This is a genomic window from Stenotrophomonas sp. NA06056, assembly GCF_013364355.1.
Lineage (GTDB): Bacteria > Pseudomonadota > Gammaproteobacteria > Xanthomonadales > Xanthomonadaceae > Stenotrophomonas.
Window position 1 is genome coordinate 3,957,501 of record NZ_CP054931.1, and the last position, 226,862, is coordinate 4,184,362.

General features: G+C 65.4%; 215 protein-coding genes, 2 tRNA genes, 1 rRNA gene and 3 pseudogenes (2 of these 221 cut by a window edge). 97 read left to right on the forward strand and 124 right to left on the reverse strand.

Annotation, left to right across the window (positions count from 1 at the left end):
- Together HUT07_RS17910 and tyrS are read right to left on the reverse strand one after the other, a co-directional pair.
- Positions 1-102: ribosomal RNA gene (locus HUT07_RS17910) — 16S ribosomal RNA — on the reverse strand; it reaches 1,443 nt to the left of the window's first position.
- 519 nt (positions 103-621) lie between these two features.
- A complete protein-coding gene (gene tyrS, locus HUT07_RS17915) occupies positions 622-1,830 on the reverse strand; it encodes a tyrosine--tRNA ligase (protein WP_176022047.1) in 1,209 nt (402 codons plus the stop codon).
- A gap of 167 nt (positions 1,831-1,997) precedes the next feature.
- Here tyrS and HUT07_RS17920 point away from each other — a divergent pair, with 167 nt between their 5' ends.
- Together HUT07_RS17920 and HUT07_RS17925 are read left to right on the forward strand one after the other, a co-directional pair.
- Positions 1,998-3,467 (forward strand): peptidoglycan DD-metalloendopeptidase family protein, encoded by a 1,470-nt coding sequence (locus tag HUT07_RS17920; protein ID WP_176022048.1) that lies wholly within the window; start codon positions 1,998-2,000, stop codon positions 3,465-3,467.
- A 64-nt stretch (positions 3,468-3,531) separates the two neighbouring features.
- Positions 3,532-4,659 carry an anhydro-N-acetylmuramic acid kinase gene (locus HUT07_RS17925; protein WP_176022049.1) on the forward strand — a complete coding sequence of 376 codons (1,128 nt, stop codon included), beginning with the start codon at positions 3,532-3,534 and terminating at the stop codon, positions 4,657-4,659.
- Between the two features lie 39 nt (positions 4,660-4,698).
- On the opposite strand, the gene HUT07_RS17930 is transcribed toward HUT07_RS17925, so the two are convergent.
- The 3 genes from HUT07_RS17930 to HUT07_RS17940 all read right to left on the reverse strand — a co-directional run bounded on the left by HUT07_RS17930 (position 4,699) and on the right by HUT07_RS17940 (position 7,171).
- Positions 4,699-4,929 (reverse strand): hypothetical protein, encoded by a 231-nt coding sequence (locus tag HUT07_RS17930; RefSeq protein ID WP_176022050.1) that lies wholly within the window; start codon positions 4,927-4,929, stop codon positions 4,699-4,701.
- 80 nt (positions 4,930-5,009) lie between these two features.
- Complete coding sequence (locus tag HUT07_RS17935) at positions 5,010-6,374, reverse strand: MFS transporter (protein ID WP_176022051.1); 1,365 nt, start codon at positions 6,372-6,374, stop codon at positions 5,010-5,012.
- A complete protein-coding gene (locus tag HUT07_RS17940) occupies positions 6,371-7,171 on the reverse strand; it encodes an exodeoxyribonuclease III (protein WP_176022052.1) in 801 nt (266 codons plus the stop codon). The genes HUT07_RS17935 and HUT07_RS17940 overlap by 4 nt, the downstream gene beginning before the upstream one ends.
- A 163-nt stretch (positions 7,172-7,334) precedes the next feature.
- Between HUT07_RS17940 and pyrE the strand changes: the two genes are divergently transcribed.
- The 9 genes from pyrE to HUT07_RS17985 all read left to right on the forward strand — a co-directional run bounded on the left by pyrE (position 7,335) and on the right by HUT07_RS17985 (position 19,807).
- Positions 7,335-7,994, forward strand: coding sequence for an orotate phosphoribosyltransferase (gene pyrE / locus HUT07_RS17945; RefSeq protein ID WP_089241329.1), 660 nt, complete (start codon positions 7,335-7,337; stop codon positions 7,992-7,994).
- Between the two features lie 19 nt (positions 7,995-8,013).
- Complete coding sequence (locus HUT07_RS17950) at positions 8,014-8,673, forward strand: hypothetical protein (RefSeq protein ID WP_176022053.1); 660 nt, start codon at positions 8,014-8,016, stop codon at positions 8,671-8,673.
- 218 nt (positions 8,674-8,891) lie between these two features.
- Positions 8,892-8,984, forward strand: coding sequence for a potassium-transporting ATPase subunit F (locus tag HUT07_RS17955; protein WP_005407770.1), 93 nt, complete (start codon positions 8,892-8,894; stop codon positions 8,982-8,984).
- Between the two features lie 12 nt (positions 8,985-8,996).
- Positions 8,997-10,706: a potassium-transporting ATPase subunit KdpA gene (gene kdpA / locus HUT07_RS17960; RefSeq protein WP_176022054.1), complete on the forward strand. Its 1,710-nt coding sequence runs from the start codon at positions 8,997-8,999 to the stop codon at positions 10,704-10,706.
- A 10-nt stretch (positions 10,707-10,716) separates the two neighbouring features.
- Positions 10,717-12,777 carry a potassium-transporting ATPase subunit KdpB gene (kdpB, locus tag HUT07_RS17965; RefSeq protein WP_089241335.1) on the forward strand — a complete coding sequence of 687 codons (2,061 nt, stop codon included), beginning with the start codon at positions 10,717-10,719 and terminating at the stop codon, positions 12,775-12,777.
- Positions 12,774-13,418, forward strand: a complete 645-nt coding sequence (gene kdpC, locus HUT07_RS17970) for a potassium-transporting ATPase subunit KdpC (RefSeq protein WP_176022055.1) — start codon at positions 12,774-12,776, stop codon at positions 13,416-13,418. Before kdpB ends, kdpC begins: the two co-directional genes overlap by 4 nt.
- 51 nt (positions 13,419-13,469) lie before the next feature.
- Entirely contained in the window at positions 13,470-16,130 is a 2,661-nt protein-coding gene (locus HUT07_RS17975; protein WP_176022056.1) for a sensor histidine kinase KdpD, read from the forward strand.
- On the forward strand, positions 16,111-16,824 hold the full coding sequence (locus tag HUT07_RS17980; RefSeq protein ID WP_176022057.1) for a response regulator transcription factor: 714 nt from the start codon (positions 16,111-16,113) through the stop codon (positions 16,822-16,824). The genes HUT07_RS17975 and HUT07_RS17980 overlap by 20 nt, the downstream gene beginning before the upstream one ends.
- A gap of 457 nt (positions 16,825-17,281) precedes the next feature.
- Positions 17,282-19,807, forward strand: coding sequence for a sulfite reductase flavoprotein subunit alpha (locus HUT07_RS17985; RefSeq protein ID WP_176022058.1), 2,526 nt, complete (start codon positions 17,282-17,284; stop codon positions 19,805-19,807).
- Between the two features lie 41 nt (positions 19,808-19,848).
- On the opposite strand, the gene HUT07_RS17990 is transcribed toward HUT07_RS17985, so the two are convergent.
- On the reverse strand, positions 19,849-22,386 hold the full coding sequence (locus HUT07_RS17990) for a methyl-accepting chemotaxis protein (RefSeq protein ID WP_176022059.1): 2,538 nt from the start codon (positions 22,384-22,386) through the stop codon (positions 19,849-19,851).
- Between the two features lie 202 nt (positions 22,387-22,588).
- Between HUT07_RS17990 and HUT07_RS17995 the strand changes: the two genes are divergently transcribed.
- The gene (locus HUT07_RS17995) at positions 22,589-23,422 is read left to right on the forward strand and encodes an arylamine N-acetyltransferase (RefSeq protein ID WP_176022060.1); all 834 of its coding nucleotides are present in this window, start codon (positions 22,589-22,591) and stop codon (positions 23,420-23,422) included.
- 31 nt (positions 23,423-23,453) lie between these two features.
- Here HUT07_RS17995 and HUT07_RS18000 read toward each other — a convergent pair whose 3' ends face one another.
- Genes HUT07_RS18000 through HUT07_RS18010 form a run of 3 tightly spaced genes read right to left on the reverse strand, consistent with a single transcriptional unit; the run spans position 23,454 to position 25,571 of the window.
- A complete protein-coding gene (locus HUT07_RS18000; RefSeq protein WP_176022061.1) occupies positions 23,454-23,825 on the reverse strand; it encodes a VOC family protein in 372 nt (123 codons plus the stop codon).
- 10 nt (positions 23,826-23,835) lie between these two features.
- Entirely contained in the window at positions 23,836-24,474 is a 639-nt protein-coding gene (locus tag HUT07_RS18005; protein ID WP_176022062.1) for a response regulator transcription factor, read from the reverse strand.
- Positions 24,471-25,571, reverse strand: a complete 1,101-nt coding sequence (locus HUT07_RS18010) for a histidine kinase (protein WP_176022063.1) — start codon at positions 25,569-25,571, stop codon at positions 24,471-24,473. The genes HUT07_RS18005 and HUT07_RS18010 overlap by 4 nt, the downstream gene beginning before the upstream one ends.
- 148 nt (positions 25,572-25,719) lie before the next feature.
- Between HUT07_RS18010 and HUT07_RS18015 the strand changes: the two genes are divergently transcribed.
- The 3 genes from HUT07_RS18015 to HUT07_RS18025 all read left to right on the forward strand — a co-directional run bounded on the left by HUT07_RS18015 (position 25,720) and on the right by HUT07_RS18025 (position 28,486).
- A complete protein-coding gene (locus tag HUT07_RS18015; RefSeq protein ID WP_176022064.1) occupies positions 25,720-26,157 on the forward strand; it encodes a DUF2141 domain-containing protein in 438 nt (145 codons plus the stop codon).
- Between the two features lie 26 nt (positions 26,158-26,183).
- The gene (locus HUT07_RS18020; RefSeq protein ID WP_176022065.1) at positions 26,184-27,707 is read left to right on the forward strand and encodes a carotenoid oxygenase family protein; all 1,524 of its coding nucleotides are present in this window, start codon (positions 26,184-26,186) and stop codon (positions 27,705-27,707) included.
- A gap of 62 nt (positions 27,708-27,769) precedes the next feature.
- The gene (locus HUT07_RS18025) at positions 27,770-28,486 is read left to right on the forward strand and encodes a transporter substrate-binding domain-containing protein (RefSeq protein WP_176022066.1); all 717 of its coding nucleotides are present in this window, start codon (positions 27,770-27,772) and stop codon (positions 28,484-28,486) included.
- A gap of 25 nt (positions 28,487-28,511) precedes the next feature.
- Here the strand turns inward: HUT07_RS18025 and HUT07_RS18030 are convergent, their stop codons facing one another.
- The 3 genes from HUT07_RS18030 to HUT07_RS18040 all read right to left on the reverse strand — a co-directional run bounded on the left by HUT07_RS18030 (position 28,512) and on the right by HUT07_RS18040 (position 31,829).
- Entirely contained in the window at positions 28,512-29,414 is a 903-nt protein-coding gene (locus HUT07_RS18030) for a LysR substrate-binding domain-containing protein (RefSeq protein ID WP_176022067.1), read from the reverse strand.
- Between the two features lie 240 nt (positions 29,415-29,654).
- Positions 29,655-30,209 (reverse strand): GIY-YIG nuclease family protein, encoded by a 555-nt coding sequence (locus HUT07_RS18035; RefSeq protein WP_176022068.1) that lies wholly within the window; start codon positions 30,207-30,209, stop codon positions 29,655-29,657.
- 69 nt (positions 30,210-30,278) lie between these two features.
- The gene (locus tag HUT07_RS18040; protein WP_176022069.1) at positions 30,279-31,829 is read right to left on the reverse strand and encodes an alkaline phosphatase; all 1,551 of its coding nucleotides are present in this window, start codon (positions 31,827-31,829) and stop codon (positions 30,279-30,281) included.
- A gap of 112 nt (positions 31,830-31,941) precedes the next feature.
- On the opposite strand from HUT07_RS18040, the gene HUT07_RS18045 reads away from it, so the two are divergent.
- Positions 31,942-32,739 (forward strand): serine hydrolase, encoded by a 798-nt coding sequence (locus tag HUT07_RS18045; protein ID WP_176022575.1) that lies wholly within the window; start codon positions 31,942-31,944, stop codon positions 32,737-32,739.
- 67 nt (positions 32,740-32,806) lie between these two features.
- Entirely contained in the window at positions 32,807-33,340 is a 534-nt protein-coding gene (locus HUT07_RS18050) for a hypothetical protein (RefSeq protein ID WP_176022070.1), read from the forward strand.
- Positions 33,341-33,359: 19 nt separating this feature from the next.
- On the opposite strand, the gene HUT07_RS18055 is transcribed toward HUT07_RS18050, so the two are convergent.
- Entirely contained in the window at positions 33,360-33,923 is a 564-nt protein-coding gene (locus tag HUT07_RS18055; RefSeq protein WP_176022576.1) for a TetR/AcrR family transcriptional regulator, read from the reverse strand.
- A 48-nt stretch (positions 33,924-33,971) separates the two neighbouring features.
- Complete coding sequence (locus HUT07_RS18060) at positions 33,972-34,568, reverse strand: NAD(P)H-dependent oxidoreductase (protein ID WP_176022071.1); 597 nt, start codon at positions 34,566-34,568, stop codon at positions 33,972-33,974.
- Between the two features lie 191 nt (positions 34,569-34,759).
- Here HUT07_RS18060 and HUT07_RS18065 point away from each other — a divergent pair, with 191 nt between their 5' ends.
- Positions 34,760-35,161, forward strand: coding sequence for a response regulator (locus HUT07_RS18065; protein ID WP_176022072.1), 402 nt, complete (start codon positions 34,760-34,762; stop codon positions 35,159-35,161).
- An 11-nt stretch (positions 35,162-35,172) separates the two neighbouring features.
- On the opposite strand, the gene HUT07_RS18070 is transcribed toward HUT07_RS18065, so the two are convergent.
- The 3 genes from HUT07_RS18070 to HUT07_RS18075 are packed head-to-tail and all read right to left on the reverse strand — an operon-like array spanning position 35,173 to position 37,393.
- The gene (locus HUT07_RS18070; protein WP_217706643.1) at positions 35,173-36,000 is read right to left on the reverse strand and encodes an isocitrate lyase/phosphoenolpyruvate mutase family protein; all 828 of its coding nucleotides are present in this window, start codon (positions 35,998-36,000) and stop codon (positions 35,173-35,175) included.
- A 46-nt stretch (positions 36,001-36,046) separates the two neighbouring features.
- Positions 36,047-36,196: a hypothetical protein gene (locus HUT07_RS20385; protein WP_217706644.1), complete on the reverse strand. Its 150-nt coding sequence runs from the start codon at positions 36,194-36,196 to the stop codon at positions 36,047-36,049.
- Between the two features lie 9 nt (positions 36,197-36,205).
- Complete coding sequence (locus tag HUT07_RS18075) at positions 36,206-37,393, reverse strand: acetamidase/formamidase family protein (RefSeq protein ID WP_217706645.1); 1,188 nt, start codon at positions 37,391-37,393, stop codon at positions 36,206-36,208.
- 288 nt (positions 37,394-37,681) lie between these two features.
- Between HUT07_RS18075 and aroQ the strand changes: the two genes are divergently transcribed.
- Genes aroQ through accC form a run of 4 tightly spaced genes read left to right on the forward strand, consistent with a single transcriptional unit; the run spans position 37,682 to position 40,469 of the window.
- Positions 37,682-38,134, forward strand: coding sequence for a type II 3-dehydroquinate dehydratase (aroQ, locus tag HUT07_RS18080; protein WP_176022074.1), 453 nt, complete (start codon positions 37,682-37,684; stop codon positions 38,132-38,134).
- Positions 38,131-38,553, forward strand: a complete 423-nt coding sequence (locus HUT07_RS18085) for a lysozyme inhibitor LprI family protein (RefSeq protein ID WP_176022075.1) — start codon at positions 38,131-38,133, stop codon at positions 38,551-38,553. Before aroQ ends, HUT07_RS18085 begins: the two co-directional genes overlap by 4 nt.
- A 53-nt stretch (positions 38,554-38,606) precedes the next feature.
- The gene (gene accB, locus HUT07_RS18090) at positions 38,607-39,089 is read left to right on the forward strand and encodes an acetyl-CoA carboxylase biotin carboxyl carrier protein (RefSeq protein WP_176022076.1); all 483 of its coding nucleotides are present in this window, start codon (positions 38,607-38,609) and stop codon (positions 39,087-39,089) included.
- Between the two features lie 12 nt (positions 39,090-39,101).
- Positions 39,102-40,469: an acetyl-CoA carboxylase biotin carboxylase subunit gene (accC, locus tag HUT07_RS18095; RefSeq protein ID WP_099820474.1), complete on the forward strand. Its 1,368-nt coding sequence runs from the start codon at positions 39,102-39,104 to the stop codon at positions 40,467-40,469.
- Positions 40,470-40,613: 144 nt separating this feature from the next.
- Here accC and HUT07_RS18100 read toward each other — a convergent pair whose 3' ends face one another.
- Together HUT07_RS18100 and HUT07_RS18105 are read right to left on the reverse strand one after the other, a co-directional pair.
- Positions 40,614-40,988 (reverse strand): hypothetical protein, encoded by a 375-nt coding sequence (locus HUT07_RS18100; protein ID WP_176022077.1) that lies wholly within the window; start codon positions 40,986-40,988, stop codon positions 40,614-40,616.
- Entirely contained in the window at positions 40,985-41,947 is a 963-nt protein-coding gene (locus HUT07_RS18105) for a hypothetical protein (RefSeq protein ID WP_176022078.1), read from the reverse strand. Before HUT07_RS18105 ends, HUT07_RS18100 begins: the two co-directional genes overlap by 4 nt.
- Before the next feature lie 150 nt (positions 41,948-42,097).
- On the opposite strand from HUT07_RS18105, the gene prmA reads away from it, so the two are divergent.
- From prmA to fis, 3 genes are all read left to right on the forward strand, one after another.
- The gene (prmA, locus tag HUT07_RS18110) at positions 42,098-43,018 is read left to right on the forward strand and encodes a 50S ribosomal protein L11 methyltransferase (RefSeq protein WP_176022577.1); all 921 of its coding nucleotides are present in this window, start codon (positions 42,098-42,100) and stop codon (positions 43,016-43,018) included.
- A gap of 42 nt (positions 43,019-43,060) precedes the next feature.
- Positions 43,061-43,804: a DUF3426 domain-containing protein gene (locus HUT07_RS18115; RefSeq protein ID WP_176022079.1), complete on the forward strand. Its 744-nt coding sequence runs from the start codon at positions 43,061-43,063 to the stop codon at positions 43,802-43,804.
- Positions 43,805-43,919: 115 nt separating this feature from the next.
- Positions 43,920-44,195 (forward strand): DNA-binding transcriptional regulator Fis, encoded by a 276-nt coding sequence (gene fis, locus HUT07_RS18120; protein WP_006397198.1) that lies wholly within the window; start codon positions 43,920-43,922, stop codon positions 44,193-44,195.
- Between the two features lie 93 nt (positions 44,196-44,288).
- Here fis and HUT07_RS18125 read toward each other — a convergent pair whose 3' ends face one another.
- The 6 genes from HUT07_RS18125 to HUT07_RS18150 are packed head-to-tail and all read right to left on the reverse strand — an operon-like array spanning position 44,289 to position 50,094.
- On the reverse strand, positions 44,289-45,284 hold the full coding sequence (locus tag HUT07_RS18125; RefSeq protein WP_025878622.1) for a phosphatidate cytidylyltransferase: 996 nt from the start codon (positions 45,282-45,284) through the stop codon (positions 44,289-44,291).
- A complete protein-coding gene (locus HUT07_RS18130) occupies positions 45,281-45,910 on the reverse strand; it encodes a lysophospholipid acyltransferase family protein (RefSeq protein WP_176022080.1) in 630 nt (209 codons plus the stop codon). The genes HUT07_RS18125 and HUT07_RS18130 overlap by 4 nt, the downstream gene beginning before the upstream one ends.
- 12 nt (positions 45,911-45,922) lie before the next feature.
- Positions 45,923-46,360: a hypothetical protein gene (locus HUT07_RS18135; protein ID WP_176022081.1), complete on the reverse strand. Its 438-nt coding sequence runs from the start codon at positions 46,358-46,360 to the stop codon at positions 45,923-45,925.
- Positions 46,357-47,691 (reverse strand): phosphatase PAP2/dual specificity phosphatase family protein, encoded by a 1,335-nt coding sequence (locus HUT07_RS18140; protein ID WP_176022082.1) that lies wholly within the window; start codon positions 47,689-47,691, stop codon positions 46,357-46,359. The genes HUT07_RS18135 and HUT07_RS18140 overlap by 4 nt, the downstream gene beginning before the upstream one ends.
- Positions 47,691-49,442 (reverse strand): bifunctional alpha/beta hydrolase/class I SAM-dependent methyltransferase, encoded by a 1,752-nt coding sequence (locus HUT07_RS18145; protein WP_176022083.1) that lies wholly within the window; start codon positions 49,440-49,442, stop codon positions 47,691-47,693. Before HUT07_RS18145 ends, HUT07_RS18140 begins: the two co-directional genes overlap by 1 nt.
- Before the next feature lie 34 nt (positions 49,443-49,476).
- Entirely contained in the window at positions 49,477-50,094 is a 618-nt protein-coding gene (locus HUT07_RS18150; RefSeq protein WP_176022084.1) for a CDP-alcohol phosphatidyltransferase family protein, read from the reverse strand.
- A 204-nt stretch (positions 50,095-50,298) separates the two neighbouring features.
- Here HUT07_RS18150 and purH point away from each other — a divergent pair, with 204 nt between their 5' ends.
- Genes purH through purD form a run of 3 tightly spaced genes read left to right on the forward strand, consistent with a single transcriptional unit; the run spans position 50,299 to position 54,120 of the window.
- On the forward strand, positions 50,299-51,882 hold the full coding sequence (purH, locus tag HUT07_RS18155; RefSeq protein WP_176022085.1) for a bifunctional phosphoribosylaminoimidazolecarboxamide formyltransferase/IMP cyclohydrolase: 1,584 nt from the start codon (positions 50,299-50,301) through the stop codon (positions 51,880-51,882).
- Between the two features lie 32 nt (positions 51,883-51,914).
- Positions 51,915-52,778: a hypothetical protein gene (locus HUT07_RS18160; protein ID WP_176022086.1), complete on the forward strand. Its 864-nt coding sequence runs from the start codon at positions 51,915-51,917 to the stop codon at positions 52,776-52,778.
- Between the two features lie 58 nt (positions 52,779-52,836).
- Entirely contained in the window at positions 52,837-54,120 is a 1,284-nt protein-coding gene (gene purD, locus HUT07_RS18165) for a phosphoribosylamine--glycine ligase (RefSeq protein ID WP_176022087.1), read from the forward strand.
- Positions 54,121-54,189: 69 nt separating this feature from the next.
- Here the strand turns inward: purD and HUT07_RS18170 are convergent, their stop codons facing one another.
- The 7 genes from HUT07_RS18170 to rhlB form a co-directional block, all read right to left on the reverse strand.
- Complete coding sequence (locus HUT07_RS18170) at positions 54,190-54,510, reverse strand: hypothetical protein (protein ID WP_176022088.1); 321 nt, start codon at positions 54,508-54,510, stop codon at positions 54,190-54,192.
- A gap of 161 nt (positions 54,511-54,671) precedes the next feature.
- Positions 54,672-55,547 carry an RNA polymerase sigma factor RpoH gene (gene rpoH / locus HUT07_RS18175; protein ID WP_176022089.1) on the reverse strand — a complete coding sequence of 292 codons (876 nt, stop codon included), beginning with the start codon at positions 55,545-55,547 and terminating at the stop codon, positions 54,672-54,674.
- Positions 55,548-55,801: 254 nt separating this feature from the next.
- On the reverse strand, positions 55,802-56,527 hold the full coding sequence (ung, locus tag HUT07_RS18180; RefSeq protein WP_176022090.1) for a uracil-DNA glycosylase: 726 nt from the start codon (positions 56,525-56,527) through the stop codon (positions 55,802-55,804).
- Complete coding sequence (locus tag HUT07_RS18185; RefSeq protein ID WP_176022091.1) at positions 56,524-57,366, reverse strand: response regulator; 843 nt, start codon at positions 57,364-57,366, stop codon at positions 56,524-56,526. Before HUT07_RS18185 ends, ung begins: the two co-directional genes overlap by 4 nt.
- 7 nt (positions 57,367-57,373) lie before the next feature.
- On the reverse strand, positions 57,374-58,321 hold the full coding sequence (gene ftsX / locus HUT07_RS18190; protein WP_176022092.1) for a permease-like cell division protein FtsX: 948 nt from the start codon (positions 58,319-58,321) through the stop codon (positions 57,374-57,376).
- Between the two features lie 2 nt (positions 58,322-58,323).
- On the reverse strand, positions 58,324-59,010 hold the full coding sequence (ftsE, locus tag HUT07_RS18195; protein ID WP_176022093.1) for a cell division ATP-binding protein FtsE: 687 nt from the start codon (positions 59,008-59,010) through the stop codon (positions 58,324-58,326).
- 154 nt (positions 59,011-59,164) lie between these two features.
- Complete coding sequence (gene rhlB, locus HUT07_RS18200) at positions 59,165-60,892, reverse strand: ATP-dependent RNA helicase RhlB (protein WP_176022094.1); 1,728 nt, start codon at positions 60,890-60,892, stop codon at positions 59,165-59,167.
- A gap of 511 nt (positions 60,893-61,403) precedes the next feature.
- On the opposite strand from rhlB, the gene trxA reads away from it, so the two are divergent.
- From trxA to HUT07_RS18215, 3 genes are all read left to right on the forward strand, one after another.
- Positions 61,404-61,733 (forward strand): thioredoxin, encoded by a 330-nt coding sequence (trxA, locus tag HUT07_RS18205; RefSeq protein WP_025878607.1) that lies wholly within the window; start codon positions 61,404-61,406, stop codon positions 61,731-61,733.
- A gap of 229 nt (positions 61,734-61,962) precedes the next feature.
- Positions 61,963-63,738: a transcription termination factor Rho gene (rho, locus tag HUT07_RS18210; RefSeq protein ID WP_176022095.1), complete on the forward strand. Its 1,776-nt coding sequence runs from the start codon at positions 61,963-61,965 to the stop codon at positions 63,736-63,738.
- Between the two features lie 223 nt (positions 63,739-63,961).
- Positions 63,962-65,536, forward strand: coding sequence for a sensor domain-containing diguanylate cyclase (locus tag HUT07_RS18215; RefSeq protein ID WP_176022096.1), 1,575 nt, complete (start codon positions 63,962-63,964; stop codon positions 65,534-65,536).
- A gap of 58 nt (positions 65,537-65,594) precedes the next feature.
- Here the strand turns inward: HUT07_RS18215 and HUT07_RS18220 are convergent, their stop codons facing one another.
- The 12 genes from HUT07_RS18220 to HUT07_RS18275 form a co-directional block, all read right to left on the reverse strand.
- Positions 65,595-66,470: an energy transducer TonB gene (locus HUT07_RS18220; RefSeq protein ID WP_343203035.1), complete on the reverse strand. Its 876-nt coding sequence runs from the start codon at positions 66,468-66,470 to the stop codon at positions 65,595-65,597.
- Positions 66,471-66,629: 159 nt separating this feature from the next.
- Complete coding sequence (gene aceK / locus HUT07_RS18225; RefSeq protein ID WP_176022098.1) at positions 66,630-68,360, reverse strand: bifunctional isocitrate dehydrogenase kinase/phosphatase; 1,731 nt, start codon at positions 68,358-68,360, stop codon at positions 66,630-66,632.
- Between the two features lie 145 nt (positions 68,361-68,505).
- Positions 68,506-68,865: a hypothetical protein gene (locus HUT07_RS18230; RefSeq protein ID WP_176022099.1), complete on the reverse strand. Its 360-nt coding sequence runs from the start codon at positions 68,863-68,865 to the stop codon at positions 68,506-68,508.
- A gap of 52 nt (positions 68,866-68,917) precedes the next feature.
- Positions 68,918-69,334 carry a roadblock/LC7 domain-containing protein gene (locus HUT07_RS18235; protein ID WP_176022100.1) on the reverse strand — a complete coding sequence of 139 codons (417 nt, stop codon included), beginning with the start codon at positions 69,332-69,334 and terminating at the stop codon, positions 68,918-68,920.
- Entirely contained in the window at positions 69,327-69,875 is a 549-nt protein-coding gene (locus HUT07_RS18240) for an ATP/GTP-binding protein (protein WP_176022101.1), read from the reverse strand. Before HUT07_RS18240 ends, HUT07_RS18235 begins: the two co-directional genes overlap by 8 nt.
- Entirely contained in the window at positions 69,868-70,815 is a 948-nt protein-coding gene (locus HUT07_RS18245; RefSeq protein ID WP_176022102.1) for a hypothetical protein, read from the reverse strand. The genes HUT07_RS18240 and HUT07_RS18245 overlap by 8 nt, the downstream gene beginning before the upstream one ends.
- Positions 70,816-71,210: 395 nt before the next feature.
- Positions 71,211-73,433 carry an NADP-dependent isocitrate dehydrogenase gene (locus tag HUT07_RS18250; RefSeq protein WP_176022103.1) on the reverse strand — a complete coding sequence of 741 codons (2,223 nt, stop codon included), beginning with the start codon at positions 73,431-73,433 and terminating at the stop codon, positions 71,211-71,213.
- Positions 73,434-74,218: 785 nt separating this feature from the next.
- The gene (locus HUT07_RS18255; protein WP_254898892.1) at positions 74,219-74,971 is read right to left on the reverse strand and encodes an RHS repeat-associated core domain-containing protein; all 753 of its coding nucleotides are present in this window, start codon (positions 74,969-74,971) and stop codon (positions 74,219-74,221) included.
- 250 nt (positions 74,972-75,221) lie between these two features.
- Positions 75,222-75,725 carry a hypothetical protein gene (locus tag HUT07_RS18260; RefSeq protein WP_176022105.1) on the reverse strand — a complete coding sequence of 168 codons (504 nt, stop codon included), beginning with the start codon at positions 75,723-75,725 and terminating at the stop codon, positions 75,222-75,224.
- Positions 75,726-75,772: 47 nt separating this feature from the next.
- Entirely contained in the window at positions 75,773-76,066 is a 294-nt protein-coding gene (locus HUT07_RS18265) for a LysM peptidoglycan-binding domain-containing protein (RefSeq protein WP_025878595.1), read from the reverse strand.
- Between the two features lie 201 nt (positions 76,067-76,267).
- On the reverse strand, positions 76,268-77,086 hold the full coding sequence (gene queF / locus HUT07_RS18270) for an NADPH-dependent 7-cyano-7-deazaguanine reductase QueF (protein WP_176022106.1): 819 nt from the start codon (positions 77,084-77,086) through the stop codon (positions 76,268-76,270).
- A gap of 558 nt (positions 77,087-77,644) precedes the next feature.
- Positions 77,645-78,964: a M20 family metallopeptidase gene (locus HUT07_RS18275; RefSeq protein ID WP_176022107.1), complete on the reverse strand. Its 1,320-nt coding sequence runs from the start codon at positions 78,962-78,964 to the stop codon at positions 77,645-77,647.
- Positions 78,965-79,150: 186 nt separating this feature from the next.
- Here HUT07_RS18275 and HUT07_RS18280 point away from each other — a divergent pair, with 186 nt between their 5' ends.
- The 9 genes from HUT07_RS18280 to HUT07_RS18320 all read left to right on the forward strand — a co-directional run bounded on the left by HUT07_RS18280 (position 79,151) and on the right by HUT07_RS18320 (position 94,765).
- Entirely contained in the window at positions 79,151-80,392 is a 1,242-nt protein-coding gene (locus HUT07_RS18280; protein ID WP_176022108.1) for an efflux RND transporter periplasmic adaptor subunit, read from the forward strand.
- Positions 80,393-80,466: 74 nt separating this feature from the next.
- Positions 80,467-83,700 (forward strand): efflux RND transporter permease subunit, encoded by a 3,234-nt coding sequence (locus tag HUT07_RS18285; protein WP_176022109.1) that lies wholly within the window; start codon positions 80,467-80,469, stop codon positions 83,698-83,700.
- 31 nt (positions 83,701-83,731) lie between these two features.
- The gene (locus tag HUT07_RS18290; RefSeq protein ID WP_176022110.1) at positions 83,732-86,854 is read left to right on the forward strand and encodes an efflux RND transporter permease subunit; all 3,123 of its coding nucleotides are present in this window, start codon (positions 83,732-83,734) and stop codon (positions 86,852-86,854) included.
- 231 nt (positions 86,855-87,085) lie between these two features.
- Positions 87,086-89,143 (forward strand): TonB-dependent receptor, encoded by a 2,058-nt coding sequence (locus HUT07_RS18295; protein ID WP_176022111.1) that lies wholly within the window; start codon positions 87,086-87,088, stop codon positions 89,141-89,143.
- A 184-nt stretch (positions 89,144-89,327) separates the two neighbouring features.
- The gene (gene yccS, locus HUT07_RS18300; protein WP_176022112.1) at positions 89,328-91,505 is read left to right on the forward strand and encodes a YccS family putative transporter; all 2,178 of its coding nucleotides are present in this window, start codon (positions 89,328-89,330) and stop codon (positions 91,503-91,505) included.
- Positions 91,506-91,606: 101 nt separating this feature from the next.
- Positions 91,607-93,496, forward strand: coding sequence for an MFS transporter (locus HUT07_RS18305; protein WP_176022113.1), 1,890 nt, complete (start codon positions 91,607-91,609; stop codon positions 93,494-93,496).
- A 194-nt stretch (positions 93,497-93,690) separates the two neighbouring features.
- Positions 93,691-93,978 carry a CD225/dispanin family protein gene (locus tag HUT07_RS18310; RefSeq protein ID WP_117311576.1) on the forward strand — a complete coding sequence of 96 codons (288 nt, stop codon included), beginning with the start codon at positions 93,691-93,693 and terminating at the stop codon, positions 93,976-93,978.
- A 33-nt stretch (positions 93,979-94,011) separates the two neighbouring features.
- Positions 94,012-94,296: a CD225/dispanin family protein gene (locus tag HUT07_RS18315; RefSeq protein WP_176022114.1), complete on the forward strand. Its 285-nt coding sequence runs from the start codon at positions 94,012-94,014 to the stop codon at positions 94,294-94,296.
- Between the two features lie 43 nt (positions 94,297-94,339).
- Positions 94,340-94,765, forward strand: a complete 426-nt coding sequence (locus tag HUT07_RS18320) for a DUF2752 domain-containing protein (protein ID WP_176022115.1) — start codon at positions 94,340-94,342, stop codon at positions 94,763-94,765.
- 472 nt (positions 94,766-95,237) lie between these two features.
- Here the strand turns inward: HUT07_RS18320 and ampE are convergent, their stop codons facing one another.
- The 5 genes from ampE to HUT07_RS18345 all read right to left on the reverse strand — a co-directional run bounded on the left by ampE (position 95,238) and on the right by HUT07_RS18345 (position 98,926).
- Positions 95,238-96,125: a regulatory signaling modulator protein AmpE gene (gene ampE, locus HUT07_RS18325; RefSeq protein ID WP_176022116.1), complete on the reverse strand. Its 888-nt coding sequence runs from the start codon at positions 96,123-96,125 to the stop codon at positions 95,238-95,240.
- A gap of 94 nt (positions 96,126-96,219) precedes the next feature.
- The gene (gene nudC, locus HUT07_RS18330) at positions 96,220-97,152 is read right to left on the reverse strand and encodes an NAD(+) diphosphatase (protein WP_176022117.1); all 933 of its coding nucleotides are present in this window, start codon (positions 97,150-97,152) and stop codon (positions 96,220-96,222) included.
- A 137-nt stretch (positions 97,153-97,289) separates the two neighbouring features.
- Positions 97,290-97,682: an iron-sulfur cluster insertion protein ErpA gene (gene erpA, locus HUT07_RS18335; RefSeq protein ID WP_176022118.1), complete on the reverse strand. Its 393-nt coding sequence runs from the start codon at positions 97,680-97,682 to the stop codon at positions 97,290-97,292.
- 31 nt (positions 97,683-97,713) lie between these two features.
- Positions 97,714-98,178, reverse strand: a complete 465-nt coding sequence (locus tag HUT07_RS18340; RefSeq protein WP_176022119.1) for a polymer-forming cytoskeletal protein — start codon at positions 98,176-98,178, stop codon at positions 97,714-97,716.
- A gap of 4 nt (positions 98,179-98,182) precedes the next feature.
- Positions 98,183-98,926, reverse strand: coding sequence for a DUF6776 family protein (locus tag HUT07_RS18345; protein ID WP_176022120.1), 744 nt, complete (start codon positions 98,924-98,926; stop codon positions 98,183-98,185).
- A gap of 178 nt (positions 98,927-99,104) precedes the next feature.
- Between HUT07_RS18345 and HUT07_RS18350 the strand changes: the two genes are divergently transcribed.
- Genes HUT07_RS18350 through HUT07_RS18360 form a run of 3 tightly spaced genes read left to right on the forward strand, consistent with a single transcriptional unit; the run spans position 99,105 to position 103,867 of the window.
- The gene (locus HUT07_RS18350) at positions 99,105-99,722 is read left to right on the forward strand and encodes a DUF4126 domain-containing protein (protein WP_025874628.1); all 618 of its coding nucleotides are present in this window, start codon (positions 99,105-99,107) and stop codon (positions 99,720-99,722) included.
- A gap of 44 nt (positions 99,723-99,766) precedes the next feature.
- Positions 99,767-101,662, forward strand: a complete 1,896-nt coding sequence (locus HUT07_RS18355; RefSeq protein ID WP_176022121.1) for an EAL domain-containing protein — start codon at positions 99,767-99,769, stop codon at positions 101,660-101,662.
- A complete protein-coding gene (locus HUT07_RS18360; RefSeq protein WP_176022122.1) occupies positions 101,663-103,867 on the forward strand; it encodes a hybrid sensor histidine kinase/response regulator in 2,205 nt (734 codons plus the stop codon).
- A 1-nt stretch (position 103,868) separates the two neighbouring features.
- Here HUT07_RS18360 and bfr read toward each other — a convergent pair whose 3' ends face one another.
- The 3 genes from bfr to HUT07_RS18375 form a co-directional block, all read right to left on the reverse strand.
- Positions 103,869-104,339, reverse strand: a complete 471-nt coding sequence (gene bfr / locus HUT07_RS18365; protein WP_025874625.1) for a bacterioferritin — start codon at positions 104,337-104,339, stop codon at positions 103,869-103,871.
- 140 nt (positions 104,340-104,479) lie between these two features.
- A complete protein-coding gene (locus HUT07_RS18370) occupies positions 104,480-104,689 on the reverse strand; it encodes a bacterioferritin-associated ferredoxin (RefSeq protein WP_089237360.1) in 210 nt (69 codons plus the stop codon).
- Between the two features lie 108 nt (positions 104,690-104,797).
- Positions 104,798-105,418: an RNA pyrophosphohydrolase gene (locus tag HUT07_RS18375; RefSeq protein ID WP_176022123.1), complete on the reverse strand. Its 621-nt coding sequence runs from the start codon at positions 105,416-105,418 to the stop codon at positions 104,798-104,800.
- A 120-nt stretch (positions 105,419-105,538) separates the two neighbouring features.
- On the opposite strand from HUT07_RS18375, the gene HUT07_RS18380 reads away from it, so the two are divergent.
- Positions 105,539-105,615 (forward strand) — tRNA-Met (locus tag HUT07_RS18380).
- Between the two features lie 52 nt (positions 105,616-105,667).
- Positions 105,668-105,741, forward strand: a tRNA-Gln gene (locus tag HUT07_RS18385).
- 238 nt (positions 105,742-105,979) lie between these two features.
- Here the strand turns inward: HUT07_RS18385 and rpsI are convergent.
- Both rpsI and rplM read right to left on the reverse strand, forming a co-directional pair.
- A complete protein-coding gene (gene rpsI / locus HUT07_RS18390) occupies positions 105,980-106,372 on the reverse strand; it encodes a 30S ribosomal protein S9 (protein WP_005411311.1) in 393 nt (130 codons plus the stop codon).
- Positions 106,373-106,374: 2 nt separating this feature from the next.
- On the reverse strand, positions 106,375-106,803 hold the full coding sequence (rplM, locus tag HUT07_RS18395; RefSeq protein ID WP_025874623.1) for a 50S ribosomal protein L13: 429 nt from the start codon (positions 106,801-106,803) through the stop codon (positions 106,375-106,377).
- A 197-nt stretch (positions 106,804-107,000) separates the two neighbouring features.
- Here rplM and coq7 point away from each other — a divergent pair, with 197 nt between their 5' ends.
- A complete protein-coding gene (coq7, locus tag HUT07_RS18400; RefSeq protein WP_176022124.1) occupies positions 107,001-107,645 on the forward strand; it encodes a 2-polyprenyl-3-methyl-6-methoxy-1,4-benzoquinone monooxygenase in 645 nt (214 codons plus the stop codon).
- 95 nt (positions 107,646-107,740) lie between these two features.
- Here coq7 and sugE read toward each other — a convergent pair whose 3' ends face one another.
- Positions 107,741-108,061 carry a quaternary ammonium compound efflux SMR transporter SugE gene (gene sugE, locus HUT07_RS18405; RefSeq protein WP_005411314.1) on the reverse strand — a complete coding sequence of 107 codons (321 nt, stop codon included), beginning with the start codon at positions 108,059-108,061 and terminating at the stop codon, positions 107,741-107,743.
- 166 nt (positions 108,062-108,227) lie between these two features.
- A complete protein-coding gene (speD, locus tag HUT07_RS18410) occupies positions 108,228-109,022 on the reverse strand; it encodes an adenosylmethionine decarboxylase (RefSeq protein ID WP_176022125.1) in 795 nt (264 codons plus the stop codon).
- Between the two features lie 150 nt (positions 109,023-109,172).
- Here speD and crp point away from each other — a divergent pair, with 150 nt between their 5' ends.
- Positions 109,173-109,862: a cAMP-activated global transcriptional regulator CRP gene (gene crp / locus HUT07_RS18415; protein WP_025874619.1), complete on the forward strand. Its 690-nt coding sequence runs from the start codon at positions 109,173-109,175 to the stop codon at positions 109,860-109,862.
- Positions 109,863-109,981: 119 nt separating this feature from the next.
- Complete coding sequence (locus HUT07_RS18420) at positions 109,982-110,743, forward strand: sulfite exporter TauE/SafE family protein (protein ID WP_176022126.1); 762 nt, start codon at positions 109,982-109,984, stop codon at positions 110,741-110,743.
- 39 nt (positions 110,744-110,782) lie between these two features.
- Here HUT07_RS18420 and HUT07_RS18425 read toward each other — a convergent pair whose 3' ends face one another.
- The 7 genes from HUT07_RS18425 to HUT07_RS18455 all read right to left on the reverse strand — a co-directional run bounded on the left by HUT07_RS18425 (position 110,783) and on the right by HUT07_RS18455 (position 118,689).
- The gene (locus HUT07_RS18425) at positions 110,783-111,499 is read right to left on the reverse strand and encodes a haloacid dehalogenase-like hydrolase (RefSeq protein WP_176022127.1); all 717 of its coding nucleotides are present in this window, start codon (positions 111,497-111,499) and stop codon (positions 110,783-110,785) included.
- Positions 111,496-112,290, reverse strand: a complete 795-nt coding sequence (gene trpC, locus HUT07_RS18430; protein ID WP_176022128.1) for an indole-3-glycerol phosphate synthase TrpC — start codon at positions 112,288-112,290, stop codon at positions 111,496-111,498. The genes HUT07_RS18425 and trpC overlap by 4 nt, the downstream gene beginning before the upstream one ends.
- Before the next feature lie 74 nt (positions 112,291-112,364).
- Complete coding sequence (gene trpD / locus HUT07_RS18435; protein WP_176022129.1) at positions 112,365-113,396, reverse strand: anthranilate phosphoribosyltransferase; 1,032 nt, start codon at positions 113,394-113,396, stop codon at positions 112,365-112,367.
- A 16-nt stretch (positions 113,397-113,412) separates the two neighbouring features.
- Positions 113,413-114,000, reverse strand: a complete 588-nt coding sequence (locus HUT07_RS18440) for an aminodeoxychorismate/anthranilate synthase component II (protein WP_088101793.1) — start codon at positions 113,998-114,000, stop codon at positions 113,413-113,415.
- Between the two features lie 2 nt (positions 114,001-114,002).
- The gene (locus HUT07_RS18445) at positions 114,003-114,782 is read right to left on the reverse strand and encodes an SIMPL domain-containing protein (protein ID WP_176022130.1); all 780 of its coding nucleotides are present in this window, start codon (positions 114,780-114,782) and stop codon (positions 114,003-114,005) included.
- Positions 114,783-114,849: 67 nt separating this feature from the next.
- Entirely contained in the window at positions 114,850-116,325 is a 1,476-nt protein-coding gene (trpE, locus tag HUT07_RS18450; RefSeq protein ID WP_176022131.1) for an anthranilate synthase component I, read from the reverse strand.
- 177 nt (positions 116,326-116,502) lie between these two features.
- Positions 116,503-118,689 (reverse strand): XVIPCD domain-containing protein, encoded by a 2,187-nt coding sequence (locus tag HUT07_RS18455; protein WP_254898893.1) that lies wholly within the window; start codon positions 118,687-118,689, stop codon positions 116,503-116,505.
- 298 nt (positions 118,690-118,987) lie between these two features.
- Here HUT07_RS18455 and HUT07_RS18460 point away from each other — a divergent pair, with 298 nt between their 5' ends.
- Entirely contained in the window at positions 118,988-119,860 is an 873-nt protein-coding gene (locus tag HUT07_RS18460; RefSeq protein ID WP_254898894.1) for an ankyrin repeat domain-containing protein, read from the forward strand.
- A gap of 11 nt (positions 119,861-119,871) precedes the next feature.
- On the forward strand, positions 119,872-120,729 hold the full coding sequence (locus HUT07_RS18465; RefSeq protein WP_254898895.1) for an ankyrin repeat domain-containing protein: 858 nt from the start codon (positions 119,872-119,874) through the stop codon (positions 120,727-120,729).
- Positions 120,730-120,737: 8 nt separating this feature from the next.
- Here HUT07_RS18465 and yegS read toward each other — a convergent pair whose 3' ends face one another.
- The 5 genes from yegS to HUT07_RS18490 all read right to left on the reverse strand — a co-directional run bounded on the left by yegS (position 120,738) and on the right by HUT07_RS18490 (position 124,099).
- The gene (gene yegS, locus HUT07_RS18470; RefSeq protein ID WP_176022133.1) at positions 120,738-121,670 is read right to left on the reverse strand and encodes a lipid kinase YegS; all 933 of its coding nucleotides are present in this window, start codon (positions 121,668-121,670) and stop codon (positions 120,738-120,740) included.
- Between the two features lie 258 nt (positions 121,671-121,928).
- A complete protein-coding gene (locus HUT07_RS18475) occupies positions 121,929-122,594 on the reverse strand; it encodes a hypothetical protein (protein WP_176022134.1) in 666 nt (221 codons plus the stop codon).
- Positions 122,543-123,022, reverse strand: coding sequence for a GNAT family N-acetyltransferase (locus HUT07_RS18480; protein WP_176022580.1), 480 nt, complete (start codon positions 123,020-123,022; stop codon positions 122,543-122,545). Before HUT07_RS18480 ends, HUT07_RS18475 begins: the two co-directional genes overlap by 52 nt.
- A gap of 12 nt (positions 123,023-123,034) precedes the next feature.
- Positions 123,035-123,712, reverse strand: coding sequence for a ribulose-phosphate 3-epimerase (rpe, locus tag HUT07_RS18485; protein ID WP_176022135.1), 678 nt, complete (start codon positions 123,710-123,712; stop codon positions 123,035-123,037).
- Between the two features lie 57 nt (positions 123,713-123,769).
- A complete protein-coding gene (locus HUT07_RS18490) occupies positions 123,770-124,099 on the reverse strand; it encodes a DnaJ domain-containing protein (RefSeq protein ID WP_005411327.1) in 330 nt (109 codons plus the stop codon).
- A gap of 141 nt (positions 124,100-124,240) precedes the next feature.
- Here HUT07_RS18490 and HUT07_RS18495 point away from each other — a divergent pair, with 141 nt between their 5' ends.
- From HUT07_RS18495 to HUT07_RS18530, 8 genes are all read left to right on the forward strand, one after another.
- On the forward strand, positions 124,241-125,167 hold the full coding sequence (locus HUT07_RS18495) for a phosphoribosylaminoimidazolesuccinocarboxamide synthase (protein WP_165781007.1): 927 nt from the start codon (positions 124,241-124,243) through the stop codon (positions 125,165-125,167).
- 136 nt (positions 125,168-125,303) lie between these two features.
- Positions 125,304-125,789: an Mpo1-like protein gene (locus HUT07_RS18500; RefSeq protein ID WP_176022136.1), complete on the forward strand. Its 486-nt coding sequence runs from the start codon at positions 125,304-125,306 to the stop codon at positions 125,787-125,789.
- A gap of 332 nt (positions 125,790-126,121) precedes the next feature.
- Positions 126,122-128,950 carry a monovalent cation/H+ antiporter subunit A gene (locus HUT07_RS18505; RefSeq protein ID WP_176022137.1) on the forward strand — a complete coding sequence of 943 codons (2,829 nt, stop codon included), beginning with the start codon at positions 126,122-126,124 and terminating at the stop codon, positions 128,948-128,950.
- Positions 128,950-129,327: a Na+/H+ antiporter subunit C gene (locus tag HUT07_RS18510; RefSeq protein WP_176022138.1), complete on the forward strand. Its 378-nt coding sequence runs from the start codon at positions 128,950-128,952 to the stop codon at positions 129,325-129,327. The genes HUT07_RS18505 and HUT07_RS18510 overlap by 1 nt, the downstream gene beginning before the upstream one ends.
- Positions 129,324-130,859 (forward strand): monovalent cation/H+ antiporter subunit D, encoded by a 1,536-nt coding sequence (locus tag HUT07_RS18515; protein ID WP_176022139.1) that lies wholly within the window; start codon positions 129,324-129,326, stop codon positions 130,857-130,859. Before HUT07_RS18510 ends, HUT07_RS18515 begins: the two co-directional genes overlap by 4 nt.
- Positions 130,856-131,362, forward strand: a complete 507-nt coding sequence (locus HUT07_RS18520; protein WP_176022140.1) for a Na+/H+ antiporter subunit E — start codon at positions 130,856-130,858, stop codon at positions 131,360-131,362. The genes HUT07_RS18515 and HUT07_RS18520 overlap by 4 nt, the downstream gene beginning before the upstream one ends.
- Positions 131,359-131,643: a K+/H+ antiporter subunit F gene (locus HUT07_RS18525; protein WP_025874598.1), complete on the forward strand. Its 285-nt coding sequence runs from the start codon at positions 131,359-131,361 to the stop codon at positions 131,641-131,643. The genes HUT07_RS18520 and HUT07_RS18525 overlap by 4 nt, the downstream gene beginning before the upstream one ends.
- Positions 131,640-132,026 (forward strand): Na+/H+ antiporter subunit G, encoded by a 387-nt coding sequence (locus HUT07_RS18530; RefSeq protein WP_108267242.1) that lies wholly within the window; start codon positions 131,640-131,642, stop codon positions 132,024-132,026. The genes HUT07_RS18525 and HUT07_RS18530 overlap by 4 nt, the downstream gene beginning before the upstream one ends.
- 92 nt (positions 132,027-132,118) lie before the next feature.
- Here HUT07_RS18530 and HUT07_RS18535 read toward each other — a convergent pair whose 3' ends face one another.
- Together HUT07_RS18535 and HUT07_RS18540 are read right to left on the reverse strand one after the other, a co-directional pair.
- Positions 132,119-133,084, reverse strand: coding sequence for a sodium:calcium antiporter (locus tag HUT07_RS18535; protein WP_176022141.1), 966 nt, complete (start codon positions 133,082-133,084; stop codon positions 132,119-132,121).
- A 73-nt stretch (positions 133,085-133,157) separates the two neighbouring features.
- Entirely contained in the window at positions 133,158-133,802 is a 645-nt protein-coding gene (locus HUT07_RS18540) for a hypothetical protein (protein WP_176022142.1), read from the reverse strand.
- 122 nt (positions 133,803-133,924) lie between these two features.
- On the opposite strand from HUT07_RS18540, the gene HUT07_RS18545 reads away from it, so the two are divergent.
- Positions 133,925-134,461 carry a hypothetical protein gene (locus HUT07_RS18545; RefSeq protein ID WP_176022143.1) on the forward strand — a complete coding sequence of 179 codons (537 nt, stop codon included), beginning with the start codon at positions 133,925-133,927 and terminating at the stop codon, positions 134,459-134,461.
- 323 nt (positions 134,462-134,784) lie between these two features.
- Here the strand turns inward: HUT07_RS18545 and hmgA are convergent, their stop codons facing one another.
- Both hmgA and hppD read right to left on the reverse strand, forming a co-directional pair.
- Positions 134,785-136,083, reverse strand: a complete 1,299-nt coding sequence (gene hmgA, locus HUT07_RS18550; RefSeq protein ID WP_176022144.1) for a homogentisate 1,2-dioxygenase — start codon at positions 136,081-136,083, stop codon at positions 134,785-134,787.
- Between the two features lie 102 nt (positions 136,084-136,185).
- Positions 136,186-137,298: a 4-hydroxyphenylpyruvate dioxygenase gene (gene hppD, locus HUT07_RS18555; protein WP_176022145.1), complete on the reverse strand. Its 1,113-nt coding sequence runs from the start codon at positions 137,296-137,298 to the stop codon at positions 136,186-136,188.
- A 129-nt stretch (positions 137,299-137,427) separates the two neighbouring features.
- Here hppD and HUT07_RS18560 point away from each other — a divergent pair, with 129 nt between their 5' ends.
- The 3 genes from HUT07_RS18560 to HUT07_RS18570 all read left to right on the forward strand — a co-directional run bounded on the left by HUT07_RS18560 (position 137,428) and on the right by HUT07_RS18570 (position 139,942).
- Positions 137,428-137,922: a MarR family winged helix-turn-helix transcriptional regulator gene (locus HUT07_RS18560; protein ID WP_049467584.1), complete on the forward strand. Its 495-nt coding sequence runs from the start codon at positions 137,428-137,430 to the stop codon at positions 137,920-137,922.
- Between the two features lie 710 nt (positions 137,923-138,632).
- The gene (locus tag HUT07_RS18565) at positions 138,633-138,860 is read left to right on the forward strand and encodes a hypothetical protein (protein WP_176022146.1); all 228 of its coding nucleotides are present in this window, start codon (positions 138,633-138,635) and stop codon (positions 138,858-138,860) included.
- A gap of 20 nt (positions 138,861-138,880) precedes the next feature.
- Positions 138,881-139,942 carry a PDDEXK nuclease domain-containing protein gene (locus HUT07_RS18570; RefSeq protein ID WP_176022147.1) on the forward strand — a complete coding sequence of 354 codons (1,062 nt, stop codon included), beginning with the start codon at positions 138,881-138,883 and terminating at the stop codon, positions 139,940-139,942.
- Between the two features lie 50 nt (positions 139,943-139,992).
- Here the strand turns inward: HUT07_RS18570 and HUT07_RS18575 are convergent, their stop codons facing one another.
- The 4 genes from HUT07_RS18575 to HUT07_RS18590 form a co-directional block, all read right to left on the reverse strand.
- The gene (locus HUT07_RS18575; RefSeq protein ID WP_176022148.1) at positions 139,993-141,132 is read right to left on the reverse strand and encodes a hypothetical protein; all 1,140 of its coding nucleotides are present in this window, start codon (positions 141,130-141,132) and stop codon (positions 139,993-139,995) included.
- A 126-nt stretch (positions 141,133-141,258) separates the two neighbouring features.
- Positions 141,259-141,861 (reverse strand): thioredoxin family protein, encoded by a 603-nt coding sequence (locus HUT07_RS18580; protein WP_176022149.1) that lies wholly within the window; start codon positions 141,859-141,861, stop codon positions 141,259-141,261.
- A 16-nt stretch (positions 141,862-141,877) separates the two neighbouring features.
- Entirely contained in the window at positions 141,878-143,377 is a 1,500-nt protein-coding gene (locus HUT07_RS18585; RefSeq protein WP_176022150.1) for an oligopeptide:H+ symporter, read from the reverse strand.
- A gap of 179 nt (positions 143,378-143,556) precedes the next feature.
- Positions 143,557-144,432 carry a tryptophan 2,3-dioxygenase family protein gene (locus HUT07_RS18590; RefSeq protein WP_176022151.1) on the reverse strand — a complete coding sequence of 292 codons (876 nt, stop codon included), beginning with the start codon at positions 144,430-144,432 and terminating at the stop codon, positions 143,557-143,559.
- Between the two features lie 325 nt (positions 144,433-144,757).
- Here HUT07_RS18590 and pdhA point away from each other — a divergent pair, with 325 nt between their 5' ends.
- From pdhA to HUT07_RS18610, 4 genes are read left to right on the forward strand one after another with little or no spacing between them, the layout of a single operon-like run.
- Positions 144,758-145,840 (forward strand): pyruvate dehydrogenase (acetyl-transferring) E1 component subunit alpha, encoded by a 1,083-nt coding sequence (gene pdhA, locus HUT07_RS18595; protein ID WP_089237414.1) that lies wholly within the window; start codon positions 144,758-144,760, stop codon positions 145,838-145,840.
- On the forward strand, positions 145,833-146,900 hold the full coding sequence (locus HUT07_RS18600; protein WP_025874584.1) for an alpha-ketoacid dehydrogenase subunit beta: 1,068 nt from the start codon (positions 145,833-145,835) through the stop codon (positions 146,898-146,900). The genes pdhA and HUT07_RS18600 overlap by 8 nt, the downstream gene beginning before the upstream one ends.
- Position 146,901: 1 nt before the next feature.
- Positions 146,902-147,255 (forward strand): SH3 domain-containing protein, encoded by a 354-nt coding sequence (locus HUT07_RS18605; protein WP_025874583.1) that lies wholly within the window; start codon positions 146,902-146,904, stop codon positions 147,253-147,255.
- On the forward strand, positions 147,252-148,646 hold the full coding sequence (locus HUT07_RS18610) for a dihydrolipoamide acetyltransferase family protein (RefSeq protein WP_176022152.1): 1,395 nt from the start codon (positions 147,252-147,254) through the stop codon (positions 148,644-148,646). Before HUT07_RS18605 ends, HUT07_RS18610 begins: the two co-directional genes overlap by 4 nt.
- A gap of 117 nt (positions 148,647-148,763) precedes the next feature.
- Here HUT07_RS18610 and HUT07_RS18615 read toward each other — a convergent pair whose 3' ends face one another.
- The 3 genes from HUT07_RS18615 to HUT07_RS18625 form a co-directional block, all read right to left on the reverse strand.
- Positions 148,764-149,150 (reverse strand): VOC family protein, encoded by a 387-nt coding sequence (locus tag HUT07_RS18615; RefSeq protein WP_176022153.1) that lies wholly within the window; start codon positions 149,148-149,150, stop codon positions 148,764-148,766.
- A 223-nt stretch (positions 149,151-149,373) separates the two neighbouring features.
- Positions 149,374-150,081, reverse strand: coding sequence for a YafY family protein (locus tag HUT07_RS18620; protein ID WP_176022154.1), 708 nt, complete (start codon positions 150,079-150,081; stop codon positions 149,374-149,376).
- The gene (locus HUT07_RS18625) at positions 150,081-150,716 is read right to left on the reverse strand and encodes an NAD-dependent dehydratase (protein WP_176022155.1); all 636 of its coding nucleotides are present in this window, start codon (positions 150,714-150,716) and stop codon (positions 150,081-150,083) included. Before HUT07_RS18625 ends, HUT07_RS18620 begins: the two co-directional genes overlap by 1 nt.
- A 105-nt stretch (positions 150,717-150,821) precedes the next feature.
- On the opposite strand from HUT07_RS18625, the gene HUT07_RS18630 reads away from it, so the two are divergent.
- On the forward strand, positions 150,822-152,360 hold the full coding sequence (locus tag HUT07_RS18630; RefSeq protein ID WP_176022156.1) for a GGDEF domain-containing protein: 1,539 nt from the start codon (positions 150,822-150,824) through the stop codon (positions 152,358-152,360).
- A gap of 94 nt (positions 152,361-152,454) precedes the next feature.
- Here HUT07_RS18630 and HUT07_RS18635 read toward each other — a convergent pair whose 3' ends face one another.
- Complete coding sequence (locus HUT07_RS18635) at positions 152,455-153,381, reverse strand: DUF808 domain-containing protein (RefSeq protein WP_176022157.1); 927 nt, start codon at positions 153,379-153,381, stop codon at positions 152,455-152,457.
- A 236-nt stretch (positions 153,382-153,617) separates the two neighbouring features.
- On the opposite strand from HUT07_RS18635, the pseudogene HUT07_RS18640 reads away from it, so the two are divergent.
- Positions 153,618-155,273 (forward strand): annotated as a pseudogene (locus HUT07_RS18640) (AarF/UbiB family protein); the annotation flags it as partial.
- A 271-nt stretch (positions 155,274-155,544) separates the two neighbouring features.
- Positions 155,545-157,650, forward strand: coding sequence for a phosphoglycerol transferase I (locus HUT07_RS18645; protein ID WP_176022159.1), 2,106 nt, complete (start codon positions 155,545-155,547; stop codon positions 157,648-157,650).
- Between the two features lie 572 nt (positions 157,651-158,222).
- Here HUT07_RS18645 and HUT07_RS18650 read toward each other — a convergent pair.
- Positions 158,223-160,652, reverse strand: a complete 2,430-nt coding sequence (locus tag HUT07_RS18650) for a DUF3772 domain-containing protein (protein WP_176022160.1) — start codon at positions 160,650-160,652, stop codon at positions 158,223-158,225.
- A 90-nt stretch (positions 160,653-160,742) separates the two neighbouring features.
- On the reverse strand, positions 160,743-160,991 hold the full coding sequence (locus HUT07_RS18655) for a hypothetical protein (protein ID WP_176022161.1): 249 nt from the start codon (positions 160,989-160,991) through the stop codon (positions 160,743-160,745).
- Between the two features lie 182 nt (positions 160,992-161,173).
- Here HUT07_RS18655 and HUT07_RS18660 point away from each other — a divergent pair, with 182 nt between their 5' ends.
- The 3 genes from HUT07_RS18660 (at position 161,174) to HUT07_RS18670 (ending at position 163,506) form a co-directional block, all read left to right on the forward strand.
- Positions 161,174-161,668 (forward strand): lipocalin family protein, encoded by a 495-nt coding sequence (locus tag HUT07_RS18660; RefSeq protein WP_176022162.1) that lies wholly within the window; start codon positions 161,174-161,176, stop codon positions 161,666-161,668.
- A 12-nt stretch (positions 161,669-161,680) separates the two neighbouring features.
- Positions 161,681-162,889 carry an FAD-dependent oxidoreductase gene (locus HUT07_RS18665; RefSeq protein WP_176022163.1) on the forward strand — a complete coding sequence of 403 codons (1,209 nt, stop codon included), beginning with the start codon at positions 161,681-161,683 and terminating at the stop codon, positions 162,887-162,889.
- A 125-nt stretch (positions 162,890-163,014) separates the two neighbouring features.
- Complete coding sequence (locus HUT07_RS18670; protein WP_100462142.1) at positions 163,015-163,506, forward strand: hypothetical protein; 492 nt, start codon at positions 163,015-163,017, stop codon at positions 163,504-163,506.
- A gap of 84 nt (positions 163,507-163,590) precedes the next feature.
- On the opposite strand, the gene HUT07_RS18675 is transcribed toward HUT07_RS18670, so the two are convergent.
- Positions 163,591-164,025, reverse strand: a complete 435-nt coding sequence (locus HUT07_RS18675; protein WP_176022164.1) for a PepSY domain-containing protein — start codon at positions 164,023-164,025, stop codon at positions 163,591-163,593.
- A gap of 148 nt (positions 164,026-164,173) precedes the next feature.
- On the opposite strand from HUT07_RS18675, the gene HUT07_RS18680 reads away from it, so the two are divergent.
- The 3 genes from HUT07_RS18680 to HUT07_RS18690 are packed head-to-tail and all read left to right on the forward strand — an operon-like array spanning position 164,174 to position 166,448.
- On the forward strand, positions 164,174-164,464 hold the full coding sequence (locus HUT07_RS18680; RefSeq protein ID WP_089238156.1) for a PepSY domain-containing protein: 291 nt from the start codon (positions 164,174-164,176) through the stop codon (positions 164,462-164,464).
- Positions 164,464-165,123 (forward strand): response regulator transcription factor, encoded by a 660-nt coding sequence (locus HUT07_RS18685; RefSeq protein ID WP_176022165.1) that lies wholly within the window; start codon positions 164,464-164,466, stop codon positions 165,121-165,123. Before HUT07_RS18680 ends, HUT07_RS18685 begins: the two co-directional genes overlap by 1 nt.
- Positions 165,120-166,448 (forward strand): HAMP domain-containing sensor histidine kinase, encoded by a 1,329-nt coding sequence (locus HUT07_RS18690; protein WP_176022166.1) that lies wholly within the window; start codon positions 165,120-165,122, stop codon positions 166,446-166,448. The genes HUT07_RS18685 and HUT07_RS18690 overlap by 4 nt, the downstream gene beginning before the upstream one ends.
- A gap of 146 nt (positions 166,449-166,594) precedes the next feature.
- On the opposite strand, the gene HUT07_RS18695 is transcribed toward HUT07_RS18690, so the two are convergent.
- Positions 166,595-166,915 carry a DUF6122 family protein gene (locus tag HUT07_RS18695; protein ID WP_079223965.1) on the reverse strand — a complete coding sequence of 107 codons (321 nt, stop codon included), beginning with the start codon at positions 166,913-166,915 and terminating at the stop codon, positions 166,595-166,597.
- 40 nt (positions 166,916-166,955) lie between these two features.
- A complete protein-coding gene (speA, locus tag HUT07_RS18700; protein WP_176022167.1) occupies positions 166,956-168,845 on the reverse strand; it encodes an arginine decarboxylase in 1,890 nt (629 codons plus the stop codon).
- A gap of 179 nt (positions 168,846-169,024) precedes the next feature.
- On the opposite strand from speA, the gene speE reads away from it, so the two are divergent.
- Positions 169,025-169,876, forward strand: coding sequence for a polyamine aminopropyltransferase (gene speE / locus HUT07_RS18705; RefSeq protein ID WP_176022168.1), 852 nt, complete (start codon positions 169,025-169,027; stop codon positions 169,874-169,876).
- Between the two features lie 215 nt (positions 169,877-170,091).
- Here speE and HUT07_RS18710 read toward each other — a convergent pair whose 3' ends face one another.
- Positions 170,092-170,997, reverse strand: a complete 906-nt coding sequence (locus HUT07_RS18710; protein ID WP_033832595.1) for an aspartyl/asparaginyl beta-hydroxylase domain-containing protein — start codon at positions 170,995-170,997, stop codon at positions 170,092-170,094.
- 224 nt (positions 170,998-171,221) lie between these two features.
- On the opposite strand from HUT07_RS18710, the gene HUT07_RS18715 reads away from it, so the two are divergent.
- The gene (locus HUT07_RS18715; RefSeq protein ID WP_176022169.1) at positions 171,222-172,172 is read left to right on the forward strand and encodes an alpha/beta hydrolase; all 951 of its coding nucleotides are present in this window, start codon (positions 171,222-171,224) and stop codon (positions 172,170-172,172) included.
- A gap of 210 nt (positions 172,173-172,382) precedes the next feature.
- Positions 172,383-173,042 (forward strand): RIO1 family regulatory kinase/ATPase, encoded by a 660-nt coding sequence (locus HUT07_RS18720; RefSeq protein ID WP_176022170.1) that lies wholly within the window; start codon positions 172,383-172,385, stop codon positions 173,040-173,042.
- Between the two features lie 99 nt (positions 173,043-173,141).
- Here the strand turns inward: HUT07_RS18720 and HUT07_RS18725 are convergent, their stop codons facing one another.
- The gene (locus tag HUT07_RS18725; protein ID WP_025874559.1) at positions 173,142-173,480 is read right to left on the reverse strand and encodes a P-II family nitrogen regulator; all 339 of its coding nucleotides are present in this window, start codon (positions 173,478-173,480) and stop codon (positions 173,142-173,144) included.
- Between the two features lie 156 nt (positions 173,481-173,636).
- Here HUT07_RS18725 and HUT07_RS18730 point away from each other — a divergent pair, with 156 nt between their 5' ends.
- Positions 173,637-173,891, forward strand: coding sequence for an accessory factor UbiK family protein (locus HUT07_RS18730; protein WP_176022171.1), 255 nt, complete (start codon positions 173,637-173,639; stop codon positions 173,889-173,891).
- A gap of 120 nt (positions 173,892-174,011) precedes the next feature.
- Here HUT07_RS18730 and HUT07_RS18735 read toward each other — a convergent pair whose 3' ends face one another.
- The gene (locus HUT07_RS18735) at positions 174,012-174,446 is read right to left on the reverse strand and encodes a hypothetical protein (protein ID WP_176022172.1); all 435 of its coding nucleotides are present in this window, start codon (positions 174,444-174,446) and stop codon (positions 174,012-174,014) included.
- Between the two features lie 240 nt (positions 174,447-174,686).
- Between HUT07_RS18735 and HUT07_RS18740 the strand changes: the two genes are divergently transcribed.
- Together HUT07_RS18740 and arr are read left to right on the forward strand one after the other, a co-directional pair.
- Positions 174,687-174,938, forward strand: a complete 252-nt coding sequence (locus HUT07_RS18740) for an accessory factor UbiK family protein (protein WP_089237467.1) — start codon at positions 174,687-174,689, stop codon at positions 174,936-174,938.
- A gap of 124 nt (positions 174,939-175,062) precedes the next feature.
- A complete protein-coding gene (arr, locus tag HUT07_RS18745) occupies positions 175,063-175,497 on the forward strand; it encodes an NAD(+)--rifampin ADP-ribosyltransferase (protein WP_176022173.1) in 435 nt (144 codons plus the stop codon).
- 4 nt (positions 175,498-175,501) lie between these two features.
- Here arr and HUT07_RS18750 read toward each other — a convergent pair whose 3' ends face one another.
- The 6 genes from HUT07_RS18750 to HUT07_RS18775 form a co-directional block, all read right to left on the reverse strand.
- On the reverse strand, positions 175,502-175,936 hold the full coding sequence (locus tag HUT07_RS18750; RefSeq protein WP_176022174.1) for a DUF4279 domain-containing protein: 435 nt from the start codon (positions 175,934-175,936) through the stop codon (positions 175,502-175,504).
- A 171-nt stretch (positions 175,937-176,107) separates the two neighbouring features.
- Entirely contained in the window at positions 176,108-176,578 is a 471-nt protein-coding gene (locus tag HUT07_RS18755; RefSeq protein WP_176022175.1) for a nuclear transport factor 2 family protein, read from the reverse strand.
- A gap of 11 nt (positions 176,579-176,589) precedes the next feature.
- The gene (locus HUT07_RS18760; RefSeq protein WP_176022176.1) at positions 176,590-177,597 is read right to left on the reverse strand and encodes a saccharopine dehydrogenase NADP-binding domain-containing protein; all 1,008 of its coding nucleotides are present in this window, start codon (positions 177,595-177,597) and stop codon (positions 176,590-176,592) included.
- Positions 177,598-177,615: 18 nt separating this feature from the next.
- Positions 177,616-177,969 carry a nuclear transport factor 2 family protein gene (locus HUT07_RS18765; protein ID WP_176022177.1) on the reverse strand — a complete coding sequence of 118 codons (354 nt, stop codon included), beginning with the start codon at positions 177,967-177,969 and terminating at the stop codon, positions 177,616-177,618.
- Positions 177,962-178,366, reverse strand: coding sequence for a VOC family protein (locus HUT07_RS18770; RefSeq protein ID WP_176022178.1), 405 nt, complete (start codon positions 178,364-178,366; stop codon positions 177,962-177,964). The genes HUT07_RS18765 and HUT07_RS18770 overlap by 8 nt, the downstream gene beginning before the upstream one ends.
- A 19-nt stretch (positions 178,367-178,385) precedes the next feature.
- A complete protein-coding gene (locus tag HUT07_RS18775; RefSeq protein ID WP_176022179.1) occupies positions 178,386-179,129 on the reverse strand; it encodes an SDR family oxidoreductase in 744 nt (247 codons plus the stop codon).
- Between the two features lie 137 nt (positions 179,130-179,266).
- Between HUT07_RS18775 and HUT07_RS18780 the strand changes: the two genes are divergently transcribed.
- Positions 179,267-180,175 (forward strand): AraC family transcriptional regulator, encoded by a 909-nt coding sequence (locus tag HUT07_RS18780; protein WP_176022180.1) that lies wholly within the window; start codon positions 179,267-179,269, stop codon positions 180,173-180,175.
- A gap of 157 nt (positions 180,176-180,332) precedes the next feature.
- On the opposite strand, the gene HUT07_RS18785 is transcribed toward HUT07_RS18780, so the two are convergent.
- Positions 180,333-180,698: a hypothetical protein gene (locus tag HUT07_RS18785; protein ID WP_176022181.1), complete on the reverse strand. Its 366-nt coding sequence runs from the start codon at positions 180,696-180,698 to the stop codon at positions 180,333-180,335.
- Positions 180,699-180,752: 54 nt separating this feature from the next.
- Entirely contained in the window at positions 180,753-181,355 is a 603-nt protein-coding gene (locus HUT07_RS18790; RefSeq protein WP_176022182.1) for a DUF998 domain-containing protein, read from the reverse strand.
- 630 nt (positions 181,356-181,985) lie between these two features.
- Here HUT07_RS18790 and HUT07_RS18795 point away from each other — a divergent pair.
- From HUT07_RS18795 to HUT07_RS18805, 3 genes are all read left to right on the forward strand, one after another.
- A complete protein-coding gene (locus HUT07_RS18795) occupies positions 181,986-182,342 on the forward strand; it encodes a hypothetical protein (RefSeq protein ID WP_176022183.1) in 357 nt (118 codons plus the stop codon).
- 4 nt (positions 182,343-182,346) lie between these two features.
- Positions 182,347-182,832, forward strand: a complete 486-nt coding sequence (locus HUT07_RS18800; RefSeq protein WP_176022184.1) for a cold-shock protein — start codon at positions 182,347-182,349, stop codon at positions 182,830-182,832.
- 219 nt (positions 182,833-183,051) lie between these two features.
- The gene (locus HUT07_RS18805) at positions 183,052-183,762 is read left to right on the forward strand and encodes a hypothetical protein (protein ID WP_176022185.1); all 711 of its coding nucleotides are present in this window, start codon (positions 183,052-183,054) and stop codon (positions 183,760-183,762) included.
- Between the two features lie 504 nt (positions 183,763-184,266).
- On the opposite strand, the gene HUT07_RS18810 is transcribed toward HUT07_RS18805, so the two are convergent.
- Positions 184,267-184,710: an Imm57 family immunity protein gene (locus HUT07_RS18810; protein ID WP_176022186.1), complete on the reverse strand. Its 444-nt coding sequence runs from the start codon at positions 184,708-184,710 to the stop codon at positions 184,267-184,269.
- A 537-nt stretch (positions 184,711-185,247) separates the two neighbouring features.
- Here HUT07_RS18810 and HUT07_RS18815 point away from each other — a divergent pair.
- Positions 185,248-185,910: a DUF1629 domain-containing protein gene (locus HUT07_RS18815; protein ID WP_217706646.1), complete on the forward strand. Its 663-nt coding sequence runs from the start codon at positions 185,248-185,250 to the stop codon at positions 185,908-185,910.
- 41 nt (positions 185,911-185,951) lie between these two features.
- The gene (locus HUT07_RS18820; RefSeq protein WP_176022188.1) at positions 185,952-188,630 is read left to right on the forward strand and encodes an XVIPCD domain-containing protein; all 2,679 of its coding nucleotides are present in this window, start codon (positions 185,952-185,954) and stop codon (positions 188,628-188,630) included.
- A gap of 52 nt (positions 188,631-188,682) precedes the next feature.
- Here the strand turns inward: HUT07_RS18820 and HUT07_RS18825 are convergent, their stop codons facing one another.
- Together HUT07_RS18825 and HUT07_RS18830 are read right to left on the reverse strand one after the other, a co-directional pair.
- Positions 188,683-189,930 (reverse strand): FtsX-like permease family protein, encoded by a 1,248-nt coding sequence (locus tag HUT07_RS18825; RefSeq protein WP_254898896.1) that lies wholly within the window; start codon positions 189,928-189,930, stop codon positions 188,683-188,685.
- Positions 189,927-191,234, reverse strand: a complete 1,308-nt coding sequence (locus HUT07_RS18830; RefSeq protein ID WP_176022189.1) for an ABC transporter permease — start codon at positions 191,232-191,234, stop codon at positions 189,927-189,929. Before HUT07_RS18830 ends, HUT07_RS18825 begins: the two co-directional genes overlap by 4 nt.
- 313 nt (positions 191,235-191,547) lie before the next feature.
- On the opposite strand from HUT07_RS18830, the gene HUT07_RS18835 reads away from it, so the two are divergent.
- Complete coding sequence (locus tag HUT07_RS18835) at positions 191,548-191,898, forward strand: helix-turn-helix transcriptional regulator (protein ID WP_176022190.1); 351 nt, start codon at positions 191,548-191,550, stop codon at positions 191,896-191,898.
- A 119-nt stretch (positions 191,899-192,017) separates the two neighbouring features.
- Here HUT07_RS18835 and HUT07_RS18840 read toward each other — a convergent pair whose 3' ends face one another.
- From HUT07_RS18840 to HUT07_RS18855, 4 genes are all read right to left on the reverse strand, one after another.
- The gene (locus HUT07_RS18840) at positions 192,018-192,683 is read right to left on the reverse strand and encodes a hypothetical protein (RefSeq protein ID WP_176022191.1); all 666 of its coding nucleotides are present in this window, start codon (positions 192,681-192,683) and stop codon (positions 192,018-192,020) included.
- A 147-nt stretch (positions 192,684-192,830) separates the two neighbouring features.
- Positions 192,831-193,169 carry a hypothetical protein gene (locus tag HUT07_RS18845; protein ID WP_176022192.1) on the reverse strand — a complete coding sequence of 113 codons (339 nt, stop codon included), beginning with the start codon at positions 193,167-193,169 and terminating at the stop codon, positions 192,831-192,833.
- Between the two features lie 112 nt (positions 193,170-193,281).
- Positions 193,282-193,728: an Imm10 family immunity protein gene (locus HUT07_RS18850; protein ID WP_176022193.1), complete on the reverse strand. Its 447-nt coding sequence runs from the start codon at positions 193,726-193,728 to the stop codon at positions 193,282-193,284.
- Between the two features lie 172 nt (positions 193,729-193,900).
- Entirely contained in the window at positions 193,901-194,458 is a 558-nt protein-coding gene (locus HUT07_RS18855) for a hypothetical protein (RefSeq protein WP_176022194.1), read from the reverse strand.
- 237 nt (positions 194,459-194,695) lie between these two features.
- Here HUT07_RS18855 and HUT07_RS18860 point away from each other — a divergent pair.
- Positions 194,696-194,971 (forward strand): annotated as a pseudogene (locus HUT07_RS18860) (magnesium chelatase domain-containing protein); the annotation flags it as partial.
- A gap of 544 nt (positions 194,972-195,515) precedes the next feature.
- On the opposite strand, the gene HUT07_RS18865 reads toward HUT07_RS18860, so the two are convergent.
- The gene (locus HUT07_RS18865) at positions 195,516-196,148 is read right to left on the reverse strand and encodes an RHS repeat-associated core domain-containing protein (RefSeq protein WP_176022196.1); all 633 of its coding nucleotides are present in this window, start codon (positions 196,146-196,148) and stop codon (positions 195,516-195,518) included.
- On the opposite strand from HUT07_RS18865, the pseudogene HUT07_RS18870 reads away from it, so the two are divergent.
- Positions 196,110-196,307: pseudogene (locus HUT07_RS18870) on the forward strand (ATP-binding protein); the annotation flags it as partial. The gene HUT07_RS18865 and the pseudogene HUT07_RS18870 overlap by 39 nt on opposite strands.
- Positions 196,308-196,563: 256 nt before the next feature.
- Here the strand turns inward: HUT07_RS18870 and HUT07_RS18875 are convergent.
- From HUT07_RS18875 to HUT07_RS20395, 7 genes are all read right to left on the reverse strand, one after another.
- Positions 196,564-197,259, reverse strand: a complete 696-nt coding sequence (locus HUT07_RS18875) for an ABC transporter ATP-binding protein (protein WP_176022197.1) — start codon at positions 197,257-197,259, stop codon at positions 196,564-196,566.
- 51 nt (positions 197,260-197,310) lie between these two features.
- Positions 197,311-198,525: an FtsX-like permease family protein gene (locus tag HUT07_RS18880; protein ID WP_176022198.1), complete on the reverse strand. Its 1,215-nt coding sequence runs from the start codon at positions 198,523-198,525 to the stop codon at positions 197,311-197,313.
- Between the two features lie 11 nt (positions 198,526-198,536).
- Positions 198,537-199,856, reverse strand: a complete 1,320-nt coding sequence (locus tag HUT07_RS18885; RefSeq protein ID WP_176022199.1) for an ABC transporter permease — start codon at positions 199,854-199,856, stop codon at positions 198,537-198,539.
- Positions 199,857-199,912: 56 nt separating this feature from the next.
- Positions 199,913-201,520, reverse strand: coding sequence for an ABC transporter ATP-binding protein (locus tag HUT07_RS18890; protein WP_176022200.1), 1,608 nt, complete (start codon positions 201,518-201,520; stop codon positions 199,913-199,915).
- A 16-nt stretch (positions 201,521-201,536) separates the two neighbouring features.
- Positions 201,537-204,260, reverse strand: coding sequence for a class III lanthionine synthetase LanKC (lanKC, locus tag HUT07_RS18895; protein ID WP_176022201.1), 2,724 nt, complete (start codon positions 204,258-204,260; stop codon positions 201,537-201,539).
- 107 nt (positions 204,261-204,367) lie between these two features.
- Positions 204,368-204,490 (reverse strand): class III lanthipeptide, encoded by a 123-nt coding sequence (locus HUT07_RS20390; protein ID WP_217706647.1) that lies wholly within the window; start codon positions 204,488-204,490, stop codon positions 204,368-204,370.
- Between the two features lie 430 nt (positions 204,491-204,920).
- Positions 204,921-205,043: a class III lanthipeptide gene (locus tag HUT07_RS20395; RefSeq protein WP_200731923.1), complete on the reverse strand. Its 123-nt coding sequence runs from the start codon at positions 205,041-205,043 to the stop codon at positions 204,921-204,923.
- A gap of 614 nt (positions 205,044-205,657) precedes the next feature.
- Here HUT07_RS20395 and HUT07_RS20400 point away from each other — a divergent pair.
- Positions 205,658-205,771, forward strand: coding sequence for a class III lanthipeptide (locus HUT07_RS20400; protein ID WP_217706648.1), 114 nt, complete (start codon positions 205,658-205,660; stop codon positions 205,769-205,771).
- 495 nt (positions 205,772-206,266) lie between these two features.
- Here HUT07_RS20400 and HUT07_RS18900 read toward each other — a convergent pair whose 3' ends face one another.
- Together HUT07_RS18900 and HUT07_RS18905 are read right to left on the reverse strand one after the other, a co-directional pair.
- Positions 206,267-206,743 carry a nuclear transport factor 2 family protein gene (locus HUT07_RS18900; protein WP_176022202.1) on the reverse strand — a complete coding sequence of 159 codons (477 nt, stop codon included), beginning with the start codon at positions 206,741-206,743 and terminating at the stop codon, positions 206,267-206,269.
- A 63-nt stretch (positions 206,744-206,806) separates the two neighbouring features.
- On the reverse strand, positions 206,807-207,376 hold the full coding sequence (locus tag HUT07_RS18905; protein ID WP_176022203.1) for a TetR/AcrR family transcriptional regulator: 570 nt from the start codon (positions 207,374-207,376) through the stop codon (positions 206,807-206,809).
- Between the two features lie 183 nt (positions 207,377-207,559).
- On the opposite strand from HUT07_RS18905, the gene HUT07_RS18910 reads away from it, so the two are divergent.
- The 3 genes from HUT07_RS18910 (at position 207,560) to HUT07_RS18920 (ending at position 214,454) form a co-directional block, all read left to right on the forward strand.
- Entirely contained in the window at positions 207,560-209,065 is a 1,506-nt protein-coding gene (locus HUT07_RS18910) for a YifB family Mg chelatase-like AAA ATPase (RefSeq protein WP_176022204.1), read from the forward strand.
- A gap of 190 nt (positions 209,066-209,255) precedes the next feature.
- Positions 209,256-209,912 (forward strand): Abi family protein, encoded by a 657-nt coding sequence (locus HUT07_RS18915; protein ID WP_176022205.1) that lies wholly within the window; start codon positions 209,256-209,258, stop codon positions 209,910-209,912.
- A gap of 198 nt (positions 209,913-210,110) precedes the next feature.
- Complete coding sequence (locus HUT07_RS18920) at positions 210,111-214,454, forward strand: ATP-binding protein (RefSeq protein ID WP_176022206.1); 4,344 nt, start codon at positions 210,111-210,113, stop codon at positions 214,452-214,454.
- On the opposite strand, the gene HUT07_RS18925 is transcribed toward HUT07_RS18920, so the two are convergent.
- From HUT07_RS18925 to yidA, 4 genes are all read right to left on the reverse strand, one after another.
- A complete protein-coding gene (locus tag HUT07_RS18925) occupies positions 214,451-214,831 on the reverse strand; it encodes a hypothetical protein (protein WP_343203036.1) in 381 nt (126 codons plus the stop codon). The two genes, HUT07_RS18920 and HUT07_RS18925, sit on opposite strands and share 4 nt — an antisense overlap.
- A gap of 148 nt (positions 214,832-214,979) precedes the next feature.
- Positions 214,980-217,295: a TonB-dependent receptor gene (locus HUT07_RS18930; RefSeq protein WP_176022208.1), complete on the reverse strand. Its 2,316-nt coding sequence runs from the start codon at positions 217,293-217,295 to the stop codon at positions 214,980-214,982.
- A gap of 343 nt (positions 217,296-217,638) precedes the next feature.
- The gene (locus tag HUT07_RS18935) at positions 217,639-217,926 is read right to left on the reverse strand and encodes a colicin immunity domain-containing protein (protein WP_254898898.1); all 288 of its coding nucleotides are present in this window, start codon (positions 217,924-217,926) and stop codon (positions 217,639-217,641) included.
- Positions 217,927-217,939: 13 nt separating this feature from the next.
- On the reverse strand, positions 217,940-218,773 hold the full coding sequence (gene yidA, locus HUT07_RS18940; protein ID WP_176022209.1) for a sugar-phosphatase: 834 nt from the start codon (positions 218,771-218,773) through the stop codon (positions 217,940-217,942).
- 172 nt (positions 218,774-218,945) lie between these two features.
- Between yidA and HUT07_RS18945 the strand changes: the two genes are divergently transcribed.
- The gene (locus HUT07_RS18945) at positions 218,946-219,608 is read left to right on the forward strand and encodes an exopolysaccharide biosynthesis protein (protein ID WP_176022210.1); all 663 of its coding nucleotides are present in this window, start codon (positions 218,946-218,948) and stop codon (positions 219,606-219,608) included.
- Between the two features lie 113 nt (positions 219,609-219,721).
- Here HUT07_RS18945 and HUT07_RS18950 read toward each other — a convergent pair whose 3' ends face one another.
- The 3 genes from HUT07_RS18950 to HUT07_RS18960 all read right to left on the reverse strand — a co-directional run bounded on the left by HUT07_RS18950 (position 219,722) and on the right by HUT07_RS18960 (position 222,068).
- The gene (locus tag HUT07_RS18950; RefSeq protein WP_176022211.1) at positions 219,722-221,032 is read right to left on the reverse strand and encodes a sorbosone dehydrogenase family protein; all 1,311 of its coding nucleotides are present in this window, start codon (positions 221,030-221,032) and stop codon (positions 219,722-219,724) included.
- Positions 221,025-221,465, reverse strand: a complete 441-nt coding sequence (locus HUT07_RS18955; RefSeq protein ID WP_176022212.1) for a DUF2231 domain-containing protein — start codon at positions 221,463-221,465, stop codon at positions 221,025-221,027. Before HUT07_RS18955 ends, HUT07_RS18950 begins: the two co-directional genes overlap by 8 nt.
- A gap of 198 nt (positions 221,466-221,663) precedes the next feature.
- On the reverse strand, positions 221,664-222,068 hold the full coding sequence (locus HUT07_RS18960) for a hypothetical protein (protein WP_176022213.1): 405 nt from the start codon (positions 222,066-222,068) through the stop codon (positions 221,664-221,666).
- Positions 222,069-222,345: 277 nt separating this feature from the next.
- Here HUT07_RS18960 and HUT07_RS18965 point away from each other — a divergent pair, with 277 nt between their 5' ends.
- Together HUT07_RS18965 and HUT07_RS18970 are read left to right on the forward strand one after the other, a co-directional pair.
- A complete protein-coding gene (locus tag HUT07_RS18965; RefSeq protein ID WP_176022214.1) occupies positions 222,346-224,112 on the forward strand; it encodes a S8 family serine peptidase in 1,767 nt (588 codons plus the stop codon).
- A complete protein-coding gene (locus tag HUT07_RS18970; protein WP_176022215.1) occupies positions 224,112-224,696 on the forward strand; it encodes a DNA breaking-rejoining protein in 585 nt (194 codons plus the stop codon). Before HUT07_RS18965 ends, HUT07_RS18970 begins: the two co-directional genes overlap by 1 nt.
- 152 nt (positions 224,697-224,848) lie before the next feature.
- Here HUT07_RS18970 and HUT07_RS18975 read toward each other — a convergent pair whose 3' ends face one another.
- The 4 genes from HUT07_RS18975 to cyoB all read right to left on the reverse strand — a co-directional run.
- Positions 224,849-225,535: an SCO family protein gene (locus HUT07_RS18975; protein WP_176022216.1), complete on the reverse strand. Its 687-nt coding sequence runs from the start codon at positions 225,533-225,535 to the stop codon at positions 224,849-224,851.
- 114 nt (positions 225,536-225,649) lie between these two features.
- The gene (gene cyoD, locus HUT07_RS18980) at positions 225,650-225,982 is read right to left on the reverse strand and encodes a cytochrome o ubiquinol oxidase subunit IV (protein WP_025877422.1); all 333 of its coding nucleotides are present in this window, start codon (positions 225,980-225,982) and stop codon (positions 225,650-225,652) included.
- Between the two features lies 1 nt (position 225,983).
- Positions 225,984-226,619: a cytochrome o ubiquinol oxidase subunit III gene (gene cyoC / locus HUT07_RS18985; protein WP_080278337.1), complete on the reverse strand. Its 636-nt coding sequence runs from the start codon at positions 226,617-226,619 to the stop codon at positions 225,984-225,986.
- Positions 226,616-226,862, reverse strand: partial view of a cytochrome o ubiquinol oxidase subunit I gene (gene cyoB / locus HUT07_RS18990; protein ID WP_100462105.1) — the 3' portion only. It continues 1,730 nt past the right edge of the window; the window shows 247 of its 1,977 coding nt (coding positions 1,731-1,977); its start codon lies beyond the right edge, outside the window; its stop codon occupies positions 226,616-226,618. The genes cyoC and cyoB overlap by 4 nt, the downstream gene beginning before the upstream one ends.

A 226,862-nucleotide genomic window follows, 5' to 3' on the forward strand; every position in this document is an offset into this window, starting at 1 on the left:
CTCGCCACCCAGAGAGCAAGCTCTCCTGTGCTGCCGTTCGACTTGCATGTGTTAGGCCTACCGCCAGCGTTCACTCTGAGCCAGGATCAAACTCTTCACTTAAAACAGCATTGTCCGAAGACAAAAATTTAAAGCTGCAGATGAATGATTCTGGCAACGTATCGCTTGCTTTAAAACAATTAATAGTTGCTTGATCAAACGTCTGCAAGATGGACAATCATCCTTCCTGCAGGCGCCTTCACAAGATACCTGCGCATACTTTCAAAGATCTTGGGAAGTGGCCTCAGCGCCGTTCCCGTGTGCTGCGAAGTTTCCTTCGTAGCGAGCCGCCCATTATGCCAGACTTTTTCAGTCCGTCAACACCTTCGTTCGATCATCTCGTTCGGCGGTGGTGGGCGCCCTGTTGTCGCTGAAGCCCCTTGGTGGCGACCCCTGCGACGGGGGAGGAGAAGTATGTCCCTATTCCCGCCATTTGTGAAGGGGGTGTGGCGATTTTTTTCAACGGATGTTGCATCCGTTCATCCGCCGCGCTGCGGGAGGATCCCGCGAAGAGCAGCCAAGCGTGGGCTTGGCTCTACAAGAGCAGAAGGAAGGGCCGGCTGCGCCGGCCCTTCCTTCGTATCAGGCAGCGACCAGGCGCACGCGGGCGAAGGTGCGCTTGCCGACCTGCAGCAGGCCCTCGAAGCCGGGCTGCAATACCTGCTGACCGTCTTCCACCACTTCGCCGTCCACCTTCACCGCACGCTCCTTGAGCTTGCGGTTGGCCTCGGAGTTGCTCGGGGTCAGGCCGGCCGCGGTCAGAAGTGCGGCGATACGCAGGCCTTCGGCCGGGATCGCCACGTCCTGCAGCGGCAGCTGGGTGATGTCGCCCTGCCCGGTAACAGCCGCTTCCCAGCCGGCAATCGCCTGCTCGGCCGCTGCAGCGTCGTGGAAGCGCGTGGCCAGTTCACGGGCCAGGCGCAGCTTCACCACGCGCGGATTCAGGCCGTTGGCGATCTGCTCGCGCAGGGAAGCCGCTTCGGCCTGGCTGATATCGAAGGACAGCAGCTCGATCCAACGCCACATCAGGGCGTCATCCACCTTCATGGTCTTGGTGACGATGTCGATGGCCGGCTCACTGATGCCGATGTAGTTGCCCAGCGACTTGGACATCTTGTTGACGCCATCCAGGCCTTCCAGCAACGGCATGGTCAGCACCACCTGCGGCTTCTGCCCGTGGTGTTCCTGCAGGCCACGGCCCATCAGCAGGTTGAACTTCTGGTCGGTACCACCGAGCTCGACGTCCGCTTCCAGGGCCACCGAGTCGTAGCCCTGCACCAGCGGGTACAGGAATTCGTGGATGGCGATGGACTGCTGGGCGGCATAGCGCTTGGCGAAGTCGTCGCGCTCCAGCATGCGTGCCACGGTGTGCTGGCCGGCCAGGCGGATCATGTCGGCCGCGCTCATCTTGCCGAACCACTCCGAGTTGAAGCGGACTTCGGTACGGCTGCGGTCCAGCACCTTGAACACCTGCTCTTCATAGGTACGGGCGTTGGCCAGCACGTCGTCGCGGCTGAGTGGCTTGCGGGTCAGGCTCTTGCCGGAGGGATCGCCGATCATGCCGGTGAAGTCGCCGATCAGGAAAATGACCTGATGGCCGAGGTCCTGGAACTGACGCATCTTGTTCAGGAGGACCGTGTGGCCCAGGTGCAGGTCCGGCGCGGTGGGGTCGAAGCCGGCCTTGACGCGCAGCGGGCGGCCTTCCTGCAGGCGCGCGCGCAGATCCTCGAGCTTGAGGATCTCGTCGGCACCACGGCCGATCAGGGCAAGGGCTTCTTCAATCGAGGACACGTGACTACTCCCGGCAACGCCGTTTCTTATGTGGGGTGTTAAAGCGAAGTTAACCCGATCGGCTTCACAAAAGCCAATAGGCACAAGGGTTTGACGCGAATTTGTTAGGTGTCTATGTTACCGGCGTTTGGGCCCGCGTTCCCGGGTCAGCCAGAGACCGACATCTGATGCTCAATTCCGATCAAGGCCGCGCACGCAAGCAGCGCTTCCAGGAACGACTCCACGTCCTGCACGACAACGCCCTGCACCGGAAGCTGAGGCAACACCTTCCCGCTGCGTTCAACGAACGTTGGACGCGCCGTCATTGGATGCACGCCAGCCTGTTCGTGACCATCGGCGCACTGGTGGCCACGATCGTGCCGGGCTTCTCGCACACCATCGATGCCCCCTACGCCGACAGCCACACCAGCCTGGCTCTGCCGTTGCCGCCGTTGGCAATGTCCCGCCAGCAGCAGATCCCCGGCGACAGCTGGCAGGTGCTGCGGGTACAGCGCGGGCAGACCCTGAGCGACCTGTTCGACAAGGCCGGCATCTCGGCAACCACGCTGCACCGGGTGCTGGACCATCCGGGTGCGCGCGAATCACTGACCAAGCTGCGCCCGGGCGCCGAGATCGCCTTCGACATGCCGCTCTCCGGTGACCTGCGCAGCATCCGCTTCGACCGCGATGCCGACAACCGGGTCGAGCTCAGCCTGAGCGGCGATGACATCAAGGAAACGGTAACCAAGCGCGAGACGTCCACGCGGACGGTGGTCACCAGCGGCGAGATCACCAGTTCGCTGTACGCCGCTGCACGCCGCGCCGGACTGTCGCCATCGGCCATCGCGACGATGACCGACGACATCTTCAAATACGACATCGACTTCTCCAAGGATCTGCAGCCGGGCGACCGCTTCAGCGTGGTGATGGATGAGACCTGGCGCGAGGGCGAGAAGGTCGATACCAGCAAGATCCTGGCGGCGACCTTCACCACCGGCGGCAAGACCTATTCCGGCTTCCGCTTCGACCGCAACGGCAAGTCCGAGTACTACGACATCAGCGGCCGTTCGCTGAAGAAGAGCTTCATCCGCATGCCGATCCCGTTCGCGCGGCTGAGTTCGACCTTCGGCGCGCGCAAGCACCCGGTGCTGGGCAAGATGCGCATGCACAAGGGCGTGGACTACGCGGCGCGCACCGGTACCCCGATCATGGCCGCTGGCGATGCGCGGGTGCAGTTCGTCGGCGTGCAGCGCGGTTACGGCAACGTGGTGATCCTCGACCACGGCCGTGGCCACACCACCCTGTACGGGCACATGTCGCGCTTTGCCGGCATCAAGAACGGCCAGCGCGTGGCCCAGGGCACGGTGATCGGCTACGTCGGCTCGACCGGCCTGGCGACCGGACCGCACCTGCACTACGAATTCCGGGTCAATGGCGAGCACCGCAACCCGCTGACGGTGACCATGCCGCCACCGGAGCCGCTGAAGGGGGCCGAGCTGGTGGCGTTCCGGGCGCAGACCGCACCGGCGATGGCCCGCATCCAGGGCATGGAGAAGCTGATCTACGCCGACGCCAGCCCCGCCCCGACCACCGAAAGCGCGACCACCGAGGTGGCCAGCGCCAAGGACAAGGTGCCGGCAGGCCGCAAGCGCGGCTGAGCCCTGCGTTGACGAAGAAGGACACGGCAGCACAAGCTTGCCGTGTCCTTTTTTTATGCCTGCCATGAACACCACTGCCGATCCGTCCCTTCCCCTCTACCTGGGCCTGATGTCGGGCACCAGCGCTGACGGCATCGATGCCGCGCTGGTGCAGTTCCCGGCCGACGGGGGGTGCCGCTTCGTGCATGGCTTGACCGCCCGCTGGGAGCCGGTGCTGCGGGCACGGCTGGTCGCCCTTGGCGAAGGCGGCCCGCTGCAGTCGCTGGAGGAGCTGGGCGAGCTGGACGCGCGGATTGCGATCAGCTTCGCCGTCGCCGCCAACCAGTTGCTGGACGAGGCCGGTGTCGACCGTACGCAGGTGCGGGCCATCGGCTCGCACGGGCAGACGGTGCGCCATCGACCGCTGGCCGATCCGGCCTTCACTCTGCAGCTGGGCGACGGCAACCGCATCGCCGAACTGACCGGCATCACCACCGTGTGCGATTTCCGCCGCCGCGACGTTGCCGCCGGTGGCCATGGCGCGCCGCTGATGCCGGCCTTCCACCTGGGCATGCTGGGTGCGGCCGATGAGGATCGTGCGGTGCTGAACCTGGGCGGGATCGCCAACCTGACCCTGATCCCGCGCGAAGGCGTCGTGCGTGGCTTCGATACCGGTCCCGCCAACGCGCTGATGGATGCCTGGTGCCAACGACACACGGGGCGCAGCTTCGATGCGGACGGCGCGTACGCGGCCAGTGGCGCGGTGGATGACAGCCTGTTGGCCGGTTGGCGCGCGGACCCGTGGTTCGCGCTACCGCCACCCAAGAGCACCGGGCGCGAGCAGTTCCACCTGCCGTGGGCCGAAGCACACATGGAGGAAGGCCAGTTTGCCGCCGCCGATGTACAGGCGACGCTGCTGGAGCTGACTGCGGCGACGGTGGTGGATGCGTTGCTCGCCCAGCAGCCGCACACCCGGCGGGTGCTGGTATGCGGCGGTGGCGTGCGCAACGCGCAGTTGATGCGGCGGCTGGCGGCACGACTGCCGGGCGTGGTGGTCGAGTCCACGGCGCTGCACGGGCTGGACCCGGAGTATGTGGAGGCGATGGGGTTTGCCTGGCTGGCGCAGCGGACGATGGACGGGCTGTCGGGCAACCTGCCGAGCGTGACGGGGGCGAAGGGGCCGCGGATTCTCGGGGCGATCCATCCGGCGTGAGGATGGTGCCATCCACGCATGGCGTGGATCTACTGGGCGCTAATCGAATCCCTGGCCAGCGGGAAGCGCCTGCAATGCGGCAATAGCGGCGGAGAGGGCATCCACTTCGGGATCGCCGAAGCCGGAGCGGACCTCCAGCTCACTGCTTAGCAGGCCCTGCTCCAGCAGCGCCGCACAGGTCTGTTCGTGGGTCCAGCCTCGCGCAACCGAGACCCGTTTGATGCGTTCCAGCAGCAGCGGGTCCAGGTCCCGCAGCGTTACGTCGGCCATGCTCACTTCCCCGTTCGCAAGGCACCGCCCCCTCGGCGCGTCGGGGCGATCATCCCGCACGCCGGGGGCGCCGGCAACTGTCAGGCCACGGCGCGCCGGCGCTGCTGCAGAATCAGCATCGCGCACAGGATCACCACCGGGATCGCCACCAGGGCAGTGCCGATGAAGAACAGCGCGTAGCCTTCCAGCAGCGTGCGGCCCTGTGCCAGGGTCTGTACCGACCAGCCGGAAAAGCCCTTCAGCGCTTTGCCAGGCATCGCGTAGAACGAGCTGAGCAGGGCGTACTGGGTGGCGGTATAGCCAATGCTGGTCAAGCTCGACATGTAGGCGATCAACGCGGTACCCGCGAAACCGCTGGCGAAATTGTCGATCGCCATTGCGACAGCAAAGTGAGTGGTGTCCGGCCCTGAATAGGCCAACCAGGCGAAGGCGAGGTTGGAGGCCGGGCCAAGCACGGCGCCCGCCAACAGCGCTGCCAGCACGCCCCAGCGTACGGACACCAGGCCCGCAGCGGCGATGCCGATGAAGGTGGCCACCAGGCCGACCGAACCACGCACGGCGCCCACGGTATCCTCGTCCAGACCAAGATCGACGTAGAACGGATTGGCCATCGGCCCCATGACGAAGTCGGCCATGCGGTAGACGCTGATCGCCACCAGGATCAGGATCGCGCCGCTGCGATGCTCGCGTACGAAGGCCACGAACGGGCCGACCACTGCATCGAACAGGCCGCGTGGTGTCCACAACGACGCGGACTGCGCCTGCACTGCCTGGATTTCGCGGGCCGGCTCGCGGGCCATGACCACCGCCACCACGCCCAGCGCCATCAGCACGGCCATCAATTCATAGGACACCTGCCAGCCGACGCGGGCGGCGATGATCAGGATCAGGGCGTCGGTGACCAGCAGAGCGGTGCGATAACCCAGCGCCGAGGACGAGGTCAGCAAGCCGAGCTGTTCACTGTTGTCGGCGCTCTCGATGCGCCAGGCGTCGATCACGATGTCCTGGGTGGCCGAGGCGAAGGCCACCACCACGGCCATCGCGCCGAAGACCACCACATGCTCCCAGGCGATTCCCATCAGCAGCAACTGGCCGCCCTTGGGTTGGATCAACGCCATGCCGACCAAGCCCACCGCGGCGACGATCTGCGACAGCAGCATCCAACCGCGGCGACGCCCCAGTCGCCCGAACAGCGGCACGTCGGCCTTGTCGACGATCGGCGCCCACAGGAACTTCATCGTGTAAGCCAGGCCCACCCACGACAGGAAGCCGATGGTGCTCAGTTCGATGCCTTCCTTGCGCATCCAGAAGCCAAGCGTGTTGCCTACCAGATAGATCGGCAGACCCGAACTGAAGCCCAGCAGGAGCATCGCCAGCACCTTGCGCTGGCGCAGGTTGGCCAGCACCTGCCTCCAGGAACGGCGCGGCTTGGCAGCCTCGGTCACAGGTCGTAGTCCACGATGAACGGCGCGTGGTCGGAGAAGCGCTGGTCGCGGTAGATCGAACAGCTGCGCAGGCGGTCACGCAGGCCCGGAGTGATGAACTGGTAGTCGATGCGCCAACCGACGTTGTTGGCGCGGGCGGCGCCGCGATTGCTCCACCAGGTGTAGTCCTCGCCGGCTGGATGAAGCAGGCGGTAGGCATCGGCCCAACCGCGACCGGTGGCCACATCGGTGGCCTGGCCGTGGTCGGCGCACAGGGCATTGAGCCAGTCGCGCTCCTCCGGCAGGCAGCCGGAGTTCTTCTGGTTGGACTTCCAGTTCTTGATATCCAGCGCCGAGCGGACGATGTTCCAGTCGCCACACAGCACGTAGTCACGGCCGCTGCGCGCCCATTCCTCCAGGATCGGCCGCAGCCACTCCATCACTTCGAACTTGAAACCCTGGCGCAGGTCGCCCGAGCTGCCGGATGGGATATAGAAGGAGACCACGCTGAGGTTGCCGAAGCGCGCCTCGATGTAGCGGCCTTCGTCGTCGAACGGGGCCCAGCCCAGCGAGGTGATGACCTGGTCCGGTTCGCGCTTGCTGTAGATCGCCACGCCGCTGTAGCCCTTCTTGGTGATGGCATCGCGGTAGAAGCAATGGTGGCCGTCCGGGCGGAACATCGGGTCGGTCAGCTGGTCTTCCTGGGCCTTGGTCTCCTGGATGCAGAGGACGTCGGCGTCCTGGCCACGGAACCAGTCGAGGAAGCCCTTGGTGGCGGCCGAGCGGATGCCATTGGCATTGAAACTGATGATGCGCATGCGGAAGAACCTACGGCGGGAAACCGGGCAAGCATACCGGTTGCCTGCCGGGCTGAGCAGCCCGCGGGGGCCGCCCCGGATACCGGTGTGAAGGCCGCGGACGAGCGCGGAAAGCCCAGCTGGATTAGGATTTGCGCTCCAAATGAATATGAATCGAGTTTTGATGAGCGACCACCGTCACCGTTTCCTGCAGTTGGCCCTGACCGCCGATGCCCTGCGCTTCGGCCAGTTCACCCTCAAGTCCGGCCGGCTGAGCCCCTATTTCTTCAACGCCGGCCGTTTCGACTCCGGCTCCCTGCTGTCGCAGCTGGGTGCGTGCTATTCCGACGCCATCGATGCCACCGGGATCAAGTACGACGTGGTGTTCGGCCCTGCCTACAAGGGCATTCCGCTGGCCACCGCAATGGCCTGCGAGCTGGCCCAGCGTGGCCGCGACCTGCCGCTGTCGTTCAACCGCAAGGAAGTGAAGGACCATGGTGAAGGCGGCCAGTTGATCGGCGCCGACATGACCGGCAAGCGCGTGCTGATCGTCGACGACGTGATCACCGCCGGCACCGCCATTCGCGAGGCGCTGGCGATCATCCGCGCTGCGGGCGGCATTCCGGCCGGCATCGTGGTGGCCCTGGATCGCCAGGAGATCGCCTCGGACACCGACCATCGCTCCGCCGCGCAGGCCGTTGCCGAAGAAGCCGGCATCCCGGTGATCGCCGTGGCGACACTGGCCGACCTGCTTGATTTCGCTTCCGGAAATCCGGAACTTGTAGGCTACCGGCAGCCGCTGGAGGCCTATCGCGCCCAGTACGGCGTCCGTTCCACGCGCTGACCACCAGGGGGAAGGTCGCATGTTCCGAATTCCTGCCATCGTTGCTGCCAGTCTGCTGCTGGTGATGCCGCACACGCTGCTGGCACAGTCCAGCGGCAAGGCCGCAGACAAGAAGCTGTACTGCTGGAACGAGGGCAAGGAGCGGATCTGCAGCGATGCGTTGCCGGCCGATGCGGTCAACAACGCCCGCGATGAGTTCAACGCCAACAGTGGCCTGCGCAACGCGCAGGTGCAGCGCGCGTTGAACGATGAGGAACGCGCTGCCGCCAGCACGGCGGCGGCGCAGGTCCAGCTGGACCAGATGGCCGAGCAGACCCGCCAGCGCACCGAACAGGCGATGCTGGCCACCTACGGGGATGAGAACGCGCTGCGGCGTGTGTTCGCCGAGCGCCAGGAGGTGCTCGACAACAACCTCAAGACCGCCCAGTACAACGTGGCCAGCCTGCGCGATTCGCTGGTGGCCCTGCTTGCCGCCGCCGGGGACCGCGAACTGGCCGGTGGCAAGGTGGCCGACAAGCAGGCCCAGGCGATCGGCCAGCGCCATACACAGCTGCAGTCGCAGCAACGGCTGCTGGCCAGCTTCGAACAGCAGCAGCAGGCATTGAAGGTCGAGATCGAGAGCAGCCTGCAGCGCTATCGGCAGCTGAAGGGAGTGGCGCCGGCGAGCCAAGCCCCGTGATTGCCGGTAGAGCCGAGCCCACGCTCGGCTCCGCTTGACCTCGGGAAAGAGCAGCCGAGCGTAGGCTCGGCTCTACAGCAGGCGGGGCTGGTTACGGGTTGGCCCACGGAATTTATGCACTTTTTACGCGTCGGCCCTGTCCGGCGCGTAGTGCGTTTATGGGGGTGGGGACGACGATGACGCCCTGAGGTGGAGGGGTTCCACCAGGTCTCAATTCCATGTCCCCCTGGCTGTCGTTGCTGTGTGGCGTGCTGGTGCTGGTTGCCGCCGCCTATCTTCTTTATGTCGTGCTACGGCCCGAGTCGTTCTGAGCGGAGCCTGCCATGACTGAAATTCTTGCCATTCTTGCCGCCAGCCTGCTGCTGGCCTGGCCCCTGGGCCTGTACCTTGCCGGGCTGATGCGCGGCACGCCGATGAAGGTCGACGTGCTGTTCCACTGGATCGAAAAGCCGCTGTACAAGGTGCTCGGCGTTGATCCTTCACGTTCGATGTCCTGGCGGGGCTACGTGCTGGCGTTCGTGCTCAGCAACGTGGTGATCGCGGTGCTGACCCAGGCCGTGTTCATGACCCAGGCGTGGTTGCCGTTGAACCCGGACCAGATCCCGAACATGCGCTGGGATACGGCGCTGCACACGATGATCTCGTTCCTGACCAATACCAACCAGCAGCACTACTCCGGCCAGGCACAGCTGTCCTACTTCTCGCAGATGACCGGCATCACCGGCCTGCAGGTGGTGACGCCGATGATGGGCCTGGCATTGGCCGTGGCCACGCTGCGTGCGCTGTTCTCACGTGCGCCGAAATCGGTCACCTCGCCCGCGGCGGGTGATGACCGCCAGGTGGCGGTCGGCAATTACTACGCGGACGTCGTGCGCCTGTGCGTGCGCTTCCTGTTGCCGCTGTGCCTGGTATGGACGCTGCTGCTGACCAGCCAAGGCGTGCCCTCCACGATGGCCGGTGGCCCGCAGGCCACGCCGATCGATGCCAGCGCCGGCATGGCGCAGCAGAAGCTGCCGCTGGGCCCGGTTGCGGCGATGGTCGCAGCCAAGCAGCTGGGCGCCAATGGTGGCGGCTGGTATGGCCCGAACAGCAGCTTCCCGCTGGAAAACCCGACCCCGGTGTCGAACATGCTGGAGGTGATCGGCATCCTGCTGGTGCCGATGGCGGTGATCTTCATGATCGGCGCCTTCACCGCGCGCCGTCGCTTTGGCGCACTGGTGTTCAGCTGCATGCTCGGCATGTCGTTGCTCTCTACCGGCGCGATGGTGTGGAGCGAGGGCCATAGCGCCAGCGCTGCAACGCCGCTGCTGATGGAAGGCAAGGAAGTGCGCTTCGGTGCCGATGGCACCGCGCTGTGGGCGGCGGTGACCACCCAGGTCTCCAACGGTTCGGTCAACGGCATGCACGACTCGCTGAGTCCGCTGTCTGGCGGCCTGGCGATGGTCAACATGCTGGTCAGCGCAATCTGGGGTGGCATCGGCTGCGGCCTGCAGCAGTTCATCGTGTACCTGCTGCTGGGTGTATTCCTGGCCGGGCTGATGACCGGCCGCACGCCCGAGCTGTTCGGCCGCAAGCTGGAAACGCCACAGGTGCGCCTGCTGGCCCTGCTGGTGCTGCTGCAGCCGATCACCCTGCTGCTGTTCACCGCGATCACGCTGGCCGTGCCCGGTCTGGCCGGCACCTCCAACCCCGGCTTCCACGGCATCAGCCAGGTGTTCTACGAGTATGTCTCGGCTTACGCCAACAATGGGTCGGGCTTCGAGGGCCTGGGGGACGCAACGCCCTGGTGGAACCTGAGCTGCTCTCTGGTACTGCTGCTGGGCCGCTTCCCGCTGCTGATCATCCCGCTGGTGGTGGCCGCGCAGCTGGCCGCCAAACGCCAGGCGCCGGAATCGGCCGGCAGCCTGCAGATCGAAACACCGACCTTCGCCCTGACCCTGGTTTCGGTGATCGTCATCCTGACCGTGCTGCAGTTCATGCCGGCGCTGGTACTCGGCCCGATCGCCGACCACCTGAGCCTGGGACTGCACTGAGGACACCCCCATGAGTAGTCACGCAACCGCAAACCGTTCCTCCTCCGTGGCATCCCGCCCGGCCCTGCTCGATGCCGCCGGCCTGCGCCGCGCGCTCATCGAGGCCGTACGCAAGCTGTCGCCGATGCACCTGGTGCGCAGCCCGGTGATGGCGGTGGTGATGGCCGGCACGATCGTCGCCGCGATCATTACCCTGACCGGCAATGCACCACTGGGCTTCGGCCTGGCGGTGACGGCGATCCTGCTGGTCACCGTACTGTTCGGCAATTTCGCCGAGGCCGTGGCCGAAGCACGTGGCCGTGGTCAGGCTGCCTCGCTGCGCCGCGCCCGCCAGGACCTGGTGGCGCGCCGTCTGGCGTCGGCGCAGGCCGGTGCCAGCGAAACCCAGGTGCCCGCCGCCGAACTGCGTCCCGGCGACCATGTGATCGTCAGTGCCGGCGAGCTGGTACCGGCCGACGGCGAGATCGTGCAGGGCCTGGCCACCATCAACGAAGCAGCGGTGACCGGCGAGTCGGCACCGGTGCTGCGCGAGGCGGGTACGGATCGCTCCGGCGTGATCGGCGGCACCAAGGTGCTGTCCGACCAGATCGTGGTGCGTATCACCGCCGAGCCCGGGCACAGCTTCCTGGACCGGATGATCGCGCTGGTGGAGGGCGCCAACCGGCAGAAGACGCCGAATGAGATCGCGCTGACCCTGTTGCTGGCGGCGATGACGCTGACCTTCCTGGTGGTGGTGGCGACGCTGCCGGCCATCGGTGCCTCGGTGGGCGTCAAGGTTGATCCGCTGCTGCTGATCGCGCTGTTGGTGTGCCTGATCCCAACCACCATCGGTGGCCTGCTGCCGGCCATCGGCATCGCCGGCATGAACCGTGCGCTGGCCGCCAACGTGCTGGCCAAGTCGGGCAAGGCGGTAGAAGTGGCCGGTGACGTCGACGTACTGCTGCTCGACAAGACCGGCACCATCACCTACGGCGACCGCCAGGCCAGTCACTTCCATGCGCTGGCCGGGATCGACGCCGACCAGCTGCGTGAAGCGGCACTGCTGTCATCGCTGGCCGACCCGACCCCGGAAGGCAAGTCGATCGTGCGCCTGGCCCGCGAGCAGGGCTGCACCACCGCGGAGCCGGACCAGGCCGACTACCTGGCCTTCAGCGCGCAGACCCGCATGTCCGGTGTCGACCTGATGCACGGCCGGCAGATCCGCAAGGGCGCTGCCGATGCGATCCGCGCCCATGTGCTGGCACTCGGTGGCACCGTACCTGCCGAACTGGCGGGGCGCGTGGACCAGGTCGCACGCAACGGTGCTACGCCGCTGGTGGTGGCCGAGGGTCGCCATGTACTGGGAGTGATCGAGCTGTCCGACGTGGTCAAGCACGGCATGCGCGAGAAGTTCGCGCAGTTGCGGGCGATGGGCATCCGCACGGTGATGATCACCGGCGACAACCCGTTGACCGCCGCCGCGATCGCTGCAGAAGCCGGTGTGGATGACTACATCGCCGAAGCACGCCCGGAAGACAAGCTGGCCCGCATCCGTGCCGAACAGGCCGGCGGTCGCCTGGTGGCGATGGTCGGCGACGGTACCAACGACGCACCTGCGCTGGCCCAGGCCGACATCGGCCTGGCGATGAACTCGGGTACGCAGGCGGCCAAGGAAGCCGGCAACATGGTCGACCTGGATTCGGACCCGGCCAAGCTGCTGGCGGTGGTGGAGGTGGGCAAGCAGCAGCTGATCACCCGCGGCGCGCTGACCACCTTCTCGCTGGCCAACGATGTGTCCAAGTACTTCGCGATCCTGCCGGCGTTGTTTGCCGCCACGGTGCCTGCGATGGCCGCGTTGAACGTAATGCAGCTGTCGAGCCCGCGCAACGCGGTACTGGCGGCGCTGATCTTCAATGCCCTGGTGATTCCCGCCTTGATTCCGCTGGCGCTGCGCGGCGTGCGCTTCCGCCCGGCCACCGCAACGGCGCTGCTGCGCCGGAACATGCTGGTGTACGGCCTGGGCGGCGTGCTGCTGCCGTTCGCGGCGATCAAATTGATCGACCTTCTTCTTGTCCTGGTATTCGGCGCATGAACCGTTCTGACTCCCCTTCCCTTTCCCGCGAGCTGAAAAGCGAGGCGCGCGTGGCCACGTTGCAGGATGGCGCCAGCTGGCGCCCCGCGATCGGCCTGGGCGTGGCCACCCTGCTGCTGGCCGGTGCGGTCTACGCCGGCATCGCCACCGGCTTCGCCGGCCTGTCCTTCCCGGCGCAGGCTGAAGGCAGCCTGCTGCTCGATGGCAGCGGCCAGGTGCGTGCTTCGGCATGGCTGTCGCAGCCGTTCACCGGCGATGGCTACTTCCAGGCGCGGCCGTCGGCGGCCAACTACGACCCGATGGCAGCGGCCGGCTCCAACCTGGCACGTAGCAACCCGGCGCTGGCCGAGCGGGTGGCGGCGAGTACCGCAACGGTGGCCGCACGCGAAGGCGTAACGCCTGCGCAGGTCCCTGCCGATCTGGTCACCCAGTCCGGCGGCGGCCTCGATCCGCAGTTGTCGCCGGCGGCAGCACAGCTGCAGGTGGCACGCGTGGCCCGTGCGCGTGGCCTGCCGGTCGAGCGCGTGCAGGCGCTGGTGAAGGCCAACACGCAAGGCCGGCAATGGGGCGTGTTCGGGCAGCCGCGGGTGAACGTGGTGACCCTGAACTTCGCACTGGACCACGCGGCCAAGGCACCGTGATGCCGGCCTGCACCGCCTGCGCGCACAATGGCGGCCATGACAGCAGCTGCGATGAATGACGCGCGTACCCGCCAGGCCAACGCCCTGGTGGAAGGACTGCAACGTGAAGCCGGTGGCAAGCTCACCGTGTTCCTGGGCGCTGCACCGGGCGTAGGCAAAACCTACGCCATGCTGACCCGCGCGCAGGAACAGCTGCGTCGCGGCGTCGACCTGGTGGTCGGGCTGGTGGAGACCCATGGCCGTGCCGATACCCAGGCGCTGCTGGAGGGCCTGCCGCAGTTGCCGCTGAAGGAGGTGGCCTACCACGGCCACGCCCTGCAGGAGATGGACCTGGATGCCGTGCTCGCGCGGCATCCGGCGCTGGTGCTGGTGGACGAGCTGGCCCATCGCAATGCGCCGGGCAGCCGCCACGAACGGCGCTGGCAGGATGTGATGGAGCTGCTGGACGCCGGCATCGATGTCTGGACCACGGTCAACATCCAGCATCTCGAAAGCCTCAACGATGTGGTGATGCGCATCACCGGCGTGCGCGTCAGCGAGACCGTGCCGGACGGTGTGCTCGACCGTCTGCACGACATCGTGCTGGTCGATCTGCCGCCGCGCGAGCTGATCGCGCGCCTGCAGCAGGGCAAGGTGTACGTGCCCGAGCAGGCCGCGCAGGCACTGCAGGCGTTTTTCTCGCCGGCCAACCTGACCGCGTTGCGCGAACTGGCGATGCAGGAAGCTGCCGACCGCGTCGACAGCAGCCTGCGCGAAGCCCGTGCGGCCCGTGGCGAGAGCAATCTGCCGCTGCGACGTGGCGTGCTGGTGGCCATCGATGGCGGTGGCCAGAGTGAATATCTGGTACGGGTGGCGCGACGCATTGCCGAACGCCGCGATGCACCGTGGACGGTGGTGACGGTGCAGGGACGCCGCCAGGACGAAGCGACCCGGCGCGAGATCGATGCGGCGTTCGCGCTGGCCCGCCGCCTGGGCGGCGAAGCCGAACTGCTGCACGGTTCGAGCATCGCCGATGCGTTGCTGGACCACGCCGCGCACAACGGCGTATCGACACTGGTATTGGGCCGCACCCGCGAACGACCGCTGGCGCGGATGTTCAACCGCACCCTGACCCAGCAGCTGATCCAGCGCGGCGCGCACTACGAGATCACCATCATCAGCACGCCGCAGGCGCGTGCGCGTTCCCGTCGTGAAGGCCTGCTGCCACCGATGCGGGGCTTCAGCCACGAGCCGTTGCAGGCGTTGATCGCCACCGGGCTGGCCTGCGCAGTCGCTTGGCTGGTGGAGCGCTGGGTGGGCATGGCCGATCTGTCGATGGTGTTCATCGTGGCCGTGGTGCTGGTGGCCGCGCGCACCCGCGCCAGCGTCGCGGTGATGGCCGCGATCCTGTGTTTCCTGGCTTACAACTTCCTGTTCATCGCCCCGCGCTTCACCTTCGCCATCGGCGCAAGGCAGGGCGTGATCACCGTGTTCCTGTTCCTGGCCGCTGCGCTGGTGGCCGGCCGCCTGGCGTCGCGTCTGCGCATGCAGGTGATTGCCCTGCGCGCGGCCAACCGCCATGCGCGCGCGCGCCAGCAGTTGGGGCGACAACTGGCCAGCGCGGCCGGCAACGGTGAAGTGGCGCAGGCCGGGCGGCAGGCGTTGGAGCAGGCCATGGACGTACCCGCCTGGCTGCGGATCGGCGCCGATACCGCCGCCGGTGGCCGCAGCCTGCCCGGTGACACCGATCTGGCGGCGGCCGACTGGGCCCTGCGCCATGGCCAGCCCAGTGGCCGCTTCACCGATACCCTGGCTGGCGCGCAATGGTGGTTCCTGCCACTGCTGGACGGCGAAGACCGTGCGATCGGCGTGGCCGGTCTGTATCTGCCCGGCGCGCAGGCGCGGCTGCTGCCCGAACAGCGCCAGCTGGCTGAAGCGATGGTCGATGACATCGCCCAGGCGGCGTTGCGCACGCGCCTGGTCGCCGAGCTGGAACAGGCGCACGTGAGCAACGAGACCGAACGGCTGCGCTCTGCCCTTCTGTCCTCGGTGTCGCACGATCTGCGTTCGCCACTGGCGGCGATGATCGGCTCGGCCGACAGCCTGGCCAGCTACGGCGCGGCAATGGATCTGGCCGACCGTCGCGCCTTGCTGGACACCATCCTGGTCGAAGGCGAGCGCCTGGACCGCTACATCCAGAATCTGCTGGACATGACGCGGCTCGGCCACGAGGGCCTGAAAATCAACCGCGACTGGATCGGCGTGGATGAGTTGATCGGCTCGGCTGCGCGCCGCCTGCAGCGCTACCAGCCGAAGGTACGGCTGGAGCTGGATATTCCGGCGACGCTGGCGCCGATCTGGGTGCATCCGGCGCTGGTCGAGCAGGCGGTATTCAACGTGATGGAGAACGCTGCCAAGTTCTCGCCAGCCGATGCCGCCGTGCAGGTGCTGGCGCGCGAACTGGACGGCCAGCTGCGCATCGACGTGATCGATGCCGGCCCCGGCATTCCCGACGATGAGCGCGCGCGCATCTTCGACATGTTCTACAGCGTCGAACGCGGCGACCGCGGCCGCCACGGCACCGGCCTGGGCCTGACCATCTGCCAGGGCATGATCGGCGCACACGGTGGCAGCGTGCAGGCGCTGCCTGGCCGCGACGGTCGCGGTACCCTGATCCGCATCACCCTGCCCCTGCTCAAGCCAGCCTCCCACGATGAGTCCGACCCCGACTGATGCCAGCGCGCCAGCCCCGCGCGTGCTGGTGATCGACGATGAAACCCAGATCCGCCGGTTCCTGGACATCAGCCTGCGCGCGCAGGGCTACCAAGTGCGTCAGGCCGCGACCGGCCAGGAAGGCCTGCAGATGGCGGCCAGCGAAGACATGGACCTGGTGATCCTGGACATCGGCCTGCCGGACATGGAAGGCCATGAGGTACTGGAGCAGCTACGGCAGTGGAGCCAGGTGCCGGTGATCATGCTGACCGTGCGCGCCGGCGAAACCGAGAAGGTGCGTGCACTGGACAACGGCGCCAACGACTACGTGACCAAGCCATTCGGCACGCAGGAACTGATGGCGCGGGTACGAGCGCTGCTGCGTACACGCAGCGTGCCGACCGATGGCACGCCGCCGCTGTTCGACGATGGCCACCTGCATGTGGACCTGGTGCGCCGCGAAGTGGCGATCGATGGCCAGCTGGTGGCGCTGACCCGCAAGGAGTACGCGTTGCTGTCGCTGCTGCTGCGCAATGCCGGGCGGGTGGTCACCCAACCGCAGATCCTGCAGGAGATCTGGGGACCCACCCACCAGCACGACACACATTACCTGCGCATCCTGGTCGGCAAGCTGCGGCACAAGCTGGGCGACTCGGCGCTGGATTCGCGCTATCTGTTCACCGAACCGGGCGTGGGGTTGCGGTTCAAGGGGTGAATGCGTGCCGACCAACGGTCGGCACCCACCAGCCAAGTAGATCCACGCCATGCGTGGATGGACTTCATTGAAGAGCATCCACGCATGGCGTGGATCTACCGTGTCGACCAAGGTCGACACCTACCAAGAGCAAGAAATGCCATTCCGGCAGATCGCGGAGATCTGTCGAAGGCGGGGTGGGTCCGGTTGCGGGGGCGTGAGCCGCATGGATGCGGCGACCGAGCTTACATGGACGTACTTGCAGCGTCCCCCGCAACCGGACCCACCCCGCCTCCCCACAGGAAGCCCGCTTCTGCTGTTGCTCCGGCCGTTGCCGTTGCCTCTGCAGGTGCAGGGCGCAGCCCTGCCGGCAACCCCTCCTTGACCGCAGCGGCCCGGGACCCGGAGAATTACGAGATTAATTCTCATTTGCTGTTGCGCAGGATGCGGGCGGCAGCCTCGACGGCCCTCGATCCCGATGTTCAAGAACGTCCTGTTCCAACTGCACTGGCTGCTGGGCATCAGCGCGGGTGCCATCCTGGCCGTAATGGGCCTGAGCGGCGCGGTCCTGTCCTTCGAGGATGAGCTGCTGCGCGCAGCCAATCCCGGTTTCGCTGCGATTGCCGAACACCATGCCGACAACCAGCAACCGCTCGCCTTGAGTGAACTGGTGCCGTTGCTGCAGGCCGGCACCGAGCGGCCGCTGCAGCGCCTGCGGATGGACGCTAGCGGCCAGCGCCCGTCGGTGGCGCGCTTTGCCGGCGGCAAGGACCACTGGGTGTATTTCGACCCCTACAGCGGCGAGCGCTTCAGCGCGCTGCGCGGGCAGGCCTTCTTCGATTTCGTCGAGGACCTGCACCGCCATCTGGTTGCTGGCGAGCGCGGCTCGTGGATCACCGGCAGCTGCGCGATCGCCCTGCTGTTCTTCACCCTGTCCGGGCTGTACCTGCGCTGGCCGCGCCGCTGGTGGCACTGGCGCAGCTGGTTGGCGGTGGAGTGGGCGCGCAAGGGCCGCGGCTTCCTGTGGAGCCTGCATTCGGTGGTGGGTACCTGGGTGCTGCTGATCTACCTGATGAGCGCACTGACCGGGTTGTGGTGGTCGTTCGACTGGTACCGCAACGGGCTGACCCGATTGGTGGGTGTCGCGCCGCCCGCCAAGCACACGCTCGCCAAGGATCTTCCCCTGGATCTGCACAACGTCGAGGCCACGCTGTATGCGCTGCCCGGCGTGCGCCAGGGCTTCATCGACCTGCGTCTGCCGGAGAAGCCCGGGCAAGCACTCAACGTACGGGTGATGTCGGCCGATCCTGCGCAGCGTGGCGGCCACCATGACCGCGCACATGACCTGCTGCAGCTCGACCCGGCCAGCGGCGCGATCCTCGACGCACGTCCCTACGCGCGCCAAGGGGCAGGTGGCCAGCTCACCACCAGCATGTTCGCCCTGCACTCGGGCAGCTTCTTCGGCATGCCAGGGCGCATCGTGGTGATGCTCAGCAGCCTGGGCATGTGCCTGTTCTTCGTCACCGGCTGGCTGTTGTACCTGGACCGCCGCCGCAGCCAGCGCGCGGCACGCGCGCTGCGGCAGACCGTTCCGGCAGCAGCACTGCATTCCGGGGGCACACCGTGGTTGGTGGTGCATGCCAGCCAGAGCGGCCTGGCCGAACAGCTGGCCTGGCGGGCAGCGGCACAGCTGCAGGCGGCTGGCCACGGGGTGCAGGTACTGCCGCTTGCGCGCGTGACCGCCACGCAGCTGCAGGCCACCACACAAGCACTGTTCGTACTCAGCACCTTCGGTGATGGCGAACCACCGGACAACGCACGGCGCAGCGCACGCCAACTGCTGGCACAGCTGCCGGACCTTGCCGGGCTGCGCTACGGCATGCTCGCGCTGGGCGATCACCAGTACGCGCGGTTCTGTGGATTCGGCATGCAGGTGGATGACTGGCTGGTCCGCGCGGGCGCGCAGCCGTTGTTTCCGCGCATCGACGTCGATGCCGCATCGGTGGTGGCACTGCGCCAGTGGCAGCTGCAGCTGAGCGGGCTGACCGGCATCGATACCGATGACAGCGTGCTGCCAGCAGCCACGGTGATGCACGACTGGCGCCTGATCGACCGCACACTGCTCAACGCCGGCAGCGTCGGTGGCCAGATCTGGCAGATCCGCCTGGCAGCGCCGGCCGATGTCGATTGGCAGGCCGGTGACATCCTGCATATCGCACCACGCCACGACGCGCGGCACGTGCGCGCGGCACTTCGGGCGCATGGCCTGGATCCCCTGCAACCGGTGCTGCTCGACGGTGGTACGAAGACGCTGCTGGAACTGGCCAGCGAACGCGTGCTGCCCGAGCCGGATGGTGACGTACAGGTGCAGGATGCAGGCCTGTGGTTGTCGGGCCTGCCGCCACTGCCTGGGCGTGAGTACTCCATCGCCTCATGCGCTGCCGATGGCCACGTGGAGCTGGTGGTCCGGCGGGTTCACGACGCAGCCGGCCGCGCGGGCCTCGGCTCGGGTTGGCTGACCCTGCATGCACCCGTTGGCAGTGCCGTTGCTGCCCGCGTGCATCGCAACCCGGGTTTCCATCGGCAGCCGGGCGCACCGATGGTACTGATCGGCAACGGCACGGGCATCGCCGGCCTGCGCAGCCTGCTGCGTGAAGCCGCGCATCAGGGTGAGCACGGTCATTGGCTGTTGTTTGGCGAGCGCCAGCGCGCACACGACTTCCTGTTCGCCGACGAGATCACCCGGTGGCAGGCTGACGCGCACCTGCTGCGCTTGGACCAGGCGTACTCGCGTGATGTGGACGATGGCGGCTACGTGCAGCATCGACTGCGCGCTGCGGTGGATGAACTCCATGCGTGGCTGGCACGCGGTGCAGTGATCCATGTGTGTGGATCGCTGCACGGCATGGCCGAAGGCGTGGACCAGGTGCTGCGCGAGGCACTGGGCGATGAAGCAGTGGAAACGCTGCTGGAAAACGGACGTTACCGGCGCGACGTGTATTGAGTCCGTTCGCCGGGCATGGCCCGGCGAAGGCGATCAGGCCATCACGCCGCGGCCTGCGCCCGCCGCTCGGGCTGCAGGCGGAACGCTGCCACCGCTTCGGCCAGCGCCTGCACCTGGGCCTGCATCTGCGCGGTCGATGCACCAGCTTCTTCAACCAGGCTGGCATTGCGCTGCGTGCTGGCCTCCATCTGCACGACGGTCTGGTTCACCTGGGCGATCCCCGCATGCTGCTCATGCGAAGCACTGCGGATGCCGGCCAGCAGCCCGGCCAACTGCTGCACGCTGCTGACGATCTCATCCATCGTGGTGCCCGCCTGCTCGGCCTGCGTACTGCCCTGGCCAACCCGCGCTACCGAATCCTCAATCAGTCCCTTGATCTGCTTGGCCGCATCCGCGCTGCGCTGGGCCAACAACCGCACCTCGGCGGCGACCACCGCAAAGCTGCGGCCCTGCTCGCCTGCCCGCGCGGCTTCCACGGCCGCGTTGAGGGCCAGGATGTTGGTCTGGAAGGCGATGCCATCGATCAGCTGGATGATGTCGCCGATGCGCCGCGACGACGCGCTGATGCCCTGCATGGTCGCCACCACCTGGCCGACCGCGGTACCGCCGCGCTCGGCCACCCTGGCGGCATCACGCACCAGTCCGTCAGCGCGTCCCGCGGCGTCGGCATTGCGGCCGACGGTGTCGGTCAGCTCATGCATCGATGCCGCGGTTTCTTCCAGGTTGGCCGCTTGTTGCTCCGTGCGCTGGGAAAGATCGTGATGGCCGGCGACGATCTCGCCGACCCCCACATCCAGACGGAGCGTGGCCTGCTGGATACGGGTGACAATGTGGCCCAGCTGCGCGACGGTGGCGTTGGCATCGTCACGCATGCGCGCGAATACGCCCTGCAGGTCGCCTTCCATGCGCACGCTCAGGTCACCGCGTGCCAATGCAGCCAGCAGCGCCTGCAGATCGCCAAGGTTGCTCTCGAAGGTGGACAGCAGGCGATTGATGCTGGTCGACAGCGTGCGTACGAACCCTTGCTTGCCCTGCAGTGCGATGCGCCCCTGCAGCTCGCCATGCGCCGCCGCGTCGACCAGTGCCGCCACTTCGGTTTCAAGCAGCGTTTCCAGCGCGCGACTGCGCCATTCCACTGCCACGCCAAGGAAGTGGTCGTCCTCGACGATGGCATTGGCGATCAACTGGTAGCGGGTACCGGCGTGGCCGATCTCGCGCTCTTCGCGCTGCCGCACGCCGATCAGCCCCCCCAGCGCCGGATGCAGGCGAACCGCGTCGCTGCCGAGCAAGGCCTCTGCGGAAAGACCCAGCAGCTGCAGCAGCGCCGGGTTGGCGTAGGCCACCTGCCCTTCCGCATCAACCACCATCAAGCCAGTCTGCGCGCTGTCCAGCGCCTGCCGCACGCGCGTGTTACCGCGTGCCAGCGCGCGCTCGGTCTCGATCCGCGCACGCAGGCGCTGCTGCATGTCGACCAGACGCTGCGCGAGCTGGCCGATCTCATCGTTGGCGTTGTGCACGCGCAGCGTAGTGTCGAGCCGATCATCAGCAATATCACCGGCAAAGCGCAGGGTGTCCTGGATCGGCCGACGCACTGCACGCACCACCAGCACCAGGCTGGTGATCAGCACACCAGCCACCAGCAGCAGGGTGGCCACGAACAGCGCGCTGGCCGTCCTTGCGCCTGACTGCTGGCGCAGTTGTGCCTGTCCCAGTGCTGCAACCTGGGCCTGCTGGAACGCAGCCAATGCCGGGCCCACGGCCGCGGCGGTCTCAAGCAGCGATTGCGCCTCCACATCCAGGCCGACGCGCGCGGCGGTATAGCCCAGCAACGCCGCCTGGTACGCTTCCATCCCGTTGCGCACGCGCTCCTGCACCTCGGCGGGCAGGCCGGTCAGTGCCAGATCGAAGGGCAGCTTTTCTTCGCTGGCACGATCAGCATGGGTGGAATCGCCGTCGAGCAGCAGCAACGCTTCCTGGCGCCGCATCCGCTGCACATGCAGGGACAACGCAGGACGCTCCAGCGCATCCACCTGCGTCTGCAGTGCGTCGGCAGCCTGCTGCAGCTGCGCGGCCAGACCGGCGTCGCCGCGTCCCATCTCATCCACCCGCTCGAACAACGCGGCGATGCCCTGCGAGAATGCATCCACAGACTCGGCCATCGCCTGCAGCACCCTGCGTCGTCCCGCATCCATCGGCATGTCACGCAACGCCTGCAGGTCCTGCTTCAACATCTGCTGCGTGGCCAGCAACTGGCTGCGGTCTGCATCATCGAAACTGCGCGCATACTGGGTCTGCAGGCGCCGGGCCTCGGCCACGCGAGCGGCCAGCGAAGCCACGCGATCACTGCCGTGCTGGTAGCTGGCCTGATCGCGCGCCGCCTGCGTGCTCGCCTGGTTGGTCCAGGCATGGACGGCGGCGATGGCCAGCAGGCCCAGGCTGCAGACCAGCAGGGTCGCCTTGAGCTTGTCGGCGACGCTGAGCCGATGGGGCTGCAGCCAGCGCAGCAGGCCAGGGAAACGGGAACGCAACCCGGCAACGCGGCTACGCAGGGACCGAAGGTGGGGAACGACGGCCGACATGACAGACTCCAGGCGGAAGGACGCACCTGTATCGGCCGGCTTCAGCGCAACTTTAGCGCCGAAGTGAATCCTGCCGCGGACAGTGGCCGGTCGTCGCTGTTGTACCGGCCGCAGGCGACGGGGGGATGACACCGGGGAGGCACACTTGACCTCAACCCCAGTTGCGGTAGCACAGTAGAGCCCCCTGCCCGTGTTGACCGTCATGTCCATCGATGTCCCCCGCTATCTGCAGCGCCTGCAGCTGGATGCCCGACCACCACTCACCCTCGCCGGGCTGACCCTGCTGCAGCAGCACCACAACGCGCTGCTGCCGTTCGAGACGCTGACCAGCCTGCTGCGCGATGCGGTCGCCATCGACCTCGACAGCGTCCAGCACAAGCTGCTGCACGCGCAGCGCGGCGGCTACTGCTTCGAACTCAATGGCGCGTTCCTGGCGCTGCTGCACGCCCTGGGCTTCGACGCGCAGCCGCTGAGCGCACGGGTGCTGTTGTCGGCCACCGATGGCGAGTTGACCGCGCGTACCCATCTGCTGCTGCGGGTGCGCCTGCAGGACGAAGACTGGCTGGTCGATACCGGCTTCGGCAGCCTGACCCCGACCGTGCCATTGCGCCTGCATGAGACTGCCGTGCAGGACACACCGCATGAGCGCTACCGCGTGCAACGCCTGGATGATGGCGATTTCATGCTCGCCGCCGAAGCAGCGGACGACTGGCGGGCGCTGTACCGCTTCGATCTGCAGCCACCGGCGCCGATCGACAACGAGGTGGGCAACTGGTACGTGTGCACGCATCCGCAGTCGAGCTTCCCGGGCCAACTGCGTGCGTCACTGACCGGGCCGGATTGGCGACGCACCATCGGCAGCGGCAACTACACCGAATACCGCCCCGGGCAAGTGCCGGCCAAGCGCCCGCTGCGCGATGTACAGGACGTGCGCGAGGTGCTGCAGCAGGGCTTCGGCATGCGCCTTCCGGACGATCCGCGACTGGACCCGGCCATCGCCGACTGGCTGCAGCGATCGCAGGCCCCATCCGCGTAGAGCTTTCGGCCCTCGGTTGCTGCCATTGGCGCTACGCGTTGACGAGCGCCTGCAGGGCAATCCGGTTGCCCTCGCTGTCGCGGATCTCGGCAACCCGCCAGTCACCGGCCACGGCTGGGCCAAAGCACAGCACCGCGCCGGCCTGCAACGCGCGCCGCAGACTGTCATCCAGATCATCCACACCCAGGTAGATCCGCGCGCCCTGCTCCGAGGGCAGGTAGTCGGCGCCGTGCACCAGCGCCATGCTGGCCCCCACGTCCGCGTCGTTGAATGGCAGGTACGCCATCCGGCAGTCGTGCACGTTGATCGGCGCAGCGACGTCCACCTGCAGCCATTGCCGATAGAACGCGATGGCGCGGTCCAGGTCGGCAACGGGAACTTCAACGTGCAGGATGGGATTCATGGCGTCGGCTCTAGATGATTCGCAGGGTGATGGCCTTGAGTACCGCGCGGGTGCGATCACGCGTACCCAGCTTGTCCAGCAGGGTGGATACGTAGTTCTTCACCGTGCCCTCGGCCAGGAACAGGCTGCGTGCGATTTCCTTGTTGCTGTAGCCACCGGCCAGCAAGCGCAGGATCGCTACCTCGCGCTCGCCGAAGGTATCACTGGGCGGCGCTTCGTCATGGAATCGATAGCGTGCCCGTACCGGTTCGGTGCTGACCGGCAGCAACAGTGTCTGGCCGGCAGCGACCCGCTCGATGGCCTCGCGCAGGTCTTCCGGCGCTGCGTCCTTGAGCAGGAAGCCCTGCGCGCCGGCCTCACTGGCACGCAGCAGCAGGTCACTCTCGTCGAAGGTGGTCAGCAGCAGGCAGGGCGTGCTGTCGCCACGCGCACGCAGCTGGCGCAGGGCCTCGACACCATCCATGCCGGGCATGCGGATATCGCTGAGCACCACGTCCACTTCGTGCGTGGCGAGCGCCTGCAGCAGTGCCTGGCCGTCCTCGGCTTCCAGCACCACGTGCATCCCCAGCCCCTGCAGCAACGCACGCAGGCCGGCACGCACCAGTGCCTGGTCGTCGGCCAGTGCGATCCGGATCGTCGGGGTGCTCATGCCGGCAACCGTGCGATCAGGTGCATGCCGCCGTGCTCAGTACGGGCAAGCTGCAGCTCGCCCTGCATCACGGCCAGGCGCTCGCGCATGCCGACAATGCCATTGCCTTCGCTGATGCGCTCGGCACGTTGGCCGTCATCGCGGATATCAATGCGCAAGCGGGAATTCTCTTTGGTCATCGTCAACCACACGGTGCCGGCATCGGCGTGGCGTGCGGCATTGGTCAGCGCTTCCTGTACCAGGCGCAGCACGGTCTCGGCCAGCTGCGGGTCGGTCACCCGCAGGCCCTCGGCAATCTGCACCTGCAGGCGCGGGCGCGGGAATGGCGCAGCCAGCGCGTGCAGCGCGGTGTCGAGATCCAGGCCACGATCGTCGCGCATCGACTGCACGACCTGGCGGATATCGGTCAGCAGCTCACCGGACAGCTGTTCGGCCAACAACAGACCGTCGCGTCCGGCCAGCGCCGGATCGGCGGCCAGCGCGCGCAGGTTCAAGCGCATGGCGGTGAGCTTGTGTCCGGCCACGTCGTGCAGTTCACGCGCCAGCCGCAGGCGCTCGGCATCACGCGCACTGTCGGCCAACAGCGCGCGCGTGGCCAGCAGATCCGCATTGACGCGGGCCAGCGCATCGCGTGCCAGTGCGGTGCTGCGCGCGTAGTGCGCCGTGAGCGCAGCGAACACCTGGAAGCCGCCGTACAGCAGCACGATCATCAATGGCTGCGGGAAGGCAGCCTGCTTGAGTACCGCATAAAGTGCGACGTTGGCTGCCAGGGCAATGAGCAGCACTACCCGCGGCGGCCAATGCTCGGCCAGCTGGGCAACCAGCACAACCAGCAGGATCGGCGCAGTGCCCGTGCGCGGTTCCAGCGCCACCATGGCCACCGCCAGCACGGCCTGCATCACGCCGGCGATCAATCGCACGCCCTCACGGCTGGGCAGCTGCGAATGCACGGCGAACAGCAGCAGGAACAGGCCAAGCACCGCCCAGCGCAGGCCCGCCCCTGGGGTGTGTACGCCCAGGGTCAGGCCGACCACCAGGATGGTGACCAGGCCAGCCAGGCTGAGCGGGCTCAGCAGATGACGGAGGAAGGAGGGCATGTCTGCATGCTGCGGGCAGTGGCGGGCGCTCGGCAATGGGGACGGCGCAGAAAGTGACTTCTGGCACGTCGGATTGATGACCACTGGCCCTGATCGCCGAGCTTGCGGCCGCACAGACTGGCCACACACCGCCCACGGAGCCATCGCCATGATCCTCACCAGCACGATCCGCGCCACCCTGCTGTGCGCCACCCTCGCCGGCCTGTCGATGGCCACCAGCGCTGCCGCCGCCGAGCTGACCGTCAATGTGCATGACATCCGCGCCCAGACCGGCACCCTGCGTGTGGCACTGGTCAACACCGGCACGGCGTGGGACGGCAAGGCTGCGCCGGTGCAAGCGCAGCAGGCACGCCCCCAAGGTGAGAGCGCGCACTTCACCTTCAAGGACCTGCCGGCCGGCGACTACGCCGTGCTGCTGACCCACGATGAGAACGACAACGGCAAGCTCGATACGAACCTGGTGGGCATGCCGGTAGAGGGTTATGGGTTCAGCAACAACCCGCAGGTGATGCGCAAGCCGACCTTCGATGAAGCGCGTTTCAGCGTGCCGACCACCGGCACGGCCATCGACATCAGCCTGCGCTGATCCATCCACTCCGCCCGAGACCTGTCATGGACCGTCGCCGTTTCCTCCGCACCCTGATCAGCAGCACCGCCGGCCTGGCCCTGGGCGTGGCGGCCCTGCGCAGCGCGCCCGCATTCGCCAACGACCCGGCGCAGTTCGCCGAGGGCGTGCAGGCGCATCCGTGGCTGATGGGATGGCGCAGCGTGACCAGCGAAACACTGGGCCCGGCCACGGTGGACCTGCAGGGACGGCTGCCGACCGGACTGGCCGGCACCCTGTACCGCAACGGACCCGCTTGGAGCGAACGCAATGGCCTGCGCTACGACCACTGGTTCGACGGCGACGGCATGGTCCACGGCTGGCACTTCAACGGTGACGGCACCCTGACCCATCGCGCGCGCATGGTTGCCACGCCCAAGTTCAGCCGTGAGCAGAAGGCCGGCCGCTTCCTGTATCCGGCCGCCGGCACCAGCGTTCCCGACGCCCAGGCGGTGCGCAACAACGATGATGCCAATGTCGCCAATACGTCGGTCATCGGCATCAACGGCCGCCTGTTCGCGCTGTGCGAGTCAGGCTCGGCATTCGAAGTGCATCCGGATACGCTCGACACCCTCGGCCCGGTCACGTGGCGGCCGGATCTGGCTGCGCTGCCTTTCTCGGCGCATCCGTTGGTCGACCGCGATGGAAGCCTCTGGAACTTCGGCTCGATCAGCCTGCTGGGTGGCGCCGGCCTGTTGGTCTGGCACATCGGCAAGGATGGCCAGCTGCGCAGCGCCAACGTGATCCAGACGCCGGAGCGCGGCTATCTGCATGCGTTTGCGATGACCGATCAGCATCTGGTATTCGTACTGGCGCCGTTCGATTTCAACACGAGTGGTGGCAGCTTCTTCGAGCGCATGCAGTTCGCTCCGCAACGTGCCGCGCGCATCGCCGTGGTGGCCAAGGATGCACCGGACAAGGCGCAGTGGTTCGAAGCACCGTTCGCGGCGATCTATCACTTTGGCGATGCCTATCAGCGCGGCGACGGCATCGTGCTGCGCGCCGTGCGCCGCGACAACATGGATGAAGCGCGCTCACCGATGAAGGAGGCGATGGCCGGCGACGGAGCGCACGCCAGCAACGGACGTACCTCGCTGGTCGAACTGCATCTGGACATGCGCCGTGGCAAGGCGCACTGGCAGGACACCGGCATCAGCACGATCGAGTTTCCGCTGTTCGATCCCCGTACGGCGGGCAACCGCGGTGCGCGCCTGTATGCACCGACGGTCGATGGTCCAGCAACGGCGCCGTACTTCAATGCGGTCGCCGCCTTCGATGTCGACCGTAGCCGCCGTCAGGTCTGGCGCTATGGCACCGACATCCTGGCCGAGGAACACGTGTTCGTGCCGCGACCAGGCAGCCGCAATGCCGACGATGGCTGGCTGGTCGGCACGCTGCTGGACCCGGTGAACGCGCGCAGCGGCATCGCCGTTCTCGATGCACGGCATGTACAGGACGGCCCTCTCGTGCAGGCATGGCTGCCCTACGCGGTACCGCTGGGCTTCCACGGAACGTTCGTGGCACGCAGCTGAGCCGACGCCGTAGGCACAGGACCGATGGCATGCTGGACCGCCTCCCCGTACCGGAATCCACCATGTCCCTGGCCGATCACCGCCATGCCTTGGCCCCAAGGGGCTTCCTGCGCGTTGCCATCAACCTCGGCAACCCGGTGCTGGCCCAGGGTGACGCCGATGCACCACGCGGGCCTTCCGTGGAGCTGGCCTCCGCGCTGGCACAGCGGCTCGGCGTGCAGGCCCGCTTCCGTTGCCACGAGGCGGCCGCATCGGTGGTGGCAGCGGTGAGCGACGATGCGTGGGACCTGGCCTTCCTGGCGGTGGACCCGGCACGTGCCGACCGCATTGCCTTCAGCGCGCCGTATGTGGAGATCGAAGGCACCTACCTGGTGCGCGATGACAGTCCCGCACAGCAGGTGGCGGATCTTGACCGCAACGGGTTGCGCATCGCGGTGGGCCGCGGCGCCGCCTACGATCTGTTCCTCAGCCGTGAACTGCGACAGGCAACGATTGAACGTGCCGATACCTCAGCCGCCGCCATTGCTCTTTTCGACCAGCAGCGGCTGGATGCAGCGGCTGGTGTACGCCAACCCCTGCTGGCCTGGGCACAGGCACATCCCGGCCATCGTGTGCTGGCAGATCGCTTCACGGTCATCCAGCAGGCGGTCGCAGCGCCCGTTGCACGGCCCACCGCGGCGTTGCAGGCACTGTTCGCGGAAGTGGAAGCCATCAAGGCCGGGCCGCTGCTGGGCGAGGCCTTCGCGCGTGCCGGGCAGGCGGTCACGCTGCTGCGGTGACGCGCACGCCAGGGGTACGACTACGCTATCCCGCGTCAGTGGCCTGCATGTGCCGCACGTGCTCGGCAGCCTGCGCGTGCAGCCAGTCGCGGAAGGCGAGGAAACCACGGTGCCGTACCGAACGTTGCGGGTACACCAGCCAATGAGGCCATGCGGTTTTCAGGCGCCGGTCCGACAACGCAACCAACTGGCCGGAGTCCAGCAGCAGCCGCGCCCGCGTGACCCGCCCCAACGCAACACCTACGCCGTCCAGTGCAGCGCGATGATGGGCTTCGGAATCATCCAGCACCGCGACGAACCGCGTGGGCGGATGCTGCCCGATCATTGCGAACCAGGCGCCCCACGCGCCGTCAGGGTCTCCCAGCAGCGGCCACTGTGCCAGCGGTACGTGGCCGATGCCGCCCATGCGCTCGATCAGTGCCGGGCTGGCCATGGGCAGCAGCCATTCGTCGAACAGGGGCTCCACCACCAGCCCCGGCCATTGCCCGGCGCCCAGCCGCAGCGCTGCATCGAACTGCAGTTGCCGGTCGAAGTCGATCAGTCGTTCGCTCGACTGCAGATTGATTTCGATCTGTGGGTGCGCGGCCACGAAGTTTCCCAGGCGTGGCACCAGCCATGCACTGGCCATCGACGGCACGGCGCTGAGGGTGAGCACATGCTCCGGTCGCGCGGCATAGGGCTGGAAGGCGTCGTTGATCGCATCCAGATGGGGCCCGACCTGATCCAGCAGGCGCTGCCCTTCCAGGGTCAAGGCCACACCGCGTGCCTGCCGGATCAACAGCGGCTGGCCCAGGCGCTCCTCAAGCTGGCGCATCTGATGGCTGAGCGCACTGACCGTCAGGTTCATCGATGCGGCGGCGCGGGACAGGTTGCCCAGGCGAGCGGCAGCGACGAAGCCCTGCAGGGCATGCAGCGGTGGACGGGACATAAGGCTTGAATTCCTCTCAAGTCGACCTTGCAGAAATGTCGCTTTTTGCGCCCCCATGCTGCCCGTATCGTGCAATCCACTCAAGTGGAGGCACGATCATGAACATCTTCAGCGGTCTGTTGTTCCTGCAGGGTCACGTGACCAACGTTGCCCTCGCCCAGCGCCTGGCCAATCCCGTCCCCGCAGCGCCCGATGCACACCGGGCACCGCAGCCGGCCCACACCCCGGCCCCGGGCAGAATCACCCGCCGCGCTGCAGGTGCTCCGGCAACCACGGCTCCGGGTCGATAGCGAGCGCGCGATACGCATCGACGGCTTCGCGCAGTGCGGCCGCGCCGACGGGCGTGCGCAGGCTTTCCTCTTCCGGCACCTGCACGGCCGCCCAGTCATGCAACCGGTCCAGACGCTGGGTCATCGCCGCCCGCAGCCAGGGCCGCAACGGGTAGGTGCGATAGCCGTGCTGCGCCAGCGCATGCACGGCCTCGGCCAGAGCGGCGTTGGCCCCGCGCACCCATTCGGTGCGCCCTCCGGCCTTGTCCTGCACCGTCATCGGTGCCGGCGCGCGATGCAGCTTGAAGGGCCGACGCAACTGCAGTTCAAGGTCACGCGCATCCCGCTCGGATTCCGCCTCGACCAACGCACCCGCTTCCAGATCGAAGAACTCGAACCAGCGTCGATGCAGCGCGCTGATCCGTCCCAGCGGATCGCGCGAGAATCCAATCTTCGCGTAGTCCTCCCAGGCACAGGGAAAGACGTAGGCGAACACGCGGCCATCGATGCGGATGTCGGAATCCATGGCTGCAGGATGATGAGGCCCGCATGTGTGGAACGTGCAGGCGCAGTACCGGCACCTGTGTGGGGCCGGTCAACGTCGCTGCAGTGCTTCCTGTATCGCAGCGGCCACATCGGTGTTGTCGATGTAGCTGCCGTCGTTCAAGCGCACATGCCGGCGGTAGCCTTCATCGATGCCGCGCACGCGTTTGCCCAGCAGCTCGGCGCCATTACCCTTGGCCCACAGCGGCACCAGGCCGTTTGAATGGTTGCCGGTGGGGCGGAAGCTGATGCCCGGCATGCGGCCACGGCCATGGTTGCGCACCGGCTGGAAGGCCACCTGCTGCGCATCCGGGCCCATCGGCATGCTGTTGTCGTGGTCGGTGGTGACAATCAGCAGGTTGCGCTCCCAGCCACCGTTCTCCTCGATCCACGCCATGACCGCCGACACGGCGTCGTTGAACTCGACGGTCTCTTCGATCAATCGGCCAAACTGCGGCTGTCCGGTGCAGGCGCCATAGTGCCATTCACTGCCGCAGGCGCTGGTGTGCGCTGCCCAGTCGGTGGCGCCCCCTTCAATCATCAGGAACAGGCCGTTGCTGGAGCGATGCTGCAGGAACTGCAGTGCGCCACGGGTCATCGTCGCCAGATCCGGTACGCTGTCGACCTTCTTCACGCCCGACGGTGTGCGCGCGTCTTCGCCCAGCACCTGCACCTGACGCGCCTGCTGCAAGGTGTTGGCCACGCGCGGTACGCCGATCAGCGGGCGGTCGTAGGGCATCAGGCCCTGCGCCAGGGCAACAAACTCGGCCTTGCTGCGGATCAATCGCCACGGGCCGGATGGATTTCCGGCGATGGCCGTGCCTGCCTCAAGCTGCTGCCAATCCTGCTGCGACACCCACTCCCAGGGGTTCCCACAGCCCTCGGCCGCCAGGCTCTGCGGTTCGTCGACGCAGGCGTGTCCATTGACGCTGTAGCCAGGGCCGCCAGTACCCATCACCAGGTCCATATGGCCCTGTGCCAGCATCTGATGGGCAATCTGGTGATAGCTGTTGCGTGATTCGGCCTGCGCGGCGAAGGCAGCTGGCGTGGCATGCGCGAACGGCACCGAGGTCACCACACCGGTGGCCATGCCCAGGCGTTTGGCACGCAGCGTGTTGAACTCCACCGGTACTCCGTCGTTGTCGACGTTGATGGCGTTGTTGTAGGTCTTCACTCCCGAGGACAGCGCTGTACCGGCCGCCGCGCTGTCGGTCGCTACCGCAGCCAGGTACTGGTACCCCGCGAATGGCAGATCCGCCGCAGGCACCGGCGTGGCATCCCACGCCTTCCGTGCGTCGTAGCCGAGGGTCTGCGCTGCGTCGTGCGTCGGCTGGCTGCTGGCGTTGAGCGGGAACGTTGTCACCGCCAGCCGCTGCGGGAAGTCGGCATAGGGGGCACCTTCGCGGCTGCCGTACTGCCAGTAGGCGGCAGCATCCCAGGTACCCCAGCCGGCGCCATCGTTGATCATCACGATGACGTTGTGCGGCCGACCCAGCGCCAGTTCGTGCCGATCAGTGCGAAGGTCGTGATGGCAACCGGTGATGGCAACCAGCGCTGTCAGGATGGCCAGCCGCAACCAGCGGCCCAGATTCGTTTTTTTCATCAGCAGTCCCGGCACAAAGCGGTGTGATCCAACCAGATGGGTGACGTTATATCATTGCAATATTTCAGAAGCAGTCATCCAGCGCAGGCCGGCGCCGGTACGCTATCGCCGCATGCCCTCCATGACCGCTTCCCGCTCCCCTGTGTCATCGATCACCATCGATGCCACCTCCCTCCAGATCCTTCAGCAGCAGCACGCGGAGCTGCGACGACCACCGGCCTCGCTGACCAAGCTGATGACTGCCTACACCGCATACGACCTGCTCGCGCAGGCGGGTGGTTCGTGGTCGGACACGATCGCCATCGATGCGCGCGACGTACACGAGGTGGCCGATGATGAAACGCGGATGGGCCTGGTGCCCGGCGAACGCATCGCCCTCGGCAAGCTGCTGGAGGGGCTGATGGTGGTCTCCGGCAATGATGCGGCGCTCGCCCTGGCCCGTCATCTGGCTGGATCGCAAGCGGCGTTCGCGCAGCACATGAACAGCCACGCGCAAGCGCTCGACCTGCACGATACGCACTTCATCTCCGTGTCCGGCATCACCACCCCGGGCCATCTGTCGACCGCCCGCGACATGGCGATGCTGGCCGCGCACCTGCTCGTCCGCTACCCGGATCTGCTGGCGATCACCGCACAGCGCAGCTTCGCGCACCGCACCCTGCACAAGGCCAACCAGAACGCCCTGCTGGGCGAAGAGGGCGTCGATGGTTTGAAGACCGGTTACACCCAGGCTGCAGGCTTCTGCCTGGCAGCCACCGCCCGTCGCAGTTGCGCGGGGCATGCACGGCCTCTGCGCCTGATCAACGTGGTGCTGGGTGCTGATTCCCGCGCGTCGCGCGACGACCAGGTCCGCGCGCAGCTTGATGCGGGCTTTGCCATTGCCGCGGTGGCCGAGGCCCAGCGTGTGTGACGGGCAGACCGGGCAGACACCAGATGCAATGCGCTCTATAGTCCAGCGCCCGAAGGAATACCCAGCGATGGATCGACGTTTCTTGTGCTGGCTGCTTGCGCTGTTCTGCACGTTCGCCGCGGCACTCACCCATGCCGGCGAACTCACTCCCTCCGAAGCCGACGCGCTGCAGCAGGACGTGCGATCGCTGCTGTCCACCTTCGCCCGCGGCGATACCGATGCCATGATCGCGCGCACCCATCCCAGCGTGAAGCGGTTTGCCGGCGGCGACGCAGCGTATGCGAAGGCCACGCGCGATACGATGAAAGCACTCGACGAGATGGGCGTGAAGGTCATCAGCGATGATGTCGGCGCACCGACCCGCAGCTACGCTGCCGGCGATGAAGAAGTCTGCTTCGTGCCGCGGACCACGGTGCTCACCATCGACGCGCAGACGGTGAAAAGCCTCACTTTCATGATCGCCATCCGGCCGGTGGGCGGTACGCAGTGGCGCTACATCGATGGCGCCGCGATGCAGGCGATGCCGGAGCTGCTGCGACAGCTGTTGCCGGATCTGCAGCCTGACGTGCCGCTGCCCCGGGTCAGCGTCGAGCCTCTGTAGGCTGCTGCACCCACACGTTTCAGATGCTGCGCTTGACGATGGCGACGATCACGCGCTCCAGCTCGGCCTCGGCGGCCGGATGCTCCACCGCACCGGCCGCCACCGCTTCAGACAGGGTTTCGGCGGCTCCGAGGATGGCCCACAGGCCGGTGGCCGGTACGACCTCTCCCGCGGCGAACGGGCCCAGCCACTGCGCGCACTTGTCGATGAAATCCTGCTGGTAGCAACGGCGCACCGCACGCAGCTCCGGCGATCCCGCCAGCGCGGCGAGGATGTCCTGGATCTCGCTGCCCTGTGACAGCACGCAATCGATGTAACCCGACGCAATGGCGTGCGCACGCTCCTTCAGGCGCGGCTTCGCGCTGCCGATGCGCTCATCGAAGACCTCGGTCTGCTTCTGGTCATAGTCGGCATACAGTGCGGCCAACAAACCGTTGCGGGTTTCGAAGTGGTCGTAGGCCAGCGGCTTGGCGACGCCCGCCGCCTCGGCCAGACGGCCCAGCGTCAGCGCATCGGTGCCTTCTTCGCCGACCAGCGCCCACGCCACATCCAGCAACTGGCGGGCACGCTGTTCGCGGGTCAGGCGGCGACGGGGCTCAGGCACGGCAGGGCTGGAAGACAAGGGCGAAGGTCAGGGCGCGGGGGATCCGATCTTACGTCCGATGTCCGCCGCCGTCTGCAGATGCGTTGCGGCCATGCCGCTGTCGGCATCCAGCAGCAGCGTGGATGACAGCACCGGCGCGCCACAGTAATCGAAGATGCCCTGGTCAATCTGGGTCTTCATCGCCGCGCCATAGCCACGCCGGTCGATCATCTGCTGGCCGGCGCCGCCGAGCCCTACCAGATGTACCTGCAACCGCTGCAGCTTCTTTTCCACCTTGCCATCGGCGCCTTCGTCATAGGCCCAGCCCTGGCTGAAGACGCGATCGATCCAGCCCTTCAGCAACGCCGGGAACGACCACCAGTAGAGCGGGTAGACCAGCACCAGCGTGTCGGCCGCATCCAGCCGCGCGTGCTCGACGGCCACCTCGGCCGGCACCGTCGTGGTTCTGCGGAAGAACGCGTGGTCCTGCGCGTTGAAGCGAGGATCGAAACCCTCAGCCATCAGATCCACGGTGGTGACCGTGTTGCCTGCATCGGCGTTGATGATGGCCTCGCCGATCCGCGCCGCTACGGCGTGGGTGAGCGAGGCGGGTTCGGGGTGGGCGATGACGATCTGGGTATGCATGATGGGGTTCTGGAAGTTCACTAGTTACCAATGGTAACCAAGAGTAAAGCCGGCACCAGCACCATCCGTGGAATGCTGTCGCGCATCGCGGCCACGCGTGTGCACACCACAGCCACGCCGGGCTGCCATCGCCTTGATGCCTGTAAGCGGATGCTTGCCAGACCACCGCAACGTTCGCACGACAACACACCATGCAAAGCAGCAATGAACGACCCGCAGCGCTACCGCGCCTGCTCCTTGTGGAAGACCAGCTCGACCTGGCCGATCTGATGGAGCAGGCCCTGACTGACGAAGGCAATGAAATCGCCCATGCCGGCAGCGTCTTCGAGGCATTGGGCATGCTCGACAGTGGCCGCTTCGACGGCGCCGTGCTGGACGTCGAACTTCGTGATGGGGTGGTGTTTCCCGTCGCCGATCGCCTGCTCGAGCTCGGCATCCCCTACCTTTTCGCGTCGGCGGTATACGACCAGCTGGTGCCGGTCAGGCACCGACGCGCGCCGTTCCTGGCCAAGCCGTTCCATGTTCAGGGACTGCAGCGCGCCGTGCGCGAAGCGCTCGGCAGGACGTCCCCTGCGGCGGCTGCACCTCACTGACCCGCATGCACTTACGGCTTGAACAACCCGTTGAGCTCGGCACCTGACGGGGTGTCCGGCAGCGCGTCGAATGATCCGCTGGCAAGCATCTGTTCGGATGCCCTGAGGAAGCCCGCCCACGCACTGCGGGCCAGCGCACCGCCGACACTGACCCGGCGCACGCCCAGACTGGCCGCCTGCTGCAGCGTCATCTGACCGGGCGAACCGATCAGCAGATTGACCGGCCTGCCAGCCGCTGCATCCACCACAGCACGAATCTGTTCGGCGCTGCGTATGCCCGGTGCGTACAGGCAGTCGGCACCGGCCTGCGCATAGGCGCGAATGCGGGCCACCGTATCGTCCAGGTCGGGGCGCCCGACGAAGAAGTTCTCCGCGCGCCCCACCAGCATCACGTCGCGCCCGCTTTCGTCGATGGCACGGCGCGCGGCCTGGAGCCGGGTCACGCTGTCTTCGATGCTACGCAGCGGATGCTCCGCGTCGCCGCTGGAATCCTCGATCGACAGGCCGGCTACACCGGTGGCGATCGCCATCGACACACTCTCGTACACCGCCTCCGGGCTGTTGCCGAAACCATCTTCGAAGTCGGCGTTCACCGGCAGATCCGTCGCCGCCACCATCGTCCGCAGATGGGCGAGGATCTCACTGCGCCCCATCGCCCCGTCAGCCTGCCCGTGGGCCCAGGCATGGCCGGAACTGGTGGTGGCCAGCGCCTGGGCACCCAGCCGTGCCAGCGCCACGGCACTGCCCACATCCCATGGATTGGGCAGCAGGAAGCAACCGGACGCATGAAGTGCCCTGAAGGCAGCACGGCGGTTCTGGATTGCGTCTGCACTCATCACGGACTCCTGATTGATACACCTTCCCCCGACGTCGCCAGCGCAACGGTCACTTGGCAGCGGGCTTCACAGCGGTGCCGCCCGATGCCGGCGCCGCTGTCGTCTGCAGTTTCAGCCCCTGCAACACCGCCTTGTCCAGCTTCGCCGCCACGCCGACACTGCGCCCGGCAAGGTTGGCCACCTGGTACTGCACCGCCACGCCCAGCACCTAGGTCGCTTCAGACAACGTCAAGCCATACGCCTGGCGCAGCCACTGCAGCATGCCCGAGGTAGCAAGGCGCAGCGCATCGTCGCTGGAACCGCCCTGGCCCAGGGTCATGATCTGCGTTGCCGATTCCACCCGCGGCGTCGTGATCGCATGCTGCTTCAGCAACTCCACCTTCACCTCCACATCCAGCGACGTCTCCAATGCCCACTGCGTGGTTTCGCCATCTCCCTGCAAGGCGTGGCCATCGCCGAGGTACATCAGGCCGCCAGGCTGCTGCACAGGCAGGTAGACCGTATTGCCTTCAACCACGGCGTTGAAATCCATGTTGCCGCCGAAGTCGGCGGTATCGCCGGTGGAAAACGGCGGGTAACCGAATCCCGGTGCCAGCGCCAGGCCGCCGAGCATCGGCTTCACCGGCACTTCGAAATGCCGCAGCCCGCCACTCGCTCCCTGTGGACGGGCGACGCCCTTGCTGCGGTCCAGTAGCCAGCGCACAGGCTTGCCCAGCCCGCTGGCTTCGGCAGCCACGCGCGGCGTCTTCAATCGACCCACCAGGCCATCCAGGCTGTCGGCATGGTCGCGGTTGAGCTTCAGCGAGGTCAGCGTGATCGCCAGCGTATCGCCCGGTTCGGCGCCGACCACGAAGAAGGGTCCCACCTGCGGATTGCCGAACAGCGCACGGGTGACGCCGTTCTCGTCCACCCCGCCAGAGTCCAGCGTGCGGGTCTGCACCGAGTCCCCCGGCCAGATCACCAGCACCGGCGCGCGGTCGGCGCTGAACGTATTGGAATAGTCGGTCGGCGTGAACACATGGCGCTGCGGTGCGGTCGAGGTCCGCGCCGGTACCTTCCAGGCGCTGAAGGCGTGAACGGCACGCGCATCGCGGTTGTTGGTGTCCGGCTGATTGCTCTGTCCCTGCATCCGCGCACCATCAATGCGTCCGTCGAACTGGTAGCGCTGGCCCTGGCTGTCGGTAGCGGTGAACACCATCTGCCCGGCGCCCAGGGTGCCAGTGACCGGGTCGGCGTCCAGCCGACCGGCGATACGCCCGCCCTGTACGTCCAGATGCAGGGTCTGGTAGTTCCTGTTGCCCCACAGGTCGGTGGCAACGATCCACTGTTCGGCAGCCAGCGCATTCAACGGCAGTATTGCCAGCAGCAGTGCAGGCAATCGCAAGGAGGTAGGCAAGGCGGACATCCATGAACGCCGACATGGCGGGTAGGCGCAGTGTAGGAATGCCGTGGCAACCTCCGCAGTGTCGAACGTAACGCTGCCCGGCGCCATCGTCCCGGCGGGGGATGGTCGACGCGCGCAATTTCCACTATCTATAGGAAGCCTTCCCGCGCCCGCCCGGCATGCAACCACACGGATGACGGCATTTTTCAAACGGACGCTTTAAACACCACTAATTTCGCCGAACTGGACAGCATCCTCAGCTTCCGCCAGACTGCCGCCCTTTCCCGTCAATCGGATCCCATGGCGAAGCTGCTGGTCCTGCATGGCCCCAACCTCAACCTGCTCGGCACACGCGAGCCGGAGGTCTACGGCCACACCACGCTGGCGGACATCGACCAGGCCCTGGCGGCCCAGGCCGCTGCCGCAGGTCATGCGCTGGAGAGCCTGCAGTCCAACGCCGAGCACGTGCTGGTGGATCGTGTACAGGCCGCACGCAACGACGGAACCGCCTTCATCCTGATCAACCCGGCCGCCTTCACGCATACCTCGGTTGCCCTGCGCGATGCGCTGGCGGCGGTGGCCGTGCCGTTCATCGAGATCCACCTGTCCAACCCGCATGCCCGCGAGCCCTTCCGCCAGCACAGCTATTTCAGTGACAAGGCAGTTGGCGTGGTATGTGGCTTCGGTGCCGACAGCTACCGCTATGCGATGGACGCGGCGTTGGCACGCGTGCAGGCTGCCGCCGCATCATGAACCTGTCGCGCGTCCTCGCCAGCGTTGTGCTGTGGGCAGCCCTGTGCGGCGTTGCCACGGCGTCCGACCGTGAGGCCGAAGGCATCGACTGCGCGCATCCGATCACCACGATGGAGAGCGACCTGTGCGCCTCGGACGTGGCAGCGGCCGCCGACGTCGAACTCAACGCCGTCTACGCACAGGCGCGCCGGCAGCTGCGCACGCCGGCCAACGGCGGCGGTTGCAGCTACTGCGGCGACGCCGAACAGCAGCTGATCCTGGCCCAGCGCGCGTGGATGCAGCTGCGCGACCACGACTGCCAGGCGGTGTATGCCCTCAACTCCGACGGCACCGCGCGCAATGGCGCGCAGATGCGCTGCCTGATCACCCTCGCGCGCGACCGCACCCGGCAGCTGCGCGACTTCTACGAACTGCTTTGACCCGAGCGCAACGCGCTTCCCACCACACTGACATCAAGAGCAAAGAGGCCACCATGGATCTCCGCAAAATCAAGAAGCTGATCGACCTGCTGGAAGAGTCGAACCTGGCTGAAATCGAAATCAAGGAAGGCGAAGAGTCGGTGCGCCTGTCGCGTGCGCCGGTCGGCACCTTCGCGCAGATGGCTGCGCCGGTCGCGCCGGTGTATGCCGCCCCTGCCGCTGCTGCACCGGCCATGCCGATGCAGTCGCCCACCGAAGCCTCCACCGGCGGCACCGCCAAGCCGGGCAACGCACTGCCGGAAGGCCACGTGCTGCGCTCGCCGATGGTCGGCACCTTCTACGCCTCGTCGGCACCGGACAAGCCGGCATTCGTCAGCGTCGGCCAGCAGGTCAAGGCCGGCGAGACCCTGGCGATCATCGAAGCGATGAAGATGTTCAACCCGATCGAAGCCGATGCATCGGGCACCATCGTCGCCATCCTCGGCGAGAACGGCCAGCCGGTGGAGTTCGACCAGCCGCTGTTCGTGATCGGCTAAGGGGCGGCTGCCATGCTCGACAAAGTCGTCATTGCCAACCGAGGGGAAATCGCGCTGCGCATCCTGCGCGCGTGCAACACCCTGGGCATCCGCACGGTGGCCGTGCACTCCACGGTCGACCGCAACCTCAAGCACGTGGCCATGGCCGATGAATCGGTCTGCATCGGTCCGGCGCCGTCGGCGGAAAGCTACCTCAACATCCCGGCGTTGATCGCCGCGGCCGAGGTCACCGACGCCCAGGCCATCCACCCGGGGTATGGCTTCCTGTCCGAGAACGCCAACTTCGCCGAGCGCGTGGAAGAGTCCGGTTTCATCTTCATCGGCCCGAAGGCAGACACCATCCGCCTGATGGGCGACAAGGTCGAAGCGATCCGCGCCATGAAGTCGGCCGGCGTGCCGTGCGTGCCCGGCTCGGGCGGCCCGCTCGGCGATGACATCGTCGCCAACACCAAGATCGCCCGTGAGATCGGCTACCCGGTCATCATCAAGGCAGCAGGCGGCGGCGGTGGCCGCGGCATGCGCGTGGTGCACGCCGAAGCCTCGCTGAAGACCTCGATCGAAACCACCAAGAGCGAGGCCAAGGCCGCGTTCGGCAATGGCGAGGTCTACATGGAGAAGTTCCTGGAGAATCCGCGCCACGTGGAAATCCAGGTGCTGGCCGACGGCCAGGGCAATGCCATCCATCTCGGCGAACGCGACTGCTCGATGCAGCGTCGTCACCAGAAGGTGGTCGAGGAAGCGCCGGCACCGGGCATCACCACCGAGCAGCGCGAGCAGATCGGCAAGGTGTGCGTGGAAGCCTGCATCCGCATCGGTTACCGCGGCGCCGGCACCTTCGAGTTCCTGTACGAAGACGGCCGTTTCTACTTCATCGAAATGAACACCCGTATCCAGGTGGAGCATCCGGTCACCGAGATGGTCACCGGCATCGACCTGGTCGCCGAACAGCTGAAGATCGCTGCCGGCCAGAAGCTGTCGATCAAGCAGAGCGATGTGGTGCTCAGCGGCCATGCGATCGAGTGCCGCATCAACGCCGAAGACGCTGAAACCTTCGTACCGAGCCCGGGCACCATCACCGGCTTCCACGCACCGGGTGGCCCCGGCGTGCGCGTCGATACCCACATCTACAGTGGCTACCGCGTGCCGTCGAACTACGACTCGATGATCGGCAAGCTGATCGTGCACGGTCCGGACCGCGAGACCGCCATCGCCCGCATGCGGGTGGCGCTGAGCGAGATGGTGGTCGATGGCATCAAGACCAACATCGCCCTGCAGCAGCGGATCATGCGTGACAAGGGCTTCCAGGCCGGTGGACAGAACATCCACTATCTGGAAAAGCGCCTTGCCGAGCGCAAGAGCAAGCCGATCGCGTTGACCTGATCGGCAACGGCTGTCGCTGGACATGAAAAGGGCGGGGATTTCCCCGCCCTTTTTGCGTTTCTACGGTAGCGCCGGGCCATGCCCGGCGGGCTTCTATTGCCACCGTGCACCCGCCGGGCATGGCCCGGCGCTACCGGTGTGGCGTCAGCGCTTGTCGGCCACTTCCGCGGGAATCTGCGAGTTCGCCAACGGACGCACGCCGTTCGGCGAGGTGGGATCGACGATCACCATGGTCTCGCTGGAACCATCGGGCCACACCACCTGGAAGGTGCTGCCCGCCGGCAACGAAGAGAACGGCACGCCACTCTGCGCGCGGTAAACGGCGGCAACCTGGCTGGCACCGGCGCGACGCACCTCTTCCTGCGCCTTCACCGTGGTGAGTTCCACCTTCGACAGACGCCGGTAGCGGTCCTCGTAGGTATCGATCATCAGCAGGCCTACGGCACCGGCCGAGTACGCCACGAACAGCACCACCCAGAACCAGAACTTGGCCCCATGCAGGAATCGACGGTAATTCATCGTCCGTCCCTCGTTCCAATCAATCGCTTGATCCATTCCTTCATTTTCCCCGCACCTTGCCGCGAAACCGCGGCGTCATACACAAAATCACGGAAGTCCTGCGTTCCATCCGGCGAACAGATCCCTCCATTCGCACAAAAACTGTTGACCAGCACGCTGTCGGCTCCACAGGGAAGACCGAGTTCGCAGGCCGCAACCCGCCATGCCAGTTCGCTGAGCTGTTCGCCGGCGACCATGCCGGTAAAGGCCTTGTCACCGGCCGCGCGCAGGCCCATGCCCGGCGCGATCGCCATATAGGCTTCCGGATCGCGCGAGGTACGCACGCGCTCGACCAGGTCACGACGGTACTGCTCGCTGTCGTGCAGCGGCTCACCTTCGGCAAACAACGCCGCTTCGGCAGCCAGATTGCCCTGCTGGGCCGCACGACGACGCTCGCCGAGCACCAGCGCCGGCCCCAGCTTGTCACCGGGCACGAAGCCACCGCAGCGCTGCGCTACCCGCTCGCGCGCATCGACCATCGCCGGTGCGGCACTCAGGCCGAGGCCGGTCAGTACGTTGTTGTCCAGGCGATAGCCACCCGGATCAACGGCGTACTGCGCGCAGTAGTCATAGACCCGGCTGAGCATCCAGCGCGCCTCATGGTTGCCCTGGTCAGCCTGCACGCGCAGGCGCTGCGCGTAGGCGTACAGATCGGTGGCACCTTCGATGTCGGCGCGGATATCCAGCGGCAGGCCCGAAGGCAGCGCGGTGCCACGTTCGAACGCGGCGAGGCGGCGTGCCAGGGCTTCGGGCATCACCGGTGCCAGCGCGCCCTGCGCATCACTGGTTTGGGCCAGCGGGGCATCGACGTGCGTGTCCATGCCCCGGCTGTGGCCGTTGGCCCGATAACCGGCCACGCCCAGCACGGCCACGGCCGGCAGGACGAGCAACCAGGTTTTCAGGGTCGGGGCGAAGGCCATCGGCAACGGGCGGTGGTACGGCGCACAGGAAAGCGCCGAGTTTAGCAAGGCCCGTGAGGCCTGTCTGAATCGGCCTCGTTCATCTCAGGGCATACGGAGACGCCCTGATGGTCTAGCATGGCCCCCTTTCCCGCGATTGCCCTCACCGCCATGCCGTTCCTGGAACTGACCCTGCGTTGCACCGAAGCCACCCAGCCCCGCTATGAGAATGCGCTGGAGGACGTCGGCGCGCTGGCGGTGACCCTGCTGGATGCCGAAGCCGATACCAGCAACGAGCAGGCCATCCTGGAACCCGGCGTGGGCGAGACCCCGCTGTGGGACACCCTGGTGCTCAGCGCGCTGTTCCCGGCCGACAGCAACGCCTTGCTGCTGCTGGCCGCGCTGGAAGCCTTCGACCCCGAGCTGGACTGGAGCAATGGCAGCTTCCGCGCCGTGGCAGACGAAGACTGGGAGCGCGCGTGGCTGGACCAGTTCCAGCCGATGGACTTCGGCAGCCGTACCTGGATCGTGCCGTGGAACCACGATCTGCCGGAGGCCGCGCAGGCGGCCGACGCCGCCATCGTGCGCCTCGACCCGGGCCTGGCATTCGGCTCGGGCACCCACCCCACCACCGCGCTGTGCCTGCGCTGGCTGGACCAGTTGGCCGTTGATGGCCAGCTGCAGGGCCAGCGCGTGCTCGACTTCGGTTGCGGCTCGGGTATTCTCGCCCTGGCTGCGCTGAAGCTCGGTGCCGCCCAGGCCATCGGCGTGGACAACGACCCGCAGGCCCTGATCGCCACCGCCGACAATGCCGAACGCAACGGCGAACAGGCGCGCATGCAGGTGTACCTGCCGCAGGACGAGCCGGTAGCCACCTACCCGATCGTGGTCGCCAACATCCTGGCCTCCGCATTGGATGCACTGGCCGAACTGCTGGCCGCCCGCGTTGCCACCGGTGGTCGCATCGCCCTGTCGGGCATCCTGCATGGCCAGGAAGATGAACTGCTGCAGCGCTATGCGGCATGGTTCGATGACCTGCAGGCCACCCAGGATGGCGACTGGATGCGCATCACCGGCGTGCGCCGCGCCTGATCGTGGTTGAATGACCGCTGGATCCGAGCCCGCGCCCTGAGCATGTCCGAGCCGAACCCACCGCGCCGTCCCCTGGCTACGTTCCTGCGCACTGCGCAGGAGCGCGATGCCACGCCTGAAGCCACCGAGCCGCGCGAACCGGTGCCCACCGATGCAGCGCCGGTGATTGACGACATCGACCCGGCAACCGAGGTCGTGGCCGAAACGGTGCCACCGGTTGCCGATGATCCCCTCATCGAACCGGCCCACGTTGCCACACCTGGCACTGTTGCAGGCACCGCCGATGCGCCCAGTTTCCTTGGCGTGCGCCCGCGGGCACTGCCCACCCCTCGCTGGCAGTGGCTGCTGGTGGCCGCGCTGGCGCTGCTGCTGCTGCTGCAGAGCGTGCTTGCCGATCGTGCACGACTAGCCGCCGATGCCGGCACCCGGCCGTGGATCAGCGCGCTGTGCACTGTAGTGCGCTGCGCGCTGCCAGCCTGGCGCGAGCCCACTGCATTCACCATGACCAGCCGTGAAATCCGCCCGTTGCCAGCCCAGGCAGGCGTTCTGCAGATCCAGGCCAGCATCCGCAACGACGCGCGCTGGCCACAGGCATGGCCGGACCTGCGCTTGTCGCTGTCCGATGCCGATGGTCGCGTGATCGGCACCGGCGTGTTCGCGCCGGCGCAGTACCTCGGTGAGAACCCGGGGGCGGCTCCGCTGGAACCGGGTCAGAGCGCGCGCATCGCCTTCCGCGTGCAGGAGCCTGCCGCATCCACGGTCGCATTCACCTTCGAGTTCCTTTGACCGTGGTCGGACCGCCCGGCCGTGGCAGGTCGGGCACGCTCGCGCTAGACTGACCGCCATCACCTCATCCGGTCCGGCGCCCCGCGTGCATGGACCAACCAGATCGGGAACCCCCTTGAACGCTGTCCTCTCTCGTCCTGACAACAGTCGTGGCGCTGCCCGGCCACCGCTGCGCGAACATGTGGCCCAGTCCGTACGCCGTTACCTGCGCGACCTCGATGGCTGTGATGCGGACGATGTCTACGAGATCGTGCTGCGCGAGATGGAGATTCCCCTGTTCGTGGAAGTGCTCAACCACTGCGAAGGCAACCAGAGCCGCGCAGCCGCGATGCTGGGCATCCACCGCGCCACCCTGCGCAAGAAGCTGAAGGAGTACGGCATCAGCGCGTAAGCGCCGCCCGTCGGGCATGGCCCGGCGCTACCGATGCCGGGTCCACCTGGTTCCAGTAGATCCACGCCATGCGTGGATGGCCCTCCGCCGGAATCAACCGCCACCACCCGCCTTCCAGTAATACCGCACCACGTGGAAGAACACCGGCGCGGCGAAGCACACTGAATCCAGCCGATCGAGCATGCCGCCATGGCCCTCGATCATGTTGCCCCAGTCCTTGATGCCGCGGTCGCGCTTGATCGCCGACATCACCAGGCCGCCCCAGAACCCCATCAGGTTGATCAGCAGCGACAGGCCGAAGGCCTGCAGCGGCGTGAACGGGGTGATCCACCAAAGCGCGGCACCCAACGCGCTGGCACAAAGCACGCCACCCACGAAGCCTTCCACCGTCTTCGACGGCGACAGCTTCGGCGCGATCAGATGCTTGCCCAGCAGCTTGCCCCAGATGTACTGCAGCACGTCCGACGACTGCACAACGATCACCAGGAAGGCGAACAGCAGCACATTGCGCGCCGGATCGTAGCCCGGCACGCGCAGGTTCAGCAGCAGCGGCACGTGCGAAATGCAGAACACACAGATCATCAGGCCCCACTGCACCTTCGACGTGCGTTCCAGGTAGTGGGTGGTATCACCACCGATGGTGGCCAGGATCGGTAGGAACAGGAAGGCGTACACGGGGATCAGCAGCGTATACATGCCATACCAGTCGATCCACACCAGGTAGTACTGCCACGGCAGCACGATGTAGAAGGCAGCCAGCAGCGCGTAGTAATCGCCAGATCGCGTGGGTGCCAGGGTGATGAATTCGCGCAGCGCGAACAGCGAGATGATCGCGAACAGCACGATCACGCCGGCGCGTCCGAAGAACAGCGCCAGCCCCACAACGATCGCCATCACCCACCACGCGCGGATGCGCGAGACCAGGTTGGCGATCACCGCACTGGGCTGTCCGCGCTGGCGCCAGCGCAGGGTTTCAGACACCAGCGTGGCCAGCACCAGCACCGCACCCACACCGGCGAACAGCAGGCCGGTCTGCTGGCCCACGCTGCGCGCGGCGAGATCACCGGACACATCGATCATGAAGCTCATGCGCGGCCTCCATTCGGAGCCAGGGCCAGCAGCGCCTGGCGGCTGCGCTCCAGGAAGGCAGCCTTGTCCTCATCGGCCTGCAGCCGCAGCGGCGTACCGAACGTCGCCGTGCACAGCAACGGCAGCGGCAGGAAGCGCCCCTTCGGCATCACCCGCTTGAGGTTGTCGATCCACACCGGCACGAATTCCAGCTCCGGGCGTTGCCGGGCCAGATGGTAGATACCGCTCTTGAACGGCAGCAGCGGCTCATCGCCGATGTTGCGCGTGCCTTCCGGAAACAGGATCAACGAACAGCCCTCATCCACCGCATCACGCAGCACCTGCAGAGGATCCTGGTGGCGGCTGCCCGCCTCCCGTTCCACAAGCACACCATTGAACACCGCATCGATCAGATAGCGACGCAGTCCATCGCGTTGCCAGTACTCGGCGGCGGCAACCGGCCGCACCTGGCGCCGCAGTGCCGGCGGCATCGACGACCAGATCAGCACGAAATCACCATGGCTGGCATGGTTACCGTAGTACACGCGGTGCTCGCTGGACGGCGCGCAGCCGACCCACAGCGCACGTGCGCCGGTTACTACATGGATGGCCGCACTGCAGGCACGGGCAATCAGTTCAGCGAACATCGGCACCTCCGGTCAGGTCTGCGGCCACAACACGGCCAGCAGCACGGCAGCGAACTGCAACAGGGTGGCGGCGTACTGGCGTATCAGCAGGCGGCGCATGCCGGCCCAGCGTGCATCCCAGCCACGTGTCGGCACCTGTGCGTCCCACCTGCGCAGGCCGGCCGTGTGCAGTGCCTGGTCCACCCGCTGTGCCGCGTCTTCGCCCTGCAGGCCCTCCTGCTGCAGCAGGCGCAGCAGGTTCGCATCCAACTGCACCCGCACCGCGTAGTACGCCTGCAGGATGCCTGCAACCAGGCTCAGCAGCAGCAGGCCCGCGGCGAACATCGCCAGCCCGGGCTCGATGCCCAGCAGCAACAGGGCCACCAGCAGCAGGCCCAGCGACAACGCTGCAGGCAAACGTCCCTGCCGCAGCAGCAGATGCATCATCGGCAGATCAGGCACGGCGCTCATGCAACGGTCTCCCGCGCGGCAGCGGCCGCGATCACCTGTAGATGAACGTCATGCAGCACGATCGCCGGCCTTGCGGCACGCACGATCGTCACGGCTTCGGCTGCGTCACGCGCACGGCCGGTGCGCAGCAACCAGGTCGCCACACTGGCCGCGCTGCGCGAATAGCCCAGTGCGCAACACACCAGCACCGGGCCCTGCTCACGCAGGCGTTCAATGGCGTCCGCAGCTGCGCGCAGCTGCGCTGCCGTCGGCGCCACCAGGTCCAGCATCGGTACGCTGGCATAGGCTGCCCCTGGCGCACGACAGGAAAGCTCGGCACAGGCGTCGACCACGCCCACCAATGGCACCGGCAGTGCAGCGCCCGGCAGGCGACCCAGCCAGACTGCGTCGATGACCGGCACGGGCTGCGGCGCGCGCCGCGTCCACAACCGCGAGTTGATCCATGCGGCAGCCAGGTACGGTGCCAGCAACCAGCGCGCGGCCATCGTCAACCGGCCATCGCTCCGCTTCTGGAAGGCCGCCGTGTCCAGCCCTGCATAGGCCAGCGACACCAGCAGCAATGACACCACCGGCCACAGCAGCCACAACGCGGTGCCACGCAGCATCACCACCGGCACCAGCAACAGACCGGCACCCAGCGCATACAACGCCGCCAGCCGCCAACGCTTCGGGTCACGCGTGGCCTGCCATGCACGCAGTGGCGGTGTGCCCTGCTCCGGCCAAAGCCACACGCACAGCCAGCCGGCCAGCAGCCCGGTGGGAATGTCGATGAAGTGATGCTGGAACGTGGTCAGCACCGAAATGCCGATCAGCAGCGCCCATACATGCAGAACCAGCCGCCAAGCCCCGTGCAGGTACTGCGCGAACTTCACCCACAGCACGATCAGCAGCACGATATGCAGCGACGGCGCCTGGTTGAAGGGCTTGTCGAAGCCCAGCAGCACGTCGAACAGCCAGCCGAACACACCGCCGATGTCCGGCCGTTCGAAGCTGAAGCGCAATGGCCACAGCAGGAAGCACGCCACCGCGATCACCTGCGCACTGAGCAGGCGCAGCGCGTGCCGGTCCAGCTCCAGCCGGCGCCGGCACAGGAAGAACGAGATCGCATAGAACAGGTCGATCGACCAGTACGGCACGATCGTCCACGGCACGAACGGAATGCGTGCTTCCCACGCGAACGCCATCACCGGCAGTTCGGCGTGACGGCCAGCCATCCAGTTGGCGAAGCCATAGCTGGCGAAGAAGAACGGCCCCAGCAGGGCCAGCCACAGCAGGGCGCGCCGCCACGGGCGCGCCTCGCTGGGTGATGCGGTTGCCACCAGCGTCGCCATCACGCGATCCGGCGTGCCAGCGATACGGTGAAGATGCCGAAGTCATCGATACGCTGGGCCACCTTCTGGAAACCGGCCATACGTACCAGTTCGTCCATCTCGTGCTGGGTACGGCGGCGCATCACCCACGCCGCGCCACCACGGTGGCTGGTCAATGCACGCGCGATGAACTCCAACTGCGGATGCCACGGCTGCCCGGTATAGGCCAGGTAACCGCCCACCGGCACCGTCGCGGCGATACCCTGCAGCGAACGCAGCACCGCATCGTTGTCCGGGAACAGTTCGTACAGGCCGGACACCACCGCCAGGGTCGGTGCCGGGTCCACCGCCGCCAGCTGCGCCGGGTCGAACGCATCGCCCTGTTCGAAGCGGGCGATGTCGGTCGCGCCGAGGCGCTCGATCAAGGCCTTGCCCTGGGTCACGTTCAGATCGCTGAAATCGCGCAGCACGATGCGGTCGGCACGTTGATCGCCCTGGCCGAGCGCTTCCAGCACGTAACGGCCGTGACCGGCAGCCACGTCCAGCACGCGCACCGGCGCGCCCTGCCCGCGCAGTCGCTGCGCGGCATCGCGCAGCAGTTCCTGCAGGTGCTTGCCGCGCACGCGGATGCCGCGCCAACCGATCGCATCCAGATAGTTGCGGTCGACCATCCGTCCCAGCGGGCCCTTGCCCCGCGCCTCATCGCGGTAGATGTAATCCAGCGTGCTGCCCGAGTCGAAACCGGTCTGCAGGCCCAGCGCGATGCCTTCGGACAGCGTGCCGCCGAAGCGCAGGCCACCGCGCACCACGCGCCAGCGCAGGTCGGCCAGGCTGTTGCGCTCCGGCGGCCACGACAGGATCTCCGATTCTTCGAAGGTCGGGCCATGCCGATGGGCATCGCGTCGCGACAGTTCCTGCAGCGGTTCGGCAAAGCGTGCCTGGATGAAGCTGCGGATGCGTGCCAGCGCCGGTGCACGGTCGCGCTCGCCCAGGGTGTCGTGGAAGAAGCCCGGCAGGTGTACGCGCTCCTTGATCGGGCTGGACAGGCGTTCGTAGAAACGGTCCTGCGGGCCGCGATGCACAACGAAGTCCGAGCCCGATACCAGCAACTGCACCGGCACGCTGATCGCCTGTGCGTCGGCCACGATGCGGTCGGCAGCCTCGTACAGGCCCAGCAGCACGCGCACCGAGATCGGGCGGGTGATCAGCGGATCAGTGCGATAGCTTTCCACCCGCGCTGGATCGTGCGTGAGCCACTGCGGTTTGACGTAGCTGTTGACGAAGAAGTTGCCGCGCAGCTTCTGCATCAGCGCCAGGCCGGCGCGTGCGAACGGCACGTACAGCTTCACCTTGAAGGCCGGCGAGGCCATCACCAGCGCGCGCAGGCGCGGTGCGTAATCGTGCACCCAGGTGGCGGCAACCACCGCGCCCACGCTCTGCGCGATGACCACGATGTCCTCAATCGCGATGCCGTGCTCGGCACCGATGTGGGCGATGAAACTGTCCAGGTCGCGTACCAGCGCCGGGAAGCCCGGTGCGTCGCCGCGCGTACCGGGCGAGCGGCCATTGCCGCGCGCATCCCATGCAAAGAACGCCGTGTCGGGCAGGTCCAGTTCGTCGACCAGGTGGGTGACCCGGCCAGAGTGTTCATGGCCGCGATGCAGCAGCACGATGGCCTTGGCCGACGTGGTTGCCGTGGTGCTCGGCCAGTACCGGTAGAACAGCGGTACCTGGTCGAAGCTGTGGAATTCCCGTTCCTGCGCCTGACGCATGCAATCTCCTGATTGTCTTCTTGTATCTGCTTGGTTAATTCGGCGAAACCGCCGCTTCCCGCAGTCCGCGACGGACGCGGTTGATCATTGTCAGCACGCACAGCACCGCCATGGCTGCAGCCACGCCAGTGACCGTCATCGCGCCAACCCACTCGAACGCCAGCAGCAGGCCCAGCGCACCGATCACGAATGCGCGGTCGCTCTTGCCCATCGGGCCGTCATAGCGACGGCTGGCGCCGACCATCAGGCCCAGCACGCCGGCGTACTCGCTCAGTGCGGCGGCCCAGGCCAGCAGCCACAGCGCCTCCGCACGCACGCCCGGCACGCTGAGCAGGCTCAGGTACAGCGCCGCGTCGGCGATCACGTCGCACAACTCGTTCAGATAGGCACCCAGCCGCGATTGCTGGCCGAACTCGCGGGCCAGCATGCCGTCCACGGCGTTGAGGGCCATGCGCAGCAGCATCCACAGCGGCAGGGCCAGATACAGCAGCGGCTGGGTGGGGGCGCAGCACCAGACTGCGGCGGCCACCAGCAGCGAGACCACGGCCGCTGCCACGGTCACCGTGTTGGCCGTGATCCCCATGCGGTACAGGCCGTGTACGGCCGGACGCAGCAGGTCCTGGAAACGTCCTTTCAATGCATAGATCGACACGATCTGAACCCGCTAATCCTTGGCAGTGCGGGCACAGCCTACCCTATCGACAGCCGGTTCCGACAAGGTCTGCCGCGTCCCGGCAAGGATGCCTGACGCTGCGGCAGCCATGTCCGGGCGGCGAATCTGCTGCGTCCAGGCCCCGCCACCGGTCCCCACCGCCTACAATATCGACCCCGCTCCGCTGCCGATTGCCCTGTCCCCATGACTGCTGATCTGTTGCCCGTCCGCCGGGCCCTCCTTTCCGTTTCCGACAAGACCGGCCTGGTCGAGCTGGCCACCGCGCTGGCTACACGCGGCGTGGAGCTGCTGTCCACCGGCGGTACCGCCAAGGCGATCCGCGATGCGGGTCTGGCCGTGAAGGATGTGGCCGACGTCACCGGCTTCCCGGAAATGATGGATGGCCGGGTCAAGACCCTGCACCCGATGGTGCATGGCGGCCTGCTGGGCCGTTCCGGCCTGGATGACGCGGTGATGGCCGAGCACGGCATCGGTGCCATCGACCTGCTGGTGCTGAACCTGTACCCGTTCGAAGCGGTCACCGCCAAGGCCGACTGCACCCTCGCCGATGCGGTGGAGAACATCGACATCGGCGGTCCGGCGATGCTGCGCTCGGCGGCCAAGAACTTCGCCCGCGTGGCGGTGGCCACCGACCCGTCGCAGTACGCCGAACTGTTGGCCTCGCTGGACGCCAACGACGGCCAGCTGTCGGCCGGTACCCGCTTCGCCTTCTCGGTGGCCGCGTTCAACCGCGTGGCCCAATACGACGCGGCGATCAGCAACTACCTGTCTGCCGTCACCGCCACCGACGCTGCCGTGCCGGCGCGTGCAGAGTACCCGGCGCAGATGAATTCCACCTTCGTGAAGGTGATGGACCTGCGCTACGGCGAGAACCCGCACCAGAGCGGCGCGTTCTACCGCGACCTGTACCCGGTGCCGGGCACGCTGGCCACCTTCCAGCAGCTGCAGGGCAAGGAACTGAGCTACAACAACCTGGCCGATGCCGATGCGGCGTGGGAATGCGTGCGCCAGTTCGATGCGCCGGCCTGCGTCATCGTCAAGCATGCCAACCCGTGCGGTGTGGCCGTGGGCGCCGGCAACGGCGATGCCTACGAGCTGGCCTACGCCACCGACCCGACCAGCGCCTTCGGCGGCATCATCGCCTTCAACAAGCCGCTCGACGCTGCGACCGCGCAGGTCATCCTCGACCGCCAGTTCGTTGAAGTGCTGATCGCCCCGGATTACGAGCCGGCCGCGCTGGAGTACGCACAGAAGAAGGCCAACGTGCGCGTGCTGCGCATCCCGCACGGCGATGGTCTCAACAACTTCGACAACAAGCGCGTGGGCTCCGGCCTGCTGCTGCAATCGTCGGATAACCGCGGCATGACCCGCGGCGAACTGAAGGTGGTAAGCAAGCTGGCGCCGACCGACAAGCAGTTCACCGACCTGCTGTTCGCCTGGAAGGTGGCCAAGTTCGTGAAGTCCAACGCGATCGTCTATGCCAAGGACAACCGCACCATCGGTGTCGGCGCCGGCCAGATGAGCCGCGTGTACTCGGCGCGCATCGCCGGCATCAAGGCCGCCGATGCAAACCTGGTGGTGGAAGGTTCGGTGATGGCTTCCGATGCGTTCTTCCCGTTCCGCGACGGCATCGATGCCGCTGCTGCAGCCGGCATCAAGGCGGTGATCCAGCCGGGTGGTTCGATGCGCGATGCCGAAGTCATCGCCGCCGCCGACGAGCACGGCCTGGCGATGGTGTTCACTGGCGTTCGCCACTTCCGCCACTGATTACTGGAGCGACACGGATGTCTGCAGTCTCTATGAAACCGCTCGCCGTGCTCGCCTTGATCGGCACGGCCCTGCTGTCCGGCTGCAAGCCGGCTGCCGAGCCCGCACCTGCCCCTCAGGCAGATGCGGCAAAGGAGGCCCCCAGCGCAGCGACCGCCCATGTCAGCCGCACCGCGCGGTTGCAGGCGTTCCTGACCGAGCGTTACGGCAAGGACGCCAAGCTGTCGGGTGAATGGCGCGGCACCTGGACCCAGGAGGGCGAAACCCGTCCCGTGGACTGGCAGGTCTGCGCCGAGCAGCCGGTGGTGACCGGCGACAGCTGGCAGCAGCTGCTGGCGGTATGCGGTGCGCTGGCCGATGGCGCGCACATCGACCCGGGAACGATCGACTTCTTCGTGCTGCATCCCAAGGGCGAAGGCTTCGAAGTGGCAAGTGAACTGACCGGCGAGCGCTTCGGCAGTGGCGGTCAGCCCGGCAGCGCCAGCATCATCCGCGCTGGCAGCGACTTCTACGGCTTCCGCGTCGAAGATGGCTGGTTCGGCCAGGGCTTCTCGCTGCTCTCGCAATCACTCATTCTGCCGGGGCCGAGAGGGTTGGCCGCCACCGGCAACGTGCGCAGCCACATCGACAACGACGCCCAGTACGAATGCGAGAACGTCGACGCGGCCGCCGACCCCGACACTGCCGAGGACTGCCGCACCCGTCGCTTCAGCATCGACTTCGCGCTGCGTTTCGACGACAGCGACCGCAGCGCGCGCGTCTGGCCGCTGCTGATCGAGGAAACCGGCAGCACCTGCGGCGGCAAGCAACTGCGGCAGGAGCACCGCTTCAGCCTCGATCCGAAAACCTGGACCTACCCCTTCCCCGAATCACTGCGACGCGAAGGCTGCGAATGACGCGCACGCGACGCCGGGGATCTGGCACCTCCCTTCCCACGCAATCTGGAATCTCGTGATGAACGTTCTTGTCATCGGCTCTGGCGGCCGCGAACACGCCCTGGCATGGAAGCTGGCCCAGTCCTCCCGTGTCACTGAAGTGCTCGTGGCGCCCGGCAATGCCGGCACCGCCAACGAAGACAAGTGCCGCAACGTCGCGGTGAAGGTCACCGACATCGATGGCCTGCTCGCCCTGGCCCAGGCCGAAGGTGTAGCGCTGACCGTGGTCGGCCCGGAAGTGCCGCTGGTAGCCGGCGTGGTCGACCGCTTCCGCGCCGCCGGCCTGCGCATCTTCGGGCCCACCGCCGCCGCCGCCCAGCTGGAAGGCAGCAAGGCCTACGCCAAGGACTTCCTTGCGCGCCACAACATCCCCACCGCGTTCTATGCGGTGCACACCGAAGTGGACGCCGCGCTGGCGTACATCCGCGAGAAGGGCGCCCCGATCGTGGTCAAGGCCGACGGCCTGGCCGCCGGCAAGGGCGTGATCGTAGCGATGACCCTGGCCGAAGCCGAAGACGCGGTACGCGACATGCTCTCGGGCAACGCGTTCGGCGATGCCGGCGCGCGCGTGGTGATCGAGGAATTCCTCGACGGCGAGGAAGCCAGCTTCATTTCGATGGTCGACGGCGTGCATGCACTGCCGATGGCCACCTCGCAGGATCACAAGCGCGTCGGCGACGGCGACACCGGCCCGAACACCGGTGGCATGGGTGCGTACTCGCCGGCCCCGGTGGTGACCCCTGAAGTGCACGCGCGGGTGATGCGCGAGGTGGTCAACCCGACAGTGCAGGGCATGATCGCCGACGGCATTCCGTTCACCGGCTTCCTCTACGCCGGCCTGATGATCGATGCCAGCGGCGCGCCGAAGGTGATCGAGTTCAACGTGCGCTTCGGCGACCCGGAAACGCAGCCGGTGATGCTGCGCCTGCAGTCCGACCTGGTGGACCTGGTGGAGGCAGCGATCGACGGTCTCCTGGACCAGATCGAGGCACAGTGGGATGCACGCCCGTCGCTGGGCGTGGTGATGGCGGCCAAGCCTTATCCGGAAGCGCCGATCACCGGTGATGTGATTTCCGGCCTGGGTGATGTGCCGGCCAGCGCCAAGGTGTTCCATGCCGGCACCACGCTGGACGCGCAGGGCCAGGTGCTCAGCGCCGGCGGCCGCGTGCTGTGCGTGGCCGCGCTGGGCGACAGCGTGCGCGACGCGCAGGCCAATGCCTATGCCGGTGTGGCGAAGGTGAGCTGGGCCAACGAGTTCCACCGTACCGATATCGGCTGGCGGGCGATCGCGCGGGAGGGCTGAGGCCCGCGTTGAATCCACGCTTGGCGTGGATCTATCGGCAAGCAGCGACCTGGTAGTACCGGGTCGTTGTCACCGGATGCAAAATACGGCGCGCAGCGTTACGGCTTCACTGACATTGCCCTCTTCATGACAGAGCACCGATGCTCCATCCAGCGCATCGTGCAGGAGTGCATGCAGATAGTCGGAACGGAGCTGGACCTGCAGCCACAGAGAGCACTCGCCTTCGCACGTCAGCCGCACGTCGTAGTCAGCATCGCTGTGTAGTCCTGGATCCTTCAACCAGAGATCGGCCCCCTGCCGACCGACACAGGCAGCGTCCGCAGCCAACACCTGCATCACCCTTCGCGCCACCGATGCGTGGTCGAACACCAGTCTGTACTCGTAACTCATTCCGATCTCTCTGCATGAACTGCGTCGCCGATCACGCACAGCCTTTGACGTCCGACCACAGTGTGCACCGGATCGCGCACATCCATGCATGGCGTGGATCCAGCAGACAAAAAAAAGCCCGGCAATGCCGGGCTTTTCCATCACTCAAACGCGTCACCACCTTAGGCGGTGAACAGCGCCTTCATCTTCTTCAGCGCGTTCGCTTCCACCTGGCGGATGCGCTCGGCCGACACGCCGTACTCGTCCGCCAGCTCCTGCAGCGTCACCTTGCTGTCCGCGTCCAGCCAGCGACGACGGATGATGTCGCGCGAGCGGGCATCCAACTCGGCCAGACCTTCGCGCAGCAGCTGCATCTGGTTGTCTTCGCTGTCTTCGCGCTCGTAGGCCAGCGACGGGTCTTCGTCATTGGCCACCAGATACGCGGCCGGCGATGGCGGCGCGTGGTCGTTGTCTTCATCGGTCGGCGCATCGAAACCGATATCGCGGCCGGACAGGCGCGATTCCATTTCCAGCACCTCGCGCTCGGACACGTTCAGGTCCTTGGCCACCGCACTGACTTCGGCAGCGTTCATCCAGCCCAAGCGCTTCTTCGACTTGCGCAGGTTGAAGAACAGCTTGCGCTGCGCCTTGGTCGTGGCGACCTTCACGATGCGCCAGTTCTTCAGGATGAACTCGTGCATCTCGGCACGGATCCAATGCACGGCGAAGGACACCAGGCGCACGCCCATGTCGGGGTCGAAGCGCTTGACCGCCTTCATCAGGCCAATGTTGCCTTCCTGGATCAGATCGCCCAATGCAAGGCCGTAGCCGTTGTAACCGCGGGCCACGTGCACCACGAAGCGCAGGTGCGAGTGCACCAGCTCACGGGCAGCATCCAGATCATTGCCGTCGCGGAAGCGACGGGCCAGGTCCTGTTCGTTATCGACCGACAGCACCGGGATCTGGTGCACGGCACCGATATAGGCGTCCAGCGAACCGAGCGCACTGGGAATCGGCAGATTGTTTGCCACAAGGGCAGTAGAGGTGTTCTGGCTCATAGGCACCCATCTTAGCAGTCCGGGATTTGGACTGCTAAAGGAGGAAAAAGTTCCAGCATTCCACTGATGAAACACTGGTCCCAAACAGAGCCCTACCGTAACGCGATTTGATGACAGTGGCGAGCGCGCTTTTCGGGATACACAATCCCTTGGAATTCAACCTACTAGCGCGGAAAACACGGCCATTCCGGGTCAAAGGGAGCTGAACAGGCGAGGGTTTGGCCCTTTCAACACCGGGCAGCGTTGCCCGCCGTTCAGTCCGAAGACGCCAGCGACGCCCGCGGCGGCAGCGACCAGTCGATCGGGGTCTGTCCGCGGCGCTGAAGGTACTCGTTGGCCATCGAGAAATGGCGGCAGCCGAGGAAACCACGGTGGGCCGACAGTGGCGAGGGATGCGGCGATTTCAGCACGCGGTGGCGACCGCCATCGATCACCTTGCCCTTCTGCTGCGCGTACGCCCCCCAGAGCATGAACACCAGGCCCTCGCGCTCGCGGTTGAGCACGTCCACCACGTGGTCGGTGAAGCCCTCCCATCCACGCCCCTGATGGGCACCGGCCTTGCCCTCTTCCACCGTCAGCACCGCGTTGAGCAGCAGCACGCCGCGCTGTGCCCAGGGAATCAGGCAGCCGTGGTCGGGGCGCGGGATGGCGAGGTCACCCTCGATTTCCTTGTAGATGTTCAACAGCGACGGCGGCACCGGCACGCCCGGCTGCACCGAGAAGCTCAGTCCATGGGCCTGGCCACGGCCGTGGTACGGGTCCTGGCCGAGGATGACCACTTTCACCTGATCAAACGGAGTGGCATCGAACGCGGCGAAGATCTGCGGGCCGGGCGGGAACACCGCCGCACCACTGCCCTTGCGCTGCCGCAGGAAGCTGGACAGCTCGCGCATCTGCGGCTGCAACAGGTAATCGCCAACACGCTGTTTCCAGCTCGGTTCCAGCTGGATCGCCGGGGTGTCCACTACTTCATCGATCATCGCAACAGGGGTCCATCATTCAGTCGGGCCAGCCGCAGCTGGAACAGCACTTTGGTGATCAGCAGGCGCTCTTCGATCGGCTTCAGCACCAGGTCGTTGGCGCCCGCCTGCAGCAGGCCGGTCTGGTTGTGCGGATTGCCATCGCCGGTCATCACCAGCACCGGCAGGCGGCGCTTGCCGTAACCGAAGTCCACGCGCACGCGCTGCACCACGTCGCGGCCGCTCAGCTCCCCCTTGAGGGTCACGTCGGTCAGCACCAGGTCGATGCGATGGCGGCTGCGCCCCAGCGATTCGGCGGTCAGCAGGGTGAACGCTTCTTCAGCGCTGACCACATGCATCACGTTGAGCTGCTGGCGCTCGAGCATGCGCTTGGTCGCCTCGGCCACTACACGGCTGTCCTCGATGTAGAGGATGGTCGCGCCAGGAATGGTCTGCGGCTGCACATAGCCGCGGATGAAGGTCGCCAGCGCCTCGTGGCCCAGCGCCTTGTCGAAGTAGTCGGTGACGTACTCGGTGAAGCGGCGCTGCTCCAGATGCTGCTGGGCGTCGCCAGAGACCACGATCACCGGCACATAGGCCTGCCGGGCCGCTTCGCGCACCATCCGCGCCAGCGCCAGGCCGTCGCCATCGCGCAGGGTCAACGACGTGGTGACCAGGTCGACCGGGCCCTGCGCCAGCGCATGCTGGGCGTCTTCGATGCTGTCGCAGCCGATCACCTCCACACCCGGCAGATCGCGCTGCAGGACGTCGGCGATCAGCTTGCGCACCAGCTTGGAACCGTCAACCACCATCACCCGCGTCGCGGGCCCTTCAAGGTGCTTCAGCGCTTGCGGTTGCATGCTGGTCTCAAGTGTCGGTCGGGCGGGTCTGGCGGAGGAAGTGACCGGTCACCAGCCAGGCACCCAGCCAGCCCAGCACCAAGGTGCCGAGCAGCACCAGGCTGCCATGCAGCAGGTCCAGGCCATGCAGCACGAACGGGCTGCCATAGCTGCGCGACAGTTCGGCCAGCGGCGCACGCAGGGCGGCACCGGCTGCAGCAATCAGGGCCAGCGCCACCGCACCGGCGCCCAGGCCGTACCACGCGCCCAGGTACAGGAACGGGCGACGGATGAATCCATCGCTGGCGCCCAGCAGCTGCAGCACGCCGATTTCCTCGCGGCGGGCCTGGATGTCCAGGCGCACGGTGTTGCCGACCACCAGCGCCGCGCCGACGCCGAGCAGCACCGACAGCACCTGCACCAGCCGCGCGCCGAAGGCGAGCCAGGCATCCAGGCGCTGGCGCCACAGCGCGTCGTGCTGGACCAGGTCTGCCCCGGGCAGGCTTTCCAGCGCGCGCGCCAGCCGTGCATCGTCCTGGCCCTGGCCCGGGGTGATCACCAGCAGCGAGGGCAACGGGTTGTCGTTGAGTGCATCGATGGCTTCGCCGAGTCCTGCCTGGCGCAGCTCCTCCAGCCCCTGTTCCGGTGTGCGCACGGTGACACTGGCCACGTCGAGACGATCGCGCAGTTCACCGGCCAGGCGCAGCGCACCGGGACCGTCGACGTCGGCCTTCAGGAACACATTGATGTCGCGCGACTGCTGCACGCTGCCGGCAAACTGCTTGAGGTTGTCCAGCGCGATCGACAGGCCCAGCGGCAGCGCCAGGGCCAGCGCCATGACCATCACGGTCAACAGCGTCGCCCACGGTTTGCGGCAGGCGCGGCCAAGGCTGAATACCACGCTGTGCACGTGATGCTGGAACCATACGCCCAGGCGCGACGGCGCAGCGGCTTCGGTGTTTTCGTTCTTGGCCATGGTTACTCCGCCAGATCCTGCGGCGAGATGTCGTCCACCAGCCGGCCGTGGTCGAGGATCAGCACGCGCTTGCGCATGTGGCGCAGCAGCGGCAGGTCATGGCTGACCACCAGCACGCTGGTGCCACGTGCGGGCAGCTCGGCGAACAGGGACATGATTTCCGCCGCCAGGGTCGGGTCGAGGTTGCCGGTCGGCTCATCGGCCACCAGCAGCTTGGGCTCGCCGACGATCGCACGGGCAATGCCGACGCGCTGCTGCTCACCGGCCGACAGCTGCGAGGGCAGCGCTTTCTCGCGATGGCCAAGGCCCATGCGCTCGAGCACCGAACGCACGCGCTTGTTGATGTCACTACGGCGGGTACCGCGCAGGATCAGCGGCAGGGCCACGTTCTCGGCGATGGAGCGGTCCATCAGCAGGCGATGGTCCTGGTAGACCGCGCCGACCGCGCGTCGATGCCGCGGCACATCGCCGCCACGCACCTTCAGCAGGTTGCGCTCGTCGAACATCACCGCGCCGCGGCTGGGCCGCTCGTCGAGGTGGATCAACTTGAGCAGGGTGCTCTTGCCCGCCCCGGAATGGCCGGTGACGAACAGCATTTCGCCCGGCGCGACCTCGAAGCTGACATCGGTCAGGGCTTCGTGGCCACCGGCGTACTGTTTGCTGACATTGTCGAAGCGCAGGACACTCATGCCCCGATTATGCAGGACCGGCGCGACGGCGTGGAGATGCCGGGGCGCTGGTGGGTGCCGACCGTTGGTCGGCACACCTTTCAAGGCCACCCGACCAACGGTCGGGTGCTACCGGTCCGGTTTGGTGGGTGCCGACCGTTGGTCGGCACGCCGATCAGCTACCCGACAGCATCCGGCGGATCTTGCGGCCGATACGGGTCAGGAACGAGTCGCCGGCATCGGCGCTGGTGCGCACCGGCTTGGCCACCACCTGCACCGGCGTGACCGGAGCGGCACCGTTGCCGTTGCTCGCCACACCCTCGGCACCCTCGACCGGACGGCCGTGGCGACGACGACGACGCTTGCGCGGCTTGCGCTCGCCGTCCACTGCACCTTCCGGCGCAGCGTCAGCGCGGGGCGGGCGCGGGGCCCGCACGGCAGCCGCTTCAGCGGCCACTGCACCGTCGACTGCTGCGGCAGCAACCTGCTCGCCTTCCACGCGCGGCTTGCGCGGGCCACGCGGACGGCGTTCGCCGCTGCGCTCGCCATCGCGCCCACCACGCCCAGCGCCGGCACCGCTGCCGGAACGACCGCCACTGCGGCCGCCGCCACGACGCTCTTCCTCGGCGGCACGCGCTTCGCGTGCTTCGCGGAAGATCTGGCCGACGCTTTCGTTCTCGTCGCCTTCCTCACCCGGTGCCGGGGCAGCACGCTCCGGGCGCGGCAGCGAGGTCAGGATCTCGCTGGTGACCGCTTCAACCGGGATCTTCTGTTCGATGTAGGCCTCGATATCCGGCAGGCCCATCGCATAGCGCTCGCAGGCGAAGCTGATCGCATCGCCTTCCTCGCCCAGGCGGGCGGTACGGCCGATGCGGTGCACGTAGTCTTCGGCGTCGAACGGCAGGTCGTAGTTGTAGACGTACTTGATGCCGTCGATGTGCAGGCCGCGGGCGGCCACGTCGGTCGCCACCAGGATTTCCAGCTGGCCCTTCTGGAAGCGGTTGAGCAGGCTCTCGCGCTTCTTCTGCGGCACGTCGCCGGACAGCACGCCGACACGGTAGCCGGCACGTTCCAGCGAACGGGCCACGCGCTCGACGAACACCTTGGTGTTGACGAAGACCATGGTGCGCGCGCCTTCGCTGCGCGACAACAGGCCCAGCAGCAGCGGGATCTTCTCTTCGTCTGCCGGGAAGTAGATGCGCTGGCGCACGCGCGCGGCGGTGATGGTCTCGGCTTCAACCACCAGCTTCTGCGGTTCGTTCATGTGCTCGTAGGCCAGCTCGAGCACGCGGTGGCTCAAGGTGGCGCTGAACAGCAGGGTCTGGCGGGTGGTGCGCTCCGGCATGCGACGCAGCAGGAAGCGGATGTCCTTGATGAAGCCCAGGTCGAACATGCGGTCGGCTTCGTCCAGCACGCAGATCTCGCAGGCGTGCAGCGACACCACCTTGTGCTGCTTGACGTAGTCGATCAGGCGGCCGGGGGTGGCGATGATCACGTCCACGCCCTGCTGCAGCAGTTCGCGCTGCTTGTCGTAATCCACGCCGCCGTAGACCAGCGCGAAACGCAGGCCGAGGTCGGAACCGAACTTCACCGCGTCCTTGTGGATCTGGATGGCCAGCTCGCGGGTCGGTGCCAGGATCAGCGCGCGCGGATCTTCCGGCTTGCGATCGGCCAGCGCCGGACGCGTCAGCAGGCGGTTCACGACAGCGACCAGGAAGGCCAGCGTCTTGCCGGTGCCGGTCTGCGCCTGGCCGGCAACGTCACCACCGGGCAGCGCGACCGGCAGGGTCAGCGCCTGGATGGGCGTGCAGCGGGTGAATCCGGCTCCTTCAAGACCGGCCTGCAGGGCCGGATGCAGATCAAAGGAGGAAAAGGTCAAATCGGTCAGCGGTTTGTCGCTCATGTGTCCGTCTTGGTATGGCCACGCGCCTGCGGGCGGCGGCACTGAAATCTGTCTGGGGCTCCGTCGCAAACTGCGGCCCCTGCGGCGGGTCGGGCTGGCCGGGACCCCTCGGGTCCGCGCGCCGCACAATGCCCCAGTTTACCGCACTCGGGCCGGCAAACCGGAATCCGTCGTCTCACGGACCAAGGAGACGCTTTCTTCACGCCGCAGTACGGCGATTGAACGGCGTGACCGGCCCCTATGGTCTATCCCGCCAGCACCCCCATTTCGGCCATGGACAGTGAAATCGGACACATACCGTGCTCGGCCCCGATCACGATACGCTGGGTTCCAGCCAGCACCTGTCCCCGCCCTGCGATAGGGGTACACTGCCGGCCGTGAGCGTCCAGGCATCCCGCCGAACGCACCGTGGCAGTCCGCCGCGAGGCAACGACGAGGGTCACGCCACCGGGCATGGCCCAGTTCACCCACCTCCGGCCTGGCCGGGTGCAATCCAAGACGAGAAACCAAGATGAGCGACAAGGTTGTACACGTCGGCGATGCCGACTTTGATAGCGCCGTGCTGAATTCCAAGGAACCGGTGCTGGTCGATTTCTGGGCCGAGTGGTGTGGCCCCTGCAAGATGATCGCCCCGGCGCTGGACGAACTGGCTGATGCCTACCAGGGCCGCGCCAAGATCGCCAAGGTCAACGTGGACAACAACCGCGCACTGGCCGCCAAGTACCACGTGCGTTCGATTCCCTACCTGGTCGTCTTCAAGGACGGCGAGAAAGTGGGCGAGCAGATCGGTGCCGTTGGCAAGGCCCAGCTGGCCGGCCTGCTGGACAAGGCCCTGGCCTGATCCTGCGGGTTACCGGCAGCCGTTTCCAACGGCTGCCGGGCGGGCGCCCCGGCGCCTGACTGAATACCGTACCCGGCGACCCTTGCGTGGCGCCGCAGGCCGATGATAGTGTCGGCACATCCGGCCGCGTTCGCGTGCCGCATCTTCTGGACGCAGTTTCTTCCAGACCCATTCCCAACGTTCGCCGCCCCAGCCGGGCGCTCGCACCTTCAAGCGAGGAATAACGCTCTTGTCCGATAACACTCCCGAAACCGGTAGCGCTGAAGCGCCCGCCGAAAAGCGCGTGCGCAAGGCCCGCGTAACCAAGGCTGCCGCTCCGGCCGCCGCCGAAACCAGCGCCGCCCCGGCGCAGCCTGCCCTGCCGTTGGCAGCCGCGCCCGAAGCGCCGGCGCCAGCAGCTGCAGCGCCTTCCGCGCCGAGCGCGCCTGCCACCGAGGCCCCTGCCAGCAGTGGCGGCGGCGAAGGTGGCGAGGGCCGCGAATCCGGCCAGCCGCGGCAGTCGCAGCAGCAGAACAACCAGGGCGGCGGCCAGAACCAGAACCCCTACAACCAGGGCGGCCAGCAGGGTCAGGGCAACCGCCGCGACCGCTTCCGCAACCGTCGTGATCGCGATCGCAACGGCGGTGGTGGTGGTGGTGGTGGCAACAACGGCCGCTACCGCGACGACGGCATGCCCAACGACAACGGCGAACAGCAGCCGTTCGTTCCGCGTCCGCACGCCAACGTGCCCGAAGGCTTCCCGGTCTATTCGCTGAGCGACCTCAAGCGCATGCCGGCCCAGAAGCTGCTGGAGATCGCAGAGCAGCTGCAGATTTCAGAAGGTGTGGCCCGTGCCCGCAAGCAGGACGTGATCTTCGCGCTGCTGAAGGTGCTGACCCGCCACGGCGACGGCGTTGCCGCCGACGGTGTGCTGGAAATCCTGCCGGACGGCTTCGGCTTCCTGCGCGCGGCCGAGGCCAGCTACCTGGCCGGCCCGGACGACACCTACATCTCGCCCAGCCAGATCCGCCGCTTCAACCTGCGTACCGGCGACCATCTGTCCGGCCGCATCCGCTTCCCGAAGGACGGCGAGCGCTACTTCGCGCTGTCGATCGTGGACACCATCAACGGTGAGCCGCTGGAAGCGTCGAAGAACAAGGTGCTGTTCGAGAACCTGACCCCCCTGTTCCCGCGTCGTCGCTTCACCCTGGAGCGCGGCAACGGTTCGTCGGAAGACATTACCGGCCGCATCCTCGACCTGATGGCACCGCAGGGCAAGGGCCAGCGCTCGCTCATCGTTTCCCAGCCGAAGGCCGGCAAGACGATGATGATGCAGCAGGTGGCCACGGCCATCACCACCAACCATCCGGACGTGCACCTGATCGTGCTGCTGATCGACGAGCGCCCGGAAGAAGTGACCGAAATGCAGCGCACCGTGCGCGGCGAGGTCATCAGCTCGACCTTCGACGAACCGGCCGCGCGCCACGTGCAGGTGGCCGAAATGGTCATCGAGCGCGCCAAGCGCCTGGTCGAGCACAAGAAGGACGTGGTGATCCTGCTCGACTCGATCACCCGCCTGGCACGTGCCTACAACAACGTCGTGCCGAGCTCGGGCAAGGTGCTGACCGGTGGTGTGGACGCCAACGCCCTGCACCGCCCGAAGCGCTTCTTCGGTGCCGCGCGCAACGTGGAAGAAGGCGGCAGCCTGACCATCATCGCCACCGCGCTGGTCGATACCGGCTCGAAGATGGACGAGGTGATCTACGAAGAGTTCAAGGGCACCGGCAACAGCGAAGTGCACCTGAGCCGTCGTATCGCTGAAAAGCGTGTGTTCCCGGCCATCGACATCAACCGTTCGGGTACCCGTCGCGAAGACCTGCTGATCGAGCCGGAGCTGCTGCAGAAGATCTGGATCCTGCGCAAGCTGCTGCATCCGATGGATGAAATGACGGCAATGGAATTCCTGCTGGACAAGATGAAGAACACCAAGTCCAACGACGAGTTCTTCGGTTCGATGAAGCGCTGATCGCGCAGCATTGATGCACTACGGAAAGGCCCCGCGATGCGGGGCTTTTTCTTTGGGTGGCAGCAGGACAATCGGCTTCACTTCGCGGCCCGGCGTTTTGGCGATAATCTGCGGGACAAATGCCTGACTCTCCGCCCCGACCGTGCTGGCCGGGCCGCCGATTCCCGCTGTTGCCCCATCCGGAGGATCCGGCGGGTCCAGCCCTGCCCGATTCTTCAACCGCATGCGCACACTGTCCCCCCGGCTCAACCTGGGCAAGCTGATTCTTGCCCTGGCCCTGCTCAGCGCGATCATCGCCCTGGCCAATACGCTGCTTGCCAGCTATCGCGTGCAGCGCGACCAGCTGGTGGGAAACACCCTGGAAGCGAACCGTGTGTATGCCACCAAGCTGGCCGAGACCACGCAGAACTTCCTGCTGGCCGCGCAGCAGCAGCTGGCCTATGCCGCCAACCGGCTTGGCAACAGCGACATGGATCCTGCCCAGGCGCAGGATGAGGCCCGCCGTCTGCAGCTGCAGTCCAGCAGCTTCAATTCTTCACTGGTGGTGGCCAGCGATGGGCGGGTGATCGCGACCTCGCCGCAGAGCCTGCAGCTGCAGGGCGAGATCCTGCGCAGCGCCGGCAGCAAGGCGGCGCTCGAGCGGCGCGAGCCGATGATCAGCGATCCCTACCAGTCGGCCACCGGCAAGCTGCTGATCTCGATCTCGCACCCGGTGTTCGACCGCAGCGGCCAGTACCGCGGCTATGTCAGCGGCACTCTGTACCTGCGCCAGCGCAGCGCGCTCAACACCCTGCTGGGTACGCACTACTACCGCGATGGTTCCTACCTGTACGTGGTGGACCGCCATGGCCGCCTGATCTACCACATCAATCCCAAGGAAGTGGGTACCTACGCGTTGAACAACCCGGCGGTGAAAGAGGTGATGCGCGGCCAGCGCGGTGCACAGCAGGTGCGCAACAACCACAAGGTGGCGATGCTGGCCGGTTACGCACCCGTCGCGGCAACCGGCTGGGGCATCGTCGCGCAGCGCCCGACCGAGGCGACGCTGCAGCCGCTGTCACGCCTGATGTCAGCGGTGATCTGGAATGCCATTCCGCTGGGCGTGCTGTCGCTGCTGATCACCTGGTGGTTCGCCCGACGTATTTCGCTGCCGCTGTGGCAGCTGGCGCGCAACGTGCAGGACGGCGAAGACACCGGCAACGCGATCAGCCACGTCAACGGCATCCGCGCCTGGTACTTCGAAGTCGCGCAGCTGAAACAGGCCGTGCTGTACAGCTTCAATGCGCTGCAGGACCGGATCGGCACGCTCAACCGCGCCAGCCGCACCGACCCGCTGACCGGCCTGCTCAATCGCCGCGGGCTGCAGCAGGCGCTCGACGCGCTGCAGGCGCAGGGCCTGCCGTTTGCGATCCTGACGCTGGATATCGACCGCTTCAAGTCGATCAACGACAGCCATGGTCACGACGTCGGTGATGCAGCCATCGTACATATCGCCGAACAGATGCGCCGCCATTCGCGCGAGACCGACGTGCTGTGCCGCGCCGGTGGCGAGGAGTTCCTGGTGCTGCTGCCGGGCGTTGGCATCGAAGCGGCCCGGCAGACCGGCGAGCGCCTGCGCCAGGCCATCGCTGACGAACCCTTCGCGCCGGTGGGCACCATCACCGTGTCCTTGGGCGTGGCCCACTTCCCCAGTTTCCACACGGATCCGGAACAGGCACTGCGCCTGGCCGACAAGGCCCTGTACCTGGCCAAGGAACAGGGCCGCAACCGGGTCGTGGTGTACCCGCACGCCGATTGAGCACAGTGATTGAGGCGGGATGCGCCGGGACAGACCCGGGGCATCCCGCAATGATGCATCAGCCCAGCGGGGTGAGCAGGCGCGGGCCTTCCTGCGCGCGTCCGACCATGTACACACCGCCTTCGGGCAGCAGGTCGGTGCCGGCCACCCGGGTTTCCTCGCCGGTCTTCCACGGCGCCTGCTGGCGCGGGCCCGGAATGTAGGCAGCCCAGCGGCCGTAGCGCTCGCGCGAATCCTCGAAGGCGAATCGCACCGGCACGCGGACGGTCCAGAAGTCGCGATCCTTCGCCTCGCCAGTGGTGGGCGGGGTGAACGTCCAACGCTTCGCGTTCCTGACGCTGGCCTTGGCCAGCACATCGCGCAGCTGGCTCATGGTGCGCTCGGGGCCGACCACGGTCAGGTTGGTCTGCTCGGCGATCACATCAGCCACCGTGCCATCACGGCCGACCTTGACCATCAACATGACCGTGCCCTCCCCCTGCATGGCCAACGCCTGCGGTGGGTACTCCGGCGCGCGCAGTCTGTTGCTGGTCACCTTGTCGGTGCTGTCCTCGCGTTCGCCACCCACCTTGCTGAAATTGGCATCGACCAAGCGGACACGCATGCTGCCTTCAACCGGGTTGTCGGCCATCAGACGCAGGCGTACCGCCGTGCGTGCCTGCATCGGCTTGCCCTCGACCAGCGTCGGCTCGAAACGCCAGCCCTGCACGGCGTTGTCCACGAAACCGGCAATACCCGCATCGACTTTTTCGCGATGATCGAGCTGGAACCCTTCAACCTGGCCTTCGCGGCCGATGTCGATGACCCCGCTGAGGGTCATGCTGGCCTGGGCCTGCTTGCGGACCTCGCGCGCGGTCTGCGCGTCGGCGGTATCGATCAGGGCGCCACCGCCACCTACGGCAAGGGCCAACGCCAGGAAAAGAGAAGAACGCATCACAGCCACTCCTTGTGCAGGTACGAGTGAGCGACACTAGCGCATCTTCGCAGAGGATTCATGCCGGCCGACACCATGCGTCATGGCCTGATTCAGGCCTGCTGCCTGAGCGGGGTGCGCAGTCGCAGGCCCTGTAGACGCTGCCGCCGGTACAGTCGATCACGCCAGCCGCTGCGCACCCGAATACGGTGGCGTGTCCGGATAGTCACCCGCCGCAAAGCGCGCCTGCAGCCCCTGCCACCAGGCGGGATCGAACAGATGCCGATAATGCTCGCGCACCGCTGCCAGCTCCTGCGCGGGCAGGCCCATGAATGGCCCGAACCGCTCCGGGAACACATCGCGGGGGCCGACATGGAACCACGGTTCATCGGCCATCGCTTCTTCCGGTGAGCGTGGCGTGGGCCAGGCGCGGAACACGCAGTCGCTGACCAGGCACAACTCGTCGTAGTCGTAGAACACGGCGCGGCCGTGGCGCGACACACCGAAGTTCTTCGGCAGCATGTCGCCGGGGAAGATGTTGTTGCGCGCCATGTCGGTGATCGCCTGCGCGTAGTCCAGTACCCCTGCACGCACCGCCTCGCCGGCCTGCTCGCGCAGGTAGAGGTTCAGCGGCCGGAAACGACGCTGCACGTAACACAACGCGATCTCCACTTCGTCGCCATCCAGACGCACGCTCTGCGCGCACTGCTGCAGCAGCTCGTCCAGCAACGCCGGGGCGAAGCGTTCGCGGGGGAAACGCAGGTGCCGGTAGGGCTGCGCGTCAAGCAGGCGACCGACCCGATCGAGGTTGAACACCAGGGCGTACTTTTCCTCCACCTGCTGCCGCGACATCGCCTTGGGCCAGGCGAAGCGGTCGCGGATCAGCTTGAACACCAGTGGATAGCTGGGCAGGGTGAACACCGCCATGACCATGCCCGGCGTGCCTTCGGCATGCGCCAGGCGCTCGTTCGGGTGTTCATTGAAGTGGCGGAAGAACGTCCGGTAGCGCTCGGTTTTGCCCTGCTTGGCGCGCCCAAGCACGGTGTAGATCTCGTCGATCGGCTTGCCCGGCAGCAGGCTGCGCAGGAACACCACCGCATCACCAACGGTGCCCAGGTCGGCCTGGAAATAGCTGCGCGACACACCGAACAGGTGGGCCACGTCGCGACGCCGGGTCAGCACGGCATCGGCACGCAGGCCCTGCTCATCGTTGACCAGCGCAATCACGCACGGCGAGAAACGGTGCTCGCCAAAAACGCGTCCGACCAGATAGGCGCGACGCTCGCGGTAGAACACGGTATCGAGCAGTTCGATGCTGCGCACCGGGGTGTCGCCCCAGTGCGCCAGATCGTCCTGCAGGCGCACGGCGATGGCGGCCGCACAACGCAGCTGGTGCGCGTACGGAACGTCAAAGCGGTAGTCGGCCAGCACCCGCTGCAGCGCCTCCACCGGCCGCGTCGGCGAGACGGCATAGGTATGTCGCGCCACCGGATGGGTGATCGCGTCGGAAGGCTCGACATCGAAGGCGATGAACTCCACGTCCGGGTCCACGCCGCGGATGGCGAACAGCCGCCGTGACAAGGTGTTGTAGAAGGTCTTGTACAGCTCGGCATCGATCAGGCCCCGCAGCAGGGCGCTGTAGTGCACGTGCACCTGCAGCCACAGCGCGCGTTCGCTGATCGCGTTCCCTGCCAGCCGCCGCAGCGCATCCATCTGCTCGGCGATGCACTGGTCGTACAGGGCAATGCGCTCCACCGCATCGTGGCGCGCCGCTGCCCAGTCGCGCTGTTGGAAACGCACGCGGGCACGCGCCGTGATTGCGGCGAATCGCGCATGGTAGTCCTCGAAACCATCACGGATGGCCTCGGCGATGCGTGGTGCCAGTTCGGTTGCAGTGACAGGATCGGACATGCACGACGTATCCGGGGGAGCCGACCTCACCATACGCTGGCGTGTGTGCTGCCGTCGAGCGCGCAGACGGTGCCGCCCGCTGGCCGGCACCGTCTGGGCAACCCCTGGAGGCAGGCAGTTGCCGGCCAGCGGCCGGCACTACCGCTCAGATCGCCAGTTCGGCTTCCACGTCCTGCACCTTGCGCCGGGCCATGGCGAGGTTGGACTTGGTCCGGTCCAGCACGATGTAGAAGAACAGGCCCTTCTTCTTCGCCACCGGGCGCATGATGTGGTACGCCTTTCCGAGCGAGATCAGGATGTCCTCGATGCTGTCGTTGAGGTTGAGCGAGGCAGCGGTTTTCATCTTCGCGCGGATCACTTCGGTATTGCCGGCCGCGGCCACCTCCATGTCCATGCCCGAACCGGCTTCGCCCAGCAGCATGCCGCTCTCGTAGTCGACCAGCGCCACGGCCTGCGCGCCATCGATGCCCATCAGTGCAGTCAACGAATCATTCAATCCAGCCACGTTGCACCCCTCTCAATGTTGGTTCGAGCCCCTCGTTCCCCTGCGGCCGGGCTCACGATCCGCTGAGTTCGGCCAGGATCGCCTGGCCACATTCCCTGCTCTGCCACAGCACCTGGCCGATCACGCTGCGCTGATCGCAGGCGGCCATCAACAGCAGCGGCGCCCGACCTTCGGCCTGGATGGCGAGCATCAGTACCTTGCCGCCGGCGGCCTCCAGCATCAGCGTCTGCAGATCGCCCAGCGCCAGCTCGCGCCCCACTGCGGCGGCCAGGGCCAGCATCGCGCTGGTCATCGCCGCCAAGCGTTCACCGCGCCCCTCCGCACCCGCGCTGACCAGGGCAAAGCCATCAACGCTGGCCAGCACCACGGTCTTCACCCCTTCCACCCGTTGCTGCAGATCCTGCAGCAACGGGTGCAGGCGCTCACGCTGCTGCGCGTCCGGCAACGACGCGCCTTGTCCATCAGGCATGTGCGGCCACCAGTGCATGCGCTTCCATTTCGCTCATCAGTACGTCCATCAGCAGCAATCCCTGTTCGCGATCACGGGCATCCACAGCCAGCAACGGCAGCGGCTGGTCATCGAGCCTGGCGCGATCGGCCCAGTCATCCAGTGCCGCTGCCGGCACCTGGTCGAGGTGCGTCACCGCCACCACCAGGGCCAGCGCCGGACCGAACGGGCGCAGCACCTGCAGGTAGGCGTCCAGCTCGGCGGCCACCCCGGCCCGGCGCGCGTCCAGCAGCAGCACCGCACCGCGCGCGCCCTGCAGCAGGATCGGCCACAGGAAATCAAAGCGCTGCTGGCCGGGCGTGCCATACAGACGCAGCCTTTCACCGTTGGGCAAGTCGATATCGGCATAGTCCAGCGCCACCGTGGTCGAGGCCTTGTCCGCACCCGCGCGGTCGCTGTTGGCTACATCGGTGTCGACCACCGCTCCTGCGGCGATGCTGCGGACCAAGGTCGATTTGCCGCTGCCCATGCCGCCGAGCACCACCACCTTGTGCTCACGCATCGCGATCGCTCCCGCGCAGCGTCCGCCACAGGCGCGCGAGCAGGCCGTTGTCGGCCTGTCCGGCACGTGCGCCCGACAGTGGTGCGGTAGGCGCAACCTGCAGCTGTGCATAACCGCACAGGTAGGCGGCGTGGATGAAATCGCGCACGGCGGCGGCGGGAAGATCCAGCAGCATCGCGCATTCGTCCACCGTGCAGGCACGCTTGAGCAGCAGCGAACACAGACGGAAGCCATCGTGATCGTGGCCGAGCACGCGGAAATCCGGCCAGCGCAGCAGCTTCACCGACGCCCCGCGCAGGCGCTCATCCAACGCCTGCCAGTGGCGGCTGCGCTGCGCCCATTGCCACAGCAACGGACGCAATGGCAGGCGCGCGCGGTCAGCCGCCAGGGCCTGAAACTGTTCCGGCTGCAATGCGTCCAGATACAGATGCTCGAAGCCCTGTGCCAGCCGTTCCACCAGTACCGTGGCTGGCTCGTGCAGCAGCACCGCCTGGTCCTGTTCCAGGTCAAGCAGCAACAGCGGCTCTGCGCCCTCGCCCAACAGCGCTTGGCCCTGCCGCAAGGGCAAGCGCTCGCGCAGCAGGCGGGTAATCGCATGCGCGCCGTCCGCCAGGCGGATCGCTGTCGCTGCGGTGCCGGCCTGCATCCCGCGCAGTGCCCGTCCGATCGCACCATCATCCAATACGTCCTGGCCGCCATCGCCTTCGCGCAGCTGGCCACCGAGATCCTCGATCCAGCAATGCAACCGCGGGCGCTGCTGGCGCATGCGCAGTGCCGCGTTGCGCAGTGCCGGTGTATCGCGGATCACCAGCAGGTCGCAGTCGTCCAGGTCCTGGCTGCGACGGATCTGCCCGTCGGGCAACGCCGAGGCCAACCGCAGGCGCTGCAGCAGGGCCTGTTCGCCCTGGATGTCGGTTCCCACTACAAGCACGCGTGCCATCCGTGTTCCCCGTGCGACCACCTCCCCGGCGGTCTCGCATCGCCAAGGCTAGGCCATGGCTTGCCGCCATCGCCGTGATCGACTGCTCATATTGGTGGCAGTGGCAAACACGCATTCGTCCGTTCTGCGACGGCCATCGCGGGCAAGTTTCATGCCGTATTGACGGCATTCCGACAGGCGACGGATTTCACGGTTTTCCGTCGCACCTGGTCCGCGCGTCGATGGAGGCAAGGGTGGATCCATGCCACCTGGATGGAAGCCCGGGTGGATCCATGCCACCTGGATGGACGCCCTGGTAGATCCACGCCATGCGTGGATGGACGCCGACGGCAAGCGGGCAAAAAGAAACCCGCGCCGAAGCGCGGGTTTCAAGATCCCAACCGGGCAGCGATGGATCAGCCGCGCAGCTGCTCCAGCGCGGCATTGAAGGTGGCGCTCGGACGCATCGCGGCAGCGGCCTTGGCCACGTCCGGACGATAGTAGCCACCGATGTCCACGGCCTTGCCCTGCACCGCGATCAACTCGTCAACGATCTTCTGTTCGTTGTCGCTCAGCGCCTTGGCCAGCGGTGCGAAGCGCGCCTGCAGTGCGGCATCTTCGTTCTGCGCAGCCAGGGCCTGCGCCCAGTACAGGGCGATGTAGAAGTGGCTGCCACGGTTGTCGATGCCACCGAGCTTGCGCGACGGCGACTTGTCGTTGTCCAGGAACTGGCCGTTGGCTTCGTCCAGCGCCTTGGCCAGCACGCGGGCGGCGGCGTTGTCGTAACGGTTGCCCAGGTGCTCCAGCGACGCGGCCAGGGCCAGGAATTCACCCAGCGAATCCCAGCGCAGGTAGTCCTCTTCAACGAACTGCTGCACGTGCTTGGGGGCCGAGCCACCGGCACCGGTCTCGAACAGGCCACCACCGGCCATCAGCGGCACGATCGACAGCATCTTGGCGCTGGTGCCCAGTTCCATGATCGGGAACAGGTCGGTCAGGTAGTCGCGCAGCACGTTGCCGGTCACCGAGATGGTGTCCTCACCCTTGCGGATGCGGTCCAGCGAGAAGGCGGTCGCTTCCACCGGCGGCAGGATGCGGATGTCCAGGCCGTTGGTGTCGTGATCCTTCAGGTACTGCTCGACCTTGGCGATGACCTGCGCGTCGTGGGCGCGGGCGGCATCCAGCCAGAACACGGCCGGGGTGCTGCTCAGGCGGGCGCGTTCGACGGCCAGCTTCACCCAGTCCTGGATCGGTGCGTCCTTGGTCTGGCACATGCGCCAGATGTCACCGGCTTCCACGGCGTGCTCGAACACCACGGTGCCCGCGTCGTCGGTGACCTTGACCACGCCATCGGCTGCGATCTGGAAGGTCTTGTCGTGCGAGCCATATTCTTCGGCCTTCTGCGCCATCAGGCCGACGTTCGGCACCGAGCCCATGGTGGCCGGGTTGAAGGCACCGTTGGCCTTGCAGTCGTCGATGACGGCCTGGTACACGCCGGCGTAGCAGCGGTCGGGGATGACGGCCTTGGTGTCCTGCAGCTTGCCTTCGGCATTCCACATCTTGCCGGAGTCGCGGATCATCGCCGGCATCGAGGCGTCGACGATCACGTCGCTCGGCACGTGCAGGTTGGTGATGCCCTTGTCCGAGTTGACCATGGCCACGCCCGGACGCTGCGCGTACTCGGCAGCCAGGTCGGCTTCGATCGCGGCGCGGGTGGCTTCGGGCAGCGACGGCAGGCGCGCGGCCAGGTCACCGATGCCATTGTTGGCATCGAAACCGGCCTGCTTGAGCACGTCGGCGTGCTTGGCCAGCACGTCCTTGTAGAACTCGTTGACCGCCACGCCGAACATGATCGGGTCGGAGACCTTCATCATGGTCGCCTTCAGGTGCAGCGAGAACAGCACGCCCTGGGCCTTGGCATCGGCGATCTGCTCGCCGATGAAGGCGGCCAGTGCCTTGCGGCTCATCACCGCGGCATCGACGATCTCGCCGGCCTTGACTGCAGTCTTTTCCTTCAGCACGACGGCGCTGCCGTCCTTGCCGTGGAAGGTGATCTTCAGCGCACCGGCGTTGGCCACGGTGGCCGACTTCTCGCTGCCGTAGAAATCACCAGCAGCCATGTGCGCGACGTGCGACTTCGAATCCGCAGCCCAGGCGCCCATGCGGTGCGGGTGCTTGCGCGCGTAGTTCTTCACCGACAGCGGTGCACGGCGGTCGGAGTTGCCTTCGCGCAGCACCGGGTTCACCGCGCTGCCCTTGACCTTGTCGTAGCGCGCCTTGTAGTCGCGCTGCTGGTCGTCGGCCGGGGTTTCCGGGTAATCCGGCAGCGGATAACCCTGGTCCTGCAGTTCCTTGATGGCCGCCTTCAGCTGCGGCACCGAGGCGGAGATGTTCGGCAGCTTGATGATGTTGGCGTCGGGGGTGGTCGCCAGCTGGCCCAGCTCGGCCAGGTCATCGTTGACCTTCTGCGCATCACTCAGCAGTTCCGGGAACAGCGACAGGATGCGGCCAGACAGCGAGATGTCACGGGTTTCCACCGCGATGCCGGCGGTGGAGGTATAGGCGTCGACGATCGGCAGCAGCGACTGGGTGGCCAGGAACGGTGCTTCGTCGGTCAGCGTGTAGAGGATCTTGGACATGGGGGACTTGGACTCTGTAGCAGTGCTCAGGGGAAGGCCGGCGCCAGCGCCGGGCCACGTGCAACCGTGTCGCTTTCCCCCGCCGCGGTCAGGGTGGGCGCGCGCCGGGGAAACCCCCGCATTGTCGCGTTTTCAGTCGCGCGGGGCAAAGCCGCGCCATACGCGGCGGTACTGGACCGCTGTGTTTCGTCATTGGCTCGCTTCCGGCCTGGAAACTGAGACTTGATGGCTAGTTCGACTTCTCGCGCGTTGAGGCACGCATGACCCACTCCGACAATCGCTGCCCCCACTCGGCACGCCTCGGACAGATCAATGTTTGTGAGCGCTTGCTTTGTTGGAAGCTGCAGATGCGGAATCCCCCAACGACGGTGGCGAGGCTGGCGAGTTCATCTGCTGTCGCTGCAGCACCTCGGATGTGCAGCGAACCGGCACCAGACACGCTGGGTCGAACGTAAACGTCGTACCGGGTGGAACGTCCTTCCGCCTTTGCGTATCCCGACACGGCGTATCCGCTCTCTGTGAAACGCAGCTCCGGCGTGCTTCCGGGAGCGGGCCTTTCAGGTGCATCGCCCTCGTAGATCAACGCGACTTCCCGATCCTCGCGTCTGACGCGGTGCACGCCGAAGTCAACAGGTGCCTCATAGGTCACGGACATGCCTGTCGGCACCCGAAGACAGGCCCCATATAGGAAGTGGTCGCAACTGTAGCTCCACAGACTAAATTCCTGGGCCCACGAAGTGAGCGGGCACAGGAAAGCGAAGAAAACCAGAATCCGTGCAAGCATCTCAACGCTCCCGTTTCTGAACCGCCGAATCCCCCTCCACGATTCCACCGATGGCATGGCTGTCAATCACACCAGGAACCCTATTCATGATTCCGTCGCCGCCCGCAGGATTTGGCTGCCCCGTCGTCTTGTCATAAAGATCATCCACACCGCCAAGATGTGACATTTCATGAGGAACAACACCCTTGTCAAATCTATCCAGAACATTGATCTCGGCCTTCTTTCCGCCTAACTCCGCGAAACTCCGTCCGCTGCGGTGGGAGGTTTCCCCGTTGACAAGTTTTATCTCATTACGGGCGGCCCGCGGGGTCCGTTTATCAATGTCAGTGACCTCGACCGTCACGCGCGTCTCCTTTCCGCCAATATCATAGGTTCCTGACATTGATGCCACCTGCTCTTTGAAGGTCGCTATGTTCTTGGGTGTCGCACCATCCCCTGAAAACTTTGTTGGGAAGCTGATTTTTACCGAACCGTCCTTCATCCGCGTAACCACAGGAACTCTGCCGTCCGGATCGACAAAGTTGTAAGGACTGCTATTGGCGTATCGGTACCTGTTGAAGAGGGAAGACTTCCCACCATAGGCAGCGACGGGATCTACACTGAGAAAAGCACCGATTTCGGGAGAGTAGTATCGTTGCTGCATATAATTGAGACCTGTCGTGGAATCAAACACATGGCCTGAGTAACCGGGACCATCTGCCGCGGCGATTCCAACGACAGAGCCATAAGGTTCGTATGCAAATCTCTCGATCACGTTCCCGTGTGAGTCCGTAATAGCCACCGGACTCCCAAGTGCATCCGTATGAACATAGGTGACTACTTCACCGTCCGCCGACGCCATTGCCAGCGTGAGAACAATCCAGTCGAGCCTCCCATCCCTCCCACATTTTCGTATCCCGTTCAGCGTACCCGAGATCCCCCTCGATCAAGCATCGCCCAGAAAAAAAGACGCAGCCTCGCGGCTGCGTCCATCGTGAGTCCAACCGGGAGAGAGTCGGCGGGACTTACTTGACCTCGAACTCCTGCGGCGTTCCGGCCGCCTTACCATCAACCATGACTTCGGCGCGGTACTTGCCGGCCGGCCAGCCATTGGCATTCTTGAAGGTGATGTTGGTGGTCTCGGCACCGCTGGTGTTCAGGGTTGCGTTCTGCTCACCGGCCACCTGGCCATCCTGGAAGGTCAGCTTGGCGCCGACGGTGACATTGTTGGCTGCGCCATCGGTCTTCACCGAGACGACCACATCATCCTTCGGCGCGAACAGGGCGGCCGTGGCCACCGACTTGTCAGCAGCGGCAGACTTGCCAACGGTGACGGCCGACACAGCGACGGCCGATGCAGCCATCGGCGGCGGCGCGCCGGTCATCGGAGCGGGCGCTTCGGCCGGCGCGGTTGCCGCCGGAGCGGCGTTGGTGTCTGCGGTTTCTTCCTTCTTCTTGCAGCCCACCAGGGCGACGCTGCCCAGCAGCGCGGCCAGCAGAGCATTCTGAAGCGGGGTCGTCTTGATCATTCGGGGTTCCTCCCAGGGATTGTCGGACGGCGATTGGATCGCCGGTATTACTTCGGCGGCAGTTTCAGGGTCTGGCCCGGGAAGATCTTGTCCGGGTCGTCGAGCACATCGCGGTTGGCTTCGAAGATCTTCTTCCAGGCGTTGGCATCGCCCAGATGCTGCTTGGCGATCTTCGAAAGCGAATCACCCTTCTGCACGGTGTAGGTGCCACCGCTGACCACTTCGGCGGTACTGTCCACCGAGGCGCTGACGCCGGAAAAGTCCGCCTTGGGGACCTGCTGGGCGGTACTGTCGACGCTGCCACTGACGCCGGAGAAATCGGCTTTCTTCTCGGTACTCATCCACACACTCCCGTCTGTATGACTACATGGCTGGCACGGTGTCATAGAGGTTGTTAAATGGGGATGGTGCCGATGTGAAGCCGGCCCCCGGGGCGCATGAACAATCGAGGCGGAACACCGCCGCTGGGCTCGCCGGGCATGGTCCGGCGCTACCCGTCACAGGGTGGCCCCACGGTAGCGCCGGGCCATGCCCGGCGACGCTTATTGTCGCAGTTCGCGGTAGGTCGCGGCCGGGGCGGCGATACCGGGGCTGGCGCGCCACGGGTTGATGTCCAGGCCACCGCGACGGGTGTAGCGCGCCTCCACTTCCAGCCACTGCGGCTGGCAGCGTGCGGAGACCTCGCTGAAGATGCGCTCCACGCACTGTTCGTGGAACTCGGCGTGCTCGCGGTAGCTGACCAGATAACGCAGCAGGCCGGCACGATCAATTTTCGGGCCGTGATAGCGCAGGCTGACCGTGGCCCAGTCGGGCTGGCCGGTGACCGGGCAGTTGGACTTCAGCAAGGCAGAGACCAGGGTCTCTTCCACCACGTTGCCCGCATCGGCGGCAAGATAATCCGCCTGCGGCGGGCCGTAGCAGTCGATGTCCACATCAAGGCCATCGATCGACTCGCCCAGCGGCGACTCGTGCAGCGGCGGCAGCCCGAACGCCACCTGGACCGGGGCACCGGCGCAGGCAGACAGATCGGCGACGAGGCGCTCGCGCAGGGCGTCGGCGCTGTCCAGGCGGGTGCTGTTGAGCGAGTTGAGGTACAGCTTGAACGACTTCGACTCGATGAGCCGCGGCGAGGTGCACGGCACCTGCACGGTGGCGACAGCGACCTGCGGTTTGCCACGGGGGTCGAGCCAGCTCAGCTCGAAGGCGTGCCAGCGGTCGTGGCCAACGAACGGCAGCGCGGCCTCGTCGAGGCCGATCTCGGCGCGGGCGCCGACGCGAGGGATGGGAAACAGCAGGCCGGGATCGTACTGCGACGGGTAACTGACCTCGCGACCGAGGCTGGAATCCTGTGGGGTGTTCATGGGCGTCATTGTATCGCGCGGAGGGCGGGCCTTCGGCCGGGTCGGCCAACGGCGGAGCCCCTCCGTGGTGGTTGTGTTGGCTGGTCGCGAAAGGCGGTCTATCGGCGTGGCCGGGAGAGCAGGCGGGTCGGGGGACGCCGTAAACCCGTCCCTGGGGGCTTGGCCGCGGCATCCATGCCGCGGACACCCCCGCCCCGCCTGCTCTCCCGGCCCCTGACAATTCTCTGCACGCGGCTACCACCACGGGAAAGATCAGAAAATCAAGATCAAAAGCCGATCCTTCAGACGTTCATGACGTCTGCCGTGCCGACCAACGGTCGGCACCCACCAAAGCAGGATGTCGTTCCGACAGCCGCAGGAAACTGTCGAAGGCGGGGTGGGTCCGGTGGCAGGGGCGTGAGCCGCATGGATGCGGCGACCGAGCTTACATGGACGTACTTGCAGCGTCCCCTGCCACCGGACCCACCCCGCCATCCCACGGGATGCCCGCTTTTGCCGTTGACGTTGACGTTGCTCCGGCTTCTGCGGGTGCAGGGCTGCAAGCCCTGCCGGTAACCCTCACCCCGCCGGGGTGCCGGCACCATGCAGGTAATCCAGGCTCACCTGCAGCAGCGCACGGAATCCAACATCCAGCGCCTTCTCATCCAGCAGGAACTTCGGCGAATGATTGGCCGGCGCCGTCGCCGGATCGATGCCCACGCTGGTCGAGCCGACGAAGAAGAACATGCCCGGCACCTCCTTCGCGTACAGCGAGAAATCCTCCGCGCCCATCTGCAGCGGCGGCTCGTACACGTTGTCCTTGCCCACCACCGCCTGCAGGCTCGGCAGCATCTTCGCGGTCAGCGCCGGGTCGTTTACCGTGGCCGGGTTGCCCTCCGATTCGTAGATGTCGGTCACTGCCTTGGCGCCGTGCGCGGCCGCGGTGTGCTCGGCCACATTGCGCAGGTCGGCGAAGATCTGCTGGCGCATGCCCTCGTCGAAGGTGCGGATGGTGCCGACCATCTCCACTTCATCGGGAATGATGTTGTAGCGGATGCCACCGTTGATCGCGCCGAAGGTCAGCACTGCTGGCTGCTTGGAGAGGTTGGCGCGGCGGCTGACGATGGTCTGTGCGGTGCCGATCAGATCGGCAGTGGCCACAATCGGGTCGACGCCGTTCCACGGTGCAGAGCCATGTGTCTGCCGGCCGATCACCTTGATGCCGAAACGATCGGACGCGGCCATCAACGGGCCACCGCGCACCGCGATCTGCCCTGCCTGCACGCTGGAAAACACATGCAGCCCGAACACCGCCTCGGGCTTGAAGTCGGCAAACAGGCCTTCCTTCAGCATCAGCGCAGCACCGCCCTCCTCCGGCGGCGGCGCGCCTTCCTCGGACGGCTGGAAGATCAGCATCACCTGGCCGGGCAGGTCCTTCTTCATCGCCACCAGCGCTTCGGCCACGCCCAGCAGGGTCGCGGTGTGCGCATCATGGCCACAGGCGTGCATCACGCCTACGGTCTGCCCGCGGTACTGCGCGGTGGCCTTGGAGGCGAACGGCAGGCCGGTCTGCTCGGTCACCGGCAGGGCATCCATGTCCGCGCGCAGGGCGATCTTCGGGCCTGGCTTGCCGCCTTCGATGATCGCCACCACGCCATGATGGGCAATGCCGGTCTTCGGCTTCAGTCCCATCGCACGCAGGCGCTTGGCGACCTCGGCGGAGGTCCGCTCCTCGCGGTTGGACAGTTCCGGGTGCTGATGGAAATCGCGTCGCCATTCAACCACCTTGGCCTGCAGGCGCTGCGCGGCGGCGGTCACTTCCGGGCGCTGGGCGTCCTCGGCATGGGCAAGGGCCGGCAGGGCCAGCAGCAGGGCGGACAGCAGCAACGAACGGCGCATCTCGATCTCCACGGAAGGGGTCTGCACCTGAATGTAGGGCAACCTCGTCGCCACGGGAACCTCCACCGTCCCCCACCGGTCTGAGCGCCCGTCCCATCCGTCATGCAGGAAACCCGGTGGGCCACAGGTATGCTTTGCGCATTGCCACCCGGGGTGCCACCCCGTCCAGCCCTCTTGGAGTCTTGAATGTCACGTGTTTGGAAGATCGTGCTGCTGGTCGTGGCGGTACTGGTGCTGGCCGTGGTTGGCCTGCGCGTACTCGGTGGCGGCAAGGACAAAGCCACTGGGCAGGAAGCCGGTGCCCGCCAGGGCGGTGAGGATCCCGATGCCGGCCCGGTGCCGGTGACCGTGATCGATGCCGCACGCCAGGACGTGCCGGTGTATGCCAGCGCGCTGGGCACGGTAACCGCGATGAACACCGTGACCGTCAGCCCGCAGGTGGGCGGCCAGCTGATGAGCCTCAATTTCCGCGAAGGCCAGGAAGTGAAGAAGGGCGACGTGCTGGCGGTGATCGACCCGCGCACCGCCCAGGCCAGCTATGACCAGGCCGTCGCCTCCAAGCGCCAGAACGAGGCCCTGCTGGCCACCGCGCGCTCGAACTACCAGCGCTCGAACGCGCCGGAGTACCGCCAGTTCGTGGCCAAGACCGATCTGGATACACAACGAAACCAGGTGGCACAGTACGAAAGCGCAGTCGCCGCCAATGAAGCGAGCATGCGCTCGGCGCAGGTGCAGCTGCAGTACACCAAGGTCACCGCCCCGATCACCGGCATCGCCGGCATCCGCGCGGTCGACGCCGGCAATGTGGTCAACGCCGGCACCGCACTGGTCACCCTGACCCAGATCCATCCGATCCACGTGCTGTTCAACCTGCCCGAGCGCCAGCTCGGCGACGTGCGCCAGGCGCAGGCCGCCGGCAGCGTACCGGTTGCAGCGCTGGACCGCGCCGATTCGCACGTGCTCAGCGGCGACGGCAAGCTGGACGTGGTCGACAACCTGATCAGTGCCGACAGCGGCACCTTCAAGGCGCGGGCGGTGTTCGACAACACCGACAACGGCCTGTGGCCGGGCCAGTTCGTCAATGTGCGCATGCAGTTGCGCACCATCGGCGGCGGCGTGGTGATCCCCACCCAGGCGGTGCTGCGTGGCCCCGATGGCGAGTACGTCTACGTTGTGCAGGGCGACAACACGGTGAAGATGCAGACCGTGCGCAGCGGCGTGGAAGTGGGCGACAGCCAGGTGCAGATCGCCGAAGGCCTGAAGGGCGGCGAGCGCGTGGTCAGCGAAGGCCAGTTCCGCCTGAAGCCGGGCAGCAAGGTGACCGCGCTGAAACCGGGCGAAACGCCGGCCGCGCCGACCGAGGCCGAACTGAAGGCCGCCGAACAGAAAAGTGGCGGCAGCGGCCGTCGTGGTGGTGGTCCGCGCTGAGCGCAGGCCACCCTTTCCCTTCGCGCCGGCATCGATGCCGGCGCTGCCATTGAAGCGCCAGCAAGGATCAGTCCGTGGGCTTTTCGACGATCTTCATCCGCCGTCCCATCGCGACCTCGCTGTTGATGGCAGGTCTGTTGCTGCTGGGCATTCTTGGTTACCGCAAGCTGCCGGTGTCGGCGCTGCCGGAAATCGATGCGCCCAGCCTGGTGGTGACGACCCAGTACCCGGGTGCCAACGCCACCACCATGGCCTCGCTGGTGACCACGCCGCTGGAGCGCCAGTTCGGGCAGATCTCCGGCCTGGAACTGATGACCTCCGATTCCTCGGCGGGGTTGTCGACGATCATCCTGCAGTTCTCGATGGACCGCGACATCGACATCGCCGCACAGGACGTGCAGGCCGCAATCCGCCAGGCCACCCTGCCCTCGTCGCTGCCGTACCAGCCGGTCTACAACCGGGTGAACCCGGCCGACGCGGCCATCGTCACCCTGAAACTGACCTCGGACACGCGCCCGCTGCGTGACGTCAACAACTACGCCGACTCGATCCTCGCCCAGCGCCTGTCGCAGGTGCAGGGCGTGGGCCTGGTGTCGATCGCCGGCAACGTGCGCCCGGCCGTGCGCATCCAGGTCAATCCGGCGCAGCTGTCCAACATGGGCCTGACCCTGGAAGAGCTGCGCAGCGCGCTCACCCAGGCCAACGTCAATGCGCCGAAGGGCTCACTGAACGGCAAGACCCAGTCCTACAGCATCGGCACCAACGATCAGCTGGCCAGCGCCGCCGAATACCGCGACACCATCATCAGCTACAAGAACGGCCGCCCGGTGCGGCTGTCCGACGTAGCCGAAGTGGTCGACGGCGTGGAGAACGACCAGCTCGCCGCGTGGGCCGATGGCAAGCCGGCCGTGCTGCTGGAAGTACGGCGACAGCCGGGCGCCAACATCGTGCAGACGGTCGAGCGCATCCGCGCGCTGCTACCGCAGCTGCAGGGCGTGCTGCCGGCCGACGTGCATCTGGAAGTGTTCTCCGACCGTACAGAGACCATCCGTGCGTCGGTGCATGAAGTGCAGTTCACCCTGATCCTGACCATCGGCCTGGTGGTGGCGGTGATCTTCGTGTTCCTGCGCCGGTTCTGGGCCACCATCATTCCCTCGGTGGCGGTGCCGTTGTCGTTGGCCGGCACCTTCGCGGTGATGGCCTTTGCCGGTATGTCGCTGGATAACCTCTCGCTGATGGCGCTGGTGGTGGCCACCGGCTTCGTGGTCGACGATGCGATCGTGATGATCGAGAACATCGTGCGTTACATCGAACAAGGCAAGAGCGGCAAGGAAGCGGCCGAGATCGGTGCGCGCCAGATCGGCTTCACCGTGCTGTCGCTGACGGTTTCGCTGGTGGCGGTGTTCCTGCCGCTGCTGTTGATGCCCGGCGTCACCGGCCGCCTGTTCCACGAGTTCGCCTGGGTGTTGAGCATCGCGGTGGTGCTGTCGATGCTGATCTCGCTGACGCTCACCCCGATGATGTGTGCCTACCTGCTCAAGCCCGATGCGCTGCCGGAGGGCGAGGACGCGCACGAGCGTGCCGCCGCGGCAGGCAAGCAGAACCTGTGGACGCGCACCGTCGGCCTGTACGAGCGCAGCCTGGACTGGGTGCTGGAACACCAGCCCCTCACCTTGGCCGTGGCCGCTGCCGCGCTGGTGCTGACCGTGCTGCTGTACGTGTTGATTCCCAAGGGCCTGTTGCCCGAACAGGACACCGGTTTGATCACCGCCGTGGTCCAGGCCGACCAGAACATCGCGTTCCCGCAGATGGAGCAGCGCACCAAGCAGGTGGCCGAAGCGCTGCGCAAGGACCCGGACGTGACCGGCGTGTCGGCCTTCATCGGCGCCGGCAGCATGAACCCCACGCTCAACCAGGGCCAGCTGTCGATCGTGCTGAAAGAGCGCGGCGAGCGTGATGGACTGGATGAGATCCTGCCGCGCCTGCAGAAGTCCGTCGCCGGCATTCCCGGCGTGGCCCTGTACCTGAAACCGGTACAGGACGTGACCCTGGATACCCGCGTGGCCGCCACCGAGTACCAGTACTCGCTGTCGGACGTGGACAGCGCGGAGGTTGCACTGCAGGCCAACCGCCTGACCCAGGCACTGCGCCAGCGCCCGGAACTGGCCGACGTCGACAACAATCTGTCCAACCAGGGCCGCGCGCTTGAACTGAACATCGACCGCGACAAGGCCAGCGTGCTGGGCGTGCCGATGCAGACCATCGACGATACGCTCTACGATGCGTTCGGCCAGCGCCAGATCTCGACCATCTTCACCGAGCTCAACCAGTACCGGGTAGTGCTGGAAGTGGCGCCGCAGTTCCGCACCAGCACGGCGCTGATGGAACAGCTGGCGGTCGCCTCCAACGGCGCTGGCGCGCTGACCGGCACCAACGCCACCAGCTTCGGCCAGGTCACCTCGTCCAACTCGTCCACCGCCACCGGGATCGGTGCGCAGAACACCGGCATCACCGTCGGTGCGGGCAGCATCATCCCGTTGTCGGCGCTGGCCGAGGCCAAGGTGTCCAGCGCACCGCTGCTGGTCAGCCACCAGCAGCAGCTGCCGGCGGTGACGGTGTCCTTCAACGTTGCGCCGGGCTATTCGCTGTCCGATGCGGTCAAGGCCATCGAAGAGACCAAGGCCAGCCTGGACATGCCGGCGCACGTGCATGCGCAGTTCATCGGCAAGGCCGCCGAGTTCACCGGCAGCCAGACCGACGTGGTGTGGCTGCTGCTGGCCTCGCTGGTGGTGATCTACATCGTGCTGGGCGTGCTGTACGAGAGCTACATCCACCCGATCACGATCATCTCGACCCTGCCGCCGGCCGGCGTCGGTGCGCTGCTGGCACTGATGGTCTGTGGCCTGAGCCTGTCGGTGGATGGCATCGTCGGCATCGTGCTGCTGATCGGCATCGTCAAGAAGAACGGCATCATGATGGTCGACTTCGCCATCGAGGCGCGGCGCACCGGCGCCAACGCGCGCGAGGCCATCCGCCGCGCCTGCCTGCTGCGCTTCCGCCCGATCATGATGACCACCGCAGCGGCGATGCTCGGCGCGTTGCCGCTGGCGCTGGGCACCGGCATCGGCTCGGAACTGCGTCGCCCGCTGGGCATCGCCATCGTCGGCGGCCTGCTGCTCTCGCAGCTGGTGACCCTGTACACCACGCCGGTGATCTACCTGTACATGGAACGCTTCTCGGAATGGCTTGCACGTCGCCGCGAACAGCGCGCGCTGCGCGATGGCACGCTGCAGGAGCCGCAGGCATGACCCTGGCCCCGAGCCGTCGGGCGGCCGAACGATGAACCTGTCCGGCCCCTTCATCCGCCGTCCGATCGGCACTGCGCTGCTGGCCATCGGTTTGTTCATGGTCGGCGTGATCTGTTACCTGCGGCTGGGCGTGTCGGCGTTGCCGAACATCGAGATCCCGGTGATCTTCGTGCACGCCAGCCAGTCCGGTGCGGACGCGGCAACCATGGCTTCCACGGTGACCGCACCGCTGGAACGCCATCTCGGCCAGCTGCCGGGCATCGACCGCATGCGCTCGTCGAGCTCGGAAGGCAGCTCGCTGGTGTTCATGATCTTCCAGAGCGATCGCAACATCGATTCGGCCGCGCTGGACGTACAGACGGCGATCAATTCGGCGCAGGCCGACCTGCCCTCGGGCATGGGCTCGCCGATGTACCAGAAGGCGAACCCGAACGACGACCCGGTGATCGCCATCGCGCTGACCTCGCAGACGCAGTCCGCCGATGAGCTGTACAACGTCGCCGACTCGCTGCTGGCCCAGCGCATCCGCCAGATCGGCGGTGTCGCCTCGGTGGATATCGCCGGCGCGTCGACGCCGGCAGTGCGGGTGGACGTCAACCTGCGCCTGATGAACGCGCTGGGACTGACCGCCGACGACCTGCGCAATGCCGTGCGCGCGGCCAACGTGACCTCGCCCACCGGCTTCCTCAGCGATGGCAACACCACCACCGCGATCATCGCCAACGATTCGGTCGCACGCGCCGCCGACTTCGCCGATCTGGTGGTCAAGACCCAGGGCGACGGCCGGGTGATCCGCCTGAAGGACATCGCCAACGTCTACGACGGCCAGCAGGACGCCTACCAGGCCGCATGGTTCGATCACAAACCGGCCGTGGTGATGTATGTGTTCACCCGTGCCGGCGCCAACATCGTCGAAACCGTGGACCGGGTGAAGGCGCAGATTCCCGCGTTGCGCGACTACCTGCAGCCGGGCACCACGATGACGCCCTACTTCGACCGCACCCCGACCATCCGTTCGTCGCTGCATGAAGTGCAGATCACCCTGCTGATCAGCCTGGCGATGGTGGTGCTGACGATGGCGCTGTTCCTGCGCCGGTTGGCGCCGACGTTGATTGCCGCAGTCACCGTGCCGCTGTCGCTGGCCGGTGCCGCGCTGGTGATGTACGTGATGGGCTTCACCCTGAACAACCTGAGCCTGCTGGCGCTGGTGATCGCGATCGGCTTCGTGGTCGACGATGCGATCGTGGTGATCGAGAACATCATGCGCCACCTCGACGAGGGCATGCCGCGGATGCAGGCGGCCTTCGCCGGTGCGCGCGAGATCGGCTTCACCATCGTCTCGATCACTGCCTCGCTGGTGGCAGTGTTCATTCCGCTGCTGTTCGCCAGCGGCATGATGGGCGCGTTCTTCCGCGAGTTCACCGTCACCCTGGTGGCGGCCATCGTGGTGTCGATGATCGTTTCACTGACGCTGACCCCGGCGTTGTGCAGCCGCTTCCTCAGCGCGCACGACCACAAGGCGGCACCGTCGCGCTTCGGCCGCTGGCTCGATGCCGGTCACGAGCGGATGTTGCGCATCTACACCGTGTTCCTTGATTTTTCGCTGCGCCATGCGCTGCTGCTGTCGTTGACGCCGTTGATCCTGATCGGCGTCACCATCTTCCTGTTCGGTGCGGTGAAGAAGGGTGCGTTCCCGCCGCAGGACACCGGCCTGATCTGGGGCCGTGCCAACTCCAGTGCGACGGTGTCCTTCGAGGACATGGTCAGCCGCCAGCGCCGCATCACCGACATGCTGATGGCCGACCCGGCGGTGAAGACCGTGGGCGTACGCCTGGGCAGTGGCCGCCAAGGCTCCAGCGCGCAGTTCAATGTCGAACTGAAGTCGCGCAAGGAAGGCCGCCGCGAGACCACCGCACATGCACTGGCACGACTGAGTGCGAAGGCCGACCGTTACCCGGACCTGCAGCTGCGCCTGCGCGCGATCCAGGACCTTCCCAGCAATGATGGTGGTGGCAACAGCCAGGGCGCGCAGTACCGCGTCTCGCTGCAGGGCAACGACCTGGCCGCGCTGCAGGAATGGCTGCCCAAGCTGCAGGCGGCGTTGAAGAAGAACCCGAAGCTGCGTGATGTCGGCACCGACGTCGACAACGCCGGGCTGCGCCAGAACATCGAGATCGACCGTGCCAAGGCCGCGCGCCTGGGCATCTCGGTCGGTGCCATCGACGGTGCGCTGTACGGCGCCTTCGGCCAGCGCCAGATCTCGACCATCTACTCGGACATCAACCAGTACAGCGTGGTGGTCAACGCGCTGCCGTCGCAGACCGCCACGCCCTCGGCGCTGGACGAAGTGCACGTGCGCGCACGCAACGGCGAGATGGTACCGATCACAGCGGTGGCCAGGCAGGCGCCGGGCCTGGCGCCCTCGCAGATCACCCATGAAAACCAGTACACGACGATGGACCTGAGTTACAACCTCGCCCCCGGCGTCAGCATGGGCGAGGCCAAGGCCATCATCGACAGCACCGTGGCCGGCATGCGCATGCCCGGTGACATCCGCCTGGCCGATGACGCGGGCTTCGGCTTCAACTCCGACCCCAGCGACATGCTGATCCTGGTGCTGGCGGCGATCCTGACCGTCTATCTGGTGCTGGGCATCCTGTACGAAAGCCTGATCCACCCGGTGACGATCCTGTCCACGCTGCCGGCGGCCGGCGTGGGTGCGTTGCTGGCGCTGTTCGGCACCAACACCGAACTGTCGGTGATCTCGATGATCGCGCTGGTGTTGCTGATCGGCATCGTCAAGAAGAACGCGATCATGATGATCGACTTCGCGCTGGTGGCGCAGCGCGAACATGGGCTGACCCCGCGCGAGGCGGCACGGGAAGCCAGCATCGTGCGTTTCCGCCCGATCATGATGACCACGATGGTGGCGATCCTGGCGGCGGTGCCGCTGGCGATCGGCCTGGGCGAAGGTTCCGAGCTGCGTCGCCCGCTGGGCATCGCGATGATCGGCGGCCTGCTGTTCTCGCAGAGCCTGACCCTGCTCAGCACGCCAGCGCTGTACGTGATCTTCTCGTGCCTGGCCGAGCGCTGGAAGGCACGGCGTGCACGCAGGCGTGAGGCGAAGCTGCTCAGGCGTGCGCAGCGGGCGTAGCAACGCCCATCCACGCATGGCGTGGATCTACGGGTGCGGACCGTTGGTCCGCACGCCGCCTGGATTTGACGCGCTGTAACGAAAAGAGAACAATTCTCATCCAGCCATGGTCCTGCGCCCCTTGAGGCGCCCCGCTGCCGTTGCCGGCATGCCTGCGTGATCCCAGCCACCGACCTCTTCCCCCCATGCATGGGCGGATGGCCCGTGGCCGCCCGCCGAGGATCTCCATCGATGTTGCCCCTTCATTCTCCCCGCCTGGCCGTGCTGGCCATAGCGTTGTCCGCCGCCTGCACTGCACACGCCGAAGCTCCGGCCGAACCCCGCTCCGCCACCGATCTGGACGCGATCAAGGTCATCGCCGAGCGTACCCACACCGAAGCCGGCGCCCTGGGCGACCGCGCCCTGCGTGATACCCCATTTGCGATCACCGCCGTCGGCCGTGAGCAGATCGAACAGCGCCAGGTCGTGTCGCTGGGCGAAGCCTTCCTGCTCGATCCTTCGGTCACCACGCAGGTAAGTGCCTATGCCAGCGGCTGGAGTTCGCCGATCCGCAACCGCGGCATCGACCTGAATTTCGACAGCTACCGGGTCAACGGCCTGCAGGTCTCGTCCTGGGGTACCGAATGGCCGCTGGAAGTGATGGAACAGGTCGACCTGCTGAAGGGACCCGGTGGATTCCTGTACGGCTTTGGCGCACCGGGCGGCATCGTCAACTACATCACCAAGAAGCCCACCGAAGTACCGACCTTCTCCGCCCAGCTCGGCTGGCGCGAGCAGGGCATCGTCAGCGGCGGCATCGATGTCGGCGGCCGCTTCGGCAACGAACAGATGTTCGGCTACCGCTTCAACGCCTACCAGGAGAAGGGCGAAACCTTCAACGGCGGCCATGTCGATCGCAAGGTCGGCGCACTGTCGCTGGACGCGCGCCTGAGCGATGCCCTCACCTGGACCTTTGATGGCGTATTCCAGTCGCGCGACCTGCGCGAGGAATCACCGCAGTATTACTTCCGTGGCCTGACATCGCTGCCGCGGCCGATCGCCGGCGATGTCGACAACAGCGTGCCTGGCACCTACTACGACACCCGCTCCAGCCTGCTGTCCACGGCATTGAACTGGCAGATCAACAGCGACTGGAAGGCCAGCCTGAGCTATGGCGTCACCACCTCGTGGAACGACGTCAACAAGATCTTCGCCTACATCGATGACCTCAACGGCGACTACGACGTCAACGTCTACGAGCTCGGCGGCAAGAGCGAATGGAAGCTGGCGCAGGCGCTGCTGCAGGGCAGTTTCAGCACTGGACCGCTGCAGCACCAGCTGGTGGCCGGTGTCAGCCACCAGACCGGGCTGGGTTGGGATCGGCCTTACGAGTGGAACCTCATTGGCCGCGCCAACCTGTACCAGCGCCATGACATCCGCCACGACGCAGTTGGTTCGCGGGCGATGACGCGCGGTGACGAGACCGTGCAGAAGGCCGTATTCGTCAGCGATACCGTCGACCTCGGCCATGGCTGGTCGGTGCTGGCCGGTTGGCGCTACAACGACTTCGAGACCAAGGGCGCCTACCACACGTATCCGGTCACTCCGACCTATGCGGTGATGTTCAAGCCCAGCGAAGCGGTCACCCTGTATGCCAGCTACATCGAGTCGCTGGAAGCAGGCGGCCGCGTGGGCAACAGCTACATCAATGCCGGCGACGTGCTCGACCCCACCATCAGCAAGCAGTACGAGATCGGCGCCAAGGTCGAAGCGGATCGCTGGAACGCGAACGTTGCTGCCTTCCGCCTGGAGCGCGGCGCCAACATCGATCAGCTGACCGATGCAGGCAAGCGCCTGGTGCAGGATGGCATTACCCTGTACGAAGGCATCGAAGCCAGCGCCGATCTGCACCTGAGCGACGCGCTGACCGTGGGCGGTGGCGTGACCTGGCTGGACCCGACCTACGACAAGCTGTCACCGGGCAGTGCGGCGCAGGAAGGCAACCGTACCGCCGGCGCTGCGCGCTGGAGCGGCGTGCTGCACGCGACCTACCAGCTGCCGTGGGTGGAAGGGCTGGAGACCTATGCCGCCGTGCGTTACTACGGCGATGTCTGGTACGACGCCGACAACACGCTGAAGCTGCCCGATTACACCCTCGTCAACGCCGGCGTGGGTTACCGCCTGCTGGCCTCCGGCCACCCGGTGACCCTGCGTGCCAGCGTGGAGAACCTGGCCAACCGCAGGTACTGGTCCAATGCCGGCGTCGGCCTGCCGCGCACCTTCGCGCTGAGCGTGCGGTTCGACATGTAGGCCAACGGTAAACCGGTAGTGCCGGCCGCTGGCCGGCTCCTCATGAGCCCGGACGAAGGTGCGAGGAGCCGGCCAGCGGCCGGCACTACCGGATATCGCATGGAAGATCATCCACGCATGGCGTGGATCTACCATTTCACACGCAGCCCGCAATAATGGTGGTCGTTCCTTCCGCCGAGCCTGCATGTCCGCACGCGAATCCCGCCTCAGCCGCCTGTGGGCCCACGAAAAGGCCAGCTATGGCCTGCGGGTGTTCATCGCCCTGACAGCGGCCCTGGCCGTGTGTTGGCACCTGGATGCGCTGACCGCGCTGCCCGGGGTGTTCCTCGGCATCATCGCCAGCGCGATTGCCGAGACCGATGACAACTGGTGGGGCCGGACCAAGGCTGTGCTGCTGTCGCTGCTGTGCTTCTGCCTGGCGGCGGCCTCGGTGATCTGGCTGTTCCCTTGGCCATGGATCTTCATCACGGCCCTGGCGCTGTCCACGTTCGGCCTGACACTGCTCGGCGCACTCGGCGAGCGCTATGCGTCCATCGCCCAGGCCACCGTCACGCTGGCCATCTACACCATGATCGGCCTGGAACAGCATGGCGCCCATGACCTGCACAGTGCGCTGGACGCAGTCAGCCACCTGCTGGCGGGTGCGGTCTGGTACGGGCTGCTGTCGATCCTGTGGACCACGCTGTTCGCCAACCGGCCGGTGCGCGAGCGCGTGGCGCGCCTGTATGTGGAACTGGGGCGTTACCTGCAGCTCAAGGCCGCCCTGTTCGAACCCGTGCGCGAGGCGGACCTGCAGCGCCGCCAGCTCGACCTGGCCGAGCAGAACCGCCGCGTGGTGGGTGCGTTGAACGAGGCGAAGACAGCGATCCTGGCGCGTTTTGGCCGCTCCGGCCGGCCCGGCGTCAACTCCGGCCTGTACCTGCGCCTGTATTACATGGCACAGGATTTCCATGAGCGTGCCAGCTCCTCCCATTACCCGTACGGCGCGCTGGTCGATGCGTTCTTCCACAGCGACGTGCTGTACCGCTGCCAGCGCCTGCTCGACCTGCAGGGCCAGGCCTGTGCACGGCTGGGCGAAGCGATCCGGCTGCGCCGCCCGTTCGTTTACGGCGAGAGCAACCAGCAGGCCGGACGCGATCTTGCCGATGCGCTCACCTACCTGCGCGATCAGCAACGCCCGCAGTGGCAGCGCCTGCTCGGCTCGCTGGACCTGCTGGTGCACAACCTGCGCAGCATCGAGCGCCGCCTGCTCGATGCCGAACGTTCCGAAGCCAGCCTCGACAACGTCGACACCCGCCTGCGCGACAGCAACCCGCACACCCTGCGCGAAATGGGCGTGCGCCTGCGCCAGCAGCTCACCCCGGGCTCGGTGCTGTTCCGCCATGGCCTGCGCATGGCGCTGGCACTGATCGCCGGTTTCGCTGCCATCCGCCTGTTCAATGCACAGAACGGCTCGTGGGTGCTGCTGACCATCGTGTTCGTGTGCCGGCCCAGTTTCGGCGCCACCCGCCAGCGCCTGGCCCAGCGTATCGTCGGTACGCTGGCCGGCCTGGTCCTGACCTGGGCGCTGCTGCAGCTGTTCCCCCGGCTGGAGATCCAGCTGCTGATCGCGCTGCTGTCGGCGCTGCTGTTCTTCTTCACCCGCACCGACCGCTATCTGGTTGCCTCGGCCGCCATCACGGTGATGGCACTGACCTGCTTCAATCTGATCGGCGACGGTTTCGTGCTGATCGTGCCGCGCATGGTCGATACGATCCTTGGCTGCGCGATCGCCGCAGCAGCCGCGTTCCTGATCCTGCCGGACTGGCAGGGTCGCCAGCTGCACCGCGTGCTGGCGCGGGTGCTGGATACCGCCGCCCGTTATCTGGAATCGGTGCTGGGCCAGTACCGCAGCGGCATGCGCGACGATCTGGCCTACCGCATCGCCCGCCGCGACATGCACAACGCCGATGCCGCACTGTCCACCGCCTTGTCGAACATGCTGCGCGAACCGGGCCACGTGCGCCGCAATCTCGATTCCGGTTTTCACTTCCTGGCGTTGTCCAACACCCTGCTCGGGCATCTTTCGGCCCTGGGGGCGCACCGCGACCAGGTCGACAGCTACGCGGGCGATCCACTCGCGCTGGCTGCCGGCGAGCGGGTACGTAAAGCGCTGCAGCAGCTGGCGTCGGCATTGACGGCACAGCAACCGGTGTCGGAAGACGACAACGATGCCGATCGTGCGGTGGCCGCGGAACTGGAACAGCTTGATGAGACGATGCCGCCAAAACTGCAGTTGATCCGCACGCAGATGGCGCTGGTGCTGCGGATGCTGCCGAAGGTCAGGGCGGCGGCCAATGGTGCCGTGCGTGGTTTGACCTGAGCGGACGGCATCCACGCATGGCGTGGATCTACCGGGACGGCGGCCCTGGCGTCCCTGCATACGGGCAGGAATGCTAGGCTGCGCCGGTCCAAGGAGGTTCCATGTCCGGTCACAACCAGTTCGCCCTGCTGCGCCAGCGCCGTTTCCTGCCGTTCTTCATCGTGCAGGGGTTGGGTGCCTTCAACGACAACGTGTACCGGCAGGCGATCATCGGCCTGCTGTTCTATCTCGGCGTGGCCGAGAGCGAGCGCACGCTCTACACCAATCTGGCGCCGGCGCTGTTCATCCTGCCCTACTTCCTGTTCTCCGCCCTGGCCGGGCAGATCGCGGAAAAGCTGGAGAAGTCGCGACTGATCGTGATCACCACCACCATGGAGATCGTGATCATGACGCTGGCCGCGGTGGGCTTTGTCACCGAGAGCCTGCCGGTGCTGCTGGTGGCCCTGTTCTGCACGGGCCTGCAATCCACCCTGTTCGGCCCGGTGAAATACTCGGTGCTGCCCTCGGTACTGCGCCCGGAAGAGCTGACCGGTGGCAATGGCCTGGTCGAGATGGGCACGTCGATGTCGATCCTGACCGGCATGATCGTCGGCGGCCTGGTGTTCACCCTGGCCGGCACCCACGGACCGATCGTGGCCGCCACGGCGGTCATCGCGCTGGCCATCTGCGGCAACCTGGCCGCGCGCATGATCCCCAAGGTCGATGCCGGCGCACCGGATCTGAAGATCAACTGGAACCCGATCCCCGAATCGCTGGCCGTGCTGCGCATGGCCAGGAAGCAGAAGTCCGTACGCAACGCCATTCTCGGCGTGTCCTGGTTCTGGTTCGTCGGCACCATCCTCACCGCGCAGCTGCCGTCCTATGCGGTCACCAACCTCGGCGGTGAGCCCACCCTGTACATCTTCGCGCTGGCGCTGTTCTCGGTAGGCACCGGCGTCGGTTCGCTGCTGTGCGAAAAGCTGTCGGCGCGCACCGTGGAGATCGGCCTGGTGCCGCTGGGCGCGTTCGGCATGACCGCGTTCCTGCTGGATCTGTACTTCGCACGCGCCGGTGAAGCCACCGCGCAGGGCCTGTCGGTCACCCAGTTCGTGCACCAGGCCGGCAGCATCCGCATCATCATCGACCTGCTCGGCATCGGCCTGTTCACCGGCTTCTTCGTGGTGCCGCTGTTTGCATTGATCCAGAGTCGCACGCCGAAATCGGAGATGTCGCGCGTGTTCGCTGCGCTGAACATCCAGAACTCCGGCTTCATCGTCGCTGCGGCAGTGCTCGGCCTGCTCACCCAGCGCCTGCTCGGCTGGACCATCCCGCAACTGTTCCTGGCACTGGCCATCGCCAACGCGGTGGTGGCGATCTACATCTTCACCATCGTCCCCGAATTCCTGATGCGCTTCCTCAGCTGGGTGATGGTGCGCACGCTGTATCGCCTGCGCCCGCATGGCATCGAGGGCAACGTGCCCGATGAAGGTGCCGCACTGCTGGTCTGCAACCACGTCAGCTACATGGACGCGTTGATCCTGTCGGCGACGATTCCGCGCCCGGTGCGCTTCGTCATGTACTACAAGATCTTCAACATCCCGGTGATGCGCTGGATCTTCCGCACCGCCAAGGCGATTCCGATCGCCGGTGCGCGCGAAGACCCGGCGCTGATGCAGCGTGCGTTCGATGAGGTCGATGCCGCACTCGCCGACGGCGAGCTGGTGTGCATCTTCCCGGAAGGTGCGCTGACCCGCGACGGCGCGATGGCAGCGTTCAAATCCGGCGTGGAGAAGATCCTCGAACGCCGCCCGGTGCCGGTGGTGCCGATGGCCCTGCGTGGTATGTGGTCGAGCATGTGGAGCCGCCGCGATACCCGCCTGGGTCGCATGCGCGTGCCGCGCCGGTTCCGGGCAACCGTAGAGGTGGTCGCGGCACCGGCGGTGGATGGTCACTCGACCGATGCCGCCGCCCTGGAAGCCCAGGTCCGCACCCTGCGCGGCGACCTCGCCTGAGGGACCGATCACGCCACAGCGTGCCCTGAAAGCCGGCGCCCAGCGCCGGCTTTTTCTTGTCCCGTCAAGCGGCATAGGCGACGGGAACTGGCTGTAACCGCATACATGCGTCGCAGGTTGCGGTAGATTACGCACCCACAGGGGGGAGGTTCGGCCCGTTCACACGGCCGGCCACCAAGGAATGGAGTCTTGCTTTGAATCAACCGCCACCGCTCAGCCGTCCGGTCTACATCCCCAACCATCTGGTCTGGGCGATCCTGACGACGCTGTTCTGCTGCCTGCCGTTGGGCGTGGTGTCGATCGTGTATGCCGCCCAGGTCGATGGTCGCCGCGCGGCCGGTGACCTGCCGGGGGCCTACAGCGCGTCGCGCAAGGCGGGCTGGTGGGCGGTGGCTTCGGCCGTCGCCCTGCCGGTCCTGTTGCTGTTGTGGTTCGGGCTGTTCGGCGGCTTGGCCGCGCTGGGCGCTCTATCCGACCTTTGATTCACCACCACCACCCATCGAGGAGCTTGAACCATGAACACCACCACTGCGCAGGTCCCCAACAATCTGGTCTGGGCCATCCTGTCCACCCTGTTCTGCTGCCTGCCGGCCGGCATCGTGTCGATCGTCTACGCCGCCCAGGTCAACGGCAAGCTGGCCGCTGGCGACGTCGCCGGTGCCCGTGATTCGGCCGACAAGGCCAAGAAGTGGGCCATGTGGTCGGCCATCGCCGCAGTCGTGGTTGGCGTCCTGTACGTCATCCTGATCATGGCCGTTGGCGGCCTGGGCGCCCTGAGCGGCGGCAACGGCAGCTACTGATGTCCCCGGCGGGATCCGGCCGCGTGCCGGATCCCGTACCTGCATGTCCGCGCTTCCTGCCCGATCCCGTTTTGCCCGCTGGGCACCGCTGCTGGCCGCCTCCGGCCTCGCTGCCGGTGCAGCCGTGGTGCTGCGCCACGTCAATCCGTACGTCTCCGGCAATCCGCTGCCAAGCTGTCCGCTGTACGCACTGACCGGCTTCTACTGCCCCGGCTGCGGCAGCACGCGTTGCCTGTATTCACTGGTCCACTTCGACCTGCCCGGCGCGATGGCGATGAACCCGTTGCTGGTCATCAGCCTGCCCTTCCTGTTCCTGATGCTGCTCAACACTGCCGGCGTGCGCCCGCGTGTGCTTGATCCACTGATGCGGGTACTGGCCAGTCCCATGTTCTGGCTGTGGTTGCTGCCCGGGTATGCCGTGCTGCGCAACCTGCCGTGGGCGCCGTTTACCGCGCTGGCTCCGGTGTAGGTTTCCCGCCAACGGCGCAGCCCCTCGTGGTGGTCGGCAGAGGCCGTTGGGGTTGGCCGGGCGGGTGGGCTGCGCAGGGGACGCCGTAAACCCATCCATGGGGGCTCGGGCGCGCCATCCATGGCGCTTACGCCCCTGCGCAACCCACCCGCCCGGCCACGGACAATTTCCGTGCGCGTCCACCACGGAAGAAAGAAGAGAAGATCAAAAGCGGAAGCGGGTCGCTGCGCTCGGCATCCACGCATGGCGTGGATCTACTGTCCGTCACCGGGAACCTGTCGGGGGCAGGGCGGTGTGGGGCTGCAGGACCGTTGGCGCCATGGATGGCGCCATCGAGCCCCCATGGAAGGGTTTACGGCGTGTCCTGCAGCCCCACACCGCCCCGCCCAACCCTCAGCAACCCAGAGCCGCTGTTGCTGTTGCTGTTGCTGTTGCTTTCAGCGGGTGCAGGGCTGCAAGCCCTGCAAAGCCACTACGTCACCCAGCCTGCTATCACCAGCAGGGCCAGCACCGCCAGCCACAGCAGCAGCATCCGCCACACCAGGCTCATCGCATCACGCAGGTCCGGCAGCCGCTGCCACACCGGCAGCAGGCCGGCTTCGGTGTAATCGTGCGCGTCTTCGCGCAATTCGGCATTGACACTGGCACGCGCCACCGCGCCCAGGAAACCGATGCCGCCGGCCAAGCGCTCACCATGCGCTTGGCGCCATGCTTTCCAGGCCGTGTCGAAGTTGCCCACCAAGGCCATCGAGAACGCCATCAACTGGGCCACCGGCCACTCGATCCAGCCCAGCAGCCGCTGCGCCAGCGCCAGCGGCTCCACCGGCACGCGTGCGCGCATCGGACTTTCCGCCATCAATGCCAGCAGACGATAACCGAGGGCCCCCACCGGGCCCAGCAGCAGGAACCAGAACAGCACTGCGAACCAGCGTCGCAGTGCATTGAGTACGGTCGCTTCGACCAACGAAGGAACATCCTCGCGCAGGCTGCCACCGGCCGACTGCAGGTTGCGTGCCGCTGCCTGCCGGGTCGGCGCATCGTCGGCATCGATGATCGCTTCGATGTCGCGGTCCAGATCCCGCGGGCCCCAGCACCAGGCCAGTACCGCCACGCCCAGCAGCAGCGCCGGAAGGCCGAACAGCACCCCGCGCAGCAGCCAGGCAACCAGTGCCATCAGCAGCAGCGGCGGCACGATCGCCAGCGCCACGCCAGCGGCCCCCTGCCAGGCCCGACCACCGTGCGCGTCCAGCCAGCCCAGCCAACGCCGGAAGCCGTCGAAACGGCGCAGCGACGCGGCAGCGGCCGGGGCGACATGGCCAAGGGCCAGTGCCACCAACACGGCGACCAGGGTGGTGAACATGGCAGGTCTCCCTACGAGCAAGCGTTCGGCGTCGCTACCTTACCTGTCGCAGCGCCACCGTCAGCGGTGAACCGTACTGTAACCGGCAGCGTGTTCAGGTGGCGGCAATGCTGGCGCCGCCGGACCCCGGTTGCTGACGGTACCAATGCTCGATCAGGCCCCGCGAAATGGAGATCGGCGGTGACAGACGGATGCCTTCACCATCGTCCTCGACGTCACGTGCGAGGGCCGCTCCCACTTCTTCTGCGCTGAACCAGCGCGCGTCTTCCAGCTCGCCATCCACGGTCGGCAGGTCATCCTGTGCCTGCGCACGGAAACCAACCATCAATGCACCGGGGAACGGCCAGGGCTGCGAGCCGAGGTACTGGCAGGCGGTCACCCGCACCTTGCTCTCTTCGTGCACTTCGCGCGCTACGGTCTGCTCGAAGGTTTCGCCCGGCTCGACAAAGCCGGCCAGCACCGAATAGCGGCGCGGCGCCCAGTTGGACTGGCGACCCAGCAACAGCCGGCCCTGGTTTTCCACGGCGACGATCACTGCCGGATCAACGCGCGGGTAGTGCTCGGTCGCGCATTGCGGGCAGCGGCCGACGAAGCCACCACGGGCGAACGTCACGGCCGTACCGCAGACCCCGCAGAAGCGGGTACGCGATTGCCAGTAGGACATGCCGCGGGCGTAGCTGAAAGCGGTCGCATCGGCCACGGTCCACAGCAGCGCGGCCTGGCGCAGATCGAGCCGGCGCGGCGCGGTGATCGTCACGCTGGCAGCTTCCACCGAGAACCACGCCTGCTCGCCACGCAGGCCGAGGAAGATCGCGACACCGGGTCCGCCCCCCACATCAGCGCCAGTCAATGCCAGCGGCTGGTCGTCATCACCGGTGAAGGCGGTACCGTCCTGGTCCAGCACAAGAATGCGCGCATCGGGCCACAGGCGCGCCAGAGCATCGGCATCTTCGCGCAGGGCATCGGCGCGCTCCAACGGTTCACCCACGAAGGCAAAACCGGAAAGCGGCGAAGGAGAAGTGAGCATCCAGCTAGCCTGCCGCCAATCGATGCGGGTGGCAAGGTCGGCGCTGTGCGCAATCTGCCTTTGTGGGTGCAGGAAAGGCATCCACGCATGGCGTGGATCTACCGACGGCACGGGGCGCATACCCCGCGCCCATGCAATTACATGCTGAAACTGCTGCCGCAGCCGCAGGTGGTCTTGGCGTTCGGATTGCGGATCACGAACTGCGCACCGGTCAGGCTTTCGGTGTAATCCACTTCGGCACCCATCAGGTACTGCAGGCTGAGCGGGTCGACCAGCAGGGTGACCCCGCTGGTCTGCACCGCCAGGTCATCATCGGCACGGTTTTCGTCGAACTCGAACCCGTACTGGAAGCCCGAACAGCCGCCGCCCTCGATGTACACACGCAACGACAGGTCGGGGTTGCCCTCGTCCTGGATCAGTTCCTTGACCTTGGCCGCAGCGGCCTCGGTGAAGTTCAGCGGCCGATCCAGCGACTGGTAGTCGGGCGCGGCAGCCGGCGTGGCGCCGGGAAGGGAGACGAGCGTGTTCATGGACTCAGCATGGGGGCGCCGGCGATGGCTTTCAAGCCATCGCCTCGGCCAGCTTGCGGCGTGCGGCGGTGTCGCCCTTGCCATCACCGGCGTCCTCGCTCTCCGGCGCTGGCAGGGCCTGCATCGGGGCGCTGGCGTGGATCAGCCGGCCGTTCAGCTGGGCACCCGCATTCATTTCCACCACCTGGTAGTGAACGTTGCCGTTGACCCGGGCACTCGGGGTCAGTTCGACCTTCTCGGTGGCATGCACGTCGCCGTCAAGGCGGCCGCTGATGACCACCACCTGGGCGCGGATCTCGCCCTCGATCACGCCGTGCTCGGCGAGGGTCAGGGTCGCCGCGCTGGCGCCTTCCTGGGCAATCACCTTGCCGTGGATGCGACCTTCCACGTACAGGCCACCACTGAATTCCACATCGCCACGGATCACCACCTGGTTGCCGATCAGGGCATCCACCACCAGTTGGCCATCACGGCTGGATTTGCTGCTTCCGAACATCTGCCTACTCCCCTTTGCTGGCCGGTGCGCCGGCCTGTTTCCAGTCGAATACCTGGGTGGCGCCCCCCGCACCACTCCCCAATGTCACCTTCACCCGTTGCGGGGTGAAGTCAGCCGGCAGCATCACGCTGCCGGTGAGCTGCTGGAAGTACCGGAACGAGTAATCCTGTCCCGGCACCTTGCTGCGCTGGTGCAGCTCGTCCCAGCTGATGGTGGCAAGCTTGCCGTTCTTCACGCCTTCCACCGTGAAACGCATCTGCCCCTGGCTGATCGCGCCGCGGTTGAGGTTCTGGGTCAGCACCACGCTGTACTGCCAGGTACCCGCCGATTCCGGGCTGAATTCAATCGAATGGGTGTTCAGGCCCTTGCGCTGACTGGTCGAGCCCACCAGGCGTTCATAGAAGGCGACGTCCGCGCGCAGGCCGGCAATCTCTTCGTCACGCTCGGCCAGCGAAGACTGCACTTCGTTGTTGGCCGCGCGGCTGATGCGGTCCGACGCTTCCAGCGTGGCCTGCTTCTGCCGCAACTCGGTCAGCTGGGTCTGCAGGGTATCGGCGCGCTTCTCGGCAACCTGCACGCGCTGGCCCTGTTCACCGCGCGGCGCGCCCAGCCAGCAGCCACCCAGTACCGCAAGCACCAGGCTGAGCAGCCAGATGCCGGCGATCACCAGCAGGCGACGACGGTCGGCAGGTGGTTGCGAAGCACCGGGCAGGCGGACCTGCACACGCATGGGAGGGCGGTTGTTCATGGGTAGTCTCCGTGGCATCGCAATGGCGACGCCAGTACGGCCCCTGGGGCAAACGACGGGCTAGTGTATGACAGGAACGGCAGGTTTCCCCGGTGCCGGCCGGCGCCGGGCGGTGGCATTCAGCCACTCCATCGTCGATAGTGTGGCACCCCGCACAGTTCCGCCGCCGGAGCCCGCCATGACCGAAGCCCACCTGTTCGTGATCGGCATCCTGCTGGCCTGGCTGGCCGGTATCCGCGTCTACCTCACCGTGTTCGGCGTCGGCATTGCCGGCCTGCTCGGCTGGGTCGACCTGCCACCGGCGCTGCAGGCCACCGAGTCGTGGTGGGTGCTGGGTACGTCGGCAGCACTGGCCATCGCCGAATTCTTCGCAGACAAGATTCCTGGCGTGGATTCAGCCTGGGACCTGGTACAGACCCTGGCGCGCGTACCCGCCGGCGCCTTCCTCGCAGCAGCGACGCTGTCGCCCGATGGCGACCTGGGCACCGGCGCACTGGTGGCCGGCGCGGGCGTTGCGCTGGCCAGCCACGGCCTCAAGGCCGGCACCCGCGCCCTGCTCAACACGTCGCCGGAACCGGCCAGCAACTGGGTCGCCTCGGCGGCCGAAGATACCGTGGTGATCGGCGGACTGGCGCTGGCCCTGGCGCATCCGTGGATCGCGCTGGTGGTGGTGCTGGCCTGCAGCCTGGCCGGTGCATTGCTGGTCTGGCTGGTCTGGCGCACCCTGTGGAAAAGCGTGCGCTGGTTGGCACGTGGCGGTAGCGACGACGGACAACGGCAACCCCGTACCGGCTGATCGGCAGGCTTGTCGCATAATGGCCGCGAACACCAGGAGCATCGATGGCCGCAAACGAATCCGCCGCGGGCCCCCGCCCGGGACGCGCTGAAACCCCTCCGGCCGATCATTGGCAACGTTGGGCCGCCCCCGTTGCTGCGGCGGCGCCTGCCGAGGCACCCTCAGCGACAGTGCAGGGACCTGCATCGTCAACGCCCGGCGACGGTGTCCGGCTGGCGGCTCCGCCGCCCCTGCCGGCCGCCGCAGCACTGCCGGAGGCGGGCAACAGTGACGTGGCGCCGTTGGACGCCGACTCGCCCTACCGCGTGCTGATCGTCGAAGACGACCGTGCCCAGGCGCTGTTCGCGCAGAGCGTGCTGCATGGCGCCGGCATGCAGGCGATCGTGCTCGGCGACGCCGATGGCGTGCAGCAGGCCATCCGCGAGCAACGCCCGGACCTGATCCTGATGGATCTGCACCTGCCCGGGCTGGATGGCATGCGGTTGACCGCGATGATCCGCCAGCAGCCCGGCATGCAACTGCTGCCGATCGTATTCCTCAGCGGCGACCCGGACCCGGAGCGCCAGTTCGAGGTGCTCGACTGCGGTGCCGACGATTACCTGAGCAAGCCGATCCGGCCACGCCACCTGATCGCCGCGGTGGCCAACCGTATCCGCCGCGCGCGCGCGCAGGCCGCAACCCTGCCGGGTGCCAACGGCGCTCCGGCCACCAGCAACCCCGAAACCGGGTTGCCCACGCGTCATCACGTGCTGCAGCAACTCAACGCGACGCTCGCCCAGCACGAACGCGGCGGCGTGTTCTTCGTGGAAATCTCCAGCGCGCTGGGCCTGCGCGAGCGCTACGGCTACGCGGCCTTCGAACGGCTGATGGTGCAGGCCGGGCAGCGTCTTGCCGAGGCAGGCCACCCGCACCTGCTGGCGCGCCTGAACGACAACAGCTTCCTGCTGCTGGCGCGCAACACCGATGAGGACAGCCTGGAAGCAATCGCCGGCACCCTGCGCGAGCAACTGTCCGCACGCGCCTTCGTGATCCGCGACGACGAATCCGTGCACCTGCGCGGCGTGGTCGGCTACGCGCCGCTGTCACCCGGTTTCGACGATGCCAGCAGCGCCCTGGAAGCGATCGAGCGCACCACCCTGCAGGCACGCCTGCTCAGCGCCGGCGTGGCCGGCCACGTGCATCGCCAGATCACGACCGAACAGGAGCACCTGGCGCTGCTGGAAGGCCAGCTGGAGCTCGCTTACCAGCCGATCGTCGCCGTTGCCGGCGGCAGCAGCGCGCAGTACCAGCTGCTGCTGCGCCTGCGCCGTGCCGATGGCAGTGTGCTGACCGCCGGCCAGGTAATTCCGGCCGCCGAAGCCGCCGGCCGCATCGCCGACCTCGACCAGCAGGTACTGGAGCATGCGATGGGCCTGCTCGACCTGTATCGCCACGCCACGCAACCGCTGAACCTGTTCGTCTCGCAGTCGCTGCGCACCCTGCAGCGCGACGCGTTCGCCGACTGGCTGCTGGAATCGCTGCAGCAACGCCGCCTGCCCGGCAGCGCGCTGGTGATCGACGTGCGCCTGCCCGACGCGCTGATCCACACCGTGCCGTTGCAGCAGTTCTGCCAGCGCATGGCCAGCGTCGGCGTGCGCTTCTGCCTGAGCCAGTTCGAGCCTGGCAGCGAGGCCATTGCCCTGCTCACACAGCTGCCGCTGTCGTTCGTGCGCATGGCCGCACGCTTCTCCAGCAGCCATTCCAACCCGGATACGCGCGAAGAACTGCGCCGTTCGATCGAGCAGGCGCATGCCGCCGGCCTGCAGATCATCGGCCAGCAGATCGAGGATCCACAGGCCGCCGCTGCGATGTGGGTCGGTGGTGTCGATTACATCCAGGGCAACATGGTGCAGTCGGCCGGCAGCGACCTGAACTTCGACTTCCACAACGCGGTGCTCTGAGTGTCATCGACGGTCGCGCTGCTGGTGGTGCTGGCCTTGGCCATCATCGCCCTGCTGGTACTGGGCCTGCGGTTGCGTTCGCGCACCCACACGCTGGCGGCACTGCAGCGCGACCGCATCACCCTGACCAGCGAGCGCGACCAGCTGCGGCGCACCACCGAGCGCCAGGGCCAGCTGGAGCACCAGCTGCTGCAGGCCAAGCAGGCGGCCGAAGCGGCCGTGCTGGCCAAGGGCGAGTTCCTGGCCACCATGAGCCATGAGATCCGCACCCCGCTCAACGGCATCCTGCCGATGCTGGAGCTGATCGCCCGTGGTCCGCTCGGCGAGGACCAGCGGCAGATGCTGGCCACCGCCTCGGCCAGCTCGCAGCAACTGCTGCGCATCGTTGATGACATCCTCGACTACTCGCGACTGGAAGCACAGGCACTGGAACTGGAGATCACCAGCTTCAACCTGCGCGAGCTGCTCGACGGCGTGGTGCAGCTGCTGCAGCGTGCCGCCGAAGCCAAGGGCCTGACGCTGAGCCTGCAGCTGGACCCCGCCGTGCGCCTTCCCGTGCGCGGCGACCCGGTACGCCTGCGCCAGGTGCTGGGCAATCTGCTGGCCAATGCCATCAAGTTCACCGCACGTGGCCAGGTGCAGTTGCGCGTGCAGCGGCTGGGCGAAGGCCCCGCCCAGCACCAGCTGCGTTTCGAAGTGGTCGACACCGGCATCGGCATCGATGAGGCGCAGCAGGCGCGGCTGTTCCAGTCCTTCAGCCAGGCCGACGCGTCCACCACCCGCATCTACGGTGGCACCGGCCTGGGCCTGGCCATCTGCAAGCGCATCACCGACCTGATGCATGGCGACATCGGCGTGCGGTCCATCCCGGGCCAGGGCGCAACGTTCTGGTTCGAAGTGCCGCTGCTGAAGGTACCCGGCGATCTGCCAGCGCTGGCACGCTCACCGGAAGCGCTGCTGCTGTACTCCGCCGATGCGCAGCTGCAGCCACGCGTCGAGCGCATCGCCGCACACCATGGCCTGCAGGTACATCTGCTGGCCAGTATTGATGAGGCCATGGAACGCCTGCGCACAGCGCCACGCCCGGGCCAGAGCACCCCGGCATGGCTGCTGGTCGACGCGCGCCATCGCCGCACTGGCGAAGCGGCACTGCAGCGGGCCCTGGCCGAGCGTGGTGCCGACGATACTCTGCAGGTGCTGTGGCTGCAGGACGATCCGGTCGCACCGCGGCCGCGCCAGCAGCAGCTGCACAGCACATTCAACGATGCCGCCCTGCACGCGCTGCTGGCACAGCCAACAGCCACCGCACGCCCGGCAGCACTGCTGGCCAACGCCGAAGATGCACAGCCGGCCGCCATGCTGCCGTCATTGGGTCTGCGTGTCCTGCTGGTCGAGGACAACACGGTCAACCGGATGGTGGCCGAACACCTGCTGCGGGTCTTCCAGTGCCAGGTGCGCAACGCCGCCGACGGCGAGCAGGCGCTCGCACTGCTGCGCGAAGGCGGAATCGACGTCGTGCTGATGGATTGCCAGATGCCGGTGCTCGACGGCTACAGCGCAACACAACGCTGGCGCAGCGAGGAAGCCGATGCAGGGCGCACGCGGCTGCCGATCATCGCGATGACCGCCAACGCCATGGCCGGTGATCGCGAGCGCTGCCTGCAGGCAGGCATGGACGACTATCTGTCCAAGCCGATCACGCGCGAAGCGCTGCATGCGTTGCTCCAGCGTTGGGGCCGGGTTGCCGTTGATCGCGAACATGCGCCGCTGTCGGAACCTGTGCAGTTGCCCGCAGCGCCGAGCATGCTCGACATCGAAAGCCCTCCTGATGACCAAGCACGCTCAACCCCGATTCCCCAGCCGGTGCTTGATCGCAGCGTGCTGGATGAGCTGCATGCGGTGATCGGCGATGCTGCTGCGCAGATCGTGGCGGTATTCCTGGAAGACGCACCGCAGTTGGTGCAGCAGTTGCAGCAGGCAGCGCAGGGCAACGATATCGAACGCCTGCAGGCCCTGTCGCACAGCCTGAAATCGTCCAGTGCCAACGTCGGCGCGCTGTCATTGTCAGCAGTGGCGCGGCGGATCGAACACGAAGCCCGCAGTGGCAGCCTGCAGCGCCCTGCCGTGGCAGTGGCGCTGCTGGTGGCGGAGTTCGCCCGTGCGCGCGTAGCGCTGACCGGCTACCTCGCCGGCCAGGCCCATTGAATCACTCTTCGAGCTTGCTCAGCAGGTACTTCGGCTCACCGATGCGCTCGATCAGCTCCAGCTGGGTTTCCAGCCAGTCGATGTGCTCTTCCTCGGAGTCGAGGATCTTCACGAACAGCTGGCGGCTGACGTAGTCGCCGACCGAATCGGCGTAGGCCACGGCCTCGCGCAGGGTGACCACGCCATCGCGTTCCAGCGACAGATCGCACTGCAGGATCTCGGTCGGGTTCTCACCGATGCGCAGCTTGCCCAGCGCCTGGAAGTTCGGCAGGCCTTCGAGGAACAGGATGCGATCGGCAAGCATGTCGGCATGCTTCATTTCTTCGATCGATTCCTTGTACTCGTGTTCGGCCAGTTCCTTGATGCCCCAGTTCTTCAGCATCTTGGCGTGCAGGAAGTACTGGTTGATCGCGGTCAGCTCGTTGTAGAGGACCTTGTTGAGGAATTCGATGACCTTGGTGTCGCCCTTCATGGGGATGCTCCTGCACGCTGAAATCGCGGGCACTGTAACCCCTTGCGCGCGGCCGTGAAGGAACGCGAATCGTGCGCATTGGCCAGTGCGGCCAGCAATGAAGACCAGGAGAGTGCGGCGTCAACGCGCCGCGAAACGACTCAGGCGACCTGCGCCAGACCCAACACCGGCAACGGCAGATCGTGGGTAGCACGTGCCTTGGCCAGCAGGTCGCCGGCCATGTCCAGGCAGGAACCGCAGGTAGCGCCGCACCCGGTGCGCATGGTCAGCTCGGCCACCGACGTAACGCCATGGCTGGCGGCTTCGCGGATCTGGTGGTCGGTAACACCGTTGCAGATGCAGACGTACACGGGCGGGAACCAAGGCAACAGGCCAGTAGCGGCCTGGTGGCTATTCCAATGGAAACGAGAATGGTTGTCAATCAGAGACCTGAACCATTCTCGATACCGTTCAGCCCATCAGGTGCCAGGGCCCTCGCCCTGCGCTTTCTTCGGCCAGTAGCCGTGGCTGCGGGGCCGTTTGCGCGGACGGTCATGGCCGGCGGTGTGACCCGGCATCCAGGCCTCTGCAGCGCTCTTGGGCATGGCACTGATGCTCTGCCCTGCCACCCCTTGGGCCAACGGCGCCAGATGTCGCAGGGCACGCGCATAGACACCACGCTTGAACACCACCACATGCTCCACCGGGTACCAGAAATCGACCCAGCGCCAATGATCGAACTCGGGCGAGTCGGTATGGTCTAGGCTGACGTGGGCCTCGTCACCGGTCAGACGCAGCAGGAACCAGACCTGCTTCTGGCCAATGCAGACCTGGCGTTCATTGCGACGGATGGCGCGCGCCGGCAGCTTGTAACGCAGCCAGCCCGGTGTCGCCCCAAGCACTTCAACGTGCTCCGGCAACAGCCCGGTCTCTTCCTGCAGTTCGCGATACATGGCCTCGACAGGCGTCTCGTCGGTGTTCATGCCACCCTGCGGGAACTGCCAGCCATCCCGGCGCACACGTCGTGCCCAGAACACCTGCCCGTCCTGCCGCATCAGCACGATGCCGACGTTCGGTCGATAGCCGTCCGGATCGATCACGATGCGGACTCCTAAGAAAATCTACTGGTTGGGACTATCCCATGCCGTCTGTCGGGCCACAAGCACGATCAAAGGTGTTGACAGTCCTGGTACATATCAGCAGAATAGCGGGCTCACCAAGGCTATGTAGCTCAGCCGGTTAGAGCACAGCACTCATAATGCTGGGGTCGGTGGTTCGAGTCCACCCATAGCCACCACGTTGAAGTTGTTTTTCAACGTGAAAAGTGAGAAAATAGTTACACGTTACATTGCCCCTTAGCCAAGCGGTAAGGCACCTGACTCTGACTCAGGCATCGGTGGTTCGAATCCATCAGGGGCAGCCAAATTAAAAAGAAAAAGGCCAGATCGAAAGATCTGGCCTTTTTCTTTCTAATTTGGTCGCACGTCCCAACGAAGAGCAGCCGAGCATCGGCTCGGCTCTACACGAAACCACCGGTAGTGCCGGCCACTGGCCGGCAACCAGCAAATGCATGACCCCGAAACGACAAAAGCCCGGCCGAAGCCGGGCTTTTGCTTTTCCAACCAGCGGGCTCCCGAGGGAGCCCAACCAGGCGCGGTAAATCAGCGCTTGGAGAACTGGGTGGCGCGGCGGGCCTTGTGCAGACCGACCTTCTTACGTTCGACTTCGCGGGCGTCGCGGGTCATGAAGCCAGCCTTGCGCAGCTCGGACTTCAGGGTTTCGTCGTACTCGACCAGAGCACGGGCGATACCCAGACGGATCGCACCGGCCTGGCCGGTGGTGCCGCCGCCAGCGGCGGTGACCAGGATGTCGAAGCTCTCGGTGTTCTTGGTCAGTTCGAGCGGCTGGCGCACGATCATGCGCGCGGTCTCACGGCCGAAGAACTCGTCCAGCGGACGGCCATTGACGGTGATGTTGCCCGAACCCTTGCGCAGGAACACGCGAGCAGTGGAGGACTTGCGGCGGCCAGTGCCGTAGTTTTGAGTGATAGCCATGATTAGATATCCAGAACCTGCGGCTGCTGTGCGGCGTGCGGATGCTCAGTGCCGGCGTAGACCTTGAGCTTGCGGTACATCTGGCGACCCAGCGTGCCCTTCGGCAGCATGCCCTTGACGGCGGTCTCGATCACGCGCTCCGGGTGGCGCTCAAGCGCCTGGGCGAGGGATTCGGTCTTCAGGTTGCCGATGTAGCCGGTGAAACGGTGATACATCTTGTCCTGCAGCTTCTTGCCGGTGACGACAATCTTTTCTGCATTGATGACGACCAGGTAGTCGCCGGTATCAACGTGCGGGGTGTAGACCGGCTTGTGCTTGCCACGCAGACGGCGGGCCAGCTCGGTGCAGAGACGGCCCAGGGTCTTGCCCTCGGCGTCGACGAGGTACCAGTCGCGCTGGACGGTCTCGTTCTTGGCAGTGAAAGTGCTCATGAAGAACTCTTGGTTAGGTCGGGCTCATTGCGGCGAAGGACTCGCCGGAACTCTGCCACGCGTTGTGAAAGGTGGAGCGTAAGGGGCGGCATTGTACGCACCTTGGCTGGCGGGTGCAAGCCTGCCTCCGCCCCGGGTTGGCAGGGGGCCGGGGCCGGGCGAGAATCGGGGTCTCCCCCGCTCCACGCCGTGCTGCCATGACCGTGCTTCGCCAGACCACCCCGCTGGATCATCTGCTGACCGAGGCGCAGCGCGCCCTGGACACGGTGTTCGGCACCCCGCCGGCCAGCCGCCCCTATCCGGCCACGGACACCGGCGAGCCCGGCATGGACAGCGCGCAGCGTCGCCACGCGGCCGGGCTGATGCGGATCAACCATGTCGGTGAGGTCTGCGCGCAGGGCCTGTACTTCGGCCAGGCCGCGGTGGCGCGTGATCCGGCGACCCGCGAGCATCTGCTGGAAGCGGCCCAGGAAGAGACCGATCACCTGGCGTGGTGCGCCACCCGCCTGGGCGAGCTGGACAGCCGCCCGAGCCTGTTCAATCCGCTCTGGTACGCCGGCAGCTACACCATCGGCACCCTGGCCGGGCTGCGCGGCGACGGCTGGAACCTGGGCTTCGTGGTCGAGACCGAGCGCCAGGTGGAAGCCCATCTGGACGAACACCTGGTCGACCTGCCGGCCGGCGACCTGCGCAGCCGCGCGGTCATCCGGGTGATGAAGGAAGACGAGGCCCGGCATGCCGAGCAGGCCGAGCAGGCCGGCGCACGCCGCCTGCCATTCCCGATTCCCGGCGCGATGGCGCTGGCTTCCAAGGTGATGAAGACCATCGCCTACCGCATCTGAAGGGTTGCCCGCACCAACGGTGCGGGCCTACCAAGAGGTGCGGCGGGGCCCGACCAAACCACACGGTGGGGCCCGACCGTTGGTCGGGCCACCTTTCAATTGGGCGACACCAGCTTCAGGCCGATCACACCGGCCACGATCAGGCCCACGCACGCCAGGCGTGCCGGCGAGGCGCTGTCATTGAACAGGTAGATGCCCAGCACCGCCACGCCCATGGCGCCGATGCCGGTCCAGATCGCGTAGGCGGTACCCACCGGAATGCTCTTCATCGCCTGGCTCATCAAGTACAGGCTGATCAGTGCGGACACCACCGTGGCGGCGGTCGGGAGGGGTTTGCTGAAACCCTCGGAGTACTTCATTCCAAGGGCGAATCCGATCTCGAACAGACCGGCCAGCAGCAGATAGATCCAGGGCATGGGTGGGGGCTCCTTACCTTTTTGGGAAAAACGAAACGGCCCGGTGTTTTCACACCGGGCCGTAAGTCGGTACATCGCCGTGGAACTGAAAATTGCGCAGCGCGCCGGTTCCACGGGGCGGGACGTCCCGCCTGGTGGCGATGCCTGGCGGCATCGCACATGGGTGTTACTCGGCCAGGTTGCGCCCGTGGAACAGCTCTTCGATCTCGCGCTTGAGCAGCGCTTCGATCTTCATGCGTTCCTTGAACGACAGGTTCTTGGCCTTTTCCTCGAACAGGTACTGGTCCAGGTCGAAGTCCTTCAGGTGCATCTTCGTGTGGAAGATGTTTTCCTGGTAGACGTTGACGTCGAACATCTCGTAACGCGACTTGATGTTCTTGGCCAGGAAGTTCTGGATCGAGTTGATCTTGTGATCGATGTAGTGCTTCTTGCCCTTCACGTCACGGGTGAAGCCACGAACGCGGTAGTCCATGATCACGATGTCCGATTCCAGACTCTCGATCAGGTAGTTCAGCGCCTTCAACGGCGAAATAACGCCACAGGTAGCCACGTCGATGTCGGCGCGGAAGGTGGCGATACCTTCCTGCGGGTGCGTTTCCGGATAGGTGTGCACGGTGATGTGCGACTTGTCCATGTGCGCGACCACGGCATCGGAAATCAACTCCTTGCCGGCCTGCTTCTTGTCGATCACCGGCTCTTCGGAGATCAGGATCGTCACCGAGGCACCCTGCGGATCGTAATCCTGGCGGGCCACGTTGAGGATGTTGGCGCCGATGATCTCAGCGACATCGGTCAAGATTTGAGTAAGCCTGTCGGCGTTGTACTCTTCATCGATGTATTCAATGTAACGCTGACGCTCCTCTTCGGTGCGCGCGTAACACACGTCATAGATGTTGAAGCTCAGCGCCTTGGTGAGGTTGTTGAAACCCTGCAACCTCAGGCGAGGCAACGGCTTGACCACGGCGGTCGATTCCTGTGTAAGAAGGGAAAGGGGGAATTATGCGGCATAAGTGTCTCCAGGGGGAACGTGAAGACGCTCAGCTTCTGGCACACTGTTTGCCCTTAACAATTGCGCTGGTTAAGCTCCGCTATCGACCCCGTGAATCCGTTCATGCGCAGAGGGAGCGCCCCTATCGTGTCAACCGTGCGCCTAGCTAGCAGCCCATTGGCCTTGGACATCGCAACAATCGACCGCTTCCTGGCGCACAGCCACAGGCGGCGCTATCCCACCCGTACCGACGTCTTCCGGCCCGGTGACCCGGCCGGCACCCTGTATTACGTCATCAGCGGCTCGGTTTCGATCATGGCCGAGGAAGAGGAGGACCGTGAGCTGGTGCTGGGTTATTTCGGCGCCGGTGAGTTCGTCGGCGAGATGGGCCTGTTCGTGGAGTCGGACCGCCGCGAGGTGATCCTGCGCACCCGCACGGCCTGCGAGCTGGCTGAAATCAGCTACGAGCGCCTGCATCAGCTGTTCCTCGGCCCGCTGTCGGCCGATGCCCCGCGCCTGCTGTACGCGCTGGGCCAGCAGATCTCCAAGCGCCTGCTGGACACCAGCCGCAAGGCCAGCCGCCTGGCCTTCCTGGATGTCACCGACCGTATCGTGCGCACCCTGCACGATCTGGCGCAGGAGCCGGAGTCGATGAGTCACCCGCAGGGCAGCCAGCTGCGCGTCTCACGCCAGGAACTGGCCCGTCTGGTTGGCTGCTCGCGCGAAATGGCCGGCCGGGTACTGAAGAAGCTGCAGACCGACGGCCTGCTGCACGCCCGCGGCAAGACCGTGGTGCTGTACGGCACCCGGTGATTGCCGGGAGGAAGCCCTGTAGAGCCGAGCCCATGCTCGGCTGCTGTACGCGAATGGCAGCCGAGCATGGGCTCGGCTCTACACGGCCCGTGCGCGGCCTGCTGGGCTAGTCTCGGCCCATGGAGCTGAGCAGCGAATTCTGGTGGTTCATCCTCATCGGCCTCGGCGCACAGCTGGTCGATGGCGCGCTGGGCATGGCATTCGGGCTGGTTTCGTCATCGGTACTGCTCAGCATGGGGCTGCCTCCCGCACAGGTCAGCGCCAGCGTCCATACCGCTGAAGTGTTCACCACCGGGGCCTCCGGTGTGTCGCATCTGGTCGCAGGAAATGTCGACAAACGCCTGTTCTTCCGCCTCGCCCTGCCCGGCGCGCTGGGCGGTGCGCTGGGCGCTTACGTCCTGACGCAGGTCCCTGGCGACCTGATCCGTCCGCTGATCTACCTGTACCTGCTGGTGCTGGCCATCATCATCCTGGCCCGCGCGGCCGGCCGCTGGATGCCCAAGGGCGAGATCCGCCGGGTGCCGGTGCTGGGATTCTTCGCCGGCCTGCTCGATGCCAGTGGCGGCGGTGGCTGGGGCCCGGTAGCCACCTCCACCCTGCTCGCCCGCGGCGGTCAGGCACGAACCACGATCGGCACCGTCAATGCGGCCGAATTCGTGGTCACCTTGACCATTTCAGCTACGTTTCTACTGTCGATGGGGCTGCAGCACCTGCAGATCGTCGCCGGCCTGCTGATTGGCGGCATGATGGCCGCGCCGGTGGCAGCGTTGCTGGTGAAGCGGGTGAAGGAACGCTGGGTACTGGTCGCGGTGGGCGTGCTGGTGCTGGGCATCAGCCTGTTCCAGGTGGGCCATGCGCTGTTCGGGTACCTGTACCGCTGACCGCTCGCCGGGCATGGCCCGGCGGGCAAGCGGGATCGATTACGCCTTGTCGCCGCCCCGGTCCACGCAGCCCCAGTTGAGGATGCGGGTGCCGGCCGGCAGCACGCGGCGGAAGAACTCCACCTTGGCCGGCTTCGGGTTGACCACCACCGGCGCTTTCGCTGCAAGCAGCAGCGGCAGGTCGGCGGTGCTGTCGGAGTAGGCAATATCGATGTCGCCGTAGCCGCGCTCGCGCAGCATGCGCATCTTCTCTTCGTTGTGGCAGTGGCGGGTCGGCCCTACTCCGCCCAGACGCGGCCCCACTTCGGTGCCGATCACCGGCACATCCTGGTGGGCCACGAAGGCCAGGATCGCGCGAGCCAGCTCCGGCGGTGCGCCGGTAGCCACCACCACGCGATCGCCCTTGGCCCGGTGCGCGGCGAATACCTCCAGCGCCTGTGGCAGCAGCTTCGCACGCATCTGCGCCTCGTTGCGCAGCACGTACGCATCGATCACCTTGTTGAACTCGCGGGCGCGATGCAGGCCGAAGCTGCCGATCCACACATAGACCGAAATGCCGGCACGGCGGGTCGGCAGCATCGCCACCATCGGCCCGGCAATCGGGGTGACCAGCAGCGCCGCCAGCATCCGCAGCGGGTTGCGCTTGATCAGCGAGGCGAACAGGTGGGTGCCCGAATCGCCGTCGTAGAGGGTGTGGTCGAAATCGAAGACCACCAGCGGCGCATCGTCGCGCGGCGTCGGATAGTACGTTTTCATGCCGCGAAGAATAGCTGACGCAGGCCCTCGCCCGGCTCTTCCACACGCATGAAGGCCTCGCCGACCAGGAACGCATGGATGCCGGCATCGCGCATCAGCGCCACGTCCTGCGGGCCGAGGATGCCGCTCTCGGTGACCAGCAGGCGGTCGCGCGGCACCGCGTTCTGCATGTCCAGCGTGGTCTGCAGCGAGACCTCGAAGGTACGCAGGTTGCGGTTGTTGATGCCGATCATCGGCGCCGGTACCTGCAGCGCACGCTCCAGCTCGTCGATGTCATGCACTTCCACCAGCACGTCCATGCCCAGCGACATCGCCAGTTCGGACAGCGTGGCCAGCTGCGTATCATCCAGCGCGGCAACGATCAGCAGGATGCAGTCGGCGCCGAGCACGCGCGCCTCGACCACCTGGTAGGCGTCGATCACGAAGTCCTTGCGCAGCACCGGCAGCGTGCAGGCCTCGCGCGCCTGCTGCAGGTAGACGTCGGCGCCCTGGAAGAAGTCGACGTCGGTCAGCACCGACAGGCAGCTGGCGCCGCCGAACTCGTAGCTGACCGCGATGTCGGCCGGGCGGAAGTCGGGGCGGATCACGCCCTTGGAGGGGCTGGCCTTCTTCACTTCGGCAATCACAGCCGGGTCGCCGTTGGCCACCGCCGCCTGCAGCGCGCGCACGAAGCCGCGCACCGGTGGCGCATCGGCCAGCGCGGCCTGCAGCTCCTCGAGCGGGCGCTGGGCGCGGCGCTGGGCTACTTCTTCGGCCTTGCGGGCCAGGATCGTCTGCAGGATATCGCTCATCGTCGTCGGGTCGGTGCGGGGGCGGTGAGGACGGCCATTATCGGCCATCGAGAGGGTCAGGCTGAACCGCGCGCTCAGGCAACCAGCGCGCGGGTGGTCTCCACATACTGCTGCAGGCGCTGGCGGGCGCTGCCGTTGGCGATGGCGACACGTGCGCGGGCCAGGCCATCGCCGATGTCGCTGGCCACGCCGGCCACGTACAACGCTGCGCCCGCGTTCAGGGCGACGATGTCCAGCGCCGGGCCCGGCTCGTTGTCGAGCACCGCGCGCAGCATGGCGATGGACTGCTCCGGGCCGTCCACGCGCAGGTTGCGGCTGGCCGACATGGCGATGCCGAAGTCTTCCGGATGGATCTCGTACTCGCGCACCTTGCCGTCGCGCAGCTCACCCACCAGGGTGCCGGCACCCAGTGAGATCTCGTCCATGTTGTCGCGGCCCCACACCACCATCGCGCGCTCGGCGCCCAGTTCGCGCAGCACGCGCGCCTGGATGCCCACCAGGTCGGGATGGAACACGCCCATCAGCACCGACGGCGCATTGGCAGGGTTGGTCAGCGGACCGAGGATGTTGAAGATGGTGCGCACCCCCATCTCGCGGCGTACCGGCGCGACGACCTTCATCGACGGGTGGTGGATCGGCGCGAACATGAAGCCGATGCCGGTCTGTTCGATGGCCGCTGCCACCTGCGCAGGCTGCAGCTCGATGGCCGCGCCGAGTGCTTCGACCGCATCGGCACTGCCGGACTTGGACGACACGCTGCGGTTGCCATGCTTGGCTACGCGCGCACCGGCCGCCGCCGCCACGAACATCGCGCAGGTGGAGATGTTGAAGGTATGCGAGCCATCGCCACCGGTGCCGACGATGTCGACCAGGTGGGTGGTATCGGCGACCGGCACGGCCAGCGCGAACTCGCGCATCACCGTTGCGGCGGCAGCGATCTCGTCGATGGTTTCCTTCTTTACGCGCAGGCCGGTGAGGATGGCGGCGGTCATCATCGGCGAGACATCACCGCGCATGATCTGCCGCATCAGGTCGACCATCTCGTCGAAAAAGATTTCGCGGTGCTCGATGGTGCGTTGCAGGGCTTCCTGGGGGGAGAAGCTCATCGGAATACTCCTTGGATCAGGCAGCCGGGCGCTGCAGGAAATTGCGCAGCAGGGCATGGCCGTGTTCGGTGAGGATGGATTCGGGATGGAACTGCACGCCCTCGACCGGGAACTGGCGGTGGCGCAGGCCCATGATCTCTTCGATCGAGCCATCCTCGTTCTCGGTCCACGCGGTCACTTCCAGCGCGTCAGGCAGGCTGTTCTTGTCCACCACCAGCGAGTGGTAGCGGGTGGCCTGGTAGCCATCCGGCAGGCCGGCGAACACACCCTTGCCCTCATGGCGGATCGGCGAGGTCTTGCCGTGCATGATGTTGCCGGCACGGATGACCGTGCCGCCGTACACCTGGCCGATACCCTGGTGGCCCAGGCACACGCCGAGGATCGGCGTGGTCGGGCCCAGGCGCTGGATCAGCTCCAGCGACACGCCTGCTTCATTGGGCGTGCACGGGCCGGGCGAGATGACGATGCGCTCGGGTTTCTGCGCGGCGATCTCGTCCACGCTCATCGCATCGTTGCGCACCACCTTCACCTCGGCACCCAGCGTCTGCAGGTACTGCACGAGGTTGTAGGTGAAGCTGTCGTAGTTGTCGATCATCCACAACATGGTCAGGTTCCGTCGCTTATCAGGAAAATGGCGTACACGTTTTCGGTGTAGGTGATGGGACCGGCTTCGATGGACTCCGGTGCGGCCGGCGCAGGTGCCGAGGCCGGCGCGTAGCTGCCGGTCACCGAGATCCGGTCGAGATACTCGCCATCCCCGCCGAGCTGCGGCCACTGCCCGGCCTGGATGCCGTAGGCGAAGTTCGGCGCCACATCGGAGATGCTGTACAGGCCACGCACCCTTGTTCCATAGGCCTTGGCCAGGCCCTGCGCAGACTCGCGGGTCTTGGCCGCCGCCTCGCCCTTGAGCTCGCGGCGCAGCGCCACTTCGCCCGAGTAGGTCGGGGCAATGCTGCTGACCTGTACGTTCTCGTTGGCCTTCAGCGCACCCAGCACGTCCTGCATCGCCTTCACGCTGGCGAAGCTGGCACGCAGCTGGCGCGACACGCGGGTGCCGATGAAGACCTGCCGGCTCTGCTCGTAGCGGGTGGCTGGACCGATCTGGAGGTTGTCCGCACGTACGCTGCCCTCCACTGCCTTGTGCTGCTTGAACAGCGCCAGCACGCGGGCAACGTTGTCCTGCACGCGGCGGCGAGCGGCGTCGGCATCCATGTCGGTCTCTTCGATGTTCAACTGCAGGCCGAACCGGTCCGGCATCACCACGCGGCGCGCCTCGCCCTTCACCAGCAGGTGCGGCTGCGAGGGAATGGTGTTGGCCTGCGCCCACGCAGACGGGGCCATCGTGGCCAGCAGCGACGACCACAGTAGAACGCTCAGCAGCTTCATGCGGTACTCCTTGTCTTGAAGGGAAACAGCGAAGGGTGCTGCGGCGCAGGCCACAGCACAGGGAAACTCACAGGCCCTTGGCGGCCTGGGCAACAGCGCGGAACAGCGCGCGGCCCTTGTTCATCGTCTCGTCCCATTCCTTGTCCGGGTCCGAGTCGTAGACGATGCCGGCGCCGGCCTGCACGTACAGGCGGCCATCCTTGATCACCGCGGTGCGGATCGCGATCGCGGTATCGGCATCGCCGTGCCAGCCGATGTAGCCGATGCTGCCGGCGTAGACATTGCGCTTGATCGGTTCCAGCTCGCGGATCACTTCCAGCGCGCGGATCTTCGGCGCGCCGCTGACCGTACCGGCCGGGAAGGTGGCGCGCAGCACGTCGGCATAGCTCAGGCCCGGCTGCAGCTGCCCGGTCACTTCGCTGACGATGTGCATGACGTGGCTGTAGCGTTCGATCACGAACTGCTCGCCCACTTCGACGGTGCCGGCCTTGGACACGCGGCCGGCGTCATTGCGGCCCAGGTCGATCAGCATCAGGTGCTCGGCGCGCTCCTTCGGATCGGCCAGCAGCTCGACCTCCAGCGCCTGGTCCAGCTCCGGCGTGGCGCCGCGCGGGCGGGTACCGGCGATCGGGCGCACGGTCACTTCGCCGTCCTGCAGACGCACCAGGATTTCCGGCGAGGAGCCGACCACCTGCAGGTCGCCGACATCAAGGAAATACATGTACGGCGACGGGTTCAGTGCACGCAGCGCGCGGTAGACATCCACCGGGCGCGCCTTGAACGGCACGCTCAGGCGCTGGCTGAGCACCACCTGGAAGATGTCGCCGGCACGGATGTATTCCTTGCTGCGCTGGACCGCGTCGACGAAGCCTTCGCGGGTGAAACCGGAGACGAAGTCGGACTCGTCCAACACGTCGCTGGTCAGCGGCGCCGGATAGCCTGCTCCTGGCGCGCGCAGTTTGGCGGTCAGTGCATCCAAGCGGGCCTGGGCCTGCTCGAAGGCGCCCGCTTGGCGCGGATCGGCATGCACGATCAGGTACAGCCGGCCCTTCAGGTTGTCGAATACCGCCAGCTCATCGGAGTGCAGCAGCAGGATGTCCGGGGTACCGAGTTCGTCACGGCCGGCCGGCGAGGCCAGGCGCGGCTCGATGTAGCCGATGCATTCGAAGCCGAACCAGCCGACCAGGCCACCGGTGAAGCCCGGCAGGCCGTCCAGCTTGGGCACCGAGTGGGCGCTGCGCAGCGCCTCGACCTCGGCGAACGGGTCGGCCACCTCGCGGCTTTCCACCACCTGGCCGTTCTCACGCACGGTCAGGGCATGGCCGTGGAAGGCATACACGCGGCGTGCCGGCAGGCCGATGATCGAGTAACGACCAAAGCGCTCGCCGCCTTCGACGGATTCAAACAGGTAGGTATTGGGGCCGTCGGCGAGCTTCAGATAGACCGAAAGCGGCGTGTCCAGGTCGGACAGCACTTCGCGGACAACGGGAATATGGGTGTGGCCTTCAGCGGCCTGCTGCTGAAACTGAGCGTGCGAGATCAAGACGACTTTCCTTCCGGGACACAGCGTTATGGGGACGGACGACGGCAACAGGCCACCATCGCCACCAACGGCGTGCGGAAGAAAGGGTATGCGGGGTCGTCAGGCTGGACACGCAATGACTGTATCGCAGCTTTGGCCGCAGGGAAACCCTTTGGCGACGGGCGGTTTGTCTTCGCCCTAGCCCATCCGCCGTGCCTGTTCCTGGGTCTCCTGCACCTGCTGCTGGGCCAGCGACACCCCCTGCGCCTGCTCGCGACTGGCATTGAGCGCGTCAATCTGGGCCGTGCTCGCGCTCAGCGGCTGGGCCATCCCCGCCGCCACATCGACGTGCGCATGGCGGCGGTGTGCGGCGTTCAGGTCGGGCGTATCCACCGCGAAGGCGCGGCTGTGATCATCGCTGAGCACCACGTGGGAAATGGACTCCAGCCCCTCGCGCTTGGCCTGCACGGCCAGTGCACCGGCGAGCTGGTCGCTCTGCAGGTTCGGCACACGGTTGTGGGCGGCATCCAGGGCGTGCACGCCGGTCTGTGCGCCGTTGAACAACCGGTAGTCGGTGTGGCCAGGGTCGTTGATACCGGGCCCGCGCGCGGTGGGTTCTGCTGCCACGCTGGCGCGGCGGCCATCCTCCGGATGCTGGATGCGCGGGTGCTGCTCGACCAGCTTGCGGGCGGCGGCTTCCTGCTTGATCAGTTCCGAATCCAGGCTGGGGATGACGGTCGGATCCATGCCATGGCGGGCAGTCGCCTCGCTGAAGGCCGGCATCATGCCGCGGATGACGCGTTCGGACTTGTCGAGGTTGTGCAGCTTCATTGCGTCCAACGCCAGGTTGCCGGTCGGCAAGTGGGTCGCGGCGGTAGCCCCGATACCCACCGCGGCACCACCCAGCGTAGACAGGGTGATTGGCGCCTTGGCAGTGATGCCCTTCAGCTGGGACGCCACCAGGTCATAGCCGCGATCGACGTGGGCGCCGGCAGTGGCGAACCCGTTCTGCAGCTTGCCGGCCACCCATTGGCCGTCGTGGCTGATGGAAGCGGCCACGCGTTCACCCGCCGCGCGTGTGCCTGCGGCTTCGGCAACGGCCTGTTTCGTCGCGTGCTGCGCATGGTGCTCGCCGTGGTCACGGACAGCTTCGGCCTGCCTGGCAAGCCTGCCGGCGACGTTGTCCGCGCCCACCCGGTCAGCCACCCACGACAGTGCGGACAGGCCATGGGAGCGGGTCTGCGATTCCACGCGGTGCAACGTGGCTTCGATGCTTCCGGTCAGTTCGCGCCCCGAAGCAATCACCGTACTGGTCGCCCGGGTGCTCACCTGCAGGCTGGTGGACCCCATGTTCACCACCTTGCCGATGACCATGCCTTCGGTCTTCAGTACGCGCTCGACACCATCGCCCACCTTGTCCAGCGCATGGGCAGTGGCGGCGCCGGCCCGTTCGACCTGCTCGCCGGCCAGGCGACCGCCGCGCATGCCGTACGCCGTGGCGTGCAGCACGGTGGACAGCGGGCCCGCCAGTTCCGCCACCTGGCTGGGCGGCGCCACGTGCGGGCGATCGACGAGTGCCCCGTGCGCGTCGCGGGTCTTGGGCTCAAGCAGCAGTTCGAGGCGCCCTGCCGCGAGCGGAATATCGCGCAGCGCCTGCTGGCCCGGCTGGCTCGCCAGTTGTTCGATGAACTGTGCCGCAGAGGTCTGCGCGCCAGGGGGCAGCATCTCGCGCAGCTTTTCACCGACGACCTTCTGCATGGCCGGATCCTTCAGCACCATGCCCAGTTCGTTGGCAAGCACGCCGTAGCCACGACGCTGATGCTCGCTCAGGCGGTGCATGCCGTTCTGCACATCGTTCAGCACTTCACCGGTGGTCTGGTAGGTGTGCACGGACTGCTGCGTGTCGAAGGTCGGCAGGCCGTTGTCCTTGGCATAACGCGCCGGAGTTGCCGGATGCAGGCCGGCGGCGTTGAACGTGGTGGCACGTGCGCCGGTGACTGCGGACGCGGCGGAAGCCATGCCACCGCCGAGGGAGTGGCCGGCGATCTCAAAGCCGCCGGGCAGACGACGGTTCATGGCTACGGCAAGTTCCATCGCGCGATCGTAATAATCGCTGCGCATGCCGATACCCTGCTGACCGTTGTTGAGGAAATCCTCGCCGCCGGATTCACGTCTTCCATTGGGCGCCAGCGGGTCAAGAATCTCACCCGTGGATCCTTTGTACACCACGACAGGTTTCGCATCCTCGCCAAAGACGCGCTTGTCGGGGATGTAGATTTCGGCGCGGAATCCTGATTTCCTCGGCTGCAGCACTTCCTTGAGTTCGGCGTCCGAGATGTTGATGCCAGCTTCGCGCAGCGCGTCGGGATCATTACTCGCGCGCACCCATCCTACCGGGGGCTTTCCTTCGTGCTTCGCTGATTTATACACGTCAGCCGCCAGGCCCGACATTTCACGCGCGTGGTACGTCTCTTGGAGGCGCTCAGCTTCCTTTTCGTTCCCATTGTCGCGCAGTTGCTGCACAAGAGCATTCTGCTCATTGACTGCACGGGCACGCGCCTCGCTCTCCGAACTATTCATGGCAAACTCCATTTCACTTTGAAGTGCCGCTTCTGTCGCGGCACCTATGGATTACCAGAACCTTTTGCTAGTGTCACGTCATCAGCGGATAGACAGGAAAAACATGAGCGTCATTCTTCACAATATGACGACAAAATTCCTCGCAAGCGCGGCATTGATCACACTTCTGCTTGTGGCAGGGTGCTCTGGAACGTCTGCACATGGCGCCGATGGCTATTTCGAGGGAGCGGCATTACGGCTGGCCATTGCTGCTGAAAGCGGCGACGCCGAAGCCATACGTCACCTCGTAAAGGACGAAGGCGTCAATCCGGACAAGGCGTTCTCAATGCGGGACGGAATTCCTCTGATCGCATGGCCGCTGCGGGCCCGCAACATCGAAGGACTGAAAGTGCTGCTCGATGTCGGGGCAGACCCAAATGCGCGTGAGTCGAAACAGATGAATGGAGAGCTGATCAAGTTCGACAACGCGATGGTCTACGCAGCCAAGATGGACGACCCTCGGTTCCTGGAATTGCTGCTGAAGCACGGAGGAGATCCCAACACACGAAACGTCAACAATGAAACGCTTCTCTTCCAAGCCTTCATCAGCGGGAACCAGTGGAAGAATGTCCAGACCCTGGTCAATCACGGCGCAGACGTGAATGGATCCAACCGCAGAAGCCTGGAGGACGACACCGTTCTGAGCTGGTACACGGGAAGAGGCGGATTCGACTACGCTTACTGGTTGCTGGAGCACGGCGCAGACCCCACCATTCCCGAGCACGCATCGGAAAGTTCGGGAAAATCTGCTCGGCAATTGATGGTCGAAGACATCTACTGGGAAATCACCACGCCGGACAACCTGCCGTGGCAGAAGAAGTGCCAGCAGTGGCTGATCGAACGCAACATCCCCCGCCCGCCGATGCCCGAACACATCCGCAGGAAGCGCGAGGCCTTTAAATTCCCGAGCAAGGAAGAAGACATTCCGTTGCTGTGAAGAGATCAGACATGGACGTTCACCTCCGACGCTTTTTTATGCATCACGCCCTTCTGGCAGCGGCGCTGCTCCTGCTTTCGGGCTGCACGCCACAGTCAACGCATGGTGCCAGCGGTTACTTCAAGGGAAAGGCACTCGAGCTGGCCGTTGCCAGCGAGCAAGGGGAGGCCGAGACGATCACGCGCCTGATAAAGGAGGAAGGAGTAGATCCTGACAAAGTCTTCGCTCGTGACGCAGGAATCCCTCTGGTGGCGTGGCCACTTCGGGCGAAGAATCTTGATGGGCTACGTACTCTCCTGGACAACGGCGCAGATCCGAATGCACGCGCATACAAGACGCTGGATGGACGCAGGCTTGGTTACAACAATGCGATGGTCTACGCGGCAAAGATGGACGACCCCCGCTTCCTTGAGCTGCTGCTGAAGCACGGCGGAGATCCAAATACACGGAACTCGGCAAATGAGACTCTGCTGCTTCAGGCATTCCTCAGCGGGAATCAGTGGAAGAACATCCAGGTACTGATTGAAAACGGGGCCAACATCAATGAATCAAGCCTGGACCTGGGCGATGACACGGTACTGAGCTGGTACACCACGCGAGGCGGCTTCGACTACGCCTACTGGCTGCTGGAACATGGCGCAGATCCCACGATTGCAAAGCCGGAAGGGTCAAGCCAGCCTGGCCGGCAGAAGATGGTCGAAGACATCTACTGGGAAATCACCACACCGGACAACCTGCCCTGGCAGAAGAAATGCCAGCAATGGCTGGCAGACCGCAACATCCCCCGCCCGCCGATGCCCGAGCACATCCGCAGGAAGCGCGAGGCCTTCAAATTCCCGAGCAGGGAAGAAGACATCCCGTTGCTGTAATTCCTGTATCAGCGACCGGAAAGCAGCACGCAGTCATCCGGCAGGTGCATCCGCACCCTGCCCGCCACGCATTCGATGCGGAAGCGGCGTGCCTGCACCGGTTCGCCGTCCAGGTTCAAGGTCAGCGGCTGAGGCGCTTCGATCTGCAGCCACGGCAGCTGCGCGCGCGTGGCGACGCGTTCCAGCGCCGCTTCCTTGCCGCCGGTCAGCATCTGTCCAAGGGTCGCTGCGACTTCACCGTCCAGTTCCGGCACCACGGTGACGTCCAGCAGGCCGTCATCGATCAGGGCCTGCGGGCACAGCTGCTGGCCGCCACCCGCTTGGCGGCCGTTGCCGATACCCAGTGCGATGAACCCGCCTTCCCACTGGAAATCCGGACCGCTCAGGCGCGCAGTGATCGGTTCGATGCGACCGAGCTTGGCGATGCCGGTGATGACATAGGCCAAACCACCAAGCATCTTCTTCAAGCCGGCATCGGTTTCCACCGTGACCTGGGTACCGAAGCCGCCGCTGGCGAGGTTGGCGCACCACCATGGGTTGCCATCGGCATCAACGCGCAGAAGATCCATGGGGCGTGGGTTGCCGCCGGCAATCAGTGCGAAGGCCTCCTGCGGCTCCACCGGAATGCCGGCAGCGGTCGCAAAGTCATTGGCAGTGCCCATCGGCACCAGCGCCAGCGAAGGCAACGCCCCAGCCGGCTCATCGCGATGCGCCAAGGTCTCGGCCACCGCGCTCAGCGTACCGTCACCACCGGCCGCCACGATCACATCCACGCCATGGTCGATCGCCTCGGCAACGTAGCGCTCGGCGTCACCGTCTTCCCAGGTCACCCGCACTTCCAGCTGCACGCCACGGTCGCGCCAGTGGCCCACGGCATCGCGCAGGTCATCGTTGCCTGCGGACTTGCCATTGAGGATCAGGCGCCAGCGCGGTGTGCTCATGCGGTGCTTCCAGGGAAAGGCGCCACAGGCTAGCAACCGCGCGTTCGGGGCCAGTGAAAGGCGGTGGCAACCGTTCAGGTCAGGCGGCTGGCGACGCCAGTGCGCGATGTCATGCAGGTGTCATCGGCAGCCTGGAGAATGGAAGGCCATAGCAGGGACGACGGATGGAGGCAGGATCAGCCTCCCACGCATGCAGCAAGGCCACGCCAGTGTTTGGCGTGGCTTTTTTTTATCCGCTGCGCGGCGCTGCATATCGGCTTACAGGTAGGCCTCAATGGGACTGTGCAGAAGGCAGCTGTCGAAGGCATCGATGCCGCACAACATCGCTTCATCGATTGCGTATTCCTGCAAAAGAAGGGTGAGCGCCGGAACTCCGGTCACGAACCTGCGTTCCACCCGCGTCTGCGCGTCCTGCATGGCGTAGTCGTAGTCGAAGCCATGGGTGGTCTCGGTGAAGCGTGCGGCATGGGTGATCAAGCGCAGCTCGTAGGTCCCTTGCGCACCGGGAATGACGTGGGCGAAGCGGCACACGCCGGCGTCCAGCGAAGCCAGCTCCGCCGCCAGCGGGCATCCTTTTTCGAGCGCTGCGAATGGCCGCGGCGGCGGCAACGGGTTCCGGCGGCGCCAGTGCACGATGGCGCGTTCCACGTCATGGCCAGCGGCCTGAAGATCGATGGCGGCCTCGGCAGCATCCACGCCTGTGCGGTGCCTGTATTCGTCGACGAGCTGACGAACCACCCAGGCATGTGCCTGCTGCAGATCACCACCGGATGCCTCCAGCGCCTGCCTGCAGACAGCCATCGAGGCCGGCAGCTGCGCGCGGAGCACGGCAATGGCGCCTTTCATCGGAACTTCGGTCACCAGAACACGACCTACCCGGCGAACGCTTTCAGCGCCTCGCCTTCCAACCGGTACACCGTCCACTCGTCCTGCGGCTTGGCGCCGGCTGCGGTGTAGAACTCGATGGCCGGCGTGTTCCAGTCCAGCACCGACCACTCGAAGCGACCGCAACCTTCAGCCACCGCCTGGCGCGCGATGTACTTCAGCAGCGCCTTGCCCGCTCCGGAGCCGCGCTTTTCCGGGCTCACGTACAGGTCTTCGAGGTAGATGCCCTTGCGGCCCAGCCAGGTGGAATAGTTGTAGAAATACACCGCGTAGCCGATGGCTTCGCCGTTGGCCTCGCAGATCAGCGCGCGGGCGGTGGCGTCGGCGCCGAACAGGCTTTCGGCGATGCCGATCTCATCGGTCTGCACCGAGTGCTCGGCCTTCTCGTAGATCGCCAGTTCACGGATGAAGCGCAGGATCAGGCCAGCGTCGGCGACGGTGGCCGCGCGGATGTTCAACACGGCCACCGTGCTCATGGCTCAACCCCGTGCCGCAGCGACGTTGGCGCGCATCTGCGCGATCACGTCCTGGTAGCTGGTCTTGGCGTTGAAGATGGCCGAGCCGGCGACGAAGGTGTCGGCACCGGCAGCGGCGATCTCACCGATGTTGTCGGCCTTCACGCCACCGTCGATCTCCAGGCGGATGTCACGGCCGCTGGCATCGATCTTCTGGCGCACCACGCGCAGCTTGTCCAAGGCCGACGGAATGAAAGCCTGGCCACCGAAGCCCGGGTTGACCGACATCAGCAGCACCAGGTCCAGGTCGTCCAGCACCCAGTCGAGGATGTCCACCGGCGTGCCCGGGTTGAGCACGATGCCCGGCTTGCAGCCCAGCGAACGGATCAGCTGGATGGTGCGGTGCACGTGGCGGCTGGCCTCCGGGTGGAAGCTGATGTAGGTGGCACCGGCCTCGGCGAAGTCCGGGATGATGCGGTCCACTGGCTCGACCATCAGGTGCACGTCGATCGGCGCGGTCACGCCGTGCTTGCGCAGGGCCTGGCAGACCATCGGGCCGATGGTCAGGTTCGGCACGTAGTGGTTGTCCATCACATCGAAATGGACCCAATCGGCGCCAGCGGCCAGGACGTTGTCGACTTCTTCGCCCAGGCGGGCGAAGTTGGCCGAGAGGATGGAAGGAGCGATGAGGCAGTTGGACATGGCCGGGGCCTTCGGAACGGGGAAAGGGGTCTCCCGCCCGCAGGCGGGACTGTAGGGTCAGCGCTTGCGCAGGGTCTTGATGCGGTCGTAGGCGGCGTTGATGCGCCGCGACTTCTGCTCGGCCTGCTGCTGCAGCTCGGGGGCGGCGCCGCCCAGCTTGTCGGGGTGGTACTGGGAGATCAGCTTGCGGTAGGCGCGCTCGACCTCGGCATCGGTGGCCTCGGAGGTCAGCCCCAGCTCGCGGTACGGGTTCTCCTTGTTCAGGCGGAACCAGTCCGAGTCGAAAGCATGGCCGATCAACAGGCCGACCACCGCGCCGAACAGCGGATTGGGCCGGAACAGCAAGGCCCCGGCGATGAAACCGAGCAGTTTTCCGTACCAGCGCATGGCGCTCCGGGGTCGGCCGACGAAATGGACGCTCATTTTACGTCACAGCGGGCCCGGACCGCTTTACACTAGGCCGCCCGCTGGTCAGCGGGCCCGCCGGGTCCGTTGGGCAGCCGTATCGACGAAGCCCCAGGAGTGCCCGTGCCAACCACGCTGTTGCAATCCGATCTCCCCGGCCTGCCCTTGCGCCACCGCGGCAAGGTGCGTGATGTGTTCGATATCCCGCGCGAGCGGCTGCCGGCCGGTACCCCACCGGGGGACTACCTCTTGATGGTCGCCACCGACCGCCTGTCGGCGTTCGACGTGGTCCTGCCCGACCCGATTCCGGGCAAGGGCGAGATGCTCTGCCAGGTGTCCAACTTCTGGTTCGCAAAGACCGCGCACCTGATGCCCAACCACCTGACCGGCATCGATGTGGCCAGCGTGTTGCCCGAAGGCGTGGACGCGGCCCTGTACGCCAAGCGCGCGGTGGTTACCCGCAAGCTGAAGCCGGTACCGGTGGAAGCGATCGCTCGCGGCTACCTGATCGGTAGCGGCTGGAAGGACTACCAGCGCACCGGCAAGGTCAGCGGTATCGACCTGCCCGACGGCCTGCGCCAGGCCGAGCAGCTGCCCGAGCCGATCTTCACGCCCTCGACCAAGGCCGCCGTTGGCGACCATGACGAGAACATCGACTTCGACGCGATGGTGAAGACGGTCGGTGCGGAAATGGCCGAGCGCGTGCGCGACGCCACGCTGCGCATCTACAAGTTCGCCGCCGATTACGCGCGCGAGCGCGGCATCATCCTGGCCGACACCAAGTTCGAGTTCGGTACCGACGCCGACGGTCGCCTGTACATCATGGACGAGATGCTGACGCCGGATTCCTCGCGTTACTGGCCGGCCGACGAGTACGAAGTGGGCACCAGCCCGCCGAGCTACGACAAGCAGTTCGTGCGCGATTACCTGGAGACGCTGGACTGGGGCAAGACCGCCCCGGGCCCGACCATTCCGGCCGAGATCATCGAGCGCACCCGCGCCAAGTACGCCGAGGCGCTGCAGCGCCTGGCCGGAATCAGCGTCGATTGATTCCCCTGCGCCCCCGGCCTGGCCGGGGGCGTTTCATTTTGGGGGTAGTGCCGGCCGCTGGCCGCCAACCTTGGCCAATCCGCAGCCAGGCATGGCCTGGCTCTACTGTCGGCCGTGGCCGGAGTATGCTGGCCACATGCAGACCACCACCCAGCTTGCGCGTCCGATCGACCGCTATTTCGCCAGCTACTCCGACGATCACCGCAATGTGGTCAACCAGCGCATCCACGTGGTGGCGGTACCGGCCATCCTGTGGTCGGTGGTGGCCCTGCTGTGGTGCGTGCCGCCGCTGATCACCTGGTTCCAGTACGGCATCTGGTCGGCGTTCGCGATGTTCAGCGCCTGGTGTTTCTACAACAAGCTGTCGCGCCCGCTGGGCATCGGCATGCTCATCCAGTTCTTCGTGTTCGGCTGCCTGTGCCGGCTGCTGGAAGCGGAAATCGGCCTGCACGATCTGCGCTGGCTGGCGATCGGCGTGTTCGTGGTGGCCTGGATCGCGCAGTTCATTGGCCACAAGTTCGAGGGCCGCAAGCCGAGCTTCCTGACCGACCTGACCTACCTGCTGATCGGCCCGGCCTGGGTGATGGCCAAGGCCTATCGCAAGCTCGACTGGCGCTACTGACCTGCGTTCCCGCACCGACGCCTTCGTTTCCTGAACGGGCAGATGCCATCACCCACGCTGCACGACGCGCCTGCCAGCCTGCCGAGGTGACCTCCTCTCTCTGTACCGCCCAGCACCGGCGGTCCCTGTGCGACAGGGGCTGCGGTCTCCCTGCGTGGGCGTAGGGTGGGCCCGACAATCCGGCCCTGACGGGTCACCCGCGCGGCATGCTGCATCGCAGAAAAAATGAATCAGCGCACGTTACATGCAATTGATCGCTGTTCAATGGGTTTCGGCGACATTTGGCAGCCTGTTATGCTCCCTGACCTGCTCGTGAATCATGGATTCCCTGCATGCTCCCCAGCCTGCCCCTGCTGCTGGCCCTGCCGTTCCTCATGGCAGTGGCCGTTGCCGCCTTCCCCCGTAGTTCGCGCTCGACTGCTGCCTGGCTGGCGGCGCTGGCGCCGTTGGGCGGGCTGGCGATCCTCGCCTGGCTGACGCCATCGGTGCTCGATGGCCAGGTGGTGCGGACGATGGTGCCGTGGCTGCCGCAGATCGGCCTGGACTTCACCCTGCGCCTGGATGGCCTGGCCTGGATGTTCGCCGGGCTGGTGTTGGGCATCGGCGCACTGGTGGTGCTGTATGCGCGCTACTACCTGAGCAGCCAGGACAACGCGCACCGCTTCTATACCTACCTGTTGCTGTTCATGGGCGCCATGCTGGGCATGGTGCTGTCGGGCAACCTGTTGTTGCTGATGGTCTTCTGGGAAATGACCAGCATCAGCTCGTTCCTGCTGATCGGTTTCTGGTCGCATCGCCAGGACGCCCGCGAGGGCGCGCGGATGGCGCTGGTGATCACCGGCGGCGGCGGCCTGGCCCTGCTGGGCGGCGTACTGCTGATCGGCCGCATCGTCGGCAGCTTCGATCTGGACGTGGTGCTGGCCGCCGGCGAGCAGATCCGCGCCAGTGCGCTGTACCCGTACGCGCTGTTCCTGGTGCTGGCCGGCATCTTCACCAAGAGCGCGCAGTTCCCGTTCCACTTCTGGCTGCCGCACGCGATGGCCGCGCCCACCCCGGTGTCGGCCTACCTGCACTCGGCCACCATGGTGAAGGCCGGCGTGTTCCTGCTGGCGCGCCTGCACCCGGCGCTGGCCGGCACCGATCTGTTCTTCTACACGGTCAGTGGCATTGGGGCGCTCACCCTGCTGATCGGTGCCTGGAACGCGATCTTCCAGCATGACCTGAAGGGCCTGCTGGCCTATTCGACGATCTCGCACCTGGGCCTGATCACCCTGCTGTTCGGCCTGTCCACGCCGATGGCGGTGGTGGCCGGCGTGTTCCATATCCTCAACCACGCCACGTTCAAGGCCTCGCTGTTCATGGCCGCCGGCATCATCGACCACGAAACCGGCACCCGCGACATGCGCAAGCTGGGCGGGCTGCGCAAGCTGATGCCGTTCACCAGCGCGCTGGCCATCATCGCCTCGCTGGCGATGGCCGGCATCCCGCTGCTCAACGGCTTCCTGTCCAAGGAAATGCTCTTCGCCGAAGCACTCTCGGCCGGTGGCACCGACGCCATGCGCACGGCCGTGTCGATCGCCGCGCTGCTGGCCGGCGTGTTCGGCGTGGCCTACAGCCTGCGCTTCGTGCACGACACGTTCTTCGGCAAAGGCCCGCATGATCTGGACCGCGTGCCGCACGAGCCGCCGCGCTGGATGAAGGTACCGGTGGAAATCCTGGTGGTGATCTGCGTGGCGGTGGGTATCGCCCCGGCACTGACGGTGGCGCCGGTACTGCACGCGGCAGCGGCCTCGATCCTCGGCAGCGCGATGCCCGAGTACAACCTGTCGGTGTGGCATGGCTTCAACCTGCCGCTGGCGATGAGCGCGATCGGCGTGGTCGGTGGCGTGGCCCTCTATTTCGGCCTGCGCAAGCTGATCAACCTGCATGGCGTGACCAACACCACGCCGGGGCGCAACGTCTTCCACCACCAGCTGGACCTGCTGTCGGCCGCTGCGCAGCGGTTGACCGCCGGCATCGCCAACGGCAGCCTGCAGCGCATGCTGCTGGGTCTGGTGGTGGTGGCCATCGTGGTGGGCGCCGCGCCCCACATCGTCAACCCAGTCTCGCCGCAGTGGACGAAACCGCAGCCGATCCCGTTGCTGGGCTGGGCACTGTGGCTGGTGATGATGTCCTGCGCGGCAGCGACGCTGCGCATGTACAAGCAGCGCCTGCTGGCGGTGCTGCTGGTCGGCGGCGTGGGCCTGATGGTGGCGCTGACCTTCGTGTTCCTGTCCGCACCGGACCTGGCGCTGACCCAGCTGCTGGTGGAGATGGTGACCCTGGTGCTGATGCTGCTGGGCATGAACTACCTGCCCGCACAGTCCGGCCCGGAGCGGCCGCGCTGGCGCAAGCGCCGTGATGCCCTGATCGCCATCGTCGCCGGTGCCGGCCTTGGCGCGCTGGCCTACAGCGCGATGACCCTGCCGCCCAACACCATGGCCGGCGAGCTGCTCGCCCGCGCGTTGCCCGAGGCGTACGGCCAGAACGTGGTCAACGTGATCCTGGTCGACTTCCGCGGCTTCGATACTTTCGGCGAGATCACCGTGTTCGGCATCGCCGCGCTGGTGGTGCACGCGCTGCTGCGGCGCACGCGGATGGCGCCGGAGCAGATCATGCCCGGCCCGCCGATCAAGCTGCCGGTGCCGGCCGATCTGGCGCAGATCATGTTCCCGCTGACCCTGACGGTCTCCATCTTCCTGTTCCTGCGCGGCCACAACGCGCCGGGCGGCGGCTTCATCGCGGGCCTGGTGCTGGCCGTGCCGCTGCTGATCCAGTACGTGATCCAGGGCACGGCATCGGTGGAGTCGCGCTTCGGCTTCGACTACATCCGCTGCATCGGCACCGGCCTGCTGATCGCCATCCTCAGCGGCGCCGCCTCGATGCTGTTCGGCGTGCCGTTCCTGACCAGTGGCCACTTGGACCTGCACCTGCCGCTGATCGGCGAGGTACCGCTGGCCAGCGCGATTGGTTTTGATATCGGCGTGTACCTGGTGGTGTTCGGCGGCGCGATGCTGATGCTGTCGATGATGGCCACCGTCAAACCCTCGCGGACGCGCACCGCGCGCAAGGGCGAGATCGACCTGCAACGCCGCTCGGCACGAACGGGGGAGATGCACTGATGGAACTGGCCCTGGCCTCTGCGATCGGCGTGCTGACCGCCATCGGCATCTACCTGCTGCTGCGCGCGCGCAGCTTCGATGTGATCCTCGGCATGACCTTCCTGTCCTACGCCACCAACCTGCTGATCTTCGCCGGTGGCCGCGTGGTGCAGGGCAAGGCGCCGGTGCTGCAGGATGGCGTGGAAAGCCACCTGGGCAACTACACCGATCCGCTGCCGCAGGCCCTGGTGCTGACCGCCATCGTCATTGCCTTTGCGATGACCGCGGTCAGCATCGTGCTGGCCATGCGCAGCCGCAGCGACAACCACAGTGACCATGTGGACGCGCACGAACCGGACGACGATGCACCGCCGCGCCGGGGCGAGGACCGCGCATGAATCATCTGGTGATCCTGCCGATCCTGGTACCGCTGCTCGGCGCTGCACTGTCGCTGTTCGTCGAACACCGCCGCTATGGACCGAAGGTGCAACGCGCCGTCGCGTGGACATCGCTGGCCGCGTTGGCGGTGGTGGTCGGCCTGTTGTTTGCCGACACCGCGGGCGGCGACATCCGCGTGTATCTGCTGGGCGACTGGCCGTCGCGGCTGGGCATCGCGCTGGTGGCCGACCAGTTGTCCGCATGGATGCTGCTGACCACCCTGCTGCTGGCCATTCCCTGCCTGCTGCATGCGTGTTCGGGATGGGACCGCCGCGCACCGCACTTCCATGCGCTGTTCCAGTTCCAGCTGGTGGGCCTCAACGGCGCCTTCCTGACCGGCGACATCTTCAACCTGTTCGTGTTCTTCGAGGTGATGCTGATCGCCTCCTACGGCCTGCTGCTCAGTGGCGGCCGTGGCCTGCGCATGCGCATCGGCCTCCACTACGTGGTGTTCAACGTCACCGCCTCGACCCTGTTCCTGATCGCACTGGGCCTGCTGTACGCCTCGCTGGGGTCGTTGAACATGGCCGAGCTGTCGCAGCGCATTGCCGAGGTGCCGCCCGCGCAGCTGACCCTGGTGAAGGCGACGATGGGCCTGCTGTTGCTGGTGTTCTGTGCCAAGGCCGCGCTGATGCCGCTGTACCTGTGGCTGCCCGAATCGTATGCGCGTGCACCGGCGGCGGTAGCGGCGCTGTTCGCGATCATGACCAAGGTGGGCCTGTATGCCGTGCTGCGCATCCAGATGCTGTGGTTCGGCGAGGATGCGGGTGCGATGGCCGGCTACGGCCGCGACTGGCTGCTGTGGGCCGGCGTAGCGACGCTGGTGCTGGGTGGCCTGGGCGCGTTGGCCGCAGCGCGCCTGCGCGTGTTGATTTCGTATCTGGTGATCGTCTCGGCGGCGACGCTGTTCATCGCGTTCTCTGCCGGCACGCCGAAGGTGCTGTCTGCCGGCCTGTACTATCTGCCGCACAGCAGCTTCGTCGCCGCCGCACTGTTCCTGGTCGCCGACCTGATCCGACGCCGCCGTGGCGGCGCCAGCGACCGCAAGGAAGTGATCGCACCGATGCCCGGCAAGGAGACGCCTGCGGTGCTGTTCCTGATCGCGGCAGTGTCGGTGGCCGGCCTGCCGCCGCTGTCCGGCTTCCTGGCCAAGGCCGCGCTGTTGGCCGGCATGCCCGCCCAATACACCGGCGCGGTGTGGACGGCAGTGCTGGTCAGCAGCCTGCTGGTGATCATGGGTCTGACCCGTGGTGGCATCCGCCTGTTCTGGCGCGTGCCGCTGCCCGATCCCGATGCACCGCCGCCACGCAAGGCACCGCTGCGCCGTGTGGAGCTGTTTGCCGCCTGCATCCTGCTGGCCTACGGCATCGGCATGACGCTGTTCGCTGCGCCGCTGATGCAGCACACCGACGCCATCGCCACCCAGCTGCTGCAGCCGGGCGATTACGTGCAGCAGTTGCGCGCGACCACGCCGGAGATCCGCCAGCCATGACCGCCAAGCGTTCCCCGATCCGCCGCCTGCTGCCCTCGCCCGCGCTGAGCGTGATGGTGGTGGTGTTCTGGCTGCTGATGTCCGACAGCTTCACGCTCGGCCAGTTCCTGCTGGGCCTGATGCTGGGCGTGGTGATTCCGTTGTTTGCTGCGCGCCTGGACCGCGAGTTCGCCCGCATCGGCACCCTGCGGCCGCTGCCGAAGCTGCTGTTCGTGACGCTGTGGGACATCCTGATGTCCAACATCCGCGTGGCCATCCAGGTGCTGGGCCCGGAAAAGAACATCCACCCCGGTTTCATCTGGCTGCCGCTGGACATCGCCAACATCCACGGCATCGCCGCGCTGACCAGCATGATCACCCTGACCCCTGGCACGGTGTCGGCCGCGCTCAGCGACGACCGCAGGTTCCTGCTGGTGCACGTGCTGCACCTGGACGACCCGCAGGCGCTGATCGACACGATCAAGCGCCGTTATGAAGCCCCGTTGATGGAGATCTTCCCATGACTGGATTCCAGATCATCCAGACCACCCTGGTGGTATGCATGCACGTGGTCGGCCTGGCCATGCTGCTGGCCACCTGGCGCCTGCTGCGCGGGCCGACCGTGCCTGACCGCATCCTGGCACTGGATACGCTGTCGGTGACCGCCATCGCCGAGCTCATGCTGTTCGGCATGTACCTCAATTCGGCGATCTACTTCGAGGCGGCACTGATCATCGCCATGCTCGGCTTCGGCAGCACCGTGGTGCTGAGCAAGTTCGTGCTGCGCCGGGACATCGTCGAATGATCACCTTCATCCAGATCGCGCTGTCGATCCTGCTGCTGTTCGGCTGCTTCTTCATCCTGGTCGGCGCACTGGGCCTGGTGAAACTGTCCACCTTCTTCAAGCGCCTGCACGCACCGACCAAGGCCAGCACGCTGGGCGTGGGCTGCGTGCTGGTGTGCTCGGTGTGTTACCACATCTTCCTAGGCCAGGACCCGCAGCCGCGCGAGCTGCTGATCACCGTGTTCCTGTTCATCACCGCACCGATCAGCGCGCACCTGATGGCCAAGGCCGCGCTGTCGCTGCTGATGGAAACGCGCCCCACTCTGCCGGGCAACGAGCGTGCGGAAGAAGAGCAGTTGCCGCCGCCGGAACCGGAGCGGGAAGAGGAAACCACCACGCGTTGACGGTGGGTGCCGACCGTTGGCCGGCAAGGTACCAACCGCATCCACGCATGGCGTGGCCCTACTGTAGAGCCGAGCCCACGCTCGGCTGGGCGTTACAGCGCCGGTGCACCTACCAGCAGCAGCTCCAGCAAGAACCACGCCACGAACGCCCCCAGCAGCACCGCACCTTCAATGCGGCTGATGCGCAGGTCGCCGCGCAGCATCGGATACAGCACCAGGGCGAGGGCCAGCAGCGCCGGTAGTTCAAGGCGTACGAACGAAGCAGGCAGCGCCAACGGCTGCAGCAGCCCCATCGCACCGATCACCAGCATCAGGTTGACCGCGCTGGAACCGAGCACGTGGCCCAGCACCATGTCGCCGTGACCACGGCGCGCCGCCGCGACGGCGGCTGCCACCTCCGGCAATGCAGTGCCGATCGCCACCGGCAGCAGGCCGACCAGCAGCGGTGTCCAGCCCAGAGCGGCGCCGAAATCAGCAGCAGCACCGACCACCAGGCGCGCACCCCAGTACAGGGCCACGCCAGCAAACAGCACGCGCAACACGTTCAATGGCAGGCTGGTGCGGCTCAGTGCCGATTCGGCGATGAGCGCCTGTACCTCAGCGCTTTCATGGCGCCCGCGTCGCAGCAGCAGGAACTGCACCACCACGAAGCCAGCCAGCAGCACGCCCGCCTCCCAGCGCAGCAAGCGGCCATCAAGCCCGAACACGATCAGCAGCAGGCCGGCGGCCAGCAACGCCCACCACAGCACCGTCTGCAGGCGAGCACGCAACAACAACGGCGCAGCAATGGCAGCCACCGCCAGGGTCAGGCCGAGGTTGACCACACTGCTGCCAACGGCGTTGCCCAAGGCCAGCTCCGGCTGGCCCACCACCAGCGCGCGGGCGTTGACCGCCAGTTCCGGCAGCGAGGTGGTGATGCCCAGCAACAGCAGGCCCGCAGTGAATGCGCTGGCGCCGAAGCGCTGCGCCAGGCCGGAAACGGCCTTGACGATGGAGTCCCCGCCCAGGGCCAGCAACAACAGGCCAAGCAGGAACCAGACAATGGCAATGGCGATCATCGAGCACTCCCCAGCGGTCGTGGCGCGATTCTACGCTCGGCCCACCCGCTGCGGGTGAGCCGAGGATGGCGGATCAGCCGCAGCCTTCGGCGTAGTCCACCTGCGGGGTCCTGCCGACCCGCCAGGCACCGACCTTGCCGTCAGCGCCGAGGGCGAAATCGATGATCGCCGCGCCTTCCTGCGCCGGGCGCACGCGCAGATGCTGGGCCTTGTCGTCGTACTTGTCCGGGCCGACGTCGGCGCGCTCGGGATAGAGCACCTGCAGCTCACCCAGGGTCATGCCGACCCGGCCGCCGCCGGGGGCGACGATCGACGGGCTGCGCACGTCGTAGCGGACCAGCTTGCGTGCCTCGAACATCAGGCGCGGGTCTTCGGCGTCCTGCGGGCGCAGGAAGTAGCAGCCCTCGTTGGCATCGTCGGCCGGCAGCGGCTTGCCAGCGGCATCGGTGCCCAGCCCCTGCAACGGCGTGCCGAAGCCACTGCGGACCTCGGCGATGCCGGCGCCCAGCGTGGCACCGCCGAAGCCATCCAGGCGGGCCGGGCTGTCGCGGCGCGGGTCCACCGGCGAAGCGGTGGCCAGATCGGCGTCGGCGGGGACGGAGGCATCCTTCGCCGGCGCGGTTGCGGCAGGAGGTGCGTCCGGCGTAGCGGTTTCGGGACTACGGTTGCAGGCGGCCAGCGACAACAGCAGCAGGCCGGCCATCGGGAGGTGCTTCATCGGTGCGGATCCTTGGCACAGGGTGGGAGCACGCTACCGCAGCGCGCGTGCAGGCGCTGCATTGTCATCGCGGTTTCATCGCCCTCATTCAGGCTGGGCAAGCACCGACTTGGCTGTCCCCCATGCAACCGCGCAAGACCGACCTCGCCCGAACCGCGCTGCAGGCCCACCGCGCGCCGCTGGACATGCGCCAGCGACGGCTGCTGATCCTGTGTGATGGCCAGCGCAGCATCGCCGAGCTGACCGCGCTGCTGGGGCAGGATGCGGCGGCGATGGTGATCCAGCTGATCCAGGCCGGCTACCTGGTGACCGCTGCGGACGCCGTCGGCTCCATGCAACCCGTGCCGATTGCGACAACTGCTCCCCTGGCGCCGCCAGTCTCTGCCACGTCTCCAGCACCGGTCGAACGCCGTCGCTCGCTGGTTGCCGCGCGCATCTATGTGCTGGGAATCCTGGAGATGCAGCGGCACCCCAACGCAGCGGCGTTGTTCCGCGACCTGCAGCAGGCGCGCGCCGAAGGCGAGGTGCTGCAGGTGATGCAATCAGCGCTGCAGGTGCTGCCGACGCTGACCTCGGAAGGCTACTGCCAACGCGTGCGGCAGCGGCTGATGGAGGCATTGCCGATGGAGCATTGCAGCGCGTTCGCGGCTATCGCCTGATCCGGCGAACAGCATCCACGCATGGCGTGGATCTACTGCATCACGAACCCGGTTGGATCCACGCCGCGCGCGATATCGCGCTTCCCAGTAGATCCACGCCATGCGTGGATGCGGTATCGCGCCTCCCGGTAGATCCACGCCATGCGTGGATGCGGTATCGCGCCTCCCGGTAGATCCACGCCATGCGTGGATACGGTATCGCGCCTCCCGGTAGATCCACGCCATGCGTGGATACGGTATCGCGCTTCCCAGTAGATCCACGCCATGCGTGGATACGGTATCGCGCTTCCTGGTAGATCCACGCCATGCGTGGATGCGGACGATCAACGGAAATTGTTGCGCAGGCCGTTCCAGCACTGCTGGTAATCGCCCTGCCGGTGGCCCGCGGCCAGCGCCTGCGCGGTCGGGCGGATCACCCCACGGGTCTCGAACATGAAGGCCATGGTGTCCTTGATCACGTCCGGCTTGGACAGGTCTGCACTGGAGGCCTTGTCGAAGGTCGGCGCATCCGGACCGTGGCCACTCATGCAGTTGTGCAACGACGCACCGCCCGGCACGAAGCCTTCGGCCTTGGCGTCGTAGGCACCATGCACCAGGCCCATGAACTCGCTGGCGATGTTGCGGTGGAACCACGGCGGGCGGAACGTGTTCTGCGCCACCAGCCAGCGCGGCGGGAAGATGGCGAAGTCCATGTTGCTGGTGCCCGCGGTGTCGCTGGGCGAGTGCAGCACCAGGAAGATCGACGGGTCCGGGTGGTCGTAGCTGATCGAGCCGATGGTGTTGAAGCGGCGCAGGTCGTAGCGGTACGGCGCGTAGTTGCCGTGCCAGGCCACCACGTCCAGCGGCGAATGATCGATCAGGGCACGCCACAGGCGGCCGTCGAACTTGGCGATCAGCTCGAAATCACCGTCGATGTCTTCGAACGCCGCATGCGGGGTCTCGAAGTCGCGCGGGTTGGCCAGGCCGTTGGAGCCGATCGGGCCCAGGTCGGGCAGCTTCAGCAGCGCGCCGTAGTTCTCGCAGATGTAGCCACGGCTCGGGCCGTCGGGCAGCTCCACGCGGAAGCGGACACCACGCGGGATCACCGCGATCTGCTGCGGCTCGATCTCGATCACGCCCAGCTCGGTGAGCAGGCGCAGGCTGCCCAGCTGCGGCACGATCAGCAGTTCGCCGTCGGCGTCGTAGAAGTAGCGGCCGACCATGTCACGGTTGGCCGCATACAGATGGATGCCGACACCGGCATGCGCGTCGGGCGAACCGTTGCCGCCCATCGTGTACAGGCCTTCGACAAAATCGGTCGGCAGTTCCGGCAGCGGCAGCGGGCTCCAGCGCAGCTGGTTCGGCGAGGCCGGCTGCGCACCGAAATCGCACTGCAGCTGCGATTGCGCAAACGGAGTGAACTCGCCGTGGGTCACCGCCGGACGGATCCGGTACAGCCAGCTGCGGCGGTTGCTGCCACGCGGCGCGGTGAACGCGGTACCGGTCAACTGCTCGGCATACAGGCCATGGGCCACCTTCTGCGGCGAGTTCTGGCCGACGGGCAGTGCGCCGGCAACGGCCTCGGTGGCGAACTCGTTGCCGAAACCGGACTGATAGCCGCGGGCTGTGATGGCGCTGGACATGGGGGGCTCCTGGGTACGGCGGGACCGGAACGGAAAGCAGCCGAGCATGGCTCGGCCTACAGGCAAGCAGGCGCCGGGACTGGCCCGGCGCTGCCGACGACCTTACAGCACGCCGCGGCGGATCTGGTCGCGCTCGATGCTCTCGAACAGCGCGGTGAAGTTGCCTTCGCCGAAGCCCTCGTTGCCCTTGCGCTGGATGATCTCGAAGAAGATCGGGCCGATGCAGTTCTGGGTGAAGATCTGCAGCAGCTTGCGCTGGTGGGTTTCCGGATCGGCATCGATCAGGATCTTGTTCTTGGCCAGGCGGGCGACGTCTTCACCGTGGTTCGGCACGCGCTGGTCGATCACGTCGAAGTAGGTGTCCGGCGTGTCGAGGAAATCCACGCCCTGCGCGCGCATGGCTTCGACGGTCTCGTAGATGTTGTCGGTGAAGCAGGCGATGTGCTGGATGCCCTCGCCCTTGTACGCATCCAGATACTCGTTGATCTGGCTCTTCGGGTCGGACGATTCGTTCAGCGGAATGCGCACGATGCCGTCCGGCGCGGTCATGGCCTTGGACACCAGGCCGGTCTTCAGGCCCTTGATGTCGAAGTAGCGGATCTCGCGGAAGTTGAACAGGCGCTCGTAGTAGTCCGACCACTGCTGCATGTTGCCGAAGTACAGGTTGTGGGTCAGGTGGTCGATGAAGGTCAGGCCGAAGCCGAACGGGCGCAGGTCAGCGCCGGCGATCAGCTCGTAGTCGCCATCGAAGATGCTGCCGGCATCGCCGTAGCGATCCACCAGGTACAGCATGCAGTCGCCGATGCCCTTGATGACCGGCGCGTTGACCGCCTTGCTCTCCGGCTTGAAGGCGATGGCCTCAGCGCCGTTGCCCAGCGCGGTCTGGTAGACCTCCGCGCCCGGCTTCTTGAAGCGGATCGCGAAGCCGCAGGCGCACGGGCCGTGCTTTTCGGCGAAGTCGGCCGCGAACGAATCGGGGTCTTCATTGACCAGGAAGTTGACGTCGCCCTGGCGATAGACGGTAATCGGACGCTGCTTGTGCTTGAGCACCGCGCTGAAGCCCATCTTGCGGAAGTACTCGTGCAGCTCGGCACCACGGCCGGCCGGTGCGGCGAATTCGACGAACTCGAAGCCGTCGATGCCCATCGGGTTCTCGAAGGTGGTGACCTGCATGCCGGGGTTGGGATGCGAGGCGGACGGGACTGCGGTATTCATGGCGTGGCTCCGAATCGGTGCCGCATCGGCACAAACCAGGTGCGGGCGGGGTTGGACCCGGCGAGAATGCAGGGTACGGACCCAACACTTATAGTTACACTTGAAACCACCAGCAAGGTGCACCGCAACATGAGCCCCGCCGATCCCGTTTCGACCCGCCTGCGTGCCTCCCACGTCCTGCTCGACCTGGAACAGTTCCTGCCCTACCGGCTGAGCGTGCTGTCCAACCGGGTCAGCGGCAACATCGCCAAGCTGTACGGCGACCGTTATGGCCTGGCCATCCCGGAGTGGCGGGTGATCACCATCCTGGCGCTGTACCCGGGGTCGTCGGCCAGCGAGGTCTCCGACCGCACGGCGATGGACAAGGTGGCGGTCAGCCGCGCGGTGGCCCGCCTGCTGGAACGTGGTTTCATCAAGCGTGAGACCCATGGCGATGATCGTCGGCGCTCGGTGCTGGCGCTGTCGGCGGCAGGGTTCGAGGTGTACGAGACGATCGCGCCGATGGTGATCGAGATCACCCGCAAGCTGATGTCGGTGCTGAGCGAGGAAGAGGAGCAGGTGCTGGAGAAGCTGATCCTGCGCCTGGCCGGGGATGGCCTGGAGCGGATGGGCGAAGGGGTCTGAGGGGTTTCCGGGGCTGCGCCCCGGGCCCTGCAGAGGCATACGGGCAGGAACCGAGGCAGAAGCGGCCTTCCTGAGGGGATGCGGGGTGGTGTCGGATTGCGGAGACGCCGTAAACCCATCCATGGGGGCTTGGCCGCGGCATCCATGCCGCGGACACCCCGCAATCCGACACCACCCCGCCTTCGACAATTTCCCGCTGCTGTTGGTAGGTGTCGACCTTGGTCGACACATGGATCCCTGCCATGCGCGGATGATGTCGCGGGCTGCGCTGTGGTCGATCAGGCGCATGCCATCGATGACCTGCATCGCGTGGTTTTCATGGCCCGCCGACGAACGGTCTTTCGGCCGGGTTCGACTCGATGTGTCGCGATTACCACCTGATGTTTCGGCATCGGGCCGGTAGAGTCCTGATCGACAGAGCGGCTGTATCGGAATTCGCGCATCGAGTGGCATTGCCTATTGGACGACCGGTTCCATCGGTCCGAGAGTAGGCGCGCAGCGGAGCACCGCTGCCGGGGTTGAAAGCCCGATGATCCGAAGGAAACCACGCCGCACCCGTCGCCGCCCATCGCGGGCGGCGACGACTCGCGCTGCCCCGCTTTGGCGGGCGGTGCGTGGGGCCGCATGGCCGCCGTTCCTCCTTCGGATCACGGTCTTTCAACCACGCATCGCCTGCCGCCTTTCCGGCGGCCTCGCCACGGAGTTTCGCCATGACACGCCGCCATCACCCCGCTACCGAACCCATCGATCGCGAAGCCGACCTGCAGCGCATCGATGAAGCACTGGCCACGCTGGAAACCGTCACCGAAGCGTGGTTCGAACATCATCGACTGAAGGCCTGCCAGCCAGGCCTGCTGCTGTCGTTGAACCGGCTGCTCGACCTGACCAGTCTCGCCAAGGGCTATGCCAGTGCGCTGCGGGTGATTGCTGAACCCTGACCCTGCTGGAAGGCACTTTCATGGACCACACACCGCCCCCCACCTTGCCGCAAACCAACGATCTGCTGGCTGATATCCGCCAATTGATATCCACAGCCCGCGCCGGGATGGTCAGGACCGTCAATGCCGAACTGACACTGCTCTACTGGCGTATAGGACGTCGCATCCATGTCGATCAGATGGGTGGACGTCGGGCACGCTATGGAGAGGTCCTGTTCAAGCGCATCGCCAGCAAGCTGGCTGCCGAGTTCGGCGGTTCGTTCGGTGAAAAGAGCCTGCGCAGGATGGTGCAGTTCTCCATCGCGTTTGCCGACGAGCAGATTGTCGTATCACTGCTACGACAATTGAGCTGGACCCATTTCATCGCACTGATTCCGCTGTCTGATCCGCTCAAGCGCGACTTCTACGCGCAGATGGCCAGCACCGAAGGCTGGAGTGTCCGCATGTTGCGTCAGCGCATCGACTCGATGCTGTACGAGCGCACGGCACTGTCCAGCCAGCCGGAACAGACCATTGCCAACGAGCTGTCGGCATTGCGCAGTAACCAGCAGCTCACGCCGGGTCTGGTCCTGCGCGACCCGTACGTACTGGATTTTCTCGGGCTGAAGGAGTGCTGGGACGAACAGGAACTGGAAGGCGCCATCCTGCGTGAAATGCAGGGGTTCCTGCTTGAACTCGGAGTGGGATTCAGTTTTGTCGCCCGCCAGAAACGCATCCAGATCGACGACGACGACTTCCATCTCGACCTGCTGTTCTACAACCGTCGCCTGCGCAGGCTGGTGGCCGTCGAACTGAAGATCGGTGACTTCAAGCCAGCGTACAAAGGCCAGATGGAGCTCTATCTACGTTGGCTGGATCGTTATGAGCGGGAGGAAGGTGAAGAGGCACCGCTGGGCATCATCCTTTGCACGGGCAAGAAGGCGGGCCAGATCGAGTTGCTGGAGCTGGACCGCTCAGGCATCCACGTGGCGGAGTACCTGACATCCCTTCCCTCCCGGGAAGTTCTCAAGCAACGGCTGCAGGCCGCGACCGAGCGTGCGCGGCAACGCATGGAACTCACTACGGCAGAGCTCGACCAGTAACCACCGCGCAGGGGATCACCAGGCCCACGTCACGCGCGGATGGCACATGCTCAGCTCAGATGCTTGCGCCGCGCATGGATCCACGGCACCGCCAGCGCGCCGATGGCGCCACCGGCAAAGCCCAGCGAGGCGGCAACCGTGGCCGCTTCAACCGCCCCGGGCAACGCCAGCGCGGCCGTAACCAGCAGCAGCGACGGCAGGCCGACGAACGTACCCAGGAAGAACGGCCAGCGCGGCGACCAGGTATTGAGCTGCAGCAGGCTGACCGGCTGCCATGCCTCGGACGAAGCGTCTTCGGCGATCTTCGCGACCACTCTGCCCAGATCCACTTCCGGCAGCAGCTTGCCCGGACGCGCGGCGGCAATCGCCTCGGCCACGGCTTCAACCGGCGGGAAGCTGCCCGGCCACGCCACCGGTGCAGGCACGCCGTACGCGGTCAGCAGCGGCACGCTCAGCCAGGGCGCCACCAGCGGGCGCAGCCTGCGCCGGCCATGCACGCACCAGACCTGTGGCTGGCCGTGCGCGGTCACGCTGTACAGCGCCAGCTCGCTCGGCGGCGGGTAGCCCAGCATGGTCACCCGTGCCGCCAGGCTGTCCTGGTCCATCGCACGCAGGAAGCCGGGGCGGCTGCGCCCTTCCTGCATCCACGCCATGCCGAGCGCGCCGACCAGATAGGCCTCGGCCACATCCTTGCTGCCCGCGTTGGCGCGATCATCGCTGGCCAGGTACCAGGCCAGTGACTTGGGTTCGGGTACGTCGGCCAGGCCCCAGCGGCTGTCGTCGCCCAGCACATGGCGCACCGGCAGGCGGGCCGGTGCGGTTTCACCCCGTTCGCCGGGCTGCAGGAACGGCAGCACGCCCTGCACGAAACTGGACAGGTCGATCGCGCGCACGCCGTTGCCGTGCCATTCCGGCGGCAGCAGACCGGCCAGCTGTCCTTCGGCGGCGAGTCGATCCAGCCGCGCCTTCTGTTCCACCAGCTTCTGCACTGCGCCCTTCAGCACCACGTTGTCGGGCAAGGCGATCTGCGGCAAGCGATGTCGCGGCGGTGCCAGCTCAAGGGCGTCTTCACCGGTGCCGGCGTCGTCCAGCAAGGTTTCCTGGGCAGGCAGGCTCACGCCATCGGGTGCCCCACCTTCGGCCAGCGGGCTGGCAGGTTCGGGCAGGCGTTCGGCGTGGTCGCTGTGCATGGGCGCTCCGGTCGCGCCGGGTGGCGCAGTGAGGTCCTTGCCATTAACGGCCGAAGGGTATCGATCTGTAGATCCGCGCCATGCGTGGATGGTCGGGCAGTGGCGAAGCTGCGGGGCCGCCCAGCGCTAGCGGTCAGGTGCCCACTGTTTGAGGAATGCCATCACCCGTGCGGTCTGCACCGTCTTGCCCTTGTGCATCGCTTCGCTGGGCTGCGGCGCCAGCAGGGTGCCGTCGGCATCGATCACCAGCAGGTGCGGATGCTCACCTTGCAGCGGCGGGAACTGGCCCAGGAAGGCCGTGTTCGCATTCTCGGCACTGTCGTTGATCTTTACCCAGACGAAGTGGGCATCACGGAAGCGGCGCAGATCGCCATCGCCTTCCACGGCTTCATCCAGCGCATGGCAGGGCTCGCAAGCGGCGTTGCCCACTTCCAGGATGATCCGTTTGTTGCCGCGCTGGGCTTCGACCTTGGCGGTTTCCAGGTCGGCAGCGGCGTTGCGGGTCGGGTCGAACTGCGCACCGAGCCCTGCAATGGCGGCGATGTCGGCCGCTGCGGGGGTGTTGCCCGAGGCCACCGGTTCGCTGGGGTCAGCGACCGGTGGCTCGGTGGGGCGGGTATCGAGGGGCTGCGTGGGTTCGGGGGCCGCGGGAGGTTGAGGCTGCGAACAAGCGCCGATCAGCGCCGCACACACCACTGCCACCACTGCACCACCGAACGTTGTACGCATGCCCACTACCCTCTCATTACTTCACGCCGTGCATCAGCTTGTTGATCAGCGGTGCGACCAGGAACAGGATCACACCCGAACCGATCAAGGCCCAGAAACCGAAGGTATACCCCTTCAGGGCCGATTCGACCGTCATGCCGCCTTCACCACTGACCACGCCGGCGAAGATGCCCGACAGGTTGTTGCCGATGCCGGTGGACAGGAACCAGCCGCCCATGCCGAAGCCGACCAGGCGCACCGGGGCCAGCTTGGTCACCATCGACAGGCCGATCGGCGACAGGCACAGCTCACCGACCGACTGGATGACGTAGACCATGAACAGGGTCCAGAACGGGATCTTGCCGTCCACGACCATTTGCGACAGCGCGTACATCAGCAGCGCGAAGGCAGCACCATTGAACAGCAGGCCCAGGCCGAACTTGCGCGGAATGGACGGATTGGCGCGGCCCAGGGCCACCCAGATCCAGGCGATGATCGGCGCCAGGGTGATGATGGCCACCGAGTTGACCGACTGGAACCACGCGGTCGGGAAGGTCCACTCGCCCATCTGGCGGTTGACGATGTTCTCCGCCAGGAAGGTGAAGGAGCTGCCAGCCTGTTCGAAGAACATCCAGAACATGACGTTGAAGGCGAAGATGATCAGCATGGCGATCACGCGGTCGCGCTGCACTTTGCCCTCGCGGATGCCTTCCACCAGCAGCAGCACGGCCAGGGCGGCAAACATGACGCCGAGGATCCAGGCCAGCGCGGTGGCGCCGGTGGCGAGCAGGAAGTAGGCCACCGGAATGGCGAACAGCGAACCCACCAGCACCATGATGATGCGGCCGAAGCCTTCAGCGCCGGCCGGCGGTGCACCGATGCCCTTCAGGCCGGCACGACCGATGTAGAACCACACCAGCGAAATCAGCATGCCCACGCCGGAGGCGATGAACACGACCTTGTACGACGGCATTTCCGAGGTACCGAAGACCTTGCGGGCCAGGTACTCGGTCAGCACCGGGGCGATCATCGCGCCGATGTTGATGCCCATGTAGAAGATGGTGAAGCCCGAGTCGCGGCGTTCGTCCTTCAGGCCGTACAGCTTGCCGACCATGGTCGAGATGTTGGGCTTGAACAGGCCGTTGCCGACGATGATCGTGGCCAGGCCGAGCTTGAAGATGTGCTCCTGCGGCAGCGAGATCATGAACAGGCCGACGGCCATGATGACCGCGCCGGTCAGGATCGAGCGCTGGTAACCCAGTACCCGGTCGGCCACGTAGCCGCCGAAGATGGCGGCGGCATACACCAGCGCCAGGTAGGCGCCGTAGATGCGGCTGGCGTCGCCTTCACCGGCAGCGTTGCCGTTGTAGAACTGGGCAACGATGTACAGCACCAACGCCCAACGGATGCCGTAGAACGCAAAGCGCTCCCAGAACTCGGTCATGAACAGCATCCACAACGGGCGCGGGTGGCCCATCGTGGTGTTGAAGTCCGGCAGTGCCGGCTCTGGGGTGTTCGCAGTGGCGTTTACGCTCATGCGGAATTCCTGGTTCGGTGGATGGAGGCACGTCCGATGTGCGGTGAAGCAACGCGCGAGGATCACCGACTTCTGGCGTTCACGTCAAATACACGCCGTTTGAGGCAGGTCGCTACCTGCTCGCTGAACTTGCATCTGAAACGATCCAGCCAGCCGCGGGCGGCCAAGCTGAATGGGGGTCAGGCCAGATCCGGCGGGCCCGCGACCTGCAGCGTGGTGCGTACCTGGAACAATTCGGGGAAGAAGGTCAGTTCCAGCGCCTTGGCGAGGAAGCCCACCCCGGACGAGCCGCCGGTGCCGCGCTTGAAGCCGATCACCCGCATCACCGTGCGCATGTGTCGGAATCGCCACAGCTGGAAGGCGGTTTCCAGGTCCACCAGGTCCTCGCACAGCGAATACTCGCGCCAGTAGCGGTCGGTGTCCTGGTAGATGCGTTCGAAGACCGGCTGCAATGCGTCATCGGCCACATGCGGCTGGGTCCAGTCGTGCGCCTCGTACACCGCCGGCACGGCATGGCCGAAGCGGGCCAGGTACTTCAGGAACTCCTCGTACAGGCTCGGCGCCTCCAGCACGGTGCGCAGCTGCGCCTGCCCGGCCGTGTCGTGCTCGAACACCTGCAGCATCTGTGCGTTCTTGTTGCCCAGCAGGAACTCGATGTAGCGGTACTGCAGCGACTGGAAGCCCGAGGACGGGCCCAGCACGTCGCGGAAACCCATGTACTCGGACGGGGTGAGCGTTTCCAGTACCGACCACTGCTCGGTCAGCTGGCGCAGCACCTGCTTGCTGCGCGCCAGCACCTTGCGGCACTGCCAGACTTCGTCGCGCTGCAGGAAGCCGATCGCCGCACCCAGCTCGTGGCCCAGCAGCTTCAGCCACAACTCTGAGGTCTGGTGCTGGATGATGAAGAGCATCTCGTCGTGATGCGGCGGGTTGGACAATGGCTGCTGCGCGCTGAGCAGTTGGTCCAGCCGCAGGTAGCCGCCATAGGTCAGCCGCCCCTGCAGATCGGTGTGGATACCGGCTTCGAGATCGCGTTGGTTGTTGTCGACGGACATGGGCGGGACCAGATCGGGGGCGGCAAGGGTAGCGCGTTGCTGCCGTGCTGGCAGCCGCGGTGACCGTACCGGGGCGTGCGGTGGGGCTGTGGAACGGCCGTTGCGCGTGGAACCGTTTGCGCCGTTCTACTGGCGCTCAGCACTGGGCGGTTTGTGATGCTTTGCAGCAATGGCTGAATACGTTGAAGTTATTGGCATCATGCACCTGGAAGGGGGTACAAAGGCCGGTCGGCCGTGCTGCGCCGCAGGACGGCTTTTTCGTACGCATTCCTTAACATGGCGATTCATATCATTTGTAACTTCTCTGTCGAAGGTGCAGTACGCAATGACGGTTGCCGCTGAGTTCAAGATCGAATACCTGCAGTATCTGGACACGGACGGCACGCTCGTCCGCGATGATCTGCCCGAAGCCCTGCGCGACCCGCGCGCGTTGCTGCCGATGTTCAAGCAGATGCTGTTCGTGCGCGTGTTCGACGGCAAGTCGATCGCGCTGCAGCGCACCGGCAAGCTGGGCACCTACGCCGCCTGCCTCGGCCACGAAGCCGCGCATGTGGGCATCGGCGCATCGATGCAGAAGGACGACGTGTTCGCACCGTCCTACCGCGAGTACGGCGCCATGTTCATGCGTGGCGTGCGCCCGCACGACGTACTGATGTACTGGGGCGGCGATGAGCGCGGCAACGACTATGGCGGCAATGCGGCCAAGGACTTCCCGTTCTGCGTGCCGATTTCCACCCAGTGCCTGCACGCCGCAGGCGCCGCGCTGAAGTTCAAGCTCAACAAGGAACAGCAGATCGCCGTGGCCGTGTGTGGCGATGGCGGCAGCTCCAAGACCGACTTCTACGCTGCGCTGAATTCGGCAGGTGCCTACAAGCTGCCGCTGATCCTGTGCATCGTCAACAACGGCTGGGCCATCTCGGTCCCGCGTTCGGCACAGACCGGTGCCGAGACGCTGGCACAGAAGGGCCTGGCCGGCGGCCTGCACTGCCTGCAGGTGGACGGCAACGATCTGATCGCGGTGATGGCCGCCATGCTGCAGGCGCGCGAACGTGCGCTGGCCGGCGACGGTGGCACCGTGCTGGAACTGATGACCTATCGCCTGTCCGATCACACCACCGCCGACGACGCACGCCGCTACCGCGACGACGCCGAAGTGAAGGATGCCTGGCAGCGTGAGCCGATGCTGCGCCTGCGCAAGTACCTGACCAACGCCGGTGTGTGGAGCGAGGAAGAAGAAGCCGCCTGGACCGCCGAGTGCGGCAAGCGCGTGGACGAGGAAGTGAACCTCTACCTCAACACGCCGGTGCAGCCGGTCGAGGCGATGTTCGATTTCCTCTATGCCGACCCGCCGCAGGACCTGCTGGCACAGCGCGCCCAGGCGATCGCCCTGGAGCAGCGTCATGGATGAGATCAAGAACGGCGCGTCCAGCGCGCACACCAACGCCGCCGACAGCGCTGCCGTCGCGCGCGGAGAACAGAACATGACCGATACCCCGATCACCCTCATCGAAGCCATCACCCAGGCGCTGGCCTGGGAGCTGGAGCACGACAAGTCGGTGCTGGTGCTGGGCGAAGACGTGGGCGTCAACGGCGGCGTGTTCCGCGCCACCGCAGGCCTGCAGCAGCGCTTCGGCGCCGACCGCATCCTCGACACCCCGCTGGATGAAACCACCATCGCCGGCCTCACCATCGGCCTGGCCGCACAGGGCATGAAGCCGGTGGCAGAAGCCCAGTTCGACGGCTTCATGTACCCGATGGTCGACCACATCATCTGCCACGCTGCGCGCCTGCGTTACCGCACCCGTGGCCGCCTGCACTGCCCGATGGTGCTGCGCGTGCCGTGGGGTGGTGGCATCCGCGCACCGGAACACCACAGCGAAGCCAACGAAGCGATCTTCACCAACGTGCCGGGCCTGCGCGTGGTGCTGCCGTCTTCGCCGCAGCGCGCCTATGGCCTGCTGCTGGCCGCGATCCGCGAACCGGATCCGGTGATCTACATGGAGCCCAAGCGCATCTATCGCCAGTACAAGGAAGTGGTCGTCAACGACGGCGAGGCCTTGCCGCTGGACGTGTGCTTCGTGCTGCGCGATGGCACCGATGTGACCCTGGTGACCTGGGGCGCGCAGGTGAAGGAAGCGCTGGAAGCGGCCGACAAGCTGGCCGGCGAAGGCATCAGTGCCGAAGTCATCGACGTGGCCACGCTGCGTCCGCTGGACTTCGCCACCATCGCCGAGTCGGTGGCCAAGACCGGCCGCTGCGTGATCGTGCAGGAGGCCCCGAAGACCGCGGGCTTCGGCGCGGAAATCGCCGCACGCCTGGCCGAGGAATCGATCTACGACCTGCTGGCCCCGGTCGAGCGCGTTACCGGTTACGACACCCACATTCCGCTGTTCCGCCTGGAGATGAAGTATCTGCCGAGCGTGGAGCGGATCGTGGCGGCGGCCAAGCGCGCGGTGGCGGCAGGCTGACATGCGGGCCCGCCTTCTCGGGGCTTACCGCAGCCAGTATCCCAACCCGCTCCGGTTCCGCACCGGCCAGATCGTCGAAGTAGGTGTACGTGACGAGGAATGGCCGGCGTTTGCCTGGGTGCGCACCAGTGATGGGCGCGCCGGCTGGGCACCGGTAGCGTGGTTGCAGCTGTTGGACGATGGTCGCGCAGAAGCCCTGCGCGACTATGACGCCCGCGAGCTGGATGTGGAGAACGGCGAGATGGTCAAGCTTCATCACGAACACGGCGGGTGGTGGTGGTCCGAGCGCGCCAATGGCGCGACGGGCTGGTTGCCTGCCCGCGAACTGGAACTGCTGGAAGAGAACTGCAAATGAGCCAGACCAAGAACTTCAACCTGCCCGACCTGGGCGAAGGCCTGCCGGACGCGACCATCGTCGAGTGGTTCGTCAAGGAAGGCGATGTGATCAAGCTGGACGAGCCGCTGGTCTCGATGGAGACCGCCAAGGCCGTTGTCGAAGTGCCCTCGCCGTTCTCCGGCACGGTGCTGAAGCTGTCCGGCGCTGCCGGCGACATCATCCCGACCGGCGCGGTGCTGGCCAGCTTCGCGCTGGACCCGAACCTGCCGCAGCGCGCTGACGGCCAGGACACCGGCCACAGCCACGGCCATGCCGCGCCGGCAGCACCTGCCGCACCGACACCGCCGCCGCTGCCGACCGCAGCCGCCCCGGTAGCTGCTGAAGAAGCCAAGCCGGCCGCCGCCGAGCGTGATGACGCCGGCACCGTGGTTGGCGCGATGCAGAGCTCCAACGCGGTGCATGCCGAACAGGCGCTGGCCGTTGGCGGCGTCAAGGCCGTACCGGCCGTGCGTGCCACCGCGCGCAAGCTGGGCGTGGACCTGAGCCGCGTGCGTGCCACCGGCACCGATGGCGCGGTGACCATGGCCGACGTCAAGCAGGCTGCCGCCGATGGCAGCGCGAAGATCGGCGCCACCCCGGCACCGGTTGCCGCCGCCGCGTATGCCGCGCCGGCCCCGGCGCAGGTGTCTGCCCCGGTGCAGAGCGAAGCGCGTACCCCGCTGTCCGCCGCCGGCAAGCCGATGCGCACCCAGCCGCCGGGCGTGGTCGCCAAGGGCCAGCCGGAACCGCTGAAGGGCGTGCGCCGCAACATGGCCCGCGTCATGGCCGATGCGCACAGCAAGGTCGTGCCGACCACGCTGAACGACGACGCCGACATCCACGCCTGGCTGCCGGGCAACGACGTTACCGCGCGCCTGGTGCGCTCGATCGTGGTCGCCGCGCAGAAGGTGCCGGCGATGAACGCCTGGTTCGACGGTGAAGCGCTGACCCGCACCCTGCACGCGCAGGTGGACATCGGCATCGCCGTGGACACCGACGACGGCCTGTTCGTGCCGGCGCTGCGCAATGCCGACATGCTGGACGCACGCGGCATCCGCGAAGGCGTGAACCGTCTGCGCGAGCAGGTGGAAGCGCGTTCGATCGCCGCTTCGGAACTGAGCGGCTACACCATCTCGCTGTCCAACTTCGGCATGTTCGCCGGCCGCTACGCGACCCCGGTCGTGGTGCCGCCGTGCGTGGCCATCGTCGGTGCCGGTCGTGCCCGCCACCAGATGACCCCGGTGATGGGCGGCGTGGAAGCGCACAAGGTGATCCCGCTGTCGGTAACGTTCGACCACCGCGCTGCCACGGGCGGTGAAGCAGCACGCTTCCTGCGCGCGATGATGGACGACCTGGCACTGGCCAGCTGATCGACGACCTGATCGGTGGGTGCCAACCGTTGGTTGGCACATGAATAGAAAACGCCGGGCACTGCCCGGCGTTTTTTTGCCCGCATCCACGCATGGCGTGGATCTACTTCACGCGGATCAATCGCGCGCCACCAAACCCTCGGCGCGGCTGTAGACACGCAGGCGGTGGCCATCGGGATCGACGCCGACGAAGGTGTGGCCAAACTCCAGCGTCACCGGTGCCTGGGTGATCTGCACGCCCAGCGAGCGCCATGCATCGTGCAACTGCTGCACTTCATCAGGATTGGCGACCACCATCGCCAGCTCGGCGGCGCCTGCCTCCGCGCTCACCGGCGGCTGCACGCCGTCGCGCTGCCACAGGCCCAGTGCGACGCCATCGCCGAGCAGGAACAGGGCGAAGCCGGGTGACTGCTCGACCGGCGCTTTGCCGAGGATGTCGCTGTAGAACGTGGCGCTGGTGGCGACGTCGCGCACGTACTGCAACAGCGTGCTGGGCTTGAACATGGGGAACCTCCGTTGTTGGGAGCGCCCATCATTGCCCTGCCCTGCTGACAGTTCCTGTCAGCAGCATCGAGCCTGCTCACGCCCTGGCTCTGGTAGATGTCGAGCTTGCTCGACTGCTCTCCGCGAAGATCAGAAGCAGTCGAGCAAGCTCGACATCTACCGAGAGCGGAGAGCAAAGAGCAAAAGCAGTCGAGCAAGCTCGACCTCTACCAAAGGCGCTACGTCACGAGCGATCCAGCCAATCCGGGGCGATGCCCTGCGCCTTCTGCCAGCGCCGTAGCAAGGTGGCGCGCGGCACAAGATAGTGATCCGGCAGTGCGCGCACTTGGCGGATACGGTCCAGGCGGAAATGGCGGAAATCCTCGCGGCCCTCGCACCACGCAGCCAGCATCGGCACTTCATCGAAGTACCCCAGTGCGAACGGCCAGACCACGCGCTCGCTGCGCCGCCCCTGCGCATCTTCATAGGCGAACTGCAGCCGCTGCTGCGTGCCCACCGCTTCGCGCACGGCCTGCAGGCGCGCCGGTGGCACCGTTGCCGCCGTACGCGACGGGCCCACGCGCAGGCCGCTGTCACGCAGTGCTTCACGTCGCGCCGCAGGCAGCACATGGGCGATGCGCGCCAACGCATCGCGTGCGGCCTCGGCCAACGCCGGTTCGGTACGCGCCGCCACCCAGCGCAGGCCCAGCACCAGCGCGTCGATCTCGGCCGGTGGCAACGTCAACGGCGGCAGCACGTCGCCCGGTTCCAACTGATAGCCGACACCGGCTTCCCCGCGCAGGTCGGCGCCCTGCTCGCGCAGTGTTTCGATGTCGCGGTACAGCGTACGCAGGCTGATGCCCAGCTCATCGGCCAGTGCCTGCCCGACCACTGCCCGGCGGTGGCGGCGCAGCACCTGCAGCAACTGGGTCAGGCGCAGCGCACGCGACATCAGTCCACCAGGTCTTTCGAGGCCACCACGTGCTCGCCCGGCGCTGGCGCCAGTGCCGCGTTCACCAGCGCCCGCGCGATATGCGTAGCAGGGTTGATACGCCACGCACGCGGCAGCACCGGCCGCAGCGCGCCCAGCACCTGCAGAGCGAGCTGTTCACCGCGACGCGCCTGTGGGCGGTGGCCGCCGATCAGGCCCGGCCGGACCAGGGTCAGTGAAGCGAAGCCCAGCGCACGCAGATCGCGCTCCAGTTCGCCCTTTACCCGGCTGTAGAAGATGGACGAACCCGGATTGGCCCCCGCCGCCGAATTCAGTACGAAGGCACGGGCGCCCTGAGTCCTGGCCAGGCGGGCGAAGGCGAGTGGGTAGTCGTGGTCGATCCGGTAGAAAGCCTCGCGGCTTCCCGCCTGGGCCATGGTGCTGCCCAACGCGCACACCACCGCATCCACCGGTGCCCAGCCCGGCGCATCCGGCAGCTGATCGAAGTCCAGCACCGGCGCATGCAGTTTCGGGTCGCGCAGGGCCAGCGGCCGCCGGGTCGGTGCCACCACAGCGCGACAGCGCGGGTCGTCCAGCAGCATCGGCAGGGCCAGCCCACCCACCAGCCCCGTCGCCCCCAGCAGCATCACACGCATACCCACCTCCACTGCGGCATCCTGTCGCCCATCCTATCGGTTCAAGCCATCGCCGGTTGCGCCGATATGCTGTGACCAGTCCCCTGCCACCCCAGGATTTGCTCCATGACGGACCAGCCCGACCCCCGCCCTGCCCCCGGTACCGCCATCGGGTCGCCTGCGCGCGTGCGCGCGGTGGCTGATGACGGGCGCGGCGATCGGGTGGTACTGCAGGGCGGTAGCGGCGTGGCGTTGCAGCAGCTGTTTGCCGGGGCCGATGCGCCCGAGCCGCTGCTGGCCGCCTTTGCCAATGGCATGGCCACCCTGCCCGGCGAGCTGGGCGACATGGGTGATCGCCTGCAATCGGCACAGGCCAGTGCCGACTGGCCGCGTTATGGCCGGGCAATGCGGCAACTGATCGACAAATACATCCGCACCATCGACCAGCACTCGCCCGATGGCCAGCCCGACAGCCTGCGCCTGTCCGAACAGCTGCGCTTGCTGCTGGGTGGCGCGATGGTGGCGCTGCTGCAGCACGATCCTGATCTGCGCGATCAGGCACAGGCGCTGGCCGGGCGCCTGCGCCAGTGGCAGCCGGGCGCGGCACTGGAGCCGATCGAACAAGGTGCGCGCGAGCTGGGTCACCAGATCGGCGTGCGCGCCGAAAGCTGGCAGGAACAACAGGCACTGCTGCTGGAGTTGTTCGCACTGCTGCTGGAGAACGTCAGCGAGCTGCTGGATGACCGCAGCTGGCTGCAGGGTCAGATCGCAGCCGTGCGCCAGCTGCTGGCCGGGCCGCTGGAAGCCGAATCGGTCGAGCGCACCCGCGCCGAGCTGCGCGAAGTGATCTACAAGCAGGGCCTGCTGCGGCAGGGAATCGACGATTCGAAAGCGGCCATGCGCGGGTTGATGGGCGAGTTCATCGAGCGCATGGACGGCATGGCTGCCAGCACCGGGGAATACCACGATCGCATCGGCAGCTACGCGCTGCAGCTGCGCGAGGCCCGCAGCATCGCCGACCTCAACCACCTGCTGCAGGAAGTGATGCAGGACACCGGCAAGGTGCAGCTGCAGGCCGCGCAGGCGCGCGATCATCTGGCCAGCGCGCGGCAGGAAGTGGAGCGCGCCGAGCAGCGTATCAACCAGCTGGAACAGGATCTGCGCGCAGCCGGCGATCTGGCGCGTATCGACCCGCTGACCCAGGCCCTGAACCGGCGGGGCCTGGATGAACTGCTGCAACGCGAACTGGCCCGCGCCGCACGCAACAGTTCGCCGCTGGGGCTGGCGGTGATCGACCTGGATGATTTCCACCAGACCAACGACGAACACGGCCACGCCGGCGGCGACGCACTGCTGCAGCACCTGGTGGCGGTATGCCGCCTGCTGCTGCGTGCCACCGATGGCATCGCCCGGCTGGGCGGCGACGAGTTCGTGCTGGTACTTCCGGAAACCCCCGGCGCGGACAGCATGGCCACCGTGCAGCGCCTGCAGCGTTCACTGGCACATCGCGTGCTGACCGTGCAGGACCGGCGGGTACCGGTGCATTTCAGTGCGGGGCTTTCGCAATGGCAGCCGGGAGACGATGCCGATACGTTGCTGCGGCGCGCCGATGACGCCCTGTATGTGGCCAAGCGCGAAGGCAAGAACCGGGTGCACGCCGGGTAGTAGACCGCGTAGCGACTCTGTAGCGCCCGAGCCCATGCCCGGGCGGCGGCGCGCAGCGCCGTAGAGCAGCCGAGCGTGGGCTCGGCTCTACAGCTTATTTCCCGCGCAGCTTCTGCACGCCGGTCACCACCGCCAGCACGATCGCACCGGCGATGATGCCGACCACCATGTTGCCCAGCGCGTTGACCAGCCAGCCCCATTGGCCTTCGCCGCCGAGCGCCTGCACAGCGTGGTGCAGCGCCGGCACGTTGTGTACCAGGATGCCGCCACCGACCAGGAACATCGCTGCGGTACCGGCCACCGACAGGAACTTCATCAACCACGGTGCAGACACCAGCAGGCCGCGACCGACCGCCGCCAGCGCTGCGCCCTTGCGCGACAGGTACAGGCCCAGGTCGTCCAGCTTGACGATGCCTGCAACCAGTCCATAGACAAACACGGTCATCGCCAGCGCGATCACCACCAGGGTAGTGACCTGGTTGATGAACGACGCCGTGGCGACCACACCCAGCGACAGCACGATGATCTCGGCCGAAAGGATGAAGTCGGTGCGGATCGCGCCCTTCACCTTGTCCTTCTCCCACGCGACCATGTCCACCTGCGCATCGGCCAGCGCCTTGCGCCGCTCGGCCTGGTGTTCGGCGTCCTCGTCGGCGGAATGCAGGAAACGGTGCGCCAGCTTCTCCACGCCCTCGAAGCACAGGAAGGCGCCGCCGATCATCATCAGCGGCACGATCAGCGGCACGTTCCAGCCACGGCTGTGCAGCCAGGCTTCCAGCGCGCTGATCGCCAGCGCAGCCGGCACCAGGATCACCTTGTTCACCAGCGAGCCCTTGGCCACCGCCCACACCACCGGCAGTTCCCGGTTGGCGTTGACGCCGGTCACCTGCTGCGCGTTCAGCGCCAGGTCGTCGCCCAGCACACCGGCGGTCTTCTTGGCGGCGACCTTGGTCAGCACCGAGACGTCGTCGAGCAGGGAGGCGATATCGTCGAGCAGGGCAAACAGGCTGGCACCGGCCATGGGGGATCCAGTAAAGGGAATGAGCGGATTCTGACCGATACCGGGGCGGCTGCGGTAGCGGTTGGATTCACCGCATGCCTACCGCCCCCCGGCGACACTGCGAAATCCGGTAGTGCCGGCCGCTGGCTGGCAACCGCGCAGTTCCGGACATTGCCGGCCAGCGCCCGGCACTACCTGTCCTAGTCGCATGGGAGTTCCGCTTGAGCAATCCGCCCACCGCCAATGGCAATCCCCCGCTGGTCAAAGGCATGAACCGGCGCAGCCAGATCCTGCGCCTGTTGATGCGCTACCGCCATTCCGGCGTGTTCTCCGGCATGAACCTGGACGCTGCCGGCAGCCACACCGATGTGCCGCCCGACGGCAATCCCGAGCAGTTCGTCAGTGACCTGGAAGCGCTGGGGCCGACCTTCGTCAAGCTTGGGCAGATGCTGTCCACCCGCCCGGACATGGTGCCGGTGGAGTTCGCCACCGCGCTGGAGCGGATGCAGGAGAAAGTGGCCGAGATCCCGGTCGAACGCATCCACGCCATCGTCGAGCAGGAACTGGGTGCACCGGTGAACAAGCTGTTCGCCGCGTTCGACGCACAGCCGCTGGGCTGCGCATCCATTGCCCAGGTGCATCGGGCGGTGCTGCATGACGGCCGCGAGGTGGCGGTGAAAGTGCAGAAGCCCGAAGTAGCTGCACAGCTGCGTTCAGACCTTGAAGTGCTGCGCAGCTTCGCCCTGGCCGCCGACCATCTGACCCAGATCGGTCGCCGCGTGCGCCTGCGCGACTGGCTCAATGAATTCGCCAAGACGCTGATGCAGGAGCTGGACTACCACGCCGAGGCCGAGAACCTGTCGCGCTTCGGTCGGCATCTGAAGCCGTTCCGACGCCTGTGGATTCCGCAGCCGCTGTGGGATTACAGCAGCCATCGCGTACTGACCATGGAACTGGCTACCGGCGTGCGCGTGGATGCCATCCCCGATGTGCGCCGCACCGAACAGGCGATGGACCCGCTGGCGGCCGCGCTGATCCGCGGCTATCTGGACCAGATCTTCGTGCACGGCGAAATCCACGCCGACCCGCATCCCGGCAACCTGCGGGTGATGCCCGATGGACGCCTGGCGATCTTCGACCTGGGCATGGTCGCGCACATGCCGCCGCGCCTTCGCGAGCGACTGCTGAAGATCCTGTTCGCCGCCGTCGATGGCCGTGGAGAGGAGGTGGCCGACGACCTGATCAGCATCAGCACGCGGCTGGAAGCGTTCGATGAAGAACGTTACCTGCGCGAGACCGGTCAGCTGATCGCCCGCTATGCCGCCAGCGCGAACTTCTCCGAAGGACGTGTGGTGCTGGACATGGTGCGCATCGCTACCTCGTCAGGATTGCGCACGCCGCCGGAGCTGAGCCTGCTGGGCAAAGCGCTGCTCAACCTTGAAACCGTGTGCCGATTGCTCGCACCGGATCTGGATACGCGCCGCATCGTCGAGCGCCAGTTGCAGCACGTGATGCGCGCGCGCCTGAAGAAGTCGCTGTCGGCTGCCAACCTGGCCAGCGAGGCAATGGAACTGCAGCAACTGCTGCGCGACGGGCCGCGCAAACTGTCAGACATCATGGCGCTGCTGGCCGAGAACCGCCTGCAGATGAAGGTGACCGGCCTGGAAGAATCGCGACTGATGGAGAACCTGCAGAAGATCGCCAACCGCGTGGCTGCCGGCATCATCAGCGCGGCGTTGATCATGGCCGCGGCGATGATGATGAAGATCGATACCGACTGGCATGTGTTCGGCTATCCGGCCATCGCACTCGTGCTGCTGTTGATCGGCGTGGTGCTTGGTCTTGGCATCGTGACCAGTGCGTTGCTGTTCGATCGGCGAGCACGTGCGCGCGAGGAACGCGGGCACCGGTAGCACTGATGTTCTCTCGTATCCACGCATGGCGTGGATCTACTGAATCAGCGTATTCATGCGATTTTTAATGCAATCGAGCGTGAGTTTTCACGCTCGACTTACGTTCGCGGCGTGATATCGCGCGCACGATTTCAACAAACATTTCAGTCAGGTTCGTGCATGCACTATCGGGTCATCGGCCTGTCATGCAGATGTGCTTGCAGCAGCGCCGGTCGGATGGACACGCGTCGGTACGACGTCCATCGCCACCCCGTCACTGCCGAAGCTGCCTATGCTCTGGATTCTGCTGCTGTCGCTGTTGCTGCTGTCCTGGTTGTTCCTCGCGTCCGCAAAGTGGGTGTGGTGGAAAGCCGGTCTGTTCTCGCTGTTGCTGCTGGCGCTCAGTGCGTGGTGGCTGATCGACAAGCTGTCCGGCGACGGACTCAACGCCGCCACCCTGTATCACCTGGGTGCGGACATGGAAGGCGCTGGTGTCGCCGACTTCAAGGGCTATATCGCCGGCTTCATCGTGCTGGCGGCAGTGTCGCTGCTGCCGTTGTTTGCCACGCGGGTGAAGCGCTGGCGCCGTCCCACAGCCGGTGGTGCATGGTTTGCCGGTTTCGCCGCGCTGTGGGTGGCCACGATCATGATCAGCCCACTGGCACGCGATGGCCAACGCCTTTACCAGCAGCTGCGCCCGGTGGATTTCGCCCGTATCGCCCCCGAATACCAGGTGCCCACGCAGGCCCTGCAGCGCCCGCGCAACATCGTGTGGATCTACGGCGAAAGCCTGGAGCGCACCTATCTGGATGAGGCCGTGTTTCCCGGCCTGATGCCCAATCTCAACCGCTTGGCCGCCAAGTCACTCGATGTCCGCGGGCTGGCCTCGGCCGAGGGTGGCGGCTGGACCATCGCCGGCCTGGTGTCATCGATGTGCGGCGTACCGCTGACCACCTCGCAGGGCGATGAGAACAGCATGGACCGGATGGGCAGCTTCCTGCCCAAGGCCGTGTGCCTGGGCGACTACCTGAAGCAGCAGGGCTACACCAACCACTACCTGGGCGGTGCCAACGGCCAGTTCGCCGGCAAGGGCCAGTTCCTGGCCAGCCATGGCTTCGATGAAGTGCATGACCTGGCGTGGTTCAAACAGCAGAAGAAGATCGGCCGCATCCATTACTCCGCGTGGGGCGTGCATGACGACGTGCTGCTGGACACGGCCTATCAGCGCTTCGAGCAGCTGTCGCGGCAGGACGCGCCGTTCATGCTTACCACGTTGACCATGGACACGCACCACCCGGCCGGGCATCTGCCGGTGGCCTGCAAGGGCGAGCGCTACCAGAGCCAGTACGGCAACATCGGCATGCTCAATGCCCTGAAGTGCACCGACCGCCTGATCTCGCAGCTGGTCGAGCGCATCCTGGCCAGCCCCTATGGCAAGGACACGCTGATCGTGATTGCCTCCGATCACCTGGCCATGCCCAATGACCTCAGCCATATCCTGACCAAGCAGAAGCGCGAAAACCTGCTGCTGTTCCTCGGTGACGGCGTGACCCCGCGCCAGCTGGCGGCCGAAGACGGCTCGACGCTGGATTCCGGTGCCACCCTGCTCAGCCTGCTCGATCCGAACCTGCAGACGATGGGCTTTGGCCGTTCGCTGCTGGATGACAAGCGCGCGCCGAGTGCCAGCGCCGCCGCACGCCGCGATGGCGGCCGTGACTACCCGCAGTACCTGGCCTTCGCGCGCTCGCTGTGGCTGGGTGAACCGACCCGGCAGCTGAAGATCGACGGCGATGACCAGGTGGTGGTGGGCCTGCAGCACGTGCAGCCGCCGGTGCTGCTGGAGTACGACAAGGACTGGGACCTGAAATCGGTGTACCTGGAAAACACCTCGCGCCAGTTCGACGACGCCGACCCGGACAACACGCTGGCCTATGTCGATCGCTGCACCGCGTTCGAGGATGGCTCGGCCGACGGCGACTGGTGCGCGCTGCTGGTGAACCGCGACAACGGCATCAAGCTGTACCGCGATGGCGAGCTACGCAACGGCATCGGCGTGGATGCCCCGCTGGATGCGTTCCAAGGTCCCCGCCCCAGCGTGCGCCAGGCGCACATGATCACGCAGAAGGGCCGCCGTACCCGTGCCGGCCAGTACATGCTGCAGTTGGTGGCCAGCACGCGGCCCGATCGCGGGTTCTGGATCGAAGCGGTGTCCTCGCAGCGCAAGGTGGTGCTGGCCCAGCAGTGGGTGCAGCCCGATGCCGATGGCAAGATCAACGTGTCGTTCGGTCTCGACCACGAAGTGGACGACCTGGAGATCCGCGCGTGGTTGAACCACGCCGAGAAGCTGGCGGTAGATACGTTCGCACTGGTGCCCTCGCGCGGGCGGCCGCGGGGGTAAAGGGGGTTCGGCAGGGCTGCGCCCTGCACCTGCCGAGGCTGAAGCAAAAGCAACGGCCAAATCGGCTCTGGGTTGTCTGTGGTTGGGCGGGGCGGTGTGGGTGTGCAGGACACGCCGTAAACCCATCCCTGGGGGCTCGATGGCGCCATCCATGGCGCCAACGGTCCTGCACACCCACACCGCCCCACCCCCGACAGTTTCCCGGTGACGGTTGGTGGTAGATCCACGCCATGCGTGGATGAATGTCCATCGAAATCGAATATCTCGACAATTGATCGAAAAACATCCACGCATGGCGTGGATCTACGTGTCGACCAAGGTCGACACCCACCAAGAGCACGCCATGCCATTCCGACAGATCGCGGGAATCTGTCGAAGGCGGGGTGGGTCCGGTTGCGGGGGTGTCCGCGGCATGGATGCCGCGGCCAAGCCCCCAAGGATGGGTTTACGGCGTCCCCCGCAACCGGACCCACCCCGCCAAACCACGGATAGCCAGCTTTTGCTGTTGCTCCGGCTTTTGCCGTTGCCGTTGCCTCTGCGGGTGCAGGGCGCAGCCCTGCCGCCCCACCCTCTTACTGCTCTGGATCGCGGGTGATGTGGATGTCGGTCGGCGTGGACAGCGGAATGTTCCGCTCGGCCAGGATCTGCAGCAGGCTGAAATACAGATCGCTGCGCGTGCCATACACCTGCCGCGGGCTGGCCACGTAGGCGAAGCTGTTGATGCTGATCTGGCCACCGGCAATGCTGTCGATATAGACCGACGGCGCCGGCTGCTGCAGTACCGAGGTGTGGGCACCGTAGGCATCCAGCAGCGCCTGTCGCAGGCTCGCGACGTCGGTACTGGTCGGCACCGCGAACTGGATCTGGATGCGGCCCTGGTTGTTGCCCATCGTCATGTTGCGGATGGTCTTGGTGATCAGCTCCGAGTTCGGCACGATCAGCGTGGACTTGTCGCTCACCTGGATCTCGGTCGAACGCACGTTGATGCGCTTGATGTCACCTTCCTGGTCACCCAGCTTCACCCAGTCGCCGATCTTCACCGGGCGCTCGGTCAGCAGGATCAGGCCGGAGACGAAGTTCTGGATGATCGCCTGCAGGCCAAAACCAATACCCACCGAGAGCGCGCTGACCAGCAGCGCCAGGTTCTTCAGGTTCAGGCCCATCGCGGTCAGCGCCCACAGGCCCACCAGGATGATGCCGACGTAGCCGGCGATGGTGCTGATCGAATTGCGCGCGCCCAGGTCCAGTTCGGTCTTGGGCAGGTAGGTGTCGGTCAGCCAGCGCTGCAGCAGCTGGGTCAGGCCGATGCCCACCAGCAGTACCAGCACGCCGGTGACGATGCGGCCCGGCTGCAGCGTCAGGTCCTTGTTGATCACGATGCCGTTGGCCAGCGATGCAACGCGCTCGACCACCGAGCCGATATTGCCGAACGGCGCGGCCAGCGCCAGCAGCGCGAACAACACCACGAACGTGCGCAGCAGCGCCGACAACAGCACGCCCGCCTGTTCCAGCTTGGACACGCTGAGGCCGGTGCTGAGCAGGATGGTCTGGCCAACCTTGCTGTCGGCATTGAGCAGCCAGGTGGAGAAATCATCGACAAACTTGAACAGCAGCGTTGCCGCCAGCACCACGATGCTGCCGCCGATCAGCTGCTGGTTCACGAACTTTGCGAAGTTCACATAGCCCATCAGGGTGGCGACAATCGCGGCCACCACGGCGATGTTGCCGGCGACCCGTGCCAGCACCAGCCAGCTGCTGCGCCGTACCGGAACGGCCGCGCCCTGGCCGTCGGCCTGCGCTTCCAGCTTTGCCTCGGCCTCGGCGGTCTGGCGCCGATGCAGGCGTGCCAGGGTCACCAGCATGGCCATGATCAGACCCAGATAGGTCAAGGCGATCACGCCGTCCACTGCCACCGTGGTGACATCGCTGGTGCGGGTGGCACGATCGATGGCTACCAGCACCGTACTCAGCCAGGCCAGGGCAGCAGCACCCCAAGCGTACTTGCGCAGTTTCAGCGCGGCGGTGTCATCCAGGTTCAGCAGCCGCCACGAGGGTCGCTTGGGCACCAGCAGGCAGGCACTGAGCGCGGAAATGAAGGCCGCAGCGAAGGTCGCTGCCTGTATGCCTTCGGCCACGCTCTGCAGTCGCGGCGGAATCGCGCCGATGGCATCCAGTGAAGCCACCAGCACCACCACGGCGTAGCCGGGCAGCAGGGTACCCACCAACAGCAGCCACATGGCCAGGCCGGAGCGGCGCAGGCGGCCGTCGGGCGCTCGCTCGGATGCAGCGAAGCGGCGCCCCAGCGCGCGCAGCCACAGGCGCAGCGGGAACATCATCACCAAGGCCGCCGCCAGCCCCAGCAGCAACGTGCCCCAGCCATGGGTGGCAATGGCCGTGGTCAACGCCGCACGGCCCTGCTGGGCCAACGGCATGACGCGGGCGATGTCGTTTGGCAACTGATCGGCCACCTGTTGCCACAGCGCCGGTGACAGCGGCGAGGCGACCTTGCGCCCCAGTTCCTCGGTGCGCTGCGCGTTGCGCTGTTTGTCGATGTCCGCGCTCAGCTGCTGTGCACGCACGGCATTGGACTTGGCCTGGGCAATCGATGCCACCAGGGCATCGCGCTGGCGGGTCAGCGTGCGCCGCTGCGCGGCCAGCTCCGGCGGTTCCGTGGTGTCCTTGGGCGCATCGCCCAGCTGCGCCAGTTGCTCGTTGAGCTGGTCCAGCTGCGGCTGCAGGGTCTTTTCCAGCGCCTCGGCATCGCGCTTGGCCTGTGATGCAGTTTCCGAAAGCGTGCCCAGCGTTTCGGTGGCCTCGGCGTCCACGCGCTTGCGTGCAACATCCTTCAGCGTGCTGTCGATCTGCGCCAGCTGCTGCTTCGGTGTGGGGTCGTCATCCTGGGCCAGCGCCGGCACGGCCAGCAGCAGCGTGCAACACAACAGCAGGCCCAACCACGGACCACGCACCAGGATCGTTCGGAAGAAAGAAGACACGCCAGCCACACCGGTTCACGCGGACCACCGCGCCTGCGCGCGACTATACGGCAGGCGCCGTAAACGGCGGATGCGCAGGCGCTGGCCGCTGGTTACGGCTCAATACTTCAGCCGCAGTTCTTCCACCTGTGGCTGCTGCAGCGCGTACCAGTCCTGGAATTCTTCCTCGGTGATCTCGTCCGGTGCGTACACCGCGATCGGGTGCCAGTCATGGTCGGTCGGCAACGGCTGGCGCGGCCCGGCGCGCAGGCTGTAGGCCACGCCTTCGTAGTCCACCAGGTCGTCGACCTGCGGCCACTGCTCGCGGGCGAACTGGGTTTCACTCTTCAACAGGATCACCTGGTACATCGGCACCTCCACTGCGGTTGGATCGGAAAAACGCGGCGCTGGCGGAAGCATACCGCTGCGCCGATGACGGCACGCGCTCCGCCGCGGCGACGGAACGTTCTGGACATGACCCTCGCCCCGGCTTCACCCGCCCGTGGCAGTGCCCTCGTCATCGTGGAGGTCCTCTCCTGCCACGCCTGACAATGACCGACCTGCCGCCCCTGAAGACCGTCACCGACCTCAAGCTGCCCCGCTACCTGGGCACCTGGTACGAGATCGCCCGCCTGCCGATGCGCCACGAACCGGAGGGCTGCACCGACGTATCGGCGCATTACACCCTGCTCGACAACGGCAACGTGGGTGTCACCAACCGCTGCCGCATGGACGGCGAGGTCGAGGAAGCCACCGGCGAGGCCTGCGCGATCGACAACGACAGCGCGCGGCTGGAAGTCAGCTTCCTGCCCAAGGGCCTGCGCTGGCTGCCCTTCGCCAAGGGTGACTACTGGGTGATGCAGGTGGCGCCGGACTACAGCGTTGCCCTGGTCGGCAGCCCGGACCGCAAGTACCTGTGGCTGCTGGCGCGTGAGCCGCGGCTGGATGCCACCGTGCAGGAACATTATCTGGCAGCCGCACGCCTGCAGGGCTTCGATCTGTCCGAACTGATCCAGACCCCGCATACCGGCCACCCCACTGCCTGAGCACCAACGCGCATGGACCTGAAGAGTGGATACCCGTGGTGGGCGGTGCGCAACGGCCTGATCCAGGCCTTCCCGCCGCTGGAGCAGGATCTGCACTGCGATGTGCTGGTGGTCGGTGGCGGCATCACCGGCGCGCTGATCGCCGATGAGTTGTCTGCCCATGGGCACGACGTGGCGGTGATCGAGCAGCGTGACATCGGCTGGGGCAGCACCGCAGCCAGTACCGCGTTGCTGCAGTACGAAATCGACACCCACCTGCTGGAGCTGGCCGCGCAGTATGGCAACGACGCTGCGGCGCTGGCTTACCGGGCATGCGCCGATGCGATCCCGGCCCTGCGCCAGGTGGCACGCGGCCTGAAGGACGTGGATTTCAAGCAGATGGACAGCCTGTACCTGGCCAGTCGCCGCCGTGACGTACCGCGGCTGATGGCCGAAGGCGAGGCCCGCCGTGGCATCGGCCTGGATGCGCGCTGGCTGGACCGGGAAGCGCTGCAGGAACGTTTCAGCGTCGATGCCGGCGGTGCGCTGTTGACCCGTCAGGCGGCGCGCGTGGATCCGTACCGTCTGGCCTATGGCCTGCTCGAGCGTGTGTGCAAGCGCGGCGGCGTGGTGCATGACCGCACCGTGCTGCATGCCCTCACCCCCAGCGCGCGCGGCGTGACCGCACGCACCGAATCCGGAGTGCAGATCCGTGCCCGCCACGTGGTGCTGGCGATGGGCTATGCCAACCAGCAATGGCTGGACCCGCGCGTGGCACGCAACCGCAGCAGCTATGCCTTCATCACCGACCCGATCAACGCCGACGAGCTGGGCTGGCTGCAGCGCACCATGGTGTGGGAGAGCGCGCGCCCCTACCTGTACCTGCGCGCCACCGGCGACCGGCGGCTGCTGGTGGGCGGGCTGGACGACGCCATCGATGTTCCCGCCCGCCGCGATGGCCGGGTGGAAAGCAAGGCCCGCAAACTGATGAAGCAGCTAATGCAGTGGTTCCCGCACCTGCAGCCGACCCCGGCGTTTTCGTGGGCGGGCACCTTTGCCGAGACCGCCGACGGCCTGCCGTTTTTCGGGCCGCATGCGCAATGGGGCCCGCGGGTGCAGTTCGCCATGGCCTACGGTGGCAACGGCATCACCTATTCCATGATCGGCGCCGGGCTGCTGCGGGCGGGGGTCGAGCGGCGCAAGCATCCACTGGCGGGGCTGTTCGGGTTCGGGCGGCTGTAACGTGCAGCCAGGCATGGCCTGGCTCTACCGCAATCGGCGGGCGACAGGCATCATTCAAGCAACGCCTGCTAGCGTCGGCCTGTACCGCCGCGTGCTGCGCGGCCCCTCTCCATTGGAGCGCCGTCATGATCCGCCCCCTGACCCTGCTGCTGTGCCTGGCCGCCCTGCCCGGAACTGCCCTGGCGCAGTCCGCTGCCGGTGCCACCGCGCCGCAGGCTTCCGGCCTGGACCTGTCCGTGCCGCAGACGCCGATCCGCTATCTCAACGATCCGGCGCTGCAACAGGATCCGCCGGGCACGTTCTACGGCGACAAGACCGGCCCACGCGTGAACGGCGACGGCAGGATCGCCGATGTGACGGATGACAAGGTCAAGGTGTCCGGCAGTTTCACCACCGGCATCGGCTACGCCAAGAATTACGGCAACACCCACTACAACGCCGCCACGCTCAACCTCAGCAAGAACTACACCAACGATGAAGGCAAGACCCGCGGGGTCAACGTCAACATCCACGTGAGCGAAGGCAAAGGCCCGGGCTTCTTCGGGCCGTATGGTGGCGGCGGTTACTACGGGGGTGGCCCCGGCTATTGGGACTACCCACCGCCCTACGGCTGGTAACCCACGCCCCTGCAGAGCCGAGCCCATGCTCGGCTGCGGCCGGCTGCAGCGCCGAGCATGGGCTCGACGCTACATGGATGAGCATCAATCCAGCCAGCCATCACGCTCGCTGTGCAGGATGCGGCCGTCATACCCACTCAGGCGCACGTCCACGCGCTGATTGCGGGCATTGCGGGCTTCCAGCGACCACGTCGCACCGTCGCGTTCCAGCGAATGGATCTCACGCAGGCCCTGCGACTGCGCCTTGGCCAGCACCTGCTCAGTGCTCAGCAGTGCGCGGCTATCGTGCTCGTCGAAGATCTCGCCGGTCTTCGGGTCCACATACACCTCACTGAAGCGACCGTCGGCGCGGCTGACATCGGCTTCCCACAGGCCATCATCGCGCTCGATCTCATGGATCTGGGTGTAACCGGCCTTGCGCAGGGTCTGTTCGACCTGGGCCATGCCCAGCGGTGCCGCCTGGGCAGCGGGAGCAATGGCAAGCGCAACGACGGTGGCGAGGGTGAGCGACTTCAACATGGGGGTTCTCCTGTTCGGTGCCGGACCATCCCGGCAACGCCACGATGCATGGCGTGGTTAACAGCGGCTTAGCCAGCGCTGTTAGCCAACCGTTAGTCGGTGGCGGCACACTCGCGCCTGTTCCCCATTCCCCATCACCCGCGTGCCCATCCTCTCTTCCCTGTCCCTGCTGCTGGCCCTGGCCAGCGCCCCGACCGCCACCGGCCCTGCCCAGGACCCGGCGCAGCAGGTTGCGCGCCGGGCCGTGCAGCAGGGCCGCTACGTGCCGCTGGAAAGCGTGGTGCGCGATGCGCTCAAGCGCCACCCCGGCCAGCTGCTGGAAGTGGAGCTTGACGACGGCGTGTACGAAGTGGAGATCCTGCGCGCCGACGGCGTGGTGGTGGAGCTGGACTATGATGCGCGCAACGGCAGGCTGCTGAAGACGGAGCTGGACGACTGATGCGCATCCTGTTGGCCGAAGACGATGCCGCATTGGCCGAGCGCCTGCAGCCGCTGCTGGAACAGGCCGGTTACGTGGTCGACGTGGTGGCCGATGGTCGCCAGGCCGAGGAGATCGGCCAGGTGGAAGACCTGCAGGCGGCGATTGTCGATCTGGGCCTGCCCGGGCTGGATGGCCTGAGCGTGATCGAGCGTTGGCGTGGCAATGGCCGCGACTTCCCGGTGCTGGTGCTGACCGCACGCGGGCGCTGGCACGACAAGCTGGCCGGCTTTGATGCCGGCGCCGACGACTACCTGACCAAACCCTTCCAGGCCGACGAACTGGTGCTGCGCCTGCGCGCGCTGATCCGTCGCAGCCATGGCCATGCCAGCCCACGCCTGCAGTGCGGCCCGCTGCAGCTGGACGTCAATGCCGGGCGCTTCGACCTGGACGGCCAGGCACTGGCGCTGAGCCCGCAGGAATTCCGCCTGCTCAGCTACTTCATCCACCACAATGGCCAGGTGATCGGCCGCGACCGCCTGGGTGAGCACGTATTCGATGGCGGCCACGATCCCGATTCGAATGCACTGGACGTGCTGCTGGGCCGCGTGCGCCGCAAGCTTGGCACCGATCTGATCCAGACCGTACGCGGCCAGGGCTGGCGGTTGGCCGCGCCGTGAGCCCGCAACCGTCACTGCGACGCCGGCTGCTGCTGGCCGGTGGCATCGGCCTGCTGCTGGTCTCGGCACTGGCCAGTGCGCTGCTGGGCGAACTGTTCAAGCGCAGCGCGCGCGACCGCCTGGACAACGAACTGCAGCAGGACATGCTGACCCTGCTGGCGCAGGCCGAGATCGATGCCGACGGCCAGCTGCAGTTGCGGCAGGAACCCAACGACGCGCGCTTCCAGCGCGTGTTCTCCGGCGCCTACTGGCAGATCGCCGATGGCAGCGGCAAGGTGCTGCTGCAGTCGCGTTCGTTGTGGGACGAGACGTTGCCCGTGGCCGCCAATGGCGCAGCCGAACGCAATCTTCCTGGCCCGCTGCAGCAGTCGCTGCGCGCACGGGTGCAGCCGGTGCGCCTGCCCCGCGCGACCCAACCCTATGTCGCCGTGGTCGCCACCGACCGCAGTGCATTGGACGCGGACGTCGCCGCGTTCCGCCAACGCAGCGCGATGGCGCTGGCGGTGCTGGTTGCCGCGTGGCTGGCGGTGTTGGCCAGCCAGGTGCATTTCGGCCTGCGCCCGCTGCAGCGTCTCGGTGCGCAGCTGGAACGTGTGCGCCGCGGCGATGCACAGCGCATCGATACGGCGGGACTGGGCGCTGAAATCGCGCCGCTGGGCGACGAACTCAATGCGCTGCTGGACCACCAGCAACGAATGGTGGCGCGCGCGCGTACCAGTGCACAGGATCTGGCGCATGCGCTGAAGACACCTTTGAGCGTGCTTGCCGCCGAAGCTGATGGTGAAGGCCGCGAGTGGCGCACCACGCTGCGCGAGCAGGGCGCGCGCATGCAGGCCAGCGTTGATCGCTATCTTGCCGCCGGGCTGACCGCCGATCATCGCGAGCGCACACCGGTGGCAGCGGTGGCGCAGGCGATGTGCAGGCTGATGGCACGCGTGCATGGCGAGCGCGCGTTGCAGTTCCAGGCCGAGGGCATTGCTACCGATCTGCAGTTCGCCGGTGCCAGTGCCGATCTGGAAGAGATGCTTGGCAACCTGCTCGACAATGCCGGCAAGTGGGCACAGCAGGACGTGACAGTGACGGCGCGTGCGGACGAAGGGCAGTTGCGCATCGACGTGCGCGATGACGGCCCGGGTCTGGCAGCCGAGGCGCTGGCGCAGGTCACCCAGCGCGGCGTGCGGTTGGATGAGCGCGAAAGCAGCAGCGGCCTGGGGTTGGCGATCGTCGGCGATATCGCCGCCAGTTATGGCGGGCGGCTGGCGTTGGAGAACGCGCATCCGGGATTGCGTGCCACGTTGTGGTTGCCGGGCATCGTCAAGCAATAGATCGACCTGGATGCGCCGTTGTAGAGCCGAGCCCATGCTCGGCTCGGGGCAGTGCGAAGCGCAGCCGAGCGTGGGCTCGGCTCTACAGGCAGCGCGAAGAGCGCCGACCAAGGTCGGCATCTACCAGAGCAGGTGTTCGCTGCAAATCAGCGGTGGTGCATCCACCAGCAATCAATCGCGTCCAGCGCGATGTGGATCATCAAACCAATCCCCACCAACCGCGTCTTCTTCGGTACGCACAGGCCCGCATACACGGCAATCGCCGGTGCGGTATGCAGCGGGTGGAAGCCGATGCTGCAGCGGTTCGGGGCATAGATCGGATCGGCCAGCAGATGGTCCAGGTCGATGATCCAGCCCAGCAGCAGCAACAGCCACGCCGACGCAAAGCGCTTGCGCCAGAACAGCCATGCCAGCAGGGCTGGCACGGCGGCATGCAGGAACAGATGGAAGATCGCGCGGGCGCTCATCGGGGGCTGGGGTGACGGCACGGGGCCGTCACCCGGCGCATCAGACCAGCGGTTCGTCGGACAAGTAGGTATAACCGGTCAGGCCCGCTTCCAGCGCTTCGGACAGTTCCTGCGCGCGCTCCGGCGACAGCTCGGCGGCGGCCACGCGCTGCGCATACGCCGCACGCAGGTCATCCAGCTTGTAGCCCACGTAGTCCAGCATCACGTCGGTGGTGTCGCCGCGGCGCTGCTGGGTGATGGCGTAGCCATCGGCATCGGCCAGCACTTCCACCGCGTCGGTATCACCGAACAGGTTGTGGATGTCGCCGAGGATTTCCTGGTAGGCACCGACCATGAAGAAACCGATCCGGTAGCTTTCGCCATGCTTGATCGCGTGCAGCGGCAGCGAGCTGTCCAGGCTTTCGTTCTCGACATAGGTCTTGACCATGCCGTCGGAATCGCAGGTCATGTCGGCGATGATGCCGCGGCGGTCCGGCGTTTCGTTCAGGCGCTCGATCGGCACGATCGGGAACACCTGGTCGATCGCCCACGCATCGGGAATCGACTCGAACACGCTGAAGTTGACGAAATACTTGTCGACCAGGCGCTCGTTCAGTTCATCCAGCGCCGGGCGATGGCTCTTCTCGTCGTAGCTCAGGCGCGCACGCACACCGTGGGCGATGGCATAGAACAGATCGTCGATGCGCGCACGCTGCGGCAGGTCGATCTGGCCCAGCGCATAGCTGGACAGGCCTTCGGCATGGAAGTGCTGCGCTTCCTGGAACAGCTCCACCGCCGGACGCACGTCCAGCTCTTCGTGGATCTCACGCAGGTGGCGGATCGAGGCCGGCTCGTCGTCGTGCTGGTCCGGCACGCGGCCTTCCTGCGCCTGTTCCACTTCGGACACATTGGCGATCAGCACCGCGTGGTGCGCGGTCATCGCGCGGCCGCACTCGGTGACGATGCGCGGCGGGGTCAGGCCGTGTTCTTCGCAGGCATTGGCCAGCGGCTGCACGATGTTGCTGGCGTACGAATTCAGGCCGTAGTTGATCGAGCAGAAGCTGCGCGAGCGGGTGCCTTCGTAGTCAACGCCCAGGCCGCCGCCCACGTCGACGTGGGTGATCTTCGCACCCAGCTGTGACAGCTCGACGAAATAGCGGGTGGCTTCGCGCATGCCGTTGGCGATGTCGCGCACGTTGGAGATCTGCGAGCCCATGTGGAAATGCAGCAGGCTCAGGCAGTCGGCATATTCGGTATCGCGCAGCGACTTCCACAGGTCCAGCAGCTGGCGCGGGGACAAGCCGAACTTGGCCTTGTCGCCACCGCTGTTCTGCCACTTGCCGGCGCCCAGCGAGGCCAGGCGCATGCGCACGCCCAGGCCTGGCTTCACGTCCAGCGCCTTGGACTCTTCCAGCACCAGCTTCAGCTCGGACGGCTTCTCGATGACGATGAAGGTCTGCAGGCCCAGCTTGCGGCCGATCAGGGCCAAGCGGATGTACTCGCGGTCCTTGTAGCCGTTGCAGACGATCAGGCCACCCGGGCGCGACAGCGCCAGCACGGCCATCAGTTCCGGCTTGCTGCCCGCTTCCAGGCCGAAGCCTTCACCGTGGTGGCTGGCCAGGGTGCCGGCCACGCCACGGTGCTGGTTGACCTTGATCGGGTACACGGCGGTGTAGCCGCCCGGGTAGTCCCAATCCTGCTGGGCCTGGGCGAACGCCGCCTGCAGCTTGCCCAGGCGCTGGCCGAGGATGTCCGGGAAGCGCACCAGCAGCGGCAGCTTGGCCCCAGCCGCGCGCGCGGCATCCACCACCTTGGGCAGCGACACCACCGGGCCGTCCGCCCCGGTCGGTCTCACCACCATGTGCCCGGCCTGATCCACGTCGAAATAGCCATCCGCCCAGTGCGGGATCGAGTAGGTCTTGCGGGCTTGGTCGAGGGACCAATCGGTCATTGCAGTCGGCCTTGTGGCAAATAAAAGGGGGGGCATGATAACGCCTATATGCCCACAGGTTCGTTATCATGCGCGCCCGCGCCCGTGGCAGGTTCCAACCTGAACGGGCCGATCCGTCCGGATGCGTGGCACCCCGCCTTCAGCCCGGCTCCATCCCCTCCGAACAGGAATGCATTCCCATGACTGACAACAGCAACTGGTACATCGAACACTTCGAGCGCACCGGCTCGGCCATCGGCTACCGCATCACCGGCAAGCTGGACGAAGTGCAGTCGCCGTTCCAGAAGATCGAGATCTTCCAGACCACCGACTGGGGCAACCTGATGACCATCGACGGGGCCATCATGCTGACCAGCAAGGACAACTTCTTCTACCACGAGATGATCAGCCACCCGGTGCTGTTCACCCACGCCGCGCCCAAGCGCGTGGTGATCATCGGCGGCGGCGACTGCGGCACCCTGCGCGAAGTGCTCAAGCACAAGGGCGTGGAGAGCGTGACCCAGTGCGACATCGACGAGCAGGTCACCGTGATGGCGCGCAAGCACTTCCCGGAACTGTGCGATGCCAACAACGACCCGCGCGCCGAGCTGATGTTCGATGACGGCGTGGCCTACATGGCCAACTGCCCGGCCGGCAGCGTGGACGTGGTGATCGTCGATTCGACCGATCCGGTCGGCCCGGGCGAAGGCCTGTTCAACAAGGCGTTCTACGAGAGCTGCTTCAAGGCCCTGAAGGACGACGGCATCCTGGTGCAGCAGTCCGAGTCGCCGCTGATGCAGCTGGAGCTGATCAACGAAATGCGTACCGAGATGGGCAAGGCCGGCTTCGGCTCGTTCAAGACCCTGCCGTTCCCGCAGCCGTGCTACCCCACCGGCTGGTGGAGCGTGACCCTGGCGCGCAAGGGCGACAGCAGCTTCGACTTCCGCCAGGCCGATTCGGCCGCCAAGACCTTCGACACCCTGTACTACACCGCCGCGCTGCACACCGGCGTGCTGGTGACCCCGCCGTTCGTGAAGGCGGCGCTGAAGTAAGGCGTGTCGACCAACGGTCGGCACCTACCGGGGTTGAGGCGTGCCAACCAAGGTTGGCACCTACCAACAAAAAACCCGCGCTGGCGACAGCGCTGGTTTTTGCTTTCTGTAGAGCCGAGCCCACGCTCGGCTGCTCTTCGGACAGGTTGCGGTAGACCAAGCCGAGCATAGGCTCGGCTCTACACGCTACCCCGCCAAGTCCGGCGGCGGTTCGCTCAGAGCGCCCAGATACCGGCGATCACCGCCACCACCAGGCCCCACTTGATCAGCTGGTAGGCCACCACGCTGCGCTCGCGCAGTGCCTTGGCCTTCAGCCGCACCTTGTACACGCTGCCGAAGGCCTTGTTGACGCCACCGGTCGGGTCGCCCGGCAGGTTCGGCGATGCCCCACCGGCCAGCAGCGTGGACGCCACCAGGCGGTTGAACAAGCCCGGCAGGCCGAAGCGCAGCGGGCGGGCGATATCGCAGAACAGGATCACCCGGTCATCGGGCGTCTCGTTGTGCGCATGGTGGATGTAGGTCTCGTCGAACATCATCCACTCGCCGTCGCGCCAGCTCTTCTTGATGCCGTCCACTTCGATGTAGCAGGCATCGTTGTTGGGCGTGGCCAGGCCCAGGTGCAGGCGCAGCGAACCGGCGAACGGATCGCGGTGCGGGCGCAGCTCGCTGCCCGACGGCAGCTGCGCGAACATCGCCGCGCGCACGTCCGGCAGCGATTCCAGCAGCGCGGTGGTCTTGGGGCACATCGCCTTGGCCGACGGGTGCGAGGGGCCGTACCACTTCAGGTAGAAGCGCTTCCAGCCGCGGCGGAAGAACGAATTGAAGCCGGCATCGTTGAACGTGCTGGAGGCCGCGATCGCCTGTGCATCGCGCAGTGCCAGCGCCTCGTCGCGGATCATCTGCCAGTTCTGCCGCAACGGCTCCAGCTGCGGGAATTCCTTGCCCGGGTCCAGGAACGGCGTGGTCGGCACCTTCGAGAACATATACATGACCACGTTGATCGGGGCCATGAAGCTGGAGTGGTCCAGCAGCTGGCGCGACCAGCGCGCACGGACCTTTCCACGGAAGTGGATGTACAGCACGCAGGACACAAAGAGCGCCGCAAGTACGATTTTGATGATCAAAACACTTTCCTCCAGCACGCGCCGGACAGGGAAACAGGGCGATGCGGCCGCAGGGCCAGCATCAGTGGGGGAACGCGGCAGAAGACGGGGACGTGCCGGGTGGGTGCGGCCGCCGATGTCGCGATTAACAGCTTATGGTCGGCAGGCCGTGCGCCGGGGTCAAGCCGGGCGTGCGGGACAGTCAGTGCCGCGTTACTGAACAGGTGGCCTACACTGCCTCGATGCCGTTGCCCCAGACCGATCCCTACCCCGCCCTGAGCGCACGCTACGGCGACTTTTTCGCCCTGCCCGCACAGGCCGCGGCGCCACGCAGCGAGCTCTTTGGCTGGGGCGGCAGCCGGCTGCGAATGGACCGGCATGGACCCGCCGACGCCGGCCTGACCGTGCTGCTGGTGCATGGCGCCGGCGGCTACGGGCGGATGTTCGCGCCGCTGGCGGCAGAGCTGGCCGCGGCCGGGCACGAGGTGCTGGCGCCGGATCTGCCCGGCTATGGGCTCAGCCCCGCGCCCTGGCAGCAGGTGGACTACGGCAGCTGGAAACAGGCGCTGCTGGCGCTGATTCACGCCGAACACCAGCGGCGGCCGCGACCGTTCGTGCTGCTTGGCGCCAGCATCGGCGGCTACCTGGCCTATCTGGTGGCGGCCGAATCACCGTGGGTGCGTGGCCTGGCCGTCACGACCCTGGCCGACCCGCGCGATCCGGTGGTGCAGGCAGCGCTGGTCCGCCAGCCGTGGATGCGCGCCCTGCTGCCGGGGCTGCGCCCGCTCAGCCGACTGACCCGCGGCCTGCGCGTACCCGTGCGCTGGTTCACCCACATGCAACGGATGTCGCGCAATCCAGAACTGACCGCGCTGGTCTGCGCCGACCCGCTGGGGGGCGGCAACCGGGTGCCGTTGGGGCTGATGGCATCGCTGTTTGATACCACCCCGGCCATGGAGCCCGAACGCTTCACCCGCTGCCCGGTGCTGATGGTGCACCCCGCCTGCGACGACTGGACGCCGGTGGCGATCAGCGACCGCTTCTACCAGCGGCTGGCCGCGCCGAAGCAGCGGGTGCTGCTGGACGAATGTGGCCATTTCCCCATCGAGCAGCCGGGGCTGGACCAGCTGCGCGACGCACTGCTGCCGTTCGTTGCGCGCATTGCTGGGCTTGACGCTACGGCAAGTGGCTGATTTCAATGGCTCCGCACGGAAGTGAGACAGAATTGTCCGAATGTATGTGACGAACTGTTCCAGTCACGACACCGACATTTTTCCGACAAATCGTGGAATAGCGAACTCGCCGGTACTAAAATTGGCTTAACGAAAGTTTAGCCAGTTTCCCCAGTCGTACCGGTTCGCTTGACGCTTCAGCGCCGCCCACCGGGTCGCCCGAGACCCCAGATGATCCCTTCCATTACCCCCTCCCCGTCCTGCGGCGATGACGTCGTGGCGCCGCTGCTGCTCAAGCGCGGTGAACGCTTCCTCGCCCCCGATGTCTACCGCACCTGCCTGGACGGCCGTCCGGCGGTGGTGAAGGACTACTCCCGCTACCGCGGCACCCCGGTGTCGCCGATCGCCCGGCTGATGGTGCGCCGCGAGGCGCGCATGCTGGAGCGCCTGGGCGGCTGGAAGCACGCCCCGGCCCTGCTCGGCACCCTCGGTGGCCTGGCGCTGGGCATGGAATTCATCCCCGGCCAGACCCTGAGCACCGCGCAGGCGGTGGGCAATGAAGTGTTCGAGCAGCTGCAGCTCGCACTCAGCCGCCTGCATGCCGCCGGCATCACCCACAACGACCTGCACGGCACCAACGTGGTGGTCAGCGCCGGCGTGCCGGTGCTGCTGGACTTCACCTCGGCCTGGCGCGTACCGCGCTGGCTGCGCCGCAACCCGCTGAGCCGGCAGCTGAGCCGCAGCGACATGAAGAACCTGCTGAAGATGCGCCAGCGCGTCACCGGCCAAGCGCCAAGTGCAGCGCAGGCCGCGCTGGTGGCCGACCCCGGTTGGGTAGCGGCCGTGCGCCAAGGCTGGAAGCGGTTCTACAAATGGGCCAAGAGGCGGTAGAGGTCGAGCTTGCTCGACCGCTTTTCTGTAGAGCCGAGCCCACGCTCGGCTGCTCTTTGCATCAGCCGAGCGTGGGCTCGGCTCTACAACAAAAACGACTTACAACGCGTCCGCGTCCAGCTCACCAGTACGAATACGCACCACGCTGCCCAGGTCGTACACAAACACCTTGCCATCGCCGATCTTGCCGGTGCCCGCCGCCTTCACGATGGCTTCCACCACCACGTCCACCTGATCGTCGGTCACCGCCACTTCCAGCTTCACCTTCGGCAGGAAGTCGACCACGTACTCGGCGCCGCGGTACAGCTCGGTATGGCCCTTCTGGCGACCGAAGCCCTTCACTTCCGTCACCGTGATCCCGGTAACCCCGCGCTCGGCCAGCGCTTCGCGCACGTCGTCGAGCTTGAACGGCTTGATCACCGCCATGACCATCTTCATCGTCTATCTCCTGTATTCCGGCGTGGAGGATAGCGCCTGAACGCGGCCGGTGCGAAACCCGCAGCGCCTGTCCGGCAGCCCGGGGCCAGCAGTATCCTTACTGCCGAACAGCCGTGGCCGCGCCGGATGCGCAGCCCCCCCCCCACGGAGCACCCCATGATCGACCTGAACCAAATCGATGACCTCGCCCGTCGCCTCAGCGACCTGGTGCCGCCGGGCCTGCGCGAATCGCGCGAGGAACTACAGGCAACCTTCAAGAGCGCACTGCAGGCAGGGCTGGCCAAGCTGGACCTGGTGACGCGCGAGGAATTTGAAGTGCAGCGCGCGGTGTTGTTGAAGACCCGCGAGAAGCTGGATGCGCTGGAAACAGCGGTGCGCGAGCTGGAGCAGCGCCGCACGAACGCGGAGTGAGCCCTCTGGGAGTGAGTCCTCTGCGTCTCCGGTAGCAAAACAAGGCCCGCATTTGCGGGCGTTGCCATGTCATCCCCGGCGGACTCAGTCCAGGATGGTCAAAACGTAGTACCTACTGGCTTACTCGTGCAACCGGAACGACAGGACCTCCTCAATGTCGAAGACGACGAGGCCCTCTGGCTTCAGCCGTACCCGCCCAGATACCTCCACGACGGCCGTGGTGTTGCACACCGCCGGAGCATCGCGCATCAAGCAGATGTGCTTCTGTTCCGCGTAGAACTGCTTGACCGATTCGGAAGACCCACGCCTGCCGATATCCAGGATGCACCCGCCCTTGCTGCGATGGGAACTGCGCAACATCTCGAAGTGGCGGTTATCGGTTATGTACGTTGCGGACAACACAACCTCCTCCCCATCGTGCTTGCCGGGGTTGCCCGCGATGGCGCACAGCAATTCGTCGCGGGGCTCTACCGCTGCCGTGATTGCGACACGATGCGTGCATGCAGACAGCAGCAGGGTCAGCGCGAACGCAGCACACGCTGGTTTCATGGTCATCTGTCCTTCGTGGCCCTTTGCTGGCGTGCTTCCCAGCACCTAACGGAACCCTCAACGCCTCTGGGCTGCGACCCCGCCGTTGCGGCGGCGTTCCGCTGTACCCGGCCCGGAGCATAACGCTGGGACGCCGCCGGCGTGAAATCACCCCGCCTGTGCGGGTATTCGGGCCGGCAGTATCCTTACTGCCGAACAGCCGTGGCCGCGCCGGATGCGCAGGCCCACCACCCCACGGAGCACCCCATGATCGACCTGAACCAAATCGATGACCTCGCCCGTCGCCTCAGCGACCTGGTGCCGCCGGGCCTGCGCGAATCGCGCGAGGAACTGCAGGCCACCTTCAAGAGCGCGCTGCAGGCGGGGCTGGCCAAGCTGGACCTGGTGACGCGCGAAGAATTTGAAGTGCAGCGCGCGGTGTTGTTGAAGACCCGCGAGAAGCTGGATGCGCTGGAAACGGCGGTGCGCGAGCTGGAAGGCCGCAGCAAGGCAGAATGAAAAAGGAGGCGCACCGCGCCTCCCGTTTACAGAGTATTTCCCTGATGGGGCCTTGCCGCAAGGCCCGCCCGGCGCCCTAGACTCGCCGGCCTGTCGATCCGGCAGGACAGTAGGGGTAGCGCCAATGGCGCAGGACACCGAATGGACACCCGTTTCGCATGACACCTGCGACCAGGTTGCCGCGCCGTTCTATCACGGCACCCGCGCTGATCTCGCGGTGGGCGAATTGCTGAGCGCGGGGTTCCGGTCCAACTATCGCGACAGCGTGGTGATGAACCACATCTATTTCACGACGATTGCCAAGGGCGCCGGGCTGGCTGCGGAGATGGCCAAGGGTGAGGGTCGGCCGCGTGTGTATGTGGTGGAGCCGACCGGGCCGTTTGAAGACGATCCGAACGTGACCAACAAAAAGTTTCCTGGGAATCCGACGCGATCGTATCGGAGTGTGGAGCCGTTGCGGGTTGTTGGCGAAATTACGGAGTGGGAGGCTTACGACGCGGAGTTCGTTCGGCAGTTGAGGGAATTTGTTGCTTCGGGGAGTGGGGAGATCATCAACTGATGAGCTATTGACGTTGGGCGTTGCGCACGTCTTCCCCGGCATCATAGATGTCCAGCCCTAGCTCAATCCCGCGCTGCCCCAAGGCGAGCAAAACACGAGGCGAGAGCGATACACCATCATTGCTGCTGCCCATGAAAAGACCGCAGAACAGGTCAGGCCGGAACCGTGCAAGTGACGCCCATATGGCGAGATCTCCGGTGAGTTGATCGAGGATCTCGAAGATCTGAGCTTCCAGATCCTCAGGCTCACGACGCTCCGCATCAAGTCGCCAGCTTCCGGTCCTGGCGACACGCACGGCGCCGGATTGGCTGCCCTTCAGTTCCTGGCCCTTGTGATGCGAAGCGGTTGGAGTCGCGCCGAGCAAGGCACTGACTTCGTCTGGCAGGAGGTCGTCCCCGAAGAAGCGGAGGGTTACCTGGGAATGATCGAATGCTGCCATTTGACCTCAGTTTCGCCTATGGGAATCCCTTTCATTCTGCAAGCCTCTTCGATGTCAGCTAACGGCCAAAAGCGGTCATCGCGCCACCGCCCCCGTGCGAAGCTACGTCCTGCATTGTATTGCCCACGGCCGACCAACCGAGCCCATTCGCAGCCGCAAGCCAGTCTCACATCAGACCAACCCGAGTACGCGCGGGCTCCCGGTACGCCAGACGTTGTCTACAGTCACCTGCTCGATCACCCACACATCGCCCCTCCGGGAAAGCGCAACGTCGTAGCGATTCTTCATCAGGTAGTGGCTGCCTGGGTCGTCGCGGGATACATGCTGGGCCTCCACCAGCATGTCTACGCTGGCACCGTCCCCATCAATCATCACGCGAGGGTTGCTGATGGAGTGGGTTGTATCAACCTGGCTGAGCGAGCTCGCCAGTGCTTCAACGATGATGTCCCGGCCTTGCAGGACCGGGTACTCGAACCCGGCTTTGGCGGCCGCTGGGCGGAAATCGGAGATCGCGTTCTCGGCGAACGCAGACGCGAGCAGAGCGCGATCGCGCAGGTCGATGCCTGCGGCAAAACGGTAGAGCGCTTCCAGAACGGATTGCTTGTCGCTGGCAAGGTGCTCGGTAGCGTTGGGAACTGACATTTCAAGACTCCTTAGAGTGTGAGGGCCACTCGCGCGCCCTGCAGAGTGATGCGGGTGTCGGCGATGGATTCGGCAAAGCCACTGCCAAAGATGTCGACCGGCGTCTGGAATCCCGCACGCATCCCACCCGCCAGCACACGGCGCGCGGCCTCTATCGCTGCCAGAGGGGTGAAGGTGTATCCGTTCACGGTATCCAGCACGGCATGGGCGGTCGATCCGTCGGCATCCATGACTTCCACTGCTGCGTGGTAGCGGTTGTCGGCGCGCTCCTGGTCGGTGGGGCCGTCTGGCAATGCTTCAATTCCCCCCTCGGGGAATGCGGTTCCGGACACGTGCACGTAGGTTTCGATATCGGCCACGCCGCTTTGGCGGGCAATGGTGATCAGATCAGGTAGGGTCACCGGGAAACAGCTGGACGCACCGTTGCCAAAATCAAAGTCACGCAGCTCGCCCGGGTCACGACCAACAAGCTCACCGCCCCTGCGCATCAGGCATTGCGCGGTGATCTGCTGGATGGCACTGATTGCCGAACCCCGGGACATCGCACCGGAGACGTGCAGCGCGATACCCAACGATGTCGGCCGCTCAACCTGTTCCATCGCGCGCGCGGCAAGGCTACCCAGCATCGCCACGCTGCCCCCGCTTCCCGGCATCAACATCACGCCTGCTTTCACTGCGTCCTGGTCCAACGCTGCAGCGAGCTCATAGCTGACCAGCTCGGCGGCGATATCCAGATAGTGGGCACCGGTACGCAGGCATGCCGCCATCAGCGGCGCAGCTGTATGCACGAACGGGCCGGCACAGTTGAGCAGCACGGTAATTCCGTGCAGCCCGCGCTCCACATCGGTCGCCGCATCCAGGGAAAATACGCGGTACTCGACGCACAGCACGGTCGCCAAGGCACGCAACTGTTCCTCGTCGCGGCCCGCCAGGACCACTTCCAGCCCGGCCTCCTTTGCGCGTGCCGCTGCCATGCGCCCGGTGTAGCCGGGGGCACCGTAGATCATCAGTTTGCTCATGGTGTGTTCCTCGCCGCTCTACTCAAGTGCGGCATCAATGCGGGAAATCCTGCCGTGCGTATCCACGGCAAGGTCAAGCAGACCGATCTCATGTCCGAAGTCACCGGTGAAGTCGACACGGGCGCGAATGCGGGTCCTTCCCAATGCCGTTACCGAGAGCAGATGGGTGACCGTGTGGTAGCCGACGAAGTACCGTTCCAGGTAGTCCTGAACGCCGGCGCGTCCGCGGAACGTGTGACCGGTCGAGGGGTCATCGATCACGGCGGTTGCGGTGAACAACGCGAGGCCCGCCTGCACATCGAAGGCATTGGTCGCGGCAATGAGGGCTTTCACGGTGGCTTCCAACGGCAGCAGCTCCGCAGCCTCACTCATGACCGTGCTGCCAGCTCTTGTAGACGAACTCGAGGCTGTAGCCGTCCGGATCACGTACCTGCGCGGCGTAGTAGCGCGGATCGTAGTGCAGCTGCGCGCCTGGGGGATGAATTTCCGTAGCACCTGCAGCGATAGCTGCGGCGTAGGCGGCGTCGACCATGGCGGTCGAGTCGGCAACGAAGCCGACGTGCATGGCCTGCGCTGCGGCCACTCCCTGCCTCAGCCAGAAGAACACTCGCCCACGCGCACCGAAGCCCTTCAGGTCAGGGTGCCCAGGCGGACCCTGGTGACCGTCGTAGTCGAGCCGATTGACAATGCCCAGCGGCGCCAGCGCGGCAGTGTAGAAGGCGATCGACCGCGTGGTGTCTGTCACCGTCAGAAAGAGATGGTCCAACATGTCTGTCTCCCGTTGAAGTTCAGATGATGTAGCCGCCGGCCACTTCCAGGGTCTGTGCATTTACCCAGCCGTAGCCATCCCCTAGAAGCCCGGCTACGACGCGGCCGACATCGTCGGGCTCCCCCACCCTGCCCAGTGCAGTTTGTGAAGCCAGCAATGCTTCGAATTCGTCATTCAGGCCGCCGCCCAGTTCGGTACGGATCGCGCCCGGCGCCACCGCATTCACGCGAATGCGCCGTTCGCCGAACTCCTTGGCCATGTAGCGGGTGAGCACTTCCAGTCCGCCCTTGAAGGCGGCATACGGCGCCACCCCTGCGGTTGCCACACGCGTGGTGGCGCTGGTGATGTTGACGATGCTCGCACCCATGGCCAGCAGAGGCAGCAAGGCCTGGGTGAGAAAGAACGGGCCCTTCAGATGCACGTTGTACAGGCTGTCGAACTGGTCCTCACTCACCGTCTCGATTGGATTGAACACCCCGAAGCCGGCGTTGTTGACCAGACCCGCAAGTGTGTTTGCGCCCCAGGTGTCCTGCAGCGTCTGCGCCAGCTGCGTAGCGAATGACGCGAAGCTGTCGGTCCTGCCCAGGTCCAGCTGCAGAGCAACGGCGCTGCCACCCTTTTCCTGTATGCGCGCCACGACCTGCTGGGCAGCGTCCGGCTGGGCGTTGTAGGTGAGAACGACACCCATGCCTTGCTGCGCGCAGTTGAGGGCGACACTGGCGCCGATGCCACGGCTGCCGCCGGTGATCAGTACGTGTTTCATGCAGCGATCCTGTGCGATGAATGTTGATGCACAGGCTAGGCCTGAGCACCGAGTGGCGCCGTTCTGATCCTCGCCGATTCTTGCCTATTCCTGCTTTTATCCTTGCCAGGCATATTCCAGGGGTGTCCAATGCCAGCATGGACAACGCCCTGCAAGAGCTTCGCCGCTTGGCGGCAAATGCCGAGAATCGCCGGACTGAAACCGGGATTCCCCGCGTGGCCATGGTCCAGGGCGAGATCCCCGAGCATGCGCTGGCCGCCGTGTACGAGCCGATGATCAACCTGATCCTGCAGGGCAGCAAGTCGATGACGGTGGGCGAGAAGACCCTCCACTACGACCCGGCGACCTACTTCATCATGTCGGTGGACCTGCCGGCCGTCGGCGCGGTGCATCCGACGCCTACGGGCGAGCCTTACCTGGCCGTGAGTCTCACCCTGGACGCAGACATCATTTCCACGCTCCTCTGCGACACCACCGATGAGGCCAGCGGACGCGGCGTGCCTTCATCGCAGACCGAGGCTTTCAATGTGGCTGCGGTAACCCCCGAGCTGATGGACGCGTGGGTGAGGATGCTGCGTCTGATGGAACAGCGCTCCGACATCCCGGCACTGGCTCCGGTATACGAGCGTGAAATCCTTTACCGCGTGCTGCAGGGGCCGCATGGCTGCATGTTGCGCCAGCTGGCTACGCCAGATTCGGCGCTGGCCCGCATCAGTAGCGCCATCCAGCGCATCCGCCATGACTTTTCAAAACCGTTGCGCGTTGCCTCGCTCGCCCGACAGGTGGCCATGAGCGAGTCGGCGTTCCACCGGCACTTCAAGGCAGCGACGGCGCTCAGCCCCCTGCAATACCAGAAGCAACTGCGCCTGCTGCGGGCGCGTCAGATGCTGGCGACCCATGGCAAAGGCGTTACGACGACAGCGATGGAAGTCGGCTATGAAAGCCCCACACAGTTCAGCCGCGAATATGCACGCGCGTTTGGATTACCGCCTTCGCAGGATATGGCACGGATGCTGGCCAGCCGGCGCATGCAGTTGCCGGAGTAATTGCTCCCCACGGTGGAGATGCGTGGGGCCGGCTTCCGTAGACTTGCTGCGCTTGCTATTGGGGTGTCCGCTTTCGACCAGGAGCGGACACTCGCAGTGCCTTGTACAGGTCAAGACGCGAATCGGCTTGGCCTAGAACGAAGTGACGGGCCGGTACCTACTTGAACATGCCCAGCAAGTCCTTGTCCTCATGCCGCTGCTCCCACGTAGAGAGAAAGCAGAAGCTCACCCCACTGTGCATCGCAGCCTTCTGGAACCCAGCCAGCTCTTCCTTCGTGATCGGATACTCAACCGGGTCAAAGTGCAGAAGCGCCCACGGCTTGAAGAATGAGAACCCAGGCAGGAGTTCCGAGAAGACTTCCTTCAGCTTAGGCTGGATGGTGGAGAAGTCCCTGATCGCCCCCGCGCGATTGCCAAGTGCATGGCACTGGCGACGAACGGTTCTGTCTCCACCCACCACGCGCGCAATGAAGTGGTCCTGGCGCACTTGAACGTAAATCAGCTGGCGGCGAAAGATCCTCATCCCCATCTCAACGCCACCTGCTCAACAGCCGTCCGTGTAACTGCATGCCTGCCATCAATGCGTAGGCTCCGCCTTCAGCGCGCTTGAATCCCTTCGCAGCAGGTACAGCGCCACCAGGAACGGCCACAGCGAGTTGATCGACGAGAACACGCGCTGGGTCAGCCCCCTGAACCCTTCCGGATCCGCTCCCACCACGTTCAACCAGAGATAGATGATGCTCGCGATGCTCACCACTGCGGTCACGGCGTACGCCCTTCGGTTGGCGGACCACGCACTCAACTCGATATGCGACATCGCCGGTGCAATGATGTTGGCGATGCCGATGGTGTAGAAGCCGTGCATCGGATGACCCATCGGCCAGAGCCCGTTGGTCAGCATCGAGACGCCAAAGATCATCCAGCAGATCGCACCTACGGCAATGCGACGACCGGACTCCCGCCACACCCCGATGGAGAAGGCCACGAAGCCCACACCGGAGCCGATGGCGGCGATCCTGCCGCAGATGCTTGCAAGCGTTGGCGCCTGCAGCAGCTCGCTGGCGTGCTGCGCAAGCGGGTTGTAGCCCGGCGCGAACAGGGCGGCAACGCTGGTCCAGAACAGGAACCACGGAAGCGGGACCAGACCCGCGGAGAGAAGAAGTCGGTTGCGGCGTAACACGTACAGTGGTCCTTGTTTTGGCCTGCGCCAGTGGGTGGAATCCGTTCAAGTACTGCAGAACCTTCCCGTTGTAGGCAGCACAGCCCTGCGTGACTACATCTGTAGTCAGAATGTGCGTGGCGCCCTGTGGGGGTCAATAGGCAGAAAGTCACTCACGCTTGAACGCGAAGTACGCGGTACCCATCAACCGCCGTCGGACCGATGCTGTCGCATTTGCCGCATCCTGCGTCCCTGCCGGAAGGTTCTGACGACTCCATTCCAGAAGTGCCGTTTTCCTAGCACAGCAAGGCGCTCGCCCCTTTCCGCGCTATGCCACAATGCCAAAAACGTCTCGGGCTTTGGCGGCATTGACCCCAACCCCTTGGCTTTCCCAACAACATCAGGCAACTCTGGTAGAGCCACCGACAACGGGTGGCCGGGCGTCGAAAACCCGATTCACTAGACGTTGTTTACGCTTGCCAGCCGGTGCCGCCACGCGCGGTGCCGGCTGGCAATCCGTCTGCCGGCTATGGCGGGCGGTGCGTGGGGGTCTTGTACCCGCCGGCATTGTCTAGTGATCCGGTTTTCGAGCCACGCATCGTCCGCCACCTTTATCGGTGGCGGCTTCTGCCTGCTTGCACGGAGCCTGCCATGACCACGCCGCACTCCCCTCCCCCGCGCCCCATCCAGGAAGCGCCCTCGTCCGCCCCTGCTTTGGACCCCAACAGCCTCATCGCCATCCTGCGCAGCATCGGCGCCGGCGCTGCGGCCGATGGCCAGCCGTGGCCCGAACGCCATCACCTGCGCAGCCGGCAGATGCAGTTGTCCGACGCCGACTGCGCGTTGACGGGCCAGCGCATCGTGCAGGAGCTCCTGCTGGCCGCCGAGCGCACGCGCCAGAACGGTGAGCCCGACCAGTACGTGGGCGACCGGGTGATGGAAGGGCTGGTGATGGCCGATATCGCACTTACCGCCTTCATCCACGAACGGGTGCGCCCACGGGAGTGAGCGCATGAAGAAGTACGGTTCTGCAGCGGCGGTGGCGTGCATCGTTCTGATCGGTGCGATGTGGGCCGGATGGCCCGAACCGGCAGGCGAACAGGTGTGGGCCTACCAGAAGCTGCGCCCGGCCGATTACCGGCTACTGCACAGTGATGCACTCGGCTTCGTTACCGCGAAAGAGGATGAGGGCTTTGAACTGCACACGCGCTATGCCGGTGTAACGTCCTTCGAGATCCGGTGCAAGGGCGTTCTGGTGATGGACGTGGAGAATGCCCCCTCACGCGTGCTGATCCGGATGCCTGCCGATGCACTGTGGCGGGCGCCGGATATCGAGCGCCTGCGTCTCAGCTTCGTGCGTTGGTTGGATCTTCACCAGAGCCAGGGGCAGCTGCTGGTGGAAAGTGCTGGGCCATCGTGGGTTGAGGCGCGGTTTGGGCGCTTCAATGGGGCGGTACCTGATGGGCAGCGGTGCTTGTTTGAGTCGGCAGGGACATGAGGTGCCCGGGACGGCCCGCATGCACCGTTCGAATTCTGGTTCTCCCTACCTTGCCGAGTGGAGCCGACGTCCCCCGAGATTGAGTAGCGCAACGGTTTGGAGTCCAATCATCAACGCCTTTAGTCCGGCAAATTCGATGACGGTCAAGTTCAACGAGGTTACCAAGGACGCCACTTGCTCCCGGTGGTGGACGCAGGTCCAGCAGAATCAGTGCCCACTATGAAAGACGGAAAGATGATGAAAGCACGGAAAATTCTGATCCTCGCCCCAGCTCTGTTGGTGATGATCACTGCGGGATGCGGCGACCATGAGGCTGTGTCTGCGCCTGCACCCGACACCAGCAAAAATGTGGCTGATCAGCTTGATGCTGCAAAGGACGGCGCTTCTACTGCCATTTCCTCCGGTGGCAATCAACGTCCTGCCACGTTGGAGTACCAATGTGCTGATGAACCTGGCTGCGCCATCAGTCCTCTGGCCGCCAGAGATCGGGAGGAAGCTAATTGGCTGATGGATAACGGCTACCCCTCAGCAAATGAACTGAAGGCATTCTCCGCGCTGTCCCGCAGCCAGCTCAAGAGGCAGGCGGATGACGGCTCGCTATCGGCCATGGTCCTGTATGGCGAAAGGGCGGCATCGGAGGGAGATACAAAGGAAGGCATCGACTACATTACTGATGCGATCAACCGTGGCAGCATCTATGGCTATTACGGAATGTCCAGCGTGTATCAGAACACGCCCGGACTGAAGAACGTCGTGGACTCCGGTGCATACTTGCGTGTGGCCTACACTTTGGGCGATTCGAAAGCGGCAAATGAACTGCAGCTTCGTTTCCCAGGGCTGACCCAAGTTGAGCAGGCCGCAATCGATGCCCGTGCCGCATCGCTCTATCAGACGTTCGCAAAGTCCAAGCAACCCATTCCCCGCCCCTGAGCATGTTCCAGACCACTCCGGCATCGCATGCCGGGGTGGTCAACCTTCCGCATGACATGAGCTCGCCACGGAAACGGAGCCGTCTTCCCTCAGCCGGACGCTTACATACACATCTGGCGGGGGTATCCGATGGATCGACGCCCCGGCAGGAAGGATCTCCCAGCTGGTGATCGAACCGCAGACCGTTTTATGAATCAACCTGCGACTATCCAACCCCCGTCTGGAAAGCTCGGCAACAACCACTTCAGGGAGGGGCGATCAAAGCCCTTGTAGGCAGTGCAGGTCTTTCCGCTCTGACCCATGGGATACGTTGAACTCTCCACCTCGTCCCTGCACCCCAGCAGGCTCAGGACGAGGAAGAGGACGGCTGGTATCCGAATGCATCGCATTGCCGGTCACTCCTTCTTGCCGCCGCGGCGGTATGCATTGCGGTGATTGGAACGATGCGGGCAAGCCTGCCCGGGCGAGCGAGCGAGTGTCATGGTGATCCAGCAAACACCAGACCTAGACACCATCGCAGTCATTGCCCCCCTTCACCAGCGTCCCAACGTCCCGCAGAAACGTCTGGATATCCGCGACCGAGCTGCACATGCTCTCCGGCGTGACGTCGAAGCTATTTCCCGCCGCCCGCTTCTTGAATGCCTCCAGTTCAGAGCGGCATTGCGCCGCCAGCTTCCTGGCATCCAGCTTCGCAGCAGCCTGAATCACCGGGCCGCCTCGCGAAGCGACGTAGCATTTGTAGTCCTCTGAAAGTGCCCCGTCCATGCGGAAGCGTGAGAGTTCCAGCAAGTGTTTGGGGGCAGAAGGGCTGCTACTGCCGCCTATAAGGGCGAGCCCAAGTTCCGCGCCATCAGCCCCCGCGCATGCATAGGGGCTCTGCGAACACAGTGACCTGCGTTCCGAACTCTTATGCACGGCCAACGAGGCGAGAATGGCGTGCTCTGCCATCCTGATGTCCGCCGCAAGTCTCTGGGCCATGGGACGGGCCGACGCCGAGCTTACAAGCGCGACGCATAGAACGAGGCATGGAATGAGCAATTTAGCCTTCATTGGCTTACCAGAGGCGTGGAAGAAGAAACGCACGAACGATCTGCAGGATGTGAAGCGCATGGTGCCGCATTTCAGGGTCCGATCCCACCGCTGATGCGGCAACGTTCTTATCCTGGACATGGAAACAAGCGTGGCGGCGATGGCGGGTGGCGGCAACCCGCCCTGCTCCGGCGAAACTCCGCTCGCGCTCCATGGCGCGCTGCTTTTTTGGAAGAGCTTCCCGAGTGGAACCCACGACTGCGACGCAGGGGACCACGGCCGAGTCAGCCGCATCGCCAGCCATGCTGTCGCACGGTTGGCAGGTTTCCCCGTCCCGAATTTTCCCGAGATTCACTAAATCGGGTATCGCGGCACCGTTTCGGTGGAACTTGTGGCTGCGCTGAAGCCCCGCTAGCATCGGCTCAACAGCTTTCCCGTCCTGCCCCCGCATCCATGATGGAAGCCCCCGTGACCGAATCGACCCCCATTGAAGTTTCAGCCGAAGCCGCATCTCACAAGGGCGAATTTTTCCTGATCGACGCCAGCGTCCCGGGAAACGGCAAGGTTCCCGGCATAGAGATCGCCAACGAAGAGAAGCTGTTCGACCCGGGGATGAATGTCGTCTCGCGTCCTGACGGAACGCCAGACCAGTATCCGGAGCGCCCCCATCTGGTTCATGTGCCGGAGAAGGGCGGAATGCCACGCGACCTGGAAGAGCTCGCTGGCATATGGATTGTGTCGGAGCCGTTGAAGCAGCTGTTTGAGCAGGTGGACGCCGAGGCGTTTGCATTTGTGGCCTGCGACTTCAGCCTTGCTGACGGCAGCCCTGGCCCTCGGTACTACCTGGGCAATGTGCTGCGCAGGCTCGATGCCCTGGATGAAGCCGCTTCCCGCGTGAAGATCAAGCTCGACCACAATTATCAGACCGGCGAGGACGAGAAGCTTTACAGCCTCGTCGGCGGAGCGAGCCTGGTGTTCAAACAGGATGTTGTGGGAGATGCCCATATCTTCCGGCAGGATCGCATGGGAGCACCGCCCATCTGCGACCGCGCGATGTTTGATGCTTTGAGTGCGGCCAGCTTCTCCGGCGTACGGCTGCGCGATGTAGCCGATATTTAAGACGAGCTCTTTCAAACGGAATCTTGAATGAGGTGGTGCGCATGGCCGACACACCGGTTTTTCAGGGACACCATCTGATCGAACAGATTGCGTTCGAACAGAGCCAGCTGCTGAAGTCGCTTGCCAGGAGTGGTCATTTCGCGCTCCACGGCCCCGACAACATTCTCAACCTGCCCGCGAACCCTGCGCTGGCGACCAGGTTGAGTATTTCGCCACACTCAGGCGGCCCGTTGAGTGCGTACTCGGATCAACTGAAGTTCGTTCTCGACGACCTCGCGGAAACATCCGATGGCCGCGCTCTGCTGTCGAAGGAGACGCCGCCGGATGTGCGGGCCGCCGCGGCCGAGCGTATGGGTGCCCGCATCCAGAACCTCGAACATACCCTTCGCGCCGGCATCATCAACGGCGACCTGGTCACCAACACGCCCGAGAACATGACCCCGGCGGAAGCCAACGCCAAGGTCCGCACCTTCTTCTCTGATCTGGACGGCTACCAGCGCACCCACGCCACGCAGATTGCGGAACTGAAGACGCTCAATCCGTCCGAGTTGCGCTGGCGCGGCGTCACCCAGTCCGAAGCCAACGTGAGGTTGGCGCTGGATGCCATCGACGAACCCGGCAACTCCACCCTGAGCGAGCGCTGGGGTGGCCGCGCATCGTTGGGCACCGCCATTCAAGAGGCCAACCAGGGCGGCCGCCTGCCGTTGAGCGAGCACACCGCCGTCCGCGTGCGCACTGCGTTCAACCCGGAAATGCCTCTGACCATCGTGCGCCCCGGCCCGGCAACCACAGCTCCGGAACTGGCTGGCACTGCAGGGCGAGCGGGTGCTGCGGAAGGTGCCGCCGAAGCGGCTGCCGCCGCGCGCGGACAGATTACCGGCGCCCGCGTACTCGGTGCCGCGGGCGTCGCCGCTCTGGCCGTGGACTTCGCCATCACCGGCCACCGCGTGGCCGAGTTGCGCAGCGAGGGCAACGACGCCGGCGCAAAATCTGCTGCCACCCACTTCGTGGGGCGTACCGCGGGCGGCTTCGGCGGCGGTTTCCTGTTGGGCGCAGGGTACGGCGTGGTTACCGGCTCGTGGACCGGGCCAGGTGCGCTGGCTACCGGGCTGTTGGGCGGCGTGGCCGGTGGCTTTGCCGGTGAGTACTGGGCCCAGTACCAGGACAAGAAAGCCGTCTACACCCAGGTGGACCGCAGCGGCAACGAATGGAGCCGCGACCCGGAGGATGCAAAGGGCACCTGGAGCCGCAGCGTGCGCACGCCGCAACCCGATGGAAGCTACCGCGAGACCACGATGCTCGCCGGTGGCCGGCTGGTGGATGAGCTGAACTACAAAGCCGCCAACGACTCCTATTCGCTGGGCATGGCCAACCTGCCCAAACCGCAGAATCCCTTCAAGCTGGATGCAAGCGGAGAGAAAACGCCCCCGCGCGAGCCGTTCGAAACCAACCGCCACTACGTGCGCAACCCGAACAACGGCGAATGGAACCTCTCCATCCACGCAGTGATTGATGGACGCGTCCCGTTGGACTACAGCGTGTCCGTCAGCCCGGAAAAGGCTGGCCAACTGGAACTGGAATCGCAGCGCATCATTGCCCAGAACGCCGCAAACACGCCGGAGGCGCTCGCCGCCCGTTACCAGGTGGCGTTCAACCAGTACAACTGGCACGAGTTCGCCAGCATCGAGCCGGTACCGGAGGTGATCACCAACGCGCAGAACCAGACGCAACCCTTGCGCGCCTCGAACGGCGAGAAGTACACACAGGATGCCAACGGGCAGTGGCACACCCCGGGCTGGGTGTATGGCACCAACCCGGCCGAAGGCAGCATCATCGAGGAGCTCAATCGCACGCGTCAGAGCCAGCAGGCCGGTGTGCAGGAGCTGGCTTCCATGGCGGACATTGCCCGGGCCAATCCCACGCCAACCGAGTACGGCCTGCGTCGCCAGGTGGTGGACGCCTACCAGAGCGCCGGCATTGTGCGGAACGCAGAAGAAATTGATGACGCTGTAGCTGCTGTTGCCCAGGATCACGCACGCACCGTGCCCAGCTTCGGCACTTTCATGCTGCAGGTACAGAAGGATGGCTCGCTGGCCACACTGGCCGGGAAAGATGACGAGCGCATGCAGATCGTTGCCGTTACCACGCCGGCGGAGATTGCACAGGCATACCTGCAGCGCACGACTGCACCGCAGGAACAGCCACCGGCAGTCGCTCCTCCGAGCGCACCGTCGCCACATACCACTTCGCCTGCTACACAGCACAAAACTGAAGTCGGCCAACACCACAGCACAGCCCCACGGCCGGAGGACGCCGGGCTGCTGGGGCAGTTGCGCTCGTCGGTGGCCATGCTGGATGAAAAGAACAACAAACCGTGGGACCAGAGCAGTGATCGCCTGCTGGCCTCTGCCTACAGGCTTGCGGCAGAGGCCGGGTTCAAGCCCGGCGACAAAATAGACATGGCGTTGAATGAGGCCACCGAAACCCGTGCTGCGGGTACCACATTGTTCGTGACGCGCTCGGGGCCGGGCGCGTCATCAGACCCCGCCGCCAACCGGGTGCAGATGCCGACGCAGGACGCGCTGGCCGTCGCACCGGAGCAGCAGTATGCAGCGGCCAACCGGAGCCTTGGTGCTCAGGACCAGGAGCGGTCACAGCAACTGGCACAAGCGCAGACGCAGGAGCAGGAGCAGAGCCGGCAGGGGCCGCGGATGGGCTGATGGCAGCGTGACAATGCATGCTCCATGAAGCGTAATGACCGGCCCGTCGGCGTCAGGCGCTGCGCAGGATCGCTACCGGGGCTTCCTTGGCTGCTCGTCGCGCCGGAACATAGGCTGCGGCCTGGCCCAACAGAAGCACGGTCAGCACGCCAATCGCGAGAAATGGCGCTTCGATCCTGGGCACCTCGTAGTACCGGGCCACGGCCATGTTCAGGCCGATGGCCAGTGCGGTACCGACCACAGACCCGGTGGCGGTGAGGATCAGGTTCTCCACCAGGAAGTACCGGAGGATGTCGGATTTCCGGGCGCCCAGTGCGCGCCGGATACCGATCTGTCGATACCGCTTGCGGACCCAGAAGCTGGCCAGTCCGTATACGCCCGTAGCGGTTACCACCAACAGCGCCAACCCGGAGCTCAGGAACATGATCGCCATGGTCTGATCGTGGCGGAAGTAGTCGGCGCGCAGCTCGCGGAACGAGGTGCTGCGGGAGATCGTGCGGTTCGCATCGCGCTGCGACAACGCGGCCTCACTGGACGTAATCACATCCGCCACGCGCCCATCCGCGGCACGGATGGCGAACATCACGCGAGGCCCGTCAGGAATCAGCGGCAGAATGAGTGACATGTCATTGTCTGCATCGGTCTTCAGAACAGGCCGGGAAAGCGTCTTGACCACGCCGACCACCTGGATGGGATGCTGCGCATCGGCATACAGGAACTTGCCGACGGCGCCGCCCTCGGGAAACAGCTTGTCCGCCAGTGCCTGCGAGACAACGGTCTCGCTCGCCTTGTAGAGCCCTGCATAGTCGGCGCTGGCCTCCATCGGCACGAACGCTCCCACAGACAGGTCACGGCCAGCAACAAGGGTCAGACCCAGTACCTTCGCCGCAGGCGACGATGCCGTATAGACGGTCGGCTCAGCCTCGACAATGCCGGAAATGTCATTGCCTTCAAGCGGCTTGTTGGTGAACCCGGCCGACCAGCTGTGCTGGGCAAGCGGAAGCGACTCGGCTGCGATTACCTGCTCGACGCCTGGTTGCTGGCGGATGGCCTCAAGGTCGGTCCTGATCGAGGCTGCAGGGTTGGCTGCTGCAGGCCCCAGGTACTCGGTCTCGATGACCCCCAGGTTCGCCTCTTCCAGGCCCGTCTTGTAGGTGAGCGTGCCCAACCGCTCGGATAGCAGAAACGCGAGGTTCGTAACGCACGCGGTGGCAACCAGCACCTGCACCAGAAGGATGGATGCGATGAAGCGGTTGCGGGTCAGCGCGCGGACGACAAGGGGGAGTTCTGCAATGCTCATTCTGACGCCTTGATCTGCATGGCCAGACGGCCTGAAGTAGCGCGCAGCGCAGGAAAGAACGCAGCGATGACACTGGAGACACACGCCAGGCCCACGGTGAGAGCGGCCATGCTCAGATCCATTTTGGCCAGCGAGGCGTAGTCCTCCGGCTGCATCCGCACAAGGTAGAGGCCGGCCTCTGCAACGATCAACCCTACCGCCCCGCCCAGGCCGCCGATGATCAGTGCTTCAGTGCAGAGCTGATGGATGACGTCCTGCCGGCGCGCACCCAGCGCACGACGGACCGATATTTCATGGGACCGGCGGATGAAGCGGGCGAAGATCAGGGCACTCATGTTCAGCAGGCAGACGATCAGGAAGCCCAGGCACAGCGCCAGCTGCAGCTTCACCTCGTTGGGGATGATGCGATGTTCGACCAGGAAGTCCTTCAAGGACACCATGCGCGGCGCGGTTGTCCTGTCAAACCTTCCGGCCTGCTGCTGTGTACGTGCGTAGTTGCCCAGGAAGCGCTCGTACTGCTCGACACTGGCCGCATCAGGCAACTCGGCCCAGAACTGGATCCATGATGTGCGGGCGTCCTGCAGGCGATTGAGGGGTTTGTCACTGCTCCATGAGAAGACGCTGCTGGACACCGCCATCTGCATTTCTGCGGCAACACCAATCGGGATGAAGAAGTCTTCGCGCCCCTTGAACACATCCTGTTGAAGGTCCGTATAGAACCGGGGGCGCGGGCTCCACGCACCGGCAACACCCATCACCCTGAATGCCTGGCCGCCAAGCCGGACGGTGGCTCCCACCAGCCCTTCACTGCCCAGACGGTCAGCCAGATCCTGGCTCAGCACGACAACCCGGGCGTGGACGGCATCATCTTCACGCGTCCACGCCCTGCCCTGCGCCATGGGGATGCCAAACATGGCAAACGCATCTGCAGTGACATACTGCCCCTGCGTGAAGAATGGAATCTGCACGCTGCGCTGCGCATCTACCAACAGACGGGTAGACGCCAGCGCGGTCTGATGGGAGGCGGGGGCCTGCCGAAGCAGGTTCTGCGCATCCACCCAGGTGAGGGCCACGCGCGGGTCCATGCCCGGCCTGACGTCGTAGGACGTGGGGAGCGCGTCGATGAAGGGGTGATAGAGATGCTCGCTCCGCCCCGGCAGTGGATCCCATGTCATGGTCCGCACGACAGTCAGCATCGTCATGCTTGCGCCGATGCCCAACCCCAGCGCCAGGATCAGCGCGGCGCTCATCCCCTTGGTTTCCAGAAGCCTTGTGCGGGCCAGCCCAAAGTAATAGCCGAACATATACGTCTCTCTAATGCAGAAAGGTGGCCGCAGACGGGATCATGTCCACCGTTTCAATCGAGATCCACGCCGTGCTGTTCTGCGCCCTGTCGCAGGCTTCCCGCAGATGCATCAGGCGGAAGCGCGACTGCTATCACCGATTACAGGCAAACGCCCTGCATTCACGCAAATGTTGTGCTGTGTGGCGCACAGCACAGTGCAGTGCGTCTCCCGCCAAGGCCCGCTGTGAACCCGGTTTGACTATGGCCTGAGAACTGAGCAGACTCAAAGTCAGCCTCTTCACCGGGGTCGTGCAGCAGATCAGAGTCTCTATATGGATATGGAAGTCGGCACCCTTTCTGCTCGGATCCGCTTTGCCCGGGTCAGCAGCGGTTTGTCGCAGACCGAATTGGCCAAGGCATTGGGCGTCAACCGCGCTACGGTCGGGCACTGGGAACGTGAGGACGGCTTCTCACCCACGGTCGACCACCTGCTGGACATGGCACGCGTGATGAATGTGAGCATGTCCTGGCTTGCAGCGGGTGAGGACATGAAGCCGTCCAGTGAAGCCGGTGGCACGCGCTCAAATCTGGAGGCCAGGATGGTGGCGCTGTCGAAGCACCTTCCGACGCCCTTTTTGCTCCATGTCGTGGCGCTGATGGAGAGCGCAGAGACATATATCTAGCGCAGGCAGATGCAGCACTTCCATCGTCCGTGTCTCCAAACGCCGGCCCAGATGTCGAATCGAGCGTCCGAATGGTGGATGTCAGCCAGCGGCAGTCGCTCCGTAGGTGCGACGTCGACCTACACTTCTCTGACGACCACTTCGCTGCCAGTACTGTTGGCAATGAAAATGCGTCGACCGTCAATCGTAATACTTGAGACATGGTAGTTGACCTTGAACGGGTCCGGGGTCAACTCCATCAGCATGTACTCAGACGCCAAGCCATCAGCTTTCCCATGGTTTTCCACGGCAATCAGCTGGTATGCATCCATGGTGTACCTGTGGAAGAGCTTGAGCTTCTCATTGCCTCTACCGCACCCAGCTATGGGTTTCTCATAGGCGTAGCTCTTCGAGAAATTCAACGTGATCGCCTCAGCAAGAGACTCCGATAGCGAAAGCCCGAAGTAGTCATCGACTCGCCTGAAACCCTCCAGATACCTGCCAACAAAGTAGTTGTGAATCTCCACAACGGGAACGAGCTGCCGTTCGGGAGCAAACGGTGATCCCGAGATACGTACTGTTTCTGAGATCCTCACTGCAAGCGCCCTGTCGCCCACGACTTGCATGTCGACCTGGGATCCTTCCACAAACACGAACCTGTTGAATGGCCCTAGATCCAACCCGCGCTCCTTCATCCATTCAGAAATGAACAGAGAAAGGTAGTTGGACGCGAGCTGGTAGCGAACCCGGAGCGGGACAGCGTAGCTGTAGTACTCAAGATCGATGTAGACCGCCGAAACATTCACGCCATGTCCTTTGGTGAACGCCTATGTCTTTCTCCGCAGGTGCCATACGGCCACTGCGAACTTCAACGTCCTGCCACGTGCCTCACGGAGGTGGCTACCCGCTCTGGTTCCGGCCACACAACAAGACGCCGTGCTCGCACTCCACGCCTACTCAAGCAAGTCGTGCAGATCGATGCCAGACGAATTCAACAAGTACTTTTCCCGCCCCACATGGTAGAGCTCAAACGTTCCCTTCTCTGAATCGATGACACGGACACCATCAAGCACTGCCAGGAATCCGAAGACCGCCGAGCGTGCTGCATCGCGGGCAACCGCGCGTAGCATGTCCGCTTCCACTTCGGACAAGCTGTTGAACCATTCGGACCGCACGGACAGGTCTGAAGCGACGCGCCGGCCTGGTGGGCGCGCCAGGTTGGAGATTGTGTCGTCCACGGCAGACTCCAGCACGTAGCGCTGAATTGCGGATACAAACTCGTCAGCCTTCATGTCAATGCCTCGGTTCTGCGGATGAATCAGGATGCGTTAGCTGGCTCGGTTCAGTTGAGCCCTTGGCATTGCTCGGCCGGGCTCTCGCAGGCCTTGCTGCACAATCACACAATCAGCCCGCTCCCGTTGTACTCAGCGCGAAGGCAATCTTCTCCGAAGCACAGATTTGACCCAATGCCGCCTCCAGCGCGCCGCGGCCGTCCAGCGTGTTCAGTGTCACCGCTATCCCGCCTTTGATCCCAAGCTTCCTCTGCGCAACGTCTGAGAGAAGCAGCTCAAGCTCCATGCCTTGCAGAAGCACGCCCACCAATCCGCCATAGCAAGGCTCAAGGCCGCCACCAACCTCGATATGGGCATGATCCATGCCCAGCTCCCTATCATGACTGTCGTACGACTTTGCGTTCTGCAGTATTACGTAGCGAGACGGATCGGTTGAGCTATCGGCCAACCCAACTATGACGCAGTAGTCATCTTCCTCCACGGAAACCACTTCTGCGGTGAACTCATACACGACCTGATCCTCCTTGTTCTCCGCCAGTGGCAACACACGCGCCAGCATGCGATGCCAACGCGTTACCCTTGAAACCCGGCGCTCCTCCGCAGGCGTCTGCCGGTGGTGAAGCCTGACGAGCCATCCTGGCTTGTGGCGGTGCGTAGCCTTGTCGAGCCAGTGCCGCGTCAAACGCATGCACGCATGGATCTACAGAACACGCCCCGCATAACGCGGGATCTCAGGGACCGAACCCCAGCGCCATTGCAACGACTTCTGCATCCTTGATGTAGAAGCATATGCTCGATCCGCTGCCCGAGAACCCACAGATGCGCTCGACATTGAAGGTGCCCAGCGCTTCCTGCTCAGTGTGGATCTGACCATACCTGCGCGCTGCACTAGCCGCCCTGGAAGCAGGGTCACCGATTGCAACTCCCTTGAGTTTCAGCTTCCGCAAGCTCTCGGTTCTACCTGCCGCAGGTTGCCCCATGCTGATCGAAGAAACGCGGATCTCGTCGACGGTTCGGTACTTCGAAGCGACATCAGGATTGGAGGTAATCAGGACCTCCAATCGGGTAGTTGGGTCCAGGTATCTGCGCTGTATCAGCCCAGCGGCATCCACGGTCCTGTCGCCATCGCCATATCGACGCACGACATCCTGTTCGCTGCAGACGTGAGGAATGAAATCGCCGTCGCGGAATGCTTTCGATACAAAGTCCACACGAGAGATATCTGCAGCAAAGCCCACGGCTGCAGGCAACATGCCCAGCGCAATCAGGATGAAAATGCGTGTCTTCATGACGTCTTCGTCTATCCATGGGAGGGGATGATCACAGAACAGTCGTGCGTCATCCGCTGACAACGATACGGGTTTCCGAGGTGCACTCTCTGTGGTGTCTGGCTCGAGCAGATCGCTGAAGCCTGATCGGGTCAGGAAGAGCTGAAGTACCCCTAGGAGTATCACCTGACTTCCCTGATGGTTGCCACCCTTGGTGGGCTGACACCATCAGGAGCCCGTTCCATCAGGAAACCACACATGAGCCTGGCGCTGGTCCACAGCCGTGCCCGCGCCGGGGTCGATGCCCCATTGGTGCGGATCGAGGTGCATCTCTCCGGTGGTCTGCCCGTCACCCAGATCGTCGGCTTGGCCGAGACCAGCGTGCGTGAGTCGCGCGAGCGCGTGCGTGCTGCCCTGCTCTGCGCGCGCTTCGACTTCGACTTCGACTTCGACTTCGACTTCGACTTCGACTTCGAGCTTGGCCTGACTGGCGAACTACGGCTGGTGTCCGGCGCGTTGCCCGCTGCGATTGCTACGCCCACTTGGATACCATCGACTGACAGGCCGTGGGGTTTTACACGCGCCATAGCTACGAGGCATTTGCCCAGCTCGGATGCTACCGGCCGGGCCACCAGCGTGACCTCATGAAGAAGCGCTTGGCATAAATCTCAGGTATCGGTCATCGACATCCGTAGCCCGCGTCCTGCATACACGCAAGGTGCCTGTAGTCACAGCTCCCGAAGCTCTCCCAGTTCTATATCCCGAGCATATGAGCGCCGACTACTTATCTGAACTACGTCGGATTCGAATCTTCGACCGTCCGTGCACTGAACGATGAAGTGGTAGTTCTCTGGTTCTGGACCAGCCACAACCATCATCGGCACCGAGAACAGGCCCCCAACGGGTTTCGACGAAACCACGCTATCGTTCTTCCCAAGCATGCTCAGCTCGCAACCGAGACTGCGACCATCACCCTGGCCTGCTGGCACTCGTCCCGAGACGCGCACGATCATGTCACCACCGAACGTCGCACAACCAGAGAGCAAAGCCAAACCCGTAATGGCCGCCACGGCACACTTCATTTCTGGCACTCCTGTTTGCTTGCTATGCACTTATTGAATGCACTCACGTTTGCACCTGCAAATGCTGTTGCAGCGCCTTCGAATTTATTCCCTTGCGCAGATCCATTCCTCATAAACTCTGCAACATATGCCCTTCGAGAAAGCGCCCCCGCGTTCCACTGGCGAATAACATGATAATACTCATGCAGAACCAGCTTCTGATCCTCAAAGAACTCTTCCATTGACAAATTCGGCGGAAGCCTAATGGAATTCTTGCGAGTCGTAACGAACTCATTATTGACGACAGTCTTGTTCCTGACATCAACGCCGGAGACAGATTCACCGAGTATCATTTCCAAACAATCCGCCATTGCTCCAGACGCAGGGGCCAGACCTAAATTATCGAAGTCAATCACAGGGTTCGCCAAAACGTAAGCGTACGTCGCCAAGCCTCCGGCAACCCCCAAAGGATCGCTCTGTGAGTACCGCCCTAACGCAGGGTTGTACTCCCGCTGGTAGTTGTAGAACAACCCACTCGCATCCGTCGCCTGCTGCCCCGGGAAACGCAGTGAGAGCTCAAAAGCTACGCCATCGCCATCTGGATCATTGGCCGGCGCCTGATGGAAGTGGCGGCGGCCGGTGGCCATCATCTGCTGCTGATCGGCAGCCCCGGCTGCGGAAAGACACTGCTGGCCTCGCGCCTGCCCAGCCTGCTGCCGGATTCCGAAGAGATCGATGCCCTGCAGTTGGCGGCCATCACTTCGGTCAGCGGCGAAGGGGTGGGCCCGAGGCGTTGGCGGCAGCGGCCGTGCACACCCGTTTCCATGAGAAGGCCTTCTCAGAGTGTGGCCACCTTGCATGACCATCTACGGCGTCTGATTGATGCTTCCCGGTTATCAGATCGTTGGTACTGATAGCCATTGCGAGAACGCTAGGCACTACGCATGAGCGTGGACGCTCACGCCTGAAGGATCTCGGGTGCTCAAGTGCGCCCTGGTCCAGATTCCCCGGCGAGCAGCCCGAGATTGCCTTCGCTAGCATTTGCAGAGGCGACCAAAGGCTTGGCTAGGCCGCAGCAAGGCCGCCTTCCGGCCTGACCAGATCGGAAAGATGACCATCAACGATGTGCACGTTCCGACTGGCCCGAAGTGCAAGCTGCTGATCATGTGTGACCATGATGATTGTCGCGCCGGCAGTATTGATCTCTTGGAGCAGCTCCATGACACCACGGGCCATCTCGGTGTCCAGGTTACCGGTCGGTTCGTCTGCCAGTAGCAGCCTGGGAGTCCCAGCCAATGCCCGCGCAATTGCGGCCCGCTGCTGCTGACCGCCGGACAGGGCACCTGGATGGTGCTGGGCCCGGGAGCCAAGGCCGACCCTCTCAAGAACGCCAGTAATCCTTTCCCGCCGGTCCTTCGCGCCAAGTCCCCGATACCGCAGAGGAACGTCAATGTTGTCATAGAGTGTTAGATCTGGAATCAGATTGAAGCCCTGGAAGATGAAACCGATCTTCTCGTTTCTGATCCTGCTGCGCTGGCTATCGCCTAGACGCGACACATCCTGGCCATCCAGCTCGTAGGAACCCGCCGTATATTCCTCAAGCAGGCCTGCAATGTTGAGAAACGTCGACTTTCCCGAGCCGGATGGCCCAGTGACTGCGACGAACTCACCCTCTCGCACATGTAGATCAAAGCCTCTGAGTGCATGAGTCTGCACCTGTTCAATCTGGAATACTTTACTGAGTCCTTGCATCTTCAGCATGTCGCACCTTGGTGTCTTCATGCGCCCGAGCGGGCGCAACTGTGATTCGAGTCAGAGAGATCGGATTGCTTGAACAGGTGTGATGGCTGAAGCCTTCAGTGCAGGCACCAGCACCGCGGCCTGACCGAGAAGCCACAGCGCAATAGCACTGATCGGCAGGTAGGCCACAGGGAGCCTTGGCAGCTCATAGAACCGCATCAGGCCCAGATTCATCGCATAGGAAAGGATCAAGCCGGCTGCGATCCCGATGGTGACGATGAGGAAGTTCTCGATCTGGAAGTAGCGAAGAATGTCCGATCGCGTGGCCCCCAAGGCCCGCCGAATGCCAATCTGCTTTCGACGCTGTTCTACCCAATAGCTTGCCAAGCCCACGATTCCCAGGGCTGTAGCACCGAGAAGTGCAACGATCACTGCCGCAAGCAGACCCATCATGACCTTTGCCCCGCGGAAGTAGTCAGACCTTAGTTCAGACAAAGGCCGACTAGCAGACTGATCGAAGACCACATCGGGCGCAGCTGCAGAAACTACCTTGCCCACTTGACCAAATATGCGAGGCAGGTCTTGAGGCTTAGCACGCACGACGTACCTGCCAGCGAGCTGCGGGCCCGCAACGGCGGGAACGACGAGTGACCAGTCGTTACCCAATGCCTCTCCTCCGCCTGGCTGCGACACCACAAGATGTTCGACTACTCCGATCACCGTAAAGCGGGTGTCCATCGCCCAGACGCTCTGGCCGACTGCCGTTTGTCCAGGCCAATAGCGATCTGCCAACTGCTGGGTCACCAGCACCGGCGCATTGGTGGGAACGTACTGCGCAATGGGCGCGTACTCCCCAGGCTCGGGCATCCGCCCTGATGTCAGTTTCAGGCCCAGCGCGTTCAGGGCCACTGCATCGCCGAGATAGAAGTCCAGCACGCCCCCGGACCGCTCAAGGGCCTCATCGGTGTTCACGCCGGCGCGGACACCGGGATCGCCAAACGGTACCGCGCTGATGACCCCGACTGACTCCACGCCAGGAATGGCCCGGATGGCGCTTATGACCCGCGCATTGATGTCATTTGCGTTGTCGGCACTGAATCCCGAGAGCTGAACGACCCCAAGGGAAGACTCTTCGACGCCACTATCCAAATTCAGCGCCCGACTCTTCTCCATGAACATGAAGATGGCGTTGCAGAGCACGGCACATGCCAAGGCGATCTCGATGGCGATCAAGAACGTAGCCAACCGGTGCTTCTTTAACGCAGCAACAATGATTCCCACTTGCATAGCGCACTCCCTCAAAGCAGCTTCAGCTGGGCGACCGGCTGGATGGAACTCGCCCGATAGGCAGGAATGGCACCCGCTACGAGACTGGTAACCAAAGACAGTACAAATGTGCCCAAGAACATGGCGATGTCCAAGTGCACCAGATCGGCGTACGCCACTGGCTGGATACGAATCGTCCACAGACCCAGTAGCGTCAAGAGCAGGCCGACAACGCCGCCGATGGCTCCGATCACCGCCGCCTCAACCAAGCACTGTGTAAACACCGCAATCCTGCTTGCGCCTAGCGCGCGGCGCAGGCCAATCTCTCCGCCGTGCCGCATGAATTTTGCAAGAAGCAGTCCTACCACGTTAGCCAGGCAGATCAGCAGGAACGCGAACGCTAAAGCAGTCTGGACCTTAACGTCGCTGGGAACGACCTGATTGAAGTCCAACCATCCCATCAACGACCGCATCCTCGTATTGTCGTCGTGCTTGATGCGACCTAGTCGCTTCTGCTCAGCTGCGTAGTTGCGAAGGAATCGTTCGTAGGCCTGCACACGATCTGGCCCCACAAGCTTCACCCACAACGCCACGGCAACACACGGGGCACCCTCAAGAACTCCAGGGCGCTCCGGTGCCGCCCAGCACGTGAACGGCTGAAAGTCACCCTCATTGATCTCCAAACTGGCCGACAGAGGCAGGAAAATGTCATCTGCCGCGCCATAGAATCCGGATGTCTCGCCACCAGAGAAACGCCCACCTCTGATCTTGTAGAACAAGGGCGATGGCCGCCATGCTCCAAGTACGCCGATGATCTGAAGGTTCGTATCCTTGACCCGGATGCTCTGACCGACGCTGTTGCGGCCGGCGAACAACTGTTGGTTGAGGCGGTGAGAGATCACGGCAACGCGACTGCGGCGCTCATCGTCTTCGGAAACCCACGACCTTCCATATTGCAGTGGCACATCGAACATCGTGAAGAAGTCCGCCGTCGTCGAAATGGATGAGATCATCAGCGGCGCCGCGCCGGGAATCTCCGATCGGACCTTGACGGGATTGGAGACGACCATCGTCTGGCTATCCGCCTGCTTGGCGGACCAAAGGTCATAAGCCGTCCTGTAGTCCATGACGTCATATGGCTCCCGCCCCTTGGACTCCGGGTTCACGTCGACCTGGGGGTAGTAGATATCTCCACTCTTGCCGGGAAGCGGGTCGCCAGACAGAAGGTGCATGACCGTCAGGGTCGTCATGCTTGCTCCGATTCCCACAGCAATTGCCAGGATCATCAAGCCGGTAATGACCTTGTTCCTGGCAGCGTTGTGCAAAGCAACTTTCACGTAATAGCCAAACATCTAAGCAGTGCTCCTTTCTTGTTCCTATCCGCTATGCGCATACTTATGTCGCACGGCTATGCTGGCTGCAGTTCCAAGCCATCGCCAATGAAGACAGTTGGCGATTCCAAGTCATGAACATCGTCGAAGAGGTCGCGATACTCCAGCCCTCCATGCATGATCATCACCAGAGTTCTCCCATTCGTGATCTGCATGATCTTCTCCATTGCGATCGCTTGGGCACTGACATCCAGGTTTGAGAGCGGCTCGTCCAGCACATAGAGATCGGCTTTCTTTGCGAGAGCCAGCGCAAGTGCGACCTTCTGTTGCTGACCTGCAGACAGCTGATCCGGGTGTGCGTCCAGGATCTCCGGAGAGCAAACAGCCAAGGCTTTGAGAAGACCAAGATCAGCGCCAAGATCCCTGACAGCCAGGGGGGGGAAAGCAAGTGGAAGCGTTGAGGAACTGATCTGGATAGGCAATGAGATGCTACCAGTGGTTGGCCGCAAGTTCCTTGCGAGGATGTTTGCGAGTGTTGTCTTCCCAGAACCGTTGTCGCCGGTGATAAGGAGCCGCCTGCCTGGATTGATCGTCAGGGAGACGTTGCGAAGCACGTCTGTCTGGCCATAGCTGAACCCCACGGAATCCAAGATGACGCTGTCCGAATGACAGATCTCCAGCGGGCCCCGTTGCCGAAGGAACTCGGAGATGCGATGGACGGTAGCGCCATAACTCTGCAGCTCTGCCCAATGTTTGAATATCGCGATTAGAGTGGTAGCGGCCCGCCAGAATGCGTTCATGAACGCAATGAAGGATCCGAAGGTCATCTTCTTCTGAAAGACGAACAACGCACCCACGAAGATTGAACATACGTCCGAGACCACCATCGTCAGGTCGCTTGCACCCTGCAGCGTGCGGACCACCTTGAACCGGCGGTAGCCGGTGTCAAGAAGATCACCCATTCCAGTGTCGAAGGACTTCACTGTCTTTCCCGCTAGTCCAAACGTTCCAACCATCTTCAAGCTGCCGACTGCCTTGGTGAGGACGCCTAGAACCTCAGCTTCCTTTTCCCGTTCCGTAGACGTCAGTGCCCTGATTCGCTTGCCAACGATCAAACTGACCACCGTGGCTATCGGGATGATTGCAGCGAGGACTGCGAAGGCCTGCCATGATATGTAGAGGAGTGCGCTGACCAAGGCGGCAAACATGGCCACCTTTGCCACCATCCCCCTTACCAGGACAAGCATCGGCACCAAGCCGTCCTTCACGTCAGACCTGATTCGCGAGACGTAATGCCCTACGCCATTTCGCAGGAAATCGTTGTAGCGCTCGCTGTAGAACGCGCGCAGGAGATCCTCGCTTACCCGTCGGATGATCCGGTTGTCCAGTCGTTGCTGCCAAAGCGAAGTCACATAGGCGCCGGCGTTGAGTGATACGCCTAGAGCAAGGTAGCCAAGCACCAGATACATCAGGCGCGCGAAGTCACCTCGCAGCGAAGCCTCGTCGAGGATAGCCTTGATCAGCAACGGATGTATCAGCCCCTCTGCCGCACCGACAATGGCCGCGACTGCGGTTACCGCCAGATACTCAGCCCGCTGCTGACCGAGCAAGCGGGAGAAGTCCCGCCACTCGGTGCGCGCTTGCTTTGGATCTGGAGCGGAGCGCGAAGAGTCAGGTGCGTTCATCGTGAGCCCAGCCCCATTACGCTATCTCTCCGACGAGGTGGAGGAATGGCTGAGTGCGCGACATATGCCTCAAAGCCGAAGCATCCAGGATGTCCAGGCAGAAGTCATCTAGATGCGGCGAACTCAGCCGGTGTAGTGCCCGGATGGCGCCACTCATGCCTGTAGCGTAGTCGCAGGAGATCCGGAACAGATTCTCACCCGGTATCATTGCCGTGTCGTCGTCCCCGAACACATAGAGTTCCGTGAGGCCCTCGTATGGTCTATTGGCCAAGTCGAGATACTTGGGGTCACCTGAGTAGACATAGGCATCCACCAGCGTGTCGATGAGTCCGGCGAGGCCATAAATGAGCCCGGGGAAGCCAGAGTACTTGCGATACAGGTCCATCACCAACGAATCAACCACATCCCACTGCCCATACCTGATGGCAACCTTGATGATGCCGGCGGTACCCTGCTCCACGTAGGGCTCATAGGTCGACACACCGGTCGGCGCCGCGGCGAATGTCGTAATTCCAGGCTCCAGCTCGTATCCATGCGAAAGGTCATACGCCAGCGCCGATGCACCCATCGACTTCCACTGAGGATCGCCAGTGACTTGGGACAGCCTGAGCAGGAACAGGGCGACCCCTGACTGCCCATAACCGAAGCCAATCCGAACAGCGCCGTCCTCCTCCCAGAAGATGCCGCGCTCAGATCGGAGTGCGGATGCGCTCAACTCAACCGCGAGATCGAGAGCAGCATCCAGATACTCCTGGGACTTTGAGGCAACGAAGGCCGCCAGATTCGCCATGCCGATGCCAGCCGCCCCGTAGTACAGCGACACTTGCCCCTTGAGCCTCCGGCTCGCATTGGCCATGTCAACAAAGCCAAGGCCCACTTTATTGTGGCCTATTGCCAGATGCGCCCAACCTATCCCGGCCAAGCCCGTCAGTACGCCCGGCGCCGTGTTTCTCTGATTCAGGCCTGCGATCTCCAAGAAATGCCTCTCAAGCGCCTCATCGGGCACCACATTGCCGGAGCGGGTTAGCGCATAGATCACGCCAGAAGAACCGAACCCAAGACCGCCCGCATTTGTAGAAAGCGCGAACGGGTCACAAGGGAACAAGGTGTACTTGGGCTCCAGCCGATAGTTGGTCTGAACGAATCGCGACAATCGCTTGACCAGATCTGCAACCGGATCCAGGGTGCTCTGGCGCGCGCCGTAAGGCTCAACTACGAGTGCGCTCTGATGCAGGCGGTTCTCAGCCTGACGGAGATCGATTCGTCCCTGCGCAAGATCTCGAATCAGCCCCAGGACTGGCGTACCCTCCCAGCCCATGTCACGAATGATCCGGGGAAGAACATCGTCAAAGAGATCGTCCCGAACATAGGCCATAGCCACAATCGGGAACATGGAGTACATCATTATCGCAGCGACTGCATACAGATCATCTTCGACGCTACTGACCTTGACCCTGCTCTTGATCTGGCTTCGGAAGCCAGGCGTATGGATGTCATCGGACTCTCCCAAGGCAGGCTGGAATGCCGCCTCCAGATCAATCAGACGCACCTCCAGTGACTGCTTCTCTACGAGGATGTTTGGGGGAGACAGATCGCCAATGACAATCCCTGCTCCATGGGCGGTATCGACGGCTCGGAAGATGTTGGTGAAGATCGTCCGATACATCTCATAGAACTTCTGACTGTCCTCGGCGGTTGGCCTTACGGTCATCAGCGGAGAGAACTGCAGCATGATCTGTCGCATGTCATGAGCATCGAAATGCTCTTCGACCATGTAGAAGTTCTCCCAGTCCCAGAAGGAATCCAGCACTGCAGGAGCAACCCCTAACGGGCTGAGAATATTGAGATTCCCCATCTCGCGCTTTAGACGAGTGGTTGCGTCTCCACCGTTCTCATAGAGCTCGACGTGAGGCCTTGCCTCCTTGATCACCACCTGCTGGCCAGATGTCACATCCTTTGCCAGATACACGCCACCGGTGTTGGAGAACCCCAAGGCGCTCTCGATCAGATAGCGGCCATCTTTCAGGGTCATCTCGCCAGCGTCCTCGTCCTCCAACGGGAACGGATCTTCAGCCCACGGCGGCGTCTCGAAGTACGGTGTACGACGATCAGCGATGTGGTCCCCTTCGGGCGATACCAGCATTGGGATCATTCGACCCATGAAGTCCAGGCGACTTACTTGGATGATGCCACCATACCTGTAGTAGATGCAGCGACTGTCCTTGTAGCGCCTATCAGAGAGGATGTAAGACCCGATGTTGGATCCGACTTCCTGATACAACAACTCAATGAGTTCCTTGAACTCGCTTTCCGTGCGCGGATAAATCGTGATGAACTTCCCAGATCCGCCGCGTGGCCAACGCTTGGACGTCATCATCCTCATGGTCCGGCAGTCATTGGCAAACTTGAACTGCACATCACGCTGCAACAGGATCTCAGCAACGGAACTCAGGATTTCCTTGCAGTTCTCTTCAATTGCCGAAAGGTGGATTTTCCAGCCTTGGGCAGGAAGCATCGGCACGCCGGAGCCGGCGGGAGGAACGACGTGCGACCATACGCCGATCCGACGGATGCCCCATCCTCGACCATGCGCGGCAAGCAGCGGATAGACAAGCGAAGCCAGCTCATCACTGGGCTTGTAGTGATCGTAGTTAGGCTCGTAGAAGCGTTCATCACTGCTGATGAAGTTGATCTTGTCCACATGTCGCAGCTCTCGCAGCGTCGGGTTTCCGGCTGACATCAGGCGCTATCCTTAGAGATGATCGGCCTGACGCCTCTCAACGGGAGACCTGAAGCCGGTGTTTGTACAAAAGGGCGTCGGAGATCCGACGCCCTTCCAGAAGCTACTTACGAAAGCTTCTCTACCTGCTCAGGACCGCAGCAGGTGTGGGTCGAGCTGGTCGAGCTGTTGCCCATCACGCTGACCGAGGTGTCGAGCGCCAGACGCTGCAGATTCAGTACACGATTCATTCGTTGTTTCCTTTGTTTGACTCGAGGAACGCCACCCCCCCCGACTAATCGCCCTTGGATGAGCGCGCTCCCCTGGGAGCTGGTGAAGAGATTGCGCCAGCACTTTGGGCCATGCCGCACGCTGGCGATGCGCTCTTACTGAGGTTCCTGCGATCCGGTGTTGCAGCAGGAATGAGCAGAGCTGGTGCAACTATTGGCGAGCAAGGAAATGCTGCTGTCCAGTTGCAACTTCTGCAAGCTGAGAACTCGGTTCATAGAGAGACCCTCTTTCTGACAGGAGACTCAACGCCTTGCCACACACGACCACATAGCGGTGTAGATGGCAGCGGCGACACTCCATTGCGGGATGTCGATCAGTAGGCCTGGCAAAGCATCAGTGCCGCTGTCGCACCTAGGAAGCAGACAGCGGCACGCCATGCGTCAGCAGCTGTTACAGCTGCTGTTCCTGCGAGCTACCGTCGCAGCAGCTGTGGGTCGAGCTACCCGAGCTATTACCCATCACGCTGACGGAGGTATCCAAGGCCAGACGCTGCAGATTCAGTACACGGTTCATAACAACTCTCCTTAGTTGACTACGAAATACCGATCAAACCTGGCCATCGGCCAAGCAGTCGGCGAGACACTGCGCACTGACAGGTCAGTGGCGCAGATACGTAGGCAAGAGATTGTTGCTGGGGCAGAACGGGGAGCGACGCACTCAACCCGCAAGGCACGCATATCTAGACTTCGTGCGCACTTGACTGCTCTGACCATCCCTTGCCGATACTGACTCCTCCATGCATGCAGTTCGCCAATCATGCTCTCGATCAGAGATCGGGCGTGCAACTGCAGTTGAACTTGATAGTGCATCAAACTTCGCGTCGAGTCTATCCAACTTCCCATCAAAAACATTGCCGGAACATTGCGCAGAGACAAACATCACACTTAGCCGCTAGATGTTGCAGGGCATCATTCGGTAATTCTCTAGTCGACTGTATTGACGACGACTTCTTCCGATGTCACCTTGCGGCCTGTCTAGGAGGTGGCATCGGAAATGCACGCACAATTGAGCGCGACCACCGCCGCTGAATGCCGGTTTTGCAGGCGCTTTTCCCTGCATTGTTCGGTGTGCACCTGCCGACATGGCGTCGACGGGTTGTTTTTCTTCAACAACTATGGAGAGTTGTCATGAACCGTGTACTGAAGCTTCAGCGTCTGGCCCTGGACTCCTCGGTTGGCCTGCTTGGCAACAGCTGCAGCAGCTCGACTCACTCTTGCTGCAACAGCCAGCAGCAGAAGTGATGCAAGTGGAGCAGCGGCACATGCCGCTGCTCCTCCTGTCTGCCATGTTTCGACTTGCCCTCCTGGATTACCTTTTGCCTCGTAAATGAGGTTGCCGGTGACGTGATGGCGAGACGCGGCACAAAGCGCTGATGGACGCGCTGACTGTGCATCGTGGCAGCGGATAGTGATACCAACCAACGTCTTTTGGGCTGATGGACAGCCAGTCGACCAGAGCTGAACTGACGGCAGGCGCAAAGGCAGCGATCGCGCCGAGCGTAGACCTTGTGGTGATGGGCAGCCTTCGCCACCCAAGAGTCTGTGTGTTGCGCGATCCAGACGTCCTGGTCACTCCACGTCATCTTGCCCCTGGCATAGTTCTATGCCTGACCAAATAGACCTCCGCTGCAAGCATGGATTGTCGCGGCTTTGAAGGAAGCCAGGGGACTGATCTGATGCGCTGGGGAGCTGGGTTCCTGCGCCAGTGCGAAGGCGAGTGCAGCAGGCCCAGGTCGATTACATACCCAGATCGGACAGCCCCGGATGATCATCCGGGCGACGCCCTAGCGGCCAGTGGAACTTGCGCTCGCTTTCCTTGATGGGCATGTCGTTGATGCAGGAGAAGCGACGCGCCATCAAACCGTCACCCCCGAATTCCCAGTTCTCGTTTCCATACGAGCGGAACCAGTTGCCGGAATCGTCGCGCCATTCGTACGCATAGCGCACGGCGATACGGTTCCCGATAAAGGCCCATAGTTCCTTGATCAGGCGGTACTCCAGCTCCTTCTTCCATTTGCGCGCAAGGAACTGCCGGGCTTCCTCCCGACCGTTGGTAAACTCGGCACGATTACGCCACGTGGTGTCGAGCGAGTAGGCAGGCGCGACCTTGTCGGCATCGCGGGTGTTCCAACCATCTTCGGCAAGGCGAACCTTCTGGATCGCCGATTCAAGGGTGAAGGGGGGAAGCGGGGGACGGGTTTCAGCAGCGGACACGGTGTGACGTCCAGTCAAAATGGATGAACGGGTTGCTTCAACGGATTCGGTGTCGCCCAGGCGCTAACGCGTGGCCTGTTTCAGCAGCAACTGCGCGACGTCTCTTGCATTGTCTGCGGCGTCGTAGTCGCCCATTACGCGCGATATGGTGATTGCGCCTTCCACCAGCACCAGCAGTTGCCGTGCCAGAGTGGCCGGCTGCTTGATGTCCAGCTGGCCTGTGAGCTCAAGCGTGTAGTCGAGCAGTTTCCGTTTATGGTGCTTGGCGATCACCCGGATCGGATCATCAGGATTTCCGACTTCGCCTGCGGTGTTGATGAATGCACAGCCGCGGTAGCCTTCCGACTGGAACCACCCCTTGAGCACGGTGAACATGCGCAGGATGCGTTCTTCGGGGCCATCGGCCTTGTTGCATTCCTGCATGAACCAGTCGAGCCAACGCACGTCGCGCGCACTCAATGCAGCGGCTGCGACCTCGTCCTTGTTTTCGAAATGACGGTAGATGCTCTTGCGGGCGACGCCGGAGGTCTTCACCAGCAGGTCCATGCCCGTGGCATGGATACCGTTCTGATAGATCAGCGCTTCGGCCGTTGCCAGGATCTTCTGCTTGGTGTCGGTCATGGGCTTGTCCATAGCGCCAAGGCAGAACGATCGTTCTACCTTGTCAACACGTAGTTTATTGGGTCATACGGCAGCGCATTACGCGTGGGCGTGGCCTGCGGGCCAGAATCCACCTAGGCGCATCACCTGCAAGCCCCGATAGCACCCGCAGACCGCCTACCGCACCATCGAGCGTCTGTCCGCAGGAAACCACACATGAGCCTGGCGCTGGTCCACAGCCGTGCCCGCGCAGGGGTCGATGCCCCATTGGTGCGGATCGAGGTGCATCTCTCCGGTGGTCTGCCCGTCACCCAGATCGTCGGCCTGGCCGAGACCAGCGTGCGCGAGTCGCGCGAGCGCGTGCGTGCTGCCCTGCTCTGCGCGCGCTTCGACTTTCCGCAGCGGCGCATCACCTTGAACCTGGCCCCAGCCGATCTGCCCAAGGAAGGCGGGCGCTACGACTTGGCGATTGCCTTGGGCATCCTCGCCGCCAGCGGCCAGGTCGATCCGCAGTCGCTGCTGCAGTACGAGTTCCTCGGTGAGCTGGGGCTGACCGGAGAGCTGCGGCCGGTGTCCGGCGCACTACCTGCGGCCATCGCTGCAGCCGAAGCGGGGCGCATCCTGATCGTGCCACCCGGCAACGCCGCCGAAGCCGCGCTCGCCCAGCACGCCGATGTGCGCGTGGCGCGTACCCTGCTGGAATGCTGCGCCGGGCTGGGCAATCCACGCTTGCTGCCGCAGGTGGAACGCGTGGACACCACGCCGTTGCCGCTGCCCGATCTGGCCGATGTGCGCGGTCAGGCGCTCGCGCGCCGGGCGTTGGAAGTGGCGGCGGCCGGCGGCCATCATCTGCTGCTGATCGGCAGCCCCGGCTGCGGCAAGACACTGCTGGCCTCGCGCCTGCCCAGCCTGCTGCCGGATAGCGAAGAGATCGACGCCCTGCAGTTGGCGGCCATCACTTCGGTCAGTGGCGAAGGGTTGGACCCGAAGCGCTGGCGACAGCGGCCGTTCCGGGCGCCGCACCACAGTGCGAGCGCGGCGGCGTTGGTGGGTGGCGGCAATCCACCCTGCCCTGGCGAAATCTCGCTGGCGCATCACGGCGTGCTGTTCCTGGATGAACTGCCCGAGTGGAACCGCAGTGCGCTGGAAACTCTGCGCGAGCCATTGGAGTCGGGCCACATCCGCATCTCCCGCGCGGCACGCAGCGTGGTCTACCCCGCGCGCTTCCAACTGGTGGCGGCGATGAACCCGTGCCCCTGCGGTTGGGCCGGCGACCGCAGCAATCGCTGCCTGTGCAGCGACGAGCGCATCACCCGCTACCGCGCGCGGGTATCGGGCCCGTTGCTGGACCGCATCGACCTGCACATCAACGTGAGCCGCATGGATGCAGTGGAGTTGCGTGAGAGCACGCCACTGGGCGAGCCCAGCGCCAGCGTGCGCTCACGGGTGGAAGCGGCGCATGCGCGGCAGCAGGCGCGTGGTGGGCTCAATGCGCACCTGCCGCCGGCCGCGCTGCGCGCGTGCACGCGCTTGAGCGAGGCCGACCAGGACCTGCTGGAACAGGCGATCGAGCGCCTGCAGCTGTCGGCGCGGGCAATGCATCGCATCCTGCGGGTGGCGCGCACGATTGCTGATCTGGCCGAAAGCGAGACGATCCAGACCGCACACTTGGCTGAGGCCATTGGATATCGGCAGTTGGATCGCGCGGGGACTACCACCTGATGGCATCACGGCCCTTCGGCTCGACACAACGCGTGCGCGGCCGCGACCCCAAGGGCCTCACCAGGTTCCAGGCAAAAAATTACCCCGGCCGCGTGCCCGTTGGGGCAGAGACGGTACCGGGGTGTACAGCGGCACGGTACCTGGCAGGCGAGTGCTATGCAAGCGGTTGTGTGAAGGAGTTCAGAGGGGAATGAAGCATGCCGACCTGGAGAACGCGTTGTCACTGGAACGCTTTGGGCGCTACCTGGCCTGGGCGGCTGGCGACCGCGATAGAGCGATTGCCCTGTACGGTTACAACACCCGTCTGTCCGAAAGCCTGTACACACCTCTGCAGACGCTTGAAGTGGTCCTGCGCAACCGCATCCACAGCACACTGAGCCAAGCCAAAGGCGACGCGTGGTACGAAGGTCACGCCAGCGTCCTACGGGTGCCCTATCAGACCCAACAGACGGCCAAGGCCATTGACGAGCTGATCAAAGCGGGAAAGTCGGTGACCGCAGGCGGTGTAGTTGCCAGCCTCACTTTCAGTTTCTGGACGACCATGTTCAACAAGGATTACGAGACCCTTTGGCAACAGATTCTGCACCGGATTGCTACGCCCTCCGCGCCGCGGGGATTGAAGCGAAAGAGCTTCTCGGGTCCGCTAACCCGCATACGCGTGCTGCGCAACCGCATCGCCCATCACGAGCCCATCCTCGGTTGGAACTTGCACCGCCACCATTCTGAGATTCTGAAACTGATCGGGTGGCTCTCGCCACCCGCCTCGATCTGGTGCCGTCAGAACAATCGGTTCCCACACGTTTATCAAGACAGAAGGATCTCGCTGTCGCGCCTGCCATATCCCTAGCCCCTGACGCTGCGCTCTGAAAGCTTCGCCGCAGAACTGCCCAAAGCATTGCGTACCAGACGTCTGCCAGCCCGGGGCCTGCCGTCGGTGCTGGACGGCACCGGCACCGGCCCCCTCCCCGCCACAGGCGACGCGTGCGACCATGCAGGGCCCAGTCCCTAGCGGTGCCTGCCTCGCCAGGTGCCCGCCCAGCCATACATGAGCACTCCCCAGCCGCCGCACCTGCCGACCTCCGATGCATCCACCCCGCTGACACCTGCGGCAACCGGCGGCGGGCCACTGGGTGAAACCAAGATGCGCGAAATCGCGGTCCGGATCTCGCAGTACTTCCGCGATTTCCTTGAATCGGATCTCAAGCGCGCGCAGGCGCCCCGGCGGCGCATCGTGCTGACCAGCGACTCCGGCTTCCGCGCGGGCATGCGCACCGCGCCCTACCCGGCGTTGGACAAGGAGCTGTGGAAGCTGCTCAGCCGCCCCTCCGGCGAGGAACTTTCGTTCACCATCGGCCCGCGCAGCTACACGCGGCCGATCAGCGCGACGCTGCGTCGGATTGTCGAAGAGCAGGTGAACGCCATCAGCGAGACCGCCATCGCCACGGTGCGTGTGGCCGTGTTGGATAAGGCGCGCGCCAGCATGGCCGGTGCCCTGGAAGACCCGGAAGCCTGGGTGGAATCGGTGCAGGGCAGCCTGGTGGATGCGATGTGCGTGCAGGTGGTGCGGCCGCTGATCGCGCATCTGGCCGGCCCGCTGCAGGGCCAGGCGTACTGGGTGATGGATTCGCTGCACGCGGCTGAATCGGACCTGGTCACGCGCTCGGTTGTCGATCTGTACCAGACACTGCCGGAAGTGCTGGCACGCCTGCTCGCCACCGGCGACGAGCTGCCGCTGCAGCAGGCCTGCGAGCACCAGTTGACCCGCGACGGCACGATCAGTGCGCTGATGGCCTTCTTCGAGAACTTCGTGGCAGCCGATGCCTTCCATGAGTTCCGCGACCTGGAAACCTATGTCGCCACCGGCGATGGCCTGCAGCTGTATCTCTACGTGGGCACGCTGAAGTACGCAGGCGTGCAGTACCCGGTGTTCTATCTGCCGCTGGATGTGGTGCGGGCCAAGGATGGGTCTGGCTATACCCTGACCCTCAGCAACCGCCTGTTCGCCAACCGCCGCGCGATCGACTTCGTGCTGCAGGAGCTGGCCGTGGGCATGGCACGCGAGTGGGTGTCGCCGATCCAGGAGCGCATCCAGTACCTCGACCCGGCACAAAGCCTGTTCGAAGTGGCGGCATCGCTGTTCCGGCAGGTGGCCAACGCGGTGGATCTGGGCGGCGACGTCTCGCTTTCCTCGTCCGCCAGCGAGGCGTCCACCGCCACCGTCGCGCTGTCGCCTGCCCTGCACCTGGCTGCGTTCGAGCGCGCCGACGAGGCGCTGCTGAATGATTTCGAGGAGATCATCGACCAGGCCCGCAATGGCGGATCGAAGCTGGTGGACCTGTTCCACGGCATGGTGGAAGGCGTGCTGATGCGCAACCCCGAGCCGATCGGGGAACGGGTGGAATCGGCTTGGGATGCGCTGCCGCTGGTCGAACGCATGGTGTTCGATTCGCCCATCCCGTTGAACGAGGAACAGCGCAAGATTCTGCTGGCCGTGCGCGAGCCGCAGGGGCGGATCGTGGTGGTCGAAGGGCCGCCCGGTACCGGCAAATCGCACACCATCGCCGCCATCGCCGCGGACTGTGCGTTCAACAAGAAGAGCTGCCTGGTGCTGTCGGACAAGACCGAAGCGCTGGATGTGGTGTACGACAAGCTGTCCGATGCGATGAGCCGGGTTCGCCATGATCGTGATTTCCCCAACCCGATCCTGCGGCTGGGCCAGCAGGCGGCCAACTTCAAGCGCCTGACCTCCACCGGCACGATCAGCCAAATATCGGCCTTCGCCAAGGCCATGAAGGCCAACCAGCCCGCCCTTGAGAGCGAGCGCCAGGACACCGCGCAGACCCTGAGGCAAGCCATCTCCAGCACCGTGCAGACACTGGGGCGTGTCTCGCTTGCCGCCGTGAAAACCATGCACGAGCAGGAAGCGACGCTGGGCGAACGCGCACCTGCGGTATTGCAGCAGGTGCATGCCGTGATGGATGCCAACGTGCTGGCCGAGTTGGAAACGGTGAGCGCACAGGCGGACGTGCTTGAGGCCTATCTTGCCGACCTGTTCGGCAGCACCGACTACACCCCGACCTCGTTGGATGAACGCATCCGCCGCGATGCGGTGACAACCGCCTTCCTTGCCGACCGGCCGGTTGACGGTTGGGAGCTGTTCGAGTCGTTGGATGCCGAACAGGTACGGCTGCTGGGCACGCTGCTGCTGCAGTACCAGCAGCTGAAGATGCCGGTGCTGGGCTATCTGCTGCGCGGCAACGCGGTGCGCGGGCTGGAACTGCAGCTCAACCAGCTGGGTACCACCCGCCCGCTGCTGCTCAAGCACGATGCAGTGGCACTGCAGGCCATCGTGCAGGGCGCAAACGCACTGCGCATGAAGCTGGAGGCCGAAGGCCTGGGCGCGCAGCTGCCGGCCAGCTACCGGCAGATCGCCCACGGCGCCGCGCCTGGGCCGGGTGCGGCGGTTGCACGGCAGGCAATGACCCTGCTGGCGCGACTCAATCCGGCCATCGTCGAGACCCTGCTGGCCGAGCCGAAGGACGACCCCGCACTGTGGGCGCTGACCCTGCGCTTCCTGCAGGGCTGGATGGCCACACGCAAGGCCTTCGTCGATGCGCCGCAGTACGACTATGTGGGTACCAAGACCAAGCTGGAACGCCTGAACACCTCGGTGATGAATGCCCATGTGGATGGACGCCTGATCAGCTTCATGGATCATCACCGCGCCGACGCGCGGGCATTGGCAGGCGTGATCGCCAACCGGCAGAAATTCCCGGTGGACAAGTTCGAGAGCGTGCGCGAGTCGTTCCCGGTGATGATCGCCAGCATCCGCGAGTTCGGCGAGTACATGCCGCTGGCACCGGACCTGTTCGACGTGCTGGTGATCGATGAAGGCTCGCAGGTGTCAGTGGCGCAGGCGCTGCCGGCACTGCTGCGCGCGCGCAAGGTGGTGGTGCTGGGCGACTCCAAGCAGTTCTCCAACGTGAAGGCGGCCAACGCCAGCATCGCGCTGAACGACAAGTACCGCTCGGATCTGGTGAACTACTTCCGCGCCAACGTCAGCCAGCAGGCCGACGTGCTGGAGCGGCTGGCCATGTTCGATGTGAAGCGCTCGGTGCTGGAATTCTGCTCGCTCTCGGCCTCGTACTCGGTGATGCTGCGCAAGCATTTCCGCAGCTATGCGGAACTGATCGGGTTCTCGTCCTCCACCTTCTACAACCACCAGCTGCAGGCGCTGAAGATCCGCAGCCGGCCGCTGCAGGAAGTGATCCGCTTCAGCCAGGTCGATGCCAGCAGGCACCGCACCAGCCGCAGCACCAACGACGCCGAAGCGGCCTTCATCGCCGAGCGCCTGGTCGAGCTGCTGGCTACCGACGCGCCGCCTACGGTGGGCATCATCACGCCATTCCGCGAGCAGCAGACGCTGTTGTCGAAGACGCTGTTCAACCATCCGCGCGGCCGCGAGTTCGAAGAGCGGCTGCGGCTGAAGGTGATGACGGTGGACTCCTGCCAGGGTGAGGAACGCGGGCTGATCTTCTATTCGATGGTGGCGACCGCCGGCCAGGATGCACTGAACTACATCTTCCCGGTCAGCCTGACCGGCGCGGTGGATGCGGTGGAGGACAAGCTGAAGGTGCAGCGCCTGAATGTCGGCTTCTCCCGCGCGCAGGAGGCAATCTGGTTCGTCCATTCGATGCCGGTGGATGCATTCCGCGGCGCGATCGGCCATGCGCTGCGTTACTACGCCAGCCAGCTGGACCGCCCCGCGCCCGACGCCGCGCAGACCGATGCACGCAGCCCGATGGAATCGAAGGTGCTGCAGTGGCTGCAGCAGACGCCGTTCGTGCTCGCGCATGGCGATGCGGTCGAGATCATTCCGCAGTTCCCGGTGGGCGACTACCTGCGCCAGCTCGACCCGACCTACCAGCACCCGGCATGGCGCGTCGACTTCCTGGTGACCGTGCAGACCGTGCGCGGCGCGCTGCAGATCGTGATCGAGTACGACGGATTCGAGTTCCATTTCCGCCGTGACAAGCCGGTGCACGTCGGCAACCACGAGCGTTATCTGGTCGAGGCCGACGTCGAGCGCCAGCTCACGCTGGAAAGCTACGGCTATCGCTTCCTGCGCATCAACCGGTTCAACCTCGGCAGCGATCCGGTGCAGACGCTGTCCGACCGGCTCTATCGCCTGATTGAGGTGGCCGGCACGGAAATCCGCTCGGCAGCGGTCGATCAGGTGATCGAGCAGGTGCAGGGGCTGGAGTCGAAGGAAAAGAAGATATGCAGCCGCTGCGGGCAGATCCGCAGCCAGGAGGAGTTCTTCGACCCTGACCTGCGCGCCGGTGCCGGCGGCAGCGGCCGCATCTGCATGCCCTGCAAGACGGGCTAGGCGGGCCGGGTCAGCTGCAGGTTGCCGGGGGACAGACGGCGCACCGCCACGGCGGCCAGTCGTCGGCTGGCCAGCGCGTACAGCTCCTCCAGCTCGGCAGCACGGCCGGCGGTCATGTTGCTGCCGAACAGCACCCGCGACAGCGCAACCGCGTGGGTGTCGTCGGGATAGCGCGCGCGGGCCCGGTACACGGTCTGCAGCACCAGCCAGGCCAGGCGGAAGCCGCCCCCGGGCAGGGGGCGGACCACGCGGTCGTAGACCTGCCAGAACTGGTACTCGACCTCCAGGTCGACCGTCGGTGCCGCGAACGGAACCGGACGCGGGCGTCCGTGTGCGCGCCTGCGGACCGGAGGGAAACGGGGGTTCTGTTGTGCCATGCCTACAGGATGACCCACCAACATTGTGGGAACCTTGCGTTGGTGCCACAAAATCAGTGCTGATCGTGCAAACAGCGGATGGGGTGATGGCATCCGCCGAGGAGCCGCGAAGTGCATCCACGCATGGCGTGGATCTACGGGCAGAGGATCAGAACGACATCGAGGTGCTGAACATCACCTGCCGTGGTGCGCTGCGCTGCAGGGTCTGGTAATCCCCCGAGAAGGACGAACCGGCAATGGTGGCGGTGCCGATGTTGTTGCGGTTGAACAGGTTGCTGACGTCCAGCCGCAGCTCCAGCCCCGGCACCGGGCTGTGCGGCCCCAGCGTGTAGGCCGTGTACGCGTTGACCTGCCAGAACGTCGGCACGCGGATGTCGTTTTCATAGGTGAAGGGCTGGCGCAGGTACGAGGTGCTGGTGGCACCGAAACGCCAGCCGCCGAAGTGCGCGGACAGGTCGCTGACCAGCGACAGCTGCGGATAGCCCGGCTGTGCATTGCCCTTGATCGGGTACACGGTATCGCCCACCACGAAATCACTGTCGTAGTACGAGCGGGCCAGTGCGATGCCCTGGTAGAACTGCAGATGCTCGGTGAGGTCGGCGGTGATGCCGAGATCGGCGCCGATCACGTGCATCTTCGGCATCAGCCGCACCGTGTTGATCTGTGCGAACTGGGTACCGATCGCCGCCGACAGCAGGCGGTTGCGGATGTCGTTGTAGAACACGTCCGCAGTGACCGTCAGCCGGTCGAAACGGTGGCTGGCCCCCACCGTCAGGTTCCAGTTCTTCTCCGGCCGCAGGGTGCCGGCCACGCGGTCGAACTCCTGCTGGTCGGTGATGGTCCATGCCGAGGCGGTGTAGCCGATGTTGCCGCGCTGGGCCACGCGATACCCGTTCATGGTGTTGGCGAGGTCGATGAAGGCATCGGTGCGGTCGGTCGGGCTCCAGTACAGCGATACATGCGGCAGGAAGCTGCTCTTCGCACGCAGCGTGCCGTACACCGGGCGCTCCGGTGCATCGCCGATGCCACCGCCGGTGGTGCTGAAGTCCACGGCCTTGAAGCCCATCCCCAGCACCAGCGTGTCGGTGACGGCGTAGTTGTCGTGCAGGTAGAACTGCCGTGAACGGGTTACCCAGCTGGATGCGTTGTCGGTCTGGAACGCCGGGCCGTACACATCGAACGGACCGGTGGCTTTCAGTGGCTTGCCTTCGCCGAGCAGCGGCTGCTGGTACCACTCGGTCTTGGCCGCCGCCTTGCTCTTCTCCTGCCAGAAGCCGGTGGTGATGGTGTGCGCACCGGCCTCGAACTGCAGGTTGAACATGCCGCCCAGGCGATTGAGGTGCGGCGTCTGCACCTGTTCGGAGAAGGGTGCGCCGTTGGGTGACGGCACGGTCGGGTCGGTCAGGGTGGCCTGGGTGTGGCTGTTGGCGTTGTACAGCTGCACGTTGCCGCTCAGCGCGGGCGTGATCTGGAAACGGTGGTTGATCGACGCGACGCGGTCGCGGGTCACCTGGCCGGTGTCGTAGGGAATCAGCTCGGACAGCTCACCGCAGGTGTAGGCACCGCAGGATTTGTCGGCGTTCCCGGGCGAGGCCACGTAGTACGCCCACGCATAGTCCGGATAGAAGCTGTCGGCCTTCCAGCCCAGCTTGCGGATCATGTCGAAGGAGATGTTGTTGTAGCCCCACACCGCGGCCTTGCTGTCGGACAGGAATACGGTGAAGTCACCCCACGCCACATCCTGCTGGGCCTTGAGGTCGCCGCGCAGGAACTTCTGCGTGCCCGCGCCCTGGTACTTGTCGGCCGACACACGCTGCAGGTCGACCAGCAGCTTCGGGCCGCTTTCGCCCAGCTGGCCGCTCTGGCCGGATACCGTGGTGACCAGGGTGTTGTTGCTGCCCACGCCCTGCTTGATGCGCAGGCTCGGTGTGTCCTGCAGGTCGCGCAGGCGGTACTCCAGGCTGCCACCGTTGACGCTGCTGGATAACACACTGACCGGCGCACCACCCGGGCTGACCGTGATCGAACCGATGCCATCGGGCACGCCGACATTGACCACGCTGGTGCCGGTAAGCGAGAGGAAGCCGTTGTCGTTCAGCGGCACGCCTTCGAAGGTGATGCCCATTTCATTCATGCGGAAGCCACGCACGAACAGGCTGGTGGCGGAGATGTCCAGACCGAGGCCGTCGGTGGCGGTATAGCTGGCGCCCGGCACGTTCTTCAGCATCGACAGGCCGTTGTTGCCCGACACCATCGCGTCCAGGTCGGTGGCGTTGATGACGTAGCGGTTCGGGCCGACCACCTGGGTAGGGGCGACAGCGGCACCGCGCGGCGTGGCGATGACCTGCAGCGCGTTCAAGGTGGTGGGGGTGTCGTGGGCGGCATCGGTGGACTCGGCGGCGTGCAGTGGTGCAACGAGGGCGGTACCGATCGCGAGGGCAAGAAGCGTAGGTGGAGTGTTCATGGCCAGATCCAGGGTGCAGGGGAAAAGTGGCGCAGGCGCACGCCCAGCGCGATGCAGCGCCGGTGTACGGCGCGCTGGCTGGCGGCGATTGCGATGAAAGGCGTGGCAGTGCAGTGACTGCCTGGGCAATCCGGACGCCGACGGCGTGGCGTGGGCGGATCCGGATCAGCAGATGGAAACGATCATCTGCGAAGGTGTACGTTCCTCAACGGTGGCGTGCTTTGGCGTGATTTCGACGTGCGAAATTCTTGCATCCACGGACCGCTTTCGCCATCACGCCTTGGTACAGCGGCAATGGCGATGCGGATCAAGCGGCTATACGCAGGTATAGACCTGAGTCTGGCTAGCGAGTGGCCTCGGACTGCTTCCACTCATCGATCTGAGCAACAACAGCAGCATGCAGCTGGGTGGCATCAAGCTCATGCGCAAGACGGTCCGCGTCATCATCGCAATACATGTCAGCAGCGCAGAAGACGCCAGACAGGCAAGTAGCAAGCCCTGCGTCATCCTGCTGCAGCAACCCGAGATCCCGCTCGATCTTCCACAGCTCGATGTATGACTCCGCGAAAATCTGCGCCGTTATCCGCTCGCTGGCGAAGGACTGAGCGAACGACATCAACGTCCGGCTCATGGTGCGAGCCGGGTCATTGCAGCACGAACCGTTCGATCGCCCGCGCCACGCCTTCGTCGGCGTTGCTATGGGTCTCGAAGCGCGCCACCGCCTTCACCGCATCGATGGCATTGCCCATCGCCACGCTGGTACCGGCGTACTGCAGCATGGTCAGGTCGTTCTCCTGGTCGCCGATGGCCATCACGTTGGCGCGATCGATGCCCAGGTGCTCGGCCAGCTTCTGCAGGCTCGGCCCCTTGCCGGCGCGGCGGTCGAACACTTCCAGGAAGAACGGCGCGCTCTTCAGCACCGCGAAACGCTCGGTCAGCGCAGCCGGCAGGCGTGCGATGGCAGCATCCAGCACCTCTGGTTCGTCGATCATCATCAGCTTGATGAAGGACATGCCCGGGTCCATGTCGACCACGCGGCGGTACGACAGTGGCATTCGCGAAAGATGCGAGTCAGCCACGGTGTAGATGCTGATGTCCTGGTTGGGCGTGTACATGCGCTGCGCATCCAGTGCCTGGAAGTGCACGCCGATCTCGCGGGCAACCTGTTCGCAGTACACGAAGTCGTCAAAGCTGAGCGGATACTCGGCCACCGTCTCGCGCGGGCCGATGCGCTGCACCAGGCCACCGTTGCAGGCGATGCAGTAATCATCGTCGCCGTCGATGCCAAGTTCCTGCAGGAACGGCGCCAGCCCCGGCACCGGGCGACCACTGGTCAGCACGATGTGCACGCCCAGCGCGCGCGCCCGGGCGATGGCCTGCTTCACCCGCGGGGTGAGCGTGTGGGACGGATCCAGCAGGGTGCCATCCATATCGATGGCGACCAGTTCGATGGTCGATTGCCTGCGACCCATGTCCATCATCTTCAACCAGTGCGGGGGACGCCCATTTTAGGCCAGGCCGCCGGGCGCTGCCGGCCTCATGCCCGGTTCACCTCCGCGCCGCGCAGGCCGGGGATACTCATGGGGCCTGTGCGTCCCCCACCGCAGGACGGCCCTATCGACCGCCCTTCCCTGGACACTTCTTCGACGCATGACCTACCAAGCGCCCGACGCCAACGACACTGCCCCGCTTGCCCAGCAGATTGAAGACCTGATTGACGGCCTGCCCGGCGACCACATCCGCGTTGGCACCCTGCTGCACGCGCTGGGCGACGAAGGCCTGATGCTGGTGGTGATCCTGCTGTCGGCGATCTTCCTGATTCCGGTGTCGATTCCCGGGCTGAGCACGGTGTTCGGTGCGTCCATCCTGCTGATCGGCCTGAGCCGCGTGCGCAACCGCCCGCTGTGGGTGCCGCAGCGATTGGCCGACAAGCAGGTCGCCACCGACAAGCTGAAGGCCAACCTGGGCCGTGCCCTGAAATGGGTGCACCGGATGGAGCGGCTGTCACGGCCGATGCGGCTGGCAGCGATGGTGCGCTCGAAGAAGATGATGCGGCTGAACAATCTGGCGCTGGTGTTCGCCACGATCCTGCTGATGCTGCCGGCCGGGCCGATTCCCTTCAGCAACACGCTGCCGGCGCTGGCGCTGATGTCATTTGCGATCGGCTTCATCCAGCGCGATGGCGCCGCGGTGGCTGCCGGCTACGGCTTCGTGGTGGCGTCGGTGGTGTACTTCGGCGTGCTGCTCGGCGGTGTCGGGTTTGCGGCCGAATCGGTGTTCAGTGGGTTCCGCAGCGGGTCATCGGCACTGTAGAGCCGAGCCCATGCTCGGCTGCTGTTCCATCTGTGCGTGGAAACCCCGCGCTGCGCATGTCAGCCGAGCATGGGCTCGGCTCTACAGTAAGCCTGCGAAGTGCGGACGGTCGGCTACTTCGCCGACACCCGCCACACCACGTCGCCCACATCGTCGGCGACCAGCAACGCGCCTTCGGCATCGATGGCCATGCCGACCGGCGCGCCCATCAGGGTCTTCTCATCCTTGGACGCGAACCCGCTCACCACCGCTTCCGGGCGGCCGGCCGGCTTGCCATCCTTGAAGGGCACGTACACCACTTCGTAGCCGCTCAGCGGCGAGCGGTCCCAGCTGCCATGCTCGCCGATGAAGGCGCCGCCGTGGTACTTCGCCGGCAGCGCCTGCCCGGTGTAGAACAGCAGGCCCAGCGGTGCCACGTGCGAGCCGATGGCGAAGTCCGGGCGGATTGCCTTGGCCACCAGGTCCGGCCGCTGCGGCTGCACGCGCTCGTCCACGTGCTGGCCGTAGTAGCTGTAGGGCCAGCCGTAGAAGCCGTGCTCCTGCACCGAGGTGAGGTAGTCCGGCACCAGGTCGGCACCGATCTCGTCGCGCTCGTTCACCACCGCCCACAGCTTGCCTGTGCTCGGCTCCCAGTCCAGGCCGGTGGGGTTGCGCAGGCCCGAGGCGTAGATGCGGCTGCCACTGGTGGCAACGTCCACTTCCAGCACCACCGCACGGCGGTACTCGACCGCCAGGCCGTTCTCGGTGATGTTGCTGTTGGAGCCCACGCCCACATACAGCTTGCTGCCATCGCGGCTGGCCAGCAGTTCCTTGGTCCAGTGGTGGTTGATGGTGCTGGGCAGGTCGGTGAATTCGCTGCCCTTGTCGGACATGCGGGTTTCGCCCGGCACGTAGTGGTACTTCATGATGTTGCCGGTGTTGGCCACGTACAGCGTGTCGCCGATCAGCTGGATGCCGAACGGCGAGTGCAGGTTTTCGATGTACACGTGCTGGGTCCAGGTGCCGGTGCCCGGCGTGCGCCGCAGCAGGGTGACCCGGTTGCCGCCCTTGCCGGCCTTGCCCGAGCGCGCCTTCACCTTGCCGGCGATCCACTGCTTGGGCGTGGTGACCGGTTCTTCACCGGGGCCATTGCCCTCCACTACCAGCACGTCGCCGTTGGGCAGCGACAGCAGCCGGCGCGGATGCTGCAGGTTGGCGGCGATGCGTTCGATCTTCAGGCCATCGGCCACCGACGGTGCCTGGCCCTCGGCCCAACCCACGCCCTTGGGCACCTGCATCGGCGGCATCAGGTAGTTCTGCGGCGCGGGCAGCGGAGGCTGCGCACCAGACTGATCGGCCGGGTGGTATTCGGCCTTGCCGGCACACGCAGCCAGCGCCAACGACAACGAGAGCACGCCCACGGCGGGCAGGATGCGCTTAGCCATGACGGGCTCCTTGCAGCACCGGCTGCTGCAGCGAAAGCAGGATGAAGCCGAGCGCGATCAGTGCCACGGTCAGCGCGGAAAGGATGGTGCCCGGTACGGCCACCGCATAGGCGTCGCGGCTGTGCACGAAGGCATTCCAGATGGCCAGCACGATGGCGACCAGATTGAGCAGGAAATCGAGGCGGTCGGTGCCGGTTGCTGTGCCGTTGCGGCGCCACACCGCGAACAGGTTGATCAGGCGCGGCAGGATGGCGATCAGCAGGCCGAAGGTGATCAGCCACGCCGCCGACTTGCCCCACATCACTTCAGCGGTGTTGAGGTAGAGGATGTCGAAGATGAGACCGGCCACGAAGAAGCCGAACGGTATTGGGTTCAGCAGGCTGAAGAGCGTGGTGCCGAGGCCGCGATGGGCCTGGGCGACGGGGTTGACCATGGTCGTGCTCCGGGACGGGAAGGGTGCACGGGCTGTAGTAGCACAGGGAGGCGGGAGGCCATGCGATGATGCCGAGCCGGGCTGTGCCAACCAAGGTTGGCACCCACCAGAGCAGGTAGATCCACGCCATGCGTGGATGGGCGGTACCTGCCAACCCATCAAGGTTGGCACAGCGATCAGACGCTGGGCAGGCTGCGGCTACGCGGCTTCGTCTTCACGTATCTCGTGGAACGGCAGCATGGTCTCGAATCCGAACTCGTGTTCCATGCTGATGCGGACCAGGCCGCCAATCGCATACCAGCTGGTGTTGGCGTGTATATCGATGCCACGCCAGCCGCCCTCGGTCCGCAGATCCAGCGTCTGCGCCCGTGGCATCTTTGCTCTCTCCTCCCGCAGCAGCGCGCGGCGGTGCCGCTTCATCAGCAGGCGCAGCTGCTTCACTGTGGTGATGTTGAACGCGGTGAGCTCCGGCAGCAGCTCGGCGATGTCGGCGTCGGTCCAGTAATCGTGGCGCCGGTGATACATCGACAGCACCACCTTGCGGATGGTGGCCACGGTGAGCGGGGCCAGATCGGCACGGGCGCGGGCGTTGGGGCGTTTCATCCGGTGTCCTCCGGGGGCTGCAGGCATGGTGGCATGGCGGGGGTTCCTGGTGCGGATGTGTGGTGCCAACCAAGGTTGGCACCTACCGAAACTCAGGCCAGAGCGGCGCAGTCGTCATTACCGGGCGGCATAAGTGTTTGTGACGTATTTGGCACATCAGCACATTGCCTGCGTGAAGAGGTAGGGGGTTGTTCGTTGTGTCGCGTTTGGCTCGTTGCGATGGGGCAGATCCGCCCCGCCGTCCTGCCATGCCGATTCACAACAGAAGGATTCGTGTATGAAGCGACACACGCAACGCTCCGCGCCACCGCGCTCTGCGCGCCTGGCCCTGGCCACTGCCCTGGTACTGGGCAGCCTGGCTCTTACCGCCCAGGCACAACAGGCCGATCCGCTGGCGGGTATCCAGTGGCATCTGCTCAACACCGGGCAGACGGTGCCGGCCGATACGCTGCCGGTGGCCGGCAACGATCTCAACGTCGATGGCCTGTTCCGCAATGGCATCCGTGGCCAGGGCGTGGTGATCGGCATTGTCGATGACGGCCTGCAGATCGCCCACCCGGACCTGGCCGCGAACGTGGCGGCGGTGGCGGGCAAGAACTTCGCCAACGGCTCCAACAACCCCACGCCGTCCAATCCCGATGCCGACAACCACGGCACGATGGTCGGCGGCATCGCCGGTGCCGTGGGTGCCAACAACCTGGGCGTGCGCGGTGTAGCTCCGGCGGCGACGCTGAAGGGCTTCAACGTGCTGGCCTCCAATGCGCAGGGCAACCAGCAGAGCAACATCGAATACGCCTGGTGGGATGGCGCCGAATCGGCCGATGTGCAGGTGTTCAACAACAGCTGGGGCGCGGGCCCGGGCAACCCCAACCTGCCCGTGGCCTACAGCCAGAACACGGTGAGTTCGTACGAGCAGGCACTGTCGGGCACCCGCGGTGGCCGCGGCGGCATCTACGTGAAGTCGGCCGGTAACAACTTCAACAACGCATCGATCAGCCAGACCCAGGACGTCTGCACCACCGACACCAAGAACCGCAATACGGGCTGTGTGCCCGCGGGTCGCGATCCGCGCAACAACCTGTTCAACGTGATCACCGTGGGTGCGGTGCGTGCCGACGGCGTGCGTTCGTCGTACTCGTCCACCGGTTCGGCACTGTGGGTGTCGGCCTTCGGTGGCGAATACGGCCTGCAGGCGCAGTACGCACCGAACCTGGTGGCGCGCGCGTACGATCCGGCCATCGTCACCACCGACGTGACCGGCTGCACGCAGGGCAGCAACAAGAACACCAACCGCCAGAACACGCTGGACAGCAACCTGTCGGCCATCGACAGCACCTGCAACTACACGGCGAAGATGAACGGTACGTCGGCGTCGGCGCCGATGGTGTCGGGCGTGGCGGCGCTGGTGCTGGAAGCCAACCCGAACCTGTCCTACCGCGATGTGAAGTACATCCTGGCCACCACCGCTACCCGCAACCACCCGAACCAGCCAGCAGTGACGCTGGCCGACGGGCGCACGCTGGTGCCGGGCTGGACGGTGAACGCCGCCAACCGCGCCTACAGCAACTGGTATGGCTTCGGTGTGGTGAACGCGGCGCGCGCGGTGCAGGTCGCCGAGACCTTCCAGTCGCTGGGCCCGCTGCTGGATACGGGCTGGCGCACCACCACGCGCACCGTGGCCATCGGCAACACCTCCGCCGCCGCGGCACGGTTGACCTTCCAGGTCGCCAATGGCGCACGCAACATCGAGTCGGTGCAGCTGGGCTTCCGGGTCAACCACAGCAACACCCGCCAGCTGCAGTTCGTGCTGGTTTCGCCCAGTGGCACGCGCAGCGTGGTGCAGCCGGCCTTCACCGCCATCGGTTCGGGTACGGGCGGCGTGCAGCGCAACTTCACCAACTGGGATCTGCTGTCCAGCAATGCCTTCCTGGATGAAAGTGCCACCGGCACCTGGACACTGGAAGTAACCGACATGGGGCAGGCCGCGACCGCTGCATCGCGCGGCAACCTCGAATTCTTCAAGATCCGCGTTCTGGGGCACTGATGATGAAGACGACCATTCTGTTGAGCACGCTCGCCTTCGCGGCGATGACCTCCCCTGCCTGGGCACAGAGCTCGGGGCAGACCCCACCGGCCCGGAGCCTGTCCACCGTGGATGCACAGGAACTGAAAGCCTCTGCCACCGGCCGCTCGTTCGATGTGGGCGGCGCGCGTTTCCAGCTGTCTCCTTCGACCACGGTGAAGCAGGCCGCAGGCGGTCAGTTCACGATCACCCCGCAGGCGGCGGCAACCACGACCACCAGTTCGCGCACGAAGCGTTCGCTGGATGGTGCAGCGGCAGGCGCTGCTGACGCAGGTGCCGGCAAGTTCGCGGCGGCGGTGTCCAATGACGGTGCGCCGGTGGTGGCCACCTCGCGGGTGAAGGTGTTCTTTACCGATGCCGCGTCTGCACAGCGTGCGGCAAAGGCCACTGGCGGCACCGTGGTGAAGGTGTCCAAGGCCGCGGGCCTGGCCATCGTGGAATACCCATCGGTGAACGCCGCGCTGGATGCGAGCACCAAGCTGCTGTCGACCGCGGGCGTCAAGGCGGCCGAGCCGGACGTGGTGCAGTGGGAAGAGAAGAAGTGATCTAGGGCGTTGCGTGGCGCCCCCGGCCGGTTGGCTCTCCTGGCCGGCCGGGGGATTGGCGAGCGGGTGTGCCGACCAACGGTCGGCATCCACCAGGTTCCCAATGTCGGCACCCACCAGAGCAGGCATTGCCTACCAGAGCGATGTGTTGTTCAACGTGCGGCGATGCTGGCGTTGTGCGGCAGCTTGCACGCGGCCAGTGCTTCGCTTCCTGCCGCCGGATGTTCTGGCTCCAGCAGCAATCGCTGCACGTCCGAGAACAGCTGTTCCACCGGCATGCCGTAGGGGGCGAACAGGCGCAGGCGGCCCTGTCGGTCGAACACATAGCCGCCGGCGATATGGCTCATGGTGTAGGTGTCCGGCAGCTGGCCGGGCTCTTTCTCGTAGAACGCCTTGAAGTCACTGGCCATCGCCGAGAGCTGCGCCTCATCACCCACCAGTGCAATCGCTTTTGGGTCGAATGCGTGCACATAGGTGTGCGCGACTTCAGGTGTATCGCGCGCCGGGTCCACGCTGACGAAAACCACCTGAAGCTGGTCGGCATCCTTGCCCATCAGGTGCTTGACCTGACTCAGTTCGACCATGGTGGTCGGGCACACGTCCGGGCAGCTGGTGAAGCCGAAGAACAGGTAGGTCACCTGCCCCTGCAGGTCCTTCGGTCCGCGCACGGTGCCTGCGCTGTCGGGCATGGTCCAGTGCTGGCCCAGCTCCTCGCAGGCGATGTCCTTGGAGTAGAAATCCATGCGCGACTGTGCGCTGCAGCCGGCCAGCAGGCCGAGTGCGAGGCCCGCGGCAAGCAGCGGCAGGCGGAAGGAACGAACAACGGAAGCAACACGCATCACGGGTACCACCAACACGAGGTGGGCGCGGTCTCGGTCAGGCCTGCCCTGGGGGGAGAGAGGGCTGAGGTGCCAGGGCGATCGCGCGGTCCATGCCGATCGCCCCAGCCACGGTCAGTTGATCATCATGTGGTAGTGCATGCTCCAGATGATCCAGATCGACAATGCGACCACGATGAACAGGATCACCAGGGTGAACACGAAACTGGCGAGGTTCCAGCCACCTTCGGACTTGCGGTCCATGTGCAGGAAGTACACCAGCTGCACCAGGATCTGCGCGACGGCGAAGCCGACCAGCAGGAACAGGGTGACCGGCCGCGACAGCACCGGGTTCATCACCAGCGCGAACGGCACCACCGTCAGCAGCGCGCACAGCACGAAGCCGATCAGGTAGGACTTGGTGGAACCGTGCGCATTGCCGGCGCGCGAGGTTTCGACGTGGGCCATGTCAGAAGGCTCCGATCAGGTAGACGAAGGTGAAGACGCAGATCCACACCAGGTCCAGGAAGTGCCAGAACAGGCTCAGGCAGGAGACGCGGGTGATGTTGGTCGGGGTCAGGCCACGGCGATACACCTGGTGCATCACCACCGCCATCCAGATCAGGCCGCTGGCCACGTGCAGGCCGTGGGTGGCGACCAGGGCGAAGAACGCCGACAGGTAGGCACTGGTGCTGGGGCCGGCGCCTTCGTGGATCAGGTGCGAGAACTCGTACAGCTCCATACCGATGAACGATGCACCGAGCACGAACGTCACGCCCAGCCAACGCAGCACCGCTGCCTTGTCCAGGCGGTGCATGGCCAGCACGGCCTGGCCGTAGGTGATGCTGGAGACCAGCAGGATGAAGGTCTCGGCCATCACGAACGGCAGCGAGAACAGCTCCTTGCCGGTGGGGCCGCCAGCGTAGGCGGTGCTGAGCACCGCGTACGAGGCGAACAGCGAGCCGAACAGCACCAGGTCGGACATGAGGTAGACCCACATGCCGAACACTTTCATGCCGCCCTGTTCGTGGGCGTGGTCGTGCTCATGGTGGTCGTCGTGGACCAGCACATCGCTGTCCAGTTGCGGACGGGTCAACAGGTTCATGCGCCTGCCTCCTGCAGCTTGGCGTGGTTGGCCGCTTCGGTACGCGCCACCTCCTCGGAGCTGACGTAGTAATCCACGTCCTCGTTGTAGGAGCGCGCGATCAGGGTGACGATCATCGCGATGAAGCTGGCACCGGCCATCCACCAGATGTGCCACACCAGGGCAAAGCACAGCACCAGGATCCAGACGTTGAGGATCAGCGGCACGCCGGTGTTCTTCGGCATGTGGATCGGTGCGTACTTC

Coding starts and splice junctions, on each gene's coding strand:
- HUT07_RS17920 (WP_176022048.1), top strand. CDS start 1,998: ATGCTCAATTCCGATCAAGGCCGCGCACGCAAGCAGCGCTTCCAGGAA.
- HUT07_RS17925 (WP_176022049.1), top strand. CDS start 3,532: ATGAACACCACTGCCGATCCGTCCCTTCCCCTCTACCTGGGCCTGATG.
- HUT07_RS17930 (WP_176022050.1), bottom strand. CDS start 4,929: ATGGCCGACGTAACGCTGCGGGACCTGGACCCGCTGCTGCTGGAACGC.
- HUT07_RS17940 (WP_176022052.1), bottom strand. CDS start 7,171: ATGCGCATCATCAGTTTCAATGCCAATGGCATCCGCTCGGCCGCCACC.
- pyrE (WP_089241329.1), top strand. CDS start 7,335: ATGAGCGACCACCGTCACCGTTTCCTGCAGTTGGCCCTGACCGCCGAT.
- HUT07_RS17950 (WP_176022053.1), top strand. CDS start 8,014: ATGTTCCGAATTCCTGCCATCGTTGCTGCCAGTCTGCTGCTGGTGATG.
- HUT07_RS17955 (WP_005407770.1), top strand. CDS start 8,892: ATGTCCCCCTGGCTGTCGTTGCTGTGTGGCGTGCTGGTGCTGGTTGCC.
- kdpA (WP_176022054.1), top strand. CDS start 8,997: ATGACTGAAATTCTTGCCATTCTTGCCGCCAGCCTGCTGCTGGCCTGG.
- kdpB (WP_089241335.1), top strand. CDS start 10,717: ATGAGTAGTCACGCAACCGCAAACCGTTCCTCCTCCGTGGCATCCCGC.
- kdpC (WP_176022055.1), top strand. CDS start 12,774: ATGAACCGTTCTGACTCCCCTTCCCTTTCCCGCGAGCTGAAAAGCGAG.
- HUT07_RS17975 (WP_176022056.1), top strand. CDS start 13,470: ATGAATGACGCGCGTACCCGCCAGGCCAACGCCCTGGTGGAAGGACTG.
- HUT07_RS17980 (WP_176022057.1), top strand. CDS start 16,111: ATGAGTCCGACCCCGACTGATGCCAGCGCGCCAGCCCCGCGCGTGCTG.
- HUT07_RS17985 (WP_176022058.1), top strand. CDS start 17,282: ATGTTCAAGAACGTCCTGTTCCAACTGCACTGGCTGCTGGGCATCAGC.
- HUT07_RS17990 (WP_176022059.1), bottom strand. CDS start 22,386: ATGTCGGCCGTCGTTCCCCACCTTCGGTCCCTGCGTAGCCGCGTTGCC.
- HUT07_RS17995 (WP_176022060.1), top strand. CDS start 22,589: ATGTCCATCGATGTCCCCCGCTATCTGCAGCGCCTGCAGCTGGATGCC.
- HUT07_RS18000 (WP_176022061.1), bottom strand. CDS start 23,825: ATGAATCCCATCCTGCACGTTGAAGTTCCCGTTGCCGACCTGGACCGC.
- HUT07_RS18005 (WP_176022062.1), bottom strand. CDS start 24,474: ATGAGCACCCCGACGATCCGGATCGCACTGGCCGACGACCAGGCACTG.
- HUT07_RS18010 (WP_176022063.1), bottom strand. CDS start 25,571: ATGCCCTCCTTCCTCCGTCATCTGCTGAGCCCGCTCAGCCTGGCTGGC.
- HUT07_RS18015 (WP_176022064.1), top strand. CDS start 25,720: ATGATCCTCACCAGCACGATCCGCGCCACCCTGCTGTGCGCCACCCTC.
- HUT07_RS18020 (WP_176022065.1), top strand. CDS start 26,184: ATGGACCGTCGCCGTTTCCTCCGCACCCTGATCAGCAGCACCGCCGGC.
- HUT07_RS18025 (WP_176022066.1), top strand. CDS start 27,770: ATGTCCCTGGCCGATCACCGCCATGCCTTGGCCCCAAGGGGCTTCCTG.
- HUT07_RS18030 (WP_176022067.1), bottom strand. CDS start 29,414: ATGTCCCGTCCACCGCTGCATGCCCTGCAGGGCTTCGTCGCTGCCGCT.
- HUT07_RS18035 (WP_176022068.1), bottom strand. CDS start 30,209: ATGGATTCCGACATCCGCATCGATGGCCGCGTGTTCGCCTACGTCTTT.
- HUT07_RS18040 (WP_176022069.1), bottom strand. CDS start 31,829: ATGAAAAAAACGAATCTGGGCCGCTGGTTGCGGCTGGCCATCCTGACA.
- HUT07_RS18045 (WP_176022575.1), top strand. CDS start 31,942: ATGCCCTCCATGACCGCTTCCCGCTCCCCTGTGTCATCGATCACCATC.
- HUT07_RS18050 (WP_176022070.1), top strand. CDS start 32,807: ATGGATCGACGTTTCTTGTGCTGGCTGCTTGCGCTGTTCTGCACGTTC.
- HUT07_RS18060 (WP_176022071.1), bottom strand. CDS start 34,568: ATGCATACCCAGATCGTCATCGCCCACCCCGAACCCGCCTCGCTCACC.
- HUT07_RS18065 (WP_176022072.1), top strand. CDS start 34,760: ATGCAAAGCAGCAATGAACGACCCGCAGCGCTACCGCGCCTGCTCCTT.
- aroQ (WP_176022074.1), top strand. CDS start 37,682: ATGGCGAAGCTGCTGGTCCTGCATGGCCCCAACCTCAACCTGCTCGGC.
- HUT07_RS18085 (WP_176022075.1), top strand. CDS start 38,131: ATGAACCTGTCGCGCGTCCTCGCCAGCGTTGTGCTGTGGGCAGCCCTG.
- accB (WP_176022076.1), top strand. CDS start 38,607: ATGGATCTCCGCAAAATCAAGAAGCTGATCGACCTGCTGGAAGAGTCG.
- accC (WP_099820474.1), top strand. CDS start 39,102: ATGCTCGACAAAGTCGTCATTGCCAACCGAGGGGAAATCGCGCTGCGC.
- HUT07_RS18100 (WP_176022077.1), bottom strand. CDS start 40,988: ATGAATTACCGTCGATTCCTGCATGGGGCCAAGTTCTGGTTCTGGGTG.
- HUT07_RS18105 (WP_176022078.1), bottom strand. CDS start 41,947: ATGGCCTTCGCCCCGACCCTGAAAACCTGGTTGCTCGTCCTGCCGGCC.
- prmA (WP_176022577.1), top strand. CDS start 42,098: ATGCCGTTCCTGGAACTGACCCTGCGTTGCACCGAAGCCACCCAGCCC.
- HUT07_RS18115 (WP_176022079.1), top strand. CDS start 43,061: ATGTCCGAGCCGAACCCACCGCGCCGTCCCCTGGCTACGTTCCTGCGC.
- HUT07_RS18125 (WP_025878622.1), bottom strand. CDS start 45,284: ATGAGCTTCATGATCGATGTGTCCGGTGATCTCGCCGCGCGCAGCGTG.
- HUT07_RS18130 (WP_176022080.1), bottom strand. CDS start 45,910: ATGTTCGCTGAACTGATTGCCCGTGCCTGCAGTGCGGCCATCCATGTA.
- HUT07_RS18135 (WP_176022081.1), bottom strand. CDS start 46,360: ATGAGCGCCGTGCCTGATCTGCCGATGATGCATCTGCTGCTGCGGCAG.
- HUT07_RS18140 (WP_176022082.1), bottom strand. CDS start 47,691: ATGGCGACGCTGGTGGCAACCGCATCACCCAGCGAGGCGCGCCCGTGG.
- HUT07_RS18145 (WP_176022083.1), bottom strand. CDS start 49,442: ATGCGTCAGGCGCAGGAACGGGAATTCCACAGCTTCGACCAGGTACCG.
- purH (WP_176022085.1), top strand. CDS start 50,299: ATGACTGCTGATCTGTTGCCCGTCCGCCGGGCCCTCCTTTCCGTTTCC.
- HUT07_RS18160 (WP_176022086.1), top strand. CDS start 51,915: ATGAAACCGCTCGCCGTGCTCGCCTTGATCGGCACGGCCCTGCTGTCC.
- purD (WP_176022087.1), top strand. CDS start 52,837: ATGAACGTTCTTGTCATCGGCTCTGGCGGCCGCGAACACGCCCTGGCA.
- HUT07_RS18170 (WP_176022088.1), bottom strand. CDS start 54,510: ATGAGTTACGAGTACAGACTGGTGTTCGACCACGCATCGGTGGCGCGA.
- rpoH (WP_176022089.1), bottom strand. CDS start 55,547: ATGAGCCAGAACACCTCTACTGCCCTTGTGGCAAACAATCTGCCGATT.
- ung (WP_176022090.1), bottom strand. CDS start 56,527: ATGATCGATGAAGTAGTGGACACCCCGGCGATCCAGCTGGAACCGAGC.
- HUT07_RS18185 (WP_176022091.1), bottom strand. CDS start 57,366: ATGCAACCGCAAGCGCTGAAGCACCTTGAAGGGCCCGCGACGCGGGTG.
- ftsX (WP_176022092.1), bottom strand. CDS start 58,321: ATGGCCAAGAACGAAAACACCGAAGCCGCTGCGCCGTCGCGCCTGGGC.
- ftsE (WP_176022093.1), bottom strand. CDS start 59,010: ATGAGTGTCCTGCGCTTCGACAATGTCAGCAAACAGTACGCCGGTGGC.
- rhlB (WP_176022094.1), bottom strand. CDS start 60,892: ATGAGCGACAAACCGCTGACCGATTTGACCTTTTCCTCCTTTGATCTG.
- trxA (WP_025878607.1), top strand. CDS start 61,404: ATGAGCGACAAGGTTGTACACGTCGGCGATGCCGACTTTGATAGCGCC.
- HUT07_RS18215 (WP_176022096.1), top strand. CDS start 63,962: ATGCGCACACTGTCCCCCCGGCTCAACCTGGGCAAGCTGATTCTTGCC.
- HUT07_RS18220 (WP_343203035.1), bottom strand. CDS start 66,470: ATGCGTTCTTCTCTTTTCCTGGCGTTGGCCCTTGCCGTAGGTGGCGGT.
- aceK (WP_176022098.1), bottom strand. CDS start 68,360: ATGTCCGATCCTGTCACTGCAACCGAACTGGCACCACGCATCGCCGAG.
- HUT07_RS18235 (WP_176022100.1), bottom strand. CDS start 69,334: ATGCCTGATGGACAAGGCGCGTCGTTGCCGGACGCGCAGCAGCGTGAG.
- HUT07_RS18240 (WP_176022101.1), bottom strand. CDS start 69,875: ATGCGTGAGCACAAGGTGGTGGTGCTCGGCGGCATGGGCAGCGGCAAA.
- HUT07_RS18245 (WP_176022102.1), bottom strand. CDS start 70,815: ATGGCACGCGTGCTTGTAGTGGGAACCGACATCCAGGGCGAACAGGCC.
- HUT07_RS18250 (WP_176022103.1), bottom strand. CDS start 73,433: ATGTCCAAGATCCTCTACACGCTGACCGACGAAGCACCGTTCCTGGCC.
- HUT07_RS18260 (WP_176022105.1), bottom strand. CDS start 75,725: ATGATCAAGACGACCCCGCTTCAGAATGCTCTGCTGGCCGCGCTGCTG.
- HUT07_RS18265 (WP_025878595.1), bottom strand. CDS start 76,066: ATGAGTACCGAGAAGAAAGCCGATTTCTCCGGCGTCAGTGGCAGCGTC.
- queF (WP_176022106.1), bottom strand. CDS start 77,086: ATGAACACCCCACAGGATTCCAGCCTCGGTCGCGAGGTCAGTTACCCG.
- HUT07_RS18275 (WP_176022107.1), bottom strand. CDS start 78,964: ATGCGCCGTTCGTTGCTGCTGTCCGCCCTGCTGCTGGCCCTGCCGGCC.
- HUT07_RS18280 (WP_176022108.1), top strand. CDS start 79,151: ATGTCACGTGTTTGGAAGATCGTGCTGCTGGTCGTGGCGGTACTGGTG.
- HUT07_RS18290 (WP_176022110.1), top strand. CDS start 83,732: ATGAACCTGTCCGGCCCCTTCATCCGCCGTCCGATCGGCACTGCGCTG.
- HUT07_RS18295 (WP_176022111.1), top strand. CDS start 87,086: ATGTTGCCCCTTCATTCTCCCCGCCTGGCCGTGCTGGCCATAGCGTTG.
- yccS (WP_176022112.1), top strand. CDS start 89,328: ATGTCCGCACGCGAATCCCGCCTCAGCCGCCTGTGGGCCCACGAAAAG.
- HUT07_RS18305 (WP_176022113.1), top strand. CDS start 91,607: ATGTCCGGTCACAACCAGTTCGCCCTGCTGCGCCAGCGCCGTTTCCTG.
- HUT07_RS18315 (WP_176022114.1), top strand. CDS start 94,012: ATGAACACCACCACTGCGCAGGTCCCCAACAATCTGGTCTGGGCCATC.
- HUT07_RS18320 (WP_176022115.1), top strand. CDS start 94,340: ATGTCCGCGCTTCCTGCCCGATCCCGTTTTGCCCGCTGGGCACCGCTG.
- ampE (WP_176022116.1), bottom strand. CDS start 96,125: ATGTTCACCACCCTGGTCGCCGTGTTGGTGGCACTGGCCCTTGGCCAT.
- nudC (WP_176022117.1), bottom strand. CDS start 97,152: ATGCTCACTTCTCCTTCGCCGCTTTCCGGTTTTGCCTTCGTGGGTGAA.
- erpA (WP_176022118.1), bottom strand. CDS start 97,682: ATGAACACGCTCGTCTCCCTTCCCGGCGCCACGCCGGCTGCCGCGCCC.
- HUT07_RS18340 (WP_176022119.1), bottom strand. CDS start 98,178: ATGTTCGGAAGCAGCAAATCCAGCCGTGATGGCCAACTGGTGGTGGAT.
- HUT07_RS18345 (WP_176022120.1), bottom strand. CDS start 98,926: ATGAACAACCGCCCTCCCATGCGTGTGCAGGTCCGCCTGCCCGGTGCT.
- HUT07_RS18350 (WP_025874628.1), top strand. CDS start 99,105: ATGACCGAAGCCCACCTGTTCGTGATCGGCATCCTGCTGGCCTGGCTG.
- HUT07_RS18355 (WP_176022121.1), top strand. CDS start 99,767: ATGGCCGCAAACGAATCCGCCGCGGGCCCCCGCCCGGGACGCGCTGAA.
- bfr (WP_025874625.1), bottom strand. CDS start 104,339: ATGAAGGGCGACACCAAGGTCATCGAATTCCTCAACAAGGTCCTCTAC.
- rpsI (WP_005411311.1), bottom strand. CDS start 106,372: ATGGCTATCACTCAAAACTACGGCACTGGCCGCCGCAAGTCCTCCACT.
- rplM (WP_025874623.1), bottom strand. CDS start 106,803: ATGAGCACTTTCACTGCCAAGAACGAGACCGTCCAGCGCGACTGGTAC.
- coq7 (WP_176022124.1), top strand. CDS start 107,001: ATGACCGTGCTTCGCCAGACCACCCCGCTGGATCATCTGCTGACCGAG.
- sugE (WP_005411314.1), bottom strand. CDS start 108,061: ATGCCCTGGATCTATCTGCTGCTGGCCGGTCTGTTCGAGATCGGATTC.
- crp (WP_025874619.1), top strand. CDS start 109,173: ATGCGCAGAGGGAGCGCCCCTATCGTGTCAACCGTGCGCCTAGCTAGC.
- HUT07_RS18420 (WP_176022126.1), top strand. CDS start 109,982: ATGGAGCTGAGCAGCGAATTCTGGTGGTTCATCCTCATCGGCCTCGGC.
- HUT07_RS18425 (WP_176022127.1), bottom strand. CDS start 111,499: ATGAAAACGTACTATCCGACGCCGCGCGACGATGCGCCGCTGGTGGTC.
- trpC (WP_176022128.1), bottom strand. CDS start 112,290: ATGAGCGATATCCTGCAGACGATCCTGGCCCGCAAGGCCGAAGAAGTA.
- trpD (WP_176022129.1), bottom strand. CDS start 113,396: ATGAGCTTCTCCCCCCAGGAAGCCCTGCAACGCACCATCGAGCACCGC.
- HUT07_RS18440 (WP_088101793.1), bottom strand. CDS start 114,000: ATGTTGTGGATGATCGACAACTACGACAGCTTCACCTACAACCTCGTG.
- HUT07_RS18445 (WP_176022130.1), bottom strand. CDS start 114,782: ATGAAGCTGCTGAGCGTTCTACTGTGGTCGTCGCTGCTGGCCACGATG.
- HUT07_RS18460 (WP_254898894.1), top strand. CDS start 118,988: ATGAGCGTCATTCTTCACAATATGACGACAAAATTCCTCGCAAGCGCG.
- HUT07_RS18465 (WP_254898895.1), top strand. CDS start 119,872: ATGGACGTTCACCTCCGACGCTTTTTTATGCATCACGCCCTTCTGGCA.
- yegS (WP_176022133.1), bottom strand. CDS start 121,670: ATGAGCACACCGCGCTGGCGCCTGATCCTCAATGGCAAGTCCGCAGGC.
- rpe (WP_176022135.1), bottom strand. CDS start 123,712: ATGTCCAACTGCCTCATCGCTCCTTCCATCCTCTCGGCCAACTTCGCC.
- HUT07_RS18490 (WP_005411327.1), bottom strand. CDS start 124,099: ATGCGCTGGTACGGAAAACTGCTCGGTTTCATCGCCGGGGCCTTGCTG.
- HUT07_RS18500 (WP_176022136.1), top strand. CDS start 125,304: ATGCAGACCACCACCCAGCTTGCGCGTCCGATCGACCGCTATTTCGCC.
- HUT07_RS18505 (WP_176022137.1), top strand. CDS start 126,122: ATGCTCCCCAGCCTGCCCCTGCTGCTGGCCCTGCCGTTCCTCATGGCA.
- HUT07_RS18510 (WP_176022138.1), top strand. CDS start 128,950: ATGGAACTGGCCCTGGCCTCTGCGATCGGCGTGCTGACCGCCATCGGC.
- HUT07_RS18515 (WP_176022139.1), top strand. CDS start 129,324: ATGAATCATCTGGTGATCCTGCCGATCCTGGTACCGCTGCTCGGCGCT.
- HUT07_RS18520 (WP_176022140.1), top strand. CDS start 130,856: ATGACCGCCAAGCGTTCCCCGATCCGCCGCCTGCTGCCCTCGCCCGCG.
- HUT07_RS18525 (WP_025874598.1), top strand. CDS start 131,359: ATGACTGGATTCCAGATCATCCAGACCACCCTGGTGGTATGCATGCAC.
- HUT07_RS18530 (WP_108267242.1), top strand. CDS start 131,640: ATGATCACCTTCATCCAGATCGCGCTGTCGATCCTGCTGCTGTTCGGC.
- HUT07_RS18535 (WP_176022141.1), bottom strand. CDS start 133,084: ATGATCGCCATTGCCATTGTCTGGTTCCTGCTTGGCCTGTTGTTGCTG.
- HUT07_RS18540 (WP_176022142.1), bottom strand. CDS start 133,802: ATGAAGCACCTCCCGATGGCCGGCCTGCTGCTGTTGTCGCTGGCCGCC.
- HUT07_RS18545 (WP_176022143.1), top strand. CDS start 133,925: ATGCAACCGCGCAAGACCGACCTCGCCCGAACCGCGCTGCAGGCCCAC.
- hmgA (WP_176022144.1), bottom strand. CDS start 136,083: ATGTCCAGCGCCATCACAGCCCGCGGCTATCAGTCCGGTTTCGGCAAC.
- hppD (WP_176022145.1), bottom strand. CDS start 137,298: ATGAATACCGCAGTCCCGTCCGCCTCGCATCCCAACCCCGGCATGCAG.
- HUT07_RS18560 (WP_049467584.1), top strand. CDS start 137,428: ATGAGCCCCGCCGATCCCGTTTCGACCCGCCTGCGTGCCTCCCACGTC.
- HUT07_RS18565 (WP_176022146.1), top strand. CDS start 138,633: ATGACACGCCGCCATCACCCCGCTACCGAACCCATCGATCGCGAAGCC.
- HUT07_RS18570 (WP_176022147.1), top strand. CDS start 138,881: ATGGACCACACACCGCCCCCCACCTTGCCGCAAACCAACGATCTGCTG.
- HUT07_RS18575 (WP_176022148.1), bottom strand. CDS start 141,132: ATGCACAGCGACCACGCCGAACGCCTGCCCGAACCTGCCAGCCCGCTG.
- HUT07_RS18580 (WP_176022149.1), bottom strand. CDS start 141,861: ATGCGTACAACGTTCGGTGGTGCAGTGGTGGCAGTGGTGTGTGCGGCG.
- HUT07_RS18585 (WP_176022150.1), bottom strand. CDS start 143,377: ATGAGCGTAAACGCCACTGCGAACACCCCAGAGCCGGCACTGCCGGAC.
- HUT07_RS18590 (WP_176022151.1), bottom strand. CDS start 144,432: ATGTCCGTCGACAACAACCAACGCGATCTCGAAGCCGGTATCCACACC.
- pdhA (WP_089237414.1), top strand. CDS start 144,758: ATGACGGTTGCCGCTGAGTTCAAGATCGAATACCTGCAGTATCTGGAC.
- HUT07_RS18600 (WP_025874584.1), top strand. CDS start 145,833: ATGGATGAGATCAAGAACGGCGCGTCCAGCGCGCACACCAACGCCGCC.
- HUT07_RS18605 (WP_025874583.1), top strand. CDS start 146,902: ATGCGGGCCCGCCTTCTCGGGGCTTACCGCAGCCAGTATCCCAACCCG.
- HUT07_RS18610 (WP_176022152.1), top strand. CDS start 147,252: ATGAGCCAGACCAAGAACTTCAACCTGCCCGACCTGGGCGAAGGCCTG.
- HUT07_RS18615 (WP_176022153.1), bottom strand. CDS start 149,150: ATGTTCAAGCCCAGCACGCTGTTGCAGTACGTGCGCGACGTCGCCACC.
- HUT07_RS18620 (WP_176022154.1), bottom strand. CDS start 150,081: ATGTCGCGTGCGCTGCGCCTGACCCAGTTGCTGCAGGTGCTGCGCCGC.
- HUT07_RS18625 (WP_176022155.1), bottom strand. CDS start 150,716: ATGCGTGTGATGCTGCTGGGGGCGACGGGGCTGGTGGGTGGGCTGGCC.
- HUT07_RS18630 (WP_176022156.1), top strand. CDS start 150,822: ATGACGGACCAGCCCGACCCCCGCCCTGCCCCCGGTACCGCCATCGGG.
- HUT07_RS18635 (WP_176022157.1), bottom strand. CDS start 153,381: ATGGCCGGTGCCAGCCTGTTTGCCCTGCTCGACGATATCGCCTCCCTG.
- HUT07_RS18645 (WP_176022159.1), top strand. CDS start 155,545: ATGCTCTGGATTCTGCTGCTGTCGCTGTTGCTGCTGTCCTGGTTGTTC.
- HUT07_RS18655 (WP_176022161.1), bottom strand. CDS start 160,991: ATGTACCAGGTGATCCTGTTGAAGAGTGAAACCCAGTTCGCCCGCGAG.
- HUT07_RS18660 (WP_176022162.1), top strand. CDS start 161,174: ATGACCGACCTGCCGCCCCTGAAGACCGTCACCGACCTCAAGCTGCCC.
- HUT07_RS18665 (WP_176022163.1), top strand. CDS start 161,681: ATGGACCTGAAGAGTGGATACCCGTGGTGGGCGGTGCGCAACGGCCTG.
- HUT07_RS18670 (WP_100462142.1), top strand. CDS start 163,015: ATGATCCGCCCCCTGACCCTGCTGCTGTGCCTGGCCGCCCTGCCCGGA.
- HUT07_RS18675 (WP_176022164.1), bottom strand. CDS start 164,025: ATGTTGAAGTCGCTCACCCTCGCCACCGTCGTTGCGCTTGCCATTGCT.
- HUT07_RS18685 (WP_176022165.1), top strand. CDS start 164,464: ATGCGCATCCTGTTGGCCGAAGACGATGCCGCATTGGCCGAGCGCCTG.
- HUT07_RS18695 (WP_079223965.1), bottom strand. CDS start 166,915: ATGAGCGCCCGCGCGATCTTCCATCTGTTCCTGCATGCCGCCGTGCCA.
- speA (WP_176022167.1), bottom strand. CDS start 168,845: ATGACCGATTGGTCCCTCGACCAAGCCCGCAAGACCTACTCGATCCCG.
- speE (WP_176022168.1), top strand. CDS start 169,025: ATGACTGACAACAGCAACTGGTACATCGAACACTTCGAGCGCACCGGC.
- HUT07_RS18715 (WP_176022169.1), top strand. CDS start 171,222: ATGCCGTTGCCCCAGACCGATCCCTACCCCGCCCTGAGCGCACGCTAC.
- HUT07_RS18720 (WP_176022170.1), top strand. CDS start 172,383: ATGATCCCTTCCATTACCCCCTCCCCGTCCTGCGGCGATGACGTCGTG.
- HUT07_RS18725 (WP_025874559.1), bottom strand. CDS start 173,480: ATGAAGATGGTCATGGCGGTGATCAAGCCGTTCAAGCTCGACGACGTG.
- HUT07_RS18730 (WP_176022171.1), top strand. CDS start 173,637: ATGATCGACCTGAACCAAATCGATGACCTCGCCCGTCGCCTCAGCGAC.
- HUT07_RS18735 (WP_176022172.1), bottom strand. CDS start 174,446: ATGACCATGAAACCAGCGTGTGCTGCGTTCGCGCTGACCCTGCTGCTG.
- HUT07_RS18740 (WP_089237467.1), top strand. CDS start 174,687: ATGATCGACCTGAACCAAATCGATGACCTCGCCCGTCGCCTCAGCGAC.
- arr (WP_176022173.1), top strand. CDS start 175,063: ATGGCGCAGGACACCGAATGGACACCCGTTTCGCATGACACCTGCGAC.
- HUT07_RS18750 (WP_176022174.1), bottom strand. CDS start 175,936: ATGGCAGCATTCGATCATTCCCAGGTAACCCTCCGCTTCTTCGGGGAC.
- HUT07_RS18755 (WP_176022175.1), bottom strand. CDS start 176,578: ATGTCAGTTCCCAACGCTACCGAGCACCTTGCCAGCGACAAGCAATCC.
- HUT07_RS18760 (WP_176022176.1), bottom strand. CDS start 177,597: ATGAGCAAACTGATGATCTACGGTGCCCCCGGCTACACCGGGCGCATG.
- HUT07_RS18765 (WP_176022177.1), bottom strand. CDS start 177,969: ATGAGTGAGGCTGCGGAGCTGCTGCCGTTGGAAGCCACCGTGAAAGCC.
- HUT07_RS18770 (WP_176022178.1), bottom strand. CDS start 178,366: ATGTTGGACCATCTCTTTCTGACGGTGACAGACACCACGCGGTCGATC.
- HUT07_RS18775 (WP_176022179.1), bottom strand. CDS start 179,129: ATGAAACACGTACTGATCACCGGCGGCAGCCGTGGCATCGGCGCCAGT.
- HUT07_RS18780 (WP_176022180.1), top strand. CDS start 179,267: ATGGACAACGCCCTGCAAGAGCTTCGCCGCTTGGCGGCAAATGCCGAG.
- HUT07_RS18785 (WP_176022181.1), bottom strand. CDS start 180,698: ATGAGGATCTTTCGCCGCCAGCTGATTTACGTTCAAGTGCGCCAGGAC.
- HUT07_RS18795 (WP_176022183.1), top strand. CDS start 181,986: ATGACCACGCCGCACTCCCCTCCCCCGCGCCCCATCCAGGAAGCGCCC.
- HUT07_RS18800 (WP_176022184.1), top strand. CDS start 182,347: ATGAAGAAGTACGGTTCTGCAGCGGCGGTGGCGTGCATCGTTCTGATC.
- HUT07_RS18805 (WP_176022185.1), top strand. CDS start 183,052: ATGAAAGACGGAAAGATGATGAAAGCACGGAAAATTCTGATCCTCGCC.
- HUT07_RS18810 (WP_176022186.1), bottom strand. CDS start 184,710: ATGGCAGAGCACGCCATTCTCGCCTCGTTGGCCGTGCATAAGAGTTCG.
- HUT07_RS18815 (WP_217706646.1), top strand. CDS start 185,248: ATGGAAGCCCCCGTGACCGAATCGACCCCCATTGAAGTTTCAGCCGAA.
- HUT07_RS18820 (WP_176022188.1), top strand. CDS start 185,952: ATGGCCGACACACCGGTTTTTCAGGGACACCATCTGATCGAACAGATT.
- HUT07_RS18825 (WP_254898896.1), bottom strand. CDS start 189,930: ATGAGCATTGCAGAACTCCCCCTTGTCGTCCGCGCGCTGACCCGCAAC.
- HUT07_RS18830 (WP_176022189.1), bottom strand. CDS start 191,234: ATGTTCGGCTATTACTTTGGGCTGGCCCGCACAAGGCTTCTGGAAACC.
- HUT07_RS18835 (WP_176022190.1), top strand. CDS start 191,548: ATGGATATGGAAGTCGGCACCCTTTCTGCTCGGATCCGCTTTGCCCGG.
- HUT07_RS18845 (WP_176022192.1), bottom strand. CDS start 193,169: ATGAAGGCTGACGAGTTTGTATCCGCAATTCAGCGCTACGTGCTGGAG.
- HUT07_RS18850 (WP_176022193.1), bottom strand. CDS start 193,728: ATGCTGGCGCGTGTGTTGCCACTGGCGGAGAACAAGGAGGATCAGGTC.
- HUT07_RS18855 (WP_176022194.1), bottom strand. CDS start 194,458: ATGAAGACACGCATTTTCATCCTGATTGCGCTGGGCATGTTGCCTGCA.
- HUT07_RS18865 (WP_176022196.1), bottom strand. CDS start 196,148: ATGATGGCCACCGGCCGCCGCCACTTCCATCAGGCGCCGGCCAATGAT.
- HUT07_RS18875 (WP_176022197.1), bottom strand. CDS start 197,259: ATGCTGAAGATGCAAGGACTCAGTAAAGTATTCCAGATTGAACAGGTG.
- HUT07_RS18880 (WP_176022198.1), bottom strand. CDS start 198,525: ATGCAAGTGGGAATCATTGTTGCTGCGTTAAAGAAGCACCGGTTGGCT.
- HUT07_RS18885 (WP_176022199.1), bottom strand. CDS start 199,856: ATGTTTGGCTATTACGTGAAAGTTGCTTTGCACAACGCTGCCAGGAAC.
- HUT07_RS18890 (WP_176022200.1), bottom strand. CDS start 201,520: ATGAACGCACCTGACTCTTCGCGCTCCGCTCCAGATCCAAAGCAAGCG.
- lanKC (WP_176022201.1), bottom strand. CDS start 204,260: ATGTCAGCCGGAAACCCGACGCTGCGAGAGCTGCGACATGTGGACAAG.
- HUT07_RS20390 (WP_217706647.1), bottom strand. CDS start 204,490: ATGAATCGTGTACTGAATCTGCAGCGTCTGGCGCTCGACACCTCGGTC.
- HUT07_RS20395 (WP_200731923.1), bottom strand. CDS start 205,043: ATGAACCGTGTACTGAATCTGCAGCGTCTGGCCTTGGATACCTCCGTC.
- HUT07_RS20400 (WP_217706648.1), top strand. CDS start 205,658: ATGAACCGTGTACTGAAGCTTCAGCGTCTGGCCCTGGACTCCTCGGTT.
- HUT07_RS18905 (WP_176022203.1), bottom strand. CDS start 207,376: ATGGACAAGCCCATGACCGACACCAAGCAGAAGATCCTGGCAACGGCC.
- HUT07_RS18910 (WP_176022204.1), top strand. CDS start 207,560: ATGAGCCTGGCGCTGGTCCACAGCCGTGCCCGCGCAGGGGTCGATGCC.
- HUT07_RS18915 (WP_176022205.1), top strand. CDS start 209,256: ATGAAGCATGCCGACCTGGAGAACGCGTTGTCACTGGAACGCTTTGGG.
- HUT07_RS18920 (WP_176022206.1), top strand. CDS start 210,111: ATGAGCACTCCCCAGCCGCCGCACCTGCCGACCTCCGATGCATCCACC.
- HUT07_RS18925 (WP_343203036.1), bottom strand. CDS start 214,831: ATGGCACAACAGAACCCCCGTTTCCCTCCGGTCCGCAGGCGCGCACAC.
- HUT07_RS18930 (WP_176022208.1), bottom strand. CDS start 217,295: ATGAACACTCCACCTACGCTTCTTGCCCTCGCGATCGGTACCGCCCTC.
- HUT07_RS18935 (WP_254898898.1), bottom strand. CDS start 217,926: ATGAGCCGGACGTTGATGTCGTTCGCTCAGTCCTTCGCCAGCGAGCGG.
- yidA (WP_176022209.1), bottom strand. CDS start 218,773: ATGGACATGGGTCGCAGGCAATCGACCATCGAACTGGTCGCCATCGAT.
- HUT07_RS18945 (WP_176022210.1), top strand. CDS start 218,946: ATGACCTACCAAGCGCCCGACGCCAACGACACTGCCCCGCTTGCCCAG.
- HUT07_RS18950 (WP_176022211.1), bottom strand. CDS start 221,032: ATGGCTAAGCGCATCCTGCCCGCCGTGGGCGTGCTCTCGTTGTCGTTG.
- HUT07_RS18955 (WP_176022212.1), bottom strand. CDS start 221,465: ATGGTCAACCCCGTCGCCCAGGCCCATCGCGGCCTCGGCACCACGCTC.
- HUT07_RS18960 (WP_176022213.1), bottom strand. CDS start 222,068: ATGAAACGCCCCAACGCCCGCGCCCGTGCCGATCTGGCCCCGCTCACC.
- HUT07_RS18965 (WP_176022214.1), top strand. CDS start 222,346: ATGAAGCGACACACGCAACGCTCCGCGCCACCGCGCTCTGCGCGCCTG.
- HUT07_RS18970 (WP_176022215.1), top strand. CDS start 224,112: ATGATGAAGACGACCATTCTGTTGAGCACGCTCGCCTTCGCGGCGATG.
- HUT07_RS18975 (WP_176022216.1), bottom strand. CDS start 225,535: ATGCGTGTTGCTTCCGTTGTTCGTTCCTTCCGCCTGCCGCTGCTTGCC.
- cyoD (WP_025877422.1), bottom strand. CDS start 225,982: ATGGCCCACGTCGAAACCTCGCGCGCCGGCAATGCGCACGGTTCCACC.
- cyoC (WP_080278337.1), bottom strand. CDS start 226,619: ATGAACCTGTTGACCCGTCCGCAACTGGACAGCGATGTGCTGGTCCAC.